Origin of the sequence: Streptomyces sp. RFCAC02 (genome assembly GCF_004193175.1) — a bacterium.
In the GTDB taxonomy this organism is placed as follows: Bacteria; Actinomycetota; Actinomycetes; order Streptomycetales; family Streptomycetaceae; genus Streptomyces.
This window is the reverse complement of the sequence record NZ_SAUH01000001.1, coordinates 4,245,172-4,468,701: the sequence shown is the minus strand read 5'-3', so window position 1 is coordinate 4,468,701 and position 223,530 is coordinate 4,245,172. Positions and strand designations below refer to the sequence as shown.

207 protein-coding genes, 3 tRNA genes, 7 pseudogenes and 2 riboswitches (2 of these 219 cut by a window edge) are annotated in these 223,530 nt (G+C 74.0%); of the genes and pseudogenes, 92 read left to right on the top strand and 125 right to left on the bottom strand.

Annotated features, from left to right (window positions below; all coding sequences use genetic code 11):
* The 14 genes from EMA09_RS20795 to EMA09_RS20730 form a co-directional block, all read right to left on the bottom strand.
* On the bottom strand, positions 1 to 744 hold the 5' portion of the coding sequence (locus EMA09_RS20795) for an MraY family glycosyltransferase (RefSeq protein WP_129844170.1). Its footprint begins 690 nt before the window's first position; only the first 744 of its 1,434 coding nucleotides appear in the window; its start codon is at positions 742 to 744; its stop codon lies off the left edge, out of view.
* Between the two features lie 67 nt (positions 745 to 811).
* The gene (locus EMA09_RS20790; RefSeq protein ID WP_240796703.1) at positions 812 to 1,426 is read right to left on the bottom strand and encodes a protein-tyrosine-phosphatase; all 615 of its coding nucleotides are present in this window, start codon (positions 1,424 to 1,426) and stop codon (positions 812 to 814) included.
* 125 nt (positions 1,427 to 1,551) lie between these two features.
* Positions 1,552 to 2,199 (bottom strand): L-threonylcarbamoyladenylate synthase, encoded by a 648-nt coding sequence (locus EMA09_RS20785; protein ID WP_129842500.1) that lies wholly within the window; start codon positions 2,197 to 2,199, stop codon positions 1,552 to 1,554.
* Positions 2,200 to 2,230: 31 nt separating this feature from the next.
* Complete coding sequence (gene prmC / locus EMA09_RS20780) at positions 2,231 to 3,118, bottom strand: peptide chain release factor N(5)-glutamine methyltransferase (RefSeq protein ID WP_129842499.1); 888 nt, start codon at positions 3,116 to 3,118, stop codon at positions 2,231 to 2,233.
* Positions 3,119 to 3,142: 24 nt separating this feature from the next.
* On the bottom strand, positions 3,143 to 4,213 hold the full coding sequence (gene prfA / locus EMA09_RS20775) for a peptide chain release factor 1 (RefSeq protein ID WP_129842498.1): 1,071 nt from the start codon (positions 4,211 to 4,213) through the stop codon (positions 3,143 to 3,145).
* A 120-nt stretch (positions 4,214 to 4,333) separates the two neighbouring features.
* Positions 4,334 to 4,558: a 50S ribosomal protein L31 gene (gene rpmE, locus EMA09_RS20770; RefSeq protein ID WP_129842497.1), complete on the bottom strand. Its 225-nt coding sequence runs from the start codon at positions 4,556 to 4,558 to the stop codon at positions 4,334 to 4,336.
* A gap of 121 nt (positions 4,559 to 4,679) precedes the next feature.
* Positions 4,680 to 5,798, bottom strand: a complete 1,119-nt coding sequence (locus EMA09_RS20765; protein ID WP_129842496.1) for an LCP family protein — start codon at positions 5,796 to 5,798, stop codon at positions 4,680 to 4,682.
* 105 nt (positions 5,799 to 5,903) lie between these two features.
* Positions 5,904 to 7,886 carry a transcription termination factor Rho gene (rho, locus tag EMA09_RS20760; protein ID WP_129842495.1) on the bottom strand — a complete coding sequence of 661 codons (1,983 nt, stop codon included), beginning with the start codon at positions 7,884 to 7,886 and terminating at the stop codon, positions 5,904 to 5,906.
* Between the two features lie 392 nt (positions 7,887 to 8,278).
* The gene (thrB, locus tag EMA09_RS20755; RefSeq protein WP_129842494.1) at positions 8,279 to 9,205 is read right to left on the bottom strand and encodes a homoserine kinase; all 927 of its coding nucleotides are present in this window, start codon (positions 9,203 to 9,205) and stop codon (positions 8,279 to 8,281) included.
* Between the two features lie 203 nt (positions 9,206 to 9,408).
* Complete coding sequence (thrC, locus tag EMA09_RS20750) at positions 9,409 to 10,476, bottom strand: threonine synthase (protein ID WP_129844168.1); 1,068 nt, start codon at positions 10,474 to 10,476, stop codon at positions 9,409 to 9,411.
* A gap of 59 nt (positions 10,477 to 10,535) precedes the next feature.
* A complete protein-coding gene (locus EMA09_RS20745) occupies positions 10,536 to 11,828 on the bottom strand; it encodes a homoserine dehydrogenase (protein ID WP_129842493.1) in 1,293 nt (430 codons plus the stop codon).
* 100 nt (positions 11,829 to 11,928) lie between these two features.
* The gene (lysA, locus tag EMA09_RS20740; protein WP_129842492.1) at positions 11,929 to 13,320 is read right to left on the bottom strand and encodes a diaminopimelate decarboxylase; all 1,392 of its coding nucleotides are present in this window, start codon (positions 13,318 to 13,320) and stop codon (positions 11,929 to 11,931) included.
* A gap of 19 nt (positions 13,321 to 13,339) precedes the next feature.
* A complete protein-coding gene (locus tag EMA09_RS20735; RefSeq protein WP_129842491.1) occupies positions 13,340 to 14,098 on the bottom strand; it encodes a DALR anticodon-binding domain-containing protein in 759 nt (252 codons plus the stop codon).
* On the bottom strand, positions 14,095 to 14,493 hold the full coding sequence (locus EMA09_RS20730) for a response regulator (RefSeq protein WP_129842490.1): 399 nt from the start codon (positions 14,491 to 14,493) through the stop codon (positions 14,095 to 14,097). The genes EMA09_RS20735 and EMA09_RS20730 overlap by 4 nt, the downstream gene beginning before the upstream one ends.
* A 156-nt stretch (positions 14,494 to 14,649) precedes the next feature.
* Here EMA09_RS20730 and EMA09_RS20725 point away from each other — a divergent pair.
* Positions 14,650 to 14,721 (top strand) — tRNA-Arg (locus tag EMA09_RS20725).
* 325 nt (positions 14,722 to 15,046) lie between these two features.
* Here EMA09_RS20725 and EMA09_RS20720 read toward each other — a convergent pair.
* Complete coding sequence (locus EMA09_RS20720; RefSeq protein ID WP_129842489.1) at positions 15,047 to 15,460, bottom strand: MarR family transcriptional regulator; 414 nt, start codon at positions 15,458 to 15,460, stop codon at positions 15,047 to 15,049.
* 108 nt (positions 15,461 to 15,568) lie between these two features.
* Here EMA09_RS20720 and EMA09_RS20715 point away from each other — a divergent pair, with 108 nt between their 5' ends.
* The 3 genes from EMA09_RS20715 (at position 15,569) to EMA09_RS20705 (ending at position 17,671) form a co-directional block, all read left to right on the top strand.
* The gene (locus EMA09_RS20715) at positions 15,569 to 16,483 is read left to right on the top strand and encodes an alpha/beta hydrolase (protein ID WP_129842488.1); all 915 of its coding nucleotides are present in this window, start codon (positions 15,569 to 15,571) and stop codon (positions 16,481 to 16,483) included.
* A 193-nt stretch (positions 16,484 to 16,676) separates the two neighbouring features.
* On the top strand, positions 16,677 to 17,069 hold the full coding sequence (locus tag EMA09_RS20710; protein ID WP_129844167.1) for a VOC family protein: 393 nt from the start codon (positions 16,677 to 16,679) through the stop codon (positions 17,067 to 17,069).
* 50 nt (positions 17,070 to 17,119) lie between these two features.
* Entirely contained in the window at positions 17,120 to 17,671 is a 552-nt protein-coding gene (locus tag EMA09_RS20705) for a terpene synthase family protein (protein WP_129842487.1), read from the top strand.
* 48 nt (positions 17,672 to 17,719) lie between these two features.
* Here EMA09_RS20705 and EMA09_RS20700 read toward each other — a convergent pair whose 3' ends face one another.
* On the bottom strand, positions 17,720 to 18,304 hold the full coding sequence (locus EMA09_RS20700) for a signal peptidase II (protein WP_129842486.1): 585 nt from the start codon (positions 18,302 to 18,304) through the stop codon (positions 17,720 to 17,722).
* A 175-nt stretch (positions 18,305 to 18,479) separates the two neighbouring features.
* On the opposite strand from EMA09_RS20700, the gene EMA09_RS20695 reads away from it, so the two are divergent.
* Positions 18,480 to 18,908 (top strand): hypothetical protein, encoded by a 429-nt coding sequence (locus EMA09_RS20695; protein WP_129842485.1) that lies wholly within the window; start codon positions 18,480 to 18,482, stop codon positions 18,906 to 18,908.
* Positions 18,908 to 19,231, top strand: coding sequence for a transcriptional regulator (locus EMA09_RS20690; RefSeq protein WP_129842484.1), 324 nt, complete (start codon positions 18,908 to 18,910; stop codon positions 19,229 to 19,231). Before EMA09_RS20695 ends, EMA09_RS20690 begins: the two co-directional genes overlap by 1 nt.
* 165 nt (positions 19,232 to 19,396) lie before the next feature.
* Here EMA09_RS20690 and EMA09_RS20685 read toward each other — a convergent pair.
* Both EMA09_RS20685 and EMA09_RS20680 read right to left on the bottom strand, forming a co-directional pair.
* Positions 19,397 to 19,558, bottom strand: a pseudogene (locus EMA09_RS20685) (sigma factor-like helix-turn-helix DNA-binding protein); the annotation flags it as partial.
* 11 nt (positions 19,559 to 19,569) lie between these two features.
* Positions 19,570 to 20,784: a peptidoglycan bridge formation glycyltransferase FemA/FemB family protein gene (locus EMA09_RS20680; RefSeq protein ID WP_240796488.1), complete on the bottom strand. Its 1,215-nt coding sequence runs from the start codon at positions 20,782 to 20,784 to the stop codon at positions 19,570 to 19,572.
* A gap of 207 nt (positions 20,785 to 20,991) precedes the next feature.
* On the opposite strand from EMA09_RS20680, the gene EMA09_RS20675 reads away from it, so the two are divergent.
* A complete protein-coding gene (locus EMA09_RS20675; protein WP_129842483.1) occupies positions 20,992 to 21,543 on the top strand; it encodes a SigE family RNA polymerase sigma factor in 552 nt (183 codons plus the stop codon).
* Complete coding sequence (locus EMA09_RS20670; RefSeq protein WP_129842482.1) at positions 21,540 to 22,430, top strand: hypothetical protein; 891 nt, start codon at positions 21,540 to 21,542, stop codon at positions 22,428 to 22,430. The genes EMA09_RS20675 and EMA09_RS20670 overlap by 4 nt, the downstream gene beginning before the upstream one ends.
* A gap of 25 nt (positions 22,431 to 22,455) precedes the next feature.
* Here EMA09_RS20670 and EMA09_RS20665 read toward each other — a convergent pair whose 3' ends face one another.
* Genes EMA09_RS20665 through EMA09_RS20650 form a run of 4 tightly spaced genes read right to left on the bottom strand, consistent with a single transcriptional unit; the run spans position 22,456 to position 24,656 of the window.
* On the bottom strand, positions 22,456 to 23,097 hold the full coding sequence (locus EMA09_RS20665) for a secretory pathway Sec39 family protein (RefSeq protein WP_240796487.1): 642 nt from the start codon (positions 23,095 to 23,097) through the stop codon (positions 22,456 to 22,458).
* A 27-nt stretch (positions 23,098 to 23,124) separates the two neighbouring features.
* Positions 23,125 to 23,535 carry a VOC family protein gene (locus tag EMA09_RS20660; RefSeq protein WP_129842481.1) on the bottom strand — a complete coding sequence of 137 codons (411 nt, stop codon included), beginning with the start codon at positions 23,533 to 23,535 and terminating at the stop codon, positions 23,125 to 23,127.
* A 34-nt stretch (positions 23,536 to 23,569) separates the two neighbouring features.
* Positions 23,570 to 23,986 (bottom strand): AraC family transcriptional regulator, encoded by a 417-nt coding sequence (locus tag EMA09_RS20655; RefSeq protein ID WP_206305976.1) that lies wholly within the window; start codon positions 23,984 to 23,986, stop codon positions 23,570 to 23,572.
* A gap of 43 nt (positions 23,987 to 24,029) precedes the next feature.
* Entirely contained in the window at positions 24,030 to 24,656 is a 627-nt protein-coding gene (locus EMA09_RS20650) for a TetR/AcrR family transcriptional regulator (RefSeq protein WP_168220772.1), read from the bottom strand.
* Positions 24,657 to 24,771: 115 nt separating this feature from the next.
* Here EMA09_RS20650 and EMA09_RS20645 point away from each other — a divergent pair, with 115 nt between their 5' ends.
* Positions 24,772 to 25,626, top strand: coding sequence for an SDR family NAD(P)-dependent oxidoreductase (locus EMA09_RS20645; RefSeq protein WP_129842479.1), 855 nt, complete (start codon positions 24,772 to 24,774; stop codon positions 25,624 to 25,626).
* A 222-nt stretch (positions 25,627 to 25,848) separates the two neighbouring features.
* Here the strand turns inward: EMA09_RS20645 and EMA09_RS20640 are convergent, their stop codons facing one another.
* From EMA09_RS20640 to EMA09_RS29085, 6 genes are read right to left on the bottom strand one after another with little or no spacing between them, the layout of a single operon-like run.
* A complete protein-coding gene (locus EMA09_RS20640; protein ID WP_129842478.1) occupies positions 25,849 to 26,334 on the bottom strand; it encodes a DUF4430 domain-containing protein in 486 nt (161 codons plus the stop codon).
* Positions 26,335 to 26,368: 34 nt separating this feature from the next.
* Positions 26,369 to 27,835 carry a prenyltransferase/squalene oxidase repeat-containing protein gene (locus EMA09_RS20635; RefSeq protein ID WP_129842477.1) on the bottom strand — a complete coding sequence of 489 codons (1,467 nt, stop codon included), beginning with the start codon at positions 27,833 to 27,835 and terminating at the stop codon, positions 26,369 to 26,371.
* The gene (locus tag EMA09_RS20630) at positions 27,832 to 28,731 is read right to left on the bottom strand and encodes an ECF transporter S component (protein ID WP_129842476.1); all 900 of its coding nucleotides are present in this window, start codon (positions 28,729 to 28,731) and stop codon (positions 27,832 to 27,834) included. Before EMA09_RS20630 ends, EMA09_RS20635 begins: the two co-directional genes overlap by 4 nt.
* Positions 28,728 to 30,344 (bottom strand): ABC transporter ATP-binding protein, encoded by a 1,617-nt coding sequence (locus EMA09_RS20625; protein WP_129842475.1) that lies wholly within the window; start codon positions 30,342 to 30,344, stop codon positions 28,728 to 28,730. Before EMA09_RS20625 ends, EMA09_RS20630 begins: the two co-directional genes overlap by 4 nt.
* On the bottom strand, positions 30,341 to 31,456 hold the full coding sequence (locus EMA09_RS20620) for a CbiQ family ECF transporter T component (protein ID WP_129842474.1): 1,116 nt from the start codon (positions 31,454 to 31,456) through the stop codon (positions 30,341 to 30,343). The genes EMA09_RS20625 and EMA09_RS20620 overlap by 4 nt, the downstream gene beginning before the upstream one ends.
* The gene (locus EMA09_RS29085; protein WP_240796486.1) at positions 31,453 to 32,514 is read right to left on the bottom strand and encodes a hypothetical protein; all 1,062 of its coding nucleotides are present in this window, start codon (positions 32,512 to 32,514) and stop codon (positions 31,453 to 31,455) included. Before EMA09_RS29085 ends, EMA09_RS20620 begins: the two co-directional genes overlap by 4 nt.
* A gap of 142 nt (positions 32,515 to 32,656) precedes the next feature.
* Positions 32,657 to 32,807: riboswitch (cobalamin riboswitch) on the bottom strand.
* 189 nt (positions 32,808 to 32,996) lie between these two features.
* On the opposite strand from EMA09_RS29085, the gene EMA09_RS20610 reads away from it, so the two are divergent.
* Both EMA09_RS20610 and EMA09_RS20605 read left to right on the top strand, forming a co-directional pair.
* A complete protein-coding gene (locus EMA09_RS20610) occupies positions 32,997 to 34,061 on the top strand; it encodes a glucose 1-dehydrogenase (protein WP_129842473.1) in 1,065 nt (354 codons plus the stop codon).
* Positions 34,058 to 35,848, top strand: coding sequence for a glycoside hydrolase family 15 protein (locus EMA09_RS20605; protein WP_129842472.1), 1,791 nt, complete (start codon positions 34,058 to 34,060; stop codon positions 35,846 to 35,848). The genes EMA09_RS20610 and EMA09_RS20605 overlap by 4 nt, the downstream gene beginning before the upstream one ends.
* A 196-nt stretch (positions 35,849 to 36,044) precedes the next feature.
* Here the strand turns inward: EMA09_RS20605 and EMA09_RS20600 are convergent, their stop codons facing one another.
* The 6 genes from EMA09_RS20600 to EMA09_RS20575 all read right to left on the bottom strand — a co-directional run bounded on the left by EMA09_RS20600 (position 36,045) and on the right by EMA09_RS20575 (position 43,149).
* Positions 36,045 to 38,042: an ABC transporter ATP-binding protein gene (locus tag EMA09_RS20600; RefSeq protein ID WP_129842471.1), complete on the bottom strand. Its 1,998-nt coding sequence runs from the start codon at positions 38,040 to 38,042 to the stop codon at positions 36,045 to 36,047.
* Between the two features lie 136 nt (positions 38,043 to 38,178).
* Positions 38,179 to 39,012 (bottom strand): DNA-formamidopyrimidine glycosylase family protein, encoded by an 834-nt coding sequence (locus tag EMA09_RS20595; protein WP_129842470.1) that lies wholly within the window; start codon positions 39,010 to 39,012, stop codon positions 38,179 to 38,181.
* Positions 39,013 to 39,075: 63 nt separating this feature from the next.
* On the bottom strand, positions 39,076 to 40,101 hold the full coding sequence (locus EMA09_RS20590) for a hemolysin family protein (RefSeq protein ID WP_129842469.1): 1,026 nt from the start codon (positions 40,099 to 40,101) through the stop codon (positions 39,076 to 39,078).
* On the bottom strand, positions 40,098 to 41,426 hold the full coding sequence (locus EMA09_RS20585; protein ID WP_129842468.1) for a hemolysin family protein: 1,329 nt from the start codon (positions 41,424 to 41,426) through the stop codon (positions 40,098 to 40,100). Before EMA09_RS20585 ends, EMA09_RS20590 begins: the two co-directional genes overlap by 4 nt.
* Before the next feature lie 309 nt (positions 41,427 to 41,735).
* Entirely contained in the window at positions 41,736 to 42,692 is a 957-nt protein-coding gene (locus EMA09_RS20580) for a M56 family metallopeptidase (protein ID WP_129842467.1), read from the bottom strand.
* A 4-nt stretch (positions 42,693 to 42,696) separates the two neighbouring features.
* Entirely contained in the window at positions 42,697 to 43,149 is a 453-nt protein-coding gene (locus tag EMA09_RS20575; protein WP_129842466.1) for a BlaI/MecI/CopY family transcriptional regulator, read from the bottom strand.
* 158 nt (positions 43,150 to 43,307) lie between these two features.
* Between EMA09_RS20575 and EMA09_RS20570 the strand changes: the two genes are divergently transcribed.
* Positions 43,308 to 43,883 carry a TerD family protein gene (locus EMA09_RS20570; protein ID WP_129842465.1) on the top strand — a complete coding sequence of 192 codons (576 nt, stop codon included), beginning with the start codon at positions 43,308 to 43,310 and terminating at the stop codon, positions 43,881 to 43,883.
* A gap of 54 nt (positions 43,884 to 43,937) precedes the next feature.
* On the opposite strand, the gene EMA09_RS20565 is transcribed toward EMA09_RS20570, so the two are convergent.
* The gene (locus tag EMA09_RS20565) at positions 43,938 to 44,951 is read right to left on the bottom strand and encodes an aldo/keto reductase (RefSeq protein WP_129842464.1); all 1,014 of its coding nucleotides are present in this window, start codon (positions 44,949 to 44,951) and stop codon (positions 43,938 to 43,940) included.
* Between the two features lie 185 nt (positions 44,952 to 45,136).
* On the opposite strand from EMA09_RS20565, the gene EMA09_RS20560 reads away from it, so the two are divergent.
* A complete protein-coding gene (locus EMA09_RS20560; RefSeq protein ID WP_129842463.1) occupies positions 45,137 to 45,631 on the top strand; it encodes a hypothetical protein in 495 nt (164 codons plus the stop codon).
* Between the two features lie 60 nt (positions 45,632 to 45,691).
* Complete coding sequence (locus EMA09_RS20555) at positions 45,692 to 47,113, top strand: flotillin family protein (RefSeq protein ID WP_129842462.1); 1,422 nt, start codon at positions 45,692 to 45,694, stop codon at positions 47,111 to 47,113.
* 23 nt (positions 47,114 to 47,136) lie between these two features.
* Here the strand turns inward: EMA09_RS20555 and EMA09_RS20550 are convergent, their stop codons facing one another.
* Together EMA09_RS20550 and EMA09_RS20545 are read right to left on the bottom strand one after the other, a co-directional pair.
* Positions 47,137 to 48,252, bottom strand: coding sequence for a helix-turn-helix domain-containing protein (locus EMA09_RS20550; RefSeq protein WP_129842461.1), 1,116 nt, complete (start codon positions 48,250 to 48,252; stop codon positions 47,137 to 47,139).
* A 168-nt stretch (positions 48,253 to 48,420) separates the two neighbouring features.
* A complete protein-coding gene (locus EMA09_RS20545) occupies positions 48,421 to 49,008 on the bottom strand; it encodes a DedA family protein (protein ID WP_129844162.1) in 588 nt (195 codons plus the stop codon).
* 193 nt (positions 49,009 to 49,201) lie between these two features.
* On the opposite strand from EMA09_RS20545, the gene EMA09_RS20540 reads away from it, so the two are divergent.
* The 9 genes from EMA09_RS20540 to EMA09_RS29310 all read left to right on the top strand — a co-directional run bounded on the left by EMA09_RS20540 (position 49,202) and on the right by EMA09_RS29310 (position 59,864).
* Positions 49,202 to 50,278 (top strand): sensor histidine kinase, encoded by a 1,077-nt coding sequence (locus EMA09_RS20540; protein ID WP_129842460.1) that lies wholly within the window; start codon positions 49,202 to 49,204, stop codon positions 50,276 to 50,278.
* Complete coding sequence (locus tag EMA09_RS20535) at positions 50,269 to 50,925, top strand: response regulator transcription factor (RefSeq protein ID WP_168220771.1); 657 nt, start codon at positions 50,269 to 50,271, stop codon at positions 50,923 to 50,925. Before EMA09_RS20540 ends, EMA09_RS20535 begins: the two co-directional genes overlap by 10 nt.
* 120 nt (positions 50,926 to 51,045) lie before the next feature.
* On the top strand, positions 51,046 to 51,444 hold the full coding sequence (locus EMA09_RS20530) for a ChaB family protein (protein ID WP_129842459.1): 399 nt from the start codon (positions 51,046 to 51,048) through the stop codon (positions 51,442 to 51,444).
* A gap of 141 nt (positions 51,445 to 51,585) precedes the next feature.
* Positions 51,586 to 53,979, top strand: a complete 2,394-nt coding sequence (locus EMA09_RS20525; protein WP_129842458.1) for a phosphoketolase family protein — start codon at positions 51,586 to 51,588, stop codon at positions 53,977 to 53,979.
* A 140-nt stretch (positions 53,980 to 54,119) separates the two neighbouring features.
* Positions 54,120 to 55,385, top strand: a complete 1,266-nt coding sequence (locus EMA09_RS20520; RefSeq protein WP_129842457.1) for a glycosyltransferase family 4 protein — start codon at positions 54,120 to 54,122, stop codon at positions 55,383 to 55,385.
* Positions 55,382 to 56,263, top strand: a complete 882-nt coding sequence (locus tag EMA09_RS20515; RefSeq protein ID WP_129842456.1) for a hypothetical protein — start codon at positions 55,382 to 55,384, stop codon at positions 56,261 to 56,263. Before EMA09_RS20520 ends, EMA09_RS20515 begins: the two co-directional genes overlap by 4 nt.
* 14 nt (positions 56,264 to 56,277) lie before the next feature.
* Entirely contained in the window at positions 56,278 to 57,537 is a 1,260-nt protein-coding gene (locus tag EMA09_RS20510) for a phosphoribosyltransferase family protein (RefSeq protein WP_129842455.1), read from the top strand.
* A 202-nt stretch (positions 57,538 to 57,739) separates the two neighbouring features.
* Positions 57,740 to 58,753: an EamA family transporter gene (locus EMA09_RS20505; protein ID WP_129842454.1), complete on the top strand. Its 1,014-nt coding sequence runs from the start codon at positions 57,740 to 57,742 to the stop codon at positions 58,751 to 58,753.
* A gap of 7 nt (positions 58,754 to 58,760) precedes the next feature.
* Complete coding sequence (locus tag EMA09_RS29310) at positions 58,761 to 59,864, top strand: site-2 protease family protein (protein ID WP_129842453.1); 1,104 nt, start codon at positions 58,761 to 58,763, stop codon at positions 59,862 to 59,864.
* A gap of 8 nt (positions 59,865 to 59,872) precedes the next feature.
* On the opposite strand, the gene EMA09_RS20495 is transcribed toward EMA09_RS29310, so the two are convergent.
* Positions 59,873 to 60,295, bottom strand: coding sequence for a nuclear transport factor 2 family protein (locus EMA09_RS20495; protein WP_129842452.1), 423 nt, complete (start codon positions 60,293 to 60,295; stop codon positions 59,873 to 59,875).
* A gap of 89 nt (positions 60,296 to 60,384) precedes the next feature.
* Here EMA09_RS20495 and EMA09_RS20490 point away from each other — a divergent pair, with 89 nt between their 5' ends.
* Positions 60,385 to 60,990 carry a TetR/AcrR family transcriptional regulator gene (locus tag EMA09_RS20490; protein ID WP_129842451.1) on the top strand — a complete coding sequence of 202 codons (606 nt, stop codon included), beginning with the start codon at positions 60,385 to 60,387 and terminating at the stop codon, positions 60,988 to 60,990.
* 89 nt (positions 60,991 to 61,079) lie between these two features.
* Here the strand turns inward: EMA09_RS20490 and EMA09_RS20485 are convergent, their stop codons facing one another.
* The 4 genes and pseudogenes from EMA09_RS20485 to EMA09_RS20470 form a co-directional block, all read right to left on the bottom strand.
* Entirely contained in the window at positions 61,080 to 61,418 is a 339-nt protein-coding gene (locus EMA09_RS20485) for an XRE family transcriptional regulator (protein WP_129842450.1), read from the bottom strand.
* Complete coding sequence (locus EMA09_RS20480) at positions 61,415 to 61,738, bottom strand: type II toxin-antitoxin system RelE/ParE family toxin (protein WP_240796485.1); 324 nt, start codon at positions 61,736 to 61,738, stop codon at positions 61,415 to 61,417. The genes EMA09_RS20485 and EMA09_RS20480 overlap by 4 nt, the downstream gene beginning before the upstream one ends.
* Positions 61,739 to 61,787: 49 nt before the next feature.
* Positions 61,788 to 61,916: pseudogene (locus EMA09_RS20475) on the bottom strand (alpha/beta fold hydrolase); the annotation flags it as partial.
* An 18-nt stretch (positions 61,917 to 61,934) separates the two neighbouring features.
* Positions 61,935 to 62,753, bottom strand: coding sequence for an NAD(P)H-binding protein (locus tag EMA09_RS20470; RefSeq protein WP_129842448.1), 819 nt, complete (start codon positions 62,751 to 62,753; stop codon positions 61,935 to 61,937).
* An 80-nt stretch (positions 62,754 to 62,833) separates the two neighbouring features.
* Between EMA09_RS20470 and EMA09_RS20465 the strand changes: the two genes are divergently transcribed.
* From EMA09_RS20465 to EMA09_RS20430, 8 genes are all read left to right on the top strand, one after another.
* Complete coding sequence (locus EMA09_RS20465) at positions 62,834 to 63,436, top strand: TetR/AcrR family transcriptional regulator (protein WP_129842447.1); 603 nt, start codon at positions 62,834 to 62,836, stop codon at positions 63,434 to 63,436.
* A gap of 86 nt (positions 63,437 to 63,522) precedes the next feature.
* On the top strand, positions 63,523 to 63,855 hold the full coding sequence (locus tag EMA09_RS20460; RefSeq protein ID WP_129842446.1) for a hypothetical protein: 333 nt from the start codon (positions 63,523 to 63,525) through the stop codon (positions 63,853 to 63,855).
* Between the two features lie 64 nt (positions 63,856 to 63,919).
* Positions 63,920 to 64,729 carry an NAD(P)-dependent oxidoreductase gene (locus EMA09_RS20455; RefSeq protein WP_240796484.1) on the top strand — a complete coding sequence of 270 codons (810 nt, stop codon included), beginning with the start codon at positions 63,920 to 63,922 and terminating at the stop codon, positions 64,727 to 64,729.
* A 46-nt stretch (positions 64,730 to 64,775) separates the two neighbouring features.
* A complete protein-coding gene (locus EMA09_RS20450) occupies positions 64,776 to 64,967 on the top strand; it encodes a hypothetical protein (protein WP_129842444.1) in 192 nt (63 codons plus the stop codon).
* 244 nt (positions 64,968 to 65,211) lie between these two features.
* The gene (locus EMA09_RS20445) at positions 65,212 to 65,940 is read left to right on the top strand and encodes a TetR/AcrR family transcriptional regulator (RefSeq protein ID WP_129842443.1); all 729 of its coding nucleotides are present in this window, start codon (positions 65,212 to 65,214) and stop codon (positions 65,938 to 65,940) included.
* Positions 65,940 to 66,179 carry a hypothetical protein gene (locus EMA09_RS20440; protein WP_129842442.1) on the top strand — a complete coding sequence of 80 codons (240 nt, stop codon included), beginning with the start codon at positions 65,940 to 65,942 and terminating at the stop codon, positions 66,177 to 66,179. Before EMA09_RS20445 ends, EMA09_RS20440 begins: the two co-directional genes overlap by 1 nt.
* A 143-nt stretch (positions 66,180 to 66,322) precedes the next feature.
* Positions 66,323 to 66,538 (top strand): DUF397 domain-containing protein, encoded by a 216-nt coding sequence (locus EMA09_RS20435; RefSeq protein ID WP_129842441.1) that lies wholly within the window; start codon positions 66,323 to 66,325, stop codon positions 66,536 to 66,538.
* Between the two features lie 108 nt (positions 66,539 to 66,646).
* Positions 66,647 to 67,594, top strand: a complete 948-nt coding sequence (locus EMA09_RS20430) for an NlpC/P60 family protein (RefSeq protein ID WP_129842440.1) — start codon at positions 66,647 to 66,649, stop codon at positions 67,592 to 67,594.
* A gap of 19 nt (positions 67,595 to 67,613) precedes the next feature.
* On the opposite strand, the gene EMA09_RS20425 is transcribed toward EMA09_RS20430, so the two are convergent.
* On the bottom strand, positions 67,614 to 68,111 hold the full coding sequence (locus EMA09_RS20425) for a roadblock/LC7 domain-containing protein (RefSeq protein WP_129842439.1): 498 nt from the start codon (positions 68,109 to 68,111) through the stop codon (positions 67,614 to 67,616).
* The gene (locus EMA09_RS20420) at positions 68,108 to 70,606 is read right to left on the bottom strand and encodes a nitrate- and nitrite sensing domain-containing protein (RefSeq protein WP_240796701.1); all 2,499 of its coding nucleotides are present in this window, start codon (positions 70,604 to 70,606) and stop codon (positions 68,108 to 68,110) included. The genes EMA09_RS20425 and EMA09_RS20420 overlap by 4 nt, the downstream gene beginning before the upstream one ends.
* A gap of 319 nt (positions 70,607 to 70,925) precedes the next feature.
* On the opposite strand from EMA09_RS20420, the gene EMA09_RS20415 reads away from it, so the two are divergent.
* From EMA09_RS20415 to EMA09_RS20390, 6 genes are all read left to right on the top strand, one after another.
* Positions 70,926 to 71,723 carry a protein phosphatase 2C domain-containing protein gene (locus EMA09_RS20415; RefSeq protein ID WP_129842437.1) on the top strand — a complete coding sequence of 266 codons (798 nt, stop codon included), beginning with the start codon at positions 70,926 to 70,928 and terminating at the stop codon, positions 71,721 to 71,723.
* A 276-nt stretch (positions 71,724 to 71,999) separates the two neighbouring features.
* On the top strand, positions 72,000 to 72,863 hold the full coding sequence (locus EMA09_RS20410) for a lysozyme (RefSeq protein ID WP_129842436.1): 864 nt from the start codon (positions 72,000 to 72,002) through the stop codon (positions 72,861 to 72,863).
* Between the two features lie 40 nt (positions 72,864 to 72,903).
* Positions 72,904 to 73,653, top strand: coding sequence for a spermidine synthase (locus EMA09_RS20405; protein ID WP_129842435.1), 750 nt, complete (start codon positions 72,904 to 72,906; stop codon positions 73,651 to 73,653).
* Between the two features lie 170 nt (positions 73,654 to 73,823).
* Complete coding sequence (locus tag EMA09_RS20400; RefSeq protein ID WP_129842434.1) at positions 73,824 to 74,675, top strand: response regulator transcription factor; 852 nt, start codon at positions 73,824 to 73,826, stop codon at positions 74,673 to 74,675.
* A 5-nt stretch (positions 74,676 to 74,680) separates the two neighbouring features.
* Entirely contained in the window at positions 74,681 to 75,775 is a 1,095-nt protein-coding gene (locus tag EMA09_RS20395; RefSeq protein ID WP_240796483.1) for an ATP-binding protein, read from the top strand.
* A gap of 330 nt (positions 75,776 to 76,105) precedes the next feature.
* Complete coding sequence (locus EMA09_RS20390) at positions 76,106 to 79,843, top strand: multifunctional oxoglutarate decarboxylase/oxoglutarate dehydrogenase thiamine pyrophosphate-binding subunit/dihydrolipoyllysine-residue succinyltransferase subunit (protein WP_129842433.1); 3,738 nt, start codon at positions 76,106 to 76,108, stop codon at positions 79,841 to 79,843.
* A gap of 88 nt (positions 79,844 to 79,931) precedes the next feature.
* Here EMA09_RS20390 and fxsT read toward each other — a convergent pair whose 3' ends face one another.
* From fxsT to EMA09_RS20355, 7 genes are all read right to left on the bottom strand, one after another.
* Entirely contained in the window at positions 79,932 to 82,901 is a 2,970-nt protein-coding gene (gene fxsT / locus EMA09_RS20385; RefSeq protein WP_129842432.1) for an FxSxx-COOH system tetratricopeptide repeat protein, read from the bottom strand.
* Positions 82,902 to 83,027: 126 nt separating this feature from the next.
* Positions 83,028 to 84,398 (bottom strand): HEXXH motif-containing putative peptide modification protein, encoded by a 1,371-nt coding sequence (locus tag EMA09_RS20380; protein ID WP_129842431.1) that lies wholly within the window; start codon positions 84,396 to 84,398, stop codon positions 83,028 to 83,030.
* A complete protein-coding gene (locus tag EMA09_RS20375; RefSeq protein ID WP_129844159.1) occupies positions 84,395 to 85,528 on the bottom strand; it encodes an FxsB family cyclophane-forming radical SAM/SPASM peptide maturase in 1,134 nt (377 codons plus the stop codon). Before EMA09_RS20375 ends, EMA09_RS20380 begins: the two co-directional genes overlap by 4 nt.
* 214 nt (positions 85,529 to 85,742) lie before the next feature.
* On the bottom strand, positions 85,743 to 86,012 hold the full coding sequence (fxsA, locus tag EMA09_RS20370) for an FxSxx-COOH cyclophane-containing RiPP peptide (protein ID WP_129842430.1): 270 nt from the start codon (positions 86,010 to 86,012) through the stop codon (positions 85,743 to 85,745).
* Positions 86,013 to 86,143: 131 nt separating this feature from the next.
* Positions 86,144 to 89,440 (bottom strand): SAV_2336 N-terminal domain-related protein, encoded by a 3,297-nt coding sequence (locus tag EMA09_RS28460; protein WP_168220770.1) that lies wholly within the window; start codon positions 89,438 to 89,440, stop codon positions 86,144 to 86,146.
* 6 nt (positions 89,441 to 89,446) lie between these two features.
* Entirely contained in the window at positions 89,447 to 90,502 is a 1,056-nt protein-coding gene (locus tag EMA09_RS20360) for a MoxR family ATPase (protein WP_129844158.1), read from the bottom strand.
* Between the two features lie 117 nt (positions 90,503 to 90,619).
* Entirely contained in the window at positions 90,620 to 92,806 is a 2,187-nt protein-coding gene (locus EMA09_RS20355; protein WP_129842429.1) for a trypsin-like peptidase domain-containing protein, read from the bottom strand.
* Positions 92,807 to 93,030: 224 nt separating this feature from the next.
* Here EMA09_RS20355 and EMA09_RS20350 point away from each other — a divergent pair, with 224 nt between their 5' ends.
* The 3 genes from EMA09_RS20350 (at position 93,031) to EMA09_RS20340 (ending at position 95,032) form a co-directional block, all read left to right on the top strand.
* The gene (locus EMA09_RS20350) at positions 93,031 to 93,216 is read left to right on the top strand and encodes a DUF6104 family protein (RefSeq protein WP_129842428.1); all 186 of its coding nucleotides are present in this window, start codon (positions 93,031 to 93,033) and stop codon (positions 93,214 to 93,216) included.
* Positions 93,217 to 93,336: 120 nt separating this feature from the next.
* A complete protein-coding gene (locus EMA09_RS20345) occupies positions 93,337 to 94,191 on the top strand; it encodes a hypothetical protein (protein ID WP_129842427.1) in 855 nt (284 codons plus the stop codon).
* 1 nt (position 94,192) lies between these two features.
* Positions 94,193 to 95,032 (top strand): PadR family transcriptional regulator, encoded by an 840-nt coding sequence (locus tag EMA09_RS20340; protein WP_129842426.1) that lies wholly within the window; start codon positions 94,193 to 94,195, stop codon positions 95,030 to 95,032.
* Positions 95,033 to 95,039: 7 nt separating this feature from the next.
* On the opposite strand, the gene EMA09_RS20335 is transcribed toward EMA09_RS20340, so the two are convergent.
* Positions 95,040 to 96,002, bottom strand: a complete 963-nt coding sequence (locus EMA09_RS20335) for a zinc-binding dehydrogenase (protein ID WP_129844157.1) — start codon at positions 96,000 to 96,002, stop codon at positions 95,040 to 95,042.
* A gap of 352 nt (positions 96,003 to 96,354) precedes the next feature.
* Between EMA09_RS20335 and EMA09_RS20330 the strand changes: the two genes are divergently transcribed.
* On the top strand, positions 96,355 to 97,551 hold the full coding sequence (locus EMA09_RS20330; RefSeq protein ID WP_240796482.1) for an NADP-dependent malic enzyme: 1,197 nt from the start codon (positions 96,355 to 96,357) through the stop codon (positions 97,549 to 97,551).
* A gap of 43 nt (positions 97,552 to 97,594) precedes the next feature.
* Here the strand turns inward: EMA09_RS20330 and EMA09_RS20325 are convergent, their stop codons facing one another.
* A complete protein-coding gene (locus EMA09_RS20325) occupies positions 97,595 to 98,353 on the bottom strand; it encodes a class I SAM-dependent methyltransferase (protein ID WP_129842425.1) in 759 nt (252 codons plus the stop codon).
* 114 nt (positions 98,354 to 98,467) lie between these two features.
* On the opposite strand from EMA09_RS20325, the gene EMA09_RS20320 reads away from it, so the two are divergent.
* Positions 98,468 to 99,088, top strand: a complete 621-nt coding sequence (locus EMA09_RS20320) for a CGNR zinc finger domain-containing protein (RefSeq protein ID WP_129842424.1) — start codon at positions 98,468 to 98,470, stop codon at positions 99,086 to 99,088.
* Here EMA09_RS20320 and sodX read toward each other — a convergent pair.
* Complete coding sequence (gene sodX / locus EMA09_RS20315) at positions 99,001 to 99,384, bottom strand: nickel-type superoxide dismutase maturation protease (protein ID WP_240796481.1); 384 nt, start codon at positions 99,382 to 99,384, stop codon at positions 99,001 to 99,003. The two genes, EMA09_RS20320 and sodX, sit on opposite strands and share 88 nt — an antisense overlap.
* Before the next feature lie 153 nt (positions 99,385 to 99,537).
* Here sodX and sodN point away from each other — a divergent pair, with 153 nt between their 5' ends.
* From sodN to EMA09_RS20295, 3 genes are all read left to right on the top strand, one after another.
* Positions 99,538 to 99,933 carry a superoxide dismutase, Ni gene (gene sodN, locus EMA09_RS20310; RefSeq protein WP_129842422.1) on the top strand — a complete coding sequence of 132 codons (396 nt, stop codon included), beginning with the start codon at positions 99,538 to 99,540 and terminating at the stop codon, positions 99,931 to 99,933.
* Complete coding sequence (locus EMA09_RS20305) at positions 99,930 to 100,241, top strand: hypothetical protein (protein ID WP_240796480.1); 312 nt, start codon at positions 99,930 to 99,932, stop codon at positions 100,239 to 100,241. Before sodN ends, EMA09_RS20305 begins: the two co-directional genes overlap by 4 nt.
* Positions 100,242 to 101,628: 1,387 nt before the next feature.
* Positions 101,629 to 101,913, top strand: coding sequence for a hypothetical protein (locus tag EMA09_RS20295; protein ID WP_129842421.1), 285 nt, complete (start codon positions 101,629 to 101,631; stop codon positions 101,911 to 101,913).
* A gap of 49 nt (positions 101,914 to 101,962) precedes the next feature.
* On the opposite strand, the gene EMA09_RS20290 is transcribed toward EMA09_RS20295, so the two are convergent.
* Both EMA09_RS20290 and EMA09_RS20285 read right to left on the bottom strand, forming a co-directional pair.
* On the bottom strand, positions 101,963 to 102,370 hold the full coding sequence (locus EMA09_RS20290) for a four-helix bundle copper-binding protein (RefSeq protein ID WP_129842420.1): 408 nt from the start codon (positions 102,368 to 102,370) through the stop codon (positions 101,963 to 101,965).
* Between the two features lie 52 nt (positions 102,371 to 102,422).
* Positions 102,423 to 104,690, bottom strand: a complete 2,268-nt coding sequence (locus EMA09_RS20285) for an AAA family ATPase (protein ID WP_129842419.1) — start codon at positions 104,688 to 104,690, stop codon at positions 102,423 to 102,425.
* A gap of 187 nt (positions 104,691 to 104,877) precedes the next feature.
* Between EMA09_RS20285 and EMA09_RS20280 the strand changes: the two genes are divergently transcribed.
* The 3 genes from EMA09_RS20280 (at position 104,878) to EMA09_RS20270 (ending at position 107,011) form a co-directional block, all read left to right on the top strand.
* Entirely contained in the window at positions 104,878 to 105,321 is a 444-nt protein-coding gene (locus EMA09_RS20280; RefSeq protein ID WP_129844154.1) for an NUDIX domain-containing protein, read from the top strand.
* A gap of 308 nt (positions 105,322 to 105,629) precedes the next feature.
* Positions 105,630 to 106,043 (top strand): anti-sigma regulatory factor, encoded by a 414-nt coding sequence (locus EMA09_RS20275; protein ID WP_129842418.1) that lies wholly within the window; start codon positions 105,630 to 105,632, stop codon positions 106,041 to 106,043.
* A complete protein-coding gene (locus EMA09_RS20270) occupies positions 106,040 to 107,011 on the top strand; it encodes an RNA polymerase sigma factor SigF (RefSeq protein WP_240796479.1) in 972 nt (323 codons plus the stop codon). The genes EMA09_RS20275 and EMA09_RS20270 overlap by 4 nt, the downstream gene beginning before the upstream one ends.
* Positions 107,012 to 107,060: 49 nt before the next feature.
* On the opposite strand, the gene EMA09_RS20265 is transcribed toward EMA09_RS20270, so the two are convergent.
* Positions 107,061 to 107,516: a hypothetical protein gene (locus tag EMA09_RS20265; RefSeq protein ID WP_129842417.1), complete on the bottom strand. Its 456-nt coding sequence runs from the start codon at positions 107,514 to 107,516 to the stop codon at positions 107,061 to 107,063.
* A gap of 62 nt (positions 107,517 to 107,578) precedes the next feature.
* Between EMA09_RS20265 and EMA09_RS20260 the strand changes: the two genes are divergently transcribed.
* Both EMA09_RS20260 and EMA09_RS20255 read left to right on the top strand, forming a co-directional pair.
* Positions 107,579 to 108,547, top strand: coding sequence for a diacylglycerol kinase family protein (locus EMA09_RS20260; RefSeq protein ID WP_129842416.1), 969 nt, complete (start codon positions 107,579 to 107,581; stop codon positions 108,545 to 108,547).
* 293 nt (positions 108,548 to 108,840) lie between these two features.
* Positions 108,841 to 109,098 carry a WhiB family transcriptional regulator gene (locus tag EMA09_RS20255; RefSeq protein WP_062206726.1) on the top strand — a complete coding sequence of 86 codons (258 nt, stop codon included), beginning with the start codon at positions 108,841 to 108,843 and terminating at the stop codon, positions 109,096 to 109,098.
* A 161-nt stretch (positions 109,099 to 109,259) separates the two neighbouring features.
* On the opposite strand, the gene EMA09_RS20250 is transcribed toward EMA09_RS20255, so the two are convergent.
* Together EMA09_RS20250 and EMA09_RS20245 are read right to left on the bottom strand one after the other, a co-directional pair.
* Positions 109,260 to 110,744: a PAS domain-containing sensor histidine kinase gene (locus tag EMA09_RS20250; RefSeq protein WP_129844152.1), complete on the bottom strand. Its 1,485-nt coding sequence runs from the start codon at positions 110,742 to 110,744 to the stop codon at positions 109,260 to 109,262.
* 362 nt (positions 110,745 to 111,106) lie between these two features.
* Positions 111,107 to 111,709 carry a TetR/AcrR family transcriptional regulator gene (locus EMA09_RS20245; RefSeq protein ID WP_129842415.1) on the bottom strand — a complete coding sequence of 201 codons (603 nt, stop codon included), beginning with the start codon at positions 111,707 to 111,709 and terminating at the stop codon, positions 111,107 to 111,109.
* Between the two features lie 83 nt (positions 111,710 to 111,792).
* Here EMA09_RS20245 and EMA09_RS20240 point away from each other — a divergent pair, with 83 nt between their 5' ends.
* Positions 111,793 to 112,575, top strand: a complete 783-nt coding sequence (locus EMA09_RS20240) for an SDR family oxidoreductase (RefSeq protein ID WP_129842414.1) — start codon at positions 111,793 to 111,795, stop codon at positions 112,573 to 112,575.
* Positions 112,576 to 112,611: 36 nt separating this feature from the next.
* Here the strand turns inward: EMA09_RS20240 and EMA09_RS20235 are convergent, their stop codons facing one another.
* The 5 genes from EMA09_RS20235 to EMA09_RS20215 all read right to left on the bottom strand — a co-directional run bounded on the left by EMA09_RS20235 (position 112,612) and on the right by EMA09_RS20215 (position 118,371).
* The gene (locus EMA09_RS20235) at positions 112,612 to 113,637 is read right to left on the bottom strand and encodes an SIS domain-containing protein (RefSeq protein WP_129844151.1); all 1,026 of its coding nucleotides are present in this window, start codon (positions 113,635 to 113,637) and stop codon (positions 112,612 to 112,614) included.
* 23 nt (positions 113,638 to 113,660) lie between these two features.
* Entirely contained in the window at positions 113,661 to 115,226 is a 1,566-nt protein-coding gene (locus tag EMA09_RS20230; protein ID WP_129842413.1) for a glycoside hydrolase family 3 protein, read from the bottom strand.
* Between the two features lie 7 nt (positions 115,227 to 115,233).
* Positions 115,234 to 116,052, bottom strand: coding sequence for a carbohydrate ABC transporter permease (locus EMA09_RS20225; protein ID WP_240796478.1), 819 nt, complete (start codon positions 116,050 to 116,052; stop codon positions 115,234 to 115,236).
* The gene (locus EMA09_RS20220) at positions 116,049 to 117,035 is read right to left on the bottom strand and encodes a sugar ABC transporter permease (protein ID WP_129842412.1); all 987 of its coding nucleotides are present in this window, start codon (positions 117,033 to 117,035) and stop codon (positions 116,049 to 116,051) included. Before EMA09_RS20220 ends, EMA09_RS20225 begins: the two co-directional genes overlap by 4 nt.
* A 76-nt stretch (positions 117,036 to 117,111) precedes the next feature.
* Complete coding sequence (locus EMA09_RS20215; protein ID WP_129842411.1) at positions 117,112 to 118,371, bottom strand: extracellular solute-binding protein; 1,260 nt, start codon at positions 118,369 to 118,371, stop codon at positions 117,112 to 117,114.
* Positions 118,372 to 118,629: 258 nt separating this feature from the next.
* Here EMA09_RS20215 and EMA09_RS20210 point away from each other — a divergent pair, with 258 nt between their 5' ends.
* From EMA09_RS20210 to EMA09_RS20180, 8 genes are all read left to right on the top strand, one after another.
* Positions 118,630 to 119,412, top strand: a complete 783-nt coding sequence (locus EMA09_RS20210; protein ID WP_129842410.1) for a GntR family transcriptional regulator — start codon at positions 118,630 to 118,632, stop codon at positions 119,410 to 119,412.
* Between the two features lie 167 nt (positions 119,413 to 119,579).
* The gene (locus EMA09_RS20205) at positions 119,580 to 121,688 is read left to right on the top strand and encodes a carbon starvation CstA family protein (RefSeq protein WP_206306087.1); all 2,109 of its coding nucleotides are present in this window, start codon (positions 119,580 to 119,582) and stop codon (positions 121,686 to 121,688) included.
* A gap of 8 nt (positions 121,689 to 121,696) precedes the next feature.
* Positions 121,697 to 121,900, top strand: a complete 204-nt coding sequence (locus EMA09_RS20200) for a YbdD/YjiX family protein (protein WP_206306086.1) — start codon at positions 121,697 to 121,699, stop codon at positions 121,898 to 121,900.
* Positions 121,901 to 122,039: 139 nt separating this feature from the next.
* Positions 122,040 to 122,603, top strand: coding sequence for a DUF2079 domain-containing protein (locus tag EMA09_RS29485; RefSeq protein ID WP_346655844.1), 564 nt, complete (start codon positions 122,040 to 122,042; stop codon positions 122,601 to 122,603).
* Positions 122,492 to 123,529 carry a DUF2079 domain-containing protein gene (locus EMA09_RS20195; RefSeq protein WP_346655872.1) on the top strand — a complete coding sequence of 346 codons (1,038 nt, stop codon included), beginning with the start codon at positions 122,492 to 122,494 and terminating at the stop codon, positions 123,527 to 123,529. Before EMA09_RS29485 ends, EMA09_RS20195 begins: the two co-directional genes overlap by 112 nt.
* Before the next feature lie 52 nt (positions 123,530 to 123,581).
* Entirely contained in the window at positions 123,582 to 124,115 is a 534-nt protein-coding gene (locus EMA09_RS20190) for a GNAT family N-acetyltransferase (RefSeq protein ID WP_129842408.1), read from the top strand.
* Positions 124,108 to 124,272, top strand: a riboswitch (cobalamin riboswitch). Its footprint overlaps the gene before it by 8 nt.
* A 125-nt stretch (positions 124,273 to 124,397) precedes the next feature.
* Positions 124,398 to 126,785: a ribonucleoside-diphosphate reductase subunit alpha gene (locus EMA09_RS20185; RefSeq protein ID WP_206305974.1), complete on the top strand. Its 2,388-nt coding sequence runs from the start codon at positions 124,398 to 124,400 to the stop codon at positions 126,783 to 126,785.
* Positions 126,782 to 127,834 carry a ribonucleotide-diphosphate reductase subunit beta gene (locus tag EMA09_RS20180; protein WP_240796477.1) on the top strand — a complete coding sequence of 351 codons (1,053 nt, stop codon included), beginning with the start codon at positions 126,782 to 126,784 and terminating at the stop codon, positions 127,832 to 127,834. Before EMA09_RS20185 ends, EMA09_RS20180 begins: the two co-directional genes overlap by 4 nt.
* 58 nt (positions 127,835 to 127,892) lie before the next feature.
* Here EMA09_RS20180 and EMA09_RS20175 read toward each other — a convergent pair whose 3' ends face one another.
* From EMA09_RS20175 to EMA09_RS20140, 8 genes are all read right to left on the bottom strand, one after another.
* Positions 127,893 to 129,380 carry a DHA2 family efflux MFS transporter permease subunit gene (locus EMA09_RS20175; protein ID WP_129842406.1) on the bottom strand — a complete coding sequence of 496 codons (1,488 nt, stop codon included), beginning with the start codon at positions 129,378 to 129,380 and terminating at the stop codon, positions 127,893 to 127,895.
* Positions 129,377 to 129,991, bottom strand: coding sequence for an NAD(P)H-dependent oxidoreductase (locus EMA09_RS20170; RefSeq protein ID WP_129842405.1), 615 nt, complete (start codon positions 129,989 to 129,991; stop codon positions 129,377 to 129,379). The genes EMA09_RS20175 and EMA09_RS20170 overlap by 4 nt, the downstream gene beginning before the upstream one ends.
* A gap of 180 nt (positions 129,992 to 130,171) precedes the next feature.
* Positions 130,172 to 130,801 (bottom strand): peptide deformylase, encoded by a 630-nt coding sequence (gene def, locus EMA09_RS20165; protein WP_129842404.1) that lies wholly within the window; start codon positions 130,799 to 130,801, stop codon positions 130,172 to 130,174.
* Positions 130,802 to 130,937: 136 nt separating this feature from the next.
* Positions 130,938 to 131,933 (bottom strand): tetratricopeptide repeat protein, encoded by a 996-nt coding sequence (locus EMA09_RS20160; RefSeq protein ID WP_129842403.1) that lies wholly within the window; start codon positions 131,931 to 131,933, stop codon positions 130,938 to 130,940.
* A gap of 239 nt (positions 131,934 to 132,172) precedes the next feature.
* Positions 132,173 to 132,475 (bottom strand): mycothiol system anti-sigma-R factor, encoded by a 303-nt coding sequence (rsrA, locus tag EMA09_RS20155; protein WP_129842402.1) that lies wholly within the window; start codon positions 132,473 to 132,475, stop codon positions 132,173 to 132,175.
* Positions 132,472 to 133,128, bottom strand: a complete 657-nt coding sequence (locus EMA09_RS20150; protein WP_240796476.1) for a sigma-70 family RNA polymerase sigma factor — start codon at positions 133,126 to 133,128, stop codon at positions 132,472 to 132,474. Before EMA09_RS20150 ends, rsrA begins: the two co-directional genes overlap by 4 nt.
* A gap of 317 nt (positions 133,129 to 133,445) precedes the next feature.
* Positions 133,446 to 134,261 carry an SOS response-associated peptidase gene (locus tag EMA09_RS20145; RefSeq protein ID WP_129842400.1) on the bottom strand — a complete coding sequence of 272 codons (816 nt, stop codon included), beginning with the start codon at positions 134,259 to 134,261 and terminating at the stop codon, positions 133,446 to 133,448.
* Positions 134,262 to 134,386: 125 nt separating this feature from the next.
* Positions 134,387 to 136,153 carry a glycoside hydrolase family 6 protein gene (locus EMA09_RS20140; protein WP_129842399.1) on the bottom strand — a complete coding sequence of 589 codons (1,767 nt, stop codon included), beginning with the start codon at positions 136,151 to 136,153 and terminating at the stop codon, positions 134,387 to 134,389.
* Positions 136,154 to 136,525: 372 nt separating this feature from the next.
* Between EMA09_RS20140 and EMA09_RS20135 the strand changes: the two genes are divergently transcribed.
* From EMA09_RS20135 to EMA09_RS20125, 3 genes are all read left to right on the top strand, one after another.
* Positions 136,526 to 139,213, top strand: a complete 2,688-nt coding sequence (locus EMA09_RS20135; protein WP_129842398.1) for a glycoside hydrolase family 48 protein — start codon at positions 136,526 to 136,528, stop codon at positions 139,211 to 139,213.
* Positions 139,214 to 139,376: 163 nt separating this feature from the next.
* On the top strand, positions 139,377 to 140,150 hold the full coding sequence (locus EMA09_RS20130) for a hypothetical protein (protein WP_129842397.1): 774 nt from the start codon (positions 139,377 to 139,379) through the stop codon (positions 140,148 to 140,150).
* 599 nt (positions 140,151 to 140,749) lie between these two features.
* Positions 140,750 to 142,138, top strand: coding sequence for a glycoside hydrolase family 6 protein (locus EMA09_RS20125; RefSeq protein ID WP_129842396.1), 1,389 nt, complete (start codon positions 140,750 to 140,752; stop codon positions 142,136 to 142,138).
* A gap of 163 nt (positions 142,139 to 142,301) precedes the next feature.
* Here EMA09_RS20125 and EMA09_RS20120 read toward each other — a convergent pair whose 3' ends face one another.
* The 3 genes from EMA09_RS20120 to EMA09_RS20110 all read right to left on the bottom strand — a co-directional run bounded on the left by EMA09_RS20120 (position 142,302) and on the right by EMA09_RS20110 (position 145,411).
* Positions 142,302 to 142,886 carry a TMEM165/GDT1 family protein gene (locus tag EMA09_RS20120; protein ID WP_129842395.1) on the bottom strand — a complete coding sequence of 195 codons (585 nt, stop codon included), beginning with the start codon at positions 142,884 to 142,886 and terminating at the stop codon, positions 142,302 to 142,304.
* 523 nt (positions 142,887 to 143,409) lie between these two features.
* Positions 143,410 to 143,904: a hypothetical protein gene (locus EMA09_RS20115; protein ID WP_129842394.1), complete on the bottom strand. Its 495-nt coding sequence runs from the start codon at positions 143,902 to 143,904 to the stop codon at positions 143,410 to 143,412.
* 469 nt (positions 143,905 to 144,373) lie between these two features.
* Positions 144,374 to 145,411, bottom strand: coding sequence for a LacI family DNA-binding transcriptional regulator (locus EMA09_RS20110; RefSeq protein WP_129842393.1), 1,038 nt, complete (start codon positions 145,409 to 145,411; stop codon positions 144,374 to 144,376).
* 236 nt (positions 145,412 to 145,647) lie between these two features.
* Between EMA09_RS20110 and EMA09_RS20105 the strand changes: the two genes are divergently transcribed.
* Genes EMA09_RS20105 through EMA09_RS20090 form a run of 4 tightly spaced genes read left to right on the top strand, consistent with a single transcriptional unit; the run spans position 145,648 to position 150,444 of the window.
* Complete coding sequence (locus EMA09_RS20105; protein WP_240796475.1) at positions 145,648 to 146,973, top strand: ABC transporter substrate-binding protein; 1,326 nt, start codon at positions 145,648 to 145,650, stop codon at positions 146,971 to 146,973.
* 22 nt (positions 146,974 to 146,995) lie between these two features.
* Positions 146,996 to 148,039 carry a sugar ABC transporter permease gene (locus tag EMA09_RS20100; RefSeq protein WP_129842392.1) on the top strand — a complete coding sequence of 348 codons (1,044 nt, stop codon included), beginning with the start codon at positions 146,996 to 146,998 and terminating at the stop codon, positions 148,037 to 148,039.
* The gene (locus EMA09_RS20095) at positions 148,039 to 148,968 is read left to right on the top strand and encodes a carbohydrate ABC transporter permease (protein WP_129842391.1); all 930 of its coding nucleotides are present in this window, start codon (positions 148,039 to 148,041) and stop codon (positions 148,966 to 148,968) included. Before EMA09_RS20100 ends, EMA09_RS20095 begins: the two co-directional genes overlap by 1 nt.
* Before the next feature lie 57 nt (positions 148,969 to 149,025).
* A complete protein-coding gene (locus tag EMA09_RS20090) occupies positions 149,026 to 150,444 on the top strand; it encodes a GH1 family beta-glucosidase (protein ID WP_129842390.1) in 1,419 nt (472 codons plus the stop codon).
* 396 nt (positions 150,445 to 150,840) lie between these two features.
* Here EMA09_RS20090 and EMA09_RS20085 read toward each other — a convergent pair whose 3' ends face one another.
* Together EMA09_RS20085 and EMA09_RS20080 are read right to left on the bottom strand one after the other, a co-directional pair.
* On the bottom strand, positions 150,841 to 151,704 hold the full coding sequence (locus EMA09_RS20085) for a fused MFS/spermidine synthase (protein ID WP_129842389.1): 864 nt from the start codon (positions 151,702 to 151,704) through the stop codon (positions 150,841 to 150,843).
* A gap of 51 nt (positions 151,705 to 151,755) precedes the next feature.
* Positions 151,756 to 152,160 (bottom strand): hypothetical protein, encoded by a 405-nt coding sequence (locus EMA09_RS20080; protein WP_129842388.1) that lies wholly within the window; start codon positions 152,158 to 152,160, stop codon positions 151,756 to 151,758.
* Positions 152,161 to 152,332: 172 nt separating this feature from the next.
* Between EMA09_RS20080 and EMA09_RS20075 the strand changes: the two genes are divergently transcribed.
* Positions 152,333 to 153,685: a tetratricopeptide repeat protein gene (locus EMA09_RS20075; RefSeq protein ID WP_129842387.1), complete on the top strand. Its 1,353-nt coding sequence runs from the start codon at positions 152,333 to 152,335 to the stop codon at positions 153,683 to 153,685.
* 120 nt (positions 153,686 to 153,805) lie between these two features.
* Here the strand turns inward: EMA09_RS20075 and EMA09_RS20070 are convergent, their stop codons facing one another.
* Positions 153,806 to 154,411 carry a histidine phosphatase family protein gene (locus tag EMA09_RS20070; protein ID WP_129842386.1) on the bottom strand — a complete coding sequence of 202 codons (606 nt, stop codon included), beginning with the start codon at positions 154,409 to 154,411 and terminating at the stop codon, positions 153,806 to 153,808.
* A 171-nt stretch (positions 154,412 to 154,582) separates the two neighbouring features.
* Here EMA09_RS20070 and EMA09_RS20065 point away from each other — a divergent pair, with 171 nt between their 5' ends.
* From EMA09_RS20065 to EMA09_RS20050, 4 genes are all read left to right on the top strand, one after another.
* On the top strand, positions 154,583 to 155,476 hold the full coding sequence (locus EMA09_RS20065; RefSeq protein ID WP_129842385.1) for a phosphatase PAP2 family protein: 894 nt from the start codon (positions 154,583 to 154,585) through the stop codon (positions 155,474 to 155,476).
* Positions 155,477 to 155,525: 49 nt separating this feature from the next.
* Positions 155,526 to 155,885 carry a hypothetical protein gene (locus EMA09_RS20060; RefSeq protein WP_129842384.1) on the top strand — a complete coding sequence of 120 codons (360 nt, stop codon included), beginning with the start codon at positions 155,526 to 155,528 and terminating at the stop codon, positions 155,883 to 155,885.
* Positions 155,886 to 155,935: 50 nt separating this feature from the next.
* Positions 155,936 to 156,009: transfer RNA gene (locus EMA09_RS20055), tRNA-Lys, on the top strand.
* Between the two features lie 110 nt (positions 156,010 to 156,119).
* On the top strand, positions 156,120 to 156,389 hold the full coding sequence (locus EMA09_RS20050; protein ID WP_129842383.1) for a hypothetical protein: 270 nt from the start codon (positions 156,120 to 156,122) through the stop codon (positions 156,387 to 156,389).
* Position 156,390: 1 nt separating this feature from the next.
* On the opposite strand, the gene EMA09_RS20045 is transcribed toward EMA09_RS20050, so the two are convergent.
* Together EMA09_RS20045 and EMA09_RS20040 are read right to left on the bottom strand one after the other, a co-directional pair.
* Positions 156,391 to 156,834: a hypothetical protein gene (locus EMA09_RS20045; RefSeq protein ID WP_129842382.1), complete on the bottom strand. Its 444-nt coding sequence runs from the start codon at positions 156,832 to 156,834 to the stop codon at positions 156,391 to 156,393.
* A gap of 101 nt (positions 156,835 to 156,935) precedes the next feature.
* Positions 156,936 to 158,180 (bottom strand): M6 family metalloprotease domain-containing protein, encoded by a 1,245-nt coding sequence (locus tag EMA09_RS20040; RefSeq protein ID WP_129842381.1) that lies wholly within the window; start codon positions 158,178 to 158,180, stop codon positions 156,936 to 156,938.
* A gap of 254 nt (positions 158,181 to 158,434) precedes the next feature.
* On the opposite strand from EMA09_RS20040, the gene EMA09_RS20035 reads away from it, so the two are divergent.
* Positions 158,435 to 160,264: an EAL domain-containing protein gene (locus EMA09_RS20035; protein WP_129842380.1), complete on the top strand. Its 1,830-nt coding sequence runs from the start codon at positions 158,435 to 158,437 to the stop codon at positions 160,262 to 160,264.
* 82 nt (positions 160,265 to 160,346) lie between these two features.
* Entirely contained in the window at positions 160,347 to 160,739 is a 393-nt protein-coding gene (locus EMA09_RS20030; RefSeq protein WP_129842379.1) for a hypothetical protein, read from the top strand.
* Here the strand turns inward: EMA09_RS20030 and EMA09_RS20025 are convergent.
* The gene (locus tag EMA09_RS20025) at positions 160,732 to 161,481 is read right to left on the bottom strand and encodes a decarboxylase (RefSeq protein WP_129842378.1); all 750 of its coding nucleotides are present in this window, start codon (positions 161,479 to 161,481) and stop codon (positions 160,732 to 160,734) included. The genes EMA09_RS20030 and EMA09_RS20025 overlap by 8 nt on opposite strands.
* Positions 161,482 to 161,507: 26 nt before the next feature.
* The gene (locus EMA09_RS20020) at positions 161,508 to 162,425 is read right to left on the bottom strand and encodes an aspartate/glutamate racemase family protein (protein ID WP_129842377.1); all 918 of its coding nucleotides are present in this window, start codon (positions 162,423 to 162,425) and stop codon (positions 161,508 to 161,510) included.
* A gap of 205 nt (positions 162,426 to 162,630) precedes the next feature.
* On the opposite strand from EMA09_RS20020, the gene EMA09_RS20015 reads away from it, so the two are divergent.
* Entirely contained in the window at positions 162,631 to 163,662 is a 1,032-nt protein-coding gene (locus EMA09_RS20015; protein ID WP_129842376.1) for a D-2-hydroxyacid dehydrogenase, read from the top strand.
* Between the two features lie 7 nt (positions 163,663 to 163,669).
* Positions 163,670 to 165,121 (top strand): amidase, encoded by a 1,452-nt coding sequence (locus tag EMA09_RS20010; RefSeq protein ID WP_129842375.1) that lies wholly within the window; start codon positions 163,670 to 163,672, stop codon positions 165,119 to 165,121.
* A gap of 50 nt (positions 165,122 to 165,171) precedes the next feature.
* On the opposite strand, the gene EMA09_RS20005 is transcribed toward EMA09_RS20010, so the two are convergent.
* Entirely contained in the window at positions 165,172 to 165,711 is a 540-nt protein-coding gene (locus EMA09_RS20005) for a DUF3830 family protein (RefSeq protein WP_129842374.1), read from the bottom strand.
* Between the two features lie 108 nt (positions 165,712 to 165,819).
* On the opposite strand from EMA09_RS20005, the gene ehuB reads away from it, so the two are divergent.
* The 5 genes from ehuB to EMA09_RS19980 all read left to right on the top strand — a co-directional run bounded on the left by ehuB (position 165,820) and on the right by EMA09_RS19980 (position 169,934).
* Complete coding sequence (gene ehuB, locus EMA09_RS20000) at positions 165,820 to 166,734, top strand: ectoine/hydroxyectoine ABC transporter substrate-binding protein EhuB (protein WP_129842373.1); 915 nt, start codon at positions 165,820 to 165,822, stop codon at positions 166,732 to 166,734.
* The gene (ehuC, locus tag EMA09_RS19995) at positions 166,731 to 167,471 is read left to right on the top strand and encodes an ectoine/hydroxyectoine ABC transporter permease subunit EhuC (RefSeq protein ID WP_129842372.1); all 741 of its coding nucleotides are present in this window, start codon (positions 166,731 to 166,733) and stop codon (positions 167,469 to 167,471) included. The genes ehuB and ehuC overlap by 4 nt, the downstream gene beginning before the upstream one ends.
* Positions 167,468 to 168,124 carry an ectoine/hydroxyectoine ABC transporter permease subunit EhuD gene (ehuD, locus tag EMA09_RS19990; protein ID WP_129842371.1) on the top strand — a complete coding sequence of 219 codons (657 nt, stop codon included), beginning with the start codon at positions 167,468 to 167,470 and terminating at the stop codon, positions 168,122 to 168,124. The genes ehuC and ehuD overlap by 4 nt, the downstream gene beginning before the upstream one ends.
* An 85-nt stretch (positions 168,125 to 168,209) precedes the next feature.
* Positions 168,210 to 168,989 carry an ectoine/hydroxyectoine ABC transporter ATP-binding protein EhuA gene (gene ehuA, locus EMA09_RS19985; RefSeq protein ID WP_129844146.1) on the top strand — a complete coding sequence of 260 codons (780 nt, stop codon included), beginning with the start codon at positions 168,210 to 168,212 and terminating at the stop codon, positions 168,987 to 168,989.
* A gap of 192 nt (positions 168,990 to 169,181) precedes the next feature.
* Positions 169,182 to 169,934, top strand: coding sequence for an IclR family transcriptional regulator C-terminal domain-containing protein (locus EMA09_RS19980; RefSeq protein WP_129842370.1), 753 nt, complete (start codon positions 169,182 to 169,184; stop codon positions 169,932 to 169,934).
* Between the two features lie 39 nt (positions 169,935 to 169,973).
* Here EMA09_RS19980 and EMA09_RS19975 read toward each other — a convergent pair whose 3' ends face one another.
* The 4 genes from EMA09_RS19975 to EMA09_RS19960 form a co-directional block, all read right to left on the bottom strand.
* Positions 169,974 to 170,294 carry an antibiotic biosynthesis monooxygenase gene (locus EMA09_RS19975; RefSeq protein ID WP_129842369.1) on the bottom strand — a complete coding sequence of 107 codons (321 nt, stop codon included), beginning with the start codon at positions 170,292 to 170,294 and terminating at the stop codon, positions 169,974 to 169,976.
* Positions 170,295 to 170,505: 211 nt separating this feature from the next.
* Positions 170,506 to 170,934: an OsmC family peroxiredoxin gene (locus EMA09_RS19970; protein WP_129842368.1), complete on the bottom strand. Its 429-nt coding sequence runs from the start codon at positions 170,932 to 170,934 to the stop codon at positions 170,506 to 170,508.
* Positions 170,935 to 171,016: 82 nt separating this feature from the next.
* Positions 171,017 to 171,100 (bottom strand) — tRNA-Leu (locus EMA09_RS19965).
* A 22-nt stretch (positions 171,101 to 171,122) separates the two neighbouring features.
* Complete coding sequence (locus EMA09_RS19960) at positions 171,123 to 172,412, bottom strand: DUF445 family protein (RefSeq protein WP_346655871.1); 1,290 nt, start codon at positions 172,410 to 172,412, stop codon at positions 171,123 to 171,125.
* 99 nt (positions 172,413 to 172,511) lie between these two features.
* Here EMA09_RS19960 and EMA09_RS19955 point away from each other — a divergent pair, with 99 nt between their 5' ends.
* Complete coding sequence (locus EMA09_RS19955; protein WP_129842366.1) at positions 172,512 to 173,831, top strand: SGNH/GDSL hydrolase family protein; 1,320 nt, start codon at positions 172,512 to 172,514, stop codon at positions 173,829 to 173,831.
* 129 nt (positions 173,832 to 173,960) lie between these two features.
* Positions 173,961 to 176,294: a transglycosylase domain-containing protein gene (locus EMA09_RS19950; RefSeq protein ID WP_129842365.1), complete on the top strand. Its 2,334-nt coding sequence runs from the start codon at positions 173,961 to 173,963 to the stop codon at positions 176,292 to 176,294.
* Positions 176,295 to 176,314: 20 nt separating this feature from the next.
* Here the strand turns inward: EMA09_RS19950 and EMA09_RS19945 are convergent, their stop codons facing one another.
* Together EMA09_RS19945 and EMA09_RS19940 are read right to left on the bottom strand one after the other, a co-directional pair.
* On the bottom strand, positions 176,315 to 176,617 hold the full coding sequence (locus tag EMA09_RS19945) for a co-chaperone GroES (protein ID WP_129842364.1): 303 nt from the start codon (positions 176,615 to 176,617) through the stop codon (positions 176,315 to 176,317).
* Between the two features lie 93 nt (positions 176,618 to 176,710).
* Positions 176,711 to 177,034 (bottom strand): DUF3618 domain-containing protein, encoded by a 324-nt coding sequence (locus EMA09_RS19940; RefSeq protein WP_129842363.1) that lies wholly within the window; start codon positions 177,032 to 177,034, stop codon positions 176,711 to 176,713.
* Positions 177,035 to 177,190: 156 nt separating this feature from the next.
* On the opposite strand from EMA09_RS19940, the gene bcp reads away from it, so the two are divergent.
* The 4 genes from bcp to EMA09_RS19920 all read left to right on the top strand — a co-directional run bounded on the left by bcp (position 177,191) and on the right by EMA09_RS19920 (position 179,949).
* Entirely contained in the window at positions 177,191 to 177,658 is a 468-nt protein-coding gene (bcp, locus tag EMA09_RS19935; protein WP_129842362.1) for a thioredoxin-dependent thiol peroxidase, read from the top strand.
* A 10-nt stretch (positions 177,659 to 177,668) separates the two neighbouring features.
* A complete protein-coding gene (locus tag EMA09_RS19930) occupies positions 177,669 to 178,448 on the top strand; it encodes an HAD-IIA family hydrolase (protein WP_129842361.1) in 780 nt (259 codons plus the stop codon).
* 167 nt (positions 178,449 to 178,615) lie between these two features.
* Entirely contained in the window at positions 178,616 to 179,290 is a 675-nt protein-coding gene (locus EMA09_RS19925) for a hypothetical protein (protein WP_129842360.1), read from the top strand.
* A complete protein-coding gene (locus EMA09_RS19920; RefSeq protein ID WP_129842359.1) occupies positions 179,287 to 179,949 on the top strand; it encodes a class F sortase in 663 nt (220 codons plus the stop codon). The genes EMA09_RS19925 and EMA09_RS19920 overlap by 4 nt, the downstream gene beginning before the upstream one ends.
* 413 nt (positions 179,950 to 180,362) lie before the next feature.
* Here EMA09_RS19920 and rdgB read toward each other — a convergent pair whose 3' ends face one another.
* The 8 genes and pseudogenes from rdgB to EMA09_RS19875 form a co-directional block, all read right to left on the bottom strand.
* A complete protein-coding gene (gene rdgB / locus EMA09_RS19915; protein ID WP_129842358.1) occupies positions 180,363 to 180,971 on the bottom strand; it encodes an RdgB/HAM1 family non-canonical purine NTP pyrophosphatase in 609 nt (202 codons plus the stop codon).
* A gap of 34 nt (positions 180,972 to 181,005) precedes the next feature.
* Positions 181,006 to 183,117: a beta-galactosidase gene (locus tag EMA09_RS19910; RefSeq protein WP_129842357.1), complete on the bottom strand. Its 2,112-nt coding sequence runs from the start codon at positions 183,115 to 183,117 to the stop codon at positions 181,006 to 181,008.
* Positions 183,118 to 183,192: 75 nt separating this feature from the next.
* Positions 183,193 to 184,098, bottom strand: coding sequence for a carbohydrate ABC transporter permease (locus EMA09_RS19905; protein WP_129842356.1), 906 nt, complete (start codon positions 184,096 to 184,098; stop codon positions 183,193 to 183,195).
* Positions 184,095 to 184,994, bottom strand: a complete 900-nt coding sequence (locus EMA09_RS19900; RefSeq protein WP_129842355.1) for a sugar ABC transporter permease — start codon at positions 184,992 to 184,994, stop codon at positions 184,095 to 184,097. The genes EMA09_RS19905 and EMA09_RS19900 overlap by 4 nt, the downstream gene beginning before the upstream one ends.
* Positions 184,995 to 185,006: 12 nt before the next feature.
* Positions 185,007 to 186,362, bottom strand: coding sequence for an extracellular solute-binding protein (locus tag EMA09_RS19895; protein WP_240796474.1), 1,356 nt, complete (start codon positions 186,360 to 186,362; stop codon positions 185,007 to 185,009).
* Positions 186,363 to 186,803: 441 nt separating this feature from the next.
* On the bottom strand, positions 186,804 to 187,178 hold the full coding sequence (locus EMA09_RS19885) for a hypothetical protein (protein WP_129842353.1): 375 nt from the start codon (positions 187,176 to 187,178) through the stop codon (positions 186,804 to 186,806).
* Between the two features lie 9 nt (positions 187,179 to 187,187).
* Positions 187,188 to 187,916 carry a ribonuclease PH gene (rph, locus tag EMA09_RS19880; protein WP_129842352.1) on the bottom strand — a complete coding sequence of 243 codons (729 nt, stop codon included), beginning with the start codon at positions 187,914 to 187,916 and terminating at the stop codon, positions 187,188 to 187,190.
* Positions 187,917 to 187,934: 18 nt separating this feature from the next.
* Positions 187,935 to 188,689: pseudogene (locus EMA09_RS19875) on the bottom strand (MBL fold metallo-hydrolase).
* A gap of 116 nt (positions 188,690 to 188,805) precedes the next feature.
* On the opposite strand from EMA09_RS19875, the gene EMA09_RS28455 reads away from it, so the two are divergent.
* Positions 188,806 to 188,943, top strand: coding sequence for a hypothetical protein (locus EMA09_RS28455; RefSeq protein WP_168220769.1), 138 nt, complete (start codon positions 188,806 to 188,808; stop codon positions 188,941 to 188,943).
* Here EMA09_RS28455 and rodA read toward each other — a convergent pair whose 3' ends face one another.
* From rodA to clpS, 8 genes are all read right to left on the bottom strand, one after another.
* On the bottom strand, positions 188,944 to 190,140 hold the full coding sequence (gene rodA / locus EMA09_RS19870; protein ID WP_129842351.1) for a rod shape-determining protein RodA: 1,197 nt from the start codon (positions 190,138 to 190,140) through the stop codon (positions 188,944 to 188,946).
* Between the two features lie 49 nt (positions 190,141 to 190,189).
* The gene (locus EMA09_RS19865; protein WP_129842350.1) at positions 190,190 to 191,140 is read right to left on the bottom strand and encodes a cysteine synthase; all 951 of its coding nucleotides are present in this window, start codon (positions 191,138 to 191,140) and stop codon (positions 190,190 to 190,192) included.
* Positions 191,140 to 191,418 carry a MoaD/ThiS family protein gene (locus tag EMA09_RS19860; RefSeq protein WP_129842349.1) on the bottom strand — a complete coding sequence of 93 codons (279 nt, stop codon included), beginning with the start codon at positions 191,416 to 191,418 and terminating at the stop codon, positions 191,140 to 191,142. Before EMA09_RS19860 ends, EMA09_RS19865 begins: the two co-directional genes overlap by 1 nt.
* Positions 191,419 to 191,480: 62 nt before the next feature.
* Complete coding sequence (locus tag EMA09_RS29480) at positions 191,481 to 191,594, bottom strand: putative leader peptide (RefSeq protein WP_346655843.1); 114 nt, start codon at positions 191,592 to 191,594, stop codon at positions 191,481 to 191,483.
* Between the two features lie 109 nt (positions 191,595 to 191,703).
* The gene (locus tag EMA09_RS19855) at positions 191,704 to 192,120 is read right to left on the bottom strand and encodes a M67 family metallopeptidase (RefSeq protein ID WP_129842348.1); all 417 of its coding nucleotides are present in this window, start codon (positions 192,118 to 192,120) and stop codon (positions 191,704 to 191,706) included.
* A 43-nt stretch (positions 192,121 to 192,163) separates the two neighbouring features.
* Entirely contained in the window at positions 192,164 to 193,780 is a 1,617-nt protein-coding gene (locus tag EMA09_RS19850) for an amino acid carrier protein (RefSeq protein ID WP_129842347.1), read from the bottom strand.
* 36 nt (positions 193,781 to 193,816) lie between these two features.
* Positions 193,817 to 194,428, bottom strand: a complete 612-nt coding sequence (locus EMA09_RS19845; protein ID WP_129842346.1) for a DUF2017 domain-containing protein — start codon at positions 194,426 to 194,428, stop codon at positions 193,817 to 193,819.
* A complete protein-coding gene (gene clpS, locus EMA09_RS19840; RefSeq protein ID WP_129844144.1) occupies positions 194,428 to 194,721 on the bottom strand; it encodes an ATP-dependent Clp protease adapter ClpS in 294 nt (97 codons plus the stop codon). The genes EMA09_RS19845 and clpS overlap by 1 nt, the downstream gene beginning before the upstream one ends.
* A gap of 137 nt (positions 194,722 to 194,858) precedes the next feature.
* Here clpS and EMA09_RS19835 point away from each other — a divergent pair, with 137 nt between their 5' ends.
* Together EMA09_RS19835 and EMA09_RS19830 are read left to right on the top strand one after the other, a co-directional pair.
* On the top strand, positions 194,859 to 196,190 hold the full coding sequence (locus EMA09_RS19835; protein ID WP_129844143.1) for a nicotinate phosphoribosyltransferase: 1,332 nt from the start codon (positions 194,859 to 194,861) through the stop codon (positions 196,188 to 196,190).
* A gap of 115 nt (positions 196,191 to 196,305) precedes the next feature.
* Positions 196,306 to 196,896 (top strand): isochorismatase family protein, encoded by a 591-nt coding sequence (locus EMA09_RS19830; RefSeq protein WP_129842345.1) that lies wholly within the window; start codon positions 196,306 to 196,308, stop codon positions 196,894 to 196,896.
* Between the two features lie 151 nt (positions 196,897 to 197,047).
* Here EMA09_RS19830 and EMA09_RS19825 read toward each other — a convergent pair.
* The 4 genes and pseudogenes from EMA09_RS19825 to EMA09_RS19810 all read right to left on the bottom strand — a co-directional run.
* Positions 197,048 to 197,296, bottom strand: a pseudogene (locus tag EMA09_RS19825) (hypothetical protein); the annotation flags it as partial.
* A gap of 219 nt (positions 197,297 to 197,515) precedes the next feature.
* A complete protein-coding gene (locus tag EMA09_RS19820; protein WP_129842344.1) occupies positions 197,516 to 198,145 on the bottom strand; it encodes an RDD family protein in 630 nt (209 codons plus the stop codon).
* Between the two features lie 77 nt (positions 198,146 to 198,222).
* Positions 198,223 to 199,704: an RDD family protein gene (locus EMA09_RS19815; RefSeq protein WP_129842343.1), complete on the bottom strand. Its 1,482-nt coding sequence runs from the start codon at positions 199,702 to 199,704 to the stop codon at positions 198,223 to 198,225.
* 129 nt (positions 199,705 to 199,833) lie between these two features.
* Positions 199,834 to 200,961, bottom strand: coding sequence for a DUF4037 domain-containing protein (locus tag EMA09_RS19810; protein WP_129842342.1), 1,128 nt, complete (start codon positions 200,959 to 200,961; stop codon positions 199,834 to 199,836).
* A 204-nt stretch (positions 200,962 to 201,165) separates the two neighbouring features.
* On the opposite strand from EMA09_RS19810, the gene EMA09_RS19805 reads away from it, so the two are divergent.
* The gene (locus tag EMA09_RS19805; RefSeq protein ID WP_129842341.1) at positions 201,166 to 201,609 is read left to right on the top strand and encodes an SsgA family sporulation/cell division regulator; all 444 of its coding nucleotides are present in this window, start codon (positions 201,166 to 201,168) and stop codon (positions 201,607 to 201,609) included.
* Between the two features lie 110 nt (positions 201,610 to 201,719).
* On the opposite strand, the gene EMA09_RS19800 is transcribed toward EMA09_RS19805, so the two are convergent.
* The 9 genes and pseudogenes from EMA09_RS19800 to EMA09_RS19760 form a co-directional block, all read right to left on the bottom strand.
* On the bottom strand, positions 201,720 to 202,556 hold the full coding sequence (locus EMA09_RS19800) for a S16 family serine protease (RefSeq protein ID WP_129842340.1): 837 nt from the start codon (positions 202,554 to 202,556) through the stop codon (positions 201,720 to 201,722).
* A gap of 10 nt (positions 202,557 to 202,566) precedes the next feature.
* The gene (locus EMA09_RS19795; protein WP_129842339.1) at positions 202,567 to 203,211 is read right to left on the bottom strand and encodes a helix-turn-helix domain-containing protein; all 645 of its coding nucleotides are present in this window, start codon (positions 203,209 to 203,211) and stop codon (positions 202,567 to 202,569) included.
* A gap of 285 nt (positions 203,212 to 203,496) precedes the next feature.
* Positions 203,497 to 205,299 (bottom strand): DEAD/DEAH box helicase, encoded by a 1,803-nt coding sequence (locus EMA09_RS19790; RefSeq protein ID WP_129842338.1) that lies wholly within the window; start codon positions 205,297 to 205,299, stop codon positions 203,497 to 203,499.
* A 107-nt stretch (positions 205,300 to 205,406) separates the two neighbouring features.
* Positions 205,407 to 206,897: an MFS transporter gene (locus tag EMA09_RS19785; protein WP_129842337.1), complete on the bottom strand. Its 1,491-nt coding sequence runs from the start codon at positions 206,895 to 206,897 to the stop codon at positions 205,407 to 205,409.
* Between the two features lie 116 nt (positions 206,898 to 207,013).
* Positions 207,014 to 209,347: a molybdopterin cofactor-binding domain-containing protein gene (locus EMA09_RS19780; RefSeq protein ID WP_129842336.1), complete on the bottom strand. Its 2,334-nt coding sequence runs from the start codon at positions 209,345 to 209,347 to the stop codon at positions 207,014 to 207,016.
* Positions 209,340 to 209,954 (bottom strand): annotated as a pseudogene (locus EMA09_RS19775) ((2Fe-2S)-binding protein); the annotation flags it as partial. The gene EMA09_RS19780 and the pseudogene EMA09_RS19775, both read right to left, overlap by 8 nt.
* 561 nt (positions 209,955 to 210,515) lie before the next feature.
* A pseudogene (locus tag EMA09_RS19770) lies at positions 210,516 to 211,420 on the bottom strand (FAD binding domain-containing protein).
* A 318-nt stretch (positions 211,421 to 211,738) separates the two neighbouring features.
* Positions 211,739 to 212,032 carry a DUF3039 domain-containing protein gene (locus tag EMA09_RS19765; RefSeq protein WP_129842335.1) on the bottom strand — a complete coding sequence of 98 codons (294 nt, stop codon included), beginning with the start codon at positions 212,030 to 212,032 and terminating at the stop codon, positions 211,739 to 211,741.
* An 11-nt stretch (positions 212,033 to 212,043) separates the two neighbouring features.
* Positions 212,044 to 212,601, bottom strand: a complete 558-nt coding sequence (locus EMA09_RS19760) for a YqgE/AlgH family protein (RefSeq protein ID WP_129842334.1) — start codon at positions 212,599 to 212,601, stop codon at positions 212,044 to 212,046.
* Between the two features lie 182 nt (positions 212,602 to 212,783).
* On the opposite strand from EMA09_RS19760, the gene murA reads away from it, so the two are divergent.
* A complete protein-coding gene (gene murA / locus EMA09_RS19755; RefSeq protein WP_129842333.1) occupies positions 212,784 to 214,103 on the top strand; it encodes a UDP-N-acetylglucosamine 1-carboxyvinyltransferase in 1,320 nt (439 codons plus the stop codon).
* Positions 214,104 to 214,235: 132 nt separating this feature from the next.
* On the opposite strand, the gene EMA09_RS19750 is transcribed toward murA, so the two are convergent.
* From EMA09_RS19750 to EMA09_RS19715, 7 genes and pseudogenes are all read right to left on the bottom strand, one after another.
* A complete protein-coding gene (locus tag EMA09_RS19750) occupies positions 214,236 to 214,517 on the bottom strand; it encodes an HU family DNA-binding protein (protein ID WP_052848357.1) in 282 nt (93 codons plus the stop codon).
* A gap of 325 nt (positions 214,518 to 214,842) precedes the next feature.
* On the bottom strand, positions 214,843 to 216,285 hold the full coding sequence (locus EMA09_RS19740; protein ID WP_129842332.1) for an NAD-dependent malic enzyme: 1,443 nt from the start codon (positions 216,283 to 216,285) through the stop codon (positions 214,843 to 214,845).
* Positions 216,286 to 216,751: 466 nt separating this feature from the next.
* A complete protein-coding gene (locus tag EMA09_RS19735) occupies positions 216,752 to 219,085 on the bottom strand; it encodes a UvrD-helicase domain-containing protein (RefSeq protein WP_129842331.1) in 2,334 nt (777 codons plus the stop codon).
* Positions 219,086 to 219,166: 81 nt separating this feature from the next.
* Positions 219,167 to 220,330 (bottom strand): uroporphyrinogen-III synthase, encoded by a 1,164-nt coding sequence (locus tag EMA09_RS19730; RefSeq protein WP_129842330.1) that lies wholly within the window; start codon positions 220,328 to 220,330, stop codon positions 219,167 to 219,169.
* A 109-nt stretch (positions 220,331 to 220,439) separates the two neighbouring features.
* Positions 220,440 to 221,836, bottom strand: a pseudogene (locus tag EMA09_RS19725) (nitrate/nitrite transporter).
* Positions 221,837 to 222,178: 342 nt separating this feature from the next.
* Positions 222,179 to 223,141 carry a DUF1015 family protein gene (locus EMA09_RS19720; protein ID WP_276324217.1) on the bottom strand — a complete coding sequence of 321 codons (963 nt, stop codon included), beginning with the start codon at positions 223,139 to 223,141 and terminating at the stop codon, positions 222,179 to 222,181.
* Between the two features lie 49 nt (positions 223,142 to 223,190).
* A protein-coding gene (locus tag EMA09_RS19715; protein ID WP_129842328.1) for an ATP-grasp domain-containing protein crosses the window boundary here: on the bottom strand, positions 223,191 to 223,530 show its final stretch. The gene runs 971 nt beyond the window's last position; only the last 340 of its 1,311 coding nucleotides appear in the window; the start codon falls outside the window, past its right edge; it ends in the stop codon at positions 223,191 to 223,193.

Below are 223,530 nucleotides of genomic sequence, written 5' to 3'. Positions count from 1 at the left end.
CGTGATCGACACCGCGCCGGCCGCCAGGATCAGCCCGAGCAGCATGGAGCCCGAGTCCCCCATGAAGATGCGCGCCGGGTGCAGGTTGTGCGGCAGGAAGCCGACGCACATGCCGATCAGGACGGCCGAGAAGAGCGTCGCCGGGGCGGCGGACTCGATGCCGTAGCCGTACCAGATGCGGTAGCTGTACAGGAAGAACGCGGCGCCCGCGATGCCCACCATGCCCGCGGCGAGACCGTCGAGACCGTCCACGAAGTTCACGGCGTTGATGGTGATCACGACGAGCGCGACCGTGAGCAGCGTGCCCTGGAGCGGGGTCAGGGCCACCAGGCCGACCGTCGGGATCGGCAGCCACAGGATCGTGAGGCCCTGGAGCACCATGACGCCCGCCGCCACCATCTGGAGGCCGAGCTTCACCAGCGCGTCCACGCCGTACCGGTCGTCCAGGACGCCGATCACCCAGATCAGCGCCGCGCCCGACAGCAGGGCGCGGGGCTCGTCCGACAGCCGGAAGACCTCGCCCGCGTTCTCCAGTCGGGAGGCCACCAGCAGCCCGGCGCACAGACCGCCGAACATCGCGATGCCGCCGAGACGCGGCGTCGGCTCACGGTGCACGTCCCGCGCCCGGATCGCGGGCATCGCGCCCCAGGCGATGGCGAACTTCCGCACCGGACCGATCAGCAGATAGGTGACGGCCGCCGCGACGCAGAGCGTCAACAGGTATTCGCGCACAGAAAGCCCCAGTGGTCTCGCCGGACTACCGCGCAACACCCTCTCACGATCCGCGCCCCGCGCGTGCCGCGCGTCCGCCTCAGCGCAGGACCCCGCGCGCGTGCCCCGGACGTCGCGGAACGCCCGTCAGCGCCGTCACGACGGGTTCGAGCGCCGTGCGGATCTCCTCGCCGACGCTGCGGAAGTACGGCAGCGGGGCGCCGTACGGGTCCTGCACCTCGTCCGCCTCCGCCGTGGGCGCGAGCAGCCACCCGCGCAGCGCCGCCGCGGCCCTGGCGAGGGCGCGGGCGCGCTCCACCAGGCCGTCGGCGGACTCGGCGACCGGCAGCGTCGCCATGTCGATGGCGCGCACCAGCCGCGTGAACTCCTTCAGCGTGAACGTCCGCAGCCCCGCCGAGTGCCCCATGGAGATCACCTGCGCGCGGTGGTCGCGCGTCGCGGTCAGCACCAGGTCGGCCTGGATGACGTGCTCGTCGAGCAGTTCACGGCCGGTGAAGCCGCCCGGGTCCGCGCCGTACTCGGCGAGGAGCTGCGCGGCGTGCTCCTCCATGGGCGCGCCCTCGTGCCCCCACGTGCCGGCGCTCTCCACGACGAGGCCCCGCGCGTACGGGCCGAGCCGGTCGTCGAGGGCCTGGCGGGTGAGGCGTTCGGTGATGGGGGAACGGCAGACGTTGCCCGTGCTGACGTGCAGGATGCGGAAGACCTCGGCGGACGGCGCGGCGTCACCCGGCGCGCCGGGCGGCGTGTACGGCGCGCCGTCGCCGCGGGGCGCCGGTATCCCGGTGTCCGCGGGGCTCGCGGGGCTGGGCGGGGGCGGCGTCAATGCGGGGTCTCCAGATCGGGAACGACCTTCCGCAGCTCCTCCTCGCTCACCGCCCCGGCGCGCAGCAGCACCGGGACCCCGCCGGTGACGTCGACGATGGAGGACGGCACCGCGTCCGGTGTGGGACCGCCGTCGAGGTAGACGGCGACGGAGTCACCGAGCATGTCCCGGGCCGCGTCGCACGTCTGCGGGGACGGGTGGCCGCTGCGGTTGGCGCTGGAGACGGCCATCGGGCCGACGTCCTTCAGCAGTTCGAGCGCGACCGGGTGCAGCGGCATGCGGACGGCGACCGTGCCGCGCGTCTCGCCGAGGTCCCAGGTCAGCGACGGCTGGTGGCGGGCCACCAGCGTGAGCCCGCCGGGCCAGAAGGCGTCCACCAGCTCCCACGCCTTCTCGTGGAAGTCGGTGACGAGGCCGTGCAGGGTCGTCGGGGAACCGATCAGGACGGGGCTCGGCATGTTCCGGCCGCGGCCCTTGGCCGCCAGCAGGTCGCCGACCGCGGCCGGCGAGAAGGCGTCCGCGCCGATCCCGTAGACGGTGTCGGTGGGCAGGACCACCAGGTTGCCCCGGCGCACGGCGGAAGCGGCCTCGCGCAGGCCGGTGGCCCGGTCGACGGCGACGGTGCAGTCGTAACGACGTGCCATGGGTGAAGTCTCTCCTCTCCCGGTTGCCGGGTCAGCGGGCGACCCTGCGTGCGGTGGCGAACCGGGGCCTGTTGTTGAGATCGGGATGGTCGGCCGCGTCGGCCCAGCCCCGGTCCTCGGTGAAGATCCAGGGCACCTGGCCGCCCTGGGTGTCGGCGTGCTCGACGACCACCATGCCGCCGTGCCGCAGCAGGCGGTGGGCCGCCCGCTCCAGGCCGCGGATGACGTCCAGGCCGTCCTCGCCGGAGAACAGCGCGAGCTGCGGATCGTGGTCCCTGGCCTCGGGCGCCACGTACTCCCACTCGGTGAGCGGGATGTACGGCGGATTGGAGATCACGAGGTCGGCCTGGCCCGACAGCTCCGGCAGGGCGGTGCGCGCGTCCCCGTGGTGCAGGACGACGCGGGAGCCCTCGGCGTTGCGGCGCGCCCAGGACAGGGCCGTCTCGTCCAGCTCGACGGCGTGCACGCGCGAGCGCGGCACCTCCTGCGCGAGGGCCAGCGCGATGGCGCCGGACCCGGTGCACAGGTCGATGATCAGCGGCTCGGCGACGTCCATGGCGCGCACGGCGTCTATCGCCCAGCCGACGACCGACTCCGTCTCCGGCCTCGGCACGAACACCCCGGGACCGACCTGCAGCTCCAGGTAGCGGAAGAACGCGCGGCCGGTGATGTGCTGCAGCGGCTCCCGCGCCTCGCGCCGCGCCACGGCCTCCCAGTACCGCGCGTCGAACTCGCTGTCCGGCACGCTGTGCAGCCGCGAGCGCTCCGTGCCGTGCACGAAGGCGGCCAGCTCCTCGGCGTCGAAACGCGGCGATGGCACCCCGGCGTCGGCGAGGCGCTGGGTGGCGCGGGCCACCTCGGCCAGCAGCACGGACCGGGAGGGCGACGACGGGGACGGCGAGGACGACGAAGCGGTCACGGATTCCACCCTACGCACCCGCCGTCACTGGGCCGCGGCCAGCTTGGCGGCGGCGTCGGCGTCCACGCACGCCTGGATCACGGCGTCGAGGTCGCCGTCCAGGACGTGGTCGAGGTTGTACGCCTTGTAGCCGACGCGGTGGTCGGAGATGCGGTTCTCCGGGAAGTTGTACGTCCGCACGCGCTCGGACCGGTCGACCGTCCGCACCTGGCTGCGGCGCGCGTCCGACGCCTCGCGGTCCGCCTCCTCCCGCGCGGCCGCCAGCAGCCGGGCGCGGAGGATCCGCAGCGCCTGCTCCTTGTTCTGGAGCTGGCTCTTCTCGTTCTGGCAGGACACGACGATGCCGGTCGGCAGATGCGTGATGCGGACCGCGGAGTCCGTCGTGTTCACGGACTGGCCGCCGGGTCCCGAGGAGCGGTACACGTCGATACGGAGGTCGTTCGGACCGATCTCGACCTCGACGTCCTCCGCCTCGGGCAGCACCAGCACGCCCGCCGCCGAGGTGTGGATGCGGCCCTGGGACTCGGTCGCCGGCACGCGCTGCACGCGGTGCACGCCGCCCTCGTACTTCAGGCGCGCCCACACGCCCTGCCCGCCCTCCGGGACGCCCCGGTGCTTCACGGCCACGGACACGTCCTTGTAGCCGCCGAGGTCGGACTCGTTGCCGTCGATGATCTCCGTGCGCCAGCCGACGCGCTCCGCGTACCGCAGGTACATGCGCAGCAGGTCGCCGGCGAACAGCGCGGACTCGTCCCCGCCCTCGCCCGCCTTGATCTCCAGGATGACGTCCTTGCCGTCGCTCGGGTCGCGCGGCACCAGCAGCAGGCGCAGCTCGTCCGTCAGGGCCTCGCGGCGCGCGGTCAGCTCCTTGACCTCGCCGGCGAAGTCCGGGTCCTCGGCGGCCAGTTCCCTGGCCGTCTCGATGTCGTCGCCCAGTGACTTCCAGGCCCGGTACGCGGTGACGACGGGGGTCAGCTCGGCGTACCGGCGGCCGAGGCGGCGCGCGGCGTTCTGGTCGGCGTGGACGGCGGGGTCGGCGAGTTTCCGTTCGAGGTCGGCGTGCTCGCCGATGAGTTCCTCGACCGCCTCGAACATCGTGTGCGCTCCTGGGATGACGGGTGCTGCGGGGAGGGATGCGGGGGAAGTGGGGACACGAAAGGCGCCGGTCCGGCCGTTCGCCTTGACGAACGGCCGGGCCCGGCGCCGATGGGGTCGCTACTTGCGGGTGGACCCGGCGTTCTTGCCGAACCGCGCCTCGAAGCGGGCCACGCGGCCACCGGTGTCGAGGATCTTCTGCTTGCCGGTGTAGAACGGGTGGCACTCCGAGCACATGTCGGCGCGGATGCTGCCGCCGCTGATGGTGCTGCGGGTGGTGAACGAGGCGCCACAGGTGCAGCTCACCTGGGTCTCGCCGTACGCCGGGTGGATGTCGCGCTTCACGGTCTCTCCTAGCTAGCGGTGGGGCGCCGGGTCGGCACGCGGACGCGCGCCGTGAACCGGGGCCGACGGTCCAGTCTGCCAGTACTGGTACGCGAGGGCCAAAACGGGGTCGGGCCGCCCGTTATTCCCCCGCTATGAGGCCGTCCCCCCGGTGCCCCCCGGCCGTCGAGCCGCGCAGCGCCGAGTCGGGGACGGGCCGGTCCGCGCGCAGGGCGTCCCACACGGCGCGGGAGGCCGATTCCAGGGGCAGCACGCGGTTGGGGTCGGCCGGGTCCTGGGTGACCGGCAGCGTGAGCGTCTGGAGCCGGTCGGGGTCGATGCCGCGCAGGGTCCGGGCGAGCCCGGTGAGGTCGGCCACGGACGCGAGGGACGAGTCCGTCGTGACGGACGAGGTCGCGGCGTCCGCGAAGTCGTACAGCCGCTTCGGGTCGGTGAGCAGTCCGGCGTCGCCGACCTGCTCGGCCAGGGCGCGCAGGAAGCTGTGCTGCAGCTCGATGCGGCTCAGGTCGCTGCCGTCGCCCACGGCCTTGCGGGTGCGCACCAGCGCCAGGGCCTGGTCCCCGTCGAGGGTGTGGGTCCCGGCGGGCAGGCTGAGCCGCGAGTCGCGGTCGTCGATGGCCTCGGTGGTGGTGATCTCGACGCCGCCCAGGGTGTCCACCAGCTTCGCGAAGCCGCTGAAGTCGATCTCCAGGTAGTGGTCCATGCGCAGGCCCGTCAGCTCCTCGACGGTCTTGACCGCGCACACGGGGCCACCGACCGCGTACGCGTCGTTGAACATGGAGCGCGTCCTGGCGGGCGCGGTGCCGCCGCCGGGACGCTCGCACGCGGGCCGGTCGACGATCGTGTCCCGGGGGATCGACACGACGCTCGCCGCCTCGCCGTTCTCGGCGATGTGGACGACCATCGCGGTGTCCGCGCGGGCGCCCGGCTCGCTGCCGCCGTAGGCGCCGTTCGCGCCGGCCCGGGAGTCGGAGCCGAGGACCAGCAGGTCCGTGGAGCCGTTGGGGCTGTCGGCGGGGCGGTCCCGGCCCAGCGCGGTGTCGATGTCGACACCGCTGATGTTCCCGTCGAGCTTGACGTACAGCGCCGTGAGGCCGCCGCCCGCGACCAGCAGGACGAGGGCGAGACCGAGAAGCGCCGCGCGCAGCGCGCGGCGGCGCCGGCGGCGCCCGCCGTCCCCCGCACCGCGGGGCCGGGCCGCCCGCTCGCCGCCATCCGATCCGAACGGTTCGGGGCTCATCCGTCCATGGTGACCCGGTACGCCCGGCCGCGCCCGTCGATCACGCGCGCCCGCCCCCCGGCCGGGTGGCCGGGGGGCGGGCGGTGGAACGCTGTGACCGCTTCGTCACTCGCCGCTGGGCGAGGGCGTGGTCTTCTGGATCTGCAGGAGGAACTCGGCGTTGCTCTTGGTCTTCTTCATCCGGTCCAGGAGCAGTTCGATGGCCTGCTGCTGGTCGAGCGCGTGCAGCACCCGGCGCAGCTTCCAGACGATGGCCAGCTCATCGCCGCCGAGGAGGATCTCCTCCTTGCGGGTGCCGGAGGCGTCCACGTCCACGGCCGGGAAGATGCGCTTCTCGGCGAGCTTCCGGTCGAGCTTCAGCTCCATGTTGCCGGTGCCCTTGAACTCCTCGAAGATCACCTCGTCCATCCGGGAGCCGGTCTCGACCAGCGCGGTGGCGAGGATGGTCAGCGAGCCGCCGTCCTCGATGTTGCGGGCGGCGCCGAAGAACTTCTTCGGCGGGTAGAGCGCGGCGGAGTCCACACCGCCGGACAGGATGCGGCCCGAGGCGGGCGCCGCCTGGTTGTAGGCGCGGCCGAGGCGGGTGATGTTGTCCAGCAGCAGGACGACGTCGTGCCCGAGCTCCACGAGCCGCTTGGCGCGCTCGATGGCCAGCTCGGCGATCGTGGTGTGGTCCTCGGAGGGCCGGTCGAACGTCGAGGAGATGACCTCGCCCTTGACCGCCCGCTGCATGTCGGTGACTTCCTCGGGCCGCTCGTCCACGAGGACGACCATGAGGTGGCACTCGGGGTTGTTGCGGGTGATCGCGTTGGCGATCGACTGCATGATCGTGGTCTTGCCGGTGCGCGGCGGGGCCACGATGAGACCGCGCTGGCCCTTGCCGATGGGCGAGACCAGGTCGATGATGCGCGGGATCAGGGCGCCCGGGTCGTTCTCCAGGCGCAGCCGCTCCTGCGGGTACAGCGGGGTCAGCTTGTTGAACTCGGGCCGGTTGCGGCCCTGTTCGGCCGCCATGCCGTTGACGGAGTCGAGGCGCACGAGGGCGTTGAACTTCTCGCGGCGCTCGCCGTCCTTCGGCTGCCGGACGGCGCCGGTGACGTGGTCGCCCTTGCGCAGGTTGTTCTTCCGGACCTGGGCCAGCGACACGTACACGTCGTTCGGGCCGGGGAGGTAGCCGGAGGTCCGGACGAAGGCGTAGTTGTCGAGGATGTCGAGGATGCCCGCGACGGGGATCAGCACGTCGTCCTCGGTGATCTGCGGCTCGCCGACGACCTCGTCGCGGCCCCGGCGCCCGCGCCGGTCGCGGTACCGGCCGCGGCGGCCGCGGCGGCCGCCGTCGAAGTCGTCGTCACGGTCCCGGTCCCGGTCGCGGTCGCGGTCCCGGTCCCGGTCGCGGTCCCGGTCCCGGCTGCGGCCCTGGCCGCCGCCCTGGTTGCCGCCGCCCTGGCCACCGCTCTTGTCGCGGTCGCGGTCCTGGCTGCCGCCGCCCTGGTTGCCGCCCTTGTCGCGGTCGCGGTCCTTGTCACGGCGGCCGCGCTCGCGCTTGGACTGACGGTCCTGCTGACCGTCGCCGCCCGCGTTCCTGCCGCCCTCGGCGCGGCCCTGCTCGGACGCCGGCTGCGCGGCGCCGTCGGCACGGTCCTTCTCGGCCGGCTCGGACGAGCCGTTCACCGCCCTGGCGGGCGCCGCCTCGGACGTCCCCGCGTCGGCGGCCTGGCCGGGGATCTCGATCTGCGCGGCCGCCTCGTCACCGGTGCGGGCCCGGGAGGTGGCGCGGCGCTTCGGCTTCTCCGCGGCGGCGTCGGCCGGACGGGTGTCGGCGCTCGCCGCGCCCGCGCCGCCGGCCTGCTTCTCCTTGATGACCTCGATCAGCTGGCCCTTGCGCATCCGCGCCGTGCCCCTGATGCCCAGCTTTGCGGCGACCTGCTGCAACTCGGCCAGCACCATGCCCTCGAGGCCGGTGCCGGAACGCCGGCGCCGGGGCGCGGCGGAGGCGGCAGGAGCGTCCGGTGCGGACGCGGCGGCAGCACCGGCAGTCTTGTCGGCGGTGTCGGCACTCACGCCCATCAGATCGGTGGAGTCGCTCACTAAGGGTCCTTCCCTGGAGCGGACGTCGGCCTGTCTGGCTCGGCGACCGGTCGTGCTGTCCGGCTGCGGCCCTGTGCGGTGGACCGGCCGGTGCGGTGATTCCGCCCGCTGTCGAATGGGGCGGAAGATCGATTCATGGTGTGGTGCGTTGGGGTCGCGGACTACCGCCGCACCAGTTCCGGAGCGTGCTCGGGGCTGCCCGGCAGGCTGCTCAGGCAGATGCGTGGAGGCGCTCCCGGAAGAAGAGGTGGCCCCAGGAGGTGGGACCCCGGAATTCCGCACCGGCCCCGTCGGGCCGTGGGTGCGGACTTGAGATTAACACTACCGGATACCGCGTTCATTCCCCCTCTCGTCGGTGACGATGCGCGGCGCCGGGCGGCCGCGCGGCCGCGTCACTGCGCCGTTCCGGACAGCGGGAGGACGCTCGCCCCCGCCGCGTCGAGGGCCAGCCGGTTCGCCGCCCAGCCGTCGCCCGCCAGCAGGGCCGCCTTCTCGGCCTGACCGTCGTCGGCGAGGGCCAGGACCGTCGGCCCGGCACCCGAGATCACCGCGGGGACGCCCTCCGCCCGCAGCCGGCGCACCAGCTCGACGCTCTCCGGCATGGCGGGCGCGCGGTACTCCTGGTGGAGGCGGTCCTCGGTGGCCGGCAGCAGCAGCTCCGGCCGCCGCGTGAGGGCCTCGACCAGCAGCGCGGCACGGCCGGCGTTCACCGCGGCGTCCACATGGGGGACGGTCCTCGGCAGCAGCCCGCGGGCCGCCTCGGTGGACAGCGGACGGGCGGGCACGAACACGACCGGCACGACGCCCGGCGCCGGGTCCATGCGCACGGCGCGGACCGCGCCGCCCTCGCCCCAGGCCAGCGTGAAACCGCCGAGGAGACAGGCGGCGACATTGTCCGGGTGGCCCTCGATCTCGGCGGCCAGCTCCAGCAGCGCACCGTCGTCGATCTTGTGCTCGCCGCCGGTGGTGACCGCGCGGGCCGCCATCAGGCCCGCGCAGATCGCTGCGGACGACGAGCCGAGGCCCCGGCCGTGCGGGATGCGGTTGGCGCAGACGATCTCCAGGCCGCGCGGCTGGCCGCCGAGCGCGTCGAACGCGGTGCGCAGCGAGCGGACCAGCAGGTTCCCCTCGTCGCGGGGCAGCGTGTCGGCGCCCTCGCCCGCGATGTCCAGGTGGAGGCCGGTGTCGGCGACACGGACGACGACATCGTCGTAGAGCCCGAGCGCGAGCCCCAGCGCGTCGAAGCCCGGACCCAGGTTCGCGCTGGTCGCGGGTACACGGACGCGCACTGCGGCGGCGCGGAAGGCGGGATGGGCCATCGGTGGATGACTCTCCTTGGTGAGATGTGCGGCACGTCCCCGCGGGCGCGCGGCGGATAGTGACGCGCCGGACCCGGCCCCCGTCCCGCGGACGGGGACCCGGGCGGCAGACCGCCCCGGGACGAATACCAGCCTATCGAAGGAAGGTTCAGACGCGATACAGGGCCGCCCGGTGTCGTCCGCGGGGATCCGGGGCGTGGGGATCAGGCCAGGCCGAGGCGCTCGGCGGCGGCGTCGGCGTCCACGGGGACGACGATCGGGCGGGGCGCGCCGGACACGGCCCAGTCGGGGTCCTTCAGGCCGTTGCCCGTGACGGTGCACACGACGCGCTGGCCCGGGTCGAGGAGCCCCTGCTCGTGCGCCTTCAGCAGACCGGCCACCGACGCGGCCGACGCGGGCTCGACGAAGACGCCCTCCTGGGCCGCCAACAGCCGGTACGCCGACAGGATCTGGCGGTCCGTCACCTCGTCGATCAGGCCGCCCGACTCGTCCCTGGCCGCCTCCGCGTACGCCCAGGAGGCCGGGTTGCCGATGCGGATGGCCGTGGCGATCGTCGTCGGCTCCTTCACCGGCTCGCCGCGCACGATCGGGGCCGCGCCGGACGCCTGGTAGCCCCACATGCGGGGGGTGCGGGTCGCCGGGCCGTCGGCCGCGTACTCGCGGTAGCCCTTCCAGTACGCCGTGATGTTGCCCGCGTTGCCGACCGGCAGGACATGGATGTCGGGGGCGTCGCCGAGCATGTCGACGATCTCGAAGGCCGCTGTCTTCTGGCCCTCGATGCGCACCGGGTTCACCGAGTTGACGAGCGCCACCGGGTACTTCTCGGACAGGCCGCGCGCCAGCGTCAGGCAGTCGTCGAAGTTGCCGTCGACCTGGAGGATGCGGGCGCCGTGCACCAGGGCCTGGCCCATCTTGCCGAGGGCGATCTTCCCCTGCGGGACGAGCACCGCGCACACCATGCCGGCGCGCACCGCGTACGCGGCGGCGGAGGCGGACGTGTTGCCGGTGGAGGCGCAGATGACGGCGCGCGCGCCCTCCTCCTTGGCCTTCGTGATGGCCATGGTCATGCCCCGGTCCTTGAAGGAACCGGTCGGGTTCGCGCCCTCGACCTTCAGGTGGACCTCGCACCCGGTGCGCTCGGAGAGGACCTGGGCGGGCACCAGCGGCGTACCGCCCTCACGCAGGGTCACCACGGGCGTCTCGGACGTCACCGGCAGCCGGTCCCGGTACTCCTCGATGACACCCCGCCACTGACGGCTGGTGGCGGACATGACGGGTGACTTCATGACAATCGTGTCCTTCTGTGTGCGATCACGGTGCGTGCGCGGCGCTACTCGCCCTCGACCCGCATGATGCTGGCGACCCCGTGGACGGAGTCCAGTCTGCGCAGCGCCTCGACGGTCGCGACGAGCGCCGCGTCCGGCGCCCGGTGCGTGACGACGACGAGCTGCGCCTCGCCGTCCTTGCCGGTCTGCCGCACGGTGTCGATCGACACGCCCTGACCGGCGAAGACGGTCGCGACCTGGGCGAGGACGCCCGGCTTGTCGCTCACGTCGAGGCTGATGTGGTACCGCGTGACGACCTCGCCCATCGGGCCGACGGGCAGCGCCGCGTACGCCGACTCGCCGGGGCCGCGCCCGCCGCCGATCTTGTTGCGGCAGGCGGCGACCAGGTCGCCGAGGACCGCGGACGCCGTCGGCACACCGCCGGCGCCCGGGCCGTAGAACATGAGCTGCCCGGCCGCCTCCGCCTCGACGAAGACCGCGTTGTACGCCTCGCGGACGGACGCCAGCGGGTGCGTCAGCGGGATCATCGCCGGGTGCACGCGGGCGGTGACGGAGCGGCCGTCCTGCGCGCGCTCGCAGATCGCGAGGAGTTTCACCGTGCACCCCATGCGGCGGGCGCTCGCGATGTCGGCGGCCGTCACCTCGGTGATGCCCTCCCGGTGCACGTCGTCCAGGGCGACGCGGCTGTGGAAGGCGATGCCGGAGAGGATCGCGGCCTTCGCCGCCGCGTCGAAGCCCTCGACGTCGGCGGTCGGGTCGGCCTCCGCGTAGCCGAGCGCGGTGGCCTCCTCCAGCGCGTCGCCGTAGCTCGCGCCGGTGGAGTCCATGCGGTCGAGGATGAAGTTCGTGGTGCCGTTCACGATGCCGAGGACGCGGTTGACCGTGTCGCCGGCGAGGGACTCGCGCAGCGGCCGCAGCAGCGGGATCGCGCCGGCGACGGACGCCTCGAAGTACAGGTCGGCGCCGTGGGCCGCCGCCGCGGCGTGCAGCGTCGGCCCGTCCTGCGCGAGCAGCGCCTTGTTCGCCGTGACGACGCCCGCGCCGTTCTCGAACGCGGCGGTGATGAGGCTCCTGGCCGGCTCGATGCCGCCGATCAGCTCGACCACGACATCGATGTCGCCCCGGCCGACGAGCCCCGCGGCGTCGGTCGTGACCAGCCCGGGCGGGAGGTCGCCGCGGACCTTCGCGGGGCGGCGGACGGCGACACCGGCCAGTTCGACCGGCGCGCCGATCCGGGCGGCGAGGTCGTCGGCGTGCGTCGTCATCAGGCGGGCCACCTGGGAGCCCACGACCCCGCACCCCAGCAGCGCCACCTTCAGCGGACGGCTACGCACCATTCGACTTCGCCTCTCAGCTATCGCAAGGAGTGTCCAGTCTCGCCTCCGGGACCGGAAATCCTTTCTTCCGTTCAGTATGCGGACGACAGACCCGCCACCGTCAGCCGACGTCGAGCGCCAGCAGGTCGTCCTCCGTCTCGCGCCGCACGATGACGCGGGACTCGCCGCCGGCGACGGCCACCACCGGCGGGCGCGGGGTGTGGTTGTAGTTGCTCGCCATGGAGCGGCAGTACGCGCCGGTCGCCGGTACCGCGATCAGGTCGCCCGGCGCCAGGTCGGAGGGCAGGTACGCGTCCCGCACGACGATGTCGCCGCTCTCGCAGTGCTTCCCGACCACGCGCACGAGCATCGGCTCGGCCGTGGAGGCGCGCGACACCAGCGCCACGGAGTACTCGGCGTCGTACAGGGCGGTGCGGATGTTGTCGGACATGCCGCCGTCGACGCTGACGTACGTCCGCAGGCCGGAGAGCGGCTTCACCGTGCCGACCTCGTACAGCAGGAACGCCGTCGGCCCCACGATGGCGCGGCCCGGCTCCACCGAGAGCCGCGGCACGGCGAGCCCGGCGCCCGCGCACTCGCGGGCCAGGATGTCGGCGAGGGTCTTCGCGATCTCCTGCGGCTCGGCCGGGTCGTCGTCGGAGGTGTACGCGATGCCGAGGCCGCCGCCGAGGTCCACCTCGGGCAGCTCGGTGCCGTGCTCGTCGCGGATCTCGGCCAGCAGCCCCACGACGCGGCGCGCCGCCACCTCGAAGCCCGCCATGTCGAAGATCTGCGAACCGATGTGGGAGTGCAGCCCGGCCAGGTCGAGGCTCTCGTGCGCCAGCGTCCTGCGGACGGCCTCCGCCGCGGTGCCGTCGGCCAGCGCCAGGCCGAACTTCTGGTCCTCGTGCGCCGTCGCGATGAACTCGTGCGTGTGCGCCTCGACGCCCACCGTCACCCGGATCAGGACCCGCTGCCGCACCCCGTGGCGCGCGGCGGCCGCGGCCACCCGCTCGATCTCCTGCAGGGAGTCCAGCACGATGTGGCCGACACCGGCGCCGACCGCGCGGTCGATCTCGGCGGCCGACTTGTTGTTGCCGTGCAGCGCGATGCGCGCGGGCGGCATGCCGCCGGAGAGGGCGGTGGCGAGTTCGCCGCCGGAGCAGACGTCGAGGTTCAGGCCCTCCTCGCGCAGCCACCTGACGACGGCCCGCGACAGGAACGCCTTGCCCGCGTAGTACACGTCGGCGCCGTCGCCGAACGCGTCGCGCCAGGCCCGGCAGCGGGCGCGGAAGTCCGCCTCGTCCAGGACGTAGGCGGGCGTGCCCTGCTCGGCGGCCAGCGTCCGCACGGGGACGCCGCCGACGCGGACCTCGCCGTCGGCGCCGCGCTCCACGGTGCGGGACCACACCTTGGGGTCGAGGCCGTTGAGGTCGGCGGGCGGCGCCGCGTAGTGGCCTTCGGGCAGGACGTCGGCGTGACGAGGCCCCGCGGGGTGGGCGGAACGGCTCATGGGTCTTCTCTCTCGGATCTCACACGTGATCGGGCGCGCTGATGCCCAGGCGGTGCAGGCCGTCGGCGAGCACCGTCCCGGTGGCCAGGGCGAGGGCCAGCCGGGCGCGGTGGACGGCCCCGGGTTTCTCGTCGCCGAGGGGCAGCGCCGCGTGCCCGTGCCCGGTGTCGGCGAAGGCGCGCGCCACCGCGTCGAGCCAGGTGGCGGGGCGGGCGGGGGGCCGTTCGCCCAGCAGCGCGAGGAGCGCCTTCTCCGCCCCGGTGCCCGGCGGCGCGGCCCCTGGCTCGGCCGCGAACCCGAGGAGGCGCGCGGCACGGCCGATGGCGGCGGCGCGGGCGTGGGCGTGACGGACGCGGAAGAGGGGGTTGTCCTCGCGCTGGACGAGGAGGGCGGGATCGTCCCGGTCGCCACCGGTGGCGTCGGCCCAGCGGGCGGCGTCGCGGGCGGGGTCCTCGAGGAGGACCGGCGGGCGGGGGCGGGCGAGGATCTCCGCGACGAGGGCGGCGCCGGCGTCGTCGACCTCGACGTTCAGGAATCCGCCGCCGCTGATCTCGACGGCCCGCACACCGGGCACGTGCAGCAGCCGTTCCCGCAGGTCACGGGCGACGGCGGCGGCCGGCCTCCCGGCCTCGCGCGCGAGCCGCAGCGCGAGGGGCGTGGCCCAGCCGCCGCGCCCGTGCGGCGCGCGCCGCAGGGCGACCCACTCCTGCCCGGCGTCGACGCCGTACCCGTCCCGCGCGGTGCGCAGGAGGACGGCGGAGAGCTGGGCGGGGGTCATGGAGCAAGCGTACGAGAGGCCGGACGGCCCTCCGCGCACAGCGTCCGCACGAGGCCCACGAGGTCGCTCGGCTCGAACGGCTTGGCCACGACCGCGTCGACCCCGACGGGCACCGCGAGCGCCCCGCCGGCGCTGGCGCTGACGACGACGAGCGGGATCCACACGGTGCGGGGGTCGAGCCGCAGCCGGTCCACGGTCCGCGACCCGTCGAGCCGGGGCATGGCGAGGTCGAGGGTGATGACATCGGGCCGGAAGTCGTGCACGGCCTCGAGACAGGCGGCGCCGTCGGCGGCGGTCATGACCTCGAACCCGTCGAGTTCGAGGTTGATCCTGATCAACTGCCGGATCACCTGACTGTCGTCCACGACAAGGACCCGCCCCGGAGCGCATGGCACACAGCCAGCGTAAGCGCGCCACTCCCCCGCCGTCCGGGCGTTCCGCCAACTCCCACCCGTCAGTGCCGCGCCCCGCACCCGCGTACGGAATCACGGTGCGGAGGCACCACGGGAAGCTGGTAGGGTTCTTCCCGTCGCACCGCAAGGAACGACGAGGCCCCCGTAGCTCAGGGGATAGAGCAACGGCCTCCGGAGCCGTGTGCGCAGGTTCGAATCCTGCCGGGGGCACTCCGGATCGGGCGCTGAAAAGCGCTCCCGACCAGCACCGATGGACCGACCCTTCAGCGTCGGTCATGTGCAGCCGAGTGCCGCGAAAAGCAGTCTTGGGACACGTCCCGTGGGCTATTCGCGGGATCGGACATTCTCTTCATTCTTCGCACATAAGCAGCGCCCCGAGGGTTGATCTCGGGGCGCCGTGGCATGACCTTGATCACGCTGCTCAGGGCTTGCGCAGGCGTACCGAGCCGTCACATCGATGTGCTCGGCGAGCAGTTGCTCCATTGCTCTGACCGGAGGGGTCCACCGGGCAGGCGAACCGCTCGTGACCATGGACTCATGCGGGCGAGAGCATCTCCTGGAGAATGCGCTGCAGTTCGGTGCGGTCCTGCGGAGTGATCCGCGCCAGCCTGCGGTCGTACTCCGCCGCGAGCGCCGCAAGTGCACGATCCCGCGCCTCTGTGCCCTCAGCAGTCAGTACGAGCCGGTGACGCCGCAGGTCCGCGTCGTCGATCTCGCGCCGGATGAACCCCTTGGCGACGAGGTTGCGGACGTAGACGGTCACGCTCGCTTTGGGGAGCAGCAGTGCCGTCGCGATCCCGGCCGGGTACGGCGATGCCTCCACCTCGGCCAGGACGAAGAACTCCTTCGTCTCCAGACCGAGCTCGGTCAGCTCCCCCGTGCAGGCGTCCATCACAACGCCCAGCAGCCGCTGGTTCAGCGTCCACAGCCGCGCCCCGTCGACTGACATGCGACCCCTCCACCCATGCGGTACAGTTTCGTATTAGTTTCAGGTCGTACAATACGATGCCTTGTACTGGACTCCTATGGAACAACCATCTCACGAAGGAAGCCAGGCATGCTCGAGCACCTCACGATCCCGCGCGGCCCCATCAACCTCGCCGCGGACCTCCACCTGCCCGACGACGCCGACAGCGGCGCACCGCTGCGCGCCGTGGTGCTCTCCACCCCGGGCAGCAGCGTGAAGGAGCAGATCGGCGCCCATTACGCCTCCCGTCTCGCCGCCCGCGGCATCGCGGCGCTCGTCCTCGACCCCGCCCACCAGGGTCGGAGCGAGGGCGAGCCCCGCGACCTCGAAGACCCCTACCGCCGAGGTGAGGACATCTCCTACGCCATCGACGTGCTCACCACGACCCCCGGCATCGACCCGCAGCGCATCGGCGTCCTCGGCATCTGCGCCGGTGGCGGCTACGCCGTGCACACCGCTCGCACGGACCACCGCATCAAGGCGGTCGGCACGGTCGTCCCCGTCAACATCGGCGCCGCGTTCCGCAGCTTCTCCCCCGGCGGTCCGGCCGCAGCACTCGACGCCCTCGCGGACGCACGGACCGAAGAGGCCAGCTCCGGCGAGACGACCCGCGTGAACTGGCTGCCCGACACCCTGGAGGACGCCACGACAGCGGGCCTGACCGACATCGACACCACTCAGGCCGTCACCTACTACCGCACCGAGCGCGGCGGCAACGAACACTCCACGAACCGGCGCCTCTTGCGCAGCGACTCCCTTCTGCTGGGCTACGACGCGTTCCACCTGGCCGATCGGCTCATGACCCAGCCACTCCAGGTCATCCTCGCCGGACGCATCGGCAACACCGGCTCCTACGACACCGGCATGCAGCTGTGGAAGCTGGCCCCTGACCCCTTCGACCTCATGGTGATCGACGGCGCCGGCCACTACGAGATGTACGACGAACCCGAATACGTCGACGCTGCCGTCGAACGACTCACCAGCTTCTATGCGAGCAACCTGTAAGGCTCCAGGCCGATGTGGGTGCCGCCGAACAATCGGTAGCGGACCAGGTCGATACTGTGCCGGTGCTCACTCAGGAAACGGCCGGTGAGCGGGGGCCCGGGGTGCTGATCGTCCGGCGGGGTGTGGTGCACCGATGAGTTCGCCGTCCTCGAACGGTCTGCCCAGCGACCCGACCGTTCTCGACTGGAGTGCCATGTCCACCATCCAGCCAGTGATCCTGTCCGCCGACCTCGACGTCCTGATCGGCTTCTACACGGAATTGTTCGGCGCTGAGAAGACCTTCCGGATACCGGAGGAAGGCCCCGCCTTCTACCTCGGCCTGCGCATCGGCGACACCGACCTCGGGCTGGTGGCCAAGAAGAAGAATCCGGGGACCCGGGCGCAGCCGCGGATCCTGCTCAGCATCGCTGTCGACGACGTCGACGCGACGCTCGCACGGGTGGAGGCACTGGGCGGCACGGTCAGCGGAGCCCCCAACGACATGCCCTGGGGGCAGCGCGTCGCCCACATACAGGACCCCGACGGCAACCCGGTGAACCTCACTCAGCCGATCCCGGGCGGGAACGCGCAAGCCCGCCCCGCCTGACCGGATCTCCGACCGGCCACTTCACGACGCCGGGCAGGGGCATGTCGCCGGTGAGGAAGTCCAGCACGTGCGGGGTGATGGACTTCGGCGAGTACCTGGCCCACCGGCGCGACGGTGTCAACGAGTTGATCTTCCACCACCTCGCGGAGTACGTGCACGACATCGAGTTGCCGGCCTCGGTGCGGAACCTGCCCGCGATGGCGCAGGCCCGCGCCCGCGCCTCGGAGTGGATCGGCCTCTACAACGACATCCACTCCGCTCCGGAGGAAGCGGCCGTCGACTACCTGCACAACGCGGTGCTCATCGTCCGGGAACACCGGGGATGTTCCCTCCAGGAGGCGGCGGACGCCGTCGCCGGGGTCGCCGACGGTCTGATGGCCCAGTTCGACGCGGCTGCCGACTCGGTCCCCGAACAGCTCCACGCGCTGCCCGGGGGCACTCCGGATCGGACGCTGAAAAGCGCTCCCGACCAGCACCGATGGACCGGCCCTTCAGCGTCGGCCAGGTGCAGCCGAGTGCCGCGAGAAGCAGCCTCGGGACACGTCCCGTGGGCTATTCGCGGGATCGGACATTCCTTTCCTTCTTCGCACAGACAGACATAGAGAGCGCCCCGAGGGTTGACCTCGGGGCGCCGTGGCGTGGCGCCCCGATCAGTTGTTCCGAGCGGCATCGGCCTCTTGTCGCCGGGACGGACCGCCGCCGTCCGCATCGCCGGGAGAGTCGGCGACGCCGCTCGACGGCGTCCCGCGGAAGGACAGCAGAAGCGCGAGGGCGCATCCGCAGGTGATCGCCCAGTCGGCGAGGTTCATCACGCTGAAGCCGCGGACCGCGATGAAGTCGACCACCGCCCCCTCCATGCCGCCGGGGGAACGAAAGAGACGATCCGTCAGGTTTCCGAGCGCTCCACCCAGCAGTAGCCCCAGGGAGAACGCCCACGGCGTACTGGCCAGTCTGCGCGACACCCGGACCACGGCGACAGCGACGGCCGCGGCGATCAGTGTGAAGACGATGGTCATCGCATGGCCGAGGCCGAAAGCCGCGCCGGGGTTCCGCTGCACCCGCAACACCAGCCGGCTTCCGATCAGCGGCACGGGCGTACGCCCCTCGAGCCCCGCGACCACCGCCACCTTGCTCGCCAGGTCAAGGGCATACGCAGTGGCGGCAACCACCCACAGCACCCACAGCCGCCTGGGTGGAGCGGACGCAGGACCGCTTGTCACGTCGCTTGCCGTCACGTTCCCTCTCCGGTTCCCCTTGCCCCCGGTCGCGCCGCGGGCAGCACTTTCCTCTGAGGAAAGTACCCAGTATTTTCCTCAGAGGAAAGTGCCAGGAGTGCTCCGTGCTCGTCTCTCCCGGTCATGACGAGAAGCAGACCCCCAACGACCACGCGCCGGAAAGAGAGACGTCCCCGTGAATCCCGTCGATGCACAGAACGCACTGGCTGACATCCGTCGCCGCGGTGAGCAGTCCCGTGACGCGTACCTCCGGTTCGGGCACTCCCGCACCGCCGTGCTGCTGTTGACTCTGTCTGTCTTCCTGGCCTTCGCCTCCTTCGACCTGCCGAACCCGTGGGGAGGGGCGATGATCCTCCCCGAGGCGGTCCTCCTCGCGGTCATGCTGGTGGCATACCTGCATCGTTCGCCCGTGCGCCGATCCATCACCACCCGCGAGGCAGCGCTCGGTGCGGCGGTCGGCACCGCTCTCGTGGCCGTCTTCAAAGGACTGGCGGCCGCGGTGCGGGCAGGCGGTGTCCCCGCCCCGCACACGGCCGCGGCGGCCCTGCTCTGCGCGGCCGGGGCCGTCTGCCTGACCCTCGCAGGTCGCCGAGGGCGACCCTGATGGACGCCTCGTTCGACGAGTTCCTGCACGCACCGGCACGGCTGGCGATCGTCGCGCTGCTGGCGCCCGTCGGCTGGGCCGACTTCACGTTCGTCCGGGACTCGGTCGGTGCCAGCGACTCCGCACTCTCCAAACAGTTGTCCGCCCTCGCCGCCAAGGGCTACGTCCAGGTCCGCAAGCAGAAAGCCCTCCGCGCGCAGCGCACCCTGGTCCGCCTCACCCCCGAGGGGCGCGAGGCGTTCCGCAGGCACGCCCTGGCCCTCGAACGCATCGCCGCCGCGGCCCGGGCACCCGAGCCGGACAGCGCGGACCCGCCAACCTGAGCGTCGCGGGCCGGCCGCAGAATCGACCGTCTCCGGGATCGGCTGTGCAGCGGGGGTGAGGCGATCGCAGCCGGATGCGCCCGGCCGCGAGGACGAACCCGACCACCACGGCCGACTCACCCGTGCCGGAGTGGATCGAAGCGGTCATCGACCCCCTCGAACCACCCGTTGCAGCGCGCTGTTGACGGCCGTGGTGCTGGTGTCGAGGAGGTCGGCGACCTCGGCGGCACGCCAGGCGAGCACGTCCCGCAGGATGAGGACGGCCCGCTGCCGGGGCGGGAGCCGCTGGAGCGCGACGACGAGGGCCAGCCGTACGCTGCCGCGGGCGGGGGCGGGACTCATCGTTCGCGTTCCCGGGGCGGGTGCTGTGCCGTCGCCGCTCCGCGCGGGCGGGCCAGGTAGCCCTGCACGGCCCGGTGCAGGGTGCGGTTCACCGTTCCGTGCAGCGGCAGTTCCCACTCGCCCAGTGTCTCCACCACCTCGCCGCCCGTGCCGAGTTTCCAGCGCAGCAGTCCGAACTCCCTGTCCCCCGGGTCCAGCGTCGTCGGGACACCGCGCATGTCGTACGCGGACGCGCCCTCCCCGTGGGCGTCGCACAGCATGCGCCACTGGAGCGCGTTGCTCGGCCGCACCTCCCTGCGGTGGTCGGCCGAGGCGCCCGTCTGGTACCAGGCGCGGGCGCCGTCCGGCGACCGGATCAGTGTGTGCGCCGCGAGGATCTCGCCGCCGTGCCGCGCGGTGTAGAGCCGCATCGTCCCCGGTCCGTCCGCGTTCAGCGCCGCGTACTGGCGCTCGTAGTACGCGAGGGAACGTCCGAGACGGAACCCGTCGCGGCGTTCCGTGACGCCGAGCAGGCGGTGGAAGTCGGGCAGTGCCCCGGCGTCCGCGACGTCGGTGCGGACGCCGGCGCGGCCGGCCCGCTTCACGTTGCGGCGCCACTCCTGGTTCAGCCCGGTCCACAGGTCGTCCAGCGACCGTCCGGCCAGCGGCACTTCGAGGACGAATCGCGGCTGCGCGTCGTCCTGGCAGCGCCGCCAGCCCGCCTCCCCGAGCCGGTCGGCCACCGCGGCGCCCAGCGGCTCCACGCGGTCGGGCAGCACGTCCCGGACGCGGCGCCCGTGCCCCACCGCCTGCTTGAGGGTCCCGGCGGACCAGCGGCGGTACGGCAGCGGCGGCCCGATGCGCACGGTGAACGCGCCCCGCTCGCCCAGCCAGGCGCACAGGGGCGCGAGCCAGCGTTCCGCCAGGTCGGGCGCCGACCAGTCGAGGACCGGCCCCTCCGGCAGGTACGCGAACGACCGGCGGACCCCCGGCAGCCGGCGGAACAGGACGAGCGCGGCACCGGCGGGACGTCCGTCGGCGCCGAACCAGCCCACGCCCTCCGCGCGCCAGCCCTCCTTCACGAGCGCCCACGCCGGGGACTGGAGGAAGCTGACCCCGCCGAGCCCCGCGTCGGTGGCCGCGCGCCGCCCCCGCAGGTGGTGGCCGTGCTCGGCGGGCGACAGCGCGCGCAGCGAAAGACCGGTGGCCGCCGGTGACATGGTGATCGGCACCCGACATCCCTTCGACGTTCCCGAACCGGCCCGGACGGACCCGTTCGCACCCACCACGCGCGGCGGCCCTGGGTGGTGACAGAGAGATTCCCGACACCGCCCGTTGCTGACGGCGCGTGCCCCGCGCGGGCAGAATCCGGTGCTCGTGGGACTCCTGGGACAGCCGCGTGACATGGCGGACGGCGGCGCGGGCCGGCGTGCGGCACGATGACGGAACGGCCCGGCGGGCGGCCGGACTTCGAGGAGTTCTACGCCGCCACCGCCCGTCGTCTCGTGACCGCCGTCTACGCGCTGACCGGTGACCTCACCGACGCCGAGGACGCCGTCCAGGAGGCGTACGCGCGCGCCTGGCAGCGCTGGCGGCGGCTGTGCGCCGAGGGCGACCCGGCGCCATGGGTGCGGACGGTCGCGCTGCGCCTGGCCGTCAGCACGTGGCGCAAGGCCCGCAACCGGCTGCGGGCGCAGCTGCGGCACGGTCCGCCGCCGGACGTGCCCGCGCTGTCGCCCGACCATGTCGCGCTCGTCGGCGCGCTGCGGCGGCTGCCGGACGATCAGCGCACGGCCGTCGTGCTCCACCACCTGCTCGACCTGCCGGTGGCCGAGGTGGCCCGGCAGGCCGGGGCGTCCGAGGTCGCGGTCCGGGCGCGGCTCAGCCGGGCGCGCCGGGAGCTGCGGCGCGTGCTGGCCGACGATCCGCGGCCCCGGCGGGGCGTGTCCGTGCCCCCGCTCCCCTCCGAGGAAGGCATCCGTGCGTCATGACCGACCGCTCGACGGAACCGATGGCCGACGACCCGCCCGACGACCCGCGGGACGCGGCCGTAGGACGGCGGCTGCGCTCGTTCGCGCACGAGCTGGACGCCGTCGTGACGCTGCCGGGGGCGGCGGCCGCCGTGCGGCGGGGGGAACGCCGGCGCGCCCGCCGGGTGGCGGCGTCCGCCGCGGCTGTCGCCGTCATCGCCGCCGGCCTGTGGCAGGGGGCACTGCGGCAGGAGGGCGGGGCTCCCGTGATGGCCGCTTCCCCGCCCGGCGCGTCCGGCACGGGTGAGGGGGCGGCGATCGGCCCGGAGCCCGGCCTGCTGCCGTGGGACGACGAGCTGTCCTGGCACGAGGTGGCGGGGACGAACGCGGTGTTCCCGGGGCTCACGGAGTGGCAGGCGGCGTGCGGCTGGTCGCCCCGGATCACGGAGACGGCGGGGACGGGCGGCCGGGTGCGGTACTACGCGGGCGACGAGGGGGCGGTCGCCAGCTACGAGGAGCTGGACTTCGCCGGCGCGAAGGAGGCCGCGTCGACGGCGGCGGCGATCCTCGACGCGGACCGGTGCGTCGTCGGTGTGTGGCCCGACCGGGGCGCCGGGAAGGACGGCGGTGCGGACGTGGGCGGTCCGGGGGCGCGGGGACGCGTCGCGGACGTGGTGCTGGACAGCGGCGCCCGCGGCCGGGTGTACGTCGTGTGGGACGGGGAACGGCTGGCCGTGCTGCGGGTGTTCCGCGAGAACGGGGGCGCGGCGGCCGACCCGTGGGGCGACGCGCAGCCGGACGCGGTGGCCGCATGCCTGGCGGCCGGGCTCACCGCCACCGCCGACGGCACCACCCGGGCATCCTGCGCCGCCCTGCGGGAGAACGCCGCCGCCGGCGGGGGCGGTTGAGGTCTCCGGGCGGGCCGTCCGCCGGTCAGTAGGGCAGGCCGATCAGGCCCCAGCCGCGGTGGGCGGCGGCCGTCACGATGGCGCCCCACTCGCGCAGGAGGGCGGTGGCCGCGTCGAACGAGTCCGGGCGGCCCGCCCATCCGGCGGACACGGTGTCGAAGGGGGTTCTCAGTTCCTCCAGGCGGGGTTCGGCCCGCCGCCACGCGCCGGCGAGCGCGGGCATGCCGTCGGGCGGGCACAGGAGCAGCAGGTCGGGCCGCCACGGCTCGGGGTCGCCGGGGAAGCCGGCCGCGGCCGGCGGCCCGTCGTCCGTCTCCGTGCCGGGGCCGGTGTACGGGCCGTCCCAGAACAGGCCGCACAGGAACGTGTCGAGCGCGTCGCGCAGGTCGGGGGCCACCCGGTCCCTGACGTCCTCCCATGCGTTGCCCAGACGGAAGTGCCACCCGTACGAGCCCGTGGTGTGCACGAACCGGTATTCGGCGCACCACGGCGGTTCCTGCCCCCGCGGCCACACCCAGCCGCCGTCCGGGCGGCACTGTTCCTCCTCGCACGCCGCGCAGCAGAACGGCGGGTACGCGGCGTCGTCCAGTGCCGCCATGCGTGCGCCGGGCGGTATGCGCGCCAGGTGCCGCCAGTCGGCCATGAGCACGGTGATGTCGAGTCCCACGCGTGCAGGCTACGGCGGACGGCCGGTTCAGCCCTTGGGCTGGGTGAAGCGGATGCGGTTGCCGAACGGGTCGCGCAGGCCGCAGTCGATGCCGTAGGGGCGTTCCGTCGGCTCCTCCGTGAACTCGACGCCGCGCTCCCGCAGCGTCTCGTACGTGCCGCGGCAGTCGTCGGTGGTGAGGATGAGCCAGCCGCCCATCGCGCCCTTCGTCACCAGGTCGCGGACCTGCTCGGCGGTCTCCTCGGACATGGCGGGCGCGCCCGGCCGCTCCAGCAGGATCTGGCGTTCCGGGTGGCCGGGGACGCTGACGGTGAGCCAGCGCATGAAGCCCATGTCGATGTCGGCGGCGGTCTCCAGACCGAGCTTGCCGACGTAGAAATCGAGGGCCTCGTCCTGGTCGAGGACGTATATCTGCGACTGCGTGATGGCGTTGAACATGGGTATGACGCTAGTCGGCGCCGGGCGGGAAAACTTATCCGGAACTGCTCGATGCGGGGCCGGTGCCCGGCCGTGTCCACGCCATCGCGAAGCACGTCGGGACGGCGATGGTCGCCGTCTCCTTGCGGTAGGCCCTGGGCGAGCGGCCGACGATGTCGCGGAACGTCCGGCTGAACGTGCCGGTGCTGCCGAAGCCGACCTCGAAGCAGATGTCGGTGACGCTGCGGCCGGTCGTCCGCAGCAGGAACATGGCCCGCTCGATGCGGCGGCGCTGCAGGTAGCGGTGCGGTGTCTCGCCGAACGTCGCGCGGAAGACGCGGATGAAGTGCGCCTGTGACACGTGGGCGATGCGGGCGAGGGCGGGGATGTCCAGCGGCTGCGCGTAGGCGCGGTCCATCGCGTCCCGCGCGCGCAGCATGCGGCGGTTCGTCTCCTCCACGGCGCGGCTCACGGCACCATCCCACCACGGAACGGCGCGCGGGCGGCCCGGGTGTTCAGGGGGCGGGCAGCGGCGGCTGGCCCGGGCGGGCGCGCAGGCCGTCGAGGACGATCGTCAGGTAACGGCGCCACGTGCCGGAGGGCGCGTCGCCCGGCAGCGCCATCACGGCGTCGATCATGGCGGCGATCGGCGCCATGTCGTTTTCGGTGACGCCCTCACGCAGGGTGCCCTGGGCGCGGGAGCGGGCGAGCAGGGTCCGGCAGTGCGCCGCGATCTCCTCCCGCGCGCGGGCCGGGCGGGTGCCGTCGAGGGTGCCGTGGCGCATCAGTTCCCGCAGGCCGCGGTTCCGGGCGGCGCGTTCGAGGGCGTGGGTGAGGAAGCCGGCGAGCGCGGTGAAGGCGTCGCCGGCGGCGAGGGCGGCGCGGGCGGCGGCGGCGATCTCGTCCAGTTCCTCGGTGAAGACGGCCTCGGCGAGGGCCTGTTTGTCCGGGAACTTCCGGTAGACCGTGCCGACGCCCACCCCCGCGTGGTGCGCGACGTCGTTCAGCGTGGCGGCGAGGCCGCGCTCGGCGAAGACCTCCCGGCCGGCCGCGAGGACGCGGCGCCGGTTCCGTTCGGCGTCGCGGCGTGGCGGACGCTCCCCCGGCGGGGCGTCGTCCCCGTGCCGCGTGTGCTCGCCCATCCGCCGCCCTTCCGTCCGCGCACCGTCCGGATACAGCCTATCCGTTTCGTGGTACGGTCCCGGACCGGAAGCGGATATCGGATATCCGTATCGCGGCGGGCGGAAGGGGAACGGCGTGGAGACCGTCGTCATCACCGGCGGAACGGACGGGCTCGGCAGGGGGCTCGCGCTGCACCATCTGCGCCGGGGGGCACGCGTGTTCGCCGTCGGCAGCACACCGGCCAAGGGCGAGGCGTTCCTCGCGGAGGCCGGCACCGCGGGAGCAGGGGACCGTGCCGTCTTCCTGCGGGCCGACCTCACCTCGGTCGCCGCGGCCGGCGACCTCGTCGCCACCGTCACGCGGGCCTGCCCCGTCGTGGACCGGCTCGTCCTGTGCGCCCAGCGCTACCGGCTCACCGGCCGCCGCAGCGTCACCCCCGAGGGCTTCGAGCACAGCTTCGCGCTCGCCTACCTGAGCCGCTACGTCCTGGGCCACGGGCTGCGGCCGGTCCTGGAGGCGGCGCCCCGGCCGGTCGTGATGAACGTCGGCACCCCCGGCGTCCCGCTGGGCCGCGTCCACTGGGACGACCCGCAGCTCACCCGCCGCTACGGCGGCACGCGGGCCACGCTCCAGTCGTTCCGCGCCAACGACCTGCTCGGCGCGGCGTTCCCGCTCCTGTACCCCGGCTCGCCGGTCCGTTACATCGGCTACAACCCGGGCATGGTGGCGACCGGCATGCCGGACCACCTGCCGCAGCCGCTGCGCGCCCTGACCAAGGCGGCCTTCGCGGTGGTCGCGACATCCGTGGAGAAGGCCGTCGTCCCGATGGCACGGCTGCTGGACGACCCGCCGGACGAGCCGTTCACCGCATGGCGCGGCCGGCGCCGGCTGTCCGTCACCTCGCGGGCGTTCGACCGGCGATCGGCCCTGCGGCTGCACACGCTCACGCGGGAACTGCTCGACGGGACGACGGCGGCGGGCACACGCTGAGCCTGTCCGACGCTCGGCACACCGGAGCTGCTCGACCGGTGGGACGCGCTCCCGGGGCGGATCGGCCCCGCGCAGGCCGGCCGGGGAGGACCCGGAGTCGTGGGCGCGGGAGTGCGGCGGCAGCCGTCGGCGTGCCGCCGGGGCGGGGTGCCCCTGGCCCGGCGGCGCCCGACCGGCCGTCGTCCCGGGCCGTGGGGGTGCCCGCGGCCCGGGGCGGGCGGGTCAGCCTATTTCGGTCCAGGTGAAGGCGACTTCGTCGCCCTCGTCCAGGAGGAGCTGGCAGCCGCCGACCGTCGCCTCCGCGCCGTTGACGGTGAGCAGGTAGAAGTGGTCGGCGTCCTGCGGCCGGCCGTCGATGCTCGTCACCAGGTAGTCGTCGAACGACGCGTACCAGACGCCGTCCCAGTCGAAGCCGGCTCCGTCGGCCGCGTCGTCCAGGGCCGCGGTCGGGGTGGCGCCGGCGGTCGGGTTGGCGCCGGCGTTGGTGCCGTCGCACAGGTGCGCCGCGCCGGTCGCCGGGGTGACGGTGTGGCCGGTCGTGGTCACCTCGCCGTCGAACACCACGCCGTCGGATGCGGTGACGGTGAGGGTGACGGTGACCGGGTCGGCGGCGGCCGCCGGGCCGGCCGTGGCACCGGTGAACGCCAGCGCGGCGGTCACGACGGCGGTCAGGGCGGTTCCGGTGCGGCGGGTCAGGGGCAGGTGCATGGACGGACTCCTTCGTCGTGGTGGGGAGGACGGGTCAGTGCGTGGCGCGGCGGCGGCGTGCGACGAGGGTGGCGGCCGCTCCCGCCGCCAGCAGGGCCGCGGCCAGGCCGACGAGGGGCAGGGGGGAGCTGCCGGTGGACGCGAGGCTGCCGTCCGGGACGACACCGCCGGTGCCGCCCGTGTCCGTGCCGCCCGTCGTCGTGCCGCCGGAATCCGTCCCGCCGGTGGTCGTGCCGTCCGTGGTCGTGCCGCCGGTGTCCGTCCCGCCGGAGTCGGTGCCGCCGGTGGTCGTGCCGCCCGTACCGGTGTCGTCCGGGTCGGTGTCGTCCGGGTCGGTGTCACCCGGGTCGGTGCCGCCGGAGGTGCCGTCGTCCGGGTCCTGCGGGTCGCCCGGCTCGTCCGGGTCCTGCGGGTCGTCGGTGCCCGGGTCGCCGGACGCGCCGCCGTCCGTCTGCCCCTCGTCCGGCGTGCAGTCGATCCCGGACACGCCCGGCGTGGTCGTGGCCGGCGCGTCGATGTCGCCGAGCGGGACGCCCGCGAGGGCCGGGACGACCTGGGCGGTGGAGCGCAGCGCCATGCCGTCCGCGACCGGGTCCAGGTAGCCGACGGCGCCCCGGTCCCCGGCGGCCCCGGCGCAGCCGACCTGCATCGCGCGCAGCCAGGTGACGCCCAGGTCGGCGGCCTCGTCCCGGCCGCCGGCCACGAGGGCCTGCACGGCGAGGGCCGTCGAGTTGCTGTTGGGGACGGCGGTGGCGTTGTAGCCGAAGCCGCCGTCCTCGCCCTGCCCGTCCTCCAGCCAGTCGAGGGCGGCGTCGGTGCCGTCACTGTGCCCGGCGGCGATCAGGGCCTGGACGGCGAGCCCGGTGCTGTCGGTGTCGGAGGTGCAGCGGTCGGGGTTGCGGCGCAGCGACAGAGGGAAGCCGCCGTCGGCACACTGGGTCGAGGCGAGGAAGTCCACGGCCAAGTCGGGGAGGTCGCCGGTCCGTTCCAGGGCCAGGACGGCGAGGGACTGGGAGAACTGGTTCGACATGTCGCCGGCCGACCCGGCGTCGCTGATCCGGCCGGTGTCCTGGAGACCGGCGAGCAGCAGGGCGGTGAGGTCGAGGCCGCCGAAGTCCGACGGGTCCCGGTGCTCGGCCGCGGCGACGAGGGCGAGCTTCGCCGTGCCGCCGGCGAAGACGGTCCCGCTGTCGGGCGCGCCCCGGGTGACGTAGTCGGCGGCGTTCTCCGCGAGCCAGTCGGTCGCGGCCCGCTGGGCGTCGCCCGCGGTGCCGGTGGAGGCGAGGCCGAGGACGATGTCGGCGGTCAGGCCGTGGTCGCCCGACGCGTTGCTGCCGTCGGTGAGCTGGGCGACGGTCCAGGTCGCGGCCGCGGCGGCGGGGTCGGCGAGGTCCGGCGGCGCGTCGGCGCGGGCGGCGGTGCCCGAGCCCGCGAGCGCGGCCGAGGCGAGGAGGGCGGCGGTCAGCAGGGTGGCGGCGCGGGGCCGCTGGGGTCTGGTCATCGGATGGGTGCTTCCTTGTCGTCGGCGCCCGGTGGGACGCCGGTGGCGGTGTCGCCGGCGGCGGGTGCGCGGCCGGCGAACGTCACGGGGGTGTCGAAGGCGGCGCGCCGCGCGGCGCGGCGCAGGGTGGTGAGGACGGCGGGGCCGAGGGCGCAGACGGTGAGGACGTTGGTCACCGCCCGGCCGGTGTCCCAGCCGATGGTGGAGGTCACCAGGGTGTAGAGGAGGAAGGTGCGGAGGTTGGTGGTCCAGGGCGCCTCGGGGTCGATGGACAGGTCGGTGCCGGTGCCCGTCGCGTAGGGCCAGAACCACAGGTTCATGACGAGGCCGAAGGCGTACGCGGACACGGCGCCGTAGGCGGCGAGGAGCGCGATCTCGGCGCGGCCCGTGGGGCGGCGCGGCAGCAGCCCGGCGCCGAGCCCGACCCAGCCGGCGGCCATCATCTGGAACGGCAGCCACGGGCCGACGCCGGCCGTCAGCAGGGCGGAGGCGAACAGGGAGACGGCGCCCAGCGCGAAGCCGAACCCGGGGCCGAGGACCCGTCCGGCCAGGATGAGCAGGAAGAACACCGTCTCGATGCCGGCGGTGCCCGCGCCGAGCGGGCGGAGCGCGGCGTTGACGGCGGCCAGGACGCCGAGCAGGGCGAGCGTCCTCGGGTCGATGCCGCCCTCGGACAGCTCGGCGAGCACCAGGGCGATGACGACCGGCAGCAGCACGACGAAGAGCAGCGGCGCGTGACCGGCGTGGGCCATGGCCTGGGGCTGCGGCGGGCTCAGGAGCGGCCAGCAGAACATGGCGAGGCCGATGGCGCTCGCGACGCACAGGACGGCGCTCGCGCGGGGGCCGACCCGCAGCGCCGTGACGCGTGCCGCGCGGCGGGGCCGGGTGCCGCTCATCCGGCGGCCCCCGCCAGGGCGTCGGCCACCTGTTCGGGCGTCAGCCAGGGCTGGGGCCGCAGCACCTTGGCGACCTGGGGGGCGAAGGAGGGCGACGAGCACAGGATGTGCGCGGTCGGCCCGTCGGCGACGACGGCCCCGTCGGCGAGCACGGTGACGCGGTCGGCGGTCGCGGCGGCGAACTCCACGTCGTGCGTGGCGACGAGGACGGTGGCGCCGCCGTCGGCGAGGTCGCGGACGATCCGGCCGAAGGCGCGTTTGGCGTGGTAGTCGAGGCCCCGCGTCGGCTCGTCCAGCAGGACGGCCTTCGGCGCGGCGGTGAGCTGGACGGCGAGGACGAGGGCGAGGCGCTGCCCCTCGGACAGGTCCCTCGGGTGCCGGTCGTCCGGTACGCCGGGGGCGATGCCGTCCAGCAGGGCACGGCAGGTGCCGGGTGCGGCGGCCGACTCGGTGTCGGCCTGGGCGCACTCGTCGGCGACGGTGTGGAGGTAGAGCAGGTCGGCGGCGGACTGGGGGACGAGCCCGACGAGGGCGCGGGCCTCGTGCGGCGGGCGGCGTGCGGGGTCGGTGCCGTCCACCGCGACGCTGCCGGAGCGGCGCGGACCCGAACCCTGGAGCGCCCACAGCAGGGAGGACTTGCCCGCGCCGTTGCGTCCCATGAGGGCGGTGACCTCGCCGGCGCGCAGGGTCAGGTCGAGGGCGCGGACGGCGACGGTCGCGCCGTGGGTGACGGTCACCCTCCTGGCGTCGAGGACGGTCGCGCCCCCGCCGTACGCGGTGGCGGGCCGCGGTGGCACGAGGCCGGCGAGGCGGTCGCGGAGTTCGGGTGCCCGGCGGCGCGCGTCGCGCACGGACAGCGGCAGGGGCCGCCAGCCGGCGGCGCGGCCGAGGTGGACGACGGGCGGCGCGACGTCGCAGTCGGTCATGAGGTCGGCGGGCGTGCCGTCCCTGACGGTGCCGTCGCCGGGCAGGTGCAGCAGGCGGTCGGCGTACTGGAGGACGCGTTCCATGCGGTGCTCGGCGATCAGGACGGTGGTGCCGAGGTCGTGGACGAGCCGCAGCACGGCCGCGAGGACCTCCTCGGCGGCGGTCGGGTCGAGCGCGGAGGTCGGCTCGTCCAGGACGAGGACGGCGGGGTGGGCGGTGAGGACCGATCCGATGGCGACCCGCTGCTGCTGGCCGCCGGAGAGGGCGCGCAGCGGGCGGTGGCGGAGCGCGGCGAGGTCGAGGAGGTCGAGGGTCTCCTCGACCCGCTTGCGCATGACGTCCGGCGGGATCGCGAGCTGCTCCATGCCGTAGGCGAGTTCCTCCTCGACGGTGTCGGTGACGAAGCCGGCGAGCGGGTCCTGGCCGACGGTGCCGACGAGGTGGGCGAACTCCTGCGGCGGATGGTCCTCGGTGCCCTGCCCCGCGACCGTGACGCGCCCGGCGAGGGTGCCGCCGGTGAACCGGGGCACCAGGCCGTTGACGGCGCCGAGCAGCGTGGACTTGCCCGCGCCGGTCCGTCCGGCGACCAGGCACAGTTCGCCCTCGGACACGGTCAGGTCCACGCCGGCCAGGGCCGGGCGGGAAGCGCCGTGGTAGGTGAAGCCGACGTCCTCGAAAGTGATCACGCGGTGGCCTCCTCGGGGACGGCGGACGGCGCGGGGACGGGCGGGGGCGGGGGTGGCGTCAGGACGGCGGGCAGCAGGCCCGTCAGCACGGCGGCGACCGCGAGGGCCGACACGTCGGGCCACACCGGCGGCGCGAGCGGCGGGTTGAGGACGGCCGGATCGACGCGGTCGGCCCACAGGGCGAGCGCCGCCGCGCCGAGGCCCGAGGCGGCGGTGAGGAGTTCGGCGGCGCGCCAGCGGTCCGGGCGGTAGCCGCTGCGGCGCACCCGCCGCCCGCCGAGCGCGAACCCGGTCACGGCGACGGCGGTGCCGGCCAGCAGCATCGGCGTCCCGAGGTACGCGGGGGACGAGGCGTCGAGCAGCCCGTACAGGCCGGCCGCGATGCCGAGGAGCCCGCCGAGCACGAGGACGCCGACCAGCAGCCGCGTACGGGCCGGGGTGCCGCCGGTGCGGCCGTACCCGCGCGACGCCATGGCGGCGGCCAGGGCAAGCGCGCGGTTCAGGGCGTCCTCGAGGACGGGGACGACGATGCCGCGCAGCGCCCGGCGGCCCTTCTCGCGGGCGCCGCGCAGCCGCCGCGCCCGGCGTACCCGGCCCACGCTCTCGACGAGCTGCGGGGCGACGGTCAGCGCGACCACCACGGAGGTGCCGACCTCGTACAGGGCGCCGGGCATGGCCTTGAGCATGCGTTTGGGGTCGGCGAGGGTGTTCGCCGCGCCGACGCAGATCACCATGGCGGCCAGCCGCAGGCCGTCGTACGCGCCGCCGAGCACCTCCTCGGCCGCGACCGGGCCGAGCAGGCGCAGGCCGGTGGAGTCGGGCAAGGGGATCTCGGGCAGGGTGAGCAGGATCGTCTCCCCGCTGCCGCCGCCGAAGACGACGCGGAACAGGACGCGGGCCGCCACGATCACCCCGCCGAGGACGACGTACATGCGGAACGAGAGCGCCCAGGGCGCGTCCGTGCGCCGCCGCGCCACGACGCAGCCGGCGGCGGCGAGGAGCAGGGCGAGGAGGACGGGGTTGGTCGTGCGGCTCGCCGCGGCCGCGAGGCCGAGTGCCCACAGCCACCAGGCGCCGGGGTGCAGCGCGCGCGGCAGGAGTCGCGGTGTCATGCGGCGTCGTCCGTCCGTGCCTCGGCGGTGCGGCGCCGGCGCCTGGCGGCGAGGGCACCGCCGGCCGCGAGCGCGGCGACCAGGGCCAGCACGGCGACGGTGGCCGGGGAGGGGCCTCGCGACGACCCGTCCCGTTCGGCGCGTTCCTGTTCGAACTCCTCGTCCTCGCCGCTCCAGGCCGGGGCCTCGGAGGGGGCGGGGGCCGTGGTCCCGTCCGCGGGGGCGGGGGTCGTGGCGTCGTCGTCCGGCCCGGTCGGCCCGTCGTCCGGTGTGGCGGTGGCGTCGTCGTCCGGGGTGGGCGCGTCGTCGGGGGACGGGTCGGCGCCGGGGGCCGACGGCTGCCCGGCGGGCGGGGTGTTCCCGCCGTCGCCGTCGGAGGGGTCGGTGCCCGCGGTGGAGCCCGGGTCCGGGCCGGCGCCGGAATCCGAGCCGGACGAGCCGGAGGACGAGCCGCCGCTGCCGCCCGGCGCGGTCCCGCCGTCGTCCCCGTCGTCCCCGCCACCACCGTCCCCGCCGTCGTCCGGCACGGGACGGACCGGGGCGACACCGGGCGGCGGCGCGTCGTCCATCTCCCGGTCCAGCGAGAACGACCAGCCCTCGAACGTGCCCTCCGCCGGGGTGCGGTACGAGGCGCCGCGCTGGCTGTACGTCCAGGACCCGCCGTTCTCCGCGTGCCAGTACGACCAGTACGCCGAGGCCGGCGGGGTGTCCGTGCAGGGTTCGGCGTCCACGCCGGGGCGGCCGTTGATGCGGCAGACGAACGAGTCGCCCCACCGGCTCGTCCCGGTGATCTCGAACCCGGCGGCCCGCAGCGCGGCGAGGCCGTCGGCGGGCGCGTCCGGCGCGCAGCGCACGACCTGCCCGCCGCCCAGCTCGCGGAAGTCGACGACGACCGTCACGCCGGCGGCACCGGGGCAGAACCCGGGGGTGCCGGCCGCCGTGGGCTGCGCGGCCCGTGCGGCGGTCGGCGGCAGCAGGGCCTGCAGCAGGACGAGGAGGACGGTGAGGGCGGCGGCCCGTATCCCGACGGCGCGGGCGGCTTCGGCGCGGAGCGGCATCGCGGGCCTTTCGCTGGGGCAGGCGGACCCCGCGCGACGCCCCGGACATCGCGAAACCCCTGGCGCGCTCGTGTGGAGGAGCGGCGGCAGGGGCCGAGGGGCCGGAGGACCCAGGGCTCCACTCTGCAGACCGTGACAGTGGGAAGCAGTGCACGCGTGCGGCGAGCATTCCGGCTCGTGACGGCCCCCAGGGGCGTCACTCACGGTTGCAGGTCAGCGCCGGATTCGCACCGGCTTCCCTCGTTCGCACACGCATTCAATTGTCGGAAGCGGCCCGGACAACCGTTCGGTCGCCGGTCCGCCGCACAACTGTACGCGCCGGGTGGGCCCATGACCAGACGGTGGGGCGCAACCTCACCGGGAGTGACGACCGCGCCCGTGGCGCGGCCCGGATGTTTCACCCGGCGGCTCCCGGCCACCCGTGTCACGGAGGCGGCTGACCCGGCGGCGGGCGCGGCCACGGACGACGGGGAGGTCGACCCATGCGAGCGGTGACGATCGAGCCGGAGCGGAAGGATTCCCTGACCGTCTCCGAGCTTCCCGACCCGACCCCCGGCGAGGACGACCTGCTCGTCGAGGGCATCGCGGTCGGCGTCTGCGGGACGGACCGGGAGATCGTGACGGGCGAGTACGGCGCCGCCCCGCCGGGCAGGGACCGCCTGGTCCTCGGGCACGAGTCCTTCGGCCGGGTCAGGCGGGCGCCGCACGGCAGCGGCTTCTCCCCCGGCGACCTCGTGGCCGGCGTCGTCCGCCGCCCCGACCCCGAACCGTGCGGCGCCTGCGCCCGCGGACAGTTCGACATGTGCCGCAACGGCCGCTACACCGAGCGCGGCATCAAGGAGCGCGACGGCTACGCGGCCCAGCTCTGGACCGTCGAGGCGGCCTACGCCGTCCCGCTCGACGCCCGCCTGGCCGACGTCGGGGTCCTGCTCGAGCCGACCAGCGTCGTCGCGAAGGCCTGGGACGAGATCGAGCGGATCGGCGGCAGGGCCTGGTTCGAGCCGCGGCGCGTCCTCGTCACCGGCGCGGGGCCGATCGGCCTGCTCGGCGCCCTCCTCGGCGCGCAGCGCGGCCTGGACGTGCACGTCCTCGACCAGGTCACGGACGGCCCGAAGCCCGCGCTGGTCGAGGACCTCGGCGCCACCTACCACACGGACACGATCGACCGCGTGCTCGACGCCGTACGCCCCGACATCGTGCTGGAGGCGACCGGCGCAGGACCGCTCGTCCTCGGCGCCCTCGCCGGCGCCGGCGCGTACGGCGTCGTCTGCCTGACGGGCGTGTCCACCCCCGGCCGCGACCTGACCGTGGACGCGGGCGGCGTCAACCGCGCCCTGGTCCTCGGCAACGGCGCGGTCGTCGGCTCCGTCAACGCGCGCACCGACCACTACCGGCGCGCCGCCGACGCGCTCGGCGCGGCCGACGCCGGCTGGCTCGGCCGCCTCATCACCCGCCGCGTCCCCCTCGACCGCGCCCCCGAGGCGTACGGCGGGAAACACCCGGACGACGTGAAGGTCGTCGTCACGCTCGACGGCCCGGACGCATGACACGCCGGCTGATCGAGGACTACGCCCTGCTCGGCGACCTCCACACCGCAGCCCTGGTCGGCCTCGACGGGTCAGTCGACTGGCTGTGCCTGCCCCGCTTCGACTCCCCCGCCTGCTTCGCCGCGCTGCTGCACGACGACAGCGCGGGACACTGGCGGCTGCGCCCCGAGGGCGCCGACCGCGCCACCCGCCGCCGCTACCGCGAGGACACCCTCGTCCTGGAGACGGACTGGGAGACCCCGGACGGCACCGTGCGCGTCATCGACTTCATGCCGGTGCGCGGCGAGGCCGCCGACATCGTGCGGCTGGTCGAGGGCGTCAGTGGACGCGTGACGATGCGGATGGACCTGCGGCTGCGGTTCGACTACGGCAGCATCGTCCCGTGGATCACCCGGGAGGGCGAGGATCTGCAGGCGGTCGCCGGCCCCGACGCCGTGTGGCTGCGGACGCCCGTGTCCCTGGCGGACGAGGGCGGCGGCACCACCGCGCGGTTCACCGTGGCGGCCGGGCAGCGCGTGCCGTTCGTCCTCACCCACCGGGACTCCCACCTGCCGAGGCCGCACCCGGTCGATCCGGAGCTGGCGCTGACGGAGACGGCCGACTTCTGGCGCGGGTGGCTCAGCGGCTGCGCGTACGAGGGGCGCTGGCGCGGACCCGTACGGCGCGCCCTGATCACGCTGAAGGCCCTCACGTACGCGCCGACCGGCGGCATCGTCGCCGCCGCGACCACCTCGCTGCCCGAGCAGCTCCGCGGCCCCCGCAATTGGGACTACCGCTTCTGCTGGCTGCGGGACGCGACGTTCACGCTCCAGGCGCTGCTGGGCACCGGCTTCACCGACGAGGCCCGCGCGTGGCGGGAGTGGCTGCTGCGGGCCGCGGCCGGCGACCCGGCGGACCTGCAGATCATGTACGGCCTCGACGGCAGGCGGCGGCTGACCGAGACCTCGCTCGACTGGCTGCCGGGCTACGCGGACTCCTCACCGGTACGGATCGGGAACGCCGCGGCGGGCCAGTTCCAGCTCGACGTGTGGGGCGAGGTCCTCGACGGCCTGCACCTGGCGCGCGAGGCCGGGCTCGCGCCCATCGACAGCGCGTGGGCCGTGCAGCGCGCCCTGCTGGAGTACCTGGAGGGCAACTGGGACCGCCCCGACGACAGCCTGTGGGAGACCCGCGGCCCGCGCCGGCACTTCACGCACTCCCGGGTGATGGCGTGGGCCGGTTTCGACCGGGCGGTGCGCGCCGTGCGCACCCACAACCTGCCCGGCCCCGCCGACCGGTGGGCCGCGCTGCGCGACCGCGTGCGCGCCGAGGTGTGCGAGAAGGGCTACGACGCCGGGCGCAACACGTTCACCCGGTCGTACGGCTCGCCCGACCTGGACGCGGCGCTGCTGCTCCTGCCGCGCGTCGGGTTCCTGCCCTGGGACGACCCGCGGGTGCACGGCACGGTGCGGGCCGTCCAGAAGGAGCTGTGCGAGAACGGCCTCCTCCTGCGGTACCGCACGGAGGACGGCGGCACGGCCGACGGGCTGCCCGGCTCGGAGGGCGCGTTCCTGGCCTGCTCGTTCTGGCTGGCCGACGCCCTGCACGGCACCGGCCGCACCGCCGAGGCGGAGGAACTGTTCGAGCGGCTGCTCGGCCTGCGCAACGACGTCGGCCTGCTCAGCGAGGAGTACGACCCGCACGCCCACCGCCACCTGGGCAACACGCCACAGGCGTTCAGCATGGTCGGCCTGGTGAACACCGCCCAGCGCCTCGACGGCGCGCACACGGAGACACACACCGGGTAGCCGCCGGACGCGGACCGATCCGCCGGGGCGGCGGGGGCGGCACCCCCGCATGTCGGGATCCGGCACGTCCTTCGAGGTGATCGACTCGGTCCTGATGCCCTGACGCACCGGCACACCGACCCCGCGCCCCGCCCGCCGGCACGGTCACCCACCCGGACAGGGGGTGCCCCCGGCCGGCGGGGCGCGGCCCGGACGGCTACGACACGTCGCTCTCCGCCGGTACCTGCGCGGCGGCGGACTCCACCGGGCGGAACTGCGCCGCCTGGATGTCGTGCAGCGTCCGGTAGTGGCCACCGAGCGTCAGCAGCGCCTCCGGGGTGCCCGACTCGACGAGCCGCCCCTCGTGCAGGACGTGCACGAGGTCCGCGTGCCGCACGGACGCCATGCGGTGGGTGATCAGCACGATCGTCCGCCCGCCGTCGGCGAGCGCGCGGATCTGGTCGAAGACGCGCTGCTCCGCCTTCGCGTCGAGCGCGGCCGTCGGCTCGTCCACGACGAGGAGCGGCGCGTCACGGTAGTGGGCGCGGGCGATGCCGAGCCGCTGCCACTGCCCGCCCGAGAGCTGGTGCCCGCCCTGGAAACGGCGCGACAGCAGGGTGTCCCAGCCACGCGGCAGCTCCGCGAGGAGACCACCGAGCCCGGCGTGCTCGACGGACGCCGCGAGGCGCTCGTCACAGACGGGGCGGTCGCTGCGCGAGATCGCGACATTGACGCGCGCGGTCATCGGCCAGCGGAAGTGGTCCTGGTGGACGATCGCGCACCGGTCGAAGACGGCCTGCCGGTCGAGCGCCGCCGCGTCGTGACCGTCCCAGCGGATGGTTCCCGACGTCGGCAGGTACAGGCCGCACAGGAGCTTGGCGAGCGTGCTCTTGCCCGACCCGTTCTCGCCGACGAGGGCGACGACCGCGCCGCGCCCGACGGGGATCGTCAGCGACACGTCCCGCAGCGCGGGCGGGCCGTCGCCGCCGGGGTAGCCGAACGTCACGTTCTCGAAGGTGACGGCGTCGACCGCCGCGGGCAGCGGCGAGCCGCCCTCCGGGATGCGGCGGTCGGCGGACTCGGTGAGGAGCCGGTCGAGGTCGCCGACGTACAGGGACTCCTCGTGGAGCGAGGTGACGCGGCTGACCAGGCTGTCGAGCTGGCCCGTGCCCGTGCGGATGGCGAGGACGGCCGTGCCGGCGGCGGCCAGCGCCATGGCGCCCGACCACAGCAGGCCGCCGAGCACCGCGTAGATCCCGGCGGTGGCCGCGCCCGTGCAGGCGGCGGCGACCAGGCCGGTACGGGCGTCGAGGCGGGCGAGGCGGGCCTGTTCGCGCTCCTGGCTGAGGGACATGCCGCGGAAGTGCCGCAGGAGGTACGGGCCGGCGCCGTGCACCCGGATCTCGGACGCGGCCTCCGTGTCGGTGAGGAGGTGCGCGAGGGTCTGCGCCGCCCGGTTGTGCTGCACCCAGCGGTGGAAGCTGCGGTACTTGCGGCGCGCGACGGTCAGGGTGGCCGCGGCCCGGGGCACCACGATGAGCAGCAGCATGGGGAGCAGCACCGGGTGCAGCGCCGTGAGAATGGTCCCCGCGGCGGTGATGGAGATCAGCGCGGTGAGCACGGCCACGCAGTGGCCGATCATGTCGCGGGCGGACACGGCCCCGTACTGCGCCGAGTCGAGCAGGCGGTGGAACTCGTCGTCCTCCATGGCCGCCATCTCGACCTGGTACGCGCGCCGCAGGTACCGCTCGCGCGCGATGCGTTCGACACGGGGCTTCAGCGGGCCGCCCGCCACCGTGGACAGGGCGCCGAGCAGCGTGCCGATGACGGCGGTCACGCAGACGAACGTGAGGGCGGGCAGGGCGTCCCGCAGGCGGTCGGTGATGTCGCCGCCGGCCAGCAGGCTGGCGAGGACGCTGTTGACGCCGACGAGGCCGAGCGCCTGGGCGACGCCCCGGCCCAGCTCGGCCGCGACGACGGCGAGGGTGAGGCGGCGGTCGGCGTGCCACGCGAGGCCGGCCGCCGTGGTGATCAGCCGGGGCATGCCGGCGGCCATCGCCCGCAGGCCGAGGCGGTGCCGCTCCTCCTCGTGGCGCGCCCAGGACGTGTCGTAGACGAGGGGGCCGCCGAACAGCTCGCGTTCCGAGGCGGAGACCTCCGCGTCGGAGTGGCGGCCGTCGGCGGGGTCGGGGGACGGGGTGCTCTTGCGTTTCACCTGATGGACTCCCTCGGGCGGTGCGGTCCGCTGGGGCGTGGAACGGTGGGCGGTGAGCGCGGTGGGGTACGTCCATGCCCAACGAGCCCGCCCCGAACGGGGATACGCCCGGAATCGGACAGATGAGCGGCCCGGGTCAGGCGGCCGGCCGCTGCGCCCGGCCGCCGGGGGCCGGCCCCTGCTGGCAGCGGGGGCACCAGTACGCGGGCCGCCGGTGCCCGCCGGCCGGCTCCCCGTACGCGACCCGGATCGCGGTGCGGCACCGCGCGCACGGCCGCCCGGCCGCGCCGTAGACGTACAGGCGCCGCCCGGACCGCGCCACGGTCTCCGGGCCGGTCGTCGTACGGGGGCCGCCGCCGCGGTTGGCGTCCAGGAGCCGCCACGCGTCGGCGAGCAGGGCGTCCGGGTCGGGGAGCAGGCCCGCCGGCAGCCAGGGAGTGACGCGGGCGAGGAAGCACAGCTCGTTCATGAAGACGTTGCCGACACCGGCCAGACTGCGCTGGTCGAGGAGCGCGTCGCCGACGGGCCGGTCCGGGTCGGCCAGCAGCCGGCGGCGCGCCTCGGCCGCGTCCCAGTCGGGACCCAGCAGGTCGGGGCCGAGGTGTCCGACGAGCCGGTGCTCGTCCGCGGTGCGCACGAGGTCGAGGACGGGCAGGCGGTAGCCGACGGCGGTGGCGTCGGCCGTGCCGAGGATCGCGCGGATCTCGTGCGCCGGGCCGCCGGAGAAGCCGCGGCCGGCGGGGTGGACCCGCCAGGCGCCGGTCATCCGCAGGTGCGAGTGGAGGGTGAGGCCGCCGTCGAGCCGGGTGAGGAGGTGCTTGCCGCGCGGCGTCACGTCCAGGACCGTACGGCCGCGCAGGTCGGCGGTCGCGTGCCGGGGGACGCGCAGCTCGGCACGGACCAGCCGGCGGCCGGTGAGCGCGGCCCCCAGGCGGTCGGCGGTGTGCCGGACGGTGTCTCCTTCGGGCATGCCTCCCATGATGCGCCCGCGCACGCACGGGCGGCCCCGCGGCGGGGGCCGCCCGTGCCGGCGTCAGGCCGCCGGGGCGGTCGGCGGGCCGACCAGTTCCGTCAGCACGTCCTCCATGGTCACGAACCCGAGCAGCGCGCCCTTGTCGCTCGTGACGGCGGCGAGGTGCGTGGACGCCGCGCGCATCGCGGTGAGGGCGTCGTCGAGCGGCGTGCTCGGCGTGATGCGGATCACCGGGTGCAGCGCCTCCCGGGGGAACGGCCGGTCGCGGGCCGGTGCCTCCAGGGCGTCCTTCACATGGAGGAAGCCCAGCACCGTGTGACCCGGCCCGGTCACCGGGAAGCGCGAGTAGCCCGACGCGGCGGCCGCGCGCTCCAGGCGGCGCGGGGTCACGCGGTGGTCGACCGTCACCATGCGGCCGAGGGGGACGACCAGCTCGGCGACGTTGCGCGTGCCGAGGGACAGGGCGACCCGCAGGCGCTCGCTCTCACCCGCCTCCAGCAGGCCCGCGTCGCTGGAGTCCTGCACGATGCGGGCCAGCTCGTCGTCGGTGAAGACGGACGCCACCTCGTCCTTCGGCTCGACCTTCAGCAGACGCAGCAGGGCGTTCGCGAAGGCGTTGATGCCGAAGACGAACGGACGCAGCGCGCGCGTCACGCCCACCAGGGGCGGGCCGAGGAGCAGCGCGGCGCGCTCGGGCGCGGCCAGGGCGATGTTCTTCGGGACCATCTCGCCGAACAGCATGTGCGCGTACGTCGCGAGGGCCAGCGCGATGGCGAACGCGATCGGGTGGACCAGCGGGTGCGGCATGCCGACGGCGTCGAAGGCCGGTTCGAGGAGGTGGACGATGGCCGGTTCGGCGACGGCGCCCAGGACCAGCGAGGACACCGTGATGCCGAGCTGCGCCGTGGCGAGCATGGCCGACAGGTGCTTCAGCGCCCACAGGACGGTGCGGGCGCTCCGCTCCCCCGCCTGCGCGCGCGGCTCGATCTGGTCGCGGCGCACGGAGATCAGGGCGAACTCGGCGCCGACGAAGAAGGCGTTCGTCACCAGGGTGAGCGCGCCGATGGCCAGTTGGAACGCGATCATCGGGCATCACCCGCGTGGTCCGGAGTGGTGGGGGTCGGCTGGAGCGTGTCGATGCGGACCCGGTCGGCACGGTGGTGCGCGGTGGACAGGACGGTCAGGCGCCGGCCCGCCACCTCGACGGTGTCCCCGGCCGCCGGTATGCGGGCGAGGAGGGTGGCCACGAGCCCCGCGACCGTCTCGTACGGGCCGTCCGGCACGGCCAGGCCCATCGCGGCGAGCTGGTCGACGCGGATGCCGCCGTCCGCCTCCCAGGTGCCGGTGCCGAGTGTGGCGAGGTCGGGGGCCTCGGCGGGGTCGTGCTCGTCGCGGACCTCGCCGACGACCTCCTCGACGATGTCCTCCAGGGTGACGACGCCGGCGGTGCCGCCGTACTCGTCCACGACGACGGCGAGGGAGCGGGTGCCCCTGAGCTGGTCGAGGAGGCGGTCCACCGGCACGCTGTCGGGGACGAGGAGGGCCTCGGTCATGAGGGCCGACACGGGGGTGCCGGCGCGGGCGCCCTCGTCCAGGGCGAGGACATCCTTGATGTTCACGACGCCGGCGATGTCGTCGAGGCCGTCGCGGTGGACGGGGAAGCGGGACAGGCCGGTGGCGAGCGTCAGGTTCGCCGCGTCGGCGGCGGTGGCCGAGACGTGCAGCGCGTGGACGTCGATACGGGGGGTCATGACGTTCTCGGCGGTGAGTTCGCCGAGGTGGAGGGTGCGGACGAACAGTTCGGCGGAGTCGGGGGGAAGAACGCCCTCGGCGGCCGAGTGGCGCGCGAGGGCGATGAGTTCCTGGGGGGTGCGGGCCGAGGCCAGCTCCTCCGCCGGTTCCAGGCCGGCGCGCCGTACGAGGCGGTTCGCCGTGTCGTTGAGATGGCGGATGAACGGTGCGAAGGCCGCCGTGAAGCCCCGCTGGGGGGCGGCGACCGCCTTCGCGACGGTCAGGGGGCGGGAGATGGCCCAGTTCTTGGGGACCAGCTCGCCGATCACCATGAGCACGACCGTCGACAGGGCCACGCCGAGCGCGACGGCCAGGGGCCCCGCGACGCCGTCGGGCAGGCCGGTGGCGCCGATCGCGGGGCGCAGCAGCGTGGCGAGGGCGGGTTCGGCGAGCATGCCGATGACCAGGGAGGTCACCGTGATGCCGAGCTGGGCGCCGGAGAGCTGGAACGTGAGGCGCCGCACGGCGGTCAGCGCGCCGGCGGCGCGCCGGTCGCCGGATTCGGCGGCGCGTTCCAGGTCGGCGCGCTCGACCGTGGTCAGCGAGAATTCGGCCGCGACGAAGAGCGCGCAGGCCAGGGTCAGGGCGAGGGCCAACAGCAGCAGCAGAACCTCGGTCACCCCGTCACCCCGCTCTCCTCGCGGGTCTCCTCGCGCTGCGGGCGGCGGCGGTCGGGGGTGACACGGTGGGTACTGGGAGGCTCGTCCATCGTGCGGGACCGGGCTCCTTCTGGGCTGGGGGGTCGTTCGAGTGACCCCATCGTAAAGGATTGGCAAACGGTGCACAGGGGGCCGAAGCGGGCTGTGCGACCGCGGGCCGAGGGGGCGGCGGGGCGGCCCGACCGCCGCGGCCGGGTTCTACAGTGCCGTAGATGGTGGCGGCTGCCAACCGTCGGCGGGCACGAGTTCGCGCGGATGGCCCCCGGCGTGTCAGAGCGGGGTCGCCGCCTTCAGGACGAGCAGGAGCGTGACGGCGGCGTTGGCTGCTGACAGGGCGGACGCCGCCGTGCCCGCGGCGGCGGCCCAGGCGGCGAGGCCGGCGGCGCTGTGGGCGGGGGGCCAGCGGCGGTCGGCGGGGACCGGGCCGAGCAGGGCGGCGACGCGGCGGGGCACGGGACCCGGCGCGGCGAAGGCCGGCGAGTGCGCGGGCGGGAGGCCGCGCCCGCCGGCGCCGTGCGACGCCAGGGCCGCCTTGCCGATGGCCCGTGCGACGGCGCGGCGGTCGCCGACGGCGCGCGCGGCGTCCTCGTCGGCCCACCGTTCCGTGGTGTAGGCGACGGCGGTGCGCAGGGGCCGCAGGAACGGGTTGGCGCGTGCGGCGAGCTGCGTGATGAGCAGGTGGCGGTGGTGGCGTCCGGCGAGGTGGGCGTGCTCGTGGGCGATCAGCGCGCGGCGTTCCCGCGCGTCGAGGCGGGCCAGCAGGCCGCTGGAGACGACCATGCGGCCGTGTCCGCCGGGGCGGCCCGGCACGGCGTACGCGTACGGCAGGTCGTCGGGCAGGACGGCGATGCGCGCCTGTCCCGGGACGGCGGCCAGGGCGCGGGCCGCGCGGCGGCGGAGCCGGTGGTGGCGCCACAGGGCGTGCGCGCCCGCCGCGGCGACCGCGAGGAGCGCGGGGATGGCGGCGGCGCCCGCGACCCCCTCCAGGGGGACGGCGGCCCGCACCTGCGGGTCGGACCAGGCGTCGGGGAGGGGGTTGCCGGGGAGCTGGGCGGTGCCGACGACCATCAGCAGCGCGAGGCACAGGGTGCTGGAGACGGCGAGGACGGCGGCGACGGCCGTCAGGAGCGCGGTGGCGTGGCGCGGGGCGAGGTGGACCTCCGCGATGCGGGCCATGGGCCAGGCGGTCAGCGGCAGGACCAGCGGCAGCAGCACGAACACGCCCATCGCGTCAGCCCCCGCCCTCCGGACGGCGCCCCTCGGGCCCGGGCCGGCCGTCCGCGGTCCCGCCGTCCACGAGGGTGGCCGCGTCGGTCAGGAGCGCGCGCAGCAGCGCCTCGTCGTCCGGCCCGAGGGCGCTGACGAAGCTGGCGAGGACGGCGTGCCGGTCCGTCTCGCTCTCCAGGACGCGGCGCATGCGGAACGCGGCGAGGCCGGCGACGTCGGCGGCCGGCGTCCAGGCGAAGGAGCGGCCGGCCCGTTCCCTGGTGACGGCGCCCTTGGCGCGCAGGCGCGTGAGGATGGTGACGACGGTGGTGTAGGCGAGTCCGCCGCCGAGCCGCTCTTGCACCCAGGCGGCGGTGGCGGGGCCGGGGGCCTGGCCGAGCGCGGAGAGGACCTGCGCCTCCAGCTCGCCCTGGGCGCGGCGCCGGGGGCGGTCGGCCGTGCCGTCCGGTTCCGTCATGTCCCTCACCTCCCTGACCGGCGCCGAATATCGTACCGGGGGAGGGTTTCCGCGACCCTCGCTTCTTCTACGCTGTTGTAGATTCACGGCGGCGGCCGACGGCCGCCGCAGCGCCTGAGCGCGGACTTCCAAGGCCGCGGCGGACCAAGGAGGAGAGCATGGGAGTTTCCCTGTCCAAGGGCGGCAACGTCTCGCTGACGAAGGAGGCGCCCGGCCTGACGGCGGTGCTGGTCGGTCTGGGCTGGGACGTACGGACCACCACCGGTGTCGACTACGACCTGGACGCCAGCGCCCTGCTGTGCACGAGCGGCGGCAAGGTGGCGTCGGACCAGCACTTCGTCTTCTTCAACAACCTGCGCAGCCCCGACGGCTCGGTCGAGCACGCCGGCGACAACCTGACCGGTGAGGGCGAGGGCGACGACGAGGTCATCAAGGTGGACCTCGCCGGCGTGCCCGCGGAGATCACGAGCATCGTCTTCCCGGTGTCGATCTACGACGCCGACAACCGGGGGCAGAGCTTCGGCCAGGTGAAGAACGCGTTCATCCGTGTGGTGAACCAGAACGGCGGCGCCGAGATCGCCCGGTACGACCTCAGCGAGGACGCGGCGACCGAGACCGCGATGATCTTCGGTGAGCTGTACCGGCACGGCACGGAGTGGAAGTTCCGCGCGGTCGGCCAGGGGTACGCGGCCGGTCTCGCGGGCATCGCGTCCGACTACGGCGTCAACGTGTGACCGACCGCCGGGCCACCCGACCGGGTGGCCCGGCGGCCCGGCCGGCGTCCCCGGTCACACCCCCGCGGCGTCCAGGCGGGCGAGCTGTTCCGGGGTCAGCGTCAGGTCCGTCGCGCGGGCGGCCGAGACGTACTGGTCGAGCGTCCGCGGGCCCACCAGCGGGACGCAGCGCGGGTCGCGGCGGCTCAGCAGCCACGCCAGCACCGTCTGTCCCGGTGTCGCCCCGGCCTCCTGCGCGACCTCGTCAAGCACGGCGAGGCGCGCGTCCGTGTCGGGGCCCGCGTACGGCTCGATCGCGTGGAATCCGGCGCGGCGCTCCGGGCGGTCGTAGACGCCCTTCAGGATCGGCGAGTACGCGACGAGCGTGAGGTCGTCGTGGGCGCGCAGGTAGTCGAGCTGCGCCTCGTCCACGATGGACACGTGGTCGAGGCCGGGGCGGCGGCGCAGGTAGGAGTGCTGCTGCTGGAGGGCGACGGGCGTCGGCCAGCCGTGGCGCTCGCACAGGGCGCGGATGCGCTCCAGGCGCCAGGTGCTGACGTTCGACCAGCCGATGTACCGGGTCTTCCCCGCCTCGACCAGGCCGGCGAGCGCTTCCAGCGTCTCCTCGAGCGGCGTCGCCCGGTCGTCGACGTGCACGTAGTAGAGGTCCACGTGGTCGGTGCGGAGGCGGCGCAGACTCGCGTCGAGCGAGTGGCGCAGCGTGTCCCCGCCCGCGCCCACGTAGCCGTTGCGGTGGGACGCCTCCCACACCGGCTCGTCCCCCTCGCCCCACACGCCGTCGAGCGAGGCGAGCAGGGCACTGCCCTTGGTGGCGAGGAAGACGTCGTCGCGCCGCCCGCCACGGGTGAGCCAGCGGCCGATCACCTCCTCGCTCTCCCCGCCGTCGCTGTCGCGCCGACCCCACCAGGCGTAGCAGTCGGCCGTGTCGAGGAACGTGCCGCCGTCCGCGGCGTAGCGGTCGAGGATGGCGTGGGAGGTCGTCTCGTCGATCCGGGTGCCCATGAGCATGCAGCCGAGGGCGAGTTCGCTGACGTGGTGGCCGGTGCGGCCGAGTTCGGCGGTTCTCATGCGCCGCACGCTAGGAGCTGGAGTGCTCACGAGGTCAAGGCGCGGCGACCGGCCGGGCTGCGGGATGCTGTCGGCACGGAAAAGCACGTCATGTTTGCCGGTTTCCGGCAATGCGCTGCGAGCCGTGTCCATGGCACTCTTCAGGCACACGCCGGAAAGCGGCGTACGGGGGACGGGGGACGGGAATGGGCTGGTTTCTCGGTCTCGGCATCGCCGGGCTGGTGCTCCTGCTCGCCGCCCTGCTCCTCGACGGGGTGCTCGACGCGCTCCCCGACGTGGACGGTGCGATCTCGCCCCCCGCCATCGCCGCTTTCGTCTCCATGCTCGGTTTCGCGGGTGCGATCACTCTCGCGGTGACCGGTCTCGGCGTGGCACCCGCCCTCGGCACGGGGGCGGTAGTGGGGGGCGGCGCGGCCTGGGTGGTGCTGCGGGTGAGCCGGGCACTGATGCGGGACGACGGTGACGCGGCACAGCGGGAGGACGATCTCGTCGGTGCCGTGGGGGTCGTCGTCACGCCGGTGCCCGGGGGCGCCGGCTTCGGCGAGGTCATGCTCACGGTGGCGGGCCTGCGCGTGAAGCTGGCGGCCAGCAGCACCCGGGCCGTGCCGGCCGGGGCGGAGGTGTGGGTGGCCGGCGTCATGTCGGCGTCCGCCGTCGAGGTCCGCCCGGTCGAACGCTGACTGCGTTTCCGGCACACCCGCGGGCCGGGGACGCGGCCGGGGACCGGAGGGAGGAGCGAGATGAGTCCAGTCCTGATCGCCGTGATCGGTGTCGTGGTGCTGCTGGTGCTGCTGGTGCTGGTGGTCGTGTCCCGCTACAAGGTCGCCGGGCCGAGCGACGCGTTCATCATCACGGGGCGGCGCGGCAAGGTGTCGACGGACCCGGTGACGGGTCAGGTGACCCGTGACACCAGCGGCCAGAAGGTCGTGGTCGGCGGCGGTGTCTTCGTCGTGCCGCTGGTGCAGCAGTTGCACGTCATGGACCTGTCGAGCCGGCACATCCCGGTGGCGGTGCGGGGCGCGGTGACGCTGCGCGGGGTGAAGGTGAACCTCGACGGGGTCGCCATCGTGAAGGTCGGGGGGAGCGAGGGCGCCATCAGGTCGGCGGCGCAGCGTTTCCTGCGGCAGCAGGGCGGTGTCGTGACGTTCACGCAGGAGGTGCTGTCCGGCGCGCTGCGGTCGATCGTGGGCCGGATGACGGTGGAGGACGTGATCCGGGACCGCGCGGCGTTCGCCGGGCAGGTCGCGGAGGAGGCGGAGGCGAGCCTCTCGGGGCAGGGCCTCGTCCTCGACACCTTCCAGATCCAGGACATCACCGCCGAGGGCAGCTATCTGGCGGACCTCGGGCGGCCGGAGGCCGCGCGTGCGCGGCAGGAGGCCGACATAGCGGAGGCCGAGGCCCGGCGCACCGCCGAGCAGGCCAGGCTGCGGGCCGAGGAGGAGATCGCGGTCGCCCAGCGGACGCTGTACCTGCGGCAGGCCGAGATCAAGGTCGAGACGGAGGCGGCGGCCGCCCGGGCGAACGCCGCGGGACCGCTGGCCGAGGCGGCGCGGCAGCAGGAGGTGCTGGCCGAGCAGGAGAAGGTCGCCGAGCGGCAGGCCGCGCTGACGGACCGGCAGCTCGACGCCCAGGTGCGCAAGCCGGCGGACGCCGAGCGGTACCGGGCCGAGCAGGAGGCCGAGGCCCGGCGGGTCGCCGAGGTGGCCGCCGCGCGCGCCGCTGCCGAGCGCGCCCGGCTCACGGGTGAGAGCGAGAAGCAGCGGCGTTCCGCGCTGGCCGAGGCGGCGCGCATCGAGGGCGAGGCGGAGGCCGCGGCCACGGCGGCGGTCGGCGCGGCCGAGGCCGGCGCGATGCGGCAGAAGGCCGACGCGTACGCGCAGTACGGGGAGGCGGCGGTGCTCCAAATGCTCGTGGAGGTGCTGCCGCAGGTCGTCGGGAAGGCGGCGGAGCCGCTCTCGGCGATCGACAGGATGACCGTCATCTCGACGGACGGGGCGAGTCAGTTGCCGCGCACCGTCGCCGACAACGTGACCCAGGGCATCGAGCTCCTCAGCTCGACCACGGGTGTGGACCTCACGTCCATGCTGTCCGGTCTGGCGCGGCGGGCCGGCGCGCCCGGTTCCGGCGCGGGCGACGGGGCGGGGAAGGAGACGGCGGGCTGACGGCGGACCGGCGGCCGGCCCGGTCACAGCTCACGGGCCGGCCAGTCCAGCAGACGGGCGCCGATGACGGCGGTCTGGAGGGTGTAGCGCTGGAGCGCGTCGGTCGGGTCGAATCCGGTCAGCGTGTGGATGCGCTCCAGGCGGTACGTCAGCGCCCGGACGCTGAGCGACAGCCGGCGTGACGCCTCCGCCGTGTTGCAGCCGGCCGTGAACCAGGTGTCCAGCGTCCTGACGAGGGGCTGCGCCCCGCCCCTGGCACCGGTCAGCGGCCCGAGGACGGAGCCCACCAGATCGGCCATCGCCTGCCGGTCCCGCATCAGGACGGGGAAGACCAGCAGGTCGGCGGAGCGCAGCACCGGCACGTCGAGCGGCATGCGGTCGGCCAGGTCGAGGGCGGCCAGCGCCTCCTCGTAGGACTGGGCAATGCCGGCGGGGCCCGGGTGGGAGCGGCCGATGGCTATCCGGACGCCGCCCGGTGTGCCGGGCAGGGCGGCGAGGACCCGGTCCGCGAAGTAGTCCGGCACCTCGGGCCGGTTGCCCGGCGCGACGCACACCAGGCGGCCGTCCTTCGTGGTGAGGAGGACCGCGCGCTGGCCGAACCGTCCGCCGAGCGCGCTCTCGGTCCGGCGGACGAGCGGGTGCGTGTCGTCGTACGGCTCGGGGCCGCGGGCGAGGGCGACGGCGTGGGAGTGCGCGAAGTGGAGCCCGGCCCGCTCGGCGCGCGCGGGGAGCGCCCCGGGGTCGCCGCGCCCGTGCAGCAGGTCGTCGATGAATTCGCGGCGTGCCGCCTCGTCCCGGCGGACCGCGAGGAGCTGGGCGCGCTCGAAGCCCTCGGCGAAGGCGTCGACGGCCTGCTCCACGGCGGCGAGCACACTCTCGGCCGCCGCTTTGACGGCGTGCGCGGGCCGTGCGCCCACCACGCCCGGCAGCTCGGGCCAGGCGGCACGGGTCGCCGCGAGGTGCTCGCGCACCAGGGCACGGAGACCGAAACCGTCCGCCGCGGCGCGCTCCCCCAGGGCGCGCCGGGCGCGGACCTCGTCGCCGGTGAGCCGGCGGCCGGTGCGGGAGACCCCGGCGAGGATGTCCGCGTACCCGTGGAGGTACCAGGGGACGGGCGTCGTGCCGTCGTCCGGGGTCACGTGGGCCTCCCTGCCGTCGTCGCGGGTGCTCGGTGCGGGTGCGCCGGGACCTGCGGCGGGACGGGGCGGGCAGCGGCGGACCGGATCGACAATAGACGAAATCCGTGCCCGGCCGGCCGACGGGCGCGTGGGGGCGCTCCGCCCGCCACGCGCCGTGCGTCCCCGGGCTCAGACGCGCCGCTTCCCCGCGCCGGGCCGCATGACGCGGTACACGACGAACGCCACCACCGCGAGCGCGACGACGGCCAGGATTCCCTTGGAGTAGACGCCGACGAGGTCGGTGACGCGCTCCCAGTTCTCCCCGAGGCGGTAGCCGGCGATGACGAAGATCGCGTTCCACAGAGCGCTGCCGAGCGTGGTGAGGAGGAGGAACATCGGCTGCGACATGCGGGTCACGCCGGCGGGCACCGATATGAGGCTGCGGAAGACCGGGATCATGCGGCCGAAGAACACGGCCTTGGCGCCGTGCCGTTCGAACCAGCGCTCCGTCTTCTCGATGTCGCTCACCTTCACGAGGGGCAGGCGGCCGGCGATCGCGTGCAGCCGCTCCCGCCCGAGCAGGGCGCCGAGGCCGTACAGCAGCCAGGCGCCCACGACGGCCCCGATGGTCGTCCACACGAGGGCGGCGGCGAGGCTCATCCCGCCCTGACTCGCCGTGAACCCGGCGAGCGGCAGGATCACCTCGCTCGGCAGGGGCGGGAACAGGTTCTCCAGGGCGATGGCGGCGCCCGCGCCGGGGGCGCCGAGGGCCTCCATGAGGTTGATGGCCCAGCCGGTGATGCCGCCGGGCTCGTCACCGGCCGAAGCCAGACGGGTCGGGAGGGAAACGGTCGCAGTCACGGGATGAACGCTACAAAGTCCCGTGTCCGTGCGGCGATCCGGGAGACCACAAGGATTCCTTGAGGAAAACCACAGTCCGCCGCCCCCCCGACACAGTTACGCTCTGTGCATGCGTACCGGAGTGGTGAACTGGTTGCGCACCGCGCTCGGGCTGCTGTCCGGGGCGGTGCTGGCGGTCCTCGGTCTTTCCCTGGTCCTCGTCGGGTCGCCCGTGCTCGCGGCCGGGCCGCCGCCGGCGCGGCGCGCGGTGATCCGGGCCGCCGGCCGGCTGGCGGGCCGGCCCGGCGGCGAGGGGATCGCCACCGTCCGCTACCTCCTGCTGCGCGTGCCGCTCGGGCTGCTCGGCGGGCTGGTCGTGGCCTCGGTGATGGTGGGCGCGATCTACGCGTCGATGCTCGTGTGGGCCGTCTGGCCGTTCGGCTGGGACGTGCTCCCCGCCGGCTTCGGCGGAGTGCTGCTGCTGTTCCTGGGCGTGCACGGCGTCTCCGCGGTGGGCCGCCTGGAGAACGAGCTGGCCCTGCGGGTCTTCGGGCCGGGCGAGCGTGCGGCCCTCGTGCGGCGCATAGACGAGCTCGCGGCCAGCCGCGCGGGCGTGGTGGCCGCCGTGCACGACGAGCGGCGCCGCATCGAGCGCGATCTGCACGACGGGGTGCAGCAGCGGATGGTCGCCCTCGGCATGCTGCTCGGCCGCGCGCGCCGCGCGGGGGAGGCCGGCGACGACGCCCGCTCCCGCGAGCTGCTGCGCCAGGCCCAGGACGAGGCCGGTGCCACCCTCGCCGAGCTGCGGGAGGTCGCGTGGCGCGTCTACCCCGCCGTGCTGGACGAGGCCGGCCTGCCCGCCGCGCTGGAGGCCGTCGCCGAGCGGTGCCCGCTGCCCGTGCGGCTGGAGTACGACCTGCTCCCCGAGCCGGACCGGGAGGTCGCCGCAGTGATCTACTTCGTGGTGTCCGAGGCCGTGACGAACACGGTCAAGCACGCCGGGGCCGACGGCGTCGCCGTGCGTGTCGCCCCGCGCGACGGCGGCGTCACCGTCGAGGTCCGCGACGACGGGCGGGGCGGCGCCGATCCCGCGGGCAGCGGCCTCCTCGGCCTCGCGCGCCGGGCCGCCGCCCTCGACGGCACCCTGCGCGTGGACAGTCCCCCCGGCGGACCGACGACCCTCACGATGGAGCTGCCGTGCGTGTGATCCTGGCCGACGACTCGACCCTGCTGCGCGAAGGACTGGCGCGGCTCCTCGCCGACGAGGGGCACGAGGTGATCGCCGCGGTGGGGGACGCCGACGCGCTGCTCGCCGCGGTCGACCGCGACGCGCCCGACGTCGCGGTGGTGGACGTGCGGATGCCTCCCTCGCACACCGACGAGGGGCTGAGGGCCGCCCTCCGGATCCGGGAGCGCCGGCCGGACGTGGGCGTCCTCGTGCTGTCGCAGTACGTCGAGAAGCGTTATGCGACGGAGCTTCTGGGCGGCGAGCACGGCGGTGGGCGCGGCGGTGTCGGCTATCTGCTGAAGGACCGGGTCGTGCAGGTCGAGGAGTTCCTCGGCGCGCTGGAGCGGGTGGCGGCCGGGGAGACGGCCTTCGACCCGGAGGTGGTGCGGCGGCTGCTCGCCCGCAGTTCCCACGCCGACCCGCTGGCCGGCCTGACCTCGCGCGAACGCGACGTGCTGCGCGAGATGGCAGAGGGGCACACCAACGCGGCGATCGCCCAGCGGATGCATGTCTCGCGCAGCGCCGTGGAGAAGCACATCAACGCCATCTTCGACAAGCTCGGCCTGTACGCCGGCACCGGTCACAGCCGCCGTGTCCTGGCCGTCCTGCGCTATCTGGACGGCTGAGACCCGCCGGCGGACCCGCCCGTTTCGGCGGAGTCGGCCCGGGTACCCGCCCGTTACGCGCGTCATGACCGTTTTGACGCGCGGAGATCGAAGGACGGCACGCACGAGGAGGTGGACACGGTGCCGGGACGCAAGGAACTCCCCTCGACCCTGGAGCGCTCCCCCGCCAGCGCCCAGCGCACCTGGATCAAGGCGCACGACTCCGCCGTGAACGAGTACGGCGAGGGCCGCCGCGCCCATCAGGTCGCCTACGGCGCGCTCAAGCACACCCACGAGAAGGTGGGCGACCACTGGGAGCGCAAGGAGAAGGGCCGCAAGGGGCCGTCCGACCAGCGCTCGGCCAGGCCCCGCCAGCAGGGCGGGGCGAGTGGCCAGGGCGTGGACGAGAACGCGTCGAAGCAGCACCTGTACGGCCTGGCGAAGCGGCTGGACATCAAGGGCAGGTCCCGCATGGACCGCAAGGAGCTGCTCTCCGCCCTCCGCAAGGCGAACCGCTCCCGCACCCGCGAGGCCCGCTGACCGGGCACCGGGACAGCGCCGGGCCGGCGTCCGCACGGGCGGCACGCCGGCCCGGCGCCGCGCGGACGGCACCCGCAGCACCGCACCACCAGGACGACACCAGCCGACGCACGACGCGACGACGCAGAAAGGCCGACGCCCATGCGCCAGGACCTGCGAACGCCGGCCACCCGCCCGCTGGACGAGACGGAGCTGAGGACCGTCGACGCGTACTGGCGGGCCGCCAACTACCTGTCCGTCGGGCAGATCTACCTCATGGCCAACCCGCTGCTCGGCGAGCCGCTGCGCCCCGAGCACATCAAGCCGCGCCTGCTCGGCCACTGGGGCACCTCCCCCGGCCTCAACCTCGTCCACGCCCATCTCAACCGCGTCATCACCGCCCGCGACCTCGACGCCATCTGCGTCTGGGGGCCGGGGCACGGCGGCCCGGCCGTCGTCGCGAACGCGTGGCTCGACGGCAGCTACTCCGAGGTGTACCCGGACGTGTCGCGGGACGCGGCGGGCATGGCGCGGCTGTTCCGGCAGTTCTCGTTCCCCGGCGGGATACCGAGCCATGTGGCGCCCGAGACGCCCGGCTCGATCCACGAGGGCGGTGAGCTGGGCTACTCCCTGGCCCACGCCCACGGCGCCGCCCTCGACAACCCGGACCTGCTCGTCGCCTGCGTCATCGGCGACGGCGAGGCGGAGACCGGCCCGCTCGCCGCCTCCTGGCACGCCGACAAGTTCCTCGACCCGGTGCACGACGGCGCCGTCCTGCCGATCCTCCACCTCAACGGCTACAAGATCGCGAACCCGGCCGTCCTCGCCCGCATCCCGCAGGACGAGCTGGACGCCATGCTCCACGGCTGCGGCTACGAGCCCCTGCACGTCACCGGCGACGCCCCCGACGACGTGCACCAGCAGCTCGCCGCGACCCTCGACCTCGCCCTCGACCGCATCGCCGCCATCCACCACGCCGCGCGCAACGAGGGCCGCACGGAACGCCCGCGCTGGCCCGTCGTCGTCCTGCGCACCCCCAAGGGCTGGACGGGTCCCGCGACCGTCGACGGCCTGCCCGTCGAGGGCACCTGGCGCGCGCACCAGATCCCGCTGGCCGAGGTCCGCACGAACCCGGACCACCTGCGGGCGCTGGAGGAGTGGCTGCGGTCCTACCGGCCCGACGAGCTGTTCGACGAGGACGGGCGGCCCACCGCGCGCATCCTGTCCCAGGCCCCGACCGGCATCCGCCGCCTCGGCGCCAACCCGCACGCGAACGGCGGCGCGCTCCTGCGCGAACTCCCCGTGCCCCCGCTGGAGGAGCACGCCGTCGCCGTGGACGCCCCCGGCACGACGCTGCACGAGCCGACCGCCGTCCTCGGCACCCTGCTGCGCGACCTGATGGCCGCGACCGCGCGACGGCGCGACTTCCGGCTCGTCGGCCCGGACGAGACGGCGTCCAACCGCCTGCAGGCCGTCTACGACGCCACCCCGAAGGCGTGGGACGCCGAGATCGCCGACACCGACGAGCACCTCGGGCACGACGGCCGCGTCATGGAGGTCCTCTCGGAACACCTGTGCCAGGGCTGGCTGGAGGGGTACGTCCTGACGGGCCGGCACGGGCTGTTCTCCTGCTACGAGGCGTTCGTGCACATCGTCGACTCCATGGCGAACCAGCACATCAAGTGGCTGCGCACATCGCGGCGCCTGCCGTGGCGCCGTCCCCTCGCGTCGCTCAACTACCTGCTCACCTCGCACGTGTGGCGGCAGGACCACAACGGGTTCAGCCACCAGGACCCCGGCTTCGTCGACCACGTCCTGAACAAGAGCCCCGAGGTCGTGCGCGTGTACCTCCCGCCGGACGCCAACACGCTGCTCGCCGTCGCCGATCACGTGCTGCGCAGCCGCGACTACGTGAACGTCGTCGTCGCGGGCAAGCAGCCGTGCTACGACTGGCTGGACCTCGACGCCGCCCGGGGCCACTGCGCGCGCGGCGCCGGCATCTGGGACTGGGCCGGCTCCGAGCAGGGCGACCGCGAGCCCGACGTCGTGCTCGCCTGCGCGGGCGACGTGCCGACGCAGGAGACCCTCGCCGCCGCCGACCTGATCCACCGCCACCTGCCGGACGTCGCCGTCCGCGTCGTGAACGTCGTGGACATCGCGCGCCTGATGACCGCGCGGGAGCACCCCCACGGCATGGAGGACCGCGACTACAACGGCCTGTTCCCGCCGGACCGGCCGGTCGTGTTCGCGTACCACGGCTATCCGTGGCTCATCCACCGCCTCACCTACCGGCGCGAGAACCACGAGCACCTCCATGTCCGGGGTTACACGGAGGAGGGCACGACGACCACCCCGTTCGACATGGTCGTCCGCAACAACCTCGACCGGTTCCGGCTCGTCATGGACGTGATCGACCGCGTGCCCGGGCTCGCCGTCCGCGCCGCGGCGGTGCGCCAGCGGATGGCCGACGCCCGCCTCCGCCACCACGCCTGGATACGCGAGCACGGCACGGACCTGCCCGAGGTCACCGAGTGGCGCTGGGGCGCGGACCGCTGACCGGCCACCATATCCGTAGCCCACGCGGGTGAACGCCGAGCGACCGGAAGCGGTCATTCCGCCATCAGTTGCGGGGTAATGTGTTGCCCCGCGTCATGCCCCTGCTCAACCGGGCGCCTCCCCGATGGGTCCCTCACCACATGAAGATTTCCTTCCTCCTCCACAACGGCTACGGGATCGGGGGGACGATCAGGACGACGTTCAACCTCGCGCAGGCCCTGGCCGAGCGGCACGACGTCGAGATCGTCTCCGTCTTCCGGCACCGCGCGGACCCCGTCTTCACCCTGGGCGAGCGGGTGCGGATGCGCGGACTCGTCGATCTCCGCGAGGAGAAGGACCACCCGCTCCACCGCGAGCCGGCCCGTGTCTTCCCCGCCTCCGAGTACCGCTACGGCCAGTACAGCCGCCTGACGGACCAGCGCATCGCCGACTGCCTGCGCGGCCTGGAGGCGGACGTCGTCATCGGCACCCGCCCCGGGCTCAACGTCCACCTCGCCCTGGAGGGGCCGCAGGACGCGGTCCGCGTCGGCCAGGAGCACCTGACACTCCTCAACCACCCCCCCGCCCTGCGCGGTGAGCTGCGGCGCGCCTACCAGCGCCTCGACGCCATCACCACCGTCACGCACGCCGACGCCGAGGAGTACCGGCGCCGCATGCGCCTGCCCGGCGTCCGGCTCGCGGCCCTGCCCAACAGCGTGCCGAGGCCCGGCCTGCCCCCGGCGGACGGCGGCGGCCGGATCGTCGTGGCCGCCGGCCGCCTGGTGCGGGTCAAGCGCTACGACCTGCTGATCCGCGCGTTCGCCAAGGTCGTGGCGGAGCGCCCGGACTGGCGGCTCCGCATCTACGGCAAGGGCGAGGAGCAGGACCGGCTGCGCCGCCTGATCGACGAGCTGGGCCTGTACAACAACGTCTTCCTCATGGGCGCCGCGGGCACCATGGAGTCCGAGTGGGTGAAGGGCTCGATCGCCGCCGTCACCTCGAACTTCGAGCCGTTCGGCATGACGATCGTGGAGGCCATGCGCTGCGGCCTGCCGGTCGTCTCCACCGACTGCGACTACGGCCCCGGCGAGATCATCAAGGACGGCGAGGACGGCAGGCTCGTCCCCGTCGGGGACGCCGACGCCTTCGGTGACGCGCTGCTGTCCCTCGTGAGGGACGACGAGCGGCGCCGCAGGATGAGCGCCGCCGCGCTCGCCAACTCCGAGCGCTACGACCCGGTGCCGATCCTCGCCGAGGCGGAGCGCATGTTCGAGTCGCTGCTGGCCGAGAAGCGCGCGGGCGGTGCCCGCAGGCCGCTGGGCGCCCGGCTGGCCGCGGCGCTGCGCAGCGCGCCGTACACCGTGCGGGACGCGGCGGTCGGGGCCGCGGCGTCCACGCTCCGCTCCGTCCGGAAGGCCCGCCGATGAGCGCCCCCACCACGCCCGCAGCCGACCCGTCCGTCCCGAAGGAACGGCTGCCGCGCGCCGGCTGCGTCCTCGCGCCGGACGGGCGGCTCGGCCTGGACGTCACGCGGATCCCCGAGGACGCGGTGGACCCCGTCCTGCTGTTCGTGCTGCGGCCGAAGAAGGGCAGGCCGGAGACGGAGACACGCACCGTCCCCCTGACGCGGGACGACGACGGCGCCGGCTGGCACGGTGAGCTGCCGGCCGGGCCGCCGCTGACCGAGGGGCGGTGGGACGTCTTCGTGGTGCCGGCGCCGGGGCGGGCGCGGCTGCGGGTCCTGCCGGGGCTGCGGGAGCTGCGGCACCTCGCGGAGGGCGGCCCCGTGCCCGACGGGTCCCCGCTCGCCGTGCGCCTGCCGTACGCGACGAAGGACGCGTACTTCGCGGTGCGGGCGTGGGTGCGCCCCGGGCACGCCGAGGCGGGCGACATCCTCGTGGACGGTGACGGCATGACGGCCGCCGTGCGGCTCGTGGGCGTCGAGGCCGGCGCGGGCGCGGCGGCGCTGCTGCGGCTGCGCGGCAGCGGCAGCGGCAGCGGCAGCGGCAGCGGCAAGGACGTCCCGGCGATCGAGGCGGAGCTGCGGGACGCGGGCGACGGCACGTTCACCTTCACCGCGCCGTACGACCGGATCCCCCCGGCGGCGGACGGCGAGGACGAGGCGTACTGGGATGTGTTCGTCCGGCCGGCGCGGAAGGCCGGACGGGTGAGGGTCGGGCGGCTGCTGGACGACGTGGCGGACAAGAAGCCGGTGTTCGTCTATCCGCCCGCGATCCTGGGGGGCATGACCGTCCAGCCGTACTACACGGTGGACAACGACCTGGCCCTGCGGGTGAGCCGGTGAGCTGAGGAGGCCCGATGTACGCCGACCGTACCGACGCGGGGCGGGCGCTGGCCCGCGAGCTGGCGGACTTCCGCGAGCGCGACGTGGTGGTCTGGGGCCTGCCGCGCGGGGGCGTACCGGTGGCCGCCGAGGTGGCCAGGGCGCTGGGCGCGCCGCTGGACGTGGGGGTCGTGCGGAAGCTGGGGGTGCCCCGGCAGCCCGAGGTCGCGATGGGCGCGATCGGCGAGGACGGCGCGCGCGTCCTGAACGAGGACGTGCTGCGCGCCGCGGCCGTGCGGGACGCCGAGCTGGCGGACGTGGAGGCGGCGGAGCGGGCTGAGCTGGCGCGGCGTTCGCGGGAGTACCGGGGCGACCGGCCCCCGGTGTCGGTGGCGGGCCGTACGGTGATCGTGGTGGACGACGGGATCGCCACGGGGGCCACGGCGCGGGCGGCGTGCCGGGCCGCCAGGTCGCGGGGCGCGGCGGAGGTGGTGCTCGCGGTGCCGGTCGCGCCGCGCGACTGGGCGGAGCGGATCGGCGGGGAGGCGGACGTGTTCCGCTGCCCCTCGCTGCCGGCGGGGTTCGCGGCCGTGGGCCAGTTCTACCGCGATTTCGCGCAGACGACGGACGCCGAGGTCGTGGCGGCGCTGGAGCGGGGCGAGCGGCGCGAGGTGACGGTGGCCTCGGCGGACGGCGTACGGCTGCGCGGGGAGCTGGCGCGGCCCGGGGGTGCGCGGGGTCTTGTGGTGTTCGCCCACGGGACGGGCAGCGGGCGGCTCAGTCCGCGCAACCGGTTCGTCGCCCGGGCGCTGAACGAGGCTGGTCTCGCGACGCTGCTGGTCGACCTGCTGACGGACGAGGAGGATCTCGACCGCTCGCGCGTGTTCGACGCCGGGCTGCTGGCCCGCCGGCTGGGCGGGGCCGTGGCGTGGGCACAGGGCGCGGTGGCGCGAACCGGCGGGCGGCTGCCGCTCGGTCTGTTCGGCGCGAGCACGGGGGCGGCGGGCGCGCTGCGGCTGGCGGCCGAGCCGGACGCGCGGGTGGCCGCCGTGGTGTCCCGTGGCGGCCGGCCCGATCTCGCGGGGGATGTCCTCGGGGCCGTCCGCGCGCCCGTGCTGCTGCTGGTGGGCGGCGAGGACCACGAGGTGCTCGCGGCGAACCGGGACGCGCTCGGCCGGCTGCCGGACTCGGCCCGGCTGTCCGTCGTGCCGGGGGCGACCCATCTCTTCGAGGAGCCGGGGGCGCTGTCCATGGTCGCCGAACGCGCCCGGGACTGGTTCACCGCGCGGCTGTGATCGCCCCGGTATGTACGCACGGTGACGCTCCCCGTGGGCGATGGCCTAGGGTGAACCGCATGTGTGCAGCGAATCTCGCGCCGCCAGTCGTCTGAGCGGGCGCCGCCGACAGGGACGCGCAGGCCACGGGCCGTGACGCGCCGACCGGTCGTGCCCGCTTGCGGGAGACCACGACCGTCTGCTCCGTACGGAGATCCTTTCCATGTCGAGAACTGCTGTTGCCGTCACCCCTGCCCGGGGGGCGGCGTCACGATCGGCGCGCCGCGGCCTTGCCTGCCTGGCGTTCGCCGGCCTCACCTGGGGCACTACCGGGGCCGCCGTGGACATCGTCTACCGGTCCAGCGACTTCGGACCCATGGCCGTTTCGTTCTGGCGCTTTCTCGCCGGCATGGTGCTGCTGCTCGCGGTCCGTGTCCTCCGCCCCGCCCGCGGCACGACCGCCGCGCCACGACCGACGAGAGGGCGTGTGCTGCTGTTCACGGGTACCGGCGTCGGCCTGGCGATCTTCCAGAGCGCCTACTTCGCCGCCGTGCGGGACACGGGTCTGGCGGTGGGCACCATCGTCACGCTGGGGGCCGCTCCGGTGTTCACGGCTGCCGGCGGGCGCCTGTTCCTGGGCGAGCGCACGGGACGCGGCGGGCTCCTGGCGGTCGGCGGCGCGCTGGCCGGGCTCACGATCCTGGTGCTTGACGGCCAGGAGGGCGTCGTCCATTCCCGGGGGGTGGTGATGGCGCTGCTGTCCGCCGCCGGATACGCCGTCTCGAACGTGCTGGGGCGGTGGACCGGACGACACGGCGCCGGTGAGTCCCCCCGCACGCTCACGGTGTGGTCGTTCGCCGTCGGCGCGGCCGTCATGCTGCCGTTCGCCTGGGGCGAGGGCCTGGTGCCGCACACCGCGCACCCCGGCCGGGTGGTCCTGCTGCTGTTCTACCTCGCCACCGTCACGACGGCGCTCGCGTACCCGCTGTACTTCGCCGGGGCGGCGGTGGTCCGGGCGGCCACGGCGTCGGTGGTGATGCTCATCGAGCCGGTCGGCGCGGCGGTGCTCGCGGTGCTGTTCCTCGGCGAGCGGCTCACCACGGGCACGGTCACCGGCACACTGCTGATGCTCGCCGCCATCGCCGGGCTCGCGGTCGCCGAGTCGCGCCCGGCCGCATCCCCCGCGCCAGGCGTGGGTACCCGCCCCGCGCCGAACTCGCCGGGACGAAGGAGGTGAGCGCGGGATGCGGCCGGACTTCCCGCTGGGCCGGATCGCCGGGGTCAGGACCGGGGTGCACTGGAGTGTCGTCCTGGTCTTCGGCCTGATCGCCTACGGGCTGGCGGCGCAGCGGCTCCCGACGGCCCATCCCGGGCGGTCGTGGACCCTGTACACGGCGCTCGGGCTCGCCGCGGCGCTGCTGTTCCTGCTCTCGCTGCTCGCGCACGAACTCGCCCACGCCGTGGTGGCGCGGCGGCACGGCATCCCCGTCGAGGACATCACGCTGTGGCTGCTCGGCGGGGCGACGCGGCTGCGGGACGAGGCGCCGGGCCCGGCGGCCGAGGCGCGCGTCGCGGGCGCCGGGCCGCTGGTGAGCGTCGTCCTCGGCCTCCTGTGCGCGGGCTGCGCGTGGGCGGCGGGCGCCGGCGGTCCTGTGGCCGAGGCGGTGGCCTGGCTGGCGGCGGTCAACCTGCTGCTCGGCGTCTTCAACGCCCTGCCCGCCGCGCCACTGGACGGCGGGCGGCTGCTGCGGGCGTTCCTGTGGTGGCGGACCGGCGACCGGCTGCGCGCGGCGGTGGGCGCGGCGACGGCCGGGCGGGTCCTCGGCTGGGCGCTGGTGGTCCTCGGCGTGTGGGGGTTCGTGTCGGCCGGGGTGGCGGCGCCGCTGTGGGTGGCGCTGGTCGGCTGGTTCATCGTGGTCGCCGCCACGGCTGAGGGCCGCCAGGCGCGGATGCGGGAGGCGGTGGCCGGCGTGCCGGTGCGCGCGTCGATGACGGCCGACCCGGTGACCGTCCCTTCCGGCCTCCCGGCGGAACGGCTGCGCGGCGGCCCGGCCCACGGGCGCGCGCACCGCGCGTACCCCGTCACGGACAAGGGGGGCCGGGCGGTGGGCCTGGTCACGCCGGAGCGGGCCGCGCGCGCGGACGGCGCGACGGTCGGGGAGGTCATGCGGCCGCTGGCGCAGACGCGTACCGCCCGCCCCGACGAGCCGCTGTCCGACCTGCTCCCCCGTCTCGACCCCGGCCCGGAGGACCGGGTGCTGGTGCTCGCCGACGGCCGTCCCGTCGGCGTCGTGACACCGGCGGACGTGGACCGTACGGTGCGCCGGCTCGCGCACAGGGGGACGTGACGCCCCCGTCAGCCGGCGGTGGCGCGGGCGCGCTGGACGGCGCCCGTGTCCATGTAGTCGCGCACGTGCGTGAGCAGGCCGTCGTCCCCGACCCGCAGCACGAGGAGGCCGGGGACGTGCCGCTCGGAGCCGTCGGCCCCTGCGGTGACGGCCGTCTGCTCGGCCACGATCACCGCGGGGTCGCCGGTGGTGTGCACGGCGACCTCGTGGACGGCGCGGACGGTGACGGGGGTGGCCCCCCACAGCGCCCGGTAGGTCTCGCGCACGGCCTCGCGGCCGGCGAGACGGCCGGGCACCCCGGGGAAGGCGAACGGGAACTCGTGCACGCCGTCGGGCGCGTACAGGTCGGCGAGGTCGTCGGCGGACTTGGTCAGCATGGCCCGGCGGTAGCGGGCGAGGACGGACAGCGGGTCGCGCTCGGTGCTGGGCATGACGGAGGAACCCCTCTCGACTCGACACTCGTTGAGTGACTGGCTCAACGAGTGTAGAGCAGAAACCGGCCCCTGTAGGGTCCGGGCTCATGAACGAGCCCGCCCGCAGCACGTCCCGCGCCGAACGCCGCCGCGGCACCGAGGAACGCATCCTCGGCGCGGCCCGCGACCTCTTCGCCCGCCACGGGTACGAGCGCGCCACCATCAGGGCGGTCGCCGCCGCGGCGGGCGTCGACCCGGCGCTGGTCATGCAGTACTTCGGCTCGAAGGCCGCCCTCTTCGCGCGGGCCGCCGAGGTCCGCGTGCCCGAGGGCGGCGCGGGCCTCGGCGAGGGCCCCGACGGCGCGGTCACCGCGCTGCTCGCGTCCCTCGGCGTCAAGCTCGACGGCCTGCCCGCCACGTCGCTCGCCACGCTGCGCTCGATGCTGACCCACCCCGACGCCGCCGAGCACGCCCGCACGACGCTCGGCCGCCAGATCGACGAGATCGCCGCCGGCCTCCCCGCCACCCCGGACGCGCGCGCACGCGCCGCGCTCGCCGTCACCACCGTCGTCGGGGCGACCATCGGCCACCAGCTCCTCGGCCTCCCCGACCTGCGCGACACCGCCGTCGAACACCTCACCGACCTGCTGCGCCCCGCGCTGCACGCCCTGCTGGAACCCGCCGAGCCGCCAAAGGGCGAGGACCTTTCCTAGCGCAGCCCGTGCCGGTCCAGCCAGTAGGTTCCCGTCGAGGATCATGGCCTCGCCCACCCCGCCGGCCTCGACGGCGGGCGGCCGAGCAATCAGGCGACCGTGAACTCCGCATCACCGAAATCCGCGACCACGCGCAACCGTCCGCCGAGGGCTTCCACGTAGGACCGAAGCGTCGCCAGCTCGGCGCGGTCGATGTCGCCGTGTTCGATCGCCGACACGCGCGGAGCGGAGACCCCCATGGCCGCGGCGACAGCACGCTGGGTCAGTGCCTGCTCCTGACGGATCTCCGCAAGGCGGTGGGCGCGCACCTCGGCGACAAGCCGGTCCATCGCCTCCCGCTTCTCCGCCGACGACCGCACGGGCAGCCCCGCGGCTTCGCGGCGCTCACGCACCCTGCGCCTCGTCTCCTCCCAGCTGACCGCACTCATTGGTACTCCCTGCCCTCGGAATCGGCTATGTGTTCCCGATAACGCGCATCGGCGACGGGGATATTGGCCTCGTACCAGCCCCGCCAGTTGCCGGCCTTGTCGCCCGCCACCAGAAGCACCGCCCGGCGTACGGGGTCGAAGGCGAAAAGAATGCGGATCTCACTGCTACCCGACGGCCCTGGTCTCAGTTCCTTCAGGTGATGGTTCTCGGCGCCCTTGACCCGGTCCACCAACGGCCGACCCAGCGTAGGTCCCGTCTCGGCCAACAGATCAATGGCGTCCTCCACCTGCTCGGCGCTCTCCCAGTCAGCCTCGGCCACGGCCCTGATGTCAACGCAAGTGTTAAGTCCGATCCGATCGATGTCGTCGCCCGGGGTGCCGGGCGGCGAAGTCGAACGCGAGCGCGCCGCCCCAGTCGTGCCCGACCAGGACGACGCCGTCCAGGCCGAGTGCGTCGAACCAGGCGTCCAGGTGTCGGGCGTGGTCGTCGAAGGTGTAGGGAATCTCCCGGTCGTGTCAGCGGAAGGCCGCGGCGTTGCGGGCGGCCCAGTCGGCGAAGGTGCGCGGCGCGCGGCCCAGGACCCGTTCGATGTCCGGGCTCACCCGGCGTTCCGCGGGCAGCGGCTCGCCGAGGATCGCGAGGGTGCCCTCCACGACCGGTTCGGGCATGAAGGCGAGCATCTGCTGCCGCGCCTCCTCCCGGGTCTGCTCGACGAAGCGGACCGGCGTGCCGAGCGCGGCGCCGATGGCCGCCGCCCGATCGCGCGGGGTGGTCGGCGCGGGGCCGGTCAGCTCGTACACGGCGCCCGCGTGCCCTGGCCGCAGCAGCGCGGCGGCGGCGACCTCGGCGACGTCCGCCGGATCGACCATCGGCAGGCCCGTGTCGCCGAACGGGGCCGCGGCCACCCGGTCGGCGCGGATGGACGCGGCCCAGGCGAAGGCGTTCGAGTCGAGACCGCCGCAGCGCAGGACCGTCCACGCGAGGCCGGAGTCGCGCAGCGCCGCCTCGAAGGCGGCGGGGTGGCCGTAGGCGTCCGGGCGGGTGCCGACGCCGATCGAGGAGACGAGGACCACCCGGCGGACACCGCCCGCCCTCGCGGCGTCGAGGACGCCCCGCGGGTCGTCGCCCGCCACCAGCAGGAACAGCGCGTCCGCTCCGTCGAGCGCGGGGCGCAGCGTGTCGGCGTCGGCGAGGTCGGCCCGTACGTGGCGGACGCCCACGGGCAGGTCGCGCGCCTCGCCGCGCGAGACCGCGGTCACCTCCTCGCCCGCGTCGGTGAGGAGGCGGACGAGCGCGCCGCCGACGTTCCCGGTGGCTCCGGTCACGGTGATCATGGGGACTCCCGAGTTAGTTAGTTGACTGACTCACTTCTGGGACAGTAGCACGCCACGCGGCGGCGCCTATAGTCGGTCAGGTGACTGACTCACCGAAGGGAAGGGCGCGGTCCGCCGACAAGCGCCGGCGGCTCACCACCGCGGCGGCCCGCGTCCTGCACGAACAGGGCGTCGAACGGACCACCCTCGCCGACATCGCGAACGCGGCCGGGGTCCCCGTCGGAAACGTCTACTACTACTTCAGGACGAAGGACGACCTGGTCCTGGCTGCCCTCGCGGAGCACAGCGCCCACCTCGGCGACCTCACGGACGCGCTCGACCGCCTGCCCGATCCCCGTGACCGCCTCAAGGGCCTGGTCGAGGGCTGGATCGAGCAGCGCGAGACGGCCGCGCGCCACGGCTGCCCCACCGGCACCCTGGCCGTCGAACTCGACAAGCGCGCCGACGGCGTCCTGGACGCGCAGGCCGGCGCGGTCGTCCGGCGGCTGCTCGACTGGGCGGCACAGCAGTTCCGCGCCCTCGGCCTGGCCGACGCTGACGACCTCGCCGTCACCCTCGTCTCGTCCTACCAGGGCATGTCGGTCCTGACCAACGCGCTGCGCGACCCCGGCATCATGGCCCGCGAGGGCGCCCGCCTCCTCCGCTGGCTCGACTCCCTCCCGGCACCCGGGCGGGCCGGCTGACGGACGCGCGCGCAGCCCGCACGCGTTGCACCCCCATTCGGGCGCATCTAGCCTGGAATCGGTGACCGAGCGCGAGGAGGTGCGCGATGTCCCGACTCCCCCTTCGAGCCCGCGTGGGCCTGCTGCCGCTCTACGTCGCGGCGGGCGCGCTGGCGATGTCGGCGACCGCCGCGTCCCCGGACGCCGGTGCCGGGGTCCCCGCGCGGGTGACGGCCGACGGCGGCGCGGGGCTGCGGGAGGCACCGGCGAGCGGCGCCGACGTGGTGGACGACGCCCCCGGCGGCAGCGGTGTCGGCGTCCTGTGCGAGGCGCGGACCGCGCACGGCACCCGCTGGTACCTCGTGCGCGGCGACACCTACGGCTGGGCGCGGACCCGGGATGTCGCGCCGACGACGGCCGAGCACCCGCCGCGCTGCTGACCGGCCGGACGGACCCCGGCGCCCCTGGTGCGGCCAACTCCCCGGGAGGCAGTACCGTTCACCCGTGGACCTGGGAACAGTCGCCATCACGGGCGCGGCGGGCACCATCGGCTCGGTCATGCGGCGCGCCCTGCGCGCGGACGCCGACCGCATCGTCGTCCTCGACCGCGTCCCGCTGAGCGCGGAGGCGGCCACCGAGACGGTGCGGGAGATGGAGCTGCGCGATCCGGCGGCGGTCGTGACGGCGCTCGCCGGCACCGGCGCGGACGCCGTGCTGCACCTGGGCGGCCTGGCCGACGAGGCGCCGCTGCCCGACCTGCTCGCCGCCAATGTGCTGGGGACCCACCACGTACTGGAGGCGGCGCGGCGCCTCGGCATCCCCCGGGTGGTGCTCGCGAGCACGAACCGCGTCACGGGGTTCCACCCCGCAGCGCACCTGACCGGCCCCGACGACCCGGCCCGCCCCGACGGGCTGTACGCGGTGAGCAAGGTGGCCGTGGAGGCGCTGGGGCGGATGTACGCGGAGAAGTTCGGGCTCTCGGTGGTCTGCCTGCGCATCGGGAGTTTCGAGGAGTGCCCGAGCGAACCCCGGCATCTGGCGACGTGGCTGAGCCCGCGCGACGCGGTCGGCTTCGTCCGCGCCGCGCTGACCGCCCCGCCGTCGGTCCGTTTCACCACCGCGTACGCGGTCTCGGCGAACACCCGCCGCTTCTGGGAGCTGCCCGCCCATACGACGCTGGCCTACACGCCGCGGGACAACGCCGAGACGTACGCGTCGCGGGTGCCGGGCGCCGGCCTGCCCGTCCCGCCGGCCTCGCCGCAGTCCGGCGCGTACGCGCAGCCGGCGGCCACCCTGCCGCACGTCCACCCCTGACGGCCGATCAGCCCCGTTGTCAGTGGCGCCCCGTAGGCTTCCGAGCATGTCCGAGGCACCTGAGACGACCGCTCCGTCCCGCTCCGCCGCCGCCCTCAACGAGCGGATACGCGCGCTGTGGCCGCGTGCCGCCGACCGCCCGGCGGACGAGCACCGCAGGGAGTACGAGCGTCTGCTCGCGGAGTGGGTCACCGCCGCCCGCCGGGGGCCGGCCGTCCGCTCCTCGCACGGCGACTGACCGCCCCGCCGGCCGGTCCCCGCGCCCGGTACCACGGCCGGCGGGTGCCCCCGGGAATTCTCCGTCACCTTCGCAGGTCCCCCGCCCGGTGCGGCGCAGAGGTGCGCGGCGGCCCACCGGCTTCACAGAAGGGAACGGCCCGCCGCCGCGTCCCCCCGGGCTTCTGGCCTGATCACGCGCCTGCCGGGGCGCCCGGCCCGTGCGGGCGCCCCGCGCCGCGGCACGTCCGGATACGCTTCCGGCCATGGACAGCCGCCCCGCCTCCCCCGGCCCTGCCTACCGCAGACTCAGCGTGGAGGAGCGCCGCGAGCAGCTCATCGAGACCGCGCACCGGCTCTTCGCCTCCCGCCCGCCCGAGGAGGTGTCGCTGGACGACGTGGCCCGCGCCACGGGCGTCTCCCGGCCCCTGGTCTACCGCTACTTCCCCGGCGGCAAGCAGCAGTTGTACGAGGCCGCGCTCGGCAGCTCGGCCCGGGACCTGGAGGCGTGCTTCGAGGTCCCGGCGCACGGGCCGCTCACCGACCGGCTGGCCGCCGTGCTGGACCGCTACCTGGCGTTCGTCGACTCGCACGCCGAGGGTTTCACCGCGCTGCTGAAGGGCGGCAACGTCGTCCAGACGGCCCGCACCACGGCGATCGTGGACGGCGTGCGGCGGGCCGCCGCGCGGCAGGTCCTGCTGCACCTGCGGGTCTCCGCGCCGGGGCCGCTCCTGCACATGACCGTCCGGACGTGGATATCGACGGTGGAGGCCGCGTCCCTGATCTGGCTGGACGAGCAGCGCCCGCACACGGCGGCCGAGCTGCGGGACTGGCTGGTGGACCACTTCGTCGCCCTCCTCGCGGTGACGGCGGGCAAGGACCCCCGCACCGCCGAGGCGCTGCGCGCCGCCGCGGATCTCGAACACACCGGCGGCCGGGTGGACCGGCTCATGGCGAGCGTCCTGTCCGTGGTGTCCCCGGCGGTGGCCGACTGATGCGCAGCGAGACGATGCCGTTCTCCGGCGGCCCGCTGGACGGCCGGGAACTGCCGGTCCTGGTCGGCGCGACGGGCAGGCCGCCCAAGACGTACGAGATCCCCGTCCCGAACGCCCCGGGCGAGCCGCCCACCGTGCACGTCTACCGCCTTGAGGCGACGGCACACACACGCCGCCTGCGCCTGCCACGCGGCTGGACCTACATCTACGACGGCACGACCGCATCCCCGGCGCACTGACGCATCACGCCGGGCGGCGCTGCCCCGCGTATCGCACCATCCGCACCACCTCCACGGCGCTCGCGCCACCGAGGACCCTGCGGCGCCCGTCCGCCAGGAAGAGGACCTTCCTGTCCGTAAGGCACTGAACGAGATGGTGAAAAGTGAAGACCAAGGCCGTTGCCGTCCGGAAGAGGTCCAGCTACTCGGGGAACAACGGAAACTGCGTCGAGATCGCGGATGACGCGGACGCGCTCCTTGTCCGCGATTCCAGTGACGCGCACCTCTTGGGCCGCCTTCGCGGCGGCTGCGCGGGACGGCCCGATCGGCCAGTGACTCCCGGACGGCCCCCACCGTCGCGTCGTAATCCGTCCGGGTGACAGGACGGGGCGCCCGCGAGCCAGGAGTCCGGGCGCCGTTCGGGCGGGGTGGGGGTGGGGGCGGCGCGTCCGGCGGCTGTCGGTGAGACAAACCGGCAGTGTGCTGGTATGACCACACCGCGTCGGTGGCTCGCCCTCATCGGGGGCGTCCTCGTCCTCACCGCACTGCCCGCACGCCCCGCCGCCGCCGAGCCCGGCGACACCGTCTCCGCCCTCGTCGCCGAACTCGGCACCCTCTACCGGGAGTCCGACCGCGCCGCCCGGAGCTACGAGGAGACCGCCCGGCGCCTGCGCGACCGGCGGGCCGAGGTACGCCGGCTGGACGAACGGCTCGCCACCGCCCGCACCGACCTCGCCGCCGCGCGCCGCACCGCCGGGGAGATCGCCCGCGCCCAGTACCGGCACGGCGGCGACCCCCTGCCCGCGACCCTCCGCATGCTCCTCGGCGAGGACCCGCGCCACGACCTCCACGCCGAGGCCGTCGCGCGCCGCGTCGCCGCCCACCAGGCCGCCGAGATCGCCCGCCTCACCGAGGGCGAACGCCGCGCCGACGCGCTCGCCACCGAGGCCCGCGCCGCCCTCGACGCCGAACGGACCCGCGCCGAGGAGGAACGCCGCGCCCGCGAGGTGGCCGACGACCGCCTCGCCGAGGTCACCCGCCTCCTCGCCGACGCCGCCCCCACCACACCGCTCGCGGCGACCGGCACCGACGGCACCAACGACGACAACGACACCACCGCGGGCGACCGCGCCCTCGCCGCGGCGCTCGACCGGGTCGGCCAGGCGTACGACGACCCCGCCGCCCTCGCCGCCGACGCGTGGGCGGACACCGGACGCACCCTCCCGGCCACTCCGGCGCGCATGTGGGCGGACCTGCCCCACGCGTCCCTCGGCGACCTGCGCCCCGGCGACCTCGTCGTCTACCACACGGACGCGTCACACGTCGGCGTCTACGCGGGCGAAGGCCAGGTCGTCCACGCGCCCGCGCCCGGCGAACCCGTCGCCGTGGCGCCGGTCGCCGTACGCCCCGTCCTGGGAGCGGTCCGCCCCGGCTGAGCCCGGCGGACCGCCCGCCTCACTGCGGCCGGGGCGTCGCCTGCCGCAGCTCCGCGCGCAGTTCGGGCGTCAGGAGGTGCCCGGCCCGCCCCACGAACAGCGCCATGTGGTACGTCACCGTGCTCATGTCGGCGTCCGGTTCGGTCCAGGCGCCGAGCAGCGAACCGTCGCTGATGGCCATGACCAGCAGGTTCCCCGTCTCCATGGCGACGAGCGTCTGCCGGACCGCGCCGCCCTCCATGAGCTGCGCCGCACCGTGCGTGAGGCTGCCGAGCCCCGACACAATCGTCGCCAGGTCGGCGGTCGCGCCCTGCGGGCCGCCGGACATGGCGCCCGCGGGCAGCGCCGCCTCCTCGTCCCTGGAGGACAGGAGCGGCAGGCCGTCCGCCGAGACGACGGCCACCGAGAGCACACGGGGCACCTCGGCCACCAGACGCGTCAGCATCCAGCGCAGGTCCTGCCCGTCGCTGCCTCCCGGCGCGTGGGGCGGCACGCGGGTCTGCGACTGCGAGGTCATGACGGCATCTCCTCTCCGGACTGCCCCGGGCGGGGCTCCACGGTCCTGGCGGCGTCGCGGTGCCCGTCGCGGGCGCCGCGCTGGAACCCGCCGAGCCTGCGGCGCAGTTCCTCGGCGTCGACGGCGCGGGCGCGGCCCGCCGCGGTCGGCTCGGACACGGTGGGCGTCGCACCCGGGGTGCGCTTCGGCAGACCGCTGGTCGTGACGCCGTGCGGGCGCGGCGCGGTGTCGTCCGCCCGCCCGTGCTCGACGCCCGGCGCCGGGGCGGCGGCGTGCGCGGCCCCGTCCGGCTCGGCGGCCCTGGCGTGCGGCACGAGGGGTACGCCGGCCGCGGGCGTCGCGGGCCCGGCGGCGCCCGGCGGGGTGATCAGCCCGGCGGTGGGCACCCCGGCGGCCGGGGTGATGGGACCCGTGCCGGTCTCGGCGTAGACCTCGCCGGGCCGCTCCTCGACCAGCGTCGCCGGCACCGCGACCTCGGCGATCGTGCCGCCGCCCGGGCGCTGCCGCAGCCAGCACCGCAGCCCGTGCCGGGCCGCCAGCCGGGCCACGGTGTACAGGCCCATGCCGATGCCCGTGCCGTGGCCGCTGCCGTCGGCGCCCGGCGGGGGCGTCACGGAGTCGGCGAGGCGGACGTTCAGTTCGGCGAGCCGTGCCTGGGACAGCCCGACGCCCTCGTCCTCGACCGACAGCAGCAGCTCGCCCGTGGTCCACCGCCCCGTCAGCCGCACCCGGGCGCCGGCCGGCGAGAACGCCGTCGCGTTGTCCAGGAGTTCGGCGAGGAGGTGGCTCAGGTCGCGGGCCGCGTATCCGGTGACGCGGACGGCGGGCGGCGGCGGTGCCGTCTCGACGACCTCGTAACGCTCTATTTCGCTGACGGCCGCGCGCGCCACGTCGATCAGCGGCACCGGCTCCGTGAGCTGCTGCGTCGGCTCGGCGCCGGCGAGCAGCAGCAGGTTCTCGCCGTGCCGGCGCATCCGGGCGGCGAGGTGGTCGAGCGAGAAGAGGACGGCGAGCTGGTCCGGGTCGGCCTCGTGCTCCTCCAGGCCCTCGATGACGGCGAGCTGCTCGCCGACGAGGACGAGCAGGCGCTGCGCGTGGTGCGCGAACATGCCGTGCACGGCGCCGTGCAGGGCGGCGAGACGGCCGTGCAGCGCGCTCTGCTCGGCCAGCAGCCGGTCCCGCTCCGCGCGCAGGCCGCCGCCCTCCTCGGCGGCGGCCGCCGCGTCCCTGGCGGCCTCGGCGGCACGCCGGTGCAGGGTGACGGCGCGGGAGTGCAGCGCGTTGACGGCGGACACGACCTCGGCGAACTCGTCGTTGCGCCCGGTGTACTTGACGGGCTCCTGGCCGGTCGGGTCGGCGGCGACGCGGCGGCTGCCGAGCCGTACGGCGGCCAGCGGACGGGTCAGGGAGCGCGCGGTGTGCACGTTGACGGTGAGCGCGAGCGCGAGCGCCACGACGACGATGCACACGGTGACCTGGAGGTCGGTGAGGTCGTCGCCGCGCAGGGACTCCAGATCGGCGACGCGCTCCTCGGTGAGCGAGCCGAGCAGCCCACGCAGCGCGCCGGTGCGGGCCAGCAGCGCGGTCTGCGCCCCGTCCGGGTCGAGCCCGGCCTCGTCCGCGTCGATGGGCGTGCCCTCGGTGAGCCGGCCGAGGTAGGTGTCGGCGTCGGCCGCGTCACCGGTGAGGGCGGCGTCGAGGGCGGCGCGGGTGGCGTCGTCCACGGCGGCGGCGAAGTCGTCGAGAGCCGCCTCCTCCCGTACGGCCTCGCGGCGGGCCAGCGCGGTGAGGCCGGTCGTGTCGCCCTCGCCGGTGAGGCCGGCCAGCAGCAGCCCGCGGGTGGCGGACGACGCGTGGACGGCGCGCGCGAGGTCGGGGAGGGCGTCGGCCGTCGGATCGGCGGCGCGCTCGGGCCTGGCACGGCTCACGGTGCGGAACAGCCCGTCGAGGCCGTCGATGATGTCGGTGTACGCGGTGTACGTCTCGGCGGGCGTGGCCTCGCCGTCGAGGGCGCGCTGCCGCGTGTCGGGCAGCGCGTCGAGGCGCTCACGCAGGACGCCCTCGGTGTCGGGCGCGACCTGGCCGACGGTCCGGTCGGCGCGCTCGCGCGCGTCCTCCGGCAGGGCGTCGGCGAGGACGCCGGGGTCACGGGTGGCGCCGGCGACGACGAGGGCGTCGCGCTCGTCGGCGAGGACGTGGGAGAGGGACAGGGCACGCCCGGCGAGGCGCGCGTCGTCCACGAGTCGCCCGGCGGTGGACCAGTCCTGCCAGGCGCCGTGCAGGGCGGGGGCGCCCGCGGCGGTGAGGGCGAAGCCGGTCAGCAGGACGCCGGCCAGCAGGCGGCTGCGGACCCTGACCCGGCGCCGGCGGGACGCGGCGTGCGCCCTCGCGCCCTGCGGAGCGGGATGACCTGACGAGCCGGCCGTGCCCGATGGGACGTCCGGGGACGGGCCGGCGGGGTCGTGCAGTGTCGTCTTCCGCACCTGCGCTCGCATTCTCGTCACTTGGGCACCGAACCATGCCAGCGCCGGCGGGACCGGGGGACGATCTCGCCCGCCTCGCCACCCGAAGGAGTGAACAGCACCCGAAGACGGCGGACAAGCCGGGTCCGTCGCGGCGCGCCCGGAGCCCGGGAGGCCATTTGGAATTCCCGTACGGCACCTGGCAGTATCCGCATCCGGTTCGCCCGGAGGCCCGCCCGCTCCGCGGCACCGCCCCGGTGATGCGCCGCAGTACGGTTCGCAACACCGCAGTTCATATCACCGCATTCCCCGCATTCACTGACAAATGCCAGCCTACGGCAGACTCGTGTCCATGCGCATCCAGACTGCGACGGACCCCGGGTCGCCGGGCCACCCGAACGAGGACTGGGCGGCGGCCGTCGCCCCCGCCGGCGGAACGGGCGGCGCCCTGGTGCTCCTTGACGGTGTGACGGGTCCGCCGGGACCGTACGGCTGCGCGCACCCGGTCGCGTGGTTCGCCGCCCGGCTCGGCGGCGCGCTGCTGGAGGCGGTGGGATCGCGCCGCGATCTGGCGCTCGCCGACTGCCTCGCCGGCGCCATCGGGCGGACCGCGGAGGGGCACCGGGCCACGTGTGACCTTTCTCACCCGCGAACGCCGCAGGCCACGGTCGTCGCGGCACGCTGGGACGAACACCGCCTGGAATTCCTGGTGCTGAGCGATTCGGTGCTGCTGGTGGAGGCGCCCGACGGCACGGTCAGGCCGGTCCTGGACACCCGGCTCGACGATCTGCGGCCCGCGGCGCGGCGGCTGCCGCCCGGGGAGCGCGCGGCGTTCGTCGAGGGGCTGCGGAACGCCGAGGGCGGATTCTTCACGGCGGCCGCCGATCCGTCGGTGGCGCGGCGCGCGGTCACGGGCACGGTGGACCGCGGGGGCGTGCGGAGGATCGTCGCGCTCAGCGACGGGCTCGGGCGCTGGAAGGAAACCTTCGGGTTCGGTGACTGGTCGGACCTCTTCCGCGCGGTGACGGACGAGGGGCCGGCCGCCGTGATCGCGCGCGTGCGCGGGGCCGAGGCGGCGGATCCCCGAGGTCAGCGGTTTCCCCGGGGGAAGACACACGACGACGCGTCGGTGGTCGTGGCGGAATTGTGAATCCGGCGCCATGATTTCCGCGCATCGCTCCGGATCTCCTTTTCCCACCCCGAGCGCCTGAAAGTTGTCACAGTCGCGCCTGAAACTTGTCACAGCCGCACGCGGACACGCATAACCGATCGCTCTTGCCACCGGTGTGGACCAACGACGCGTCCGGAACCCCCTTCCGTCCCCGCGACCGCGGCCCGTACGTTCCTCTTGGCATGGTCACACCATCGACCGTGCCGACGAGCCGGGTCTCGTCCCCCCACGCCCAGGTATCCGAAAGGCAGTCACATGCCCCTGCACGGAACCGGAAGGACCTCGCCGCGCGGCCGAGCACCGCGGCGCCTCCTCGCCCTCGTCCTCGCCACGGTCAGCACCGTCCTCGCGCTCCTCCTCGGCGCCCCCGGCACCGCGGCGGCGGCCGACGACGACCACCCGGAGATCGGCTCCGCCTACATGGGCTCCACCGTCCTCGAACACGAGGGCGGCAGCCGCGTGTACAGCGAGCCGGACGTCTCCCCGCTCGCCACCGTCGAGGGCGTCGACGTCTCCAGCCACCAGGGCAACGTCGCCTGGTCCACCCTCTACAACGCCGGCAACCGCTTCGCCTATGTCAAGGCGACCGAGGGCACGACGTACGAGAACCCGTACTTCGCCCAGCAGTACAACGGCTCCTACAACATCGGCATGATCCGCGGCGCCTACCACTTCGCCCTGCCCAACTCCTCCAGCGGCGCCGCCCAGGCGAACTTCTTCGCCAGCAACGGCGGCGGCTGGTCGGCCGACGGCAAGACGCTCCCCGGCGTCCTGGACATCGAGTACAACCCCTACGGCGCCACCTGCTACGGCCTGAGCCAGGCCGCCATGGTCAACTGGATCAGGGACTTCCTCAACACCTACTACTCCCGTACCGGCCGCTACGCGGTGATCTACACGACCACCAACTGGTGGACCACCTGCACCGGCAACTACAGCGGCTTCGCCAACAACCACCCCCTCTGGATCGCCCGCTACGCGTCCAGCGCGGGCACGCTCCCGGCCGGCTGGAGCTTCTACACCTTCTGGCAGTACACCTCGTCCGGTCCGACCGTCGGCGACCACAACGTCTTCAACGGTGCCATCGACCGCCTGCGCGTCCTGGCCAACAACGGCTGACACCCGATCCCCGGCGGGGGCCGTGCGGGACAATGACCGCATGGCCCCCGCACCCGTTCCCCCCACCGCGCCGCTCCCGCCCGACGACGACGGCAGGCCCGTCGTCCTCGACCGCAGGACCGGCCCGTACGGCGAGGTCGTCCTGCGCCGCCACGGCGGCCTGCTCCAGATCATCGCCAACGGCTGCTTCCTCATGGACACCTCCGACGGCCGCTCGGAACGCCGGCTCGTCACCGCCGCGCTCGACGCCGTCACCGGCCCGGACCCCGCACGCCCCGCGCCCAGCCTCCTGATCGGCGGCCTCGGCGTCGGCTTCTCCCTGGCCGAGGCCGCGGCCGACCCCCGCTGGGGCCGCGTCGACGTGGTCGAACGCGAGGCCGCCGTCATCGACTGGCACCGCGCCGGCCCCCTGCACGCCCGCACCGCCGACGCCCTGGCCGACCCCCGCACCCGCCTCGTGCACGCCGACCTCCTCGACCACCTCCGCGCCACCGCCCGGGAGGGCACGCCCTACGACGCGCTGTGCCTCGACATCGACAACGGCCCGGACTGGACCGTCACCGAGGACAACGGGGGCCTCTACTCCCCCGCGGGGCTCGCCGCATGCCGCGCCGCCCTCGCGCCCGGCGGCGTCCTGGCCGTCTGGTCGGCCGCCGCCTCACCGGAGTTCGCCGACGCGCTGCGCGACGCCGGATTCGCGGCCGTACACACCCGCGCCGTCCCCGTGGAACGCGGCGCTCCGGACGTGCTCTTTCTCGCCAGCCATCATTTCGCCAGCCGGGACGCGTAGCCGCGGCCTTCACTGCCGCTCTACGCTGCTTCCCACGTGGTCGTCGAGACCTTCACCCGATCGACCACCGATCGACAGCGGCCGGACGCAGCCGGCCGGCACAGGACTGGCACCGGGACGACGCCCCGGGGGCGGGACACATGACTCAGACGGACACCAGGATGTCGCCGATGGACCGGAACCTTCAGGACCCCCCATCCCCGCGGAACGGTCACGGGGAGTCCACGCACGGGCACACAGGCCCCGACCGCACCGCGCACCACACCGCCACAGCGGCCACACCCGGCGCCCAGCGCCGCGTGCTCGTGGTCGAGGACGACCCCACCATCGTCGAGGCGATCGCCGCCAGGCTGCGCGCCGAGGGCTTCCTCGTGCAAACGGCCGCGGACGGCCCGGCGGCCGTCGAGACCGCCGCCGCGTGGCACCCCGATCTCCTCGTCCTCGACGTGATGCTGCCCGGGTTCGACGGCCTGGAGGTGTGCCGGCGCGTGCAGGCGCAGCGCCCGGTCCCCGTCCTCATGCTCACGGCCAGGGACGACGAGACGGACATGCTGGTCGGCCTCGGCGTCGGCGCCGACGACTACATGACGAAGCCCTTCTCCATGCGGGAACTCGTCGCCCGCGCCCACGTCCTGCTGCGCCGCATCGAGCGCGCCGCGGTCGCCGCCACCACCCCGCGGCCGGGCAGCGTCCGCCTCGGCGACCTGGAGATCGACCGCACGCAGCGGCGGGTCAGGGCCGCCGGCAAGGACATCCACCTCACCCCGACCGAGTTCGACCTGCTGATGTGCCTGGCACGCTCGCCCCGCGCCGTGCTCACGCGCGAGCAACTCCTCGCCGAGGTGTGGGACTGGGCCGACGCCTCCGGCACCCGCACCGTGGACAGCCATGTGAAGGCGCTGCGCCGCAAGATCGGCGCCGAGCGCATCCGCACGGTCCACGGCGTCGGGTACGCGCTGGAGACGCCGCCCGGTTACGCCGGCGAGCCCGGCATCGGCGCGGCGGCGGGCGGCGAGGTCTGAGGGACGTGTCCGACCCGGTCCGGCATCCCGTGTGGCGGCGGGGCCGGCTCCTCGTGTGGCGGGTGCTGCGCCCGTTCGACCCGATGCGGTCGGTGAAGGCGGCGCTGGGCTGGCTCGTGATCATCTGCGTGGCGATCACGACGCTGCTGATCCTCATGGCGTACCGGTCCGCGATCGAGCTGCAGGTGATCGCCGTGCTGGCGATCATCGCCTCGCTGCTGGTCACGCAGTTCGTGGCGCACAGCCTGGCCACGCCCGTCCTGGAGATGACGTCGGCCGCGCGTGCCATGGCGCGCGGCGACTACGGGCGCCGTGTCCATGTCGCCCGGCGGGACGAGCTGGGCGACCTCGGGCACGCGTTCAACCGCATGGCGGCCGATCTCCAGGCGGCCGACCGCCAGCGCCGCGAGCTGATCGCCAACGTCTCGCACGAACTGCGCACGCCCATCGCCGGGCTGCACGCGGTCCTGGAGAACGTGGTGGACGGCGTGTCCGAGGCCGATCCCGCGACGATGGCCACGGCCCTGCGGCAGACCGAGCGCCTCGGCCGGCTCGTCGCGCAGCTCCTGGACCTCTCGCGCCTTGAGGACGGCGTGATGCCGCTCCAGGCGCGGGGCTTCCAGGTGCAGCCGTACCTGTCGGCCGTGCTGAACGACGCGACGGTCGCGCTCAAGCGCGGGCACGCGCGCACCGACGTCCGGCTGCGTCTGGACGTGGCCCCCGGCAGCCTGCGGGCGCACGCCGACCCGGAGCGGCTCGACCAGGTCGTCACCAACCTCGTGGACAACGCGGTGAAGCACAGCCCGCGGGGCGGGCAGGTCACCGTGCGGGCGCGGCCGGGCGAACGGACCGGCGGGCTCGTCATCGAGGTGCAGGACGAGGGGCCCGGCATACCCCCGGAGCAGCGCGAGCTGGTCTTCGAACGGTTCGGGCGCGGCACCATCGACGGGGTCACTCCGCGTGATGGCGGGACGGGTCTCGGGCTCGCGATCGCGCGCTGGGCGGTCGATCTCCACGGCGGCACGATCGGCGTGGCCGAATCCCGTCGTGGCTGCCGGATACGGCTCACCCTTCCAGGTAACGCGAAGGCAAACAATTGACGTAGAGTCGGGGGGACCCCGTGCCGTCACGCCGTCGTGCGTCCGGGCGTTCCTCCCTGCCCGCCGGGCGGCCGGAGGGCGCCGTACGGTGAAGCGGGAGGCCACGGCCGTGCGCCGGTGGTCGCGGTCCGTCATGGCCGCCGCCGGGCCGATCCCCGCCAATGTGCGCCGAACCTGGCGTCGTTCCCGTCCGTTCGCATCCCGAAACCAGCCCCTGGATGTGGTGTAGGCCACGTCTGGGCGACCGGGACTGCGCCGGAGGGCCTCCAAGGCGTAGCCTTGATTCCCGCTGTCCATCACCTTGCGAAGCGGAAGAGGGCGGTTGCCGCCGTGTCGCCACAGTCTCCGAACACCTCGAACACCGACACTGACCCGTCCGGGGGGAAGAACCCCGCGGACGGCTTCGGTGCCAACGAGTGGCTAGTCGACGAGATCTATCAGCAGTACCTCCAGGACCCGAATTCCGTGGATCGCGCCTGGTGGGACTTCTTCGCCGACTACAAGCCGGGAGGTGACGGCGGCGCCGCGGCGCAGCAGCGGACCCCGGCCGCCGCCGCCCCAGCCGCGTCGGCGCCGGGGAAGCCCGCCGCTCCGGCCGAGCCCGCGCAGCAGGCCGCGGCGCCCGCCCCGGCGAAGTCCGCGCCTGCAAAGCCGCTCGGCCAGCGGCCGCCGGCGCCCAAGCCCGTGTCCCCCGCGCCGGCCGAGCCCGCGCCGGCCGCGCAGGACGGCCCCGAGTTCGTGACGCTGCGCGGCCCGGCCGCCGCCGTCGCCAAGAACATGAACGCCTCCCGCGACCTGCCGACCGCCACCTCGGTCCGCGCCGTCCCGGTGAAGCTGCTGTTCGACAACCGCATCGTCATCAACAACCACCTGAAGCGCGCCCGTGGCGGCAAGGTGTCGTTCACGCACCTCATCGGCTACGCGATGGTGCAGGCGCTGAAGGCCATGCCGGCCATCAACCACTCGTACACCGAGAAGGACGGCAAGCCGACCCTCGTCAAGCCGGACCACGTGAATCTCGGTCTGGCCATCGACCTGGTCAGCAAGAACGGCGACCGCCAGCTCGTCGTCGCCGGCATCAAGAAGGCGGAGACGCTCTCCTTCTTCGAGTTCTGGCAGGCGTACGAGGACATCGTCCGCCGCGCCCGCGCCGGCAAGCTGACGATGGACGACTTCTCGGGCGTCACCGCCTCCCTCACCAACCCCGGCGGCATCGGCACCGTCCACTCGGTGCCGCGCCTGATGCCCGGTCAGGGCGTCATCCTGGGCGTCGGTGCCATGGAGTACCCGGCGGAGTTCCAGGGCACCTCGCAGGACACCCTGAACCGCCTCGGCGTCTCCAAGGTGATGACCCTCACCAGCACCTACGACCACCGTGTCATCCAGGGTGCGGCGTCGGGCGAGTTCCTGCGCCAGATCAGCCGGCTGCTGCTGGGCGAGGAGGGGTTCTACGACAGCATCTTCGAGGCGCTGCGCATCCCCTACGAGCCGATCCGCTGGCACGTCGACATCGACGTCAACCACGACGACGAGGTCACGAAGGCGGCGCGCGTCTTCGACCTGATCCACTCCTACCGCGTGCGCGGCCACCTCATGGCCGACACCGACCCGCTGGAGTACCGCCAGCGCCGCCACCCCGACCTGGACATCACCGAGCACGGGCTCACGCTGTGGGACCTGGAGCGGGAGTTCGCGGTCGGCGGGTTCGCGGGCAAGTCGATGCTGAAGCTCCGCGACATCCTCGGCGTCCTGCGCGACTCGTACTGCCGCACCACCGGCATCGAGTACATGCACATCCAGGACCCGAAGGAGCGCACCTGGATCCAGGAGCGCGTGGAGCGTCCGCACACGCCCCCGGAGCGCGAGGAGCAGCTCCGCATCCTGCGCCGGCTGAACGCGTCGGAGGCCTTCGAGACCTTCCTGCAGACCAAGTACGTCGGCCAGAAGCGCTTCTCGCTCGAGGGTGGCGAAACGGTCATCCCGCTGCTCGACTCGGTCCTGGACGAGGCGGCGGCCGACAAGCTGGACGAGGTCGTCGTCGGCATGGCCCACCGCGGCCGGCTCAACGTCCTCGCCAACGTCGTCGGCAAGTCGTACGCCCAGATCTTCCGCGAGTTCGAGGGCAACCTCGACCCGAAGTCGATGCACGGCTCCGGCGACGTGAAGTACCACCTCGGCACCGAGGGCACGTTCACCGGCCTGTCCGGCGAGCAGATCACCGTCTCCCTCACGGCGAACCCGTCCCACCTGGAGGCCGTGGACCCGGTCGTCGAGGGCGTCGCACGCGCGAAGCAGGACCTCATCGGGCGCGGCGGCAAGGACTTCACGGTCCTGCCGGTCCTCATCCACGGTGACGCCGCGTTCGCCGGCCAGGGCGTGGTCGCCGAGACGCTGAACATGTCGCAGCTCCGCGGCTACCGCACCGGCGGCACGATCCACGTCGTCATCAACAACCAGGTCGGCTACACCGCGAGCCCGGCCGCCGCGCGGTCCTCCACGTACTGCACGGACGTGGCCCGCATGATCGAGGCGCCGATCTTCCACGTGAACGGCGACGACCCCGAGGCCGTGTGCCGCGTGGCGCGCCTGGCGTTCGAGTACCGGCAGGCGTTCAACAAGGACGTCGTCATCGACCTCGTGTGCTACCGCCGCCGCGGCCACAACGAGACGGACAACCCGTCGTTCACCCAGCCCCTGATGTACGACCTGATCGACAAGAAGCGCTCGGTGCGCAAGCTGTACACCGAGTCGCTGATCGGGCGCGGCGACATCACGCTGGAGGAGGCGGAGCAGGCCCTCCAGGACTTCCAGAACCAGCTGGAGAAGGTCTTCAAGGAGGTCCGCGAGGCCACCGTGACCCCGGCCCCGGCCGAGGTGACGGCGCCGAAGCCCGAGTTCCCCGTCGCGATCGAGACGGCGGTGAACGAGGAGGTCGTCAAGCGGATCGCCGAGTCCCAGGTCAACATCCCCGACCACATCACCGTGCACCCGCGGCTGCTGCCGCAGCTCCAGCGGCGCGCGGCGATGGTCGAGGACGGGACGATCGACTGGGCCATGGGCGAGCTGCTCGCCATCGGCTCGCTGCTGATGGAGGGCACCCCGGTGCGCCTCGCCGGCCAGGACTCGCGGCGCGGCACCTTCGGCCAGCGGCACTCGGTGCTCATCGACCGCAAGACGGGCGAGGACTACACGCCGCTGCTGTACCTGACGGAGGACCAGGCCCGGTTCAACGTCTACGACTCCCTGCTCAGCGAGTACGCGGCGATGGGCTTCGAGTACGGCTACTCGCTGGCCCGCCCGCAGGCCCTCGTCATGTGGGAGGCGCAGTTCGGCGACTTCGCGAACGGCGCGGCGACCGTCATCGACGAGTTCATCTCGTCGGCCGAGCAGAAGTGGGGCCAGACCTCCGGCGTCACCCTGCTCCTGCCGCACGGCTACGAGGGCCAGGGTCCCGACCACTCGTCGGCCCGCATCGAGCGGTTCCTCCAGCTCTGCGCGCAGAAGAACATGACGGTGGCCCTGCCGACCGTCCCGTCGAACTACTTCCACCTGCTGCGCTGGCAGGTGCACAACCCGCACCACAAGCCGCTGGTCGTCTTCACGCCGAAGTGGATGCTGCGGCTGAAGGCCGCCACCTCGAAGGTGGAGGAGTTCACCCAGGGCGGTTTCCGGCCGGTCATCGGGGACACCACGGTGGACCCGGCGGGCGTGCGGCGCGTGGTGCTGTGCTCCGGCAAGGTGTACTACGAGCTGGCGGCCGAGCGCGAGAAGCTCGGGCGCAAGGACGTCGCGCTGGTGCGTCTGGAGCGGCTGTACCCGCTGCCGGCCGACGAGGTGCGCGCCGAGCTCGCCCGGTACGCGAACGCCGAGTCGGTCGTGTGGGCGCAGGAGGAGCCGGCGAACCAGGGCGCGTGGCCGTTCATCGCGCTGAACCTGGTCGAGCAGGTCGACGCGGCGTCGAAGCTGCGCCGCATCTCCCGGCCCGCGTCGTCGTCCCCGGCGGTGGGGTCGGCGAAGCGGCACCAGGCCGAGCAGCAGGCGCTGGCCGACGAGGTCTTCGACATCTGAGGCCGCGGCGCACAGCCTGTGGAGGGCCGGTCCCCGTTCGCGGGGGCCGGCCCTCCGGCGTGTGCGGACGGGCGCCGGGCGCTCCGCGTCAGGTGAGCAGGGGCTCGAAGTCCCAGTAGGGGCGGACGCGTGAGCGGGCGCTCACCGTGTGGACGTGCTGGGAGCCGAGGGTGGTGAGCAGGCCGTTGAGCGCGTCCTCCTCGACGGCGTCGGCCTCGTCCCGCAGGCGCAGGCTGCGCAGGTCGGTCGCGAACGCGACCTGCGCCGACAGGTACAGCGGGTGCGTGCGGCCGACGACGGCGGCGGCGCGGCCCGCGGTGTCGCGGCTCAGCTCGGCTGCGCCCTCGACGTCGCCCTCCAGGCTGCGGCCGGCGCTGGCGTTGATCGCGACCCCGAGCGTCCAGGGGTGGTCGGGGCCGAGGACGGACGTCATGTCGGCCAGGCACTCCTCGGTGATGAGGTGGGACTGCTGCCGCTCCCCCGCGGCGCGCAGGACCAGGGCGTGGTTGACCGTGGTGCCGATGGTGAAGGGGTGCTCGGCGCCGAGCGTGCTGAGGTAGTGCTCCATCGCGCGCTCGCCGATGGCGCGGGCCTGGTCGAGGTTGCCGTGGGCGCGCTGCACGAACGAGTAGGCCGTGGCGATGATCTGGGTCTGCGGCGACAGCTCGCCGGTGACGCGCTCGGCGCGCTCCAGGAGGTCGGCCAGCCGGGCGTGGGCCTCACCCCGGTCGCCGGACCGCAGGAGGCACAGCGCGAGGTTCAGCTCGGCCATCTGCGTCTGCGGGTGGTCCCTGCCGAGGATCTCCCGGTGGACGTGGACGCTCTGCTCCTGGATCGACTGCGCCTCGGCGTAGCGGCCGAGCAGGCGCAGGTCCCAGGCGTACATGAGCTCCGAGCTGAGCGACCACGCGTGCCGGGCGCCGAGGGTCTCGCGGCGGAGCTGGAGGCTCTCCCGGTCGGTGCGCGCGGCCTCGGCCCAGCGGCCGAGGAGGCGCAGGGAGTCGGCCACGTTGCTCTGGGCGTTGAGCGTGCGGGGGTCGGTGTCCCCGAGGAGGCCGCGGTAGGTGTCCTCGACGTGGCGGCTGACACGGAGCGACTCCGCGTACCTGGCGAGGCCGCGCAGGTCGGCGCTCAGGCCCTCCTGCGCGCGCAGGACGGTCAGGTCCTCCGGGCCGCGCTCGGCCGTCAGGTGGTCGATGACGGCGCGGTCGATGCGCTCGGTGCGCGCGTAGGCACCGGTGGCGCGCAGCAGGGTGGCGTACTGGGAGCTCAGCTCCCACAGCAGCGGGTGGTCGGAGCCGAGGACGTCGCGCCAGGCGGCCTCCGTGCGCTGGGCGAGCTGGATGCCGGAGGTGTACTCGCCGGCGTTGTAGAGGTAGTGGAGGCAGTTGAGGATGAGCCGGTGCATGTCGCCGTGGCGGCTGCGCAGCGCGCCGGACGCCTCCAGGTGCGGCACGATCTTCGCGAAGCGGGACCAGCGGCGGGTGTCGCTGAAGCGCTGCGGGTCGGCGGCGGCCAGGGCGCGGCGCACGGCGCGCGAGAACTGCTCCTGGTCGGCCTTGGACATGCCCGTCTGCACGGTCTGGGCGACCATGCGGTGCAGGTGGATCGTGCCGTCCTCGGGGTCCGTGCGGTGCTCCGGCATCTCCCAGCGGATGACCGAGTACTGGACGAGCTTGCTGATGGCGGCGTTCCAGCGGAGGGGGTCCTCCCGCAGTTCGGCGAGGCGCTCGGGCAGGTCGGCGGCCGGGACGGAGCGGACGAGCTGGACGGGGATGGCGCCCGGCGCGAAGTAGGAGCACAGGCGCAGCAGGTCCACGGCCTCGGGGACGGTCTCGCGCAGGCGGTTCAGCAGTATCGAGAACGCCATGTAGTACGTCATCGGGAAGTCCGGCGCGACACGGAGGCTGGCCTCGACGTCCGTGCCGGAGCGGAGGAGTTCGACGTAGTCCCGGACGGACATGGCGGCGTCGTTGAGCCAGCCGGCGGTCTGGTCGAGGGCGAGCGGCAGGTCGCCGAGGGCCTCGGCGAGCAGGTCGGCCTCGGCCGGGTCGATGCGGGGCGCGCGCCGCCGTACGAAGGCGACGGACTCGTCGCGCTCGTACGTCCCCACGGTGTGGAGATGGGTGTTGTAGTCCTCCCACTGGCGGTTCTGCGAGGTGATGAGGACGTGGCCCGGGCCGCTCGGCACGTCGTCCGCGATGGGCGCCGGGTCGTCGGCGCCGTCCAGGACGAGCAGCCAGCGGGAGTACGGGCGGCCGCGGCGCAGGGCCTCGCGGACGGCGCGGAGCCGCTCGCCGTACTCGTGGCCCGTGACGAGGCCGAGGTCGGGCGCGAGGGCGGCGAGCCGCTGCCGGAGGATGCCGCGCTGGTCGGCCGGGACCCACCAGACGACGTCGTACTCCGTCTGGAAGCGGTGCACGTACTCGGCGGCGATCTGCGTCTTGCCGACGCCCGACATGCCCCACAGGGTCACGACGCCGGCGCCCGACTGCGCCCGCTGGAGCGTCGAGTACACCGCCTGCATGGTGGACTCACGGCCGGTGAAGCGGACGTTGCGCCGGGGGACGCCGCCCCAGACGTGCGGCTGTTCCTGGGGGAAGCGCGGGCCCTGGCGGCCGCCGAGCGTGGGGGTCTTCTCCGCGGGGGGCGGACCGAGGAGCTTCACGAGGCGCCGCTCGGCCTCCCGCGCTCCGGTGCCCCACAGCTCCACGACACCCCCGAAGGCCGTGGTGGCGCGGGGCATCTCCTGCGCGGAGACGGAGACGGCGGCGAACCGGTGCGCGTTCGGCGCGACGACGGAGCGCAGCGCGGCGTTCCACTCGTCGTCGGTGCGCGGGCCGAGCTTGAAGTACCAGTCGGACAGGATGACGAGAACGCGGCCCTCCAGGAACAGCAGGTCGCGCAGCGCCTCGGTGAGCGGCACACCGACCGGCGGGTCCCAGCGCTGGACGGCCACCTCGAAGCCGTGCCGCTCCAGGCGGTCGCGGATCCAGGCGGCCCAGGCCCGGTTGAAGCCGGCGAAGCTGATGGTCACCCGGTGGTCCTGGCTGCTCACTGCGGTGTCCTTAGCGGTCGTACGGTTCTGTCGCTCGAAACCCGGCACGGTGACTCCCCCCCGAGAGGCCGACGCGACGCGACGGCCCGTCAGTTCCCTCGTCCAGGAACATACACCGCGGGTACGTCACGTAACCGTTCGTCGGGGATGACGGCGCAGCCAGAGGGTGTGCGCCGTCTCGACGTACGCCGCCGCGCGGACGAGGTGCCCCTCGGGGGGTGCCGGGTCGCGGAGCTGTTCGTGCCGGCCGGCGAGGGCGCCGACGAAGACGCGGCCCGCGTCGGTGAGGCGGCGGCTGCCGCGCAGGGTCGGCAGGACGGCCCCCACCTGGGCGTGGCAGCGGGCGTGGGCGGCCCAGGCGTGGTCGCGTTCGCCGGGGTCGTCCAGGGCGAGGGCCAGGTGCTGCCAGAAGCCGGCGAGGGCGAGGTGGGCGTAGACGCCGTGGAGCAGTCCGTCGAACGGGCGGGGGTCGGGGCGCCAGGGCGCCCAGTGCGCGCAGGTGTCGTCGGCGGTGTGGAGGGGCGTGAGGGCCGAGAGCGCGGCGAGTTTGGCGTGCTGCAGTTCGTGGGCGAGGCCGGCGGCGAGGTGGGCGGCGCTCGGCGGGGTGCTCGCCATGACGGCGCCGAAGGCGCTGGGGCTGGTGCCGCTGGCGTGGTTGGCGCCGACGTTGGTGCCGACGCCGGTGGGCGGTCCCGCGAGGGGCACGATGCAGTCGAGGAGGGCGAGTTCGGCGGAGCGGGCGGCGCCGCCGAGGCCGAGGAGGGGCAGGGCGCCGTGCCACAGGCCGGTCCAGTGGGCGCGTTCCCCGGGGTCGAGGGGGCCGGTCCGGTCGGCGAGCCGGCCCTGGTCGAGGTCGTCGAGGAGCACGGTCCGCGGGCCGCCGTCGAGGACGTGGAGGGGCAGCCAGCCGGGGTCGTCGGAGTGCCAGGTGCCCGCCGGGTCGCGGTGGACCGCGGCCGGGGCACGGCCGGGCGCGGTGAGGATCAGGTGCCCGGGGTCGCCGCCGAGTTCGGCGACGGTGCCGTCGGGCGCCGGGCACCGCAGCGCGCCGAGGGTCGGCAGGGTGACGCGGCCGTCGTGGACGGGGACGCGGGCGGTGAACCGCAGCCCCGAGCGTGCGGCGGCCGCCGCGGCGAGGGAGCCGAGGTGCGCGAGGTCGCGGGCGGCGTCGGCGCCGTCGCCCGGGGCGCCGGCCGCGCCGGGCTGGAGCCATTTGACGCAGCGTTCGGCCAGCGGTCCGGTGAGCGAGTAGAAGAGGACCCGGCGGGCGGCGTCCGGGGCGGCGCGCTCGGCGTTCTCCAGGAGACGGGCGTGGTCGCGTGCCAGGGCGGCGGCCGGTCCCGTGGTGGCTCCGGCGGACTCCAGGGCGTCGAGGAGGACGCGCAGCAGGAGCATCCGCCGCGTGTGCTGGCCGGCGGCGAGCCGGGCGAGGGTGTCGTGCGCGCCCTCGGTCGCGCCGAGTGCGCGGACGTCGTCCTCGGTGAGGGTGACGGTCATGCGGCGACCGCCCGGTGGAGGGCCGCGGAGATGTGGCCGATGAGGCGCTGGAGGTCGGCGCAGTACACGGAGGGGTGCCGGAACGGGTCGGGGGTGCCCTCGCGGTAGCGGTGGGCGTAGTGGCCGCCGCCGCACACGTCGACGAGGGCGCAGTCCAGGCAGGCAGGGGCGAGGGCGGCGCGGCCCGCCTGCCGCGCCATGACCCCGGGGTGGGCGAGGGCGGCGTCGAAGGGCGCGGAGAAGATGTCGAGGCCGGTGGCGGCCGCGCCGTCGTGGGCGGTCTTCAGGGAGTCGACCTGCTCGATGGCGCCGTCGGTCTCGACGACCACGGCGGTGAACGGCTGGAGGCCCAGGCTCTCCGTGGCGGCGGGCAGGCCGAGGATGAGGGCGATGCACTCCTGGAAGAGACGGACGCGCGTCCTGCGGCGGTCGGCGTGCCACCACAGGTCGAAGACGGTGCACAGCCAGTCCCCGTACGGGGCGGGCGCGTCCGCGGGCGCGGGGAGGCCGTCGGGCGGATGCGTCCAGTTCCCGTGCGGGAGGAGGAAGTCGAGCGCGGGCGGGGCGAGGTCCAGCAGCGAGGTGTAGACCTCGGCGGGGTCGTCGGCCAGGTCGATGACGCAGAGGGCCCCGGACCAGGAGGCGCGGTGGCGGTCCTCGGCCAGGAGGCGCGCGGCGCGTTCGACGGCGGGCCAGGAGGGGCGTCCCGCGTGGTCGACGCGCCGGCGGTTGTGGCGGGCGAGGCCGCCGTCGAGGCTGAGGCCGACCGTGATGCCGTGGGCGGCGAGGACGGTGAGTTTCTCCTCGGTGAGCAGGACCCCGTTGGTCTGGACGGTGGCGTGCACGGCGCACCCGTCGGGGACGCGGCGGCGCACGTCGGCGACGAAGGCGCCGAGGTCGGCGGGGTCGGTGAGGAGGGGCTCGCCGCCGTGCAGGACGAGGGAGAGCGCGGGCAGGCGGTGGGCTGCTGCGTGCTCGGCGATGCGTTCGGCGGTGCGGCGCAGCATCCCGGGCGAGGCGGTGACGGGGCGGCCGCGCCAGCCGGCGTCGGCGGCGAAGTACATGTAGCAGTAGCGGCAGGCCAGGTTGCAGCGGCTGTTGACCTTGACGATGAACTGCTGGAAGGGCATCGTGCCCGGGCGGCCGCCGGGCCCGTGCCGGGCGGTCTCCGGCGTCCCGTGCACCTGCGTCGTCCCCCTGTCCCCGGTCGTGGAGCGGCGCTGAGCTGGGCGCGGCTCCCGGGGAAGTGTTCCGTCCATGGCGGGGAATGAAACGATGGCTTCGGCCCCTGTCCGTATCGGCGCGCGAAAGGTCCGAAAGCCTTCGGATCGGCGCGGGTGCCGGTCAGACGTCGGGCATCGCCTGGTCGAACTGGCTGAACTGCGTGAATCCCCACAGCCCTTCGCGCTGCCGCACCACGCGGTCCCGCAGGTCGTCGAGGACTTCGCTGAGCACCGGGTGGTCGAGCCGCCGCAGCTCGGCGAGGCTGAGGCCCAGCACGTCCGGGAGGCCGGACCGGTCGGAGAGGCCGGGGGCACCGGGCAGGTCGGGCGGATGCGCACCGGCGCCCGTGGCGGCGGTGCCGGGCGCCGTGTGCCGGTAGCTCGTCGTCATGTCTCCTCCATGGCAGTGGCGGAGCGGAGAATGCCCGCGGCGTGCGGCGGGGAAACGCGGCACGTCCACGGCGGCGAAGCAGGGGGCGCACGGCCGGGTGACCGTGCCGCGCCCCCGTACGGCCGCGCGGCTCAGCGCTCCCCCCGCAGCCCCGCCAGCCGCGTGCGGGTCGGCTCGCCCGCCGCGGCGCCGTCCGGCAGGAGGTGCCACAGCTCCAGGGCCGACCGGTACGCGTCGGCGGCGGCGAGCGGACGGCGCGCCACCTCGAACACGACACCGCGCTGGTGCAGTGCCCGCGCGGCCAGGCGTATCGCCTCGTCCGGCGAGCCGCCGTCGGACGCCGGCTCCTCCCGCGCCGTGCGGGCCTCGGACGCGGCCCTGCGGTAGGCGTCGGCGGCCTGTTCGAGACGCTCGGGGCGCCGTGTGTGACGGTAGGCGCGGCGGTGGGTCTCCCCCAGCTCGAACCAGGCGCAGGCCCGCCCGACCGAGGTGCCGGCCTGGTGCACCGACCGGTTGAACAGGTGCTCGGCCTCCCGCAGGTCCACCAGGTCCTCGGTGGCGCGGTAGCGGACCATGAGGGCGCGGCCCAGCGTCAGCAGCCGGTACGACAGCCGCGCGTGCCCGCCCGGCGTCTCCATGCGGCAGTCGCGCAGCACCCGGACCGCGCGCGAGACGAACGGATCGCCGTCCGGCAGCGCGGCGCGGCGCAGCAGCGTGACGCCCCACTCCTCGATGAGGTCGCTGTACTCGGGGCGGTCGCGCGAGACCGTGCCGCCGGCCGCCCCGAAGCGGGCGGCGGCCTCCTCCAGATGGGCCGGCAGCCCGTCCGCCTCGAACCGGCGCACCGCGAGCCGGCCCGCCCTGATCAGGCAGCCGGCGCGCTGCACCGGATCGGTGGCGAGCCGCGCGGCCTGCGCGATCGGCTCCTGCGCGGCCGGCCAGTCGGCGGCGGTCAGCAGCAGGGCGTCGACCAGGTCGAGGAGCGCGGCGACGCGCTCCCCGGCCGGGGCGTGCTCCGACTCCAGCGCCCAGCCGCCGCGCCGCAGCGACCCGGCGGCCTGCCCGGCGTACACGCGGGCGAGCTCCGTGTCGTGCGCGGCGCCCGCGAGCCGCAGCAGCGCGCGGCCGTGGGCGAGGGGCAGGCCGCTGGGCTGCGGCTCCCCCGGCGGCCACGCGTCGGCGACGGCCTCGACCGTGCCGACACTCTCCTGGAGGAGCGCCGTGTCGCCGCCGAGGCGCCACTGCTCCTCCAGGACCTGGACGCGCTCCAGCGTGACGCCGAGGGCCGCGGCGCGGTCGAGCCCCGGTGTGGCGCAGACGGCCGCGAACTCCCGGTCGGCACGCTGCCACAGCTCCAGGGCACCGGCCGAGTCGCCCTCGGCCCTGCGCTCGGCCGCGGCCGCGTGCAGCACCCGCGCGAGCGCCGTGCGGGCACGGACCGAGCCGGGGAACGCGGCGGCGGTGGTCGCCGCCGCCCTGGCCTCGGCCAGCAGCTCCCCGTCACGCTGCACCCGCCACAGGCTCAGGAGCTGCTCGGCCAGCTCGCTCCACAGCTCCGGGTCGGTCCCGCCGCCCCGCGCCCGCTGCGCCTCGGCCGCCTGCCGCAACAGCCGTACGGCGTCGAGCTGGTGCTGCACCTTCCCGTCCTCGGCGAACCGCCCGGCCAGCCGCCGCGCCTCGCGCACGGCGGCCTGCGGCCCGGTCACGGGGGACGCGCCGGGCGGCGGTGCGGCGCTCTGCGTCTCCGGCAGGAAACGGCGCAGGACCCGGGCGGCGACCTCGGCGAACGGCTGCGTCAGCCGGTGCCCCGCCGGCCCCTCCACGACGGCCCCCGGTGCCGGCGGCGGCACGACGGCCACCCGCTCGCCGCCGCTGAGCTGGGCGAGGGCGAGGGCGGGGAAGTTCGGCCCGCCGCGGCCGAAACGCTGCTCGACGTACGCGGAGCAGTGCTTGAGGACGAGGAGCGCCTCGTCGTGGCCGAGGTCGGCGAGCAGATGGTCCTGCACACCGTCGGCGAAGACGTACCACCGGTCGTCGCGGTCGTCCCCGGGGCGGCGCACGAGGCCGCTGAGCAGCACCTCGGACAGCTCGGCCGGCCCCGAGTCGGGCAGCATGGTGCGCTGGACGAGCTGCATCACCGGCAGGAACAGCGGCGCCGCCGCCAGGTAGACGGCGAGCTGCGCCGCACCCGGCGACGCGCCGGCGCGGAACCGCGCCACCATCGCGGCGGCCGTCGGCGGCGGCCCGCCTGACCTGCGGACGGGCGCGGGCGGCTGGTCGGCGCGGACCCAGCCGACGGCCGCGCGGGTGGCGTCGGGGCCCGGCCCGCACAGGAGCGCGGCCCACGCGCCGAGCGCGGCCGGCGCGGGCGGCAGCACGGGGATCGGCACCGCGCCGGGCGGCGCCGGCGACGGGTAGCCGGTGGCGTCGGCCGTGAACCGCAGCCGCGCCGCGGCCGGCCACCCCTCCTCGCGCCGCAGCATCCCGGCGGACGCCGGCAGCCGCGTCCTCGCCCACAGGCGCTGCGGCAACGGCTGGACGACGGCGACCGGCGCGTACCGTGCCAGGCCGTGCAACAGCCGGTGCGCGCCGCCGCTGCTCCACAGCGGCCCGGTGCAGTCGCTCACGACCACGGTGAGGCGCCGCCCGGTGGGGTCCTGGAGCTGGCGCGCGGGCCGCAGCACGGCGCCCGCCGGGTCGAAGCGGCTGCTCGTCGCGGGCGCGCCGTCGGGCGACTGGTGCAGGTAGTGCACCTGGAGGTCGCGGAACGCGCCGAGCCGGGTGAAGACCTCGGCCAGCTCGCCGAGCATGCGCTGCCAGATCCGCATGGCGGGCGCCGCGTCCATGAGGAGCTGCAGTTCGGTGTGGCCCCGTGTGTCGTCTCGGAAGGCCGGCATCAGGAGCCCGCCGGCGCGGGCAGTGCGTTCCACGGTCTTGCGTTCGTCCAGGTCGGGGGATGCGGAGCGGCGCGGCGGCCGGCCGGGCGGCCGGTACCGCTGGAGGGGTCGGAGGGCGCGTTCGAGCCCGAGGGGTCCCGGCAGGGTCCTGGCGGCCGGGACGCCCACCGCGACGGCGGCGGCCCGCGCGGCGGACTCCGCCGCCCCGGTGCCGGGCCGCGCGGCGTGCAGGGGCACCGGGCGTTCGGCGGGCTCCGGGGGGCCGGCCGAACGCCGCGAGTCGAGCGTGGGCCGGTGGCCGTTCTCCGCGGCCGTGCGCGGGCCTGGCAGCGGCGGCGCGCCCCGCCCGGCGGGGTCGCCGGCTGCAGGCCCCTCCCCGTCCCGCGCACCGGACGGGAGCGGACCGCAGTACTGCGCGAGCCAGAGCGCGTCGGCGACCTCGAACCACTCCGGGTCGAGGCGCGCGCCGCGCAGGGCGCCGATCAGGGCCGCGAACGGGGTCGCGCCGGGGGGGCCGTCCGGTTCCGACATGGCGGCCTACCTCGGCCGGTCCAGGCGCTGGATGAGCATGTCGGCCAGCCGGTCCCGGGTGGGCAGCTCGGCGTGGTGCGTGAGGTATATCGCGTTCAGGAGCTGATCGGCCGCGAGCTGCTCGGTCCGCGACCGCTCCAGGAAACGTGTGATCAGGTCCTCGCCGACCCGCGCCAGTTCGTCGCCGAGCTGGGCGCGGACGATCGTGGCCAGCCGCTCGTGGTCCGGCCGGCTGATCTCCAGGTGGATGCAGCGCCGCAGCAGCGCCGCGGGGAAGTCGCGCTCCCCGTTGCTCGTGAGGACGACGAACGGGAACGCGTGGCACTGGACGCGGCCGTCCCTGACGGTCACCTTCGTGCCGTCGTCGGTCAGGACGTCGACCTCCGGCTCGCGCTCCGCGATCCGCTCCAGCTCCGGGACGCCGAACGCGCCCTCCTCCAGGACGTTCAGCAGGTCGTTGGGCAGGTCGATGTCGCTCTTGTCCAGCTCGTCGATCAGGAGCACGCGCGGCTTCGCGGTCGGCAGCAGCGCCGTGCCGAGCGGCCCGAGCCGCACATAGCTGCCGATGCCGCCGGGCACCGCCGGCTGCGGGGCGCCCGCCGCCCGGCTGCTCGCCGCGATCTGCGTGTCCTGCAGGCGGGCGATGGCGTCGTAGCGGTAGAGGCCGTCCTCCAGCGTGGTGCGGCTGACGATCGGCCAGTGCAGGACCCGGCCGAGGCCCAGCTCGTACGCGACGGAGTGGGCGAGGGTGCTCTTGCCGGTGCCGGGGCTGCCGGTGACGAGGAGGGGGCGGCGCAGGTACAGCGCCGCGTTGATGATCTCCAGCTCTTCTGCGCTCGGCCGGTGCAGCTCCGCGAGGTGCCGGTGGGCGCCGAGGCGGCGCGTGGACGCGCTGTCGATGTCGGGGCCCGGCGCGACCAGCGGACGGCCGTCGAAGTCCCGCCACGGCGGGGGCTTGGGAAGCGAGAGGATGCCGTCGTGCGGCTCCCCCGCGCCCCGGTAGATGAGCCATTCACGGCCGGCCGGACGCTGCGCGTCGCCGCTCTCCGGCGGGCCGGGCATCGGGTCAGTAACTGCCACAGCGTGCTCCTCGTCCTCGTTGCCTCGGTCCCGGCCGTACGGCCCCGCCCGCCGGGGCGGGTGCCCCGGCCCACGTCTCGTTTGCTGCGGTGGCACCGCTCATGGCGCCTCCAGCGGAATACCCGCCCCCGGCAGGGGCTGGGCGGGATCGTTGTACAGCAGGGCGAGGCCGCGCGACCACGTGGTCGCGCCGTCCCCCGCCGCGACGCCGGCGCGCAGCCGCCGCAGCTCGCCGGGCAGCGCGGCCGCGTGGCCGGCGCCGGTCACGGCACGGGTGACCCCGCCGTGGAACCCGGTGCAGTCGGGGTCGCGGTCGGCCAGGTCGCGGCGCCACAGGACGACGTTGTAGCCGCCCGCCATGACCCGGTGCAGCGCGCCGGGCTCGCCCCCCGTGGCATGGGTGCGGCACAGGACCGGCAGGGTGTCGAAGCCGAGTTCGCTGAGCGCCGCGGGCGGGGGCAGCGGGTGCGGGACGCCGTCCGCGCAGTCGAGGACGCCGGGCGCGAGCGGCCCGTCGTGGAGCCGCTGCCAGCGGAATCGGCGCAGCTCCGCCGACTCGGCCGTGTCCTCCGCCTCGGGCACGAGGTCGGTGCTGCGCACGACGACCGGGCGCTGCTCGCCGAGGGTCGGCCCGCCGGGCGCCAGCCGCCAGGCGTCCACGGGGAAGCCGAGCAGCGAGTACGGGAGGGCCACCTGGAGCCGGACCGGGCGGTCCGGCTCGTCCCCCCGGCGGAAGGCCTCGGCGAGCGCGTCCCGCAGCCGCGCCGACGGCTCGCCCGGACCCGCGGCGCCGCACTCCTCGTCGACGGGGATCAGCTCGCCGTCGGCCCGGCCCGCGCAGACCCGCCAGTCGTACCGGCCGAACTCCCAGGGGCTCGGGGTGATCTCCAGCAGGGCGTACGGCTCGGGACGGGGCGCGCGGGGCCGCGGCGGTCCGTCGGCGCGCCCGGGCACGCCGGCCGGGTGCCCGTTCTCGGCGCCGGTGAGGCGGTCGGGCGGGCCGCCGAGGTCGGCGGTGACGCCGATCAGCTCGGCGGTCCGCGGCGTCGGCAGGGCGCCCGGCCCGGCGGCGGGCACGCGGGCGCGCACGCGGGCCTTCTCCTCGGTCTCCAGGCTCTTGCGGAACCAGCGCGGCAGTTGGGGCGCGCCGGACGCCATCCCGTGCGCCCAGTCGAGGACGGCCTGCTCCGCGCCGTGCGCCGCCGGGTAGGGCCGTTCGGCGGTGGCGGCGTGCACGGCGTAGCGCAGGACGATCTGCAGCTCGGTGAGCCCCTGGCCCGGGTCGTACAGCATGCCGAGCCCGTCGCGCCAGCCGCGCGGGGCGGGGAGGGGCTTCTTGTACCGGAGGTCGTGGAGCGCCTCGCCGTACGGCTCGCGGTGCAGCATCTCGGTGACGGTGCGGTCGAGGGCGGCCGTGGAGACGGGGGGCGGCAGTTCGGCGAGGAGGCCGAGGAGTTCGGCACGGCTGCCGGGGCTCAGGGCGCGCTCGGCGGTGGCGGGCAGCCGGCTCTGGGCGTCCGTCCAGGTGTACCCGGGGGTGCTGGCGTCGCGGTGGCGCGCGGCGTGGTGCCGGTCGTGGGCGTGCAGGACGCGGACGTAGAGGTCGTCGCGCTCGGCGGTGACGGGCAGGGCGGGCGACGGCAGGCCGCGCAGGCGGATGACGGAGGTGGCGAGGCCGCCGTCCTTGCGGGGGCGCCGGGCCTTCAGCACCCCGATGACCTCGCCGCGCTCCAGGTCCACGACGGGGCCGCCGGACAGGCCGTGGTGGAACTCGTCCTCGGCGCCCAGCTTCATCAGCCCGCCGCCGCCCATCTCGCCGCGGATGGTGCAGCGGCCGCTGACCGGCTCCACGCGGCCGGCGGCGGTGGCGCCGGCGCAGCCGAAGAACGCGACCTCCTTGCTGGTGAAGACGCGGGCGGTGCGCTCGGTGAGCCACACGCACTCGTGCGCGGCACGGTCGAGCAGCCGCACGAGAGCGAGGTCGGGGGCGTCCCAGGAGCCGTCCGGCGCGCACTCCCAGGGCTGCGCCCACTCGATCCGGCCGCGGACCGGGGTGTCGAGGTCGCCGAAGGTGAGACCCACCTCGCGTCCTCCTCCCTCGCCGCCGCCCGCGCCGAGTGCCACATGCGCGCAGGTCAGCACCCATCCGGGGGCCACGAAGAAGCCACTGCCCCACGGGGGCGCTTCCCGCGTGCCCACGGCATACCCGCCCGGCGGTGCCTGGATGCGTACGGTGGCCGCCTCGGCGAGCGGCGCGAGGAACTCGAAGGGGTCCGTCGTCGTCATGCGCGCGCCCCCTGTGCCACCGCTCGGGCGGGCCGTGCGCCCCGTGCCACGGCCCCGCGGCGGGCGGGCGCGGGGGTGCCGGACGGGCGCGGGCGGGCGGTCGTGCCACTCATCGGACCCCCCTCGTCGCTGGTGTGCTGTGCAGGTTATCCGTCGCTACCGACAGTTGCCTATCCTGGCTTTTTCTTCCCTGTCCTGTCTCGCATTCCCCACCGGAGCATCCCGTGTACTTCACCGATCGCGGCATCGAGGAGCTGGCGTCGCGGCGCGGCGACGAGGAGGTCAGCCTCGGCTGGCTGGCCGACCAGCTGCGCGTCTTCGTGGACCTGAACCCGGACTTCGAGATCCCCGTCGAACGGCTCGCCACCTGGCTGGCCCGGCTCGACGACGAGGACGACGAGGACGCCTGACGCGGTTCCGGGGGTTGACGGCCGCGACACACGATATATCGTGTTCTCGACAGTCGCGATAGTGCGGCGCGGGCACGGCCGGCCGGCCATGTCCCGCCGCGCGGCCCGGAGGGAAAGCCCATGGCGCCGAGTTCCGAGTGGTCCGTGACCGGGCCGCAGTCGTTCGACTTCGACGGGAAGCCCGTCGCCGAGCTGCACATCGGCCTGGTCGGCGGCGCGGTCAATGTCGTCGGCACCGACACCGACACCACCCGGGTCGAGATCGCCGAGGTGACGGGGCCGCCGCTGCGGGTGCGGCGGCGCGGCGGCCGTCTTTCCGTCTCCTACGGCGACCTGTCGTGGAAGAGCTTCCTCGACAAGCGGGAGTACCGGGGCACCCGCTCGGCGGTCGTCTCGGTCTCCGTGCCGGCCGCCTGCCGGCTCACGGTCGGCGTCGTCGACGCCACCGCGGTCGTCAGCGGCCTCGCCGGCGACACGGAGGTCCGCGCGGTCACCGGTGACACCACGCTCGTCGGCCCGGCGGGCACGGTCCGCGTCCGCACGGTCTCGGGCGACGCCGACGTGCAGGGCTTCGGCGGCGAGCTGCGCTTCTCCTCGGCCGCCGGCGACCTGACCGTCCTGGACGGCGCCGGCACCGCCCTGGAGGCGGAGACCGTCAGCGGCGGCATGGTGGTCGACCTCGCGCCCCGCCCCGCGCCCTCCCGCGTACGGCTGAAGTCCGTCACCGGCGAGGTGGCGGTGCGCCTGCCCGAGGGGTACGGCGCCGAGGTGTCCGCCGAGTCGCTGCTCGGCGCCCTCTCCTCCGACGTCCCCGGGCTCGCCCCGTCCGGCTGGGGCCCCAAGCGGCTGCGCGGCACCATCGGCCGGGGCGGCGGCAGTCTGCGGTGCGTCACCGTCTCGGGCGCGGTGGCCCTGCTGCGCCGCCCGGACACCCACGAGGCCGCCTCCGCCCTCTCCTTCCGTAAGGACGCCTGACATGCCCCCCGTCTTCGGTCACGGCCGGCTGCGCCTGTACCTGCTCAAGCTGCTCTCCGAGTCCCCCCGCCACGGCTACGAGGTGATCCGCCTGCTGGAGGAGCGCTTCAACGGGCTGTACGCGCCCTCCGCCGGCACCGTCTACCCGCGCCTGGCCAAGCTGGAGGCCGAGGGCCTGATCCGGCACACCACGGAGGGCGGGCGCAAGGTGTACTCGCTCACCCCCGAGGGCCGCGCCGAACTGGCCGCCCGCGAGGCGGAGCTGGCGCAGCTCGAAGGAGAGATCCGCGACTCCCTGGCCGCGCTCGCCGCCGGCATCCGGGAGGACATCGGCGGGTCCGCGCGCGACCTGCGGGAGGAGATCCGGCGGGCGACGGCGGCCGCGCGGAAGGGCACGGCGGCCGGCCCCCGGGAGCGCGGCCGGGACGGCGCGGACGACCCGCACACCGCCGGTGCCGCCGCCGGTGCCGCGTTCGAGGAGGCCGCCCGCCGGATGCAGGAGCGGTTCACGTCCCGCGCCGCGTCCGGCGACTGGCAGCGCGCGCTCCGCGAGGGCCTCGACGGCATCGGCCAGGGCATCGGCGGCTGGGGCCGCACCGGCCGGCCGGCCACCCCCTGGACCACCGGCTGGTCGCACCCCGCCGACGAGCCCGGGGGCGACGACGAGCCCGTCGCCGATCCCGAACGGGAACTCGCCCGGCTCCTCGACCGCTTCCGCGACGACGTGCGGGACGCCGCCCGCGACCACGGCATGACCCAGGAGCTGCTGCGGGAGGCGCGCCGTCAGCTCTCCGCGTCCGCCGCCCACCTGATCGCGCTCCTCACCCTGCCGAGGGACTGACGCCCGCTCAGACCGTGAGCACCGCCTTGCCGAACAGGTCGCCGCTCTCCAGCCGCGCGAAGGCGTCGCGCGCCCGGTCCAGCGGCAGCACGGTGTCGATCGGCGGGCGGACACCGGCCGTGACGCAGAAGTCGAGGAGGGACGCCAGCTCGTCCCGCCCGCCCATCGTCACGCCGGTGACCGTGAGTTCGAGGAAGAAGATGCGGTTCAGCTCGGCGGAGCGGGGCGCCTGCCCGCTGGTGGCCCCGCACAGCACCAGCGTCCCGCCCGGCCGCAGGGACGCCACCGAGTGCGACCAGGTGGCCTCCCCGACCGATTCCAGGACCGCGTCGACGCGGTGGGGCAGCCGCTCCCCCGCCGGGAACGCCGCCTCGGCACCCAGGGCGATGGCGCGTTCGCGTTTCGCCGCGTCCCGGCTCGTCACGTACATCCGCAGCCCCGCCGCCCGGCCCAGCAGCACCGCCGCCGTGGCCACACCGCCGCCCGCGCCCTGCACGAGCACCCGGTCGCCCGGCCGTACCCGTGCGGCGGTGAACAGCATCCGGTACGCCGTCAGCCACGCCGTGGGGAGGCAGGCCGCCTCCTCGAAGGACAGCCCGGGCGGCTTCGGCAGGACGTTCCACGCGGGGACGGCCACCCGTTCCGCGAAGGTCCCCTGGTACTTCTCGCTGAGCAGCGACCGCCGTTCGCGCGGCCCGACCCCGTGCCCGGTGGCGCCGATGACGCCGTGGACGACGACCTCGTTCCCGTCCGCGTCGACCCCGGCGGCGTCGCAGCCGAGGATCATCGGCAGGGCCTCCTCGGCCAGGCCGACGCCGCGCAGCGACCACAGATCGTGATGGTTCAGGGAGGCGGCCCGAACGTCCACGACCGTCCAGCCCGGCGGCGCCTGCGGCGCGGGGCGGTCCCCGAGTTCGAGGCCGTTCAGCGGCCGGTCGCGGTCGATACGTGCGGCGTAGGCGGCGAACATCCCCTCACGGTAGTCAGGGACGCCGTGCCGGCGCCACAGCGCGGGGCGCGGCGCGCGCGCTGAGACATCGGTCACGTCGACGGTCCTTCAGCGGATCGGCAGGAGGACTTCAGCGACCCGCTGGACGCTGGTCGGGAGCGGTCCGGCGGCCCCGGGTCCGATCCCCGAATGCGGTCGTCCCCCGGGCGCCCGATCGGGTAGAACGATCCGTTACGCCCCTCACCCGGGGACCCGGGCGCTTGTGCGACGCGTCCGGCGTCCGCTCCTCATCCCAGCGGACGTGGTGCCCGCCCGCTTCCCGACCGGGAAGCGGCCACCCTCAGTCAGTCACGTTCATAAGGGGTCACCAGCAGTGACATCGGAGATCATCACCCCCCGGACCGAGCTGCCGGACACGGCGCTCGACCCGGTGTTCGAACTCCATCGGGGCGGCAAGATGGCCGTCCGGGCGACCGTCCCGGTCCGCGACGCCGCGGACCTCTCCCTCGCCTACACGCCCGGCGTGGCCCGGGTCTGCTCGGCCATCGCCGAACAGCCGGACCTCGTCCACACCTACACCTGGAAGTCCCGCACCGTCGCGGTCGTCACGGACGGCAGCGCCGTCCTCGGCCTCGGCGACATCGGCCCGGAGGCGTCCCTGCCGGTGATGGAGGGGAAGGCCATCCTCTTCAAGCAGTTCGGTGACGTCGACGCGGTGCCGGTGGCGCTCGACTGCCGCGACACGGACGAGATCGTGGAGACGGTCGCCCGTCTCGCGCCGTCCTTCGGCGGCATCAACCTGGAGGACATCTCCGCGCCGCGCTGCTTCGAGATCGAGCGCAGGCTCCAGGAGCGGCTTGACATCCCCGTCTTCCACGACGACCAGCACGGCACCGCCGTCGTGACGCTCGCCGCCCTGCGCAACGCGGCCCGCCTGACGGGCCGTTCCCTGGGCAGCCTGCGCGTCGTGATCTCGGGGGCGGGCGCGGCGGGGGTGGCGATCGCGCGCATCCTCCTCGGCGCGGGCGTCACCGACATCGCGGTGTGCGACCGCCGGGGCGTCGTGTCGGCGGACCGCGCGGACCTGACCGACGCGAAGCGCGAACTCGCCGCCCTCACCGCGCAGGCGGGCGGCCGGTCGGGGTCACTGGCCTCGGTGCTGGCCGGCGCTGACGTGTTCATCGGGGTCAGCGGCGGCACGGTCCCCGAGGAGGTCGTCGCGACGATGGCGCCGGGCGCGTTCGTCTTCGCCATGGCCAACCCGGATCCCGAGGTGCACCCGGAGGTGGCCGCCAGGTACGCGGCCGTCGTCGCCACCGGGCGCAGCGACTTCCCGAACCAGATCAACAACGTCCTGGCGTTCCCCGGCATCTTCGCGGGCGCGCTGCGGGTGGGCGCGACGCGGATCACCGAGAGCATGAAGCTCGCGGCCGCCGAGGCGCTCGCCGCGGTCGTCGAGGACGAGCTTTCACCTGAACGGGTGATTCCGTCGCCGTTCGATCCGCGGGTGGCCCCGGCGGTGGCCGACGCCGTGGCGAAGGCCGCGCTCGACGCGGGCGTCACGCGCTGACGCGGCGCGGGCGCGGTCCGCACGGCGGTCCGCGCCCGCCGCGTCATACCAGCGCCAGGACGGCCGCGTCCGTGAGGGACGCCCAGGCGATCCGCGCCTCGGCGAACCCGGCGGCCCGCAGCGCGTCGAGGTGCCAGGCCGGCGGGTGCGGCGGGCCGTCGTGGTCGCTGCCCCGCGAGGGGCGTCCGAAGAGCGCGAACCGTTCCTCGGCCACGCCGGCCAGTTCCGGCGCTGCGGCGACCCGCTCCCACCACTCCGCCCAGTCGAGCGCCCCCGCCTCCCTGGCACGCTCCCGCCGGGCCGCCGCGAAGGCGTCGTGCGCGGCCGTGATGCGCGGCGCGGTGTCGTCCGGCATGTGGTCGGCGTTGACGAAGACCCCGCCGGGCCGCAGCAGGGCCGCCAGGCGGCCGTACAGCGCGGTGAGCGGTCCGTCGTCCAGCCAGTGGAGGGCGGTGGCGGTGAGCACGGCGTCGTAGCGGTCGTGGGGCAGGGCGTCCGCCCAGTCGGGGCGGGTGAGGTCGGCCCTGACGAATGTGACGCGGTCGTCCCCGGCGAACGTGCCGCGCGCGATGGCCAGCAGCGCCGGGTCCAGGTCGACGCCGGTGCTGCGCGCCCCGGGCAGGCGCCGCAGCAGGCGCCGCGTGATGCTGCCGGTGCCGCACGCCAGGTCGAGGACGTGCGGCCGGTCCCCGGCGAACGCCTCGACGGCGTCGAGCAGCACGCGGAACCGCTCCTCCCGGTCCGGCATGTACCACTCCTGCTGCCGGTCCCAACTGTCCTGCCACGCCTGCCAGTCCGCCATGCCCGCCTCCTGGATGGATCGGTTCGGAAAACCCGCGATGTAAGCACTGAGGTCTATGCTCACCTATTACATCCGACGTGGAGTACCCTAGGGCGCACCCCGTAAGGAACACAAGTGGAACTGACCTATTACTCGGACTACGCGGTGCGCCTCGTCAACACCGAGGAACCCGGGCGCGGCACCGACGCCCTCACGTCCGTCGAGGCCGTACGCGCCCTCTTCGGCCCGGCGCAGCACGCGGCCCGCCGCGCCGGCGACGCGGACGTGACCCGCCTCCGGGGCGTCCGCGCACGGCTGCGCGCCGTCTTCACGGCGGCGGCGGAGGGCGACGAGACCCGCGCCGTGGACCTGCTGAACGCCCTGCTGCTCGAATACCCGGCCAGTCCGCAGATCTCCGGCCACGACCACCTGGACGACAGCGGCCGCCCGCGCTGGCACCTGCACCTCGCCGAACACCCGTCGAGCGCGACCGCAGGCTACGCGGCGATCGCGTGCATGGGGCTCGCGTTCCAGCTCACCGACCTGGGCGTGGACCGCCTCGGCCTGTGCGAGGCCCCGCCCTGCCGCAACGCGTATGTCGACACATCGACGAATCGTTCCAAACGGTACTGCTCGGACCGCTGCGCGACCCGTGCGAACGTGGCCGCCTACCGCGCCCGCAAACGGCGCGAGCGCGCCACCAGCGGCCGCACGGCCGACGGCAGCCAGGCCAGCACGGAGACCGGCGACCGCTGATGCCGCAGCGGCGGCCGCAGCCGCAGCACGGCCCGCGCCACGACGAGCCCGTCCGGCACCACGCCGAACTCGCGGCTGTCGTTGGTCACCATGGGGTTGTCGCCGACCACCCACCAGCCGCCGGGGCGCCGCTCCGCCGCCCGCTTCACGATGAGCAGGTCGTGCTGGAACGGATGCCGTACGACGACCACGTGCCCCGGCCGCACGCGCGCCCCGTACCCGAGGAGCAGCTGGTCCCCCGGCCGCAGCGTGGGGAGCATCGAGGGGTTGTAGACCTCCGCCAGCCCGAGCCTCATCGCGCACCCTTCCGTCCCGTCCGCCGCCGGTCCGGTCCGGCGATTGGACTTTTGACCTAAGCCCCGGCGCATGAACCGGGTCGGCCGGGAAAACCGGCCCTGCACGGAGTAGTGTCGCCCGTGAGAAGACGATCACGAGGAAGGACAGCTTTCATGCTTTCCCGCCTGTTCGCCCCCAGGGTGAAGGTCAGCGCCCACTGCGACCTCCCGTGCGGCGTGTACGACCCCGCCCAGGCCCGTATCGAGGCGGAGTCCGTCAAGGCCGTCCAGGAGAAGTACCAGGCCAACGACGACCCGCACTACCGGGCCCGTGCCACCGTCATCAAGGAGCAGCGGGCCGAGCTCGCCAAGCACCACGTGTCGGTCCTGTGGAGCGACTACTTCAAGCCCCCGCACTTCGAGAAGTACCCCGAGCTGCACCAGCTCGTGAACGACACGCTGAAGGCACTCAGCGCCGCCAAGGCCTCCACCGACCCGGCCACGGGCCAGAAGGCCCTGGACTACATCGCCCAGATCGACAAGATCTTCTGGGAGACCAAGAAGGCGTGACACAGCCCCGCGGTCACGGCGACCGCGCGGCCCCCGACCCGTGCCCGGCCCGACGGCCGGGCACGGGTCTTTTCACGGGTCTGTGGCCGTCCCGCTCCGCACCGGAGGAGCACCGGCAGCGCTGGATGGAGCTGATGACGCGGGCCGTCGAGGACGTGCTGCCCGACGACGACCTGCTCCGGCGCCGCGTCGTCGAGTACTTCGACTGGGGCACCCGCATCGCCCGCGACGTGTCGGGAGATCCGGTGGGCACGGATCTCGGCACACCCGGCCCCACACCGCGCTGGGGCTGGGACGGCCTGGTCTGAGCCGGCGTGCGCAGCCCGGGCGGACATGCTCCGGCCCGCGAACATGACGTGCGACGGCGGGAGCACGGCGGCGTCACGCGACGTGACGGTCTGTCGGCCGCCGCCGCGCGTGCCCCGGTGGAGCGGAGGCGCGCGTACGGGCCTCGGCCGGAGACAAAGAACGGGTTTCCCTGCTCCCGGGAGCAGACAATTCACCCACCGGCCGAACAGCGAGCCCAACGGCCTTTCAATTCTCCGATGAGCTGAGCACTCATCCTTACAGGTCACTTACCGTGCCGGGCAGTTCACGGGGCTCCTTGCAGGAGGAACATCGACCGCAAGGCCTCCGGCACAGGCCCGGTGCCTTCCGCGGTGGGTTCGGAAGGGCCGGGCACTGCCTCCAACGCTCCGCTACCTTCAGGAGACAAGGTGGGCACTCCAACAGATACCCGGCTCCTTGTGTTCTTCGGTGATCCCCTCAGTCCAGGCATCCGCACCCGCGTGTTCGTCTACTGGCCCACTGCGCAGCGCGACCAGCGGGTCGAGGTCCGTTCCCCCGTCTGTCCCGGCGCGGAGGACTCGGCCATCCCCCTCCAGTCCGTGGACGACCGTTTCTGGACCGGTGAGTTCACCGTGCGTCCGGACGCCGCCGCGGGCGAGACCACTCTCGATGTGACGGCCCATCGGGAGTCGGACACCGTCACCGAGCATGTCCCCGTGACGGTACGTGACCCCGTCCAGTGCTGCCCCTGCCAGCACGATCCGTGCACCCCGCCCTGCGGGTGCGATCCCTGTGGCCCGCCCTGCGGATGCGTTCCTCCGGACCCCGTGGATCCGCCTGGTCCGCCAGGACCGCCGGGTCCCCCGGGCCTCCGGGCGCCGAAGGGCCGGCCGGCCCCAGGGGTCCCCGCGGCCTGCCCGGACCGGCGGGACCCACGGGTCCGCGCGGCCCCGACGGGCAGGACGGCAGGCAGGGCCCGGAGGGACCCGAGGGGCCGCCGGGTCGGGACGGCAAGGACGGCAAGCACGGGATGGACGGCCGACCGGGGCTCAACGGGCGCGACGGGCCTGCGGGTCCCCGTGGTCCGCAGGGCCCCAAGGGCGACCCCGGCCCCTGCGGCCCCAGGGGGCCGCGCGGTCCCCAGGGCGACCCCGGACTGCCCCCGGGGCGTGACTGCGTACGCGCCGTCGTCCTGGAAGTGTTGCGGGAGTTCGGCTTCTGCTCCCCGGTCTGCTGATCGCACCGCCTCCGACGCGCGGCCGCCGACGCCCGCGTGGTGGCCGCGCGACGGCCGGGGTGAAGGCCCTCCCCGGGGCGGAGGGCGGCGGGTAGGCTGGCCCTGCACGGCTCGGGCGGGTATCTCAGCACTGCGACGCGGGGGCGCAGCCGGGAGCGAGGTGCGGAAGCATGGGCGCGGAGCACGTCGTGGGCCTCGCCGGGCTCATCGTCGTCGTCGCGGGTGTCGTGTACATCGAGGAAGTCCTGCGCAGGGATTTCAAGAAGCAGGGCAAGCGGTACGTTCCGCCGGATCCCCGGTGCGCGCAGTGCGGGCACTCCCTTGGCCTGCACGTGTCGGGGCGCTGCACCCATGTGCGTGACAACTACCACTGGGAGTACGACGGGCACGACCGCGTCAGGAAGTACAACTTCCACAAGGTGCCCTGCGACTGCGGTGCGTCCCGCGCGTCCTGACCCCGTGCGCGGGCGGTCCCCGGACGGGGGCGCCCGCGCGGCCGGAGGATCAGAGTCCGGCGGCCAGCAGGTCGTTGCACGCCCGCTCGCAGGCTCGGCACGCCTCGGCGCACAGCCGGCAGTGCTCGTGCATGGCCGCGTGCCGCTCGCACTCCGTCGCGCACGCCGCGCACGCCAGGGCGCACGCCTGCACCTGCGCGCGGGTGAGGTCCGAGCGGCCTCCCGTGTGGCGCGACAGCAGCCGGCTCGTGATGTCGCAGACGTCCGCGCAGTCGAGGTCCAGCCGCACGCAGGTGGCCAGCTCCTCCACGTGCTCCTCGGACAGGCAGGCGTCGGCACAGGCCGTACAGGTCTGTGCGCACTGCTCGCACTCCTGGATGCAGCGTGCGAGTGCCTCGCCGTCGATCGCTTCCGTGTCGGCCGGACCGGCCCTGAGCATGTCCTTCACCGTGGTCATCGGACCATCACCTCCGCGCCCCGGAGTAACCCGATCGGGCGACACCGAAACGTCACGCCCCGCCGCGCAGCGGCCGCAGCCCCGCCAGACCGGCGGGCGCGCCGGTCCCCGTACCGGGGTGCACGACACCGAGCCGCCGCGTGGCGCGTGTCAGGGCGACGTACAGGTCGTTCAGGCCGCGCGGCGACGCGGCGGCGATGCCCTCCGGGTCCACGACGAGCACGGCGTCGTACTCGAGCCCCTTGGCCTGCCGCGCGTCGAGGACGGGGACCCCGGGGGCGTGGGCGGACACGGCCGCCGTGAGGCCGGCGACCCGGGCGGCCGGCGCGACCACCGCGACCGTGCCTCCGGCGACCGCCCGGCTCTCGCGTGCCGCGAGCCGTGCGACGGACGCGTCGAGTCCGTCCGGCGCCACGGCCGCCGACCAGGGCGGCACGCCCTCCGACCGTACGGCGCGCGGTGCCGTGCGGTCCGGGTCGATGCGGCGCAGCACCTGGGCCGACACGTCCGCGATCTCGGCGGGCAGGCGGTAGTTGACGGTAAGTTCGGCGAGCCGCCAGCGGTCGCCGCAGTGCGGGCGCAGGACACGGTCCCACGACGGCGCGCCGGCCGGGTCCCCGGTCTGGGCGATGTCGCCGACGATCGTCATGGACCGGGCGGGGCAGCGGCGCATGAGCATCCGCCAGGCCATAGCCGACAGTTCCTGGGCCTCGTCGACGACCACGTGGCCGTACGTCCAGCGGCGGTCGGCGGCCGCGCGCTCCGCGGGCGTGCGGTGGTCGGTGGCGGCCTGCCGGTCGGCGAGGCGTTCGGCGTCCAGCAGGTCGTAGGCGGAGAGGAATTCGGGGGCGGCGCCGTCGTCGAAGTCGGTGCGGCGGGAGCCGCGGGCGATGTCGAGCGCCTCCTGCGCCAGGGCGACGCGCTCGGCCCGCCGCGCGCCGGCCGCCGCGCGCGTCGCGGTGTCGTCGGAGCCGAGGAGTTCCGCGGCCTCGTCGAGCAGGGGGATGTCGGCCGGGGTCCACGGGCGGTGCGGTCCGCGCAGCAGGAGGCCGCGTTCGGCGGGGTCCAGGTCCGGGGCGGCCGCGGCGAGCAGCCGTGGTGACGCGTACAGCTCGGTGAGCAGCCGGCCCGGAGAGAGCGGCGGCCACAGGGTGTCGATCGCGGCCCGTACGCCGGGGTCGGCGCGCAGGTCGTCGCGGATCACGGCGAGGTCGGCGTCGGTCAGGAGGCTGCTGCCGTCGAGGACGTCGGTCGCGAACCGTGCCGCGTACCGGCGGGCGAGGGCGTCGGTCACCAGGTCGTGGAAGACGGGGCGCGCCTCGTTGTGCGCGAGGCGCGTGTCCCGGGCCTGCGCGCGGGCGGCCAGGCAGGTCTCCCGGTCGAGCGGGATCGGCTCGCCGCCGTCGAACGGCACCGCCATCGGTTCGTCCGCTCCGGGTACGCGCTGGCGCTCGGCGACGGCGGCGGCGATCACGCCGGCCATGGCGAGCCGGCCCTTCACCTCGGCGGCGGCCGGCGGCTCCGTGCCGGTGGCGCGCACACCGGGCAGGAGGCGGTCGACGGTGGTCATCCGCACGCCCGTCTCCCCGAGGGCCGGCAGGACGTCGCCGATGTAGCGGAGGAACGCGGGGCTCGGGCCGATCAGCAGGACGACGCTCTTCGCGAGGCGTTCGCGCCGGGTGTGGAGGAGGTAGGCGGTGCGGTGCAGGGCGACGGCGGTCTTGCCCGTGCCGGGGCCGCCCTGGACGACGAGGACGCCGCGCGGGTCGGCGCGGATGACGGCGTCCTGCTCGGCCTGGATGGTGGGGACGATGTCGTGCATCCGGTCGGTCCTCGCGGCGCGGAGGGCTTCGAGGAGCGCGGCGTCGCCCGCCAGGCCAGCGGCGGTGCCGTCGAGCCGCTCGTCCGAAACGCCGGTGACGCGGCGGTCGCGTGTCGTGATGTGGCGGCGCAGCGCGACGCCCTCGGGGGAGACGGCCGTGGCGGTGTAGAACGGGCGCGCTGCGTCGGCGCGCCAGTCGATCAGCAGGGGTTCGGAGTCGGTGCCCGGGAGACCGATGCGCCCGATGCGGTGCCGCGCTCCGTCGCGGGTGTCGATGCGGCCGAAGCACAGGCCGTTCTCGACGGCGTCGAGGCGTGCGGCGCGATCGGCGAGTTCGGCGGCGGACGCGTCGCGTTCGGCGAGCCCCTGGTGGGTGAGGCCCGTGGCGGCGAGGACGTGGTCGAGCCGTTCACGGGTCTCCGCGCGGAGGGCGTCCAGCCGCCCGTAGAGGACGGTGAGGTGGGCCTGCTCGTCGCCGATGCCATCGTCTTTTGACAAAGTCCCCTCACTAAGGTAGGGTTGAAATCAGCTATGCTTTCACCCCGCTTGGGTGAGTGAAGTGACCACTGTAGCGCGCCGGGCCGCCGCCACCGAAGGGGTCCCGTCGGACCGGTTCCGGCCCCGGGCCTACGCTCGCACCGTGAGCACATCCCCCGCAGTTCCCCTGCCGCCCGCACTCGGCGCCATGACCATGCTGGCCGCCGGCGTCCTCGTGCTCGACCGGGCGGCGGACACCGTCCTCCTCCTCAAGCGCGGCCCCCGGGCGAAGTTCGGGCGCGGCCTGTGGGACCTGCCTGTCGGCAAGAGCGAGCCGGGCGAGCCCGTCACGGCCACCGCCGTCCGCGAACTGCGCGAGGAGACCGGCCTCGTGGCCGACCCGGCCGACCTGCGGCTCGCCCATGTCGTGCACGCCGCCCGGGGCGCCGGGGCACCCAGCGGCTTCCTCACCGTCGTCTTCGCCGTCGAGCGCTGGACCGGCACCGCGCACAACGCGGAGCCCGCGAAGCACAGCCAGGTCCGGTGGTTCCCCCTGGACACCCTTCCCGGCGACCTGGTGTTCGCGACGGACCGCGTGATCGCGCGCTGCGTCGACCAGGCGCCGGACATCACCCTGCACGGCTGGAGTTGACGTGCCGTCCACGCCGCGCGCCCGGCGCAGTACGATTTAGCGATCATGACGGCGCCCGCGCCCCCGCGGTGAAGAATTCGCGGAATCATCGAGAAGGTGAGGTCACCCATATGGCCACACTGTGCACCGAATGCACTACGATGAGTAATACCGCCATGGTGGCCAGGACCGTCCCCGAAGGCGGCGTCCGCGCAACCCACCGGCAGGCGACAGCATGCCGTGGATCGCGGTAGCGTCGCAGGGCGCGTCAGGGCATCGCGGCGGTGCCCGTGAGCGCTCGAACAGTGTGAGTCTCTGTGGAGGTGAGGGTGTCCCCAATCCCAGGTGAGACCGGAGCGCAGGACTTCGTGGAAGTCCGGCTTCCGGCGGCGGGTGCCTATCTGTCGGTGCTGCGGACGGCGACGGCAGGTCTCGCCGCCCGGCTCGACTTCACCCTCGACGAGATCGAGGACCTGCGCATCGCCGTCGACGAGGCGTGCGCGATCCTCCTGCAGCAGGCGAAGCCGGGAAGTGTTCTCGACTGCGTGTTCACGCTCGTCGGGGACGCGCTGCGGGTCACGGTCTCGGCTCCCACCACGGAAGGGCACGCTCCCGAACGGGACACGTTCGCCTGGACGGTCCTGACCGCGCTGGCGGGTGAGGTCGAATCGACCGTGGAAGAGGACAGGACGGTCAGCATCAGCCTGCACAAGAAGCGCGGCGCTGCCCCCGGAACGCCGTGACCGGCGCGCAGGGGCCGCCACGGGACGAGGGGGCCGAGGTGAACGAGGTGGAACAGGCGGCGCGGATCATTCCGGGCCAGCCCGAGCCCGCACCATCCGCACACGCAGAGCAGCACGCCCACGCGGAGCAGCACGTCCGCGACGAACCGCACGTGCGCGCCGGGCACCCGGTCGCGCCGGCCGAGCCCGTACCGCGCCGTCCGGTGCCCGACCCGCACGACCGGGCCGCCGCGCGCGACCTGTTCGTCGAACTGCGGGGACTGCCCGAGGGGTCCCCCGAGCGCGCCGAACTCCGCAACACCCTCGTCCGCATGCACCTGCCGCTGGTCGAGCACCTGGCCCGGCGGTTCCGCAACCGCGGCGAACCCCTGGACGACCTCACCCAGGTCGCCACGATCGGGCTGATCAAATCGGTGGACCGGTTCGACCCGGAGCGCGGTGTCGAGTTCTCCACCTACGCCACGCCCACGGTCGTCGGTGAGATCAAGCGGCACTTCCGCGACAAGGGCTGGGCCGTCCGCGTGCCCCGCCGGCTCCAGGAACTGCGCCTGTCCCTCAGCCAGGCCACGGCCGAGCTGTCCCAGCAGCACGGCCGCGCGCCGACCGTCCACGAGCTGGCCGGACGCCTCAACATCTCCGAGGAGGACGTCCTGGAGGGGCTCGAGTCGGCCAACGCGTACAGCACGCTGTCGCTCGACGTGCCGGACACGGACGACGAGTCCCCCGCCGTCGCCGACACCCTCGGCGCGGAGGACGACGCGCTGGAGGGCGTCGAGTACCGGGAGTCCTTGAAACCGCTCCTGGAGGAACTGCCGCCCCGCGAGAAGAAGATCCTGCTGCTGCGCTTCTTCGGCAACATGACGCAGTCCCAGATCGCGCAGGAGGTCGGCATCTCGCAGATGCACGTCTCCCGGCTCCTCGCCAGGACGCTCGCGCAGCTCCGCGACAAACTGCTCGTCGAGGAGTGACCCGGCGGGCGCCCGCGGGCCGGGCCGGGGCGCCCGTGTCCCGGCCCGCTCAGGCCGCGCGCACGCCGATGCCGAGGGCCTCGGTGGCCGTCGGGTTGAGCAGGCAGCCCAGCACGGCGACCGCGCTGACCGCCAGGGCGACGGCGACCAGCGGCCAGGCGCCGCCACTGCCGAGCAGCGTCCACGCCACGGGCAGCGCGAGCAGTTGCACGATGACCGCGGGCCCCCGGCTCCAGCGGCGCAGCCGCCACAGTCCGTGACCGGCGGCGAGCGGCAGGGCCGCGAGCGCGAGGAGCGTCACGCCCCCGGCGACGGCCTGGCCGGTGTCGTCCGTGTCGCCGGTGAGGGTGAGGATCAGCATCACCACCGAGAGGACGGCGATCACCGCGCCCTGCGCGGCGCACAGCAGGGCGGCCGCGCCCACCGTGCGCGGCCGGCCGGCGGCGGCCGGCGCGGCGGGATTCTCGGGGCTCCGGGAGGTCTCCCGCTCGGTCTTGTCACTCACCCCGCCAGGGTATAGCGGACCGAGGACACGGCTCCCCGGGCGCCCTGGGTACGCTGCATGCCATGCGCGCACTTCTCGTGGTCAACCCGGTCGCCACCACCACCAGTGCGCGGACCCGCGACGTCCTCCTCCACGCCCTGGCGAGCGAGGTGAAGCTCGACGTCGCGCACACGGCGTTCCGCGGCCACGCCAGGGACCTCGCGCGGCAGGCGGCCGAGACGGGGTCGGCGGACGTCGTGATCGCGCTCGGCGGCGACGGCACCGTCAACGAGGTCGTCAACGGGCTGCTGCACCACGGCCCCGACGCGGACCGCCTCCCCCGGCTCGCCGTGGTGCCGGGCGGGTCGACCAATGTGTTCGCCCGCGCCCTCGGGCTGCCGAACGACGCGGTCGAGGCGACGGGCGCCCTCCTGGACGCGCTGCGCGCCGGCAGCGAGCGGGCCGTGGGCCTCGGCCGTGCCGACGGCACCCCCGGCACGGTGGACGAGGGCGTGCCGGGCCGCTGGTTCACCTTCTGCGCCGGCCTGGGGTTCGACGCCGGCGTCATCGGGCGGGTCGAGTCGCAGCGGGAGCGGGGGAAACGTTCCACGCACGCCCTGTACGTACGCCAGGTCCTGCGTCAGTTCCTCGGCGACCGGACGCGCACCCGCGGCACGATCTCGCTGGAGCGCGAGGAGCGGGAGGCCGTGACCGGTCTCGCGCTCGCGGTCGTGTGCAACACCGCGCCGTGGACGTATCTCGGCAACCGCCCGATCTATGCGGCACCCGCCGCTTCGTTCGACACGGGGCTCGATGTGCTGGGGCTGACGCGCATGTCGTCGACCGCGGTGTCCCGGTACGCGGCACAGCTCCTGATGTCGTCGCCGGATAAAGGACCGCACGGTCGACATGTCGTCTCCCTGCACGACGCGACGCACTTCACCTTGCAATCGCAGGTGCCGCTGCCGTTTCAGCTTGATGGTGACCACCTCGGACTGCGGACCAGCGTCTCGTTCACAGGCGTACGGCAAGCACTGCGTGTGATTGTGTGAGTGGAAGGGCGGAAACTCCTTCTACTCGAACGTTTAGCGCAGAGTCCACCCCTGAGAAGTAGGGCTGTGAGCAAGGCGACACCAAGGATTCAAAAAAAACTTTCCGGAAGGGGTTGTATCCGTCGCCGAGGTTTGCGAACCTCTTCATGGCGATCGGGACGGCCGAGGCTTTCGGCCCCCTTGAGAGCCCGAATCCCCTCCCCAGACTGAGCTCCGGCTCCTTATTTGTCGGGGGATTCGTGAAAGCGTTCACATTCACAAGCAAGCTGCAACCCGCAGGAGATGGAGCAGACATGGACTGGCGTCACAGCGCCGTTTGCCGCGAGGAAGACCCCGAGCTGTTCTTCCCCATCGGCAACACCGGTCCCGCGCTGCTGCAGATCGAGGAAGCCAAGGCCGTCTGCCGCCGCTGCCCCGTCATGGAGCAGTGTCTGCAGTGGGCTCTGGAGTCCGGCCAGGACTCCGGCGTCTGGGGTGGGATGAGCGAGGACGAGCGCCGCGCGATGAAGCGCCGCGCCGCCCGCAACCGGGCGCGGAAGGCCACCGCCTGAGCAGGTCGGCCACCCCGCCGGACGTCCCCCGTCCGTCATGTGCTGCCCCGAGCCGCAGCCCGCGCGGCACCTCCGTCGGTGCCACCGCGCGATGAGCGTCCAGCCCCGCCCCGCACGCGAGTTCCTCGCGCGGGGCGGGGCTTTCGCATGTGCGGGACCGGTCAGCGCTTGCGCTCGTCCAGGGGCACGTCGAGGACGACGCGGGTGCCGCCCTCCGCGACCGGCACCATGTCGAAGCGCCCGCCGAGCTCGCCCTCGACCAGCGTCCTGACGATCTGCAGGCCCAGGTTGCCGCTGGTGCGCGGGTCGAAGCCGGGCGGCAGGCCGCGGCCGTCGTCCTGGACGGTGACGAGGAGCCGGCCCTTCTCGCGGCGGGCCGCCGTCCGGGCCGCCCCCACCTCGATGGAGCCCCGCTCCCCCGGCCCGAAGCCGTGCTCGAGCGCGTTCTGCAGGACCTCGGTGAGGACCATGGACAGCGGCGTGGCCGTCTCGGCGTCCAGGATGCCGAACCGGCCGGTGCGGCGGCCCGACACCCGCCCGTCCGGGGAGAGTTCGGCGACCATGCTGATGACGCGGTCGGCGATCTCGTCGAACTCCACGCGCTCGTCGAGGTTCTGCGACAGGGTCTCGTGGACGATCGCGATCGAGCCGACGCGCCGCACCGCCTCCTCCAGCGCGGCGCGGGCGCCGGCGTCCCCGGTGGCACCGATCCGCCGGGCCTGCAGGCGCAGCAGGGCGGCCACGGTCTGGAGGTTGTTCTTCACCCGGTGGTGGATCTCCCGGATGGTGGCGTCCTTCGTCATCAGCTCGCGCTCGCGGCGCCGCAGCTCGGTGACGTCGCGCAGCAGTATGAGGGAGCCGATGCGCTCGCCCTTGGGTTCGAGGGGGATGGCCCGGAGCTGGACCACGCACTCGTCGCCCTCGATCTCGGCCTCCCGGGGCGCCCAGCCGCTCGCGAGCTTGACGAGCGACTCATCGACGGGGCCGCGCGTCGGCGCCAGGTCGGCGGTGGTCGGGCCGAGCGGGAGACCGACGAGGTCGGCGGCCAGGCCGAGGCGGTGGTAGGCGGACAGCGCGTTGGGGCTGGCGTACTGCACGACGCCGTCGGCGTCCAGGCGGATGAAGCCGTCGCCGACGCGCGGCGCCCGGTCCATGCCGACCTGCTGGCCGGGGAACGGGAAGGCGCCGCCCGCGATCATCTGCGCGAGGTCGGAGGCACTCTGGAGGTAGGTCAGCTCCAGGCGGCTCGGGGTGCGGACGGTGAGGAGGTTGGTGTTGCGGGCGATGACGCCGAGGACGCGGCTCTCGCGGCGGACCGGGATCGACTCGACGCGGACCGGCACCTCCTCGCGCCATTCCGGGTCGCCCTCGCGGACGATGCGTCCCTCGTCGAGCGCCACGTCGAGGAGGGGGCGCCGGCCGCGCGGGACGAGGTGGCCGACCATGTCGTCCTGGTACGAGGTGGGGCCGGTGTTGGGACGCATCTGGGCGACCGAGACGTAGCGCGTGCCGTCACGGGTGGGCAGCCACAGCACGAGATCCGCGAAGGAGAGGTCGGAGAGGAGCTGCCACTCGGACACCAGCAGGTGGAGCCAGTCGAGGTCGGGCTCGCCCAGATCGGTGTGCTGGCGTACGAGGTCGTTCATGGAGGGCACACCGGCGAGCTTACCGGGGGAGCTCGAAGGAGCACCCGGACAGCGTGCGGCGCCCTGTGCGCGCCGGGGGCGTGCCGTCACGGGTCCGTGCGATGCGGCGCGGGCGCCAGGAAGTCCCCTCGGAGCATGGACACACAGGGCGCGGACGGGACAGAATGGGGGGACGAGACAACCGCATGACTTCTGCCCTCCCCGCACAGGGGGGCAGAGCGGGACCTCCGTCGCTCTCTGCCCTGACGGCGTCGTGAGGTCCGCATCGCTCCGGGCTGCGGTGCCGAGAGGGTTGAGGGTCCCTCCACGGCGCCGCGGCCCGTGGGTGTTTCCGGGGGCTTCTCCCCCGCCGGCCGGCCGTGTCAGGCGGTGGGCCAGGCGCGCAGCGCCGTCTCCGCGACGCTCTCGAGATCGGCACGGGTCGCGCCGTCCCGCGACTGCTGGCTCATGCCCTGGATGACAGTGGCGAAGAAGCGCGCGAGCGCGGCGGTGTCGGTGCCGGGCGGCAGGAGGCCGGCCGCGCGGTCGGCCCGGATCCGGTCCTCGAAGAGCCGCAGGTTGCGGGCGCGCAGCTCGCGCAGCGCCGCGGCGACGTCCTCGTCGGAGCGCTGGTAGTTGGCCGCGGCCGAGATGACCATGCAGCCGTGCGGCCGGTCCGGCTCGGTGAACCGGACGGCGGCCTCCCGCAGCAGCCGGCCGAAGGCGTCCCTGGCGGTCGGCTCCTCCTCGACGGCGCGCGGCATGAAGGAGCCGTCGTTCGCGAGGTAGGCGGCGATCGCCTCCTCGAAGAGGGACTTCTTGTCGCCGAAGGCGGCGTAGAGGCTGGGGGCGCCGATGCCCATCGCGCGCGTCAGGTCGGCGACGGAGGTGGCCTCGTAGCCGTGCTCCCAGAAGACCTCGACGGCCCGTTCGAGGGCGGCGTCCCGGTCGAAGGAACGGGGGCGTCCGCGCTGTCTCGTGGCCATGGGGACCATTCTATAGCGGTCGTTAGGAAAAGGTGCTACGGTCTTTCTGTAACGACCACTAGAGAAATCGAGGGGGCGGCGTCATGAGCGCGCGCGTCGAGGAGTCAGCAGCGGTGCGGGGCGGGCGGACGGCCCTGGTCACGGGAGGGAGCCGGGGCATCGGGCGAGCGGTGTCCGAGCGTCTCGCCCGGGACGGGTTCCGCGTCGCCGTGCACTACGGGAGCGATGCGGCGTCGGCCGAGGAGACGGTCGCCGTCATCGAGAAGAACGGCGGGCAGGCGTTCACCGTCCGCGCCCGGCTCGGGGAGCCGGGGGACGCCCGGGCGCTGTGGGAGGCGTTCGACGAGCAGGCCGACGGCGTCGATGTCGTCGTCAACAACGCGGGGGTCACCGACGGGCGCCGGGGCATCGCCGGCACCGACGAGGCGGAGTTCGACCGCGTGTTCGCGATCAACGCCAAGGCGCCCTTCTTCATCCTGCGGGAGGGGCTCTCCCGCCTGCGCGACGGCGGGCGCGTCGTCAACCTCTCGACGGGTCTCACCCGGCGGGCGGGCATGAAGCCGGAGATCGTCGCCTACACGATGTCGAAGGGCGCCATCGACCAGCTCACGGTGGCGCTGGCCAAGGAGCTGGGGCCGCGCGGCATCACGGTCAACGCGGTCGCCCCCGGCGCCATCGACACCGACATGAACGCGGGCTGGCTCCGCGCCGACCCCGCCGCGCGGGCCGCCACGGCGGCTGCGTCCCCCCTCGGGCGGGTCGCGATACCGCAGGACGTGGCGGACATCGTCGGATTCCTCGCCTCGGACGACAGCCGCTGGGTGACCGGGCAGTGGATCGACGCCGCCGGCGGCGCCCTGCTGTGAGCGCGCCGCCGGCGGGCCGGCCGGGGAGTGGGCGGCTCAGCGGGTCTCGGTGACCTTCGCCAGGGCGCGGGGCGCGTCCGGGTCCTGCCCCCGGGCGAGCGTCACCTCCAGGGCGAGCAGTTGGAGGGGGAGGATCTCCAGGATGGGCTGGAGTTCCTCCGGGACCCCGGCGGTGGGCAGCTCGAAGCCGGCCGAGGCCGCCTCGACCTGGGTCTTCGGGCCGATCACCACCAGATCGGCGCCCCGGTCGCGCAGCCGGTCGAGGACGGGCTGCAGCGCCTCACCGCCCCGGCCGTCCGTCACGATGGCGATGACCGGGGAGACGTTGTCCACCATCGCGAGCGGTCCGTGCAGCAGGTCCGCGCCCGAGTAGGACAGTGCCGGGATGTAACTGGTCTCCATCAGCTTCAGGGCGGCTTCCTTGGCCGTCGGGTAGCCGTAACCGCGGGAGGTGAGCACCATGCGGTCGGCGAAGCGGTAGCGGGCCGCCAGCCGGCGGACCTCGTCGCCGCGGGCCAGGACGGCCTCGGCCAGGTCCGGCAGGTCACGGGCGGCCGCGGCGCCGTCGGCGCCGCGCAGCCCCTCCACGAACAGGTGGAGCGCCAGGAGTTCCGCCGTGTACGTCTTGGTCGCCGGGAGCGCGCGTTCCGGACCGGCCAGCACGTCGATGTGGTACTCGGCCGCCCTCGCCAGCGGGGATTCCGCGTTGTTGGTCACGGCCAGGGTGATCGCGCCGGCCTCCCGGGCGGCCCGGGTGGAGGCGACGAGATCCGGTGAGCCGCCCGACTGGCTGACCGTGATCACGAGGCAGTCCGTGAGGTCCTGTGCCGCCTCGTAGGCGGTGGTGGTGGACATGGAGGTGAGGCCGCAGGGCTTGCCGAGGCGGATCTCCAGCAGGTACTTGGCGTAGAGCGCCGCGTTGTCGGAGGTTCCGCGCGCGGTGAGGAGGACGAAGCGGGGGGCGCGGGCCGCGATCCGCCCGGCGGTGGCGCGGATCGCCGGGGCGCCCTCGGCCAGCAGGCGGCGCAGGACGGCCGGCTGCTCGGCGATCTCGGCGGCCATCACGTGCCCGGGGGCACCGGTGCTCACGCGGTCTCCCCCGTCCCGTCCGTCCGGCCGGTCAGGATCTCGGCGGCGGCCCGCCCGCAGACACGGGAGGCACCGTGCGTCGCGATGTGCACGAGCCCGGCCGGCGGCGCGTGCGGGACGCCCATCTCCACCACACGGGTGTCCGGGCGGGCGGCGAGCAGTCCGCCGAGGGCGGCCGCCATCCACGGGTGGCGGTGCACGTCGCGGACCACCGCCACCACCTCACGGTCGCCGGCCGCGTCGAGGACGGCGGCGAGCACGCCCTCGGTGCCGAGCCGTTCGGCGTCCGCCGCCGTGTGGCCTGCGGCCGAGGTGCCGGGGAGCAGGCGGGTCAGCTCGGCGGCCAAACCCCACGGGGTGTCGGTGCCGGCCGCGTTGTTCGCCACCGGGGAGAAGGAGGCCACATGGACGGGGCGGTCCAGCGGCCGGACGGACCCCGCGTCGTCCCGGTGCGTCACGCGGACGGCGCGGCGGGCCGCCGTGAGGCCGATGTCCGGGGCGTCCTCCGGATCGGCCGGGAGCCGGTCGCGTCCGGCGGCGGTCCAGCGGGCCAGTGCCCTGACCCGTTCGGCGGCGTCGTGGAGGCGCTCCTCGGCCAGCCGGCCCTCACGGACGGCCGCGACCAGGGCGTCGCGCAGCCACAGCACCTCCGCCTCGTCGGACGGGGTGCCCCCGATGCACAGGGCGTCGGCGCCCGCGGCCACGGCGAGGACCGCGCCGCCGTCGAGCCCGTGCACGCGGCTGACGGCCTTCATCTCCAGGGCGTCGCTGATGACGAGGCCCTCGTAGCCGAGGCCGCCCTCGTCGCGGGGCGCGCGCAGCAGCCCCGTCAGGATGGCGCGGCTCAGCGTCGCGGGGTGGTCGGGGTCCAGCGCCGGGACGAGGATGTGCGCCGTCATGATGCTGCGGACACCGGCCTCGACGGCGGCGCGGAAGGGCACGAGTTCACGCGCGTGCAGGGTCTCCGTGTCCACGTCGATGCGCGGCAGGTCGAGGTGGGAGTCGACGGAGGTGTTGCCGTGGCCCGGGAAGTGCTTCACGCAGGCTGCGACCCCCGTGCTCTGCAGCCCCTCCACATAGGCGACGGTGTGGCGGGCCACGAGCTGCGGGTCGTCGCCGAAGGAGCGGACGCCGATGACCGGGTTGTCCGGGTCGGAGTTGACGTCCGCCGACGGTGCCCAGTTCAGGGTGATGCCGCAGGCGGCGAGCCGGCGGCCCGTCCCGGCCGCGACCGCGCGTGTCAGCTCCGGGTCGTCCGCGCTGCCGAGCGCGTGGCTGCCGGGGACGGCTGAGCCTTCGCGCACGTCTAGGCGCGTCACGTCGCCGCCTTCCTCGTCCACCGCGACCAGCACGTCGGGCCGGGCCGAGCGCAGCAGCGCGGTGAGCCCCGCGAGCTGCTCGGGCGAGACCACGTTGCGGCCGAAGAGGCCGACGCCGGTCATGCCGTTCTCGAGCTGGCGCAGCAGCCAGCCGGGCACGGTGGTGGTGCCGTCGAAGGTGGGCTGGAGGACGGCGAGAGCGTCGCGGGTCAGGGTGTCGGACGCGGGGACCGCGGTCGTCATACGGGGGCTATCCCTTCACGGCACCGGCGGCGAGACCGCCGGTGACCCGTCGCTGGAGGAGCAGGAAGACGAGGAGCACCGGCACGGTGAACAGGGTGGCGGCCGCCATCGTGGCGCCCCAGTCGTTGCCGAACGCGGTCTGGAAGCCGTTCAGCCAGCGCGGCAGGGTCGCCGTGTCCGGGGTCTTGTTCAGCACCGACACCATGGCGTACTCGTTCCACGCCAGGATGAACCCGAACAGTGAGGTCGCCATCAGGCCGGGGGCCAGCAGGGGGAAGATGATCCGGAAGAACGCCTGGCGCCGGTTGCAACCGTCCATCATGGCGGACTCCTCCAGCTCCTTCGGTACGGCCGCGATGAAGCCGCGCAGCGTCCAGATGGTGAACGGGAGCGCCATCACGCAGTAGACGATCACCAGGGTCCCGATGCTGTTGAGCATCGAGAGGTCCCTGGCGTTCAGGTAGACCGCGATGACCAGCACCTCCCACGGTGCGAGCTGGGCCGCCATCACGGCGAGCAGCATCGCCCGCTTCCCGCGGAAGCGCATCCGGGCCACGGCGTACGAGGCCAGCAGCGCCACGGCCAGGGCCACCACGACGGCCCCGATCGTGGCGACGAGGCTGTTGAGCGCGTACGTCCAGAAGAGGTCGGCCTCGGAGGCGGTCGTGTAGTGCTCGAAGGTGGGGACGAAGAAGAAGACGGGGTCCTTGGTGAGGACCTTGGAGTTCTCCTTGAGGGAGGAGGAGACCATCCAGTAGACGGGGAAGAGGAAGAGCGCCGAGAGGATCAGGGCCGTCCCGTTGAGCCAGAGCTTCCGTGGTTTCACGCGTCGTTCTCCTTCTCCTGCGTGAGGATGAGCCGGAAGTAGAAGGACATGGCGATCAGCAGGACGAGGACCGTCAGGACGGAGATGGCCGCGGCGAGCCCGAACTGGTTCTGCCCCATGCCCTCGATGTAGGCCATGACGGGCAGGGTCTCCGACTCGCGGTCGGGTCCGCCGCCGTTCAGGGCGTAGACCTGGGGGAAGGCCTTGAACACCCAGATGATCTCCAGGAACGTGGTGATCAGGAAGAACGGCCGCATGATCGGCGCGATGACCGAGCGGAAGACGCGCCAGCTCCCGGCGCCGTCCATGCGCGCCGCCTCGATGATCTCGGTGCTCACGGTGCTCAGGCCGGCGTAGAGGTTCAGCGCGACGAAGGGCACCGAGGCCCAGACGATCAGGATGGTCGCGATGGCGAGCGTCGAGGTGCCGGAGGAGAACCAGTTGTGCTGCTCGTACCCGTCGAATCCGAGGCTCCGCATCGCCCAGTTGGCGACCCCGAACTGCGTGTCGAACAGCCAGTGGAACACGGTCGTGGCCGCGATGACCGGCATGGCCCAGGCGACGACCAGGCTGACGGAGAGCACGAGCCGCATGGCGCGGCCGAGCTGCCGCAGCAGCAGCCCGATCAGGGTCCCGATGACCATGATCAGGACGACGTTGACGGCGGTGAACACGAAGGTGCGGACCACCGAGTCCCAGAAGCGCTCCGACTGGAGGACCTCGCGGAAGTTGTCGAAGCCGGTGTACTCCGTCGTCCGGCTGATGAACTGACGCCTGCCGAACTCCTGGAAGGCGAGCAGGAGGTTGCGCACCAGCGCGTATCCGAGCACCCCGAGCAGCGCGGCGATCGCCGGGGCGATCAGCAGGTAGGGGACCCACGCGCCGGGGAGGCGGCCGCTTCCCCGGCGCGCGCGTTCCCGGCCGGCCGTGGTGCCCTTCAGGGGCGGTACGGGGGGTGGTGCTTGCTCGATGTCTACGGTCATGCGTGCCTTCCCTCGCACGGCGGGCGGGGCGCCGCCCGGCGCTCGGGCCGGGCGGCGCCCCGGGGGTGACGCGGGCCTATTCGCGGTTGATGCGGTCGGTGATCTCCGAGTCGGCCTCCTCGGCGGCGGCCTGGTAGTCGTCGCCGTTGAGGGACTTGGTCATCAGTTCCTTTATCGGGTTGGGCTCCGTCTCGACGTTGGCCCATCCGGTGGTGAGGGGCGGCAGGAAGCCCACGTCGACGGACTGGACCATGGCCTCGGCGAAGCTGCCCGGCTCCGGCTCGGCGGTGACGTCCGTCCGGTTCGGGACGACGCCGTCGCCGTTGGCGTCGACGAACTTCTGCGCCCACTCCTGCGAGGTGGCCATGCGGAGCCACTCGGTCGCCAGCTCGCGGTCGCTCGCGCGCTCGGAGACCGCCAGGTTCGAGCCGCCGAGGAAGACGTGACCGAGGGCGTCCTCGGTCGGTCCTGGCACGGGGAAGTAGCCGAAGTCGGCCTCCCCGCCGGCCTCCTCGATGGCGGCGGTGGCGCCGGCCGCCTCCCAGCCGAGGCCGATCCAGGAGGCGACCTCCTGGTTGGGCACGACCTCGGTGGACTGCTGCGGCTCGGCCTCGTCGTTGTCGGTCGGCGAGTCGGAGAACGCCTGGAGCTGCGCGTAGAAGTCCATCGCGGCCTCGCCCTCGGGCGTGGCCAGGGCGCCCTTCCAGCCGTCCCCGTCCTCGACGGCGAAGCTGCCGCCCTCGTCGGCGAGGAAGCCGCCCATGACGTAGTACGACTGACCGGGCAGGTAGATCGGCTCGGCGTCGGTGTTCTCGTCGATCTTCTCCAGCGCCTCGATCCACTCCTCGCGGGTGGTGGGGACCTCGGCACCGGCGTCGGCCCAGACGCTCTTGTCGTAGATCACCACACGGTTGGCGCCGTACCAGGGCACCGCGTAGAGCGTGCCGTCCATCTGGGCCGAGTCGAGCATGGACGGGGTCCACGGCTCGTCGGCCAGCTCGCCGAGGTCCGCGAGGCCGCCGGTGTTGGCGTAGCCGACGGTCTGGGTGTTGCCGATCTCCAGGACGTCGACCGTGCCGTCCTCGGACAGGGCGGTCGTCACCCGTTCCTGGATGCCGTCCCACTGCTGGATCTCGACATGGACCTCGACGCCGTGCTCCTCCTCGAAGGCGGCGTTCAGCTCGGTCACCCACTCCTCGGGTGCCGAACCGTCCATCAGCCACACGGTGAGGGACCCGTCACCGGCGCCGCCGCCCCCGCTGCCGTCGTCCCCGCACGCGGCGAGGCTCGCCGTCAGGGCCGCCGCGCCGACGGCGGCGACCAGCTTGTGCTTCACGTCACGTCTCCCTTCGTTGCCCGTAAATGGTGTAGACAAGAGGTGTAGACCAGTTGCCCGGGAGCTTGGACCAGAGCGAGTCGGGGTGTCAAGAGACCACGAGCGGCCTGCGGCGTCCGTTACGTGACCGACATCTGGTCCGGGACGGCACGGCCTCAGCGGCCGTGTCACGATGTGGGTTTCACAGTCACGGAGGAGCCGGTGACGGCAGATCAGAACAGCGCGGAGAGGCGCGCGGCGGTGCGGAGCGGCGTTCCCGTGACGGGTGGGGGCACCGGTCCCGAGGGTCCCGACCGCATCCGCACGGCACGTGTCCCGAAGTACTACCGGCTCAAGCGCCATCTGCTGCGCATGACGGAGACGATGCCGCCGGGCACCCCGGTCCCGCCCGAGCGGACGCTCGCCACCGAGTTCGACACCTCGCGCACCACCGTGCGCCAGGCCCTCCAGGAGCTGGTGGTGGAGGGCCGTCTGGAGCGCATCCAGGGCAAGGGCACGTTCGTCGCGAAGCCGAAGGTCTCCCAGACCCTGCAGCTCACCTCCTACACGGAGGACATGCGCGCCCAGGGCCTGGAGCCCACATCGCAGCTGCTGGAGATCGGATACATCACCGCCGACGAGCGCCTCAGCCGCCTCCTCGACCTGCCCGAGGGCGGCCGGGTGCTGCGCATCGAGCGGTTGCGGCTGGCCAGCGGCGAGCCCATGGCCATCGAGACGACGCACCTCTCGCAGGAGCGGTTCCCCCTGCTGCGCCGCAGCCTCGTCCGGTACACGTCGCTCTACACGGCGCTCGCCGAGGTGTACGACGTCCGCCTGGCGCGCGCCGAGGAGACGATCGAGACGTCCCTCGCCAATCCGCGCGAGGCCGGGCTGCTCGGGACGGACGTCGGGCTGCCGATGCTGATGCTCTCGCGGCACTCGCGCGACACGCGGGGCGAGCCGGTCGAGTGGGTCAGGTCCGTGTACCGCGGCGACCGCTACAAGTTCGTCGCCAGCCTCGAACGGCCTCACGAACCCCAGGAGTCACACGGTTCCCACTGACCACAGGCACCATGGCGGTCCGCCGCCGACTGCCCTAGATTCCCCGCGTCGGTCAAGGACGACTGCGGGGAGGACAGGTGCTGTCACGGCAAGGGACACGCGGGCCGCGTGCCGGGGCGATCGCCGTCTGGACGGCCGTCGCCGTCATCGGCGCCGCCGGGTGGGCGATGCTCGCCCTGGCGCGCGGCGAGGAGGTGTCGGCGGCCTGGATGGTCGCCGCGGCGCTCGGCACGTACGCCATCGGCTACCGCTTCTACTCGAAGTTCATCGCCCACCGCGTCCTGCGGGTGGACGGGCGGCGGGCCACGCCGGCCGAACGCCTGGAGGACGGGCTCGACTTCCACCCGACGGACCGGCGGGTCCTGCTCGGTCACCACTTCGCCGGCATCTCCGGCGCCGGGCCGCTGGTCGGCCCGGTCCTGGCGGCGCAGATGGGCTACCTGCCGGGGACCATCTGGATCATCACCGGTGTCGTCTTCGCCGGCGCCGTGCAGGACATGGTGGTGCTCTTCTTCTCGACCCGCCGTGACGGCAAGAGCCTCGGCCAGATCGCGCGCGAGGAGATCGGTCTCGTCGGCGGCATCGCCGCGGTGATCGCGATCTTCAGCATCATGATCATCATCCTGGCGGTGCTGGCGCTCATCGTCGTGAACGCCCTCGCCGAGTCGCCGTGGGGCACCTGGTCGGTCGGCCTGACCATCCCCATCGCCCTGTTCATGGGCGTCTACCTGCGCTTCCTGCGGCCCGGCCGCATCGCCGAGGTCACCGTGATCGGCGTCGCGCTGCTCCTGCTGGCCATCGTGTCCGGCCGGTGGATCGCCAACTCCGGGCTCGCCGACACGTTCACCCTCTCCCCCGGCTCCCTGGTCGTCTGCCTCGTGGTCTACGGCCTCGCCGCGTCCGTGGCACCGGTGTGGATGCTGCTCGTGCCGCGCGACTACCTCTCGACCTTCATGAAGGTCGGCACGATCGGCCTGCTCGCGCTCGCGATCGTCGTCACGCTGCCGGGCATGCGGATGGAGGCGGTCACCGACTTCGCGAGCCGCGGGGACGGGCCGGTGTTCGCCGGGTCGCTCTTCCCGTTCGTCTTCATCACCATCGCCTGCGGCGCCCTGTCGGGCTTCCACGCGCTGATCTCCTCGGGCACCACGCCGAAGATGATCCAGAAGGAGACCCACGTCCGCCCCATCGGTTACGGCGCGATGCTGATGGAGTCGTCGGTCGCGGTCATGGCCATCACCGCCGCCTGCGTGCTCGACCCCGGCGTCTACTTCGCGATGAACGCCCCGCCCGCCGTGATTGGCGACACCCTCCAGGCGGCGTCGGACACGATCACCTCCTGGGGCTTCACGCTCACCCCCGAACAGCTCGCGGACGCCGCGCGGTCCGTCGAGGAGTCGTCGCTGCTGTCGCGCACGGGCGGCGCTCCGACCCTGGCGCTCGGCCTCTCGGCCATCCTGGCCGACTTCCTCGGCGGCGACGCGATGAGCTCGTTCTGGTACCACTTCGCGATCATGTTCGAGGCGCTGTTCATCCTGACGGCCATCGACGCCGGCACCCGGGTGGGGCGGTTCATCCTCCAGGACGCGGTCGCGAGCGTCCACCCGAAGCTGGCGCGCTTCCGCTCCACCAACTGGCTCCCCGGGGTGTGGATCAGCAGCGCCGTCGTCGTCGCGCTCTGGGGCTACCTGCTGTGGGTCGGCGTGCACGACCCCCTCGGCGGCATCAACACCCTGTATCCGGTCTTCGGCATCTCGAACCAGCTCCTCGGCGCGGTCGCCCTCGCCGTCTGCACCGTGCTGCTGGTCAAGTCCGGACGCCTCAGGTACGCCTGGGTCACGCTGGTGCCGCTGGTGTGGGTGTCGGTCGTGACCCTCACCGCGAGCTGGCAGAAGGTCTTCTCCGACGATCCCGCGGTCGGCTTCCTCGCGCGCCGCGACCGCTACCAGGACGGCATCGACGCCGGCGAACTGCTGACCGGCGCGAAGGACATGGACGACATGCGGACCATCGTCAGCACGGCGACGCTCGACGCCGTCCTGTCGGCCGTCCTCGCGCTCCTCGTGATCGTGGTCCTCGCGGACGCGCTGCGGGTCTGCGTCCGCGCGGTGCGGCGTCCGGGCTCGGTGTCCCTCGCCGAGGCGCCGTTCACCGAGTCCCGGCTCATGGCCCCGGCCGGGATCATCGCCACCCGGGCGGAGAAGGAGCGCCTCGCGGCCGCCGGGCTCGGCACGGGCGGCGGCATCCCGGACCGCGAGCCGGGGGCCGGCGGATGACCCGGGGCATCACCGTCGCGCCGCGGCGCGCGCTGACGTGGCTGCGCTGGTACGTGACCGAGGTCACGGGTGAGAGCGCCTACGACCGCCATGTCGCCCGGCTGCGGCGCGACGACCCGGCCGCGCCGGTGCCGACCCGGCGGGCGTTCGAGCGCATGCGCGTCGAGCGGCGGTACGGGGATCCGCGCGGCGGCGGCCACGGGTGCTGCTGAGCACCGGGCCGGGTGAGAGCGGTGACACACCGTGATGTGATGCCCCTCACCCGGCCTCCTGGCCACTTCCGGTAACCGGGCACCCCTTGCCCGGCGTATGAAGGGGGGAACGGCCGGGCACGGTGGCGGAAGGGGAACGGTGACGGCACGCACAGAGGGGGAGCGCGCGGACACGGCCGCGCGCCGCACCGTCGCACCCGCCGAGGAGCACGGACCCGCCGCGGACACCGGGCCGCGGACCGGCCGGCCGTGGCGGGACCGCCGCCCTGGACCGCGCGCCGATCCCTACCTGCTGGCCGGGGTCTTCTGCGTCCTGTACGCGGTGGTCTCCGTGAGCCGGTACGTCCGGTGGGAGTCCCGCTCGTGGGACCTCGGGATATTCGAGCAGGCGGTCCGGTCGTACGCGCATCTGCGGCTGCCCGTCTCCGACCTGAAGGGACCGGACTTCGCCCTGCTCGGCGACCACTTCAGCCCGGTCACCGCGCTGATCGCCCCGTTCTACCGGGTGTTCCCCTCCCCGGTGACGCTGCTGATCGCCCAGGCCGTGCTGTTCGCCGTGGCGGTCGTGCCCGTCACACGGGGGCGGCCGCCCTGCTGGGGCGGGGCGCGGGCGCCGCGATCGGCGCTGCGTACGGACTGTCCTGGGGAATCCAGCGGGCCGTCGACTTCGACTTCCACGAGATCGCGTTCGCCGTCCCGCTGATCGCCTTCTCCCTGGAGGCCCTGGTCACCGGACGGTACCGGGCGGCCCTGTGGTGGGCGGTGCCGCTGCTGGTCGTCAAGGAGGACCTCGGGCTGACGGCCGCGGCCATCGCCGGTGTGGTGGCGCTCCGCGCCCGCGGCGAGGGGGACGCGGCCGGCGTGCGCCGGGCGCTGACCGTCGCCGTGTGCGCCGCCCTTGCGTGCGCGCTCACGATCGGGGTGCTCATCCCCGCGTTCAACTCGGGCGGCGGCTACGACTACTGGACGAAGGTCGGCGACGGGCCGGGGCCGCTGGCCACCGCGTTCACGGACGTCGACCAGAAACTGCGGACCGTGCTGTGGGTGCTGGTGCCGACCACCGGCCTGCTGGCGCTGCGGTCACCGCTGCTGCTCGTCCTGCTGCCCACGCTGGCCTGGCGCTTCGTGTCCGACGACCCCCACTACTGGGGCACCGACTGGCACTACAGCGCCGTACTCATGCCGGTCACGGCGCTCGCGCTCGCCGACGCCGCGGCCCGCACCCGCGCCGGGGCCGGGCGGCCGTGGCTGCGGGCGTACGCGGAACGGCTCCCGCTCGGCGTCCTGGCGGCGGCGCTCGCGCTGAGCACGACGCTGCCCGTCGCGGGACTCACGCACACGGCCGCCTACCGGGCCGGGCCGACGGCCGAGGCCGGCAGCCGGGTGCTGTCGGTGATCCCGGACGGCGCCGAGGTCGCGGCGAACGTCAAGCCGATCGCCCACCTCACCGGCCGCTGCCGCGTCTTCTGGATCGGCAGCGCGGACGGTCCCGCGCCCGAGTACATCGCCTACTGGGACCCGTACGAGACCGCCGAGTCGATGGTCGTCGACGCCCACCGGATGCATCCGGACGGCGTCTACCGGGTGGTGGCGCAGGAGGCCGGCTTCTGGGTCCTGCGCAAGCGCTGAGGCGTCCGGCACCGCACGCGGCGTTGTCGTACCCCGCCGCCACACTGGACGCATGGACATCCACATCAGGGAAGCGCTCCCCGACGAGCTGGCCGCCGTCGGCGAGTTGACGGCGCGGGCCTACCTCGGCGACGGGCTGCTCACCTCCGGCGCGGCCGACCCGTACCTGCCGGTGCTGCGCGACGCCGCCGACCGCGCGCTCCACGCCGAGGTGCTGGTGGCGGTCGGGCGCGGCGGGGGCGTCGGCCCGCTCGGGACGGTCACCTTCGTGGGCCGGGGCGGGAAGTACGCGGACGTGGCCGGCGCGGGCGAGGCGGAGTTCCGCATGCTGGCCGTCGACGCGGCGGCGCGCGGGCGGGGCGCGGGCGAGGCCCTGGTCCGGGAGTGCGTGCGGCGCGCCCGGGCGGCGGGGGCGGCGCGTGTCGTGCTCTCCAGCCAGTCGCGCATGCACACGGCGCACCGGCTGTACGAACGGCTCGGCTTCGTCCGGGCGCCGGAGCGCGACTGGGAGCCGATACCCGGGGAGTGCCTCCGGGTGTTCGCACTCGACCTCACCGACACACCGGAAGAGCACCACAACATGTAGGGCGTTCACCGGCGCGCGACACAAGATGTATGCTCATCCCGCTGTCGTCGCAGGGGAATCCGGTGCGAGTCCGGAACTGTCCCGCAACGGTGTGTCATACGCGGCTTCCCGCCGTGCGTGACGAGTCCGATCACCTGCCGGCGGTTTCGAACACGTCCGGGCCTCGTGGGTTGGGTCGGTGGACGCGTGCGGCCCGTGTGTGCCCCGGCACACCGTCCCGCAGGCGCTGCCGCCTGCTCGCGAACGCCCCTGATCCGCAAGCGTTCGAGGGAGAGCACGCACGTGACCATCGCACCCGTCGCCCCGGCGGAGCCGGTACCGGATGCGCTGACGCGCACCCTGACCGAGCTGACCGCCGGCCTGTCCGCGACCGACCCGGGCCGGGTCGCCGCCGCCGTCGCGCGCGGCCGGCAGCCCGGCGCGGGACCGGCCGAGCTGCGCGCCCTCGCCATCGAGGCCGCCGCCGGACTGATCGGCGAGGAACCGCAGTACGCGCGGCTGGCCGCGCGGCTGCTGACCCTCGCGATCCGCGAGGAGGCCGCCGGGCAGGGCGCCGTGTCGTTCTCCGCCTCGGTGGCGGCCGGTCACCGCGAGGGCCTGATCGGCGACCGCACCGCCGCCTTCGTCCGGCTGCACGCGGCTGCTCTCGACGCGCTCGCGGAGCGGGCCGTCGCGGACGGCGCCGACGACCGGTTCGAGTACTTCGGGCTGCGGACCGTGGAGTCCCGCTACCTCCTGCGGCACCCCACGACCCGCCGGGTCATCGAGACCCCGCAGCACTTCCTGCTGCGGGTGGCCTGCGGTCTCGCGGCCGACGAGTCGGCGGAGGCGCTCGCGGAAGTGGCCGAGCTGTACCGGCTCACCAGCACCCTGGCGTACCTGCCGTCCTCCCCCACCCTGTTCAACTCCGGCACCCGGCACCCGCAGATGTCGTCCTGCTACCTGCTGGACTCGCCGCTGGACGAGCTGGACTCCATCTACGAGCGCTACCACCAGGTCGCACGCCTGTCGAAGCACGCCGGCGGCATCGGCCTGCCCTTCTCCCGCGTGCGCGCCCGGGGTTCGCTGATCCGGGGCACGAACGGCACCTCGAACGGCATCGTCCCGTTCCTGCGCACCCTCGACGCGTCCGTCGCCGCCGTCAACCAGGGCGGCCGCCGCAAGGGCGCGGCCTGCGTCTACCTGGAGACCTGGCACGCGGACATCGAGGAGTTCCTCGAACTGCGGGACAACACCGGCGAGGACGCCCGCCGCACCCACAACCTGAACCTCGCCCACTGGGTCCCGGACGAGTTCATGCGCCGGGTCGAGGCCGACGCCGACTGGTCGCTGTTCTCGCCGTCCGACGTGCCGGAGCTGGTCGACCTGTGGGGCGACGCCTTCGACGCCGCCTACCGGCGCGCCGAGGCGGCGGGCCGGGCGGTGCGGACCGTCCCGGCACGCCAGCTCTACGCCCGCATGATGCGCACCCTGGCCCAGACCGGGAACGGCTGGATGACGTTCAAGGACGCCGCCAACCGCACCGCCAACCAGACCGCCGTGCCGGGCACCATCGTCCACTCGTCGAACCTGTGCACCGAGATCATCGAGGTCACCGACGACTCCGAGACGGCGGTGTGCAACCTCGGCTCGGTCAACCTCGCCGCCCACCTCCTGCCCGCCCCCGACGGCGCGGCGGCACCGGCCGGCATGGACTGGGAGCGGCTGGACGCGACCGTCCGCACGGCCGTGACGTTCCTCGACCGCGTCATCGACCGGAACTTCTACCCGACCGACCAGGCGTCCGTGTCGAACGCCCGCTGGCGCCCGGTGGCACTCGGCGTGATGGGCCTGCAGGACGTGTTCTTCCGGCTGCGGCTCCCGTTCGACTCGCCCGAGGCCCGTGAGCTGTCCACCCGCATCGCCGAACGCATCATGCTCGCGGCGTACGAGACCTCCGCCGGCCTGGCCGAACGCCACGGCCTGCCCGCCGGCTGGGAGGACACCCGCACCGCGCGCGGCGTCCTGCACCCCGACCACTACCCGGACGCGGCCCCGGCATGGCCCGAGCGCTGGGAGGCGCTGCGCACCCGCGTCGCCGGGACCGGCATGCGCAACGCGCTGCTCCTCGCCATCGCGCCCACCGCGACGATCGCGTCCATCGCCGGCGTGTACGAGTGCATCGAGCCCCAGGTGTCGAACCTGTTCAAGCGCGAGACGCTGAGCGGTGAGTTCCTCCAGGTCAACACCTACCTCGTCGCCGACCTGAAGCGCCTCGGCCTGTGGAACGAGGCCACCCGCGCGGCTCTGCGCGAGGCCAACGGCTCGGTGGAGGCACTGCCCGGGCTCCCCGCCGGACTGCGCACCCTGTACCGCACCGCGTGGGAGCTGCCGCAGCGCGCGCTGATCGACATGGCGGCCGCGCGCACGCCGTACCTGGACCAGAGCCAGTCGCTCAACCTGTTCATGGCCGCCCCGACCATCGGCAAGCTCAGCTCGATGTACGCGTACGCCTGGAAGCGCGGCCTCAAGACCACCTACTACCTGCGGTCGCGGCCCGCGACGCGGATCGCGCAGTCGGCCCGCGCGGCCACGGCCGCCGTTCCCCCACCCGCCCCCTCCCCGGATCAGGACGCGGCGGCCGCCGCCTGCTCCCTGGAGAACCCCGAGTCCTGCGAGGCATGCCAGTGACGACCACACCCGAGACCGACGCCGCGGCGAACGCCCGGACCCCCGCCGTGAAGAACCTGCTCGACCCCGGCTTCGAGCTGACGCTGCGCCCGATGCGCTATCCCGAGTTCTACGAGCGCTACCGCGACGCCATCAAGAACACCTGGACCGTCGAGGAGGTCGACCTCCACTCGGACGTGGCCGACCTCGCGAAGCTGTCGCCCGGCGAGCAGCACCTGATCGGCCGGCTGGTCGCGTTCTTCGCCACGGGCGACTCGATCGTGGCGAACAACCTGGTCCTCACGCTCTACAAGCACATCAACTCCCCGGAGGCGCGGCTCTACCTGTCGCGTCAGCTCTTCGAGGAGGCGGTGCACGTCCAGTTCTACCTGACGCTGCTGGACACCTACCTGCCCGATCCCGACGACCGGGCCGAGGCGTTCGCCGCCGTCGAGAACATCCCGTCGATCCGGCAGAAGGCGCAGTTCTGCTTCCGGTGGATCGACTCGGTCGACGACCTGGCGCGCCTGGAGACGAAGGCGGACCGGCGGCGGTTCCTGCTCAACCTGATCTGCTTCGCCGCGTGCATCGAGGGGCTGTTCTTCTACGGCGCCTTCGCGTACGTGTACTGGTTCAGGTCGCGCGGGCTGCTGCACGGCCTGGCCACCGGCACCAACTGGGTGTTCCGCGACGAGAGCTGCCACATGGCGTTCGCGTTCGACGTGGTGGACACCGTGCGGCAGGAGGAGCCCGACCTCTTCGACGCGGAGATGGAGCGTGAGGTCACCGCGATGCTGGAGGAGGCGGTGGAGGCGGAGCTGCAGTTCGCCCGCGACCTGTGCGGCGACGGCCTGCCGGGGATGAACACCGAGTCGATGCGCGCGTACCTGGAGTGCGTCGCCGACCAGCGCCTGGTGCGGCTCGGGCTGAAGCCCGTCTACGGCTCGCAGAACCCGTTCGCGTTCATGGAGCTGCAGGACGTCCAGGAGCTGACGAACTTCTTCGAGCGCCGGCCGTCCGCCTACCAGGTCGCGGTCGAGGGGAACGTCTCCTTCGACGACGAGTTCTGACGGACGGTGCGGTGTGCCCGGCCGGACACCGGCCGGGCACACCGTCACGCCGATGGGGTCACGCCGCCGGCACCCGGTCCCGTTCCGGTGCGGGTGACGCCGCCGGCGGGGCCGGGGCGCCGCGCGGCAGCCACAGGGCGGGCACGAGCGCGAGGGCCATCAGCGCGACCGGCCAGAGGTAGGTGTGCTGGAAGGCGTCGGCGAGCGCGGGCGCCACCGCGTGCAGTACGGCGTCCGGCGCTGCCTGCACCGCGTTCAGGGAGTCGGTGCCCGCGGGCAGCCGGGCCTGCATCCCGCTCGCCAGGACGACGGAGACCAGGGCCGCGCCGATCGAACTGCCGATCTGCGGGACGATCGCGAGCAGCGTGCTGACGACCGGCACGTCCTCCCGTCGGACCCCGCGCTGCACCGTCGTCATCAGCGGCATCATCGTCGCGCCGACACCGGCCCCCATCACCATCAGGGGCACGATCAGCCGCCAGTACGGCGTACCGTCACCGACCTGGGTGGTGAAGGCGGCGAACCCCAGTGCGGCGAGGGGGATGCCGGTGAGCACGACCCGCCGGGGCGGCACCCGGTCGACCAGGCGGCCGGCCACCTGCATGGTGAGCCCGGTCACCACGCCCTGCGGTATGCCGAGCAGCCCGGCCTCCGTGGCGCCCTGCCCCCGCGCGAGCTGGTAGTAGAGCGGCAGCAGCATCATGGATCCGAAGTACGCCGTGGCGAACAGTCCGAGCGCGCCGACGCCGACGGCGAGGGTGCGGCCGCGGAAGAGCCGCAGGTCCAGCAGCGGGTGCGGGATCCTGAGCGCGCGGACGACGAAGGCGGTGATCAGGGCGGCTCCCGCGAGGGCGGGCAGGAGTGCCGCGGGATCGGCGAAGTCGTTCCGCTCCCCGCCGGTGGCGAGTCCCCAGATGAGCAGGGCGAGGCCGGGCGAGAGGGCGAGCAGCCCGGGAACGTCGAGCCGGGCGACGGGCTCCGGCTCGTCCCGCGGGAACCACCGCGCGGCGAGGGTCGCGGTGACGAGGCCGATGGGCACGTTGATGAGGAAGATCCAGCGCCAGGACACCTCGTCCACGAGCCAGCCGCCCACGACCGGCCCGAGGACGGGGCCGATCAGCACGGGCAGTCCCATGAGGCTCATGACGCGGCCCATGCGCGCGCCGCCCGCGGCGCGGATCATGATGGTCATCGCGACGGGCATCACCATGCCGCCGCCGAGCCCCTGCAGCACACGGAAGGTGATGAGCGAACCGGTGCTCCAGGCGAGGCCGGCGAGCGCCGAACCGGCCGTGAACAGGCCGACCGCGGTGATGTACAGCCGCTTGGTGCCCACGCGGCCGATGGCCCACGCCGTCACCGGGATGACGGCCGCCAGGGCCAGCGTGTACCCCGTGACCACCCACTGCAGCGAGGAGAGGGACGCGCCGAACGTCTCGGCGAGCCGGCCGAGCGCGACATGCACGATGGTGGTGTCCAGGACGGTCATCATCGACCCGAGGACGATCACCGCGGCGATCGCCCCCAGGGGTGCCGGGCGCCTCATGACACGTACGGGCTGGCCGCCCGGGCCTCGCGCAGCGCGTGGGCCCACCACGCGAGCTGGTCGAGCAGGGTCCCGGCGGCCCGGCCGGCGTCGTCGTCGACGGGCCGGCCGTCCTCGCCGAAGCGGCTCCACGCGCCGTGGAAGCTCACGGTGTCGCGGATGGTGACGGCGTGCAGTTCGGCGAAGACGACGCGGAGCTGCTCCACGGCGCGCAGGCCGCCGGACAGGCCGCCGTAGGAGAGGAAGCCGACCGGTTTGGCGTGCCACTCGTGGTTGTACCAGTCGATCGTGTTCTTCAGCGCGGCCGGGAAGCTGTGGTTGTACTCGGGGGTGACGACGGCGAACGCCTCGGCGGCGGCGAGCCGTTCGCCCAGTTCCTCGTGACCGCGGCGGTCCATCGTCAGTGACAGGGGGGTGGCGGCCAGGTCGATCAGGTCGATCTCGAAGCCGCCGTGGTCACCGGCGTGGTCGGCGAACCACCGGGCGACGGTGGGGCCGAAGCGTCCCTCGCGGACGCTCCCGATGATGACGGCGAGCCGCAGCGGGGGCCGGCCGGGGGAGCCGTCCGCGGTGACGGGCTGCCGGGCAGCGGGGGTGGCGGTCGGAGACATGGGGGTTCCTCTCGTCCCGGCGCGGTGTGCGCCGTCGGGCTGACGGGGAACAGCCTCATACTTCAAGTTTCCTTGAAGTCAAGCGCGCATCCTCTGCTGGCGCGGCCATGACAACAACGGGGTGGACGGAGCCGCCGCCGGCGGGCGGATGCCCGGGGCACCCGCCCGCCGCCCGGGCCGTCAGTCGTTCGGCACGGTCTCGTAGCGCGCGGTGCCCTCCGCCATCATCTTCAGCGCGCGCTTGCGGTCCCGCTTCGACAGCCGGTCGATGTACAGGCGGCCCATCAGGTGGTCCGTCTCGTGCTGGAGGCAGCGCGCGAAGTAGCCCGTGCCGCGGACCGCGATCGGCTTGCCCGACGCGTCCTGCCCCCGCACGACCGCGTAGTCCGGACGCGGCAGCTCCGCGTAGGCCGTCGGCACGGACAGGCAGCCCTCGTCACTGTCGTCGAGGACACGGCGCTCGGCCGGCAGCTCGTCGAGGACGGGGTTGCACACCACGCCGACGTGCCGCACGCCGCGGTCGTCCGCGCAGTCGTAGACGAACACCTTCAGATCGACACCGATCTGGTTCGCCGCGAGACCGACCCCCTCGGCCGCCCGCTGGCTCGCGAACATGTCGTCGACCAGCGAGGCCAGCTCGTCACCGAACTCCGTGACCTCCCGGCACTCGCGGTGCAGCATCGGGTGCCCCACGACCGTGATGGGCCGCGCGGTGCCGCGCTCGCGGTACGCCCGCTCGCGCTCCTCGCAGTCCGTCGTGTCGTCGATGAACTCGTCGCCGGCCGGCTCATCGGTGTCGTGCTGCGCCATGGTCTCGCCGTCTGCCCTTCGCTGTGCGGGGGCCGGGAGGTGCCCCCGGCCGTCATCCGTACAGCTTACGGCCCGGCGCCCGGCCCCCCGGCGGGTCCGGGGAAACGGCCGGGCACGCGCGGCGCCGGCCGGCGTCTCAGCAGACCTCTTCGAGATCGCGCCAGTCCCGGCTGTCCGGGCTGTCGGCGACCCAGCCGTCCAGCAGCCCGCGCACCAGCGCGCCGGGCGCCGCCACGCCGCACTCGCGCTCCGGGGACCACAGGGTGCCCGCCGCCGTGTGCCCGAGCGGGCCGGGACGGCCGGGAACGCTGTGGTCGTGCGGATCGTGCTGGGCCATGCCGTCGCCCTGCTCGCTCGGCATGCGGCTCTCCGAGCACGAGCGGCACAGCAGCCGGACGGACGACGTCCAGTCCTCGGCGGCACAGCCCGCGTCCGCCGCGAGCCGCTCCAGCGCGTCGCGGTCCGCCTCGGTGGCGGCGTCGATCAGGACCACCCACGTCGGCACCGCGGACGGCGCCCACAGCTCGATCTCGTCGAAGACCGGGTAGACCGACGTGCCGCCGCCCGGGCGGCTCATCGTCCGCTCGCCGCGCGGCACGCCGTCGTGCAGGACGACCTCGCCCCAGCGGCGGCCGGATGAGGGCAGCGGGATGTTCAGCAGCTCGATGCGGGCCGGGTCGAGCCGGCGCCCCCAGACGACCTCCGCCTCGCCCTCCGGGGAGAGCCGGACGGCCGCGCCGCCCAGGTCCATCCCGAGGGGCTCACCGGCGGACGCGGCCTCCCCCGGCACCTGCAGGCCGTACGCCTGCCAGGCGCGGCGGGCCAGCGGCCAGTCCTGGAGCGCGGTGGCGGCGATGCCGACGTTCCACCAGTCGGGAGCGCCGGTGTCCTTCTCCAGCAGGGCGACCGCCCGCAGCCCCGCCGACCTGGCCTGCTCCCAGTCGTGCCGGAACTTGTGGAGCAGCGCCAGGTTGAACCAGGACTCGGACAGCCAGGGCTCCAGATCGGCGGCGCGTGTCAGCAGCGCGTCCGCGTCCTCGTAGCGGCCGTCGTCGATGAGGGTGAAAGCCCGGTCGGTGGCCAGCCGCCAGTCCGTGGACGGCCGCTGCCTCACCCTGCCGAAGATCCTCACGATGTCCTGCCTGATTCCCGCCTCGTAGCGTGCACTTCACACTTCTCCTGTCCGGACCCGAGGGCATCCAACCATGGGCGCGACGGGCGCTGCTCACAGCATGGGTCAGCGGGACGGAGCGCGCGAGACGACGAGGGCGCACGAGCGCCCGGCGGGACGCCCCGCGCGCCGCGCGGGCGCCGGGGCGTCCGCGCGGGAGGCTCGGCCGTTCGGGTGACCGGCGGGCGGGCGGCGTCCGGTCAGGCGGCCGGACCCGGCGGCTCGGCGGAGGCGGCCGGGGCCTCCTCGCCGCAGCGGAGACGCTCGATGCGGCCGAGCACCTTCTCCCTGAGGTCGCCGGGGACCTCGTCGTGGCCGCAGCACCGCTTGACGAGCTTCTTCACCGACTCCTCGAGCCCGTACTTCTCCAGACAGCCGCCGCAGTCCTCGATGTGCTCGCGGAACTTGGCGCTGTCGCCGTCCGGCAGCTCGCGGTCGAGGTACTCGTACAGCCGGTCCAGGACCTCGGAGCAGTCCGTGGGGTGCGACGGTTCGCCACTCATGACCCTGCGCCTTTCTCCGCCCCGGCCGGGACCAGGCCGCGCTCGCGCGCGTAGTCGGCCAGCATGTCGCGCAGCTGGCGCCGGCCGCGGTGCAACCGGGACATCACCGTGCCGATGGGAGTACCCATGATGTCGGCGATCTCCTTGTAGGCAAAGCCCTCGACGTCCGCGAGATAGACCGCGATGCGGAACTCCTCGGGGATCGCCTGCAGCGCCTGCTTCACGTCCGAGTCGGGCAGGTGGTCGAGCGCCTGCGACTCGGCGGACCGCAGCCCGGTCGACATGTGCGACTCGGCGCGGGCGAGCTGCCAGTCCTCGATCTCGTCGGCGGCGCTGCGCTGGGGCTCCCGCTGCTTCTTCCGGTAGGAGTTGATGAAGGTGTTGGTGAGGATGCGGTACATCCACGCCTTGAGGTTCGTGCCGCGGCGGAACTGGTGGAACGAGCCGTACGCCTTGGCATAGGTCTCCTGCACCAGGTCCTCGGCGTCCGCGGGGTTGCGCGTCATGCGCAGCGCGGCGGAGTACATCTGGTCCAGGTAGCCGAGGGCGTCGCGCTCGAACCGGGCGCTGCGCTGGGCCTCGGTCTCCGTCTCCTGGGCAGCCTCGGCCGCGCTGCCGCGCGCGCCGTCGTCCGTACCGGTGACGGGACCCACCTCCTCGGTGAAGTCAGTGAGCCCCGGGCGGGGCCGTTCGCTTCGGAGGATAGACGACGACCGGCCGCGGCCGCCGGTCGGGAGGACCGCTCGGCGGCGGAGCGCAGCACCGACCAGTCCACCTCGGTCGCGGTGCGCGACTGCGGTGTCCGCTCCGTGCCCTCGGGGCGCGGCGGGCAGGCGATGGAACCCATGCGGTGTGCTCTCCCTCGCAGGTGTCCGGCTCGTGCGTGTGGCACGACGTGCACTGGGGGAACACCCGTGGCCCGTGGATCATTCCCGCGCCGGACCGGGCCGGGAGACGCCGGGGCAGGGCCTCAGAACAGGGTGCCTGCCTCCGGGGCCGGCAGCTCACGGACGAGGTCGGGACCGTTGTTGCGCACATTGCTGACATCGGTGGGGACGGGGTACGCGCGCAGCCTGCCGGTGGGCAGCCCCTCCAGCAGCGGCCGTATCGCCTCGGGCACGGTGCGCGACGGGTCGAGCCAGGCGTCCCAGCGGTCCGGGGGCAGGACCACCGGCATCCGCGGATGGATGCCGGCCAGGGACCCGGGGCCTTCCTCGCCCGCGGGGGCGGGCAGGGGCTCGGTCTCCGCCTCGGTGGTGATCACGGTGCAGGTGGCCCGCCACGCGGCGGGGTGGTCGTCCGGCAGGGTGCGGTCGCGCCAGAACTCGTACAGCCCGGCGAAGGCCATGACGGAGCCGTCCCGCGGGGTGACGAAGTACGGCTGCTTCCGCGGGCGCTTCCGCTTCCCCTTCTCCTCCTCCGCCCGCTCGCCCGCGCCGGTGACCCACTCGTAGTAGCCGTCGGCGGGGACGAGGCAGCGGCGGGTGCTGAACGCGCGGCGGTAGGACGTCTTCTCGTGCACCGTCTCGGCACGGGCGTTGATCATGCGGGCACCGCCGTCGGGGGACGTGGCCCAGGACGGGACGAGGCCCCAGCGCAGGGCGCGGAGCTGGCGCACCGGCGCGGGGCCCGCGTCGCGCACGGGCCGTTCCAGCACGGCGTACACCTCTTTGGTGGGGGCGACGTTCCAGTCGGGGGGAAGGGTACGCTCCGGCTCCCACAGCGCGATGTCGAACAGCCCCACGAGGTCCTCGGGCCGCCGGCTCGCCGCATACCGTCCACACATGCGACCCAGCGTAGTCGGGGCCGCCGACAAGCCGGCCGGGCCGGCGCGCGACGGCGCCGGGACCCCCGGTGGTGCGGGGCCCCGGCGCCCTGTCCCGGTGAGCGGTCACCGGGACGGGAACACGGTCAGTTCACCGGCGGGTAGGCGTTCGCCAGCAGTTCCTGGAACTGCGCCGAGAACCAGTGGCCGGAGAGCGGGGCGTCGCCCAGCGCGCCGGACATGTTGTAGTTGTTGCGCGGGTTGCCCGTGTAGGTCGGGTCGCACATCTCGTCGAAGCCCTTGCCCTCGTCGTTCGGGATGACCTCGCTCGCGCCGTCCGACTCGCCCGGGGGCTTGATCCACGTGTAGGCGTCGATACCGGTGGCCGGGGAGGCCGTCGGGCGCTCGCCGAGGCCGGCACCGGCCTGGTTGCACCAGTTGCCCGCCTGGAGGCGCTGGTCGAGGCGGCTGCCGTCGACGAAGGCGTCCAGGCTGGTCTTGGCCGCGGGGCCGGTGGGCCGGTCGGGACCGCCCCAGCCGTTGCGCGAGGTGTCGATCAGCATGCCGATGTCGGAGTTGAACCCGAGGCTGACGAGCTGCTGACGGAAGCCCTGCGCGAAGGACTGGTTGTCGACATAGCGGTTCCAGTCGATCCAGCTCGACTGGCGCACCGAGGTGCCGTTCACCGAGTCGTTGATGGAGTAGTACGGCTCGACGGACGGGCCGTAGTTCGCCGTGTTCACGATGAAGCCGTGCACGTCGTCCACGGTCGCGCCGTTCATCGTGGCGGTGTCGTGGAAGAGCTGGGCCGAGGCGAGCAGGTTGTCGTCCCAGCCGATCCAGCCGTAGTGGCCGGCGTCGATGTAGTTGTAGACGTTCGGGATGTCGCCCAGCTCGTTGAGGGCGTAGGAGATGCCCTCCTGGTAGTTCCCGTTGGCCTTCATGACGTCGCACTGGGGCGTCGCGGTCGCGCGGGGGCTCACGTTGGTGACGAGGTTCGGGAGCGAGTCGATCTCGATGACCGTCACGATCCGCAGGTCGGCGTAGGCCGGGTCGGCGAGGATCTCGGCGATCGGGTCGATGAACTCCGACTTGTAGGTGTCGATGTCGTCGGGGGCGAGTTCGCCGTTGGACGCGAGGGCGGCGCAGTCGCGGCCGGGCAGGTTGTACACGACGACCTGGAACACGAAGTCGTCGTAGTCCTGCGCCTGCTCGACGGCGGCGTCCAGGTGGTCGCGCAGACCCATGCCGCCGTTGACGCCCTCGATGGCGGCGCGGCGGTCCAGCCACACGGCGGTCGGCTCGTCCGCGATGGCGTCGCCGCCCGGCTCGGCCGCGGCGTTCTCGGACCACTCGGGGTTGACGTAGACGCCGGCGTCCTCGTAGGGGTTGTCGACGCGGTCACCCGGGGTGCCGGGGTCGCCCGGATCCGGGTCACCCGGGTCGGGATCGCCCGGGTCGGGGTCACCCGGGTCCTCCTCGCCGCAGGTGACGCCGTTGACGGCGAACGCGGTCGGGGCCGAGTTGGTCCCGGAGTAGGAGAAGTTGGCGCCGGCGCTGGTGGAGGCGCCGGGCGCGAGGTTGGCGTTCCAGCCGGCGTCCTCGACCGTGACGGTCTTGCCGGACTGCGACCACACCGCGCTCCAGCCCTGCTGGAGCTGCTGGTTGCCGGCGTAGGAGTAGGTGAGCGCCCATCCGTTGGCGGCGGCGTCGCCCGTGTTGGTGATCGTCACATTGGCGGTGAAGCCCGAGCCCCAGTCGTTGGCCGAGTAGGTCACGTCGCAGCCGAACGCGGCGGCGGACGCGGTGCCCTGCAGCAGACCTCCGGTGCCCACGCCGGCGGCTACCAGCACGCCGGCGGTCATCAGCGCCGCGCGCCGACGACGGTGGGGTGGGGGGTTGGTGCGGCTCATGAAGATCCTTTCGGTGGTTGCGAACGTCCGATGACCTGGGCGTCCGAGGCGTCACCGCGACCGGTGTGACGCCCGCCCTGGGCGTACGGCGAGCTTGGAAGCGCTCCCACTGACTGAAGGGAACGTAGCGCCATCCCGGGCACTCCGCCAGAGCTCTGTTCAAGAAATGTCGGGGGCCAATGACCAAGAATCCCCACCACCGCACGGAAAAGACCAGGTCGATCTGGCCATGCGTCAAAAGACTTGACGCGTACGCGACCTGCCCACATTCTTGGGAGCGCTCCCACCGACACGTCCACCCGCGACCACTGAGCACGCCGTCGTCCCTCCGACGACGACCAACCCCACGAGCCGCAAGGAAGGACCGCTGTCATGCGGGTTCGCACGAGTGCTCCCCCCGGAGCCGCACCGCCGTCACGGCCCGAAGGCCGCCGCCGCGCACGACGCGGCCGTCTCGCCGCCCTCATCGCCCTCGCACTGCCCCTCGGCCTGACCGCCGGGCTCGGCCAGAGCTCGACGGCATCGGCGGCCGACTTCGCCTGCCGGGTGGACTACACCGCCAACGACTGGGGCTCCGGCTTCACGGCGAACGTGACGATCACCAACACCGGCGACGCCGCCGCGAACGGGTGGACGCTCACCTACTCGTACGCCGGCAACCAGCAGCTCCAGCAGGGCTGGAGCGGCGTCTGGTCACAGTCGGGCAGAACCGTCACGGTCGAGGACGCCGGCTGGAACGCCAACCTCGCGCCCGGCGCCTCCACCAGCGCCGGCGCCAACTTCTCCTACTCGGGCAGCAACACGGCCCCGACCGCGTTCACCGTCAACGGCGTCGCCTGCGGCGACGAGGACCCGGGCGAGCCGGAGGAGGACCCGACGGTCGTCGCCACCCCGTCGTCCCTCGCCGTCCGCGAGGGGCAGACCGGGACGTTCGGCATCCGGCTGAGCGCACAGCCCGACGCCAATGTGACCGTCAGTGTGTCCCGGACGAGCGGCAACACGGGCATCAGCGTCACCTCCGGCGCGAGCCTCACGTTCACGCCGGCCAACTGGAACATCACCCAGCAGGTCACCGTCACCGCCGCCGCGGGCGGCAGCGGCGCCGCCACGTTCACCGCGAGCGCCGCGGGACACGAGGCCGCCACGGTCACCGTGACGCAGCTCGACGAGGCGGACGGCGAGTACGAGCAGCGGTTCATGGAGCTGTACGAGAAGGTGAAGGACCCGGCCAACGGGTACTTCTCCGACGAGGGCATCCCCTACCACTCGGTGGAGACCCTCATGGTCGAGGCGCCGGACTACGGTCACGAGACCACGTCCGAGGCGTACTCGTACCTCATCTGGCTGGAGGCCCAGTACGGCCGCATCACCGGCGACTGGGGACCGTTCAACGACGCCTGGGGCATCATGGAGGAATTCATGATCCCGGAGGCGGACGAGCAGCCGACCAACAGCTTCTACGACCCCTCGTCCCCCGCCACCTACGCGCCCGAGAGCAACGACCCGGCGGACTACCCGGCCGAGCTCGACGGCACCGTCCCGGTCGGTGACGACCCCCTCGCCGGCGAGCTGTCGTCCACCTACGGCACGGACGACATCTACGGCATGCACTGGATCCAGGACGTGGACGACGTCTACGGGTACGGCGACTCGTGCGGCGGCACCGCGGGCGACCCGACGTTCATCAACACGTTCCAGCGCGGCCCGCAGGAGTCGGTCTGGGAGACGGTCCCGCAGCCGTCGTGCGACGACTTCACCTACGGCGGCGAGAACGGCTACCTCGACCTGTTCACCGGTGACGCGTCCTACGCGGAGCAGTGGCGCTACACCAACGCGCCCGACGCCGACGCCCGCGCCGTCCAGGCCGCGTACTGGGCCAACCAGTGGGCGACCGAGCAGGGCAACGAGGCGCAGATCTCCGAGACGGTCGACAAGGCGTCGCGCATGGGCGACTACCTGCGCTACGCGATGTTCGACAAGTACTTCAAGGAGATCGGCAACTGCGTCGGCGAGACGCAGTGCCCGGGTGCGACCGGCAAGGACAGCGCGCACTACCTCCTGTCCTGGTACTACGCCTGGGGCGGCGCGCTCGACAGCTCCGCGGGCTGGGCCTGGCGCATCGGCTCCAGCCACGCGCACTTCGGCTACCAGAACCCGATGGCCGCGTTCGCGCTGAGCACCGACGCCGACCTCGTGCCCGCCTCCCCGACCGCCGACGACGACTGGGAGACCAGCCTGCAGCGGCAGCTCGAGTTCTACCGCTGGCTGCAGTCCGACGAGGGCGGCATCGCCGGTGGGGCGACGAACAGCTGGGAGGGCCACTACGGCACGCCGCCGGCCGGGACCCCGACGTTCTACGGCATGTACTACGACGAGAAGCCCGTGTACCACGACCCGCCGTCGAACCAGTGGTTCGGCATGCAGGCGTGGTCCATGCAGCGGCTCGCCGAGTACTACTACGCGTCGGACGACGCCCTCGCGGGCGAGGTCCTCGACAAGTGGGTCGACTGGGTCCTGAGCGAGGTCACCATCGGCGAGGACGGCGACTACCAGATCCCGGCCACCCTCGCCTGGTCCGGCGCCCCGGACACCTGGAACCCGGACAACCCGGGCGCCAACTCGGGCCTGCACGTGGACGTCACCGCCTACTCGCAGGACGCGGGGGTGACCGGTTCGCTGGCCAACGCCCTGTCGTACTACGCCGCCGCGTCGGGTGACACGGAGGCTCAGGAGACGGCCGCCGGTCTGCTGGACGCACTGTGGGCGAACTCCGACCCGCTCGGTGTCGCGGTGCCCGAACAGCGCACGGACTACCAGCGCTTCGACGACGAGATCTACATCCCGTCGGGCTGGAGCGGCACGATGCCGAACGGCGACGTGATCGAGCCGGGTGCCACGTTCGAGTCGATCCGCAGCTTCTACCAGGACGACCCGGCCTGGCCCCAGGTCGAGGCGTACCTGAACGGCGGCGAGGCCCCGACGTTCACCTACCACCGCTTCTGGGCGCAGGCCGACATCGCGATCGCCCTCGCCACCTACTCCCAGCTCTTCGGGGAGTGACGGAGGCGTCCGCGTAGAGAAAGAGGAGAAGAAGGGGACAGCCCCCGAGACCAGGAGGAGCCCCGGGACGCCGCGCGCGTCCCGGGGCTCCGGGCTGTGCGGGGAGGAGGCGGCGCTATCGTGTTCGCCACTCCACACCGGTCCATGCAGAGACGGGGATCCCATGGACTATTGCACGACCTGCCGCAGGCATCTCAACGGGGCGCTCATATGCCCGGGCTGCGGCGAGCTGACACAGCGGTACGTCGCGGCCGCCTCGGAGCTGACCGCCGAGCTGCCGCCCGTGCGCGACGAGGAGCCGGGCGGTCCGGCGGAGCCCGGTGACGCGGACGCGCCGGAGGCGGGCGCGCGGCGCGCTCGGTCGGCGGCGCACGCGCTGCGGCGGCGGAAGCGGAGGTACGTGGTGGCCGCCGTGCTGGCGGTCGCCGTCACGGGGGTCGCCGTGGCGGAGGTGGGGGATGTGGGGCTGCCGCCCGTGCTGTCGTCGTCGGACGACGACGATGGGGAGCCGGAGGCCGCCGCCTCCCCGTCGGCGACCGGGCCGGAGGCGGACTCGGAGGACGACGCCCCGGCCACGGAGACGACGCTCCCGACCGCCGACGAGGCGGCGGACAGTCAGGAGCCGTCGGCGGGCGGGAGCGGCGACGGGGGACGGGACGACGGTGCGTCGGCGGGCGCCACGGAAACCGTTGCCCCGACGGAGGACCGTACCGAGGACGACGGAGGGTGGGAGTCCTCCTTCCCCACGGACGAGCCGCCCGGTGCCGGCGGCCCGTCGACGGAGCCAGCGCCGGACGCGACGCCGAGCGACCCGGAACAGACCGACGCGTCCCCGTCCCCGACCGCGTCGGACGAGGAGGACAGCGGGGATGACGACGACGGCCGCGGGGATCACTGGGACGACGATGACGACGACTGCGGCTGGTGGTGGTGCTGACGACGGTGTGCCCGCATCCGCCGACGTCCGCGTGATGCATTTGGGGTGATCTGGGAGCGCTCCCAAGCGTCGGGCACTGCATTGCACGCGTCAACCCCACCCGGCAGGATCGCGTCATTTCGCGGCACTTCGCCATGATTTCACGTCCGCCCCCTTGGCGGGCGGGGGTCGGGTGGCCTACGGTCCCGTCAACCGGTGGGAGCGGTACCACTTCCCCGGAGGGCGCCGTCGGCGTCCCCCGACAGCCCGTGCCGCCCCGCCGCCCACCCCCACATCCCCCACATTTCCCCCCGGAACACCCGCGATCTCCCGGCCGTCCGCCCCCGGCGGACGGCGGAGAGCCCTCACCGCACCCCACCCGGACGGCACGAGATGCCGACGCGCCGCGCGCCCCTTCCGGTCGCGCCGCGCGGAGGGTACGGCGGGGTCCGGGAGCCACCGGCGACGATCGCGCGATCACCGGTGCAACGTCCCGCGCCGCAACGGCGCGGGAGGCCGGCGGCCGTTCGGTCCCGCCGGTCCTTCTCCGACCACGGCGGCATGCGGCGCCCCCCACACCCGGTGCCCGTACCGCCGCACCCCTTGGAGGAACGACAGCAATGAGCCGCACCAATCCCCCACACCGCCGCCCCGGACGGCGTACGGCGCTGACCGCGGGCCTCCTCGCCGGCGCCCTCGCGATGGGCGCCGGCGCGCTCGGCCCCGCCTCGGCGGCCGACGGCCCGGGCACCTACGCCCGGGTCGACAACCCGTACGTGGGCGCCCAGGTGTACGTGAACCCGGACTGGTCCGCCAGGGCCGCCGCGGAGCCGGGCGGCGACGCCGTCGCCGACCAGCCGACGGCCGTCTGGCTCGACCGCATAGCGGCCATCGAGGGCACCGACGAGGCCATGGGCCTGCGGGAGCACCTCGACACGGCGCTGGAGCAGGCGGGCGGCGAGCCCATCGTGTTCCAGGTCGTCGTGTACGACCTGCCGGGCCGCGACTGCGCCGCCCTCGCGTCCAACGGCGAGCTGGGGCCGGACGAGATCGACCGGTACCGCGACGAGTTCATCGATCCCATCGCCTCGATCCTGCGGGACTACGAGTCGTACGAGAACCTGCGCGTCGCGACCGTCATCGAGATCGACTCGCTGCCCAACCTGGTGACGAACGTCTCGGGCGAGACCGCGACCGAGGCGTGCCGGGAGATGGCCGCCAACGGCAACTACGTGACCGGCGTCTCCTACGCCCTGGAGCAGCTCGGCGCGATCGGCAACGTCTACAACTACATCGACGCCGGCCACTACGGCTGGCTCGGCTGGGACAGCAACTTCGGCCCGTCCGCCGAGCTGTTCCACGAGACGGCGACATCGAACGGCGCCTCCGTGGACGATGTCGCCGGCTTCATCGTGAACACGGCGAACTACGGCCCGACCGTCGAGCCGTACTACTCGGTCACGGACACGGTGAACGGCACGCCGGTGCGCCAGTCCGACTGGGTGGACTGGAACCAGTACAACGACAATCAGTCGTTCGCGCTCGCGTTCCGCGAGAAGTTGGTCAGCCTCGGCTTCAACTCGGACATCGGGATGCTGATCGACACCTCGCGCAACGGCTGGGGCGGTCCCGACCGGCCCACCGGCCCCGGCCCGCAGACCGACGTGAACGCGTACGTCGACGGCAGCCGGGTGGACGGCCGGATCCACACCGGGAACTGGTGCAACCAGGCCGGCGCCGGTCTCGGTGAGCGCCCGACCGCCGCTCCGGTGCCGGGGATCGACGCGTACGCGTGGATCAAGCCCCCGGGCGAGTCGGACGGCGCGAGCGAGGAGATCCCGAACGACGAGGGCAAGGGGTTCGACCAGATGTGCGATCCCGCGTACCAGGGGAATGCGCGGAACCAGTACAACCCGTCCGGGGCGCTGGGCGACGCCCCGCTCTCCGGCCACTGGTTCTCGGCGCAGTTCCAGGAACTGCTGGCGAACGCCCACCCGCCGCTGAGCTGACCGGCCCGGCGTGACCCGCCCCCGGCGTCCCCGCGGACGCCGGGGGCGGCGCGTCACCCGAACGAAGGTATTGACTACGCAGCGTGACAACGACTACGTTTGCCCTCGTGCCCGGCACACCGCGCGGCGGTCCCGGCACCCGGCCGCGGGGCCGAGCCGGCGTTCAACCCGTGAAGACCTCGATCAGCGTCCAGAGAGCGAGACCGAGCATGCACAGACCCCCGACCCGCTGAACCGTCTTCAGCGGCACCCGCTTCGCGATGAACCGCCCGGCCAGCAGGGCGAGCGCGGAGACGCTCATCAGCGCCGCGGCGGCACCGATGGCCGTGGACAGCGGATCCTTGGTGGCGGCGAGGTTGGCCGTGGTGATCTGCGTGAGGTCGCCCCACTCGCTGATGAAGACGGCCGTGAAGGCGGTGGACCACACGGGCCAGAAACCGGTGACGGTCCGGCCGGCCCCGTCGTCACCCTCGTCGCCGTCCCCGCCCCGCAGCAGCAGGAACGCGCCGAACCCGAAGAGGAGAGCCGAGACCAGCTTGACCGACCAGCCGGGCAGCAGGCCGAGCAGCCCGCCCGCCGCGACGGCGATGGTCACATGCACGACGAAGGCGGTGGAGGTACCGATCCAGACGTAGAGGGGGCGCATCCGGGTGCCCATGGCCAGTGACGCGAACATCGTCTTGTCGGGCAGCTCGGCGAGGAAGATCAGTCCGAAGGCGGTGACCAGGGCGACCAGGTCGAGAGACATACGGGGGGAGGCTTTCTGTCGGAGCCGGGCCGAACGCCGCTCTTCGCCCGGGGACGGGGACGGACCACTCGGCCCGGCATGCGGAGGGAGACCCGTCCCGTCGTCGGAACGGTCCCGTCATGCCGTAGCCGAAGGTCTCGTCCACCACCGGTCGACCGGTGGCCCGGCGGCCGGGTCACGAGGACCGGTATGTCGAACCGCCGGCGACAGGACTACTCCCCTTCGCTGCCCGCCAGCCTACCCGCAGCACATTCCATGAGGAAACACGCGATCCGGCCGATCACCACGAGGACAACTCCACAGCGAGTCACCCAGTACCCCACCGGCCGCCACCGGCATCCGGAGCCTTCCGCCCCGCTCCGTTCCCCCGCATCCGACCATCGCGCCAGGGCTGCCCCGCACCACGACACCACCGCCGCCGGCTCCCCAGCCGTCCGGAGGAGACCGCCGGTCCGCACGCTCCGCACCCCTACTCACGCTCCCGGGGCAGCGCCCCCACCGCCCGCCCGGCCGCCCCACCGGGTCAGTCCAGCCGCCTCATGTCCGTGTCGCCGGCTGTTCGGCCGTCCTCCCGGCCGGGCTGCCGGCTTTGGCGCAGTTCGTCCGCCGCCTCCGCGCGGACTCCGGAGTGGCAGTGCCGCAGGAACCGCTCGACAACCGGCAGCGCCGACCGATCGTGGGTCGAGCCGAGGATGGCCAGGGCATGGCCGAGGAGCGGGGGATCAAGAGCATCGGCGCAGGCGGCGAGCGGTTCGACCAGCCGGTAGGGAAGCTCATGGTGCGTGGAGGCGAGGCAGACCGCATGCAGTGCCGACTCCCGCACCGGACGGCTCTCCTCGGACAGCGCCACCGCGATGAGGCGCTCGACTGCCCGCTCGGCCTCGTCCGGCGTCGGGCGGCCCATGTCCAGGCAGTCGCCGACGGTGTCGAGGAAAAGATCCCGGCGGCCCGCACCGAAGCCGTCGGACTCACCCGGCACCGCTGCGATCAATGCCGTCGGAGCCTGGAATCCGTCCATGGCCGGAGCATAGAGAGGTCTCCGCGCGGCACCCACCCCTTTCGGCTCCGGCGGCCCGGCCATGCGGCTGCCGTGCCCCCTCCGGCCGGGAAGCGGGTCAATCGCCCGCAGAAGACCGTGCCGGGTCCGGCGTGTGCCCCGGGACGGTCCGCGCCGCCGGGAGGTGTTCGCCCCCTGTCGGGCAGGAGAACACCTCCTCGACCGGACGCGCCCACGGGAACCGGCCCCGCCGGGAAGAACGGCCGGCAACCGGCCAACTTCCCGCTTCTTTCCGGCCAGATCCGGAGCACGGCGACGGCGCGCGGCGTCTTCGCCCGAGTGAACCTCCCGTTCGGCCGCACAGCACCGGACGTCCCTCCCCGCACGCTCGTGCCCCTGTGCGACCGGCGCTCACGGTCACGGCATGTCGCCGCACGTCGCGGGGCATGCCCCGCCGCCCGCCCGGCGACATGCCGTGACGCGACGCGCGTCACGACGACGTACGGCGGACCAGTTCCGTCGGCAGGACGAGGCGGGGGCCGTCCGGGCTGTCGTCGTGGATCTGCTGGAGCAACGCCCGTGTCATCGCGCGTCCCATGCCCTCCGTGGGCTGCCGCACGCTCGTGAGCGGCGGATCCATGTGACGGGCGAGTGCCGAGTCGTCGAACCCGACGAGCGCCACGTCCCCCGGCACCGTCCGGCCCAGCTCCCGCAGGGCGCGCCGCGCCCCGATGGCCATCGGGTCGGAGGCGCAGAAGACACCGTCGAGGGCGGGCGTGCGGCGCAGCAGCTCCCGCATCGCCGCGTACCCGCTCTCCTCGGTGAAGTCGCCGGAGGCCACCAGATCGTCGTCCGGCCGTTTGCCCGCCGCCCGCATCGCCTCCCGGTAGCCCTGGAGCCGGCAGCGCGCCGCGTACATGTCGGACGGGCCGGTGATCGTGGCGACCGTCGAACGGCCGCGCCCCAGCAGGTGTTCCACCGCCAGCTGGGCGCCGCCCTGGTTGTCGCAGTCCACATAGGGGACGGGCTCCTCGCCCGAGCGGCGGCCCGTCATCACGACCGGCAGGCCCATGTCGGCGAGTTGGTCGGGCAGCGGGTCGTCGCCGTGCACGGAGACCAGCAGCACCCCGTCCACCCGGTTGCTCGCCGCGTACTGGGCGAAGCGGGCGCGCTCCCGTGGAGCCCGGATCAGAGTGAGGAGCAACTGTATGTCGGTATCGGCCAGTTCGGCACTGACTCCGCGGATGATGCCGGAGAAGAACGGCTCGGAGAACACCCGGGCCTCCACCTCGGGGACCACCAGCGCGATCGCGTTGGCCCGGTTGGCGGCGAGCGCCCGGGCCGCCGGGTGCGGGACGTACCCCAGGTCGGCGATCGCCGCCTCCACCGCGGCGCGGGTGCGGTCGCTGACCCGCGGGGATCCGTTGATCACCCGTGAGACGGTGCCCCGCCCGACGCCCGCACGGGCAGCGACCTGTTCAAGGGTCGGCCTCCCATCGCGGCCCATGCCGCGTCTTGCCACAGCCATCGCAACCTCCCGTTTGCGCGCCAGGCTCCAACTACATCACGGATCCAGAGATGCGGGGCTCTACGCCTTGACACTCGCGGAGCCCTCGGACACCCTTCAACCCATCACTGCTGGGAGCGCTCCCACGCAACGAAAACCCGACAGAGCCCGTACGTTCCAAACCCAGACCTTTCCCCCACGTCCCGAACAACCCTCTGGGATGGCAACGTCAGTGTGCGCCAGGAGGACGACCCGTCATGCGCAGTACAGTCCGTTCCAACCGCAGGCCCATGCGCCGAACGCACAGAGCCATAGCCCTCGGCATCACCGCCACCCTCGCCACCGGCCTGCTGGCCGCCTGTGGCGGCGACGACAGTGACGACAGCGCCGACGGCCAGGTCACCCTGCGCGTCGGTGTGTTCGGCGAGTTCGGCTTCGAGGAGGCCGGACTCTACGACGAGTACATGGAGCTGCACCCCGAGATCAAGATCGAGCAGGACTCGATCACGGAGAACGGCGACTACATCGCCCAGCTCCGCACCCGTCTGGGCCAGAACAGCGGCCTCTCCGACATCCAGGCCATCGAGGTCGGCAACATCGCCGAGATGACCGGTGAACTGCCGGACGCCTGGGTCGACTTCAACGAGTACGACGTCGACACGAGCCACTTCGCGCCGTTCAAGGTCGACCAGGCCACCGACGCCGACGGCCGCGTCATCGCGCTCGGCACCGACATGGGCCCGACCAGCATCTGCTACCGCGCCGACTTCTTCGAGCAGGCCGGTCTCCCGTCCGACCGCGAGTCGGTCAGCGAACTCTTCGCCGGCGGCTGGGAGTCCTACATCGACGTCGGCCGGGACTTCAAGGAGAACGCTCCCGATGGGGTCGCCTACCTGGACTCCGCGGGCGGCATGTTCAACGCCGTCGTGTCGGCCTACGAGGAGCGGTACACCAACGAGGCCGGCGAGGTCGTCTACCAGGACAGCGAAGCCGTCCAGACCGCGTGGGACCTGTCGGTCGAGGTCGCCGAAGAGGGCCTGACGGACCAGCAGAAGCAGTTCGACGACGAGTGGGGCCGGGCGTTCGCCAACAGCGCCTTCGCCACCGTCCCCTCCTGCCCCGCCTGGATGCTCAGCTACATCCGTGACCACGCCGGCACGGACAACGAGGGCAAGTGGGACATCGCCCAGTCCCCGGCTCCCTCCAACTGGGGTGGCTCCTTCATCGGTGTCCCCCAGGCCGGTGACCACATCGAGGAGGCCGTCGAACTGGCCGCCTGGCTGACGGCTCCCGAGCAGCAGGCCAAGCTCTTCACCGAGCGCGGCATGTACCCGAGCTCGACCGAGGCGCAGCAGAGCGAGTCGGTCATGAACGCGACCGACCCGTACTTCAGCGACGCTCCGATCGGCCAGATCTTCAGCGACGCCGCCGCTCAGGTCCCCTCCAGCCCCATCGGCGCCTACGACCAGGTGATCCAGGAAGGCATCACCGACGGTCTCCTCCTGGTGGACAAGCAGGGTGAGTCGGCCGAGAGCGCCTGGGACAACGTCGTGAGCAGCCTGGACAACGCCCTCGCGGAATGAACCGGGACAGGTAGACACCTCTATGACGACCGAACACCGAGAGGCCGCGCCCCCCGCACCGTCGGGGGGCGCGGCCCCGCGCCTGGACAAGAAGACGACGCGGGGCTCGGGCCCCGCCCCCGATCCGGCGCGCGAGAAGCGCCGCGCCGAGCGCAGGTCCCGCCGCTATCGCTGGGACGTCAAGTACAGCCCGTACGGGTTCATCTCCCCGTTCTTCATCTTCTTCATCGCCTTCGGGCTCTTCCCGCTCCTCTACACGGGCTGGGCCTCGCTGCACCAGGTCTCGCTGCTCCGCCCCAATGAGATGGAGTGGGTCGGCTTCGAGAACTTCACGCGCCTGTGGGACGACGAGTTCTTCTGGAAAGCCCTGCGGAACACGTTCACCATCGGCATCATCTCGACCGTGCCGCAGCTCGCGATGGCGCTGGGCCTCGCCCACCTGCTCAACTACAAGATGCGGGGCAGCATGCTGTTCCGCGTCGCGATGCTGACGCCGTACGCCACCTCGGTCGCGGCCGCCGCCCTGGTCTTCTCCATGCTCTACGGGCGGGACTACGGCGCGATCAACTGGGCTCTCGGCCTGGTCGGCATCGACAACATCGACTGGCAGTCGGGCGACTGGTCCTCGCAGTTCGCCGTGTCCTCCATCGTGATCTGGCGGTGGACGGGCTACAACACGCTGATCTACCTCGCCGCCATGCAGGCCATCCCGAACGACCTGTACGAGTCGGCGTCCCTCGACGGCGCTTCGCGCTGGCAGCAGTTCCGGCATGTGACGCTGCCGTCGCTGCGGCCCACGATCCTGTTCACCGTCGTGGTGTCCACGATCGGCGCGACGCAGCTCTTCGGCGAGCCGATGCTGTTCGGCGGCGGCGGTGCGGACGGTGGCGCCGACGGCCAGTTCCAGACACTGGGCCTCTATCTCTACGAGATGGGCTGGGTCAACCGCCATCTGGGCCGCGCGTCGGCCATCGCCTGGACGATGTTCCTGCTGCTGATCATCATCGGGCTCATCTACTGGGTGCTCTCCCGCGCGGTGAGCCGTAGCAGCGGCCAGGAGGACTGATGGCGACCACGACCGACGACACCCCGAGGACGGCCGCGGTGGCCGCCCCCGCGGGCCCGCTCGCGCGCGGCAGGAAGACACGCGCCGGGAAGGGGGGCAACCGGGCCGGGCGGCACCTGCACGCCGGCTGGCTGACCTATCTGATCCTGGGCGTCTTCACGATCGGCTCGCTGTACCCGCTGATCTGGCAGCTGTTCGCCTCCTCGCACACCAACGAGCGGCTGGCCCAGTCGACGCCGCCCTTCTGGTTCGGCGGGCGGCTGTTCGACAACCTGGAGTCGGCCTGGACCGACGCCAACATGAACACGGCGATGATCAACACCGTGTTCGTGGCGGGGACGATCACCGTCTCCACGGTGCTCTTCGCCACGCTGGCCGGTTTCGCCTTCGCCAAGCTCCGATTCCGGGCCAAGAACCTGCTGATGATGATGGTCATCGGCACGATGATGGTGCCGCCGCAGCTGACGGTGGTGCCGATGTTCATGGCCGTCGCGAAGCTGGAGTGGACCGACCACCTGCAGGCCGTCATCCTGCCGATGATGGTGAGCGCGTTCGGCGTGTTCTTCATGCGGCAGTACCTGGCGCAGGCGCTTCCCAGCGAGCTGATCGAGGCGGCCCGTGTCGACGGGGCGAACAGCCTGCGGATCGTGTGGCACGTGGTGTTCCCCGCCGCGCGGCCGGCCATGGCCGTGCTCGGCATGCTGACCTTCGTGATGGCGTGGAACGAGTTCTTCTGGCCGATCATCGCGCTCACCCAGCAGAACCCGACCGTCCAGGTCGCGCTGACCAACATCGGACGCGGCTACGTGAAGGACGAGGGCGTGATCATGGCGGGCGCGCTGATCGCCACCATGCCGCTGTTGATCGCCTTCGCCATTTTCGGCAAGCAGATCGTCGGCGGCATCATGAACGGAGCGCTCAAAGGCTGAGCACGCCGCCCCGCTGTGTTCGATACCCTCTGCACGAGCAAGAATGGGAGCGCTTCCATGACCGAAAACCAACCCCGGACCTTCCCCGCCGACTTTCTGTGGGGGTCGGCCACCGCCGCCTACCAGATCGAGGGCGCGGCCGCCGAGGACGGGCGCACCCCGTCCATCTGGGACACGTTCAGCCGCACGCCCGGCAAGGTGTACGAGGGGCATACGGGTGACGTCGCCTGCGACCACTACCACCGGTGGCAGGACGACCTCGACCTGATGGCCGAACTGGGGCTGGAGGCCTACCGTTTCTCGGTGTCCTGGCCCCGTGTGCAGCCCACCGGCCGCGGTCCGGCCGTCCAGCGCGGTCTGGACTTCTACCGCGCGCTCACCGACGGCCTGCTGGAGCGGGGCATCACGCCCGCCCTGACCCTCTACCACTGGGATCTCCCCCAGGAACTGGAGGACGCGGGCGGCTGGCCGGTGCGGGAGACGGCGGAGCGGTTCGCCGAGTACGCGCGGATCGTCGGCGAGGCGCTCGGCGACCGGGTGAAGATGTGGACGACGCTGAACGAGCCGTTCTGCAGCGCGTTCCTCGGCTACGGGTCCGGCGTGCACGCGCCGGGCCGCACGGAGCCGGAGTCGGTGCTGAAGGCCGCCCACCACCTGAACCTGGCGCACGGTCTCGCCACCCAGGTCCTGCGCGAGGTGCTGCCGCGCGACGCCGCGATCGGCATCACACTGAACCCGGCCGTCGTCCGGCCCCACACGGACTCGCCCGAGGACCGGGACGCCGCACGGCGCATCGACGCGCTGCAGACCCGGATCTTCTCCGACCCGGTGCTGCACGGGGCGTACCCGGCGGATCTGCGCCAGGACACGGCCGCCGTCAGCGACTGGTCCTTCGTCCGCGACGGGGACGAGGCGGCCATCCACCAGCCGCTCGACTTCCTCGGCATCAACTACTACAACCCGGTCGTCGCCTCGGCGCCGTCGGGCAGTGATGTCGTCGCGCGCAACGACGGGCACGGCTCCGGCGAGCACTCGCCGTGGGTCGGTTCCGAGCAGGTGGAGTTCCAGATGCTGACGGCCGAGCGGACCGACATGGGCTGGCCGATCGACGCGTCCGGCCTGACGGACGTGCTGCTGCGGTTCTCCCGCGAGGTGCCGCAGCTGCCGCTCTACATCACGGAGAACGGCGCCGCGTTCGACGACAAGATGGACGGCAGCGGCGCCGTCCACGACCCGAACCGCGTCGCCTACCTGCGGGATCACCTCTCGGCGGCCCTCGACGCCCTGGAGCAGGGCGTCGACCTGCGGGGCTACTTCCTGTGGTCCCTGCTGGACAACTTCGAGTGGGCCTACGGGTACAGCAAGCGGTTCGGCGTGGTCCACGTCGACTTCGAGACGCTCAAGCGCACGCCGAAGTCCAGCGCCCGCTGGTACTCCGAGCTGGTCCGCTCGGGCTCGCTGCCCGACCGGGACTGACCCCCGGCGCTCCGCGCCCGCCCAGCGGGGGCGCGCACCGGGCGCCGCACGAGTCTCCCCTGCCCAACCCGGAATCCTTTCCTGCACCGGCCCCGCGGGGCCGGGCCGGGAAGGAGGGCACGGGGAGTCCGGTCCCCGGCCGGCACCGCTCAGCGCGGCGCCGGCCGGGGCCGGCCGCCCCTCCCCCGGGGCCGCCCGCGCCACCGTGCCTCCACGGCGCGGCAGCCGCGCCCGTGGCATCCCCGCCGCAGCCCGCGCGGCACCCCACGCTCGTCCGCACACCACCGCGGTCAACAGAACCGGCACCATCACCGCGCCGACCGCCCGCATCATCCGCGTCATCCCCGTGCTCACCATGTCACTCACTGTGACATACGGCACTGACAACGGCCTCCGTCAGCGGAACGAGCCGTCCGGCGGTGGCGGTGACGGCGCCGCCGCCGCGTCCGTGACGACCGCCGCGCCGCCGGCGAAGTCCAGCAGCTCCCGCCCGGCCAGCACCCGCGCCGCGTACGGATCCCCCGCGCAGCGCCGCGTCAGCTCGGCCACCGGCAGGTCCCCGTCGGCCGCGACGAGGACACCGTTCCCGAACCGCCGGCCGCGCAGCACCGCCGGCTCGGCCAGCAGACACACCGCGCCGAACCGGTCGGCGACCGTCGCGGCCTGCGCCCGCAGGTGGGCGAGCGGCGGGCCGTCCGTCACGTTCGCCGCGTACCAGGCACCCGGCGCGAGGACCCGCCGCACCTCGTCGAGGAACTCGCCGCTCGTGCAGTGCGCCGGCGTCCGCGCGTCCTGGAAGACGTCGAGGATCACGAGCCCCGCCCATCCGTCGGGCAGTTTCCGCAGCATCGCCCGCGCGTCGGCGCTCCGCACCCGCACCCGCGCCCCGTCCGGCAGCGGCAGCTCACGCCGGACCAGCGCCGTGAGCCGCGCGTCCGGCTCGGCGACCTGCTGGGCCGACCTCGGCCGCGTGGCCGCGACGTACCTCGCCAGGGTGAGCGCCCCGCCGCCGAGGTGGACGACGGCCAGCGCGCGCCCCGGCGGCGCCGCCAGGTCCACGACATGGGCGAGCCGGCGCTGGTACTCGAAGACGAGGCGCGTCGGGTCGTCCAGGTCGACATGGGACTGCGGCGCACCGTCGAGCAGCAGCTCCCACGCGCGCGGACGGTCCGGGTCGGGGACGAGCCGCGCCTCGCCGCCGTCCACGGTTTCGCTGATCACCTGCCGGCCGCCGCCGCGCCGCTGTCCGTTCCTCGCCACGGGACCAGTGTGACCGGGGTCCGGGACGGGGCGCGGCCGGGGCCGGAGGCGTCACTGACAGCGGTCGACGACGCGCAGCAGCGTGACGGCCTCGCTGAGGGCGGCACGCAGCCGCTGCGGTTCGGTCGTCTCGGTGACGGCGCCCTCCGGCGGCACGAGCCATCCGCTGCCCGTCACCGGCGGCAGGGCGGCGCCCCTGCGCTTCCCCGGGTAGGTCTGCGTACAGGCGCTGCCGGGCAGGTCCCACGCCTCTGCCGTGCCCGGCGGGACGATGAACCCGAGTGTGTCGCCCTCGCGGTCGTGCAGGACCGGCCCCACACCGTGCCGGATGCGCAGGATGTCCGCCGCCTCCAGCCCCTCCCGGGCCGGCACGGTGACGAGATCGCAGGGCTCGGCGCCCCCGCCCGTCCCCGTGCCGCTCGTACTCGCGCCCGCCGTGTCCGCCGTCTCCGCCATGGCTGCCTCCTCGTTGCCGTCGGTCCGGAGGGTTCAACGGCCGAGAGCGTCAACGGCTACGGGCGGAGACCGCCGAAAAGGCTGGCAGTTCATGGCGGATCGCGGTCGCTTTGCCGTATTGCGCCCGGAAGCGGGCGATACCCGCTCCGCGACGCCGGGTACGGTCCGCACCATGGCGACGTCACCATACGCGCCCGGGACGGCACGGCCCAATCGCGTGTTCCGGGAGTTGCGGGGGCCGCTGTCCCCCGGCGAGTTCGCCGCGAGGGTACGGCGCGCGGCGCGTGAGATCGGTGAGCGGGTGTGCTGTGACGCCCGGTACATCGGCCGGGTCGAGGCGGGCGAGATCCGGTGCCCCAACTATGCGTACGAGCGGGTGTTCCTCCACATGTTCCCCGGCCGCTCCCTGACCGATCTCGGCTTCGCGCCGCGGCACGTCGTGCGCGGCCGGAGGCCCGCGGGTCCCGGCTCCGCGACCGTCCCCGAGGCTCCCCACGACCCGGAGGAGGGCGACGTGCTGCGTCGCGCGCTCATGACCGGCGGCCCGGCCGCCGTCGCGTCCCTGACCGCCCTGTCCGCCGCGCCCGCGGCCGCCGCCGGGCGCCGCCTCCGGCCGGGGCGGACGGAGGTGGCGGCCCTGTTCGCCACGGTCCGCGACATCCGCCTGCTGGACGACCGGCACGGCGCCGAGGCCCTGTACCGGCCGGCGGGCCAGGCCCTGCGGGCCGCCCACCACCTGCTGGACACGGGCGCGCGCCGCACCCCGCTCGACGACCGGCTGCACTCGGGCGCGGGTGAGCTGGCCATCTCCGTGGGCTGGCTCGCGCACGACACCGGGCGGTTCTCCGACGCCAGGTCGCACTACGCGGAGGCCCTCGCCACGGCGCGCGTCGGCGGGGACGACGCCCTGGAGGCCCACGCCTTCTGCAACGCGGCGTACCTCGCCCTCGACACCGACCGCCCCCACGAGGCCGTACGGGCGGCGCAGGCGGGCCAGCAGGCGGCCCGGGGGCTCGGCTGGCCGCGGCTGCGGTCGCTCCTCGCGCTGCGCGAGGCCGGGGCGTGGGCGGCGCTCGGTGACCGGGGCGGCTGTGTGCAGGCGCTGTCCCGTGCCCGCTCCGCGTACGGCCAGGAGGCAGCAGAGGCGGCCCCGGAGTGGATGACGTTCTTCGGCGACGCGGAGGCGGCCAGCCTCGAGGCGGGCTGCTGGGCGGCGCTCGGCGACACGGCGCGCGCCGTGGAGCACTCGCGGCGCGCCGTCGCCGCCGCGCTGGCCGAGCCCCACTTCGCCCGCAACACGGCGCTGTACTCGGCCGAGCTGGCCGAGCGGCTCGCCGCCGACGGGCGGCCCGAGGAGGCCGCGGCGTACGGCGGGCGCGCGCTGGACCTGATGTCGCAGGTGCGCTCGTCCCGGGTCGCACGCCTGCTCGCGGGGACGGCGGTGCGGCTGCGGCCGGCGCGCCGGGACGGGACGGTGGCGTCCTTCCTCGACCGGCGGGCGGCCGCGGCCCCCGGCATGGTCTGACGCACCCGGGCGGGTCATGACCGGTTCACGGCGGCGTACGGGCCGCGGGCGCGGGAAGACGGTGTTCCCATGGGCCGTCCGATCGCCGCTGTGCCGCTCCGGAGGGCCTCGCAGCCCGTCTCAGGGTGCGAGGTCGAGGTGGCCCGTGTCGTTCCAGCGTTCCAGGGCCGTCCGTCCGTAGGCCCAGGACAGGACGCACAGCGCCGCGGGGTCCAGGCGCAGCCGGGCGGCGAAGGAGACGTCCTCGCCGAGCCAGCGGGAGGCGATCGCGCGCAGGATGTGACCGTGGGCGAACAGGACGACGTCCGACTCGGTCTCCCGCGCCCAGGTCACGACCCGGTCGGCCCGGTCGGACAGCTCCCGCAGGGTCTCGCCGTCCGTGACGCCGTCGCGCCAGATGAGCCAGCCGGGGCCGCGCCGTTCGGCGATCTCCGCGGGCGTGAGCCCCTCCTCCGCGCCGTAGTCCCACTCCCGCAGCGCGTCCCATTCGGTGGCGCGACCGCCGAATCCGGCCAGATCGCAGGTCTCGCGGGCACGGGACAGCGGGCTGGTCCGTACCGCAGCACCGGGCAGGCCCGACCAGGGCGCGCCCTTCAGCCGTCGGCCCAGGGCTTCGGCCTGGTCACGCCCCTCGTCGAGGAGCGGCACATCGGTGTGTCCGGTGTGCCGTCCGGTCACCGACCAGGCGGTACGTCCGTGTCGCACCAGCACGACGCGCGCAGCCATGCCCATCCTTCCGCTTGTCACATCTACCACTCATCATCTCGCACGCAACCGCAGCGCCTCCCCTCGCGTCTGTTCAGGAGCGCTTCGGCTTACGGTTGAGCTGTATTCGCCAAGAAATCCAGACGCGAACGACATGAACGACGTGAACACCGGGATCAGGAGTAGGAGCGTATGTCTCAAGACCGGCCGCGCTGGTGGTCCGAGCTGCTGCTGATCATCGTGGCCTACGGCGCCTACTCCGGGGCACGTCTGCTCGCGCGCGGCGACATCGACACGGCGGTCGACAACGGTCTCGCCATCCTCAAGCTGGAACGCGCCCTGTGGCTGCATCCCGAGGTCCCGCTCAACGAGTTGTTCACCCAGCAGGCGTGGCTCGGCGTCCCCTCTTCCTTCGCCTACGCGTCCCTGCACTACATCGTGACGCCCGCGATCCTGATCTGGCTCTACCGCCGCCGCCCCCTGCACTACCGCCTGATGCGCACCTGGCTGCTCAGCGCCACACTGCTCGGCCTGGTCGGCTTCACACTGCTGCCGACCTGCCCGCCCCGCCTGCTGCCCGGCGGCGAGGGCTTCGTCGACAGCCTCGCCCAGTACAGCCAGTACGGCTGGTGGGCGGACGACGCCAGCGCCCCGAGCGGCATGGGCGACTTCACCAACCAGTTCGCCGCCATGCCGAGCCTGCACGTGGGCTGGTCGCTGTGGTGCGGCGTCGCCCTGTGGCACTACGGGTCGCGCTCGCTGTGGGTGCGCTCCCTGGCCCTCGCGTATCCGCTCGCCACGACGATGGTCGTCATGGGCACGGCCAACCACTACTTCATGGACGCGGTGGCCGGTGTCGCCGTCATGACGATCGGCCTGCTGCTGGCCCGCCCGCTGCTGCGGCTCTCCGGCCGGGTCCAGGACCGGTTCGGCGCCCGGCGCGCCGTTCCCGGCACGGAGCACGACAGGCTGGCCGGGGCGCCCTCCGGCGCCGCGGTGTCCCGGCGGGCACCGCGCGACCCCGCCGTGCGGGAGCCGGCCCGGCAGAATGGACCGGCGCGGCAGCAGCTCGCCCCGCCGTCCTGAGCACCGTCCACACCGGGGACGCCCAGCGTCCCCGCAGAAGGGGAGCACCATGCCCGAGTCCGGTCCGGCACCGGAGCAGCCGTCCGGCCGTCCGCCCCACCACCGCCGCCCGGCGTCGCTGTTCTTCGAGCCGCCGGCGGGCCGGCCGGAGGAGGAGCACTTCTTCGCGCTGGAGACGCTGACCGACCCCGCACGGCTCCTCGACCGCGCCACGGAGCTCGCCGTCGCCTTCCAGGCGGCCGCCGACCGCGCGGTGGAGTACCAGGCGACGGCCGCGGCCCAGCTCGCGGATCCGCACCGCTTCGACAGCCTCCCCGCGGCCGCGATCGCCGACCGGGCGGGCTGGACCGAGGACTACGCCGTCCGGATGATCGAATACGGCCGTGAGCTGCAGCGGCGGCGTCCGTAGCCGATTTTTCACCTCGGCGATCGGGGTGCTAGAGTCTACGACGTCAGCAGGCGCCGCTAGCTCAGTTGGTTAGAGCAGCTGACTCTTAATCAGCGGGTCCGGGGTTCGAGTCCCTGGCGGCGCACAGACGGGCAAGCGCTCCACCGGCCGGAAACGGCGGGTGGAGCGCTTCGCTGTGCGCGGGGCTGTCCGATTCCCGGACAGCGGCGCGGGCGCGCCCCTACATTCGAAGGCATGGACGAGGACGATCCCATCGCGCTGCTGGCCGACCGGATAGAGGCGACCCTCGCCGCGCTCGCGGCCATGCCCGACCCCCTCGTACGGGAACGGGCCGCCCGCCGCCTCGTGGACGAGGTGCTGCCGGACGCCACCCGCCGCCTCGCCGCCGTGCGGCGCGAGGCCGTGACCGGGTTACGGGCCGAGGGGTACAAGCTGCGGGAGATCGGCGACCTGCTCGGTCTGTCCGTCTCGCGCGTCAATCAGATTGCGCGCGGCACCAGGTGACTCACGCGGGCGCCGGCGCCCCGGTCGCGGCGACGAGCACGAGGCGGCGCGCGCGGAAGTCCCGCTGGAGCACGGCGAACGCCGCCGCGCCGTCCCGGTCGTCCGCCTGCTTCGCGCCGCGCACCCCACCGGTCTCCCCCGCACCGCCACCGGTGCCCACGACATGGCGCGGATGCCAGGTCACGATGGCGTCGGCGGTCTCGTCCCGCAGCCGCTCCCCGGCGCGCCGCCAGCCCTCGCGCTCCCCCAGCGGCCGGTCCGGGGTGCTCTCGATGATGGTGCCCACGACCCGCCAGGCACGGGTGCGCGCGTACTCGGCGCAGTCGCGGGCCTGCCGGTCGGCCGTGCCCCGGTCGGGCTCGCAGATGTAGACGAGGGTTCCGGGCGGTCCGTGGCGGCAGGGCTCACCGTTCCTGAAGCAGTGGTCGTAGTGGATCCGCGACACATGGCCCCCTTCGGGGAGCGGGTGGTTTCCCGCATTATGGCGTCGCCGCCGGGGGCGGCCACACCATGCCACCGCACGGTCACACGTTCCCCTGAGGGCGGTCAACCGCGGGTGATCTTGATGTCCCAGCCGCCGGTGGCCGTGCGCGCGCCGACCTCGACACGGACGCCGCCGTCCTCGTCGTAGTAGCTCTCGCCCGTCTCCAGCGGGGCGTCGGCGAGCCTGGGGTGCACCGAGCCGGCGTGACAGGCACTGGTCCCCGGGTGCCCGTCGAGGACCTCGACGGGTCCGTCCGCGGACGCCACATCACTGCGGACGCGGTACAGCAGGACGCCCCGGGTGCAGGTCGAGGTGTCGTTGCCCGCGGGGGTCCTCGCTTCCGCGACGAGCGCCTCGTGCGGCCCGGTGCGCACCACGGCGAGCCGGGTGTCGGCCCCCGGGGCGCCGGAGTCGAGGGGGGCGGTGAGGGGCTGGAGCGTGTGGTGGCTCGTGCCGGTCGCGCGGACGCAGGCGACATGGGCGGTGGTGAGCCAGCCGAGCTTCCACTTGTGCCAGCCGAAGAGTTCCGGGGACAGTCCGAACTGGCTGCCCATGAGATCCCAGTCACCCACATGGGTGTCCCAGTCACCGAAGCCGTCCTCCGGTCGGTTGTACAGATCGGGCAGATCGAATACGTGACCGGTCTCATGCGCGAGCACATTCCGGTCCGGCGGGCGCCGTTCAAACACGGTCACGATCCGCCGGATCTCGGTGTCGTCCACCAGGACCGGCTGATCGAAGTTGACCACCTTGGTGGCGTCGGAGTCGACACCGGGCGCGTCGGGGTCGGCGACCAGGTAGACGATGTCGTACTCCCCGAGGTCGACGCGCGGGGCGACGGCGTTCAGGGCGTCGCCCAGATAGGCGGAGCGCCGGTCGGATTCCCAGTCGCGTTGTATCCGATAGGTGCCCGACGGCTCCGGCATCGCGATCCAGTTCTCGACGACCGTCTCACGCAGGTCGAGTCGGCCGTAGGAAGCGGCTTCGAAATAGTCGGATGTAGCCGGGAAATAGTCGCGAGCGATCTCCTCCGGTGATGCCTTGGGCTTGGCATCGGGAAAGGAGAGGAACACCATCACCGCCCGCAGCGCGCCCACCGGCCGGGGGTAGTCGTCGTTCCAGCCGTCCACGCCCTCCGAGTGGTGCGCCCCCGTACGCGGCAGGCTGCACGGCTCGTCCGCCACGGCGCCCCGGCCGGGACCCGAGGTCAGCGTCGTGCCCATGAGGGCCGCCAGCACGGTCAGGACGGCTGCGGGGCGGCGGGGGGAACGGCGCACTTCGACCTCCCGTGCGGGCGTGCGGGCCATGCGGGGCGCGGTCCCCACTCTGGTCGCATCCGGTACGGAATGACCTGTTTCAGTACGCCGCACGAGTCATGGGCACGAACATGACGCTCCGTGAGCATCAATCGATAACGGTCGCCGGGGCACAGCGGTCGAGCAGAAACGATCAGCTCCGCGAAAGCAGGTCGTCAGCACCCGTCGATGGCCCGGGGACAGGCTGCCCACGCACTGGAACGAGCCGCGCCACAGCCTCTATGATCGCCACATTTCCAGCGCGGATGCCCGGCGGGCGGGCGGCGGTCGACCCGCGGCGGCATCCACAGGCGACCAGTGCCCACCGGGAGCGATCGGTGAACGGACCCCCCCAAGGACCGGGCCAAGACCCCGGAGGCGGCCTCGGCCGAACGGCCTCACCCTTCACGGAGAGTAGTATTCAGCGCGACCACGGGGCCGCCTTCCGCATCGCCCAGCTCCCGATGGCGCTGGTGGGCAGATCAGGGCAGATCGTCTCGGCGAACCCCGCGTTCGGCCGTCTCCTCGGGGTCGAGGCGGACGGCCTGGCCGGCCAGCGCGCCGACTCCGTGACCGGTCTCGGCCTCGACGGCCGCACCCGCGGCCAGTACCACGCCGTGCTCCACGGCGACGGCGAGCGCCTGCACTGCACCCGGCGCCTCAAGCACGCCGACGGCCACACCCTGCTGGCCGAGGTCACCATGGCGCCGCTCCCCGCCCCGGGCGACTCGGCCGCGCTCCTCACCGTCGAGGACGTCAGCGAACGCCACGCCCTGGAGGACCGCCTCCGCCACGTCCAGACCCACGACCCGGTGACCCGGCTGCCCAACCGCTCGCTCTTCCTCGAACGGCTCGCCGGCGCGCTCGCCGAGACGGCGACCGGCCGCGTGGGCCTGTGCTACCTCGACCTCGACGGCTTCAAGGCGGTCAACGACACCCTCGGCCACGACGTGGGCGACCAGCTCCTCGACGCCGCCGCCCAGCGCCTCGCCCACTGCGCCGCCGGCGCGGGCGGCCACCTGGTGGCGCGGCTCGGCGGGGACGAGTTCGCCGTCCTCGTGGAGGCGTCCAGCGGCACGGACCAGCTGACGGCCCTCGCCGAGACGATGCTCGTCGCACTCCAGCGCCCGTTCGACCTGCCGCGGCACCGGCTCGCGGTCACCGCCAGCATCGGCGTCGTCGAGCGCGAGGCGGCCGGCACCACCGCGACCTGCCTCATGCAGGCCGCGGACACCACGCTCTACTGGGCCAAGGCCGACGGCAAGGCCCGCTGGGCGCTGTTCGACCCCGAGCGCAACGCCGACCGCAGAGCGCGCCAGGCGCTGTCGTCCACGCTCCGCCCGGCGGTGGAACGCGGCGAATTCCAACTGGAGTACCAGCCGATCGTCGGACTGGCCGACGACGTGGTGCGCGGCGCGGAGGCGCTGGTGCGCTGGCGGCACCCGCAGTTCGGCCGCCTCGGTCCGGACAAGTTCGTCCCCCTGGCAGAGGAGAACGGCGCGATCGTCCCGCTCGGCCGCTGGGTGCTGAACGAGGCGTGCCGCCAGGCCCGCCGCTGGCAGCTCGAGAGCCCGGGGCCGCCGCTCTTCGTGAGCGTCAACGTCGCGGTGCGCCAGGTGTGGGACTCGGACCTCGTCAGCGACGTGGCGGCCGCCCTGCACGAGTCCGGCCTGCCGTCCGGGCTGCTGCAGCTCGAACTCACCGAGTCCGCCGTCATGGGATCTGCGGGCCGCCCCCTGCGCGCGCTCCAGGCGCTGTCCGACATGGGGGTGCGGATCGCCATCGACGACTTCGGCACCGGCTACTCGAACCTCGCCTACCTGAGCCGGCTCCCGGTCCGGGTGCTCAAGCTGGACGGGGCGTTCGTCCGCGGCTTCCGCACCGCCCGCCATCTGAACCCGGCCGACGAGACGATCGTCGCCGCCCTCGTCCAGCTCGCCCACAAACTGGGGCTCACCGTGACCGCCGAGTGCGTCGAGGGGCCCGCCCAGGCGGAGCGGCTCCGGCGCATCGGCTGCGACACCGGCCAGGGCTGGCACTACGCCAAGCCCATGTCCGCCGACCACCTCGCCGTCCTGCTGGCCGGACGGGCCTGACGGCTCCGACGGCTCTGACGCCGTCGAACGTCCATCCGCCCCCCTCTGTACGGGGCGGATGGCGCGCACCATACTCCGGGCCATGACGATGACAACCGATCATGTGACCCCCGACCGCATCGACGCCCTCCTCACCGACGAGTCCGTGCCCGTCGTGCACCGGGCACTGTGGGCGCTGCTGTGGGAGACCGACATACGGATCCTCGACCTGCTCGCCCTCGACGTGTCCGACGCGGCCGACGGCGCGGCGGACGGCGGCGGGCCAAGACCCGGCGGTGCGGCCGTCGGCGCCCGCACGGCCGCGCTGCTCGGCACCCTGGCCGGGGACCGGACGGCCGGCCCGCTGTTCGCCGTGGGCGAGCGGGCCGATCGCGCGCTGACCTGGGAGGAGGCCGTCAGGACCGCGTCCGGGCACGGTGTGGCGCTGCACGCTCTCCGGGCGGGCGGCAAGGCGCGGCGGGAGCGCCTCAGCTGACGTCCGGCGCCCGGCCCGCGCTGAAGAGGGTCCCCATCGGGGGGCACGGACCGGTGGGGTGGCCGAGAAGCCGCAGCCCTTCCCATGCGGTCACCTGGTTGGCCGTCAGGACGGGTTTGCCCGCGGCGGCCTCCAGGTCGGGCAGCCAGGCGGCGGTGTGCAGGGCGGTGTCCGGCAGCAGGACGGCGTCGGCCGTCGGGTCGTCGCCCTCGCGGACCAGGGCGAGGACCTCGTCACGGCCCCAGGTGCCGACCTCGGCGGCCGTGATGATGCCGCTGCCGCGCACCGCGGTGACCTCGGCGCCGCCGTCGCGCAGGAAGGCGGCGAACAGCGCCGCGACGTCGTCCGGGTAGGTCGCGGCCACGGTGACGCGCCGGGCGCCGATGGCGCGCAGGGCGTGGGCGAAGGCGAACGACGTACTGGACGCGGGCAGTCCGGCCGCCGCCGCGAGGCGGGTCACCTGGTCGCCCGCGCCCTCCCTGCCGTACACGAAGCTGGCGCTCGTGCAGGCCCAGACGACCGCCTCGGCGCCCTGGGCGGTCAGGTCGGGCAGGACGGCCGTGAGGCGGTCGACCGAGCCCATCTCCAGCAGCGCGTCGACGCGGTGGGCGTCGGTGCCGATGTCGGTGTGGACGAGCGGGAGGCGGACGGCCGCCCCCGCGTCGTTCAACAGCTTCTCCATGCGGGGGAAGTCGTCCTCCGCCGAGTGCCCCGGGTAGAGGAATCCCGCGATCGCGGTCATGGTGGTGCGCTCCTTTCCGGGCGGGTTCAGCGGTCGTCGTCGGGCGCGGCCGGGTCGATCGCGTCCTGCGGGACGATGTCGGTCTCGGCGGGGTCGGCGGCGTCCTGCGGCACGGCGACGGGGGCGACCGCCACGGCGGGGACGGGCGGCGCCACGGGGGCGGCCGGCTGGGCGGGGACGGCGGGCGGCAGGGACGCGGGACCTCTCCTGGCCGCCGGATCGAGGAGCGCCTGGTAGGGGCCGACGGCCTCCTTGCCGAGCGAGCGGAGGGCGGCCCAGACGGTGACCTGGTTGGCCGAGACGACCGGCATGCGGAGCTCGGCCTCCAACTGCGGGATGACGTCGTACGTCGGGAGGTTGGTGCAGCTGATGAACAGCGCGTCGGGCGCCCCGACGGCCGCGGCGCGCGCCATGTCGACGACATCGCGGTAGGCGACGCGCCAGATCTCGCGGGTGAGGCCGAGGTAGCTGCGGCCGGTGACCTGGACGCCGGCCTCCGCGAGGTAGACCTCCAGGGCGTCGGTCACCGACTTGGTGTACGGCGTGACGACGGCGATCCGCCGGGCGCCGAGTTCGCCCAGCGCGTCGAGCAGTGCCCCCGAGGTGGTCACGGCCGGCATGCCGCCGGCCTGCGCCATCGCCGCGCGCATGGCGCGTTCGCCGGCGACCCCGCTGACGAAGCTGCCGGACGTGCAGGCGTACGCGACGACCTCCGGGGAGACAGCGCACAGGGTGCCGACGGCGGCGCGCAGCGTCTCGTGCTCGCTGACCATTCGCGCCAGGTCGAGACTGACCTCGACGGGCACGAACGGCGTCCGCGTCAGATGCAGTGACACGTCGTCGGGCACCCACCGCCACAGCTCGCGGTCGAGCGCGAAGTCGAAGGGAGCGACGACGCCGACGCCGGCCTGCGGTTGCGGGCCGCCGAGGAAGGAGACATCCATGAGGTACCCCGATTCACCTGACGGAGGGGCTGGGTCGTGGCGCTGAGTTGTGGGGACGGTTCCGGGGGCGTGGAGCTGTCCCGGCCGTGGGGAGCGGCAACCGTGGGCGAAGATGCCCGCGTTGACGAAGGTAGGTCTGGTTCCTACCGTGGTCAATCCTGCGCCTCAGCCGACCAGACAAGGGTTTCGAAATGGTTTCCCGGCCATGACGTCCTCCGCGCTTCCTCCGCCCCCGCCCGGCCGCGGTGCCGCCGGGCCGCCGCCCCGCGTCGTCGTGCTGGACGCCGATCCGCCGGCCCGGCTGGACCGCATCGCCGGCCGTGTCGAGGTGGTGCGGGCCGACGCCGCGTCACTGCCCGGCCTGCTCCCGGGGGCGGACGCCCTCCTGGTGTGGGACTTCCTGTCGGACGCGGTGCGCGACGCCTGGCCCCCGCCGGGGAGCCGGCCGGGCTGGGTCCACACGGCGAGCGCGGGCGTGGACCGGCTGCTGTTCCCCGGCCTGGTCGGCTCCGACACCGTCCTGACCAACGCGCGCGGCGTCTTCGACCAGCCGATCGCCGAGTACGTGGCGGGGCTCGTCCTGGCGATGGCGAAGGACCTGCTCGGCACCTGGGAGCTGCAGCGCGAACGCCGCTGGCGGCACCGGGAGACGGTGAAGGTCGCGGGCGGCCGGGCCGTCGTCGTGGGGTCGGGTCCGATCGGGCGGCGGATCGCCGCGGTGCTGTCGGCGCTCGGGATGGACGTGGTCCTGGTGGGGCGGCGCGCGCGGGACGGCGTACGGGCCGCCGATGAGCTGCACGGGCTGCTGGGCGGCGCCGACTGGGTGATCTGCGCGGCGCCGCTGACGGCCGGGACGACGGGCATGTTCGACGCGGCGGCGTTCGCCGCGATGCGGCCCGGGGCGGCGTTCATCAACGTGGGGCGCGGCGGGCACGTCGTGGAGGACGACCTGGCGGCCGCGCTCGCGGCCGGGCGTCCCGCGCGGGCGGCGCTCGACGTGTTCGCCACGGAGCCGCTGCCCCCGGACAGCGCGCTGTGGTCGGCGCCGGGGCTGTTCGTGTCGCCGCACATGAGCGGCGACACGGTCGGCTGGCGCGACGACCTGGCCGAGCAGTTCCAGGACAACGCGGAGCGCTGGCTGGCGGGCGAGCCGCTGTTCAACGTCGTCGACAAACGGCTCGGCTACGTCCCGGCCGACGCACCGGCGGCGCCACCGCCCGACGGACGGAAGGACTGATGATCCGATGACCGAGGTCACCGCGCTGAGCGCCGCCCGGCTCGCCGAACGCTACGCCGCGGGCTCCCTGTCGCCGGTCGAGGCGGCCGAGGCGGCGCTGCGCCGCGCCGACGACGTCCAGGGGGCGGTGAACGCGTTCGTCCTCGTCGATCCCGAGGGCGCCCTGGAGGCGGCACGGGCCGCGGAGCGGCGCTGGCTGCGCGGTGAGCCGGCCGGCCCGCTGGACGGGGTGCCGGTGACGGTGAAGGACATCCTGCTGCAGCGCGGGCACCCGACGCGGCGGGGCTCGGCGGCGGTGCCGGCCGGGGACGGGCCGTGGACGGAGGACGCGCCGGCGGTGGCGCGACTGCGGGAGGCGGGCGCGGTCATCCTCGGCAAGACGACGACGCCGGAGTACGGCTGGAAGGGCGTGACGGACTCGCCGCTGTCCGGTGTCACGGGCAATCCGTACGACCCGGCGCGGACGGCGGGCGGGTCGAGCGGCGGCAGCGCCGCCGCGGTGGCGGCCGGCGCCGGGCCGCTGAGTCTCGGGACGGACGGCGGGGGGTCGGTGCGGATCCCGGCGTCGTTCTGCGGGATCTTCGCGCTGAAGCCGACGTACGGGCGGGTGCCGCTGTACCCGGCGAGCGCGTTCGGGACGCTGGCGCACGTCGGGCCGATGACGCGGGACGCCGCGGACGCGGCGCTGCTCATGGATGTGATCGCGCGGCCCGACGCGCGGGACTGGTCGCAGCTCGCCCCGGCTGCCGGCGGGGGCTTCGCCGCGGCTCTGGCGCCGGACTCCGAGGGCGCGGCGGCGGCCGTGCGGGGCCTTGAGGTGGCGTACTCGCCGTCGGTGTGGCCGGGGCAGCAGGTGGCGCCGGACGTCGCCGCCGCCGTGCGGCGCGGGGTGGAGCGGCTGGCGGAGCTGGGGGCGGAGGTGACCGAGACCGACCCGCCGCTGCCGCCGCTCGACGTGCTGCGGGAGGCGTTCCATGTGCTGTGGTTCAGCGGCGCGGCGCGGGTCACGCAGGGGCTCGACGCCGCAGGGGCGGCGGCCCTCGACCCGGGGCTCGCCGAGATCCGCGCGGCCGGCGCGCGGTACTCGGCGCTGGACTACCTGGCGGCGGTGGACGTGCGGATGGCGGCGGGGCGCGCGATGGGCGCCTTCCACGAGCGGTTCGACGTACTGGTGACGCCGACGATGCCGCTGACCGCGTTCGAGGCCGGCGCCGAGGTGCCCGCGGGCTCGGGGATGACCCGCTGGACGGACTGGACGCCGTTCACCTACCCGTTCAACATGACGCAGCAGCCCGCCGCGTCCCTGCCCTGCGGGCTGGACGCCGACGGGCTGCCGGCCGGGCTGCAGATCGTGGCCGCGCGGCACGCGGACACGACCGTGCTGCGGGCGGCGCACGCGCTGTACGCGGCTGGCGCGGCCGGGGTACCCGCACCGCCGCCCGCCCCGGCCCGGACCTAGGGTGTCCGGCGGCTCTTGCCTGTCTCGCGACAGGACCCGCCGGACAGACCCTAAGCGCGCCGGAAACTGAGCGTCTCGCCGAGCGCGCCGGCGCGCCACAGGTCCTGACAGGCGTCGGCCATGCGGTCGAGGCCGTCGACGACCGTGCCCCAGACGATGCCCGGGATCCAGCCGGCGTCGCCGTTGATCAGGAGGTTGTTGCGCTCGTAGAAGAGCGCGAGGTCGACGACGGTGGAGCGGGTGCGGTGGGCGGCCTCGTCGCCGTAGCCGTAGGACGAGGTGCCGAGCTGCGTGTCGGTGAAGGTGAAGTAGCACAGGTCACCCGGGATCGGGGTGATCGTCGGGTTCTCCAGCGGCGGCTCCTGCGGCGCGAAGGTCGGCACCAGGGTGTAGATCTCGTTGCGCGCGTACTTGGCGTGATACACATCACCCCCGAGCGGGAGGGCGTCCCACACCGCGGCACAGGTGACGGGCGCCCGCTCGGTGAGCAGCCGGGCGGTGCAGCTCACGTTGCGCCGGTCCAGCGAGACGGTGATGAAGCGGTCCACGCGTGCCGCCGCGGGTGCGGCGCCGGCTTCGGCGTCGGCCATGTCGTCCAGCCTCCTCGTACTGCGTGATCGGTCGGTCCGCCCGATCACCTTCCCCCCCGACCGAAAAGGACTCGCATACATCGCAATGTTCTGGGTAGCCGCGCCGCCATGGCTCCACCGATGAGAACAATTCGGACATACAACAGGACACGGGGCGGAATCAGCAGACGTTCGCTCCTCGCCGGCATGGCCGCGCTCGGTGCCCTGGGCGCCGCCGGCTGCAGCAGGGTCGCCGCCGAGGGGACCGTCGAAGGGGGGAATCTGCTCGACCGGCTGCGGGAGCGCGGCGAGGTGAAGGTCGGCATCGCGAACGAGCCGCCGTTCGGCTACATCGACGACGACGGCAACCCGACCGGCGAGGCGCCGTCGGTCGCCAAGGTGATCTTCGAGCGCCTCGGTATCGACAAGGTCACCCCGGTGCCGGTCGAGTTCAGCGCGCTGATCCCCGGCCTCAAGGCACACCAGTTCGACGTGGTGTCGGCCGGCATGACGATCAACCCGCCCCGCTGCGAGCAGGTGCTGTTCGCGGACCCCGACTTCCTCATGCTCGACGCCTTCATCGTGGCCCCGGGCAACCCGCACAACATCAAGACCTACGAGGACATCGCCGAGCAGGGCCTCACCATGGCCACCGGCCAGGCGTACGCCCAGATCGGGTACGCCGAGGCGAACGGCATCCCGAGCAGCAAGGTCCTGATCCTCCCCGACCAGGTGGCCGGCCTCGACGCCGTGGCCCAGGGCCGTGTGGACGCCTTCGCGGGCACGAACGTCACCGTCACCGGTGTCACGGAGGGCAGCAACCGCGCGGAGGCCAGCGAACCGTTCCAGCCGATGGTGGACGGCGAGCCGGCGCTCGGCGCGGGCGGCTTCGCGTTCCGTCTCTCGGAGCAGAACCTGCGGGACGCGTTCAACGAGGAGCTGCACGCGATCAAGGAGAGCGGCGAGCTGCTGGAGACCGTGCGCCCGTTCGGCTTCACCGAGGCCGAGATGACGGACCTCACCGCCGAGGAGCTGTGCCGATGATGACCGAGGGCATGCTCACCAACTACTTCCTCCCGGGCATCTGGATCACCGTCCAGGTGACCGTCCTCAGCGCCGTGCTGGCCGCCGTCGTGGCGTTCGTCATCGGCACGCTGCGGACCTCCCGGCTGTGGATCGTCCGATTCCTGGCCGGCGCCTATTTCGAGTTCTTCCGCGGTACCTCGGCGCTGGTCCTGATGTTCTTCGCCGTGTTCTCCGTACCTCTGCTGCTGCGGTGGCAGCTCGTACCGATGTGGGCGGGCATCCTCGTGCTCGGCATGACGTACGGGTCCTACGGGTCCGAGGTGGTGCGCGGCGCGCTGGCGGCCGTACCGGTGGCACAGCGCGAGGCGGGGGTCGCGCTGGGCTTCAGCCGGACGCAGCGGCTGTGGCGCATCGAGATACCGCAGGCGTGGCCCGAGATGATGCCGCCCTTCAACAACCTGCTGATCGAGCTGCTCAAGGGAACGGCCCTGGTGTCCGCGATCACGGTCCCGGACATGACCTACGCGGCCAACCTCGTGCGCCTCGGCAGCAACGAGAGCGCGCCCATCTACACGCTGCTCCTCGTCCTCTACTTCATCATCGCCTTCGTCATGACCCGCGGCATGCGCGTGCTGGAGAGGCGCGCCAAGGCCGGCGTCGGCCAGGCGGAGCCCCGCGGCGGGCTGCTGCGGCGCGGCCTGCGGGAGGACGCCGGTGAGGGCTCCGGCGCGCTCACGGCGGGAGGTGCCCGATGAACTGGAGCTGGGACAACGTCGACGCCTTCATGCCGCGGTTCTGGGACGGTGTCGTCCTGACGCTGGAGGCGCTGCTGTTCGGCACGCTGATCGCGTTCGCGCTGGGCCTCGTGTGGGCGCTGGCGCAGCGGTCGCAGGTCCGGTGGATCCGGTGGCCCGTGAACGCGGTGACGGAGTTCATCCGCAACACGCCGCTGCTGGTCCAGTTGTTCTTCCTGTTCTACGTGCTGCCCGAGTGGGGTCCGAGCATGGACTCCCTGACCACCGGCATCATCGGCCTCGGGCTGCACTACTCGACCTACACCGCCGAGGTGTACCGCGCGGGCATCGACGGCGTGCCCGCGGGCCAGTGGGAGGCGGCGACGGCGCTCAGCCTGCCCCGCGGCCGCACGTGGCGCGCCGTCATCCTGCCGCAGGCCATCCGGCGCGTCGTGCCGGCCCTCGGCAACTACGTGATCTCGATGCTGAAGGACTCCCCCATGATCGCCCTCATCGGGGCGCTCGACATGTTCGGGGAGGCCAAGAGCTTCGGCAACGAGATCTTCTCCCACCAGGAGGCGTACGCCATCGTCGGCATCGCCTTCGTCGTCATCGCCTACCCGGCCTCTTTGCTGATCAGATTTCTGGAGCGTCGTCTTGCCATCACCCGCTGATACCCCCGAGATTCCCAAGTCCGACGACGCGGGCGCCGTGCCCGAGCCGGCGCTCACGCCCGGCGCGGTCGCAGACGCGGCCCCGGTGAGCCGTGCGGGTGGCACCGAACTGGTCCGCTTCGAGCAGGTGACCAAGCGGTTCGGCGGCCAGACGGTCCTGGACCGGCTCGACTTCTCCGTGGACGCGGGGAAGCACGTCACCCTGATCGGGCCGTCCGGGTCGGGCAAGACCACCATCCTGCGCCTGCTCATGACGCTGCTGCGCCCCGACGAGGGCACGATCCGCGTGGACGGCGACTGCCTGACCCACGAGGAGCGCAACGGCCGCCTGGTCAAGGCCGGTGAGAAGCATGTCCGTGAGGTCCGCAAGAAGATCGGCATGGTCTTCCAGCAGTTCAACCTGTTCCCGAACATGCGGGTGCTGCGCAACGTCATGGAGGCCCCGGTCCACGTTCTCGGCCTGCCGAAGGACGAGGCGGAGCAGCGCGCCAGGGAACTGATCGAGATGGTCGGCCTGACCGAGCACCTCGACAAGTACCCGAGCCAGCTCTCCGGCGGCCAGCAGCAGCGTGTCGCGATCGCGCGGGCGCTGGCGATGCGGCCGCAGGTCCTGTGCCTCGACGAGGTGACCTCCGCGCTCGACCCCGAACTGGTCGCCGGGGTGCTGGACGTGCTGCGGGACATCGCGCACTCGACGGACATCACGATGCTGTGCGTCACGCACGAGATGAGCTTCGCGCGCGATGTGTCCGACGCCGTGCTGATGTTCGACCAGGGACGGATCGTGGAGTCCGGTACGCCGGAGAAGATCTTCAGCGACCCGGAGCACAGCCGGACGCGGGAGTTCCTGAGCACCGTGCTCTGACGCCCCCGCACCGCGCCGCGGCCCTCTCCGCCCCCACAGGTCGGGGAGGGCCGCGGCGCGGTGGCCGGTGCCCGCGCTGTCAAGCCGTACGCGGGAAAGGGCCGGAACCCACCGCCACGGGGGCGCGTTCGTCGCTACGCTGGACCCAGCCGCTCACCGGACCGGCGCGGGCAGGAGGAGACAGTGGCGATCATGTCCGGGCGGACCACCCCGTTCCATTCCGTGCGGTACGCCATGCGGCTGCTGGAAACGGTGGCCGTGCACCCCGACGGGCTCCGCGAGGACGAGCTCGCCCGCCGTACGGGGCTGCCCGCGGTCCAGCTCGCCCAGTTGCTGCGCGTGCTCGACCGTGACGGCTACATCCGGCGGCTCGACGACGGCGGGTACGCCGCGGGCGAGGCGCTGCTCAAGCTCGGCGCGGGCGGCGAGAGCCGCCGTCGCGTGCGGCTCGAGAAACTGCAGCAGACCCTCGACGCCCTGCGCGACGAGGTGGGTGCCGCGGTGTATCTCGGCCAGTACCGGGACGGTGAGCTGGAGGTGCCGCACACCTCGGCCGCGCCGTCCCTGCCGGGCGTGAACGAGTGGGTGGCGTTCAAGTCGGCCGCCCACGCCACGGCCATCGGCAAGTGCCTGCTGAGCCAGCTCGACCACGAGGGACGCCAGGACCACCTGTCCCGGCACAAGGCGGCCCGCCTGACCTCCCGCACCATCACGGACGCGCGGGTCCTGCTCAGCACGCTCGACCGGCAGCCCGCCACCGTGCCCGTGCTCGACATCCAGGAGTACGCGGTCGGCACGCTGTGCGCGGCGGTGCCGCTGACGGCGGGCGCGTCCGTCGGCTGCCTCGCGCTGTCCCTCCCCATCGGACAGGCCCACCGTCTGCGGATGGCCGCCGAGGCGCTCAACCGCCAGGCAGCCCCCGCCCTGTTGTCGCTCACGCTGTGACGGACGGGCGGGCGGCGCGCCGTCCGCCCGCCTCCGCGCTCAGTCCTGCCCGGTGGCCTTCGGCCCGGCCTGCTGGACGACGTCGAACGACCACAGCGTCGCCCCCGACGCGGCGGGCCGGCCGCCCCCGCTGTGCGCCTGCCGCATGGATCCCTCGACCCAGCGCTGGAAGTCCTCCTCGCTGCGCCACCGGGTGTAGACGAGGTACTGATCGGTGCCCTCGACGGGCCGGAGCAGCTCGAACCACTCGAACCCGTCCTCGCTCTCGACGAGCCCGGCACGCGCACCGAACCGCCGCTCCAGCTCCTCCCGCTGCTCAGCGGGAACAGTCAGGACGTTGATCTTCACGACACCAGCCATGGGACACCTCTCGGGGGGATCGGACCGGGCCTGCCCCGGCACCGGACGCTCCGCTGCAGTCTCCTCCATGAACGACCACCCGCACGGCAGGGGTTCCCCCGCCGACACGGGGAGCGGGAGGGCCGGAGGAGACAGGGGTGGTGTTTCCGTCAATCCGGGGACCGGCCGTGCCGGGCCGGGCGCGGGGTGCCCGGCCCGGGTGGGGTGCGGGTCAGGAGAGGAGCTCGGCCTCCAGCGAGATCGGGGCGCCCGCGAGGGCCTTGCTGACGGGGCAGTTGGCCTTCGCGCCCTCGGCCGCCTTCGTGAAGTCCTCGGCGGACAGGCCCGGCACGCGCGCCTTGACGCGCAGGACGATGCCGGTGATGCCCTCACCCGGCTGGAACGTCACGTCCGCCTGCGTCTCCACGGTCTCGGGCGGGGTGCCGGCGCCGGCCAGCGCGTGGGAGAGCGCCATCGAGAAGCACGACGAGTGGGCGGCGGCGATCAGCTCCTCGGGGCTGGTCCTGCCACCCGGCTCCTCGGCCCGCGACGCCCAGGTGACGTCGAACGTGCCGACGCCCGACGAGTTCAGGGCGACGGTGCCGGAGCCGCCCATGAGGGGGCCTTCCCAGTTCGTCGTGGCGGTGCGAGTGGTTGCCATGGCGGTCCTCCTGCGGACACGTGAGGAACGGGTCGATTACGGCCCCACGCTACCCGGGTGACGGCGGGCCACTCGTGCGAAGTGCGGCCGGAGGGATTCGAACCCTCACACGCTTGCGCGCACTGGGACCTAAACCCAGCATGACTGCCAGTTCCATCACGGCCGCTCGGCCGGTCATCCTACCGGCCTCAGCCGCCGAGCACCCGGGTGACGGCGTGGATGACGAGACCGGCGAGCGCCCCGACGACCGTGCCGTTCAGCCGGATGAACTGCAGGTCGCGGCCGATGTGCAGCTCGATCTTCCGCGAGGCGGTCCGGGCGTCCCAGGAAGCGATGGTGTCGGTGATCAGGGACGTGATCTCGGTGCGGTAGCCGGAGACGACGTACACGGCGGCGTCGGTGATCCAGCCGTCGAGTTTGGCGCGCAGGCGGGCGTCCGAGGCGAGCCGGCCGCCGACACCGCCGATCGCGTCCCGGGCGCGCCGCCGCAGCGGGCTGTCCTCGTCGGCGGCCGCCGACACGATCATGGCGCGGACGCCGCCCCAGGCGGTGGCGATGAGGTCCTGCACCTCGGGCCGGGCGACGAGGTCGCGCTTCAGGCGTTCCACGCGGGCGCGGGTCTCCGGGTCCTCGCGGAGCTGGCGGGCGAAGTCGGTGAGGAAGCGGTCCAGGGCACCGCGGGCCGGATGGTCGGGGGCGTCGCGCATCTCGGCGGTGAAGCGGACCAGTTCACGGTGGACGCGGTCGCCGACCCGCCGGTCCACGAAGCGCGGCGTCCAGCCGGGCGCGCCGCCCTCGACGGCGGTGAGGACGGCGTCGCGGTGCTTCACCAGCCAGTCGTGCGCCTGGGCGCAGAAGAGGTCGACGATCCTGCGGTGCCCGCCGTCCGTGACGGTCCGCTCCAGCAGGCGGCCGAGGTGCGGGGCGACCTCGGCGGCGGCGACGCGACGGGTGATCGTCTCGCCGAGGACGGCCTGCACGTCCGCGTCGCGCAGGACGGTCAGCCCGCCGCGGACGGCGGTGGCCAGCTCGCGGGTGACGCGTTCGGCGTTCTCGGGGCGGGCGAGCCAGGTGCCGAGCCGGCCGGCGATGCCGATGGCGGCCAGCCGGTCGCGGACGACGCCGGCCGCGAGGAAGTTCTCCCCGACGAAGTCGCCGAGCGACTGGCCGAGCTGGTCCTTCTTCGTCGGGATGATCGCGGTGTGCGGGATACGCAGGCCGAGCGGGTGCCGGAAGAGTGCGGTCACGGCGAACCAGTCCGCCAGCGCGCCCACCATGCCGGCCTCGGCGGCGGAGGCGACGTACCCGGCCCACGCGCCGGCGCCGTGGTGCTCGGCCCAGGTCGCGAGGGCGTACACGACGGTCACGAGGACCAGCAGGCCGGTCGCGACGGCCTTCATGCGGCGCAGGGTGCGCAGCCGTGCGGCATCGCCGGGGCCGAGCGGCGTGCCGGCGTCGGTGTCGTCCATGCCCTCGATTGTCGCCGCTCGCGGGGCGTACCGGGCGGAGCGCCGGGCCGTACTCCGCCCGGGTGAGCTGTGATCACCCGATCGTGGGACGATAGGACAGTGGGAGCGGTGAAAGTTCGGTGGGGGTTCGCCCTGCTCGCGGGCCTGCTGGCCGTGTTGCTCGGCGTCGTCGTCTCGGTCGGAACGGGCCGGGAGGAGCGGCGTGACCTGGCGGCGCCCGAGCCGGAGACGCAGGCGCCGGCGCAGTCGGACGCCGAGCGGGCGCCGGACGGCGCGTGGGTCGGCACCTGGAGCGCGGCGCCCACGGGAGCCGAGCCGGGCACCCGGGACGGGCTCCCGGGACAGGCGCTCCGCAATGTCGTGCACACCTCGGTGGCCGGCAGCAGCGTCCGTATCGAACTGTCGAACGCGTACGGCAGCGCTCCCGTCACGTTCACCGAGGTCACCGTCGCGCTCGGCGCGGGCAGCGGTGCGGCCGCGCGGCCAGGATCGCTGGTGCCCGTCACGTTCGGCGGCGGGACGTCCGTGACGATCCCGGTGGGCGAGACGGTGGTCAGCGACGCCATGGGCCTGGAGGTGCCCGCGGACGCCGACCTGCTCGTCACCGTGTACGCGCCGGAGGCGTCGGGCACGGTCACCTACCACCGGATGGCGCAGCAGACCAGCTACGCGGCCACCGGGGCCGTGGCCGCCGACGAGACCGGCACCCCGTACACCGACACGACCACGTACTGGCGCTACCTCACCGGCGTGCAGGTCCACACCCCGTACGCCGACGGCGCCGTCGTCGTCCTCGGCGACTCGCTGACGGACGGCATCACCTCCACGCCGGGAGCGAACCACCGCTGGACGGACTTCCTCGCCGACCGCCTGCGGGACGAGCCGGGCGCGCCCCACATGGCCGTCCTGAACCAGGGCATCAGCGGCAACCGCCTCCTCCGTGACGCGACACCCGAGCGCTACTACTACGGCCCCTCCGCCCTGGCCCGGCTCGACACGGACGTGCTCGACGAGGCGGGCGTGCGCACGCTCTTCGTCCAGATCGGCATCAACGACCTGATCCTCCAGCCGCACCAGACGGACCCGGCAGCGGTCGTCGCGGGCCTGGAGCAGCTCGTGGCACGCGCGCACGAGGCCGGGCTGCGGGTGGTCGGCACGACGCTCACCCCGTTCGGCGTCTCGGGCGACGACGGGGTGGAGCTGGAGCGGGTCCGCCAGCAGGTCAACGCGGCGATCCGGGCCGGCGGCGTCTTCGACGCGGTCGCGGACTTCGACAAGGCCCTGCGCGACCCGATGCGACCCCAGCACCTCCTGGCGGCGTACGACTCGGGTGACGGTCTCCACCCCAGCGACGCCGGTTACGCGGCCATGGCCGGTGCCGTCGACCCGGCCGAGCTGGCGGCCCCGGAGCCCGACCGGTCGCTCTGATCCCGGCGGCCCCCTTCCGGGTGACCGGGCACGCCAGCGGAGGCGCATACGTCCGGCTCGGTCACGCACAGTGCCACAGTGGTCCACGGACAGCGCGGTACACAGGGTGCGGGAGCCGACGGGAGCGCCATGAGCGACAGCGGAGACCCGGGACAGCGGGCACAGCGGCGTGGGCGTGCCGGGAGCGACCCGCGGTGGGCCTCCCGTACGGCGCTGGCCGCGGCCTCCCCCGCCCCCGCGCGCCGGCGGCGCGGCCTGCGCCGGCTGATCCCGCCCTGGCGCGTGGCGCTCGGCGGCGTCCTGCTGGCCGTCGTCGTCGTGATGGGCGCCCTGGTGGCCGGCTACCTGCTCGTCGACATCCCCGAGCCGAAGGCGGCGGCGGCAGCGCAGAGCAATGTGTACCTGTACGCGGACGGCAGCCGGATCGCCGTCGCGGGCGACGTGAACCGCGAGAACGTCCCCCTGTCCGAGGTGCCGCTGCACGTCCGCCGCGCCGTGCTGGCCGCCGAGGACCGCAGCTTCTACGACGACCCGCCCGTGGACCTGCGCGCCATGACGCGCGCCGCGTGGAACATGGTGCGCGGCGAGGGCAAGCAGTCCGGCTCCACCATCACCCAGCAGTACGTGAAGAACTACTACCTCGACCAGCGGCAGACCATCGGCCGCAAGGTGAAGGAGCTGTTCATCGCGGTGAAGCTGGGCCGGGAGAAGAGCAAGGACGATATCCTCGAGGGCTACCTCAACACCAGCTACTTCGGGCGCGACGCGTACGGCATCCAGGCCGCGGCGCGCGCCTACTACGACAAGGAGGCCGCGGACCTCACGGTCGAGGAGGGCGCCTACCTCGCCGCGCTGCTCAACGCACCCAGCTCCTACGACGTGCGTGCCGTGCCGGAGAACCGCGACCGCGCCGTCGCCCGCTGGAACTACGTCCTCGACGGCATGGTGTCGGAGGGCTGGCTGAAGCAGGACCGGCGCGAGGAGATGTCGTTCCCCGAGCCCGGCGAGATCTCGACCGACCGGTTCTCGGGCGAGCGCGGCTATCTCGTGGAGGCGGTGGCCGAGTGGCTGCGCTCCAACGGCGTCGCGGACGAGGACGAGCTGCACGCCGGCGGCTACCGCATCACCACGACGATCGACCCCGACCGCCAGGACGCCCTGACGCGGGCCGTCGAGGAGGGCTTCCTCGACGGCCTGGACGCCGATGCGCCGCCCGACGCCTGGGCACGGGTGGGCGCCACCTCAGTGGACGTGGCGAGCGGCGAGGTCGTCGCCATGTACGGCGGGCGGGACTACACCGAACAGTTCGTCAACAACGCGACGCGCCGCGACTACCAGGCGGCGTCGACGTTCAAGCCGTTCGTCTACGCCGCCGCGCTCGACCACGACGCCGAGACGCGCGACGGCGACCGGATCGGGCCGCGCACCCGGTACGACGGCGACAGCGGGCGCGAGGTCGTCGACCGCGACGGGGAGAAGACCGGCTGGGCGCCGGAGAACGAGAACGACGAGGACTACGGCGAGATCACCGTCGCCGAGGCGATGGACCAGTCGGTGAACGCGGTGTTCGCGCAGATGGGCGAGGACGTCGGCACCGACCGCGTGAAGGACACGGCCGTCGCGCTCGGCATCCCCGACAACACGCCGGGGCTGGATTCGGCCGAGGGCTCGATCTCGCTCGGCACCGCCACGCCGAGCACGCTGCACGTCGCGGAGGCGTACGCCACGCTGGCCCGGCACGGGGAGCACCGCCAGGTCACGCTGGTGTCGGGGGTGACGCAGGACGGCGAGGAGGTGGAGCTGCCCGAGCGGCCCGTGACCCGCGCGGTCTCCCGTGACGCGGCCGACGGCACGACCGAGCTGCTGCGGGACGTGGTCCGCGTCGGCACGGGGGCGGCGGCGCAGGCCGCGGGGCGGCCTGCGGCCGGCAAGACGGGGACGGCCGAGGACGACAAGGCCGCGTGGTTCGCCGGTTACACGCCGGGGCTCGCCACGGTCGTCGCCGTGTTCGGGCAGGACCCGGAGTCCGGGGCGCAGAAGGAGTTGTACGGGGTGGCCGGGCAGGAACGGATCAGTGGCGGCGGGTTCCCGGCGCAGATCTGGGCGCGGTACACGGCGGAGGCGCTCGACGGGGAGCCCGTACGGGAGTTCGACCTGCGGACGCGGCGGCCGGCGCCGGAGCTGCGGCCGGGCGGCCAGGACAGCGACACCGCTCCCGACGAGGACCCCGGGGAGACGGGGGACGGCGGTGAGGACGGCGGTGAAGAGGAGACGGACGAGCCCGACGAGCCCTCCGCCCCGTCGTCGGGACCGGGCCGGCGGGACGAGGAGGACGCCCCGGCCCCCGGCGGCACGGGCGGCACCGGCGATGAGGAGACGGCGGAGCCCACCGGCCCCGCACAGCCGTCGCCGCCGACGGCCCCGGACTCCCCGGGGACGGACGGCGGCGACGCGACGGACTGACGGCGGCGGCGGCGGCCCGGCTACAGGTACAGGCCGGTCGCCCCGTCCGTGTCCTGGAGCCGCTCGGCGGCCACGGCGTGCAGGTCGCGCTCCCGCATGAGGATGTACGACACGCCCCGCACCTCGACCTCCGCCCGGTCCTCCGGGTCGTACAGCACCCGGTCGCCCGGCTCGACCGTGCGGACGTTCTGCCCGACGGCGACCACGTCCGCCCAGCTCAGCCGACGGCCGACCTGCGCGGTCGCCGGGATCACGATGCCGCCGGAGGAACGGCGCTCGCCCTCGGACGTGTCGGCGCGCACCAGCACCCGGTCGTGCAGCATCCGGATGGGCAGCTTGTCGGGGAGGGAGGGGAGGCACTCACGGGAAGACCGTATCTCAGGAGCGGAAGGCGCCGGCCACTGACCGGTGTCCGCTCAGCGGCCCCGGCGGCGGGTGCTCGCCACCAGGAGCCCCCCGACGGCGACGGCCAGCACCACGACGGGCACCACCCGGTCCATGCGCGGCGCCCCCTCGGGCGTCACGAACTGGGAACGGACGGCCGTGACCGTACGGTTGGCGGTGACCAGCGCGCGCCCCACCGAACGGTCCATGGTGGCGGCCGCGCGGGCCTTCAGGTCCCCGGCGATGGTGCTGGGGTGCACACGGACCGCGATCTCGTCCAGTGTCTCGGCGAGACGCTGCCGCCGCCGGGCGATCCCCGCCTCGATCTCCGCAGGTGTCCTCGCTGCATCCGGCACGCTCTGGCCTCCGTCTCCGCGTGTTCCGTGTCTCGGCACAGTGTGTCAGCTCACGTGCCCGCCTGCCCGTCCGCGTCCCCGATTAGGCTGTGTGGCGCAGCGGGTGACCCATCCGGCCACTCCAGCACCACGGACCAGACCGCGAGGAGCCACCTCATGAGCGCGCGCCTATCGCCGGGTGACCCGGCACCGGCCTTCACCCTGCCCGACGCCGACGGGAATCCGGTGTCGCTGGCCGACCACGCGGGCCGCAAGGTCATCGTGTACTTCTACCCGGCCGCGCTCACTCCCGGCTGCACGAAGCAGGCCTGCGACTTCACCGACAACCTGAGCCTCCTCGCGGGCGCGGGCTACGACGTCATCGGCGTCTCCCCGGACAAGCCGGAGAAGCTCGCGAAGTTCCGCACGCAGGAGGACCTGCGGGTGACACTGGTCAGCGACCCCGACAAGAAGGTCCTCACGGCCTACGGGGCGTTCGGCGAGAAGCAGATGTACGGCAGGACCGTCACCGGCGTCATCCGTTCGACCGTGATCGTGGACGAGCGGGGGAACGTGGAGCGCGCCCTGTACAACGTGCGGGCCACCGGCCACGTCGCGAAGCTCATCAAGGACCTGGGGATCTGAGGAGGCCGCCATGGCGGAGCGCAAGCCGATCGAGTCCTGGCTGACCGACATGGACGGCGTCCTCATCCACGAGGGCGTCCCCATTCCGGGGGCGGACCGGTTCCTGAAGCGGCTCCAGGAGTCGGGGAAGCCGTTCCTGGTACTGACCAACAACTCCATCTACACGCGCCGTGACCTGCGGGCGCGGCTCGCCAGGATGGGTCTCGACGTGCCGGCCGAGTCGATCTGGACCTCGGCGCTGGCGACCGCGCAGTTCCTGGACATCCAGCGCCCGGGCGGCACGGCGTACGTGATCGGTGAGGCGGGCCTCACGACGGCCCTCCACGACGTGGGCTACGTCCTGAGCGACCAGGCGCCGGACTACGTCGTCCTCGGCGAGACCAGGACGTACAGCTTCGAGGCGCTGACGAAGGCGATCCGGCTGATCAACGACGGTGCCCGCTTCATCGCCACCAACCCGGACCACACCGGTCCCTCGGCCGAGGGCGCCCTGCCGGCGACGGGGTCGGTCGCCGCGCTGATCACCAAGGCGACCGGCCGCGACCCGTACTTCGTCGGCAAGCCGAACCCGCTGATGATGCGCACGGGGCTCAACCTGCTCGGCGCCCACTCGGAGACCAGCGCCATGGTCGGCGACCGGATGGACACCGATGTGCTGGCCGGTCTTGAGGCGGGGATGGAGACGTTCCTGGTGCTGACGGGGCTGACGGCCGCCGGGGACATCGACACGTTCCCGTTCCGGCCCTCGGCCGTGGTCGACTCGATCGCGGATCTGATCGAGAAGATCTGAGCCTGCGGGCGGGCGGGCTGCGTCGGACGGGGGTGGCGCGGCCCCCGTCCGGGCCAATCCGGGGGCCGTGCGGATGCGGTGCGGCGGGAGCCGGGAGACGTTCGGGGTACCGATCCGGAGGTCTCCCCATGGGCATCCCCTTTCCCCTGAAGCTCACCCTGTGTGCGATGGCCGTGACCGCTGCCGGTGCCGCCGGTACGACGGGTGCCGCGGCCGCCGACGGCGATCCCCCGGCGCCGGTGCCGGGGGACCAGCCGTCGGTCCGTGTCTCCCCGGCGGGACCGCGTCCCGGTGAGGACGTCGAACTGACGGTCACGGGCTGCGCGGAGCGGCGCGGCACGGTGCGGTCGGACGGGTTCGCCGCCGAGGCGCGGCTGGCCCCGGCGCCGGAGGACGACGGCCAGGGCCTCTTCGGCGAGGCGCGGGTGCGGACCACCGCGGAGCCGGGGGTCTACTCGATCCGGGTCGCGTGCGACGGGTCGGACGCGAAGGTGTCGGGGCGGCTCGTCATCACGGGGCGCGGCGGGGACGAGCCGGGCGGTGCCGGGGGTCAGGACCGTACGGGCCGCCCCGGTGACGCGGGCGCGCCGGGCGGTGCGGGCCGCGGTGACGGCGGGGGCGTTCCCGGCGGCGCGGAGTCGCCCGGAGCGCCGGAGCACGGCCGCGCCGGCGGGCCCGCACCACGCCCCACCGGCCCGGTCGCCGCGGGCGGCGGCGGGACGGCCGGCGACGCGTCGCCGGCCGGCTTCCCCGCGCCGGATCCGGCGGGCATCGCGCTCGGCACCGCCGCGCTGCTCGGTGCCGGCGGCCTGGCCGCCCGCCGTGGGCTGCGGCAGCGGTGAGGGGGCGGCTGCTCGCGGCGGCGACCTGGGCGCTGCTGCTCACCGGAGTGTGGCTGTGGGGCAGGGCGCTGACGGAGGACGGCGGCGCGGCGGCGCGCCCGGCGCACGAGGCGGTCTCCGACCGCGGTGCCGGCGCGGGCGCGGACGCGCTGCCGCCCGCGGCGCGGCCGCTGCCCGGCGCGGCGCCGCCGGCCCGGGTGGAGATCGCCGCGCTGGGGGTGGACGCCGAGGTCATGGAGCGCGGCGTGGACGAGGGCGGCGGTGTCGCTCCCCCGCCGTTCGACGCGCCGGGCGCGGTCGGCTGGTACGCGGACGGCGCGACGCCGGGCGCGGCCGGACCCGCGATCCTCGTCGGGCACGTGGACACGACGGAGGAGCCGGCGGTCTTCTACCGCCTGCGGGAGCTGGTCCGGGGCGACACCGTGCGGGTGACGCGGCAGGACGGCAGCGTCGCGGAGTTCACCGTGCGGGAGGTCACGGAGGTGCCGCGCGAGGCGTTCGACGCCCGGGAGGTGTACGGTCCGCGGACGCCCGGCGAGGCGGAGTTGCGGCTGATCACCTGCGGGGGCGGCTTCGATCCGGCGGCGGGCGGTTACGCGGCGAATGTGGTGGTGGACGCGTATCTGACCGGCACGGCGGCGGCGCAGGAGACGGTCTGAGAGCCGGACCGGCGTCCGGGCGATACCGAAGTAGCCCGGTTCGTCGACTTTCGGCGACTGGGCGGGAGTTGCCCGGCCTGTCAGGGTTGGGGCATGCGAGAGACACTGCACCGGGGCACACCGGATCACGAAGTGACGGAGCACGTGGCGCGGAACCGCGCGGGGTCGGACGGCGAGGGTTCCCGAGGCCGAGTACGGGGGTGCGGGACCTCGGAGCGGGCGGGTCCGCACCGGGCGGCATGGCGGTCGGAGCGCGGATCGCCCGGTCGGGCGGTGATGGAGCCCGGGGCACCGGACCGGCCGGGCGGGCGGCCGTGGCCCGGAAGCCGGCCCGCGGCGGGCCGGGCGTCGCCCGGCGCCGCGGTGCCCGGCCCGGTGGCGGCCGGCCCGCCGACCGGGGCCGGCGGGGCACGTCAGCCCAGGTCGAGCGCGGTGGCGATGTCCTCCGCGAGAGCGCGGAAGGCCCGCCCGCGGTGGCTGATGGCGTTCTTCTCCTGCGGCGAGAGTTCGGCACAGGTGCGGGTGTCGCCGTCGACCTGGAGGATCGGGTCGTATCCGAAGCCGCCCGACCCGGCCGGTTCCCGGCGCAGCGTGCCGGCGAGGACGCCCTCGCGCACGTACTCCGTGCCGTCCGGGAGCGCCAGGGCCGCGGCGCACGCGAAGTGGGCGGCGCGGTGCTCGTCGGGCACGTCCCCGAGCTGGGCGAGGAGCAGGTCGAGGTTGGCCCGGTCGTCCCCGTGCCGTCCCGACCAGCGGGCGGAGAAGATGCCGGGCGCCCCGCCCAGGACGTCCACGCACAGACCCGAATCGTCGGCGACGGCCGGCAGGCCGGAGACCCGGGCCAGGGCGTGGGCCTTCAGCAGGGCGTTCGCCGCGAAGGTGACGCCCGTCTCCCTGACCTCGGGGGCGCCGGGCACGGCGTCGGCGCCGATGAGTTCGACGGCGACGCCGGCCTCGGTCAGGATGGCGCTCAGCTCGGTGACCTTGTGGGCGTTGCGGGTGGCGAGAACGAGTCGTTGCATGCGCCCGATTATGGTCGGCCGCATCGCGCGCCTCTCACGCCGTGTCGTCCCGCGCCTCCTCCGCGAGGACCCGTACGTCCCACGGGCCGAGGCGCAGTGGTGCGCCGGCCGGGAGCGACTCGCCGCTCAGCACGTCGCGGACGGCCACCGGAAGCGGCAGGGTGCCGGGCTCCCACGACCAGTTGTGGACGAACCGCAGCCGTGTCCCGTCCGCCGCGGTGGCGCCGGTGACCGTCCGGCCGGGTCCTGCGGCCCGCCAGCCGTCGTCGGGGGCCGGGGCGCACCAGGTGAGGACGGCGGCCGCCAGCTCCGGGTCGGGCACCGTGCCGACATAGGTGACGCGGCCCTCGTGGTGCCGGCGCGTGGTGACGGCCGGCCAGCGGCCGAAGTGCGGGTGCGTGTAGGAGGCGAGGACTTCGGCGTCGGTCACGCGGAGCCCGTCGATCCAGCGGGTGGCGGTCGTCCCTTCGGGGAGGTCGAGCGGGGAGCCGTCGGGTGCTGTGACCGGCACCGGGTCCCGCAGTGTGGAGAACTCGTCGTACCAGACGCCTGCGGCCTCGTCGAGGAAGGCCGGCTTCCGCTCCCGGCGGGCGCGGACCTCCTCGTCGCCGTAGCCGGTGCGGATGCCGAGGACGAGGTGGCCGCCGGCCGCCGCGTAGCGTTCCAGCCAGCGCAGCGCGCCGTCCGTGGCGACGAGCAGCCCCGCGGCCACCAGGACGGGTCGGCGCGCGGCGAACGCGGCGGGGTCCTCGGCGAAGAGCTGCCCCTCGTGGATGATCCGCACCTGCCGTCCGGCGTCGAACGCGCCCCGGTAGAACGCGTCGAACACCGCGTGGTACGAGCGGCGGTCCCCCTCCCCGTCCGGGGTGTGCAGCATGGGAGTGCCCTCCAGGGACCACTTGGTGTCCGTGGACCACAGGAGCGTGATGTCGGCGTCGGGGTCGAGTCCGGCAACGAGCTCACCGGCGCGTTCGAACTCGGCGCCGAGGCGGGCTGTCTCGTCGTAGATGCGGCCCGGTTCCTGGCTGTGCGGGAGGATGCCGCCCCAGTACGTCTCGGCGCCGAAGTGCAGGGTGTGCCAGTGCCAGTACTCGATCATCCGGGCGCCGCGCGAGACCAGCGCCCAGGCGGCCTGGCGCCACTGGCCGTCGTAGGCCGGTTCGTTGACGTACGCCTGGCCGATGGCCTGCGCGTTGGTCTCCGTCACGAGGAAGGGTTCCTGCCGCGACGAGTACATGCGGTCGGCGGACTCGTACAGCGCCCAGGTGCCCTCGGTGGACCAGTCCTGGCGGGCTGTCGCGGAGGCGGGCAGTGCGAGGGAGTCCTGCATCCGGTAGTAGGGGTTGCCCGCGGTGATGTCGAGGCGCGCGGTGAGGTCGTCGTCCTTCGCGGTCGGCCTGGGATAGGAGATGCAGGTCGTCACGAACTGTCCAGGCCGCGCGTACTCGCGCACGACATCGGCCTGCCAGCCGATGAAGTCGGTGGTCAGCGAGCCCTGGAAGCGGCGCCAGGCCAGGTCGTACTGGGGTTGGGCGTTCATGTCGGGGGTCCACAGGTCGGCCCAGGTGGACAGGCGGTGGGACCAGTAGGTGAGGCCCCAGCGCTCGTTGATCTCGTCGACGGATCCGTAGGTGTGGCGGAGGTGGTCCACGAAACGCTGGAAGACGCCGTGGTTGTGGAAGATCTCGTTTCCCGGCTCGTTGTCGACCTGGTAGCCGATGACGGCGGGATGGTCCGCGTACCGCTCGACGATCCGGCGGATGACACGTTCGGCGTGGAAGAGGAAGGCGGGGTGGGTGTAGTCGATCTCCTGGCGGGCGCCCCAGCCCATCGGCCGTCCGGTGGCGCGCTCGGCGTTGATCTCCGGGTAGGCGCGGGCCAGCCAGGGCGGTGCCGCGTAGGTGGGGGTGCCGAGGACGACGGAGATGCCGCGCGCGTGCGCGCCGTCGAGGACGGGCTGGAGCCAGTCGAGGTCGAACCTGCCGTTCTCCGGTTCCCAGGTGGACCAGACGGACTCGCCGACCCGGATCACGGAGAACCGCGCGCGGGCCATGAGGTCGAGGTCCTCATCCAGGCGGGGCGACGGCTGGTACTCGTGGTAGTAGGCGGCGCCGAACAGGACCCGGCGGGGCAGCTCGATGGGCATGCGGTGCTCTTTCCGTGGTGCTCGTGCGGGAGTGTGCTCGATCGGTCGGGGTCGGGAGGTGTCCGGGCGCCGGGGTCAGCCCTTCACGGCACCGGTGGACAGCCCTTCGAGGAGCTGCTTGCGCAGCAGGAGGAAGACGAGGACGGTCGGCACCGACGCGAGGACCGCGCCCGGCAGCACCTGGTCGAACTGGCGGGACTCGGCGCGGAAGAGGATGTTCAGACCGAGCGGGAGGGTGTAGCGCTCCGTGTCGGAGATGAGGACGAGGGGCCACAGGAAGCTGTTGTAGCTCTGGAGGAACTGCCACACGGCGAGCGCGCCGAGGGAGGGCCGCAGCAGGGGCAGCACGACCCGCAGGAAGATGCCGAACTCGCCGGCGCCGTCGATCCTCGCGGCCTCCAGGATCTCGTCCGGTATCGACTGGACGATGTACTGCTGCATCATGAAGATGCCGAAGGCGGGCGCGACCCAGGGCACGATCAGGGCGAACCACGGGTTCGAGAGGCCCGACTTCACGACGAGGATGAACAGCGGCACCAGGATCACCGCGAACGGCACCGACAGCGAGCTGAACATCACGGAGAACAGGAACCGCTTCCCCGCGAACCGGTACTTGGCGAAGGCGAAGCCCGCCAGGGCGCACACGAAGACGGCGATGGCCGTCGCGATCAGCGCGGTGGCGACGCTGATCGCGAACCAGTTCCAGAACGGCTCGCCGTCCAGCAGCCGGCTGTAGTTCCCGCCCGTGACCGGATCGGGTATCAGTTTCGGCGGGTACTCGAAGATGTCGCCGCGTTCCTTGAAGGAGCCGCTGAGCGCCCACACCATCGGCGCGATGAAGACCAGCAGCAGCACGGTCAGGGTGACATACAGGAGGGCGCGTCCGGTGCGCGAGGAGCGGCGGCGCGGCGCGTTCGGGCGGGGGCCGCTCCCCCGCGCGGTGGCGGCGGTCCCGGGGGCGGGGGGAGACGCGGCACTCATGAAATCCTCCCGATGGAGAGCACCCGGTTCAGGATCTGGCTGATGCCGAAGACGGCGACGAACAGCACGAGGCCGGCGGCGGCCGCGTAGCCGAACTGCTGCCGCTCGAACGCCGCCCGGTACACGAACATGGCGACCGTCAGGGTCTCCTCGCCCGGCCCGCCGCCCGTGATCAGGTACGGCTCGTCGAAGAGCTGTGCCGCCCCGATGAAGGAGGTGACGACGACGAACGCGGTGACCGGGCGGATGCCGGGCAGCGTGACGGCGGTGAAGGTGCGCAGCATGCCTGCGCCGTCGAGTTCGGCGGCCTCGTAGCGTTCCTTCGGGACAGCCTGGAGCGCCGCGAGGAAGAAGATGGTGAGGTAGCCGACCCAGCGCCACATCAGGACGAAGCCGACCGACACCTTCGCGAGCGTCGGGTCGCCGAGCCAGTCGGTGTTCCCCGCGCCGAAGAGGGCGCGCAGCACGGCGTTGACGAGCCCGTACTGCTTGTCCAGCAGCAGGCTGTAGACCAGGGCGATGACGATGGGCGACAGCACCATCGGGACGAAGAAGGTGACGCGGAACAGGTCGCGTGCCCGCAGGCCCCGCGTGTTCAGCGCCTGCGCGATGAGCAGGGCGGCCGGCACGATGAGGAAGACGCTGACGGCCACGAAGATCAGCGAGTTGGCCAGCGCCTTGTGGAAGCTCGTGTCGCGGGCCAGGTCGGTGAAGTTCCGCAGTCCGACGAATTCCGGCGTGCCGAGGCCCACCCACTCCGTCAGGGAGAGATAGACGGCGGCCAGGATCGGGACGATCATGAACAGGGCGTACAGCACGTAGAACGGCGCGATGAACGCGTACGGCGCGTATGCCCGGCGCCTCTTCCCGGCGGGGCGCGCGGCGAGTGAGGTCATGGTCGGCATTCCTTACTGACGGGTCTGGCCGTGGAAGTCCTCGGTGGCGCGCCGGAGTGCCTCGCGCGGTGAGAGGTCCCCGTTGTAGGCGCGGAGCAGGTAGCCGCTCAGCACGGTGTCGAGGATCGGCCGGTCGGGGCTGAGGAAGAAGACCGGCGCCTCGTCCACCACGTCGCGGTACACCTCGAACATCCGCTGTCCGCCGCAGAAGTCGTCCTCGATCCCGGCGAGTGCCGGATCGTCGAAGACGGACCGGCGGGTCGGCAGGTAGCCGAGGTCGACGTAGCGGCGTTTCTCCTCGTCGGGGGTGAGATAGGCGCGGGTGACGAGTTCGACGCCGGCGAGGGTGTTCTCCTTGCCCCGCAGGGCGCCGAACCCCGTGCCGCCGGTGAACGAGGTGCGCGCCCCGCCGTCCGTGAAGACCGGCAGCGGCCGGATGCGCCACTGCCCGGCCTGCTCGGGGACGTTCGGCATGATGCCGTAGACCTTGTACCAGGTCGCCATGAACTGGCCGATCAGCCGGCCGGTGGACAGCGCGGCCTGCACGCTCGCACCGTAGAAGTCGGAGACGGTGGTGATGTAGCCCTCCTGGACGCCCTCGGCCAGGAAGGTCAGGGCGCGCTCCCCTTCCGCGGTGTCGATCGTGAGGTTGCCCTCCTCGTCGAACAGCCCGCCGCCGCACTGCATCAGCAGCATGTCGAACGCCGCCATGACCTGTCCCAGGTCGCTGCCGGTGCAGACCGCGGCCATGCACACGTCGTGCCGCCGGAAGACGCCGGCGGCGGCGTCGGCGAGTTCGTCCCAGCTCCCCAGGTCCGTGGGGAGCCCCACCCGGTCGAACTCGGGTTCCCGGTAGTAGTACACGACCAGGGGCGCGTCCGAGTCGAGGGCGTAGAGCCTGCCGTCCTTCGTGAACGGCGCCGTCCGCATCGTCAGGAGATCGTCCCGCACGTCGGCGACCGCGTCGTCCAGCGGCTGGAGCAGTTCGTGCGCGAGGTCGCCGCGCAGGAGGCGGGTGAACGAACCGATCTCGAAACCGGCGACGTCCGGTGTCCCGGTGCCGGCGATGGCCTGGGCGATGGTCTTGGTGACGACGTCCTGCGCGCTGGACCGCGTGGCGTCGAGGTGCCAGCCGAAGTCACTGCCCGCCGCCTCCGCGTTCTCCGCCGCCGTGGCGAAGAAGTCGACGTACGCCTGGTCGTGGGTCCAGAAGGCCAGGTCGACCCGGCCCGAGGTCACGGGCTCGGCGTCGGCGGCGCGGCCGCAGCCGCTGAGCGAGCCGCCAAGCAGTGCCGCCGCGCCGAGGCCGCCGCCCATCCGCAGCAGGCCGCGCCGGGAGAGGACCGGGCCATGGGGTCGTGGGGTCATCCTTGTCCCTCGCTTCCTCGCCGCGCGGCCGTCACCGGGCCGGCGGCTCCGTGCAGTGCCGGCGGACGGACGGGGCGGGAAGGCCCGGGTGCGTGCGGAGCCCGGTGACCGGTCGGACCGGCTGCGCGGCGGCGGCGGCCGGAGCCGGCGGGGGAAGGCCTGGCAGCCCGCGGAGGGCATGGCGGGCGCACGCGGGAGCGGTGGGGGCGTGCGGCCGGCCGGCGGCTCCATGGCCGCGCGCCCGGCGGGTGACTCCCCGCGGTGGCACGCGTCCCGTCATGGCCGGCTCCCTCGCCCGTCTCACGCCCGGTCGACCGGGTGGTCGATCGGTGCGCGCCACGTTAAGGACGCATCTCGGCGAGGGTCAATACTTGTGTTCGAGATTCTGATGGATGTTCGGTATACCGGACGCGCGGATGCCGCCGCCGCGGCACCCGCCGGTCAGCCGGAGCAGACGTCGGTGAGCTGCCCCGCCACATCGCTCAGCGGCCCGAGATCGACCTCGACACCCTCCTGCGCGTCGACCCTGACCGTCTCGGCCGCCTCGGCCAGCGAGTCGCCGAGCGCCTGCACGTCCTCGTCGTCGATGCCGTGCAACTCCTCGATGCTGCCGTCGAGTTCAGTCGCCGCGGCATCGAGCGCGTCGGGGTCGTTGTCGTTCACCGCCTGCTGGATGTCGTCCACGCTGCCGGTGATACTGACCGCCAGCCGGGCGCAGTCCACCACTCGTTCCACATCGCACGCGGTGAGCAGGCCGGCGGCGGTCACCACGGTGACGGCCGCCAACCCGGCCGCCGCCCGTCGCAGGTTCTCCATACCTGTTCTTTACCCGTCGGAGAGGGCCGCACGCTGCGCGGCGTCCAGCTCCGCGCACCCGGCGGACGCCAGATCGAGCAGCGCGTCCAGCTCCGCCCGCTCGAACGGGGCGCCCTCGGCGGTGCCCTGCACCTCGATGAACCGGCCGTCCCCGGTGCGCACCACGTTCATGTCGGTCTCGGCGCGCACGTCCTCCGCGTAGGCGAGGTCGAGGAGCGGCACACCGTCCACGATGCCGACGCTGACCGCGGACACCGCGCCGGTCAGCGGCTCGGCCCGCCCCTTCACCAGCTTCCGCTCCCGCGCCCACGCCACGGCGTCGGCCAGCGCGACATACGCGCCCGTGATGGCGGCGGTACGGGTGCCGCCGTCGGCCTGCAGGACGTCGCAGTCGAGGACGACCGTGTTCTCGCCGAGCGCCTTGAAGTCCACGACGGCCCGCAGGGAACGGCCGATCAGCCGGGAGATCTCGTGCGTCCTGCCACCGATCTTGCCGCGCACCGACTCACGGTCGCCGCGGGTGTTCGTGGCGCGGGGCAGCATCGCGTACTCCCCGGTGACCCAGCCCTCACCGCTGCCCCGGCGCCAGCGCGGGACGCCCTCCGTCACGCTGGCCGTGCACAGCACCCGCGTGTCTCCGAACGAGATGAGGACGGAGCCCTCGGCGTGCTTGCTCCAGCCCCGCTCGATGCGGACGGGACGGAGCTGGTCGGCCGAGCGGCCGTCGATTCGAGACATGGCCCGAGCCTAGTGGCCTCAGACCTCGTAGACCGCCCCGGGCCTGGCCAGCTCCACCGGCCCGTCGAAGACGGACTTGGCGTCGGTGAGATTCACCTGCGCGTCGGTCCACGGCGGGATGTGCGTGAGGACGAGCCGCCCGGCGTCCGCGGCGGCGGCGCACTCGCCGGCCTCCCGCCCGTTGATGTGGACCTCCGGCAGGTCCTCCTTGCCGGCCGTGAACGACGCCTCGCACAGGAAAAGGTCGGCGCCGCGCGCCAGCTCGGTGAGCCCCGCGCAGCGGCCGGTGTCCCCGAGTAGCACAGGACGCGCCCGCCGTGCTCGACGCGGAAGCCGTACGTCTCGACCGGGTGGGTGACCCGGCCCGGTGTGACGGTGAACGGCCCGGCGGTGAACGGCCGGCCCGCCGTCAGCGTCCGGAAGGAGAAGACCTCGCTCATCGAGGAGTCCGACGGTGTGTCACCGTAGGCCGTCGTCAGCCGCTGCTCCGTGCCGGCCGGCCCGTACACCGGGACCTGCGGGCAGCGGCCGCCCTCGTGGCGGTAGAAGCGCGCGACGAAGTACGCGCACATGTCGATGCAGTGGTCCGGGTGGAGGTGGCTGAGCGCGATCGCGTCGATGTCGTACAGCCCGCAGTACTTCTGCAGTTCCCCGAGGGCGCCGTGCCCCAGGTCGAGGAGCAGCCGGAAGCCCTCGGCCTCGACGAGATAGCTGGAGCAGGCCGAGTCCGCGGACGGGAATGAACCCGAGCAGCCGACGACGGTGAGCTTCATGGAAAGGGGAACCTCCGTAGTGGGGTTCGAACGACTCTAAGTCGCATTGGACCGTGCCGTGCCTCGCGCGTGCCTCGGTGTGGGCGGAATCACCAGCGCGGGGTACCGTCGCACGTGTGGACGGAATGTGGTGGTTGGCACTCGCCGCGGTGGCCCTCCTCGCCTTCGTCGCGGCCGTGGTGGACGGCGCCGGGCGGCTCGGCGGACGGCGGCGCGGCCGGGGCAGGGACCGTGGCCGGGGCGGCGACGGGTGATCACATGCGGCTGCGCGACCTGATCCGGATCGCCAGCAGCAGCCCCACCGCGATCCACAGCGCGAACATCGACGACCCCCCGTAGGAGAGGAACGGCAGCGGCAGCCCGGTCACCGGCATGATGCCGAGGGCCATCCCCATGTTCTGGAACGACTGGAACGCGAGCCACGCCACGATGGACGCGGCGACGATCGTCCCGTACATGTCCGGCGCGTTCATCGCGATGCGGCAGCCCCGCCACAGCACGACGCCGATGAGCACGATGACCCCGGCCGCCCCGACGAAGCCCAACTCCTCCCCCACCACGGTGAAGATGAAGTCGGTGTGCTGCTCGGGCACGAACTGACCGGTCGTCTGACTGCCGTGGAACAGCCCCTGTCCCGTCAGCCCGCCCGAACCGATGGCGATGCGCGCCTGGTTGGTGTTGTAGCCGACGCCGGCCGGGTCGAGGGACGGGTTCGCGAAGGCCGCGAACCGGTTGATCTGGTAGGTGTCCAGGAGCCCGAGCTGCCACACGGCCAGCGCCCCGCCGACGCCGAGCGCGATCAGCCCGACGATCCAGCCGCGCCCGGTGCCCGACGCGAGCAGCGCACCCAGGGTGATCGCGGCCAGCACCATCGTCTGCCCGACGTCCGGCATCAGCATGATGATCACGGCCGGCAGGGCGACAAGACCGAGGGCCTGGAGGACCGCACGCGTGTCGGGGCGTGGCCGCTGGTCGCTCTCCAGGGGGGCGGCGAGCAGCGTGGCGACGGCGAGGATGACCCCGACCTTGACCAGCTCGGACGGCTGGAAGGCGAAGCCGCCGGGGAGCTGGATCCAGCTTCGCGAGCCGTTGATGGAGGAGCCGAGCGGGGTGAGGACGGCGAGCGCCATGACGAGCGAGAGGACGTACAGCACGGGCACGGCGTTCCGCAGGCGGATGTGGCCGAGCCAGACCATCACCGCGGCGAGGCCCCCGCCGATGGCGAGATTCAGGATGTGCCGCAGGAGGAAGTACTCGGGGTCGCCGTTGTTGAGGTCGGTGCGGCCCCGGGTGGCGGAGTAGACCAGGAGGGTGCCGAGGACGGCCAGCACGCCGGCCGAGCCGAGCAGCCACCAGTCGAGGCGCCGGGCGACGGAGTCCCGGGCGGTGATCCTGGTCCAGATGGACTGCTCGGCGGCCGGCTGGGCGAGGGGGTAGCTGCGTACGGTCACACGGTGACGATACGTGTGCGGGCGTGCGCCCGCGGTGATCAGCGCCCGGTCATGCCCAGAGCTGGCCCTGGAGCAGAGCGACGGCCTCCTCCGTCGAGGCGGCGGTGTAGATCCCGGTGGAGAGGTACTTCCACCCGCCGTCGGCGACGATGAACACGATGTCGGCCTCCTCCCCGGCCGCGAGCGCCTTGCGGGCGGTGCCGAGCGCCGCGTGCAGGGCGGCGCCGGTGGAGACACCCGCGAAGATGCCCTCCTCGGCGAGCAGCTCACGCGTACGGGCGACCGCGTCGGTGGAGCTGACGGAGTAGCGGGAGGTGAGGACGGAGGCGTCGTACAGCTCGGGCACGAAGCCCTCGTCGAGGTTGCGCAGGCCGTAGACCAGGTCGTCGTAGCGGGGCTCGGCGGCGATGATCCGCACGTCGGGCCGGTGCTCCCGCAGGTAGCGGCCGGCGCCCATGAGGGTGCCGGTGGTGCCGAGGCCGGCGACGAAGTGGGTGACGGACGGCAGGTCGGCGAGGATCTCGGGGCCGGTGGTCGCGTAGTGGGCGCCGCTGTTGTCCGGGTTGCCGTACTGGTAGAGCATGACCCAGTCGGGGTGCTCGGCGGCCAGTTCCTTGGCGACGCGGACCGCCGTGTTGGAGCCGCCGGCGGCCGGCGACGAGATGATCTCGGCGCCCCACATGGCGAGGAGCTGACGGCGTTCGGCCGAGGTGTTCTCCGGCATGACGCAGACGATCCGGTAGCCCTTGAGCCGGGCGGCCATGGCGAGGGAGATGCCGGTGTTGCCCGAGGTGGGCTCCAGGATGGTGCAGCCGGGCGTGAGGAGACCGGCCTTCTCCGCCTGCTCGATCATGTGCAGGGCGGGCCGGTCCTTGACGGAGCCGGTGGGGCTGCGGTCCTCCAGCTTGGCCCAGACGCGCACCGACTCGGCCGGGGACAGCCGCGGCAGCCGTACGAGCGGGGTGTTGCCGACGGCTGCCAGCGGCGAGTCGAAGCGCATCAGCGCATGCCCCCGGCGACGGCGGGGAGGATCGTCACGCTGTCGCCGTCGCTGAGCGCGGTGGCGATGCCGTCGAGGAACCGGACGTCCTCGTCGTTGAGGTAGACGTTGACGAAGCGGCGCAGCTCTTCGCCGTCGACCAGCCGCTCCCTGATGCCGGGGTGGCTGGCGTCCAGGTCCGCGAACAGCTCGGCGATCGTGCCGCCGTTGCCCTCGACGGCCTTCTGCCCGTCGGTGTAGCTGCGGAGGATGGTCGGGATGCGGACCTCGATGGCCATGGAGGGCTCCTGGTGAAACTCGGCTCGGGGGGCTTGGCGTGGGCGGTCGGGTGATCGCGTGATCAACGGGGCGCCGTACACGTGGCGCCGGCGAGACGGCACAGATCGACGTGCAGGCGCGCCACGAGCAGCTCGCCGCCGCCCGGGTTGTCGTCGCTCACGTCAGGGGGAACCATGGCGGCATCGTATCGATTCCCGCTCCGCCCCCCGGCGATCGGCTCATCATATGGACGGAGCGGTCTCGGCTCGCGGGCAACCGGAACCGCTCCCGCCCGGCGCGGGCCGTCAGACGACCCGCACCTCCTCCTCCGAGACCTCGCCGTCCACGATGCGGAACGACCGGAACGAGACGGGGCCCTCGTCGTTGCCGCACTCGGCGGTCGAGACCAGGACGTAGTGGGCGCCGGGCTCGTTCGCGTAGGAGATGTCCGTGCGCGAGGGGTACGCCTCGGTCGCGGTGTGGGAGTGGTAGATGACGACCGGCTCCTCGTCGCGGTCGTCCAGCTCCCGGTAGAGGCGCAGCAGGTCACCCGAGTCGAACTCGTAGAACGTGGGCGAGCGCGCCGCGTTCAGCATCGGGATGAAGCGCTCGGGCCGGTCGCTGCCGGCCGGTCCCGCGATCACGCCGCACGCCTCGTCGGGGTGGTCGGCGCGGGCGTGGGCGACGATCCGGTCCACCAGGTCCTGGGAGATGGTCAGCATGCGGTCAGCGTAGTTCGCCTGCCGGGACGGCCGGCGGCGGGTCTCAGCGGGCGACGGGCAGCGGACCCGCGGGCGGCCCGGGGTCGTCGTCGCGCGGCGGGAGCGGTCCATCGCCGGTGTCGCCGGCCGGCCCCGCGTCCGGGGACACGTCGTCCGGCAGTCCGGCGTCACGGCGCGCGAGAAAGCCGCGTACGGCCCGCAGTTCGTCCCGCACGACCGGTGCGAGCAGGTAGAGCCCCGTGATGTTGAACACGGCGGCGAGGAACAGGAAGACGTCCGCCAGGTCGACCAGCGTGCCGAGGGACAGCAGCGCGCCCGCGACGACCATGCCGCAGAACAGCGCCTTGTAGAGCGCCTGGCTGGCCCGCGTGCCGCCGAAGAGGTAGGTCCACGCCTTGAGGCCGTAGTAGCCCCACGTGATGATCGTGGAGAAGGCGAAGAGGAACACCGCGACCGTCAGGACCGCCGGGAACCACGGCAGGGCCGTCGCGAAGGCGTCCGAGGTGAGCGAGATGCCGGCCGTCGTGTCCCCGCCCTCGCCGCCGGCCGCCGCCTCCCTGGCCGCGGTGTAGCTCGGCGCGCCGGCGACGACGATCGTGAGCGCGGTCATGGTGCACAGCACGACCGTGTCGGCGAACGGTTCCAGCAGCGCGACGAGGCCCTCCGTCGCGGGCCGCCGGGTCTTGACCGCCGAGTGCACGATCGGCGCGGAGCCGACGCCCGCCTCGTTCGAGAACGCGGCCCGCTGGAAGCCCGCGATCAGCGCGCCGGCGAACCCGCCGGCGACACCCTCGGGCCGGAACGCCTCCTGGACGATCGTGGCCAGGGCGTCGGGCACCCGGGTGGCGTTCGCGACGAGGACGGCGAGGCACGCGGCGACGTACAGCACCGTCATGGCGGGCACGAGGCGGCTCGTGACCCGGCCGATGGCCCGCATGCCGCCCAGCAGGACGAGCGCGGCGAGGACGGCCACCACCACCCCGAACAGCAGCGCGCCGGCCGACTCCGTGAAGAACGCGGTGTGGTCCCCGGTGGCGGTGGCGAGCTGTTCGAGGGACTGGTTGACCTGGAAGAGGTTGCCGCCGAAGAAGGCGAAGAAGAGGAGCATGGCGGCGGCCGGCCAGGCCAGGACGCGGCCGAGGCGCGGCAGCCCGCGTTCGGCGAGTCCCTTCGGCAGGTAGTGCATCGGCCCGCCGGACACCCGGCCGCGCGCGTCGATCTCGCGGTAGCGCACGCCGAGGGTGCACTCGACGAACTTGGTGGCCATCCCGAGCAGGCCGCAGACGATCATCCACAGGGTCGCGCCGGGGCCGCCGACCGAGACGGCGATGGCGACGCCCGCGATGTTCCCGAGGCCCGCGGTGCCGGAGAGCGCGGAGGTGAGCGCCTGGAAGTGGGTGACCTCGCCGGGGGCGCCGGGCTGTTCGTAACGGCCGGACGCCAGCTTCACCGCGGTGCCGAACCGGCGTACCTGGATGAATCCGAAACCGACGGTGAAGACCAGTCCGGCGAGGACGAGCCAGCCCACGATGAGCGGGAACGGGCTGCCCGCCACCTCGATCTCGCAGAAGACGACGGCGGTCAAAAGGTCGCGCACGGGTTCGAATACGTCATTGACCGCCGCGTCGATCCGGTCGGTCCATGATCCATCGCTCGCCATACCGTGGGAGCGTACCGACCGAAAGGGATTATCCGATCAATTGAGAAGCGTTTCGATGAGGGTGTCCTGAAGGCGGCCCAGCCAGTGATAGGCGATGACCAGAGGTTTCCTCGGGTCCCCCGCGGACAATTCGAACAGTTTCTCGGAGTCGGACTCGTCCTCGATGCCGAGCCGCGCGGCGAGGGTGAGCCGCAGGTCGTTCAGCGCGCCGAGCCAGCGGCGCGAGTCGTCCGGCTCCAGGGTGAGCACGGCCGCACCGGCGCCGTCGTCCGGCCCGGCGTCGCGCGCCGCGGCGTCGAGTCCGGAGATCATCGCCAGCAGGTCGCCGCGCTTGCGCGCCCGCAGCTCGTTCTCGGTGAACCGGCGGAACTCCGCCGAACGACGCCTGCTCTCCTCGTCGGGCTCCCCGCCGCCCGCCGGGTCGCCGTACGCGTCCGGGAAGAGCCGGGCCAGCGCCGGGTCGCGGGGCGGCTCGCTCGGCCCCTCGGCGAACAGCGCGGCCAGCGGGTCGGCACCGTCGTCCGGCTCGTCGCCGGGTCCGATCAGTTCGAGCATCTGCGTGGCGAGGCTGCGGAGGACGGAGATCTCCCCCTCGTCCAGCGCGATCGCCGCGCCGCCGCCGTCGACCGATTCGAAGAAGGCCACCATCAGCGCTCCCGCTGAAGCGTCGCCCAGAGGCCGTATCCGTGCATCGCCTGCACGTCCCGCTCCATTTCCTCGCGCGTGCCCTTCGAAACGACCGCGCGCCCCTTGTGGTGGACATCGAGCATGAGTTTCTTCGCCTTGTCCTTCGGATAGCCGAAATAGGACTGGAAGACGTAGGTCACATAGCTCATGAGATTCACCGGGTCGTTGTGCACGACCGTGATCCACGGCACCTCGGGGGCCGGAACCTCGACCGGCGCCCCCTCGGTCTCCGTGCGCTCGGCTTCCACGGGCATCGCAGCACTCACCCCTCCATGCTGCCACTACCGCCCCCCACTGGGCCAAGCGAGCGGCCGGCGGCACCGCGCGACCACCGGGGAAACCAATATCGTCAATCTGACGAGATGGGGTGTACGCTGGCCGCATGGATGCCATGAACGACCCGGCCGCGGGCCTCCCGGTGGCGGTGCCCTCGACCGCGCTCTTCACCGACCAGTACGAGCTGACCATGCTCCAGGCCGCCCTGCGCGCCGGCACGGCGCACCGCCGCTCCGTCTTCGAGGTCTTCACACGCCGCCTCCCCGAGGGCCGCCGCTACGGCGTGGTGGCCGGCACCGGCCGCATGCTGGACGCCGTCGAGAACTTCCGCTTCGACCCCGGCATCCTCGACTTCCTGCGCGAGCGGGAGATCGTGGACGGCCCCACCGTCGACTGGCTCGCGGACTACCGCTTCACCGGCGACATCCACGGCTACCCCGAGGGCGAGGTGTACTTCCCCGGCTCGCCGCTGCTGCGCGTCGAGGGCACCTTCGCCGAGTGCGTCCTGCTGGAGACGGTGATCCTCTCGATCCTCAACTACGACTCCGCCGTCGCCGCGGCGGCGTCCCGCATGGCGGTGGCTGCGGGCGGCCGCCCCCTCATCGAGATGGGCGCCCGCCGCATGCACGAGCTGGCCGCGGTCGCCGCGTCGCGCGCCGCGTACGTCGGCGGCTTCTCCACCACCTCCGACCTGGCCGCCGGCTTCCGCTACGGCATCCCGACGGTCGGCACGAGCGCGCACGCGTTCACCCTGCTGCACGACTCGGAGCGCGCGGCGTTCACGGCCCAGGTCGAGTCGCTCGGCCGCGGCACCACGCTGCTGGTGGACACCTACGACGTGCGGGAGGCCGTCCGCACGGCCGTCGAGGTGGCGGGTCCCGGCCTCGGGGCCGTCCGCATCGACTCGGGGGACCTGCTGATGGTCGCCCACCAGGTGCGGCGCCAGCTCGACGACCTCGGCGCCCACGAGACCCGCATCGTGGTCACGAGCGACCTGGACGAGTACGCCATCGCCTCGCTGGCCGCCGCGCCCGTGGACGCGTACGGCGTCGGCACCCAGCTCGTCACCGGCAGCGGGCACCCGACCTGCTCGATGGTCTACAAGCTGGTGGCCCGCGCCGGCGGCGAGGGACCCGACGCGCCGCTCGTGCCGGTCGCGAAGAAGTCGCTCGGCGGCAAGCTGTCGGTCGGCGGCAGGAAGTGGGCCGCCCGTCCCGTGGACGACGCGGGGGTCGCGACGGCCGAGGTCGTGGGCACCGGCGAGGTGCCGCCCGAGCTCGCGGAGCGGCTGCTCACCGTGCCGCTGATGCGCGGGGGGCGTGCGGTCGCCAGGGAGCGCCTGGACGCCGCCAGGGACCGCCACGAGCGGGCGCGCGCCGGCCTGCCGCTGTCCGCGACGCAGCTCTCCCGCGGCGAGCCCGTCCTGGGTACCCAGTACCTGACCTGACCGCCCCGCGAGCCCGCGGGTCCGCACCGTCCCGCCCGCGTAGTGCGGGCGGGACGGGACCCGTAGGCTTCGGGCCACACACGCTTCCGCGAGAAACCGAAGGGGTGTCCACGTCATGCACCGCGCCCTGATCGTCGTCGATGTGCAGAACGACTTCTGCGAGGGCGGGAGCCTCGCGGTCGCCGGAGGAGCCGACGTCGCCGCCGCGATCACCGATCTCATCGGTGCCGGCACGCCCGCGTACGACCATGTGGTGGCCACCCGCGACCACCACATAGCGCCACGTGACCACTTCTCCGACGAACCCGATTACGTCCGGACCTGGCCGCGGCACTGCGTCGCCGGGACCGAGGGGGTCGGCTTCCATCCGAACTTCGCCCCCGCCGTCGCCGCCGGGTCGGTGGAGGCCTGCTTCGACAAGGGTGCCTACTCGGCGGCCTACAGCGGCTTCGAGGGCACCGACGAGTCGGGGACCGGCCTCGCCGAGTGGCTCCGCGCACGGAACGTGACGACCGTCGACATCGTCGGCATCGCCACCGACCACTGCGTCCGGGCCACCGCGCTCGACGCGGCGCGCGAGGGCTTCACGACCCGCGTCCTGCTGAGCCTGACCGCCGGGGTGGCCCGGGCGACCACGGACACCGCGCTGGCGGAGCTGGCCGCCGCCGGGGTCGAGCTGACGGGCGAGCCCGTCGTCACCGGCTGACCGCGCCCGGCGCGGAGCGGCCGGCCGCCGGGGCCGGCGCGCCCGGCACCGGCAGCGCCCTGCCGTGCCGGTGCGGGTACGAGCGGCGCCGGCGCCGCGCCGGGCCGACCAGGCGCGCCATCGGACGCCAGCACTCGGCGGCGTCGCAGGCCGCCGGGCGCCACACGACGCCGTCCGGGTGGTACAGGACGGCGGAGATCTCGTCGGGGGTCGGCGGGGCGGTGTTGCCCCGGAGGGTGAGGACGCGCAGGCCGTGGTTCCGCAGGCGGGTGAGCGCCCGCGGGCGGTTCACGGCATGGACCAGCACCCGGACGGCGCGGCCGGGCGCCCCCGGGTCCGGCAGCGCGAGCGCGACCACGACGCTGCCGTCCGGCAACTGGACGAAACCTCCATCGGACATGCCACACATCATGCCGCCATGGACGGCCGTCCGTCGAGGGGAAGTCAGAAAAACATACTCTGACCTGCGGCGATGACCCATCGAGCACCTTTCGCAATCGCGTGATGACACCGCGCGACAGGGCGTCCGGGAAGATCGTTTGTAGGGGTGCCACTGCCGACGGCGCCAAGCACGCGGATGGTGGGCCCGGTGCTCCCGGGGCATTCCTCCGACGGACCGTCAGACCGTGGTGACGACCACGGTGCGCGCCGACTTGTCGTGCAGACACTGCCGGTACGGCTGGTCCCACGTGCAGAACAGCACGTTGAACAGCCAGAAGAGGAACCCGATGCACGGCACGAGCTGCGGCAGCGAGTAGACGGCCGCGCGGTTCCAGGCGGCGTTGCCACGGGGCACGGCGCCGTCGTCCAGCATCGCCACCCGGATGCGCACCGCCATCTTGCCGAGCGTCTGGCCGCGGGCGCTGAGCATCAGGCCCTCGTAGATGAAGTAGACCAGCAGCAGGATGGCCTGTTGGGTCCACGAGCCGCTGCCCCCCGCGCTCTCGTCCCAGTACGCGTCGCCCCGCAGGGGCCACAGGATCAGCGACACCGGCACGCCCACCACGATCGCGTCGATGACGCGCGCGACCAGGCGGCGCAACCGCGAGGGCAGCGGCGGCATACCGGCCAGCGGGTCGACGGCCCCCTGCGCGCCGCCGTACGAGTTGGCGGCGAACGGGTCACCGGGCGGCGGGGCCTTGGGCAGGTCGGGCTCCCCGCCGGGGGAGCCCCCCGGCGGCACACCGGACGCACGGTCCCTGCGCGGGTCGTCGTCCCCGCCGCCGGGCGGCGTCTGATCGGTCGTCATGGGCCCAGTGCACCCCGGCCCGGCGCCCGGCGCATCCGGCGCCGGGCGATCGGGTCACGGCACTGGGCCGCCCGGGGTCAGCCCGGCGACTCGGAGGGACGGTTCTTCCGCCCCGCGACGAACGTCCGGCCCGCCTTGTCGTGCCACGCCTGGCGCCACGGCCGGTCCCTGGCGCCCACGATCATGCTGACGAGGGCCAGCACCACCGTGAGGGACGTCGCGGTCCACACGAGCCAGCGCAGCAGCGCCCTGCCGAACGTCGGCTTCTCCTGGCGCTCCATGTCGAGGACGCGGGTGCCCGCGACGCCCTTGCCCGGCGTCGTGCCCCACAGCGCGGTCGGCAACGCCTCCAGCAGGACGCCGACGACGAGGAACACGCCGAGGACCATGCCCGCGTAGAGCGCCGTGGTGCCGTCGATGAGCCAGATCTGCTTCGTGACACCGGCCCGTTCGGCCGCGTCGATCTGCTCCTGGATGTGGTCGCGCGCGCTGCCGGCCAGCGGCCACGCCACGCCCGCCGCGGCGGCGAGGGGCAGCAGCACGTCCACCACACGGCCCGTCAGACGCCTGCCGAGCCCGGCCGGGTACGGGCGGCCCGGGTCCACCAGACGGCGGGCCATCGTGAGCGGCGCGCCCTCGTGCGACTGGAGGAACGGCGACTGCGCGTGGCCGACCTGGCCGGGGACCTGCTGCCCCGGCACGCCCTGGCCCGCGTGCGGATAGCCGTAGCCGCCGACGGGGGCTGCGGGCGCGCCGGCCTGCGGGTAGCCGTAACCGCCGGGCGGGGTGGGCCGCTGCTGGGCGCCCGGATGCGGGTACCCGTAACCGGGCGGCGTCTGCGCGGGAACGCCCTGCGGCGGGCTGGCCTGGACGGGCGGCTGCGGCGGAGCGGCGTGCTGCTGCGCCACGGGCGGCTGCTGCTGGGCGGGCGGGTTGGGCGCGCCCTGCGGCGGGGTGCCGGGGGCCTGCCGCGCGAGGTCGTGGACCTGGCGCTCCCAGGACGGGTCGGGGGTGTCGAGCCGGCGGAGCATGGCCGTCTTCGGCTCCTGCGCGGGCTCGGGCGTGGCCTGCGGCTCCGGGACGACGGGCGAACCGCCCGCCGGCGAACCGCCCAGCGGCCCGCGCGGATCACCCGCGCCGGGCCCGCGGGACGCCGAGGGCGAGGCGCTGACGTCCTCGTCCGAGCCCCAGCCGGCGCCCTGTCCGCCCGCCGGCGTGACCTCGCCGCGCCCGCGCAGCTCCGGCAGCGCGCTGCCCGACGCCTGCCCCGGGATGCGCGGCTCCTGCGCGCCGGACCCGCCGGACGGCCGGTCCTCGTCCTCGTCGAAGAAGAACGGCTGCGTCTCGTGCTTCGGGGCGTCCGTGACCGGACCGGGGGCCGGCTGGGCCGAACCGGTGGGCGGCGTGGGCACCGGCTCCCCCGCGCGCGGCTCGGGCCGGCTGCTGCCCGGCACCCACGACGTGCCGTTCCAGTACCGGATGTAGCCGGGGATGGACGGGTCCGGATACCAGTTGGGTCCCGGGCCGCCGCCGGCCTGCCCTGCGGGTGGGGAGCTCATACGCGGTCCGAATCTCCTCGTCCGTACGGTCGTCTGTCGCCCTGCCGGGTAAGCATGTTAGTCGCCGGGGGGCCGACCGGGTTACCCGTCGTACGGGGACGGTGGCGGCGGAGCCCGCCCCGGCTGTGATCACGCGTGCGGCGCGCCTCCGGTTCCGCGCGGGGGACGGTGGTCGCCGGCGGGCAGTTCGAGGAAGTCGGTGCTGTCCGCCCACTGGTCGACGGCTCCGGTCAGCGGCCGCTCCCGCAGGCCGGGGTCGGTGAGGGTGGCGCGCAGGGCCTCGGCGAACCGCCGCGCCCCGAGGACCAGATAGGGGCGCTGGTGATAGGGGCGCGGCGACGGGTCGAGGTGCGGCGCGAGCCCCGAGTCGTTCTGCAGGCCGGCGACGATCCCGTACGCCTCGCACAGGTGCCGCTCCCGCAGGGCCGGACCGGTCGCGGCGAGCGCGCCGCGCAGGACGGGCGTGAGCCGTCCCGCGACCGGCAGCCGGGCGAACGCGCTGCCGAGCCACTTGCTGTAGGGCGCGTAACGCCGCTCCAGCAGGAGGCACAGGCGCATCAGGTCGCGGACGAGCCGCCCCGCGACGACCGCGGCGCCGAGGTCGTCGCCCGCTTCCGCGCAGCGCCCGGGGAACGCCTCCTCCTGCGCCACGCGCTGCCACTGGCAGGCGAGGAGGTAGCGCCATACCTGCTCGGGGTACCAGGCCAGCCGCCGCCTGGCCGCGGTGAGTTCGCCGGTGCCGTCGTGCAGGACGGCGCCGGACGTGGCCTCGGCGAGGCGCTGCTGCGGCATGGCGAGCCAGTCCTCGACGGTCGGCCCGGCGCCCCGCAGCCCGAGGCGTACGGCGAGCCAGGTGCCGACGTCCGTGACGGCGACGCGGTGGTCGACCGGGCCGTCCGTCGGCGCCATCCTGCCGACCGGGTCGAGGGGGTCGGCGCTCGCCGCGAAGTGGGTGGGCCAGCCGCGGATCTGTTTCGGGAGGCGCTCGGCGAACAGGGTGCGCAGGGCCTCGCCGTGGCGGGCGGCGTCCCGCGCGGTGAGGAACAGCGTGAGGCGCGGCCCCCACTCGTGGTCGGCCGAGCGCGGCGAGTCGAACCCGAGGACCTCCGAGCCCGTGCCGACGCGGGCGGCGGCGTACGGCAGGCCGGGGTGTGCCTCCTCCAGCAGCGGACCGACGGCCTCCTCGTACAGGATCCGGGACAGTTCGAGACCGGGCAGGAACGGGGCGCGCACCGGGGGCGGGAGGGAGGAGGGCATGCGGTCCACTCTCCGTCGGCCGCCGCGGCCGGTCCAGCGGATTACGGTCCGGCGCGCCGGAGGGGCGGGAGCGGGCCGGCCCGGAAGGGCGGATGGGTCGGCGGATCCCGGGAAGCCGCGTAATGAACCTCGGGCCGTCCCCTCTGTATCCCCGTGCGGGCCGCCGGGCGGCCGTACGGAAGCACAGGAGAGAGGGAGCACATCGTGGTCACCATCATCGCGCGGGAGCTCGAGGTCGAGCTGGTGCTCTCGCCGGAGCGCAGCGTCCCCGTGCCCGCGAGGCTCGTGTACCGGGCGGACGACCCGTACGCGGTGCACATGACGTTCCACATCGGGTCGGACATCCCGGTCCACTGGACGTTCGGGCGCGATCTGCTCGTGGAGGGCGTGGAGCGGGCGTGCGGCGAGGGCGACGTCCGGGTGTGGCCGAGCGGGCCGCAGCACCGGCGGTCGCTGTTCCTCGCACTGCGGTCGCCGGACGGGGACGCGCTGCTGCGGGCGTCCGCGCCTGAGGTGGCGGAGTGGCTGGAGCGCACGCTGCGGGCCGTCCCGCCGGGCGAGGAGTCGGACCGCATCGACGCGGACGAGGTCCTGTACGCCCTGCTGACGGCCCGTCCGGCGGACGACTCGGGGGACGGCAGGCGGTGAGGCCGCACCGGGGGGCGTGAAACCCCCGGTTCGAGGGCATCATTGACGACACCACCCCCCACGAGCCGCCCCCGCGACCTGCACTCGCGGGGGCGGCCTCGTACCCGGCCTCAGCAGGACGGCACGGACTCCCCCGCCGCGAGGTCGCGCAGCGCGTCCACCGCGCCTTCGAGGGAGGCGACCGGGATCAGCCGCAGCCCGTCGGGCGCGTTGTCCGTCGCGTCGTCGCACTCGTCCTGCGGCACGAGGAAGACGGTGGCGCCGTCGCGGTGGGCCGCCTGCGTCTTCAGCGCCACGCCGCCGACCGCGCCGACGCGGCCCTCGGCATCGATCGTCCCGGTGCCGGCGATCGTGGCGCCGCCGGTGAGGTCGCCGCCCTCGCCGTCGCCGTCGAGCAGGTCGACGATGCCGAGGGAGAACAGCAGCCCCGCGCTCGGGCCGCCGACCCCTTCGAGCGTCAGGTCCACGGTGACCTCGTCCTCGTCGAGACCGAGATAGGTGAGGGCGGCGGTGACGGCGGAGTTCTGCGACTGCCGCATCTCGGCGGTGTTGTGCTCGTCGATTTCCTCCGGGGTGTCGCCCACGGGGTAGACGGCCTCGCGCGGCAGGACGGCGCGGTCGTCGGCGAAGTAGCCGCGGACGACGTCGAGCAGACGCAGCGTGGTGTCGTGCGAGGTGGCGCTGATGGTGGTGAGACGCAGCTCGCCCTCCGTCTCGCGCACCGGCGCGCCGCTGATGGTGATGACGGGCTCGCCGCCCCGCTCGCCGAGGACGTCGGCCGTCTCACCCGGCAGCGTCAGGGTGAACGGCAGCGGCGCGAAGGCGGCGACGGCCAGCAGCGCCGCGAGGAGCGCGCCGCAGACGGCGAGCAGCAGCGGGCGGCGGGGGCCGGTGCGCCGGTCCGGCGGGGACGCCGGGGCGGGCGATGCGGTCTGGGCGGCGGGCATGGCAGCGAATCTAACGCAGGGCGGCCGCGACCTCCTGGGCGGCCCGGACCACCCGGGGACCGACGCCGGGCGGTACGGCGTCGCGGAGCATGACCACGCCGACGCTGCCCTCGATGCCGCACTCGCCGGGCAGCGGGGCTGCGGCACCGGCCGTGCCGGACTGCGGCTCGGCGCGCGTCAGGACGAAGCCGTCCTCGTCGTCGATGTCCTTGCAGCGGCCGGTGAGGATGGCCTGCCCGGCGGCGCCGTCGCCCAGCGCCTCACGGAAGCCCGTTCGGCGGGGGACGTGCCGGCCGCTCCGGGCCGGGACGACGACCGCGACGGTCAGGGCGTCGGGGCCGTCGGCGACGGTGAGGTGCGCGGTGGCGCCGGTGTCCTCGGCCAGGGCGCTCAGCGCGGGCAGGGACGCCTCGCGCACGAGCGGGTGGACCTGGCGGCCGAGCCCGAGGACGCCGACGCCGACCCGTGCGCGCCCCGCGGCGTCCCGGCGGACGAGGGCGTGCTGCTCCAGGGTGGTGAGCAGGCGGTAGACGACCGTGCGGTTGACCCCGAGCCGCCGGGACAGCTCGGTGACGGTCAGCCCGTGGTCGGTGTCGGCGAGGAGCTTGAGGACACGCAGTCCCCGGTCAAGTGTCTGAGAGGTCTCCGCGGTCAACGGCCGCGCCCCCCTTCGGTGTCGCGGTGCGCCGCCGGTCCCGCGGGCAGCACACACGGGTCCTGACCCAGCAACGAGCCGCTGCGCACCGGGGCGACGCTGACACCGGGCGTTCACGTGTGCGGAACGTATCCCCGGGTGCCCGGCGGCCGGTAGGGGCGTCCACTATCCGGGCATGACGCTCCATCGGGTGCGTACCGGACGGCCCGCTCCATGGTCGCGCTCCCACCCCGGTACGGCCGGACACTACCCCACGGCTCCGCGGCGCCTCCACCCACGGCGGGGTCACCGCATCCGGGTCGCCCACTCCCTCACCTTGGCCGCCCGCTGCTTGAGCTGCCCGGCCGTCGCCTCGGCCGTGGGCGGCCCGCCGCAGGTGCGCCGCAGCTCGGTGTGGATGACGCCGTGCGGCTTGCCGGACTGGTGGGCGTACGCGCCGACCAGTGAGTTCAGCTCGCGGCGCAGTTCCATCAGCTCCTGGTGCGTGACGACAGGGCGCCGCTCGGCGGGCAGTTCGACGAGGTCGGCCTCCTGGTCCGGCCTGCGGCGGCTGTGGGCGATCTGCCGGGCCTGCCGCCGCTGGAGCAGCAGTTGCACCTGGTCGGGTTCGAGGAGGCCGGGGATGCCGAGGTAGTCCTGCTCCTCCTCGCTGCCCGGGTGCGCCTGCATGCCGAACTCGGCGCCGTCGTACATGACCCGGTCGAACACCGCGTCGGACTCCAGCGCCTCGAACGGGAGCTGGTCCTGCTCGCCGTCGGGCTCGTCCTTCTCCCGCTCGGCGTCCCGCAGCAGCGCCTCCTCCTCGGCGTACGGGTCCTCCGCCGCGTCCTTCTTCGGCCGGTCGAGCACATGGTCGCGCTCGACCTCCAGCTCGTGCGCGAAGCCGAGGAGCGTCGGGATCGTGGGCAGGAAGACGGACGCGGTCTCGCCACGCCGCCGGGAGCGGACGAACCGGCCCACCGCCTGGGCGAAGAACAGGGGCGTCGAGATCGTCGTCGCGTAGACGCCGACCGCGAGGCGCGGCACGTCCACGCCCTCGGAGACCATGCGCACCGCGACCATCCAGCGGTCGTCGGACGTCCGGAACTCCTCGATGCGCCCGGACGCGCCCGCGTCGTCGGACAGGACGAGCGTCGCGCCGTGGCCGGTGATCTCGCGCAGCAGTTTGGCGTACGCCCGCGCCGACTCCTGGTCGCTCGCGATGACGAGGCCGCCCGCGTCGTGGATGGAGCGGCGGACCTCGGTCAGCCGCCGGTCGGCCGCGCCGAGGACGGCGGGCATCCAGTCGCCCTTCGGGTCGAGGGCGGTGCGCCACGCCTGGGAGGTGGCGTCCTTCGTCATGGGCTCGCCGAGCCTGGCCGCCACCTCGTCGCCCGCCTTGGTGCGCCAGCGCATGCTGCCGCTGTACGACAGGAAGATGACGGGGCGCACGACGCCGTCGCCGAGGGCGTTGCCGTAGCCGTAGGTGTAGTCGGCGACGGAGCGGCGCACGCCGTCCGGCCCCTCGGCGTAGGCCACGAACGGGATGGGGTTCGTGTCGGAGCGGAACGGCGTGCCGGTGAGGGCGAGGCGGCGCGTGGCCGGTTCGAACGCCTCCAGGCACGCCTCGCCCCAGGAGCGGGAGTCGCCGGCGTGGTGGATCTCGTCGAGGATGACGAGGGACTTGCGCTGCTCGCTGCGGTTGCGGTGCAGCATGGGCCGGACGCCGACACCGGCGTACGTGACGGCGACGCCGTCGTACTCGCGGCCCAGCGGCCCGGCGCTGTACGCGGGGTCGAGCCTGATTCCTATCCTCGCCGCCGCCTCGGCCCACTGCGTCTTCAGGTGCTCGGTCGGCGCGACGACGGTCACCTGCTGCACGACATGGTGGTGCAGCAGCCACGACGCGAGGGTGAGGGCGAACGTCGTCTTGCCGGCGCCCGGGGTCGCGACGGCGAGGAAGTCGCGCGGCTGGAGCCGCAGGTACTCCTGCATCGCGGCCTCCTGCCAGGCCCGCAGCTTGCCCGCCGTGCCCCAGGGGGCGCGGCCGGGGAAGGCGGGCGACAGGTGGTGCGAGGCATGGGCGGTGGACGGTGCGGGGCTGGTCACGGTCCTCACGGTGCGGGTCGGCGGTGGGCTGGCGACCGCGTCAGCCTAACCGAGAGCCCGCGCCGGACGGGGGGCCGGGCGGCCGCATCCGGCCGCCGCGGGGCCGGTCAGCCGGCCGTGCGCGGCGGGGCGAGGCGCCCCGCCACGAGGATGCTGACCAGCGCCGCGAAGGTGGTCAGCGCGAACACGGCGACGAACGCGCCGGGTCCCACGGCGCCCTGGAGCGCGTCGTCGCGCGCGGCCGCCGACGCGTCGCCGCCGAGCGCCGCGAACGCGCTGCCGACCAGGGTGAGCATCACGACGTTGCCGAGGCTGTCGCACACCTGGAGCGACGCGACGTTCCCGCCGGCCTCCTCCGGCGAGGAGAGCCGCAGCACCAGCACGCCGAGCGTCGACACGACCAGGCCCATGCCGAACGCGGCGACCCCGAGGGTGACCGCCGGCAGCCACACCGGCACCGCGTCGAGCAGGACGAGCGGGGTGGCCGCCGTCCCGGCCGCCAGCAGCACCGTGCCGGCCCGCACGAGCGCCAGCCGGTACGGCTCCGCGCGCGGCCCGGCCTGGGTCCACGAGCCGATGGCCCACAGCGCGCCGGAGGCGGCCAGCGCCAAGCCGGCCTCCGTGTACGACAGCCCGCGCCGTGTGACGAGCATGAGGGGGACGAAGGTCTGGGTGGCGAGGTAGGAGGCGGAGAGGAGGCCGCGCAGGGCGATCACGGACGGCAGTCCGCGCCCGGCCAGGAAGGTGCCGCGCGGCAGCAGCCGTACGGCGGTGGGCACCATGAGGACGAGCCCGGCGGCGAGCGGCACGAGCGCGACGAGGCGCAGCTCCTGCCCCCCGTACTGGACGAGCCCGGCGCCCACGGCCAGCGCGCAGGCGAGGGAGAACCGCCGGCGGTCGAACGGCGCCGCCCCGCCCTCGGGCGGTCCCGACGCCTGCCGCCGCAGCGCGGGCAGCATCACCAGCAGCGGCGCGATCACGAGGACGGTGACGCCGAGGAACACCCAGCGCCAGCCGAACCGCTCGGTCACCGTGCCCGCGATCAGCGGCCCGACGAGGCTCGGCACCACCCAGGCCCCGGAGAAGGCGGCGAGGGCGGCGGCCCGCAGCCGCTCCGGGTAGGCCCGGCGCACGGCGACGTAGAGCGCCACGATGACGAGGCCGTCGCCGATGCCCTGGACGGCGCGGCCGGCGACGAACACCCACATCGCCCCCGCCGTCCCGGACAGCAGGAGCCCGGCGGAGAACGTCGCGATGCCGGCGACCACGGGGCCGACCGGCCCCCGCAGGTCGCACCACTGCCCGGACAGCGACATGCCGAGCAGGCTCGTCGTGAAGAAGGCCGAGAAGGCGAACGCGTACCCGGACAGTCCGTCCAGCGCCTCGGCGGCGGCCGGCATCGCGGTGCCGACCGCCATCGCCTCGAACGCGATCAGCAGGATCGTGCTGACGCAGCCCAGCGTGAGCGCGCGGTAGGGGGCGCTCAGCACGCCCTCCGCGCGCCCCGGCGCGGGGCCGGCGGCAGCGGCGGGGGACGCGGCCGGGGGCGGCACAGCGGTGTCGTCGCCGGCTCCCTCGCCGGCATGGGTCTCACGCATGCGGCAACGGTAAGGAGTCGGGTGCCCCGCTGCCCATGGACCGGGGACCGATATCCGTCCGTCCCGGGTCCCGGTCCCCGTCCGCGCGCGGCGGCGCGGACGGGCCGGGGCCGGTCTCAGGCGCCGCCGACGGCGCTCTGCGGCCGGATCGGCAGCCGGTTCACGGGCCTGCCGGTGGCCGCCCTGACCGCGGCGGCCACCGCGGCCGGCGAGACCACGACCGGCACCGCGCTGACCGCCTTGGCGCCGAACGGCGCGACGACGTCCCGCTCCTCCAGCAGCGCCACGACCCGCACGTCCGGCGCGTCGAGGGCGGTCGGCAGCGGGTATCCGGCCAGGTCGGGCCGCCGCACCATGCCGCGCACCACCCGCAGGTGCTCGGTGAGCGCGGCGCCGACGCCCTGCAGGACGCCCGCCTCGATGCGCGCCTCGATCTGCCGCGGGTTCAGGGCTCGCCCGACGTCCTGCGCGACGGCCATCTCCACGACCCGCACGGCGCCGAGGTCCACGTCCACGTCGACCACGGCCCGGATCGCAGCGAAGGAGAGGCCGACGAACGCGTCCCCCTGCCCCGCCTCGTTCAGCCGCTCCGTCGGGTGCGGGCGGCACTGCGCGGTCGCCCACAGCTCCTTGCCCTCCAGCGCCTCGGCGACCGTGGTGCTCAGCACACCGTCGTACGAGGTGATCTTCCCGTCGGCGATGTCGAGCAGTTCCGCCGACATGCCGAACGTCGCGGCGAGCGGCTGGAGGAGCTGCGTACGGACCATCCGGGCCGCCCGCTCGACCGCGCCGCCCGACACCCAGGTGTGCCGCCCCCGCCCGCCGGGACCGGCCGGCGGCAGGTCCGTGTCCACGGGAGCCACGTGCACCTCGTCCACCCCGAGGACGTCCTGCACGATCTGCCGGGCCAGCGTCGCGAAACCCTGCCCGCTCTCCACGGCCGAGCACAGCACGGTCGCGACCGTGCCCTCGACGCGGACGGTGGCGGTGGCGACCTCGTCGCTGCCCTCCGCGCGGAGCATGTGCACCATGCCGAGGGCGTACCCGACGCCGCGCCGCACCGCTCCGGGGTCCCCCGCGCCGTCCGGACCGCCGGGGAGCAGCCACTCCTCGACCGGCCCGTCCTTCGGCAGCGCGGGCATCGGCGCCCCCCGCACCGCGTCGAGCAGGGCGGCGACGGGCGCCGGGCAGGTGACGGCCTGCCCGGTGGGCAGCGGGTCGCCGGTGGCGAGGACGTTCCGCGCGCGCAGTTCGGCGGGGTCGATCCCGAGGCGGGCGGCCAGCTTGTCCATCTGGCCCTCGTGGGCGGCGCACACCTGCATGGCGCCCTCGCCGCGCAGGTAGCCGGAGGGCGGGTTGTTGGTCCGCACGGCCCAGCCGTCGATGACGGCGTTTCGGACCTTGTAGGGTCCGGCGGCGAACGACACGGCCGCCGCGAGGGCCTCGGCCGAGTCGTCGGCGTACGCCCCCGCGTCCATGAGGAGCTGCGCCTCGACCTTGACGAGCCGGCCCTCGCGGTCGGCGTGGTGCCAGTAGCGCAGGAGCGTCGGGTGCCGGTGCGCGTGGCCGAGGAACGACTCCTCCCGCGTCGCCGCGAGTTTGACCGGGCTGCCCGTGCGGATCGCCAGCAGCGCCAGCGGCACCTGGAACCCGAGGTCCTCCCGGTCCCCGAGCGAGCCGGGGACCCCGGTCACGCAGATCTTGACCTGCTCGGCGGCCAGCCCGAGGCAGGCGGCCAGCCGGTCCCGGTCGGTGTGCGGGTCGGTCACGGCCGCGTAGACCTCGACCCCGCCGTCCGGGCGCGGCACCGCGAGCCCGGATTCCGCGCCGATCGGCGCCGGGTCCTGCCGCCCGACGCGGTACAGCCCCTCGACGACGACCTCGCCGGTGGCCGACGGGTCGCCGTACCGCAGCGGGATGTGCCGCACGAGGTTGCCGTCGGGGTGGACGGGCGGGGCCTCGAACGCCTTCTCGGGGTCGGTCAGCGGTTCGAGCACCTCGTACTCGACGACCACGGCCGCGGCCGCGAGCCGCGCCGTCTCCGGGTGGTCGGCGGCCACGGCGGCCACCGGCTCGCCGTGGTAGCGCACCACCTCGGACGCCAGCGCCGGACGGTCCGCGACGTGCCGGCCGAGCCCGCCGGTTCCCGGGACGTCCTCATGGGTGATGACGGCACGCACCCCGGGCATCGCGGCGGCCTGCGCCGTGTCGATGCGCTTGATCCGCGCGTGCGGGTGGGGGGAGCGCAGCACGGCGGCCCACAGCAGCCCCTCGGCCCACAGGTCGGCGGTGTAGGGGTGGGTGCCCTGCGCCTTGGCCCACGCGTCGGACGGCGCGAGGGAGGAGCCGAGGCCGTGCGCGGGCGCGCCCGGGGGCCTCGTGACCGCCTGTGCGGCCACGCCAGGGGCGACGGTGATGGCGGCGGCGGTGTCGGCGGCCCGGTCAGTCATGGCGTTGCCCTTTCATCCCCTTCAACCCCTGCGTCCGTACGCCGCCGGGGCGTCACCCCTGTTCCCCGGACGGACGGCCGCCCTGCGGACCCCGCTGGCGCGGCACGGCCGACGACTGCGCCTGCCGCTCCGCGTCGGCCGCCTCGTGGGCGGCGGCCCGCTCCGCCACGACGGCGCGCACGGCGTCGAGCATCCCGCGGTAACCCGTGCAGCGGCAGAGGTTGCCGCTCAGGGCCTCGCGCGTCTCCAGGTCGCTGGGGGTGTGGTTGCCCTCCAGCAGGTCGTGGATGGTCATCGCCATGCCGGGGAGACAGAAGCCGCACTGGACGGCGGTGCCCGCGAGGGCGCGCTGCACGTCGGACGGGGCGCCGTTCCCGGCGAGGCCCTCCACGGTCCTGATCTCGGCGCCGGCCGCCGTGGCCGCCGGCACGAGGCAGGCGGCCACCAGCCGACCGTCCACCTGCACCGAGCACGCGCCGCACTCGCCCTGCGCGCACCCGTCCTTCGCGCCCGCGAGGCCGAGCCGCTCCCGCAGGACGTACAGCAGGGACTCGCCGATCCACGCGCCGGCGACGGGACGGTCGACGCCGTTCACCCGCAGGACGTACCCGACCTCGGGGTGGTCGCTGCGGTCGGCCGCCGGCGCGCCGTCCTGCGCGGCGGGGACCGGGTCCGCGTCGGCGCGGGACGGGGGCGCGGCCGGCGGGGCGGTCCCCGGCTCCGGCAGCGGCGGCGGCCCGGCCTGGTCGGGCGTCCACGGCGCGGCGGGCACCGGGGCGGCGCCGTCGGCCGCGCCCGGGGGACGGCGGCCCTGCGCGAGCGCCGCGCCCTGGCCCATCGCCGCGGCGGCCCGGCCGGGGGCAGCCCGTGCGCGGGTGCGGCGGGCGGTGCCCCGCCGGGAGCGCCCCCGTGCGCGAACGGCATGGTCCAGGCCCCGGTGTCGCCCGGGTCGGTGGTGGGGTTCGCCGTGGCGGGGGCGGGGGGCGCGGTCGGCTCGTCGATGACCGGCGGCTCGTACCCGTGCCCGGGGCGGCCAGGGGCTCCCCGCCGGCCCGGTCCGGGTATCCGCCGGGCAGCTCTATGAAGGCGGTGGTGTCCGGGTCGTACTCGCCGCCCCAGCCCCCCGGGGGGCCGCCCGGAGCGGTCGGTTCGGGCTGCTGGTCGTTGCTCATACGAGAGCCCTTCCGAGTCCACGGCGGGCCAGTGTTGCCACCGTACGCCTCAAGTGGAGCAGCGCGGGGGTGAGTTGCGGATGTTCGCCGCCGTCGGCCGGCGGTTCCGGGTCCGGGATGCACGCCATGCCCACGTAGGTGCCGAACGCTTCGAGCACCTCCGGGGTGAGCCCGCGCTCGCCGTCCCAGTCCACGAGGGAGGCGACCCACTGCTCGGCGTCCAGCGGGCGCAGGGGCATGGGGGCGACGGCGCCGACCGCGCAGCGCACCTCGCGGTGCACCGGGTCGAGGACGACGGCGACGGACGCCGTGGCGCGGGACGGGCCGGTCCGCGTGGTGGCCCGCAGGTACGCCTGGGGCGCGTGCAGCAGCGGCACGCGGACGTGGGCGAGCAGCTCTCCCCTGCGGAGGCGGTCGCGGCCCGCCAGGAGGTGGCTGACCGGGATCTGGCGGCCCTCGCCGCCGGGACCGGCGACCAGCAGGGTCGCGTCGAGGGCGGCGAGGACGGGCAGGGTGTCGCCCGATGGCGCCGCCGTCATGATGTTGCCGCCGAGGGTGCCGGCGTTGCGCACCTGCGGGGGCCGGCGGCGCGGGCGGCGGTGGCGAGCGCCGGGATCAGGGCGGCGAAGTCGGGGCGGCTCATCCGGGCGTGCGTGAGGCAGGCACCGAGCAGCGCGTGACCGTCCTGGTAGGCCCAGCCGCGGAGCTCGGCGAGCCGGCCGAGGCCGACGAGGGCGGCGGGACGGAGGAGCCCGGCGTTGACCTGCGCCATGAGATCGGTGCCGCCGGCCACGGGGACCGCCGCCGGCACCTCGGCGAGCGCCGCGACGGCGTCGTCGAGCGTGGCCGGGAGCGCGACGAGCCGCGCCGAGTCGGGTGCGTGCGGTGCGTGCGTGCTCAATCCTGCTGCCCCTTTCCGGTGTCCCGGCTGCCCAGCCGTACGGTACGTCCTCGCGGCCGGGACGTGGCAACTCTGGCACAGATTCACGGGCGGTCCGTGCGGGGGCCTGGCGGGGCCGCCCGAGGACGCGGCGGGACGCCGCTCTCACCCGATCGGGGCATGCGCGGGGCGCCCGTCACCGCCGCGGCGCGGCGGGCGGGCCGTGCTCCCGGCCGCCGGGGCGCGGCGGCCGGGAACGGGTGCGGAGAAGAGGCGCGGCGGACGCGCGCGGGGGGCGGCGCGGGCGTGCCCGCGCGGCGGAGGGGACGGCCCCGGGCGTCACTTGCCGCCCTTGCCGCCCTTCCCGTCCTTGCCGCCGCCGAACGAGCCCATCGACTCGTAGATCTCCTTGCACATCGGACACACCGGGTACTTCTTCGGGTCGCGGCCGGGCACCCACACCTTGCCGCAGAGCGCGACGACGGGGGTCCCGTCGAGCGCGCTCGCCATGATCTTGTCCTTCTGGACGTAGTGGGCGAAGCGCTCGTGGTCGCCGTCGCCGTGCGTGGTCTGCGGGACGGGCTCGACGAGGGTGCCGGTGCCCGCTCCGCGTTCGGGCTCGAGAGTGCTCATGGATCCCAAGCCTAATTCAGCGACGGGTCCTCCGGATATGTCGCGAGCAGGGCCAGGGTGCCCCGCTGCCGCCGCAGGACGGCCCGCCACAGCCCCTCCGGCCGGGGCGCCGACACATCGCCCGGCTCCGAGTCCACGACGTACCAGGCGCCCTCGTCCAGCTCGCGCTCCAGTTGCTCCGGTCCCCAGCCCGCGTAGCCGGCGAAGACGCGGAGGCTGCCCAGCTCGGCGGCGAGGACCTCCGGGGGCGCGTCCAGGTCCACGAGGCCGATCGAGCCGTGCACCCGGCGCCAGCCGAGCGGCCCGCGGCCGGGGACGACGGCCAGCGCGAGGGCCGCGTCCAGGGCGACCGGGCCGCCCTGGAAGACGACCCCCGGCTCGCCCGCGAGGTCGGCCCAGCCCTCCAGCACCTCGGACACGCCGACGGGGGTGGGCCGGTTCAGGACGACCCCGAGGGCTCCCTCACGGTCGTGGTCGAGGAGGAGCACGACGGAACGGTCGAAGTTCGGGTCGGACAGCGCCGGTGTGGCCACCAGCAGCCGCCCGGTGAGGGAGGACTCCTCGGTCATGGGGCCATGATTCCGCATCGCCGGGGTAAGGGGGAGAGTCGGCCTCGGGCCGCGGCAGGGCGGCCGGTCACACGGCGGCGCGGTACGGCGCACTACCATTTTCCTGCCAGTTCCTGCGGATCGGTGCGGATCATCGGTCCGAGCACGCGGGGTCCCCGACCCACCCGGAGATCGTGAGTTCGATGACCGACGACGTACTGCTTGTCCACGGCGGCACCCCGATCGAGGGGGAGATCAGGGTCCGCGGCGCCAAGAACCTGGTGCCGAAGGCCATGGTCGCGGCCCTGCTCGGCAGCGGCCCCAGCCGCCTGCGCAACGTCCCGGACATCCGCGACGTGCGCGTCGTCCGCGGGCTGCTCCAGCTCCACGGTGTCACCGTCCGCAGCGGTGAGGAGCCGGGCGAGCTGATCCTCGACCCGTCGCACGTCGAGAGCGCGAACGTCGCCGACATCGACGCGCACGCCGGGTCGTCCCGCATCCCCATCCTCTTCTGCGGTCCGCTGCTGCACCGGCTCGGGCACGCGTTCATCCCCGGCCTCGGCGGCTGCGACATCGGCGGCCGGCCGGTCGACTTCCACTTCGACGTGCTGCGGAGGTTCGGCGCGACGATCGAGAAGCGCGCCGACGGCCAGTACCTGGAGGCGCCGCAGCGGCTGCGCGGCTGCAAGATCCGCCTGCCCTACCCGTCCGTCGGCTCGACCGAGCAGGTGCTGCTGACGGCCGTCCTGGCCGAGGGCGTCACCGAGCTGTCCAACGCGGCCGTGGAGCCGGAGATCGAGGACCTCATCTGCGTCCTGCAGAAGATGGGCGCCATCATCTCCATGGACACCGACCGCACCATCCGCATCACGGGGGTCGACCGGCTCGGCGGCTACACGCACCGCGCCCTGCCCGACCGCCTGGAGGCGGCCTCCTGGGCGAGCGCCGCGCTGGCCACGAAGGGCAGCGTCTACGTCAAGGGCGCGACGCAGCGCGAGATGATGACGTTCCTCAACGTCTACCGGAAGGTGGGCGGCGCGTTCGAGATCGACGACGCCGGCATCCGCTTCTGGCACCCCGGCGGCCCGCTGAACGCGATCGCCCTGGAGACGGACGTCCACCCGGGCTTCCAGACCGACTGGCAGCAGCCGCTCGTGGTGGCGCTGACGCAGGCGTCGGGCCTGTCGATCGTGCACGAGACGGTGTACGAGTCCCGGCTCGGCTTCACCAGCGCCCTGAACCAGATGGGCGCGCACATCCAGCTCTACCGCGAGTGCCTCGGCGGGACGCCGTGCCGCTTCGGCCAGCGGAACTTCCTCCACTCCGCCGTCGTGTCGGGGCCGACGACGCTCCAGGGCGCCGACCTCGTCATCCCGGACCTGCGCGGCGGCTTCTCCTACCTGATCGCGGCGCTGGCGGCGCAGGGCACCTCCACGGTGCACGGCATCGGCCTCATCAACCGCGGCTACGAGAACTTCGTCAACAAGCTGGAGGACCTCGGCGCGAAGGTCGAGCGCGTCTGACCTCCCGCGCCCGCGCGGCACGACACAGGACGACACCGCACGACAACGAAAGGGGTGGCTCCCGGGACTCCGGGAGCCACCCCTTTCCGCGACGCTCAGGGCGCCGTCATGACGTCACACGCGTCACTCGGGTCACTGACCCTTGGCGGCTTCCTTCAGCTTGGAGCCGGCCGACACCTTCACGCTGTACCCGGCGGGGATGTTGATGGGCTCGCCGGTCTGCGGGTTGCGGGCGGTGCGAGCCGCACGGTGAGTGCGCTCGAAGGTCAGGAAACCGGGAATGGTGACCTTCTGGTCGCCCTTGGCGACGACCTCCCCGACGGTCTCGGCCAGGGCCGCCAGCACAGCGTCGGCGTCCTTCCGGGTCACCTCGGCGCGCTCGGACAGAGCGGCCACCAGCTCACTGCGGTTCATATTACGTACTCCCGTGTTCAACGTGCCTATGAGGCGTGCGATCGAAGCCGATGCTGCCAGGGCCCACTGACAGTCCCTGGACCCGGGTCTGCCCTGCCGGGCCGGCCCCCTCGCGCCCGGGACGCATCCTGCCCCCACGAGTGCCGCGAAGGCCAATCCGCGCCCGGGAGGTCACACGAAGAGCGTGCACGCCCCACCGCGGTGACGGTCCCGAGGCTCTGCCTCCGGGCCACCCTACGGCGCGCCGGAGCGGCCCGGGGACGCGACTCGCCGCCGGATGGCGGCACGCGGCACCCGGGCGCGCGGTGCGCCGGCCGGGCGCCGCTCAGCCCTCCGCCGGACCCGGCAGGGACGCGGGCGCGGCACCGGAGCCCTGCGCGGCCTCGCGGACGGCCCCGGCCACGGCGCCGGACACGCGGTCGTTGAAGACGCTGGGCACGATGTAGTTGGCGTTCAGCTCGTCCTCGCCGACGACATCGGCGAGCGCCCGGGCGGCGGCCAGCATCATCCCGATGCTGACGGTCCGCGACTGGGCGTCCAGCAGGCCGCGGAAGACGCCGGGGAAGACCAGGACGTTGTTGATCTGGTTCGGGAAGTCCGAACGGCCGGTGGCGACGACGGCCGCCGTCTGGCGGGCGATGGCCGGGTCGATCTCCGGGTCCGGATTCGCGAGCGCGAACACAATGGCGTCGTCAGCCATGGCGGCGACGTCCGACGCGTCCAGGACGTCGGGGGCCGAGACGCCGATGAAGACGTCGGCACCGGCGATGGCGTCGCGCAGGGTGCCGGTGACGCCGTCGGGGTTGGTGTTGTCGGCGATCCAGCGCAGCGGCGAGTCGGGGTCGGCGTCGACGAGGTCGGGGCGGCCCGCGTGCACGACGCCGTGGATGTCGGCGACGACGGCGTGCCGGACGCCCGCCTCGATCAGCAGCTTGAGGATGGCGGTGCCCGCGGCGCCCGCGCCCGACATGACGACCCGGACCTGCGCGAGGTCCTTGCCGACGACGCGCAGCGCGTTGTGGAGGGCGGCGAGGACGACGATGGCGGTGCCGTGCTGGTCGTCGTGGAAGACGGGGATGTCGAGGGCCTCCCGCAGCCGCGCCTCGATCTCGAAGCAGCGGGGCGCGGAGATGTCCTCCAGGTTGATGCCGGCGAAGCCCGGCGCGATGGCCTTCACGATCTCGACGATCGCGTCGGTGTCCTGGGTGTCGAGGCACAGCGGCCAGGCGTCGATGCCGGCGAACCGCTTGAACAGCGCCGCCTTGCCCTCCATCACGGGGAGCGCGGCGTGCGGGCCGATGTTGCCGAGCCCGAGGACGGCCGACCCGTCGGTGACGACGGCGACGCTGTTGCGCTTGATGGTGAGGCGCCTGGCGTCCTCCGGGTTGCCCGCGATCTGGGTGCAGACGCGGGCGACGCCCGGCGTGTAGATCATCGACAGGTCGTCGCGATTGCGAATCGGGTGTTTGGACGACATCTCGATCTTGCCGCCCAGGTGCATGAGGAAGGTCCGGTCGGAGACCTTGCCGAGGGCGACCCCCTCGATGCCGCGGAGCTTCTGCACGATCTCGTCGGCGTGCGCGGTGGAACTCGCCGCGATGGTCACGTCGATGCGCAGCTTCTCGTGTCCCGACGCGGTGACGTCGAGGCCGGTGACCGATCCCCCGGAGGACTCGACCACGGTGGTGAGCTGACTGACCGCCGTTCCGCTCGCCGGTACTTCGAGCCGAACGGTCATCGAGTACGAGACACTGGGCGCCGTTGCCATGGCCGATAACTTCCTTCACTTTCCAGAAAACGCCCCCCGAAAACCTTGTCACCATACGAGAGAGGCGGGGGGCGGTGAAAGCCAGGGCATCGGGCACGGACCGGTGTGCGGCGAAACGTCCGGAAGGCCCGCGCCGCGCGCGCGGCGCGGCGGGACATGCGGGAGGCGCCCGACCGGGGCGCGGAAGAGGGAAGTCGAGGACGCCGGCCCGCCAGCTCGCCTCGCGGCAAGGGGTCGCTCGCAGCGACTATGGTTGGGCCCGGGGGCATGGAATCGGGCCGGCGCCAATTCCAGGCTACCTCACTGAGCGCACGGGTCAACCGGCCGCCGGGCGCAGGTCAGCGCCCTGCCGGGGCCTGTCCGTCACGGCGCGTCGCCGTCCGTTCCGGAGCGCGCCCGCCGGCGGAACGCGCGTGCGATCCGATGGGCACAGACGTCCAGGGAGCCGGGCGTCACCCCTTCCCCGCTACCGGTCGGCCGCCGGTACGTCGGGCGGCGCCGTGAGCAGCGCGGGCACCCCGTCGGCGTCCGGCTCGTCGCCCGGGGTCGCGAGGACCGTCAGGCGCTGCGTGGCCCGTGTGAGCGCCACGTAGAGCACGCGCAGGCCCGCCGGGGACTCGGCGGCGATCTCCGCCGGCGCCACGACCAGCGTCGCGTCGTACTCGAGCCCCTTGGCCTCCAGGCTGCCCAGCACGACGAGCCGCTCCCCCGCCCCCGTGCCGGCCGTCCAGGCCCGGGCCTCGTCGCGCCGCCGCATCGCGACGACGACGCCGACCGTGCCGTCGACCTCGCCGAGCAGGCGGTCCGCCTCGGCCCGCACGGCGGCCGGCAGACCGCCGTCGGCGTCCGCCGGCAGGACGGCGAAGCGCGGCGCGACACCGGTGGACCGCACCGCCGTCGGCGGCGTGCCGCCCGGCATGGCGCGGGCCAGGACACCGGCGGCGACCCGGGCGATCTCGGCGGGGTTGCGGTAGTTGACGGTGAGTTCGAACCGGCGTGCCGGGCGGCGGCCCAGGGCGGCGGTCCGTTCCGCTGCGGCCTCCTCGGGCGCGGGCCACGAACTCTGCGCCGGGTCGCCGACGACGGTCCAGGTGGCGTGCCGTCCCCGGCGGCCCACCATCCGCCACTGCATGGGCGTCAGGTCCTGCGCCTCGTCCACGATCACGTGGGCGTAGTCGGTGCGTTCGCCCGGCTCGCGGTCGGCGTCGCGCTCACGGCGCGACGCGGCGCGGTCGGCGTACGTGGTGAGTTCGTCGAGCCCGGTGAGCTGGTCGAGCGGGTCGGCCTCGCGGGGCGCGGCCGGGCGCGCGGGAGCGCCCAGGAGGGTGCGCAGCTCGTCGAGGAGGGCGATGTCGTGGGCCGACAGCCCGGCGCCCTCCGGGGTGACGCGGCGCAGGGAGCGGGCGAGCGCCCGGATCTCGCGCGGGCGCAGGATGCGGCGCGCCCAGCGGGCGAGGCGCTGCTCGTCGGCCATGGCCCGCAGGACGTCCAGCGGCGTCAGCTCGGGCCACCAGGCGTCGAGGAAGCCGGTGAAGGCGTCCTCGGTCCCGATGTCCTCGGCGAACGCGTCGCGCGCCTCGGCGGCCAGCTCGCCGTCCGGGTAGCGCCGCGCGGCGCCACAGGCACGCCACAGCGCGTCGATCAGCAGGCGGCGGGCGCGGGGGCGCAGCAGGTTGACGGGGGCGGTGCCGCCGAGGACCTGCTGCCGGACGCGGGCCAGGTCGTCGCGGTCCAGTTCGACACGGCGGCCGAACGCCACGACGCGCAGCCGCTCCGGCGCCCCCGCCCGCTCCAGCGCGCCGCGCGCGGCCCTCGCGAGGACGCGCGCCATGGCGGCCGAGCCCTTGGTCCGGGCGACGGCCGGGGAGTCGTACGCGTCGGCCTCGTACGCGTCGACGAGGGAGCCGAGCGCGCGGATCGCGACCTGCCCCTCCTCGCCGAGGGCGGGGAGGACGCCCTCGGTGTAGGCAACGAGCAGCGGCGTGGGGCTCACGACGAGGATGCCGCCCGCGTACCGCCTGCGGTCCTGGTACAGGAGGTACGCGGCCCGGTGGAGCGCGACGGCGGTCTTCCCCGTGCCGGGGCCGCCGGTGACCTCGGTGACGGACCCGGCGGGGGCGCGGATCACCTCGTCCTGCTCGGCCTGGATGGAGGCCACGATGTCGTGCATGCGGCTGCCCCGGGCGCGGCCGAGCGCGGCCATCAGCGCCCCGTCGCCGACGACCGGCAGCTCCGCGCCGTCCAGGAGCGCGCGCAGCCGGGGGCGCAGCAGGTCGTCCTCCACACCGAGGACGCGGCGGCCCCTGCTGCGGATGACGCGGCGGCGGACGACGCGGCCCGGCCTGACCGGTGTGGCGCGGTAGAACGGGGCGGCGGCCGGGGCGCGCCAGTCGATGACGAGCGGGGCGTAGTCGGCGTCCAGGATGCCGAGGCGGCCGATGTGGAGGGTCTCGGCGATCTCGGCGACGGCCTGCCCGTCCGGCAGGGTGCGGACCGCGTCGTCGGCGGGCTCGACGGAGGTCTGGGCGCCGTCGGGGCCGCGTTCGCCGTCCTTGCCGGCCAGCAGGTCGATGCGGCCGAAGAGGAAGTCCTCGAACTCGTTGTTCAGCCGCGCCAGGTGCCGGCCGGCCCGGAAGACCTGGGCGTCGCGCTCCGCGAGCGCACCGGGGGTGCCGACCTGCACGAGGCGGGCGGCGTCCGCCATGAGGTGCTCGGCCTCGGTGATCTTCTCGGCCAGCCGCCGGTAGACGGTGTCGAGGTGCCGTTGCTCGTCACCGATCTCGCGTTCCCGCACGTCCATGCCCCGCCGGTCCCCTTCTGCTGTCGCGCGCAGCGCCCCACCGTAGTGCACGGCGGCGCGGGCGCAGGGCGCGTGCCCGCGTCACGCGCCGTACTTCTGCCCCTCGGGCACCGGGTCGAGGGCGAGGCGGTATCCGCGCTTGACGACCGTCTGGATGAGCGTGGGCACGCCGAGGGCGGTGCGCAGGCGTGCCATGGCGGTCTCGACGGCGTGCTCGTCGCGGCCCGCGCCGGGCAGGGCGCGCAGCAGGTCGGCGCGGGAGACGACCCAGCCGGGGCGGCGTGCCAGCGCGCGGAGCAGGGCGATCCCGGCGGGGGGAACGGGGCGGAGCTCGTCGTCGAGGACGACGGCGTGGCCGCGGATCTGGACCCGGTGCCCGGCGACCGGCAGCGAGCGGGCGCGGGCGGGCAGCTCGGCGCACAGGAGCTGGACGAGAGGGCCGAGCCGGAAGCGTTCGGGCTGCTGGGTGGGGATGTCGCGGTCCTGGAGGGGCAGGGCGGTGACCGGGCCGACGCAGGCGGGGAGGACGTCGCGGCGCAGGGCGTCGACGAGGCCGTCCCCGACGCCGCGCTCCTCGGCGCGGCGCAGCAGGGACGCGGCGGCCGGCGCGCTGGTGAACGTGACGGCGTCGACGGCGCGGGCGAGGGTGGCGTCGATCAGGCGGTCGACGGGGCCGATGTCCTCGGGCGGCATCCACCGGTACACGGGCACCGCGACGACCTCGGCGCCGGCGGCGCGGAGGGTCTCGATGAACCCGGGCAGCGGTTCGCCGTGCAGCTGGAGGGCGATGCGGTGGCCGGCGACGCCCTGGTCGAGGAGGCGCTGCAGCACCTCGGCCATGGACTCGGAGGCCGGGGACCACTCCTCGGTGAGGCCGGCGGCGCGGATGGCGCCGCGGACCTTGGGGCCGCGTGCGAGCAGCTCGGCGCCGCCGAGGGTCCGCAGCAGGGCGTCGCCCACGCCCCAGCCGTCGGCGGCCTCCACCCAGCCGCGGAACCCGATGGCTGTGGTGGCGACGACGGTGTCGGGGGCGTGGGCGATCAGGTCGCGGGTGGCGCTCAGCAGGTGGTCGTCGTCGGCGAGGGGGACGATGCGCAGCGCCGGCGCGTGCTGGACCTCGGCGCCGCGCCGGCGCAGGAGCGCGCCGAGCTCGTCGGCGCGGCGGGCTGCGGTGACGCCGACGGTGAAGCCGGCGAGCGGCTTCGCGCCGGGGGGCGCCTGGTGGGGGGCTTGCTGCTGGTGCATGCGGTGCGGCTCCGCCTGGGTGTGCCGGTACGTAACGCTGCCGAGCCTGTCAACGGAGCGTGACGGGACGGGTTCCGCCGGGTTTCCCGAGTGTTACACGGCCCGCGGCTCAGACCCCGGCGTACGCGGCCGGGCGCCCGTCGCCGCTGTCCGCCGGCGCCGCGGACGCGGCCCGCACGACGGCCGGTGCGCCGCGCCGCAGGTATACGGCCCAGGTGACGGCCGAGCAGGCGGCGTAGAACCCGAGGAACGCCACGAACGCGCCGACCCCCTCGCCCGTGCTCCCGAACGACTGCCGGAACGCCAGGTTGACGCCGAGGCCGCCGAGCGCGCCCACGGCGCCGATCAGCCCCATCGCCGCCCCCGAGAGCCGGCGGCCCCACGCGGCCGCCTCCTCGCCGGTCATCCCGCGGGCGAGCGCCTTGGCGTGGTGGATGCCGGGGATCATCTTGAACGCCGACCCGTTGCCGATGCCGCTGAGCACGAACAGGGCGACGAACCCCGCGAGGAACACCGGCAGCGACTCCCGCGCCGACGCGAGGATGACGACGCAGGTGGCGAGGGCCATGCCCCGAAGGTGCACAGCGTGATCCGCGCGCCGCCGAACCGGTCGGCCCAGGCGCCGCCGGCGGGCCGTACGAGCGAGCCGAGCAGCGGTCCGACGAATGTGACGGTGGCCGCCTGGAGCGGTGTGCGGTCGAACTGGTTCTGCAGCACGAGGCCGAACGCGAAGCTGTACCCGATGAACGAGCCGAACGTCCCGACGTACAGGAAGGACATGATCCAGGTGTCCACGTCCCGCGCGGCGGCGAGCGCGGCGCCGGTGTCGTTGGTGACGGGCGCGAGGTTGTCCATGTACCGCCAGGCGAGCACGGCCGCGACGACGATCAGCGGTGTGTAGACGGCCAGCAGCAGGCGCGGGCTGCCGTCGCCCGCCGTGGCGATGACGAGGAGGCCGACGAGCTGGACGACGGGGACGCCGATGTTGCCGCCGCCCGCGTTGAGGCCGAGCGCCCAGCCCTTGCGGTGCAGCGGGAAGAACGCGTTGATGTTGGTCATCGAGGAGGCGAAGTTGCCGCCGCCGACGCCGGTGAGGACGGCGACGAGCAGGAACGTGCGGTAGCTCATGCCCGGCTCCATCACGGCCCAGGCGGCGGCGGTCGGCACGAGCAGCAGCGTCGCCGAGATCACGGTCCAGTTCCGGCCGCCGAAGCGGGCGACGGCGAACGTGTACGGCACGCGCGCGACCGCGCCCACGAGGGTGGCCATGGAGACCAGGAAGAACTTCCCGGCCGCGTCCACGCCGTACTCCGGCCCCATGAACAGGACGAGGACCGACCACAGCGACCAGATGGAGAAGCCGATGTGCTCGGAGACGACGGACAGCAGGAGGTTGCGGCGCGCGACGCGCTCGCCCGTGGTGGCCCAGAAGACCTCGTCCTCCGGGTCCCACTGATCGATCCACCGCCCGCCCCTGCGGCGTGCGGTCTGCGGTGTGACAGGCATGGGCGCCTCCGGCGGGTCGCTTCACTCGTCGTCCGCGCCGCCCGGACGGGGGCGGGCGGGGTCATGTGCACGACCGTAGGAGCGGCGCGTTTCGCCGCGGATGGCCGGACGTGACACGGGCGCAACCCTGTGCTCACGCGACGGCGCCCGCCGCGGTGAGCCCCGCGGCCGGCCGGACCCTAGGGCCTGTCCGGCGGGTCTTGCCTGTCTCGCGACGCCGGCTACGGCACCTCGCTGCGTTGCCGTATCGCACGAATACGGTCGGGTATGAGCTGCGATCCGGCGCCTTGCGATGCACCGCATCCGACGCCGCGAGCCGCGCCAAGACCCGCCGGACAGACCCTAGGCGCCCCAGCCGCCGGGCAGCGGGACGGGGCCGAGGCAGGTGCTCTTCGGCGGCATGCCGGTGCCGCTCGCGGCGCCCGCCCAGATCTGCTCCCACGTGGGCGGCGGCAGGACGAGACCGACCTCTCCCGGGCCGGGCAGGGCCGCCGTGTAGCGGACGTCCGGGCGGATGCCCTGGGCCTCGCAGAGCGCGGGCAGGATGACGTGGTCGCTGATCGCCGCGGGCAGTTCCACCCATTCCGGCGGCAGGGCGCGCAGCCGTCCGGCGAGCGCCGCCGGGGAGATCTCCGAGAGGGTGAACGCCCGGCCGCCCCCGGTCAGCAGGTACGTCCCGGCCCGCGGCGCCGTTCCCCGGCCCGGCGGCCGTTCCTCCACCCGGGCGATGCGCGTGGCGGCCGGCAGGGCGCGGTCGAGGTCGAGCCCGGGTACGACGCGGTGCGTGGCGGACAGCCGGAGGGGGTACCGCCGGTGGTCCACGACGAGCGCGGGCAGCCGGTCGGCGACCGCCCCGGGGTGGGCGCGGTACAGGCGGCGGGCGGCCTCCAGGCGGTGGTGTCCGTCGGCGAGCAGGACGGGCGGCAGGGCCGGCGGATCGGCCGTCCACCCCGGGTCGCAGGCCCACAGCAGTTGCGTGCCCCCGTCCGGGGCGGCCAGTTCCTGGTCGGGGCGGCCGCGCACCGTCTGCTCGACGCAGGGCTCGAACGCGCCGAAGTCGGGGGCGGCGAGCAGGAGCGGTTCGATGCCGCCGCCGCGTTCCCGCAGCACGCGGGCCTGGATGGACACCTGCGGCTCGCCGACCTGCTGGTGGCGCAGGACGTGGCCGGTCTCGACGCCGTGCAGGCTCAGCGCGCCGACGATGCCGCGCTGTTCGACGGCGCCGGCGGCGTCGCGGCGTTCCAGGACCCAGTAGGCGGGCGGTCCCGGCGGCCGCGTGAGGACACCGTGGAAGGGGAGGAGCAGATCTGTCCGTGGGGCCGGGGTCCCTGGCGGGACCAGCGCGGGGAACAGGTCAGGCTGCAGTGTGCTCCTCCTCCTTCACGGCGGCGGGTCCCGGGTCCGGGCCGCTGCCGGGGGCGGACGGGTGAGCCGCCCGGCCGGGCGCCGCGGGCGGCGGCGCGACGGCCGGTGAGAGGGTGTCGACGGCCTTGCGCAGCAGGGCCTCCAGCTCGTACGCGGTGTCGGCGACGGCGGCGACCCGCCCATGTCCGGCGACCCGGCTGGTGGTCTCCGGAACATGGCTGCCCTCGGGCACGGTGATCTCGACCTCCGTGATCCCGGGCAGGGCGCGGGCCTCCGCCACGCCGTGCACGGCCGTCAGCAGGCCGGGCGGCAGCAGCGGGAACCGTACG

What these genes read in the sequence shown, in the direction of transcription:
- EMA09_RS20785 (WP_129842500.1), bottom strand. Translation starts at nt 2,199, where the DNA reads ATGGCACGTCGTTACGACTGCACCGTCGCCGTCGACCGGGCCACCGGC.
- prfA (WP_129842498.1), bottom strand. Translation starts at nt 4,213, where the DNA reads ATGTTCGAGGCGGTCGAGGAACTCATCGGCGAGCACGCCGACCTCGAA.
- EMA09_RS20765 (WP_129842496.1), bottom strand. Translation starts at nt 5,798, where the DNA reads ATGAGCCCCGAACCGTTCGGATCGGATGGCGGCGAGCGGGCGGCCCGG.
- thrB (WP_129842494.1), bottom strand. Translation starts at nt 9,205, where the DNA reads ATGGCCCATCCCGCCTTCCGCGCCGCCGCAGTGCGCGTCCGTGTACCC.
- thrC (WP_129844168.1), bottom strand. Translation starts at nt 10,476, where the DNA reads ATGTCCGCCACCAGCCGTCAGTGGCGGGGTGTCATCGAGGAGTACCGG.
- EMA09_RS20745 (WP_129842493.1), bottom strand. Translation starts at nt 11,828, where the DNA reads ATGGTGCGTAGCCGTCCGCTGAAGGTGGCGCTGCTGGGGTGCGGGGTC.
- lysA (WP_129842492.1), bottom strand. Translation starts at nt 13,320, where the DNA reads ATGAGCCGTTCCGCCCACCCCGCGGGGCCTCGTCACGCCGACGTCCTG.
- EMA09_RS20735 (WP_129842491.1), bottom strand. Translation starts at nt 14,098, where the DNA reads ATGACCCCCGCCCAGCTCTCCGCCGTCCTCCTGCGCACCGCGCGGGAC.
- EMA09_RS20720 (WP_129842489.1), bottom strand. Translation starts at nt 15,460, where the DNA reads ATGTCAGTCGACGGGGCGCGGCTGTGGACGCTGAACCAGCGGCTGCTG.
- EMA09_RS20715 (WP_129842488.1), top strand. Translation starts at nt 15,569, where the DNA reads ATGCTCGAGCACCTCACGATCCCGCGCGGCCCCATCAACCTCGCCGCG.
- EMA09_RS20710 (WP_129844167.1), top strand. Translation starts at nt 16,677, where the DNA reads ATGTCCACCATCCAGCCAGTGATCCTGTCCGCCGACCTCGACGTCCTG.
- EMA09_RS20690 (WP_129842484.1), top strand. Translation starts at nt 18,908, where the DNA reads ATGGACGCCTCGTTCGACGAGTTCCTGCACGCACCGGCACGGCTGGCG.
- EMA09_RS20675 (WP_129842483.1), top strand. Translation starts at nt 20,992, where the DNA reads ATGACGGAACGGCCCGGCGGGCGGCCGGACTTCGAGGAGTTCTACGCC.
- EMA09_RS20670 (WP_129842482.1), top strand. Translation starts at nt 21,540, where the DNA reads ATGACCGACCGCTCGACGGAACCGATGGCCGACGACCCGCCCGACGAC.
- EMA09_RS20660 (WP_129842481.1), bottom strand. Translation starts at nt 23,535, where the DNA reads ATGTTCAACGCCATCACGCAGTCGCAGATATACGTCCTCGACCAGGAC.
- EMA09_RS20650 (WP_168220772.1), bottom strand. Translation starts at nt 24,656, where the DNA reads ATGGGCGAGCACACGCGGCACGGGGACGACGCCCCGCCGGGGGAGCGT.
- EMA09_RS20640 (WP_129842478.1), bottom strand. Translation starts at nt 26,334, where the DNA reads ATGCACCTGCCCCTGACCCGCCGCACCGGAACCGCCCTGACCGCCGTC.
- EMA09_RS20635 (WP_129842477.1), bottom strand. Translation starts at nt 27,835, where the DNA reads ATGACCAGACCCCAGCGGCCCCGCGCCGCCACCCTGCTGACCGCCGCC.
- EMA09_RS20630 (WP_129842476.1), bottom strand. Translation starts at nt 28,731, where the DNA reads ATGAGCGGCACCCGGCCCCGCCGCGCGGCACGCGTCACGGCGCTGCGG.
- EMA09_RS20620 (WP_129842474.1), bottom strand. Translation starts at nt 31,456, where the DNA reads ATGACACCGCGACTCCTGCCGCGCGCGCTGCACCCCGGCGCCTGGTGG.
- EMA09_RS29085 (WP_240796486.1), bottom strand. Translation starts at nt 32,514, where the DNA reads ATGCCGCTCCGCGCCGAAGCCGCCCGCGCCGTCGGGATACGGGCCGCC.
- EMA09_RS20610 (WP_129842473.1), top strand. Translation starts at nt 32,997, where the DNA reads ATGCGAGCGGTGACGATCGAGCCGGAGCGGAAGGATTCCCTGACCGTC.
- EMA09_RS20605 (WP_129842472.1), top strand. Translation starts at nt 34,058, where the DNA reads ATGACACGCCGGCTGATCGAGGACTACGCCCTGCTCGGCGACCTCCAC.
- EMA09_RS20595 (WP_129842470.1), bottom strand. Translation starts at nt 39,012, where the DNA reads ATGCCCGAAGGAGACACCGTCCGGCACACCGCCGACCGCCTGGGGGCC.
- EMA09_RS20590 (WP_129842469.1), bottom strand. Translation starts at nt 40,101, where the DNA reads ATGATCGCGTTCCAACTGGCCATCGGCGCGCTCACCCTGGTGACGAAC.
- EMA09_RS20580 (WP_129842467.1), bottom strand. Translation starts at nt 42,692, where the DNA reads ATGGGCGTGTTCGTGCTGCTGCCGCTGGTCCTGCCGCTGACCGCCTGG.
- EMA09_RS20575 (WP_129842466.1), bottom strand. Translation starts at nt 43,149, where the DNA reads ATGACGGAACCGGACGGCACGGCCGACCGCCCCCGGCGCCGCGCCCAG.
- EMA09_RS20570 (WP_129842465.1), top strand. Translation starts at nt 43,308, where the DNA reads ATGGGAGTTTCCCTGTCCAAGGGCGGCAACGTCTCGCTGACGAAGGAG.
- EMA09_RS20565 (WP_129842464.1), bottom strand. Translation starts at nt 44,951, where the DNA reads ATGAGAACCGCCGAACTCGGCCGCACCGGCCACCACGTCAGCGAACTC.
- EMA09_RS20560 (WP_129842463.1), top strand. Translation starts at nt 45,137, where the DNA reads ATGGGCTGGTTTCTCGGTCTCGGCATCGCCGGGCTGGTGCTCCTGCTC.
- EMA09_RS20555 (WP_129842462.1), top strand. Translation starts at nt 45,692, where the DNA reads ATGAGTCCAGTCCTGATCGCCGTGATCGGTGTCGTGGTGCTGCTGGTG.
- EMA09_RS20545 (WP_129844162.1), bottom strand. Translation starts at nt 49,008, where the DNA reads ATGGAGGCCCTCGGCGCCCCCGGCGCGGGCGCCGCCATCGCCCTGGAG.
- EMA09_RS20540 (WP_129842460.1), top strand. Translation starts at nt 49,202, where the DNA reads ATGCGTACCGGAGTGGTGAACTGGTTGCGCACCGCGCTCGGGCTGCTG.
- EMA09_RS20525 (WP_129842458.1), top strand. Translation starts at nt 51,586, where the DNA reads ATGCGCCAGGACCTGCGAACGCCGGCCACCCGCCCGCTGGACGAGACG.
- EMA09_RS20520 (WP_129842457.1), top strand. Translation starts at nt 54,120, where the DNA reads ATGAAGATTTCCTTCCTCCTCCACAACGGCTACGGGATCGGGGGGACG.
- EMA09_RS20515 (WP_129842456.1), top strand. Translation starts at nt 55,382, where the DNA reads ATGAGCGCCCCCACCACGCCCGCAGCCGACCCGTCCGTCCCGAAGGAA.
- EMA09_RS20510 (WP_129842455.1), top strand. Translation starts at nt 56,278, where the DNA reads ATGTACGCCGACCGTACCGACGCGGGGCGGGCGCTGGCCCGCGAGCTG.
- EMA09_RS20505 (WP_129842454.1), top strand. Translation starts at nt 57,740, where the DNA reads ATGTCGAGAACTGCTGTTGCCGTCACCCCTGCCCGGGGGGCGGCGTCA.
- EMA09_RS29310 (WP_129842453.1), top strand. Translation starts at nt 58,761, where the DNA reads ATGCGGCCGGACTTCCCGCTGGGCCGGATCGCCGGGGTCAGGACCGGG.
- EMA09_RS20495 (WP_129842452.1), bottom strand. Translation starts at nt 60,295, where the DNA reads ATGCCCAGCACCGAGCGCGACCCGCTGTCCGTCCTCGCCCGCTACCGC.
- EMA09_RS20490 (WP_129842451.1), top strand. Translation starts at nt 60,385, where the DNA reads ATGAACGAGCCCGCCCGCAGCACGTCCCGCGCCGAACGCCGCCGCGGC.
- EMA09_RS20485 (WP_129842450.1), bottom strand. Translation starts at nt 61,418, where the DNA reads ATGAGTGCGGTCAGCTGGGAGGAGACGAGGCGCAGGGTGCGTGAGCGC.
- EMA09_RS20470 (WP_129842448.1), bottom strand. Translation starts at nt 62,753, where the DNA reads ATGATCACCGTGACCGGAGCCACCGGGAACGTCGGCGGCGCGCTCGTC.
- EMA09_RS20460 (WP_129842446.1), top strand. Translation starts at nt 63,523, where the DNA reads ATGTCCCGACTCCCCCTTCGAGCCCGCGTGGGCCTGCTGCCGCTCTAC.
- EMA09_RS20450 (WP_129842444.1), top strand. Translation starts at nt 64,776, where the DNA reads ATGTCCGAGGCACCTGAGACGACCGCTCCGTCCCGCTCCGCCGCCGCC.
- EMA09_RS20445 (WP_129842443.1), top strand. Translation starts at nt 65,212, where the DNA reads ATGGACAGCCGCCCCGCCTCCCCCGGCCCTGCCTACCGCAGACTCAGC.
- EMA09_RS20440 (WP_129842442.1), top strand. Translation starts at nt 65,940, where the DNA reads ATGCGCAGCGAGACGATGCCGTTCTCCGGCGGCCCGCTGGACGGCCGG.
- EMA09_RS20430 (WP_129842440.1), top strand. Translation starts at nt 66,647, where the DNA reads ATGACCACACCGCGTCGGTGGCTCGCCCTCATCGGGGGCGTCCTCGTC.
- EMA09_RS20425 (WP_129842439.1), bottom strand. Translation starts at nt 68,111, where the DNA reads ATGACCTCGCAGTCGCAGACCCGCGTGCCGCCCCACGCGCCGGGAGGC.
- EMA09_RS20420 (WP_240796701.1), bottom strand. Translation starts at nt 70,606, where the DNA reads ATGCGAGCGCAGGTGCGGAAGACGACACTGCACGACCCCGCCGGCCCG.
- EMA09_RS20415 (WP_129842437.1), top strand. Translation starts at nt 70,926, where the DNA reads ATGCGCATCCAGACTGCGACGGACCCCGGGTCGCCGGGCCACCCGAAC.
- EMA09_RS20410 (WP_129842436.1), top strand. Translation starts at nt 72,000, where the DNA reads ATGCCCCTGCACGGAACCGGAAGGACCTCGCCGCGCGGCCGAGCACCG.
- EMA09_RS20405 (WP_129842435.1), top strand. Translation starts at nt 72,904, where the DNA reads ATGGCCCCCGCACCCGTTCCCCCCACCGCGCCGCTCCCGCCCGACGAC.
- EMA09_RS20400 (WP_129842434.1), top strand. Translation starts at nt 73,824, where the DNA reads ATGGACCGGAACCTTCAGGACCCCCCATCCCCGCGGAACGGTCACGGG.
- EMA09_RS20380 (WP_129842431.1), bottom strand. Translation starts at nt 84,398, where the DNA reads ATGACCGTCACCCTCACCGAGGACGACGTCCGCGCACTCGGCGCGACC.
- EMA09_RS20375 (WP_129844159.1), bottom strand. Translation starts at nt 85,528, where the DNA reads ATGCCCTTCCAGCAGTTCATCGTCAAGGTCAACAGCCGCTGCAACCTG.
- fxsA (WP_129842430.1), bottom strand. Translation starts at nt 86,012, where the DNA reads ATGACGACGAGCTACCGGCACACGGCGCCCGGCACCGCCGCCACGGGC.
- EMA09_RS28460 (WP_168220770.1), bottom strand. Translation starts at nt 89,440, where the DNA reads ATGTCGGAACCGGACGGCCCCCCCGGCGCGACCCCGTTCGCGGCCCTG.
- EMA09_RS20360 (WP_129844158.1), bottom strand. Translation starts at nt 90,502, where the DNA reads ATGCCCGGCCCGCCGGAGAGCGGCGACGCGCAGCGTCCGGCCGGCCGT.
- EMA09_RS20355 (WP_129842429.1), bottom strand. Translation starts at nt 92,806, where the DNA reads ATGACGACGACGGACCCCTTCGAGTTCCTCGCGCCGCTCGCCGAGGCG.
- EMA09_RS20345 (WP_129842427.1), top strand. Translation starts at nt 93,337, where the DNA reads ATGGCGCCGAGTTCCGAGTGGTCCGTGACCGGGCCGCAGTCGTTCGAC.
- EMA09_RS20340 (WP_129842426.1), top strand. Translation starts at nt 94,193, where the DNA reads ATGCCCCCCGTCTTCGGTCACGGCCGGCTGCGCCTGTACCTGCTCAAG.
- EMA09_RS20335 (WP_129844157.1), bottom strand. Translation starts at nt 96,002, where the DNA reads ATGTTCGCCGCCTACGCCGCACGTATCGACCGCGACCGGCCGCTGAAC.
- EMA09_RS20325 (WP_129842425.1), bottom strand. Translation starts at nt 98,353, where the DNA reads ATGGCGGACTGGCAGGCGTGGCAGGACAGTTGGGACCGGCAGCAGGAG.
- sodX (WP_240796481.1), bottom strand. Translation starts at nt 99,384, where the DNA reads ATGAGGCTCGGGCTGGCGGAGGTCTACAACCCCTCGATGCTCCCCACG.
- sodN (WP_129842422.1), top strand. Translation starts at nt 99,538, where the DNA reads ATGCTTTCCCGCCTGTTCGCCCCCAGGGTGAAGGTCAGCGCCCACTGC.
- EMA09_RS20295 (WP_129842421.1), top strand. Translation starts at nt 101,629, where the DNA reads ATGGGCGCGGAGCACGTCGTGGGCCTCGCCGGGCTCATCGTCGTCGTC.
- EMA09_RS20290 (WP_129842420.1), bottom strand. Translation starts at nt 102,370, where the DNA reads ATGACCACGGTGAAGGACATGCTCAGGGCCGGTCCGGCCGACACGGAA.
- EMA09_RS20280 (WP_129844154.1), top strand. Translation starts at nt 104,878, where the DNA reads ATGACCATGCTGGCCGCCGGCGTCCTCGTGCTCGACCGGGCGGCGGAC.
- EMA09_RS20260 (WP_129842416.1), top strand. Translation starts at nt 107,579, where the DNA reads ATGCGCGCACTTCTCGTGGTCAACCCGGTCGCCACCACCACCAGTGCG.
- EMA09_RS20255 (WP_062206726.1), top strand. Translation starts at nt 108,841, where the DNA reads ATGGACTGGCGTCACAGCGCCGTTTGCCGCGAGGAAGACCCCGAGCTG.
- EMA09_RS20250 (WP_129844152.1), bottom strand. Translation starts at nt 110,744, where the DNA reads ATGAACGACCTCGTACGCCAGCACACCGATCTGGGCGAGCCCGACCTC.
- EMA09_RS20245 (WP_129842415.1), bottom strand. Translation starts at nt 111,709, where the DNA reads ATGGCCACGAGACAGCGCGGACGCCCCCGTTCCTTCGACCGGGACGCC.
- EMA09_RS20240 (WP_129842414.1), top strand. Translation starts at nt 111,793, where the DNA reads ATGAGCGCGCGCGTCGAGGAGTCAGCAGCGGTGCGGGGCGGGCGGACG.
- EMA09_RS20235 (WP_129844151.1), bottom strand. Translation starts at nt 113,637, where the DNA reads ATGGCCGCCGAGATCGCCGAGCAGCCGGCCGTCCTGCGCCGCCTGCTG.
- EMA09_RS20230 (WP_129842413.1), bottom strand. Translation starts at nt 115,226, where the DNA reads ATGACGACCGCGGTCCCCGCGTCCGACACCCTGACCCGCGACGCTCTC.
- EMA09_RS20220 (WP_129842412.1), bottom strand. Translation starts at nt 117,035, where the DNA reads ATGACCGTAGACATCGAGCAAGCACCACCCCCCGTACCGCCCCTGAAG.
- EMA09_RS20205 (WP_206306087.1), top strand. Translation starts at nt 119,580, where the DNA reads ATGCTCGCCCTGGCGCGCGGCGAGGAGGTGTCGGCGGCCTGGATGGTC.
- EMA09_RS20190 (WP_129842408.1), top strand. Translation starts at nt 123,582, where the DNA reads ATGGACATCCACATCAGGGAAGCGCTCCCCGACGAGCTGGCCGCCGTC.
- EMA09_RS20175 (WP_129842406.1), bottom strand. Translation starts at nt 129,380, where the DNA reads ATGAGGCGCCCGGCACCCCTGGGGGCGATCGCCGCGGTGATCGTCCTC.
- EMA09_RS20170 (WP_129842405.1), bottom strand. Translation starts at nt 129,991, where the DNA reads ATGTCTCCGACCGCCACCCCCGCTGCCCGGCAGCCCGTCACCGCGGAC.
- def (WP_129842404.1), bottom strand. Translation starts at nt 130,801, where the DNA reads ATGGCGCAGCACGACACCGATGAGCCGGCCGGCGACGAGTTCATCGAC.
- rsrA (WP_129842402.1), bottom strand. Translation starts at nt 132,475, where the DNA reads ATGAGTGGCGAACCGTCGCACCCCACGGACTGCTCCGAGGTCCTGGAC.
- EMA09_RS20145 (WP_129842400.1), bottom strand. Translation starts at nt 134,261, where the DNA reads ATGTGTGGACGGTATGCGGCGAGCCGGCGGCCCGAGGACCTCGTGGGG.
- EMA09_RS20140 (WP_129842399.1), bottom strand. Translation starts at nt 136,153, where the DNA reads ATGAGCCGCACCAACCCCCCACCCCACCGTCGTCGGCGCGCGGCGCTG.
- EMA09_RS20135 (WP_129842398.1), top strand. Translation starts at nt 136,526, where the DNA reads ATGCGGGTTCGCACGAGTGCTCCCCCCGGAGCCGCACCGCCGTCACGG.
- EMA09_RS20130 (WP_129842397.1), top strand. Translation starts at nt 139,377, where the DNA reads ATGGACTATTGCACGACCTGCCGCAGGCATCTCAACGGGGCGCTCATA.
- EMA09_RS20125 (WP_129842396.1), top strand. Translation starts at nt 140,750, where the DNA reads ATGAGCCGCACCAATCCCCCACACCGCCGCCCCGGACGGCGTACGGCG.
- EMA09_RS20120 (WP_129842395.1), bottom strand. Translation starts at nt 142,886, where the DNA reads ATGTCTCTCGACCTGGTCGCCCTGGTCACCGCCTTCGGACTGATCTTC.
- EMA09_RS20115 (WP_129842394.1), bottom strand. Translation starts at nt 143,904, where the DNA reads ATGGACGGATTCCAGGCTCCGACGGCATTGATCGCAGCGGTGCCGGGT.
- EMA09_RS20110 (WP_129842393.1), bottom strand. Translation starts at nt 145,411, where the DNA reads ATGGCTGTGGCAAGACGCGGCATGGGCCGCGATGGGAGGCCGACCCTT.
- EMA09_RS20105 (WP_240796475.1), top strand. Translation starts at nt 145,648, where the DNA reads ATGCGCAGTACAGTCCGTTCCAACCGCAGGCCCATGCGCCGAACGCAC.
- EMA09_RS20100 (WP_129842392.1), top strand. Translation starts at nt 146,996, where the DNA reads ATGACGACCGAACACCGAGAGGCCGCGCCCCCCGCACCGTCGGGGGGC.
- EMA09_RS20095 (WP_129842391.1), top strand. Translation starts at nt 148,039, where the DNA reads ATGGCGACCACGACCGACGACACCCCGAGGACGGCCGCGGTGGCCGCC.
- EMA09_RS20090 (WP_129842390.1), top strand. Translation starts at nt 149,026, where the DNA reads ATGACCGAAAACCAACCCCGGACCTTCCCCGCCGACTTTCTGTGGGGG.
- EMA09_RS20080 (WP_129842388.1), bottom strand. Translation starts at nt 152,160, where the DNA reads ATGGCGGAGACGGCGGACACGGCGGGCGCGAGTACGAGCGGCACGGGG.
- EMA09_RS20075 (WP_129842387.1), top strand. Translation starts at nt 152,333, where the DNA reads ATGGCGACGTCACCATACGCGCCCGGGACGGCACGGCCCAATCGCGTG.
- EMA09_RS20070 (WP_129842386.1), bottom strand. Translation starts at nt 154,411, where the DNA reads ATGGCTGCGCGCGTCGTGCTGGTGCGACACGGACGTACCGCCTGGTCG.
- EMA09_RS20065 (WP_129842385.1), top strand. Translation starts at nt 154,583, where the DNA reads ATGTCTCAAGACCGGCCGCGCTGGTGGTCCGAGCTGCTGCTGATCATC.
- EMA09_RS20060 (WP_129842384.1), top strand. Translation starts at nt 155,526, where the DNA reads ATGCCCGAGTCCGGTCCGGCACCGGAGCAGCCGTCCGGCCGTCCGCCC.
- EMA09_RS20050 (WP_129842383.1), top strand. Translation starts at nt 156,120, where the DNA reads ATGGACGAGGACGATCCCATCGCGCTGCTGGCCGACCGGATAGAGGCG.
- EMA09_RS20040 (WP_129842381.1), bottom strand. Translation starts at nt 158,180, where the DNA reads ATGGCCCGCACGCCCGCACGGGAGGTCGAAGTGCGCCGTTCCCCCCGC.
- EMA09_RS20035 (WP_129842380.1), top strand. Translation starts at nt 158,435, where the DNA reads ATGCCCGGCGGGCGGGCGGCGGTCGACCCGCGGCGGCATCCACAGGCG.
- EMA09_RS20030 (WP_129842379.1), top strand. Translation starts at nt 160,347, where the DNA reads ATGACGATGACAACCGATCATGTGACCCCCGACCGCATCGACGCCCTC.
- EMA09_RS20025 (WP_129842378.1), bottom strand. Translation starts at nt 161,481, where the DNA reads ATGACCGCGATCGCGGGATTCCTCTACCCGGGGCACTCGGCGGAGGAC.
- EMA09_RS20020 (WP_129842377.1), bottom strand. Translation starts at nt 162,425, where the DNA reads ATGGATGTCTCCTTCCTCGGCGGCCCGCAACCGCAGGCCGGCGTCGGC.
- EMA09_RS20015 (WP_129842376.1), top strand. Translation starts at nt 162,631, where the DNA reads ATGACGTCCTCCGCGCTTCCTCCGCCCCCGCCCGGCCGCGGTGCCGCC.
- EMA09_RS20010 (WP_129842375.1), top strand. Translation starts at nt 163,670, where the DNA reads ATGACCGAGGTCACCGCGCTGAGCGCCGCCCGGCTCGCCGAACGCTAC.
- EMA09_RS20005 (WP_129842374.1), bottom strand. Translation starts at nt 165,711, where the DNA reads ATGGCCGACGCCGAAGCCGGCGCCGCACCCGCGGCGGCACGCGTGGAC.
- ehuB (WP_129842373.1), top strand. Translation starts at nt 165,820, where the DNA reads ATGGCTCCACCGATGAGAACAATTCGGACATACAACAGGACACGGGGC.
- ehuC (WP_129842372.1), top strand. Translation starts at nt 166,731, where the DNA reads ATGATGACCGAGGGCATGCTCACCAACTACTTCCTCCCGGGCATCTGG.
- ehuD (WP_129842371.1), top strand. Translation starts at nt 167,468, where the DNA reads ATGAACTGGAGCTGGGACAACGTCGACGCCTTCATGCCGCGGTTCTGG.
- EMA09_RS19980 (WP_129842370.1), top strand. Translation starts at nt 169,182, where the DNA reads ATGTCCGGGCGGACCACCCCGTTCCATTCCGTGCGGTACGCCATGCGG.
- EMA09_RS19975 (WP_129842369.1), bottom strand. Translation starts at nt 170,294, where the DNA reads ATGGCTGGTGTCGTGAAGATCAACGTCCTGACTGTTCCCGCTGAGCAG.
- EMA09_RS19970 (WP_129842368.1), bottom strand. Translation starts at nt 170,934, where the DNA reads ATGGCAACCACTCGCACCGCCACGACGAACTGGGAAGGCCCCCTCATG.
- EMA09_RS19950 (WP_129842365.1), top strand. Translation starts at nt 173,961, where the DNA reads ATGAGCGACAGCGGAGACCCGGGACAGCGGGCACAGCGGCGTGGGCGT.
- EMA09_RS19945 (WP_129842364.1), bottom strand. Translation starts at nt 176,617, where the DNA reads ATGCTGCACGACCGGGTGCTGGTGCGCGCCGACACGTCCGAGGGCGAG.
- bcp (WP_129842362.1), top strand. Translation starts at nt 177,191, where the DNA reads ATGAGCGCGCGCCTATCGCCGGGTGACCCGGCACCGGCCTTCACCCTG.
- EMA09_RS19930 (WP_129842361.1), top strand. Translation starts at nt 177,669, where the DNA reads ATGGCGGAGCGCAAGCCGATCGAGTCCTGGCTGACCGACATGGACGGC.
- EMA09_RS19925 (WP_129842360.1), top strand. Translation starts at nt 178,616, where the DNA reads ATGGCCGTGACCGCTGCCGGTGCCGCCGGTACGACGGGTGCCGCGGCC.
- rdgB (WP_129842358.1), bottom strand. Translation starts at nt 180,971, where the DNA reads ATGCAACGACTCGTTCTCGCCACCCGCAACGCCCACAAGGTCACCGAG.
- EMA09_RS19910 (WP_129842357.1), bottom strand. Translation starts at nt 183,117, where the DNA reads ATGCCCATCGAGCTGCCCCGCCGGGTCCTGTTCGGCGCCGCCTACTAC.
- EMA09_RS19905 (WP_129842356.1), bottom strand. Translation starts at nt 184,098, where the DNA reads ATGAGTGCCGCGTCTCCCCCCGCCCCCGGGACCGCCGCCACCGCGCGG.
- EMA09_RS19900 (WP_129842355.1), bottom strand. Translation starts at nt 184,994, where the DNA reads ATGACCTCACTCGCCGCGCGCCCCGCCGGGAAGAGGCGCCGGGCATAC.
- EMA09_RS19895 (WP_240796474.1), bottom strand. Translation starts at nt 186,362, where the DNA reads ATGACCCCACGACCCCATGGCCCGGTCCTCTCCCGGCGCGGCCTGCTG.
- EMA09_RS19885 (WP_129842353.1), bottom strand. Translation starts at nt 187,178, where the DNA reads ATGGAGAACCTGCGACGGGCGGCGGCCGGGTTGGCGGCCGTCACCGTG.
- rph (WP_129842352.1), bottom strand. Translation starts at nt 187,916, where the DNA reads ATGTCTCGAATCGACGGCCGCTCGGCCGACCAGCTCCGTCCCGTCCGC.
- EMA09_RS19865 (WP_129842350.1), bottom strand. Translation starts at nt 191,140, where the DNA reads ATGCGCTTCGACTCGCCGCTGGCAGCCGTCGGCAACACCCCGCTCGTA.
- EMA09_RS19860 (WP_129842349.1), bottom strand. Translation starts at nt 191,418, where the DNA reads ATGGCCATCGAGGTCCGCATCCCGACCATCCTCCGCAGCTACACCGAC.
- EMA09_RS29480 (WP_346655843.1), bottom strand. Translation starts at nt 191,594, where the DNA reads ATGGTTCCCCCTGACGTGAGCGACGACAACCCGGGCGGCGGCGAGCTG.
- EMA09_RS19855 (WP_129842348.1), bottom strand. Translation starts at nt 192,120, where the DNA reads ATGCTGACCATCTCCCAGGACCTGGTGGACCGGATCGTCGCCCACGCC.
- EMA09_RS19850 (WP_129842347.1), bottom strand. Translation starts at nt 193,780, where the DNA reads ATGGCGAGCGATGGATCATGGACCGACCGGATCGACGCGGCGGTCAAT.
- EMA09_RS19845 (WP_129842346.1), bottom strand. Translation starts at nt 194,428, where the DNA reads ATGGTGGCCTTCTTCGAATCGGTCGACGGCGGCGGCGCGGCGATCGCG.
- clpS (WP_129844144.1), bottom strand. Translation starts at nt 194,721, where the DNA reads ATGCCCGTGGAAGCCGAGCGCACGGAGACCGAGGGGGCGCCGGTCGAG.
- EMA09_RS19835 (WP_129844143.1), top strand. Translation starts at nt 194,859, where the DNA reads ATGAACGACCCGGCCGCGGGCCTCCCGGTGGCGGTGCCCTCGACCGCG.
- EMA09_RS19830 (WP_129842345.1), top strand. Translation starts at nt 196,306, where the DNA reads ATGCACCGCGCCCTGATCGTCGTCGATGTGCAGAACGACTTCTGCGAG.
- EMA09_RS19820 (WP_129842344.1), bottom strand. Translation starts at nt 198,145, where the DNA reads ATGACGACCGATCAGACGCCGCCCGGCGGCGGGGACGACGACCCGCGC.
- EMA09_RS19815 (WP_129842343.1), bottom strand. Translation starts at nt 199,704, where the DNA reads ATGAGCTCCCCACCCGCAGGGCAGGCCGGCGGCGGCCCGGGACCCAAC.
- EMA09_RS19810 (WP_129842342.1), bottom strand. Translation starts at nt 200,961, where the DNA reads ATGCCCTCCTCCCTCCCGCCCCCGGTGCGCGCCCCGTTCCTGCCCGGT.
- EMA09_RS19800 (WP_129842340.1), bottom strand. Translation starts at nt 202,556, where the DNA reads ATGCCCGCCGCCCAGACCGCATCGCCCGCCCCGGCGTCCCCGCCGGAC.
- EMA09_RS19785 (WP_129842337.1), bottom strand. Translation starts at nt 206,897, where the DNA reads ATGCGTGAGACCCATGCCGGCGAGGGAGCCGGCGACGACACCGCTGTG.
- EMA09_RS19780 (WP_129842336.1), bottom strand. Translation starts at nt 209,347, where the DNA reads ATGACTGACCGGGCCGCCGACACCGCCGCCGCCATCACCGTCGCCCCT.
- EMA09_RS19765 (WP_129842335.1), bottom strand. Translation starts at nt 212,032, where the DNA reads ATGAGCACTCTCGAGCCCGAACGCGGAGCGGGCACCGGCACCCTCGTC.
- EMA09_RS19760 (WP_129842334.1), bottom strand. Translation starts at nt 212,601, where the DNA reads ATGACCGAGGAGTCCTCCCTCACCGGGCGGCTGCTGGTGGCCACACCG.
- murA (WP_129842333.1), top strand. Translation starts at nt 212,784, where the DNA reads ATGACCGACGACGTACTGCTTGTCCACGGCGGCACCCCGATCGAGGGG.
- EMA09_RS19750 (WP_052848357.1), bottom strand. Translation starts at nt 214,517, where the DNA reads ATGAACCGCAGTGAGCTGGTGGCCGCTCTGTCCGAGCGCGCCGAGGTG.
- EMA09_RS19740 (WP_129842332.1), bottom strand. Translation starts at nt 216,285, where the DNA reads ATGGCAACGGCGCCCAGTGTCTCGTACTCGATGACCGTTCGGCTCGAA.
- EMA09_RS19735 (WP_129842331.1), bottom strand. Translation starts at nt 219,085, where the DNA reads ATGGACGTGCGGGAACGCGAGATCGGTGACGAGCAACGGCACCTCGAC.
- EMA09_RS19730 (WP_129842330.1), bottom strand. Translation starts at nt 220,330, where the DNA reads ATGCACCAGCAGCAAGCCCCCCACCAGGCGCCCCCCGGCGCGAAGCCG.